Below are 229,362 nucleotides of genomic sequence, written 5' to 3'. Positions count from 1 at the left end.
GTCGAACGGATCGACGTGACGGGGGAGGGCGCCGAAGGGCTGCCCGGCGGCCCGCTGTTCGCGCTGGACCCGGAGGGCGAGGACATCCGCGGTCTGGGCCTGCCGGACGACGCGGTGCTCGCCTTCGGCTCGGAGCGCGGCGGCCTGTCGGCCGAACTGCGTTCCAGGGCTGACCACTTGGTCTCCCTGCCGATGCGTCCCCAGGTCTCCAGCTACAACCTCGCCACCAGTGTGGCGATGACGCTCTACCACTGGTCCGCAGGACAACGCTGAGGCCGCCGGCAGGCGGGGCCGTGGCGTAACCGGCGTTGCCTGCACCGCCTGAGGGGATCGTGAGGGCCGGCGGAAGGCGGGGTGCCGGGTGGCCCTTGGGGTGGAGCGCGGCGGTCCGTCGGCTGAACACCGCTGCGAGGCTGACCAATTGGTGTGTCTGCTGGCGCGTCCCCGGGTGTCCAGTGACAACCCGGCCATCGGTGGCGATGACGCTCTACTGCTGGTCCGCAGGGCAACGCTGAAGGCCGCCAACAGGCGGTGCCGTGACGTAACCGGCGTTGTCTGCACAGCCTGTTGGGATCGTGAGGGCGGGTGGAAGGCGGTGTGCCGGGGGCCTTCGGGTTGGAGTGCGGCGGTCGGTCGGCGCTGAACTGCGTTGCCTGGCTGCCCAATTGGTGTGTCTGCTGGCGCGTCCCCGGGTGTCCAGCGACAACCCGGCCACCGGTGGCGATGAAGCTCTACCACTGGTCCGCGGGACAACGCTGAAGGCCGCTGGCAGGCGGTGCCGTGACGTAACCGGCTTGGCCTGCACAGCCCGTTGGGGTCGTGTGGGCCGGTGGAAGGCGGGGCGTCGGGTGGCCCTTGGGGGGAGCGCGGCGGTTGGTCGATTGAACTGCGTTGCGAAGCAACCCACTTGGTGTGTCAGCTGACGCGTCCTCGAGTGTTTAGGGAGCCAGCGACCGCCTCGCCGCCAGTGTTGCCATGGCGCTCTGCCGTTGGTCCGCGAAGGCGGGGTCGTGGCCTCACCCGAGTTGCCTACAAGGCCTGTTGGGTCTGTCGGTACCGGTGGAATGCGGGGTACCGGGAGGCGGTCCCGGACCCTTAGGTTGGCGGCGAAGTCGTGTCCGCCGACGGGGTCGCCTGCCCGTCGCAGCCGAGGAGGTCGCCGCCGCATGCCGAGGTTCACGTCCGACGACGGGGTCGAGATCGCGTACGAGGTGTGGGAGTGCGAGTCCGCGCTGCCGCTCGTGCTGCTGCACCACGGGTTCATCGCCGACGGGCGGACGAACTGGCAGGCGCCCGGGATCGTGGACGCGCTCGTCGCCTCGGGGCGCCGGGTCGCGACCGTGGACGCGCGGGGGCACGGGCTGTCCGGGAAGCCGCACGACCGCGCCTACTACGGCGAGGCCCGGATGTCCGAGGACGTCACCGCGCTGATCGACATCCTCGGCGAGCCCGCCTACGACCTGGTGGGCTACTCGATGGGCGCGATCGTCTCGCTGCTGACCGCCGCGCGGGACCGGCGCGTACGACGGGTCGTCGTCGGCGGGGTCGGGGCGGGCGTGGTCGAGCTCGGTGGCGTGGACCGCCGGGTGGTCGGCGGACCGGCGCTCCAGGACGCGCTGCTCACCGACGATCCCGCGTCGATCGTGGAACCGGCCGCGGCGCAGTTCCGGGCGTTCGTGGACGCCGTCGGCGGCGACCGTGTCGCGCTCGCCGCGCAGGCGGCCTCGGTGTACCGCGAGCGCATGCCGCTGGAGGAGATCAAGGTGCCCACGCTGGTACTCGCCGGGAGCGAGGACGCGCTCGCCGCTCGCCCCGAGGTCCTCGCCGGCGCGGTCCCCGGCGCGGTGCTGCGCACGGTGCCGGGCGACCACCTGGGAGTGGTGCGGCGGCAGGAGTTCGTCGACGAGCTGGTCGCGTTCGTCAACGAGGAGGCGGACGCCGGGGCGGCGTGAGCGGACGCCCCCGGGGCCGGGGGACCGGCGGACGCGGGGCCGGGCGGTGCCCTCTCCCCCGCGTCCCCGCATCCCCGCGTCCGTGTACGCGCGGGTGCCGTGCGGACTACCGCCGGACCTCCACCACCCGGAACCGGTTGGCCACGAACGCCGCGTCGCACAGGGCCGCGTTGGCGGCCGGGTTGCCGCCCGAGCCGTGGAAGTCGGAGAACGCCGCGGTCTGGTTGACGTAGACGCCGCCGGTGAGGTTCAAGGAGAGCTGGGCGGGTTCTTCGAAGCAGACCTCGCGCAGGTCCGCGGCGAAGTCCGCGTCCGTCGTGTAGCCCGCCACCGTCATCGCGCCGCGCTCGCGGATCGTGCGCCGCAGCAGGTCCAGCGCCGCGGCCGGCGAGTCGACGGCGACCGCGAAGGACACCGGGCCGAAGCACTCGCTCAGGTACGCCGCCTCGTCGTCCGGCTTGGCGCCGTCGAGCTTGACGATCACCGGGGTGCGCACGACCGCGTCCGGGAACTCCGGGTGCTCGATCCGCCGCGAGGCCAGGGCGACTTCGCCCAGTCCGGGCGCCGCCTCCAGGCGGGCCTTCACGTCGGGGTTCACCAGCGCGCCGAGCAGCGCGTTCGCGCGCGTGTCGTCGCCGAGGAGGCCGTCGACGGCCGCCGCGAGGTCGGCCACCACCTCGTCGAAGGTCTTGTCGCCCTGGTCGGTGGTGATGCCGTCGCGCGGCACGAGCAGGTTCTGCGGGGTGGTGCACATCTGGCCGCTGTAGAGCGAGAGGGAGAACGCGAGGTTGGCGAGCATCCCCCGGTAGTCGTCCGTGGACTCCACGACGACCGTGTTGACGCCGGCCTTCTCCGTGTAGACCTGCGCCTGGCGGGCGTTGGTCTCCAGCCAGTCGCCGAAGGCCGTCGAGCCCGTGTAGTCCACGATCCGGATCTCGGGGCGCACGGCCAGCGTCCTGGCCGCGCCCTCGCCGGGCCGTTCCGCGGTCAGTGCCACGAGGTTGGGGTCGAAGCCGGCGTCGGCGAGCACCTCGCGCGCGACGCGCACGGTGAGGGCGAGCGGCAGCACCGCGCGCGGGTGGGGCTTCACCAGGACGGCGTTGCCGGTGGCGAGGGAGGCGAACAGGCCCGGGTAGCCGTTCCACGTGGGGAAGGTGTTGCAGCCCACGAGCAGGGCGACCCCGCGCGGTACGGGAGTGAACTCCTTGGTGAGCGCGAGGGGTTCGCGCTTGCCCTGGGGCTTGTTCCACGGGGCGCTGTCCGGCGTGCGGGTCTGCTCCGCGTACGCGTACGCCACCGCCTCCAGGCCGCGGTCCTGCGCGTGCGGGCCGCCGGCCTGGAAGGCCATCAGGAAGGCCTGGCCGCTGGTGTGCATGACGGCGTGCGCGAATTCGTGCGTCCGGGCGGCGATCCGGCGCAGGATCTCCAGGCAGACCACGGCCCGGACCTCGGCGCCCGCGTCCCGCCACGCGCGCCGGCCCGCGCGCATGGCGGGCAGCAGCACGTCGGGGTCGGCGTGCGGGTACGTCACGCCCAGTTCGGTGCCGTACGGCGACACTTCGCCGCCCACCCAGTCGTCGGTGCCCGGCTGGCCGAGGTCGAGGCGGGTGCCGAGGAGCGCCTCGAAGGCGGCCTTCCCCTCCTCCGCGCCCAGGGTGCCGTGCTCGCCGTACGCCTTGGGGTGTTCGGGGTGCGGGGACCAGTACGCGCGGGTGCGGACGGCCTCCAGGGCCAGGTCCAGGGTCGGCCGGTGCTCGGCGATCAGCTGCTGGGCGGTCGGGGCGGCCATGCGGGACCAACTCCTCGTCTCACGGCTCCTCGTCGAGCTCGTGACCTGGGCGGGTACAGCCGGACAGAGTTAGAGTAACCGAACGATCGGTCGGGACAAGGGGGTCCGCCGGAGCTGTGGAAAACGGGGTGGGGGAGGATCGCGGTCATGACAGCACTCGACCTCAGCAGCCCCGTCGCCGTCGTCGGCGCGGGCACCATGGGCCAGGGCATCGCTCAGGTCGCCCTGGTCGCGGGTCACCCCGTGCGCCTCTTCGACGAGGTTCCCGGGCGCGCCGGGGACGCGGCCCGCGTCATCGGCGCGCGGCTCGACCGACTGGTCGAGAAGGGCCGTCTGGGGGCCGCCGACCGCGCCTCCGCCCGCACCCGCCTGCTGCCCACGGACGACCTGGACGACCTCGCGGACTGCTCCCTGGTGGTCGAGGCCGTCGTGGAGCGCCTGGACGTCAAGCAGGAACTGCTGCGCGAGCTGGAGGACATCGTCTCGGACGACTGCCTGCTCGCCACCAACACCTCCTCCCTGTCGGTGACGGCCATCGGCGGCGGTCTCGACTCCCCCGGCCGGCTGGTCGGGCTGCACTTCTTCAACCCGGCTCCGCTGCTGCCGCTGGTCGAGGTGGTCTCGGGGTTCGCCACGGACTTCTCGTCCGCCACGCGCGCGTACGAGATCGCCCGCGCCTGGGGCAAGACCCCGGTCGCCTGCGCGGACACCCCCGGCTTCATCGTCAACCGGATCGCGCGGCCCTTCTACGCCGAGGCCTTCGCGGTGTACGAGTCGCAGGCGGCGGACCCGGCGACCATCGACGCGGTGCTGCGCGAGTCGGGAGGCTTCCGCATGGGCGCCTTCGAACTGACCGACCTGATCGGCCAGGACGTCAACGAGTCGGTCACCCACTCCGTATGGCGGTCCTTCTTCCGGGACGTGCGCTTCACTCCCTCGCTCGCCCAGCGGCGGCTCGTCGAGTCGGGCCGTCTCGGCCGCAAGACCGGCCGCGGCTGGTACGACCACGGCGAGGACGCCGAGCTGCCGGAGCCGCACACCGCGGAGAAGGCGCAGGCGCCCGCGTACGTCGTCGTGGAGGGGGACCTGGGGCCCGCCGCCGACCTGCTCGACCTGATCCGTGAGGCGGGCATCCCCGTCCGCGAGGAGGACGAGGACCACGGCACGCGCCTGGTGCTGCCGTCCGGCGGCCAACTGGCGCTGGCCGACGGTCAGACGTCGGTGGAGTTCCGCGACGTCGTGTACTTCGACCTCGCGCTGGACTACCGGGAGGCCACCCGCCTCGCGCTGTCCGCCTCGCAGGACACCTCCCCGCAGACCCTCGCCGAGGCGACAGGGCTGTTCCAGGCGCTCGGCAAGGACGTCAGCGTCATCGGCGACGCCCCCGGCATGATCGTCGCCCGTACGGTCGCGCGGATCGTCGACCTCGCGCACGACGCCGTCGCCAAGGGCGTGGCCACCGAGGAGGACATCGACACCGCGATGCGCCTCGGCGTCAGCTACCCGCTGGGCCCCTTCGAGTGGAGCCGCAGGCTCGGCCGCGGGTGGGCCTACGACCTGCTCGACGACCTCCACGTGCGCGAACCCTCGGGCCGCTACGCACCGTCCCTGGCGCTGTACCGGCACGCGTACGCCACGGACAAGCGGGAGGGCAGACGATGACCACCGCCAGACGGGACACGTACACGCCGGAGTCGCTGCTCTCCGTCGCCGTGCAGGTCTTCAACGAGCGTGGCTACGACGGCACTTCGATGGAGCACCTGTCACGGGCGGCGGGCATCTCCAAGTCGTCGATCTACCACCACGTCACCGGCAAGGAGGAGTTGCTGCGGCGGGCCGTCAGCCGGGCGCTGGACGGGCTGTTCGGCATCCTCGACGAGGAGCACGCGCGCGGGGGGCCGGCCGTCGAGCGGCTGGAGTACGTGCTGCGGCGCACGGTCCAGGTCCTCATCGCTGAACTCCCCTACGTGACGCTGCTCCTGCGCGTGCGCGGGAACACCGTGACCGAGCGCTGGGCGCTGGAGCGCCGCCGCGAGTTCGACCACCGGGTCGCGGCCCTGCTGAAGGCGTCGGCGGCCGAGGGGGACGTGCGCACGGACGTCGAGCCGCGGCTCGCGACGCGGCTGGTCTTCGGGATGATCAACTCCGTCGTGGAGTGGTACCGCCCGGACGGCCGGGGCATGGCGGAGCGCGAGGTCGCGGACGCCGTGGTGCGGCTCGCGTTCGGCGGGCTGGAGAAGCGGGGCTGAGGCGGCCCCGGCACCGGAACCGGCCCTGGCACCGGAATCGGCACCGGCACTGGCACCGGCCGCGGTGACGCCGGACCGGGCGGTCACGCCTCCGGTTCCACGTCCTCCTCCTCGAACACCAGCAGCGTGCGCGTGCTGAGCACCTGCTCGATGGCCTGGATCCGGGTGAGCACGAGTTCGCGCAGCGCCCTGTTGTCGGTCGTGTGCACCAGCAGCAGGACGTCGAAGTCCCCGCCCACGAGGGCGATGTGGGAGGCGCCGGGCAGTCTGCGCAGCTCCTCGCGCACGGTGCGCCACGAGTTCTGGACGATCTTCAGCGTGATGTACGCGGACGTGCCGTGGCCGGCGCGCTCGTGGTCGACGCGGGCGCCGAAGCCGCGGATGACGCCGTCCTCGATGAGCCGGTTGATCCGGGCGTAGGCGTTGGCGCGCGAGACGTGGACGCGTTCGGCGACGGACCTTATCGACGCGCGGCCGTCCGCCTGGAGCATCTGGAGGATGTCGTGGTCGATGGCGTCCAGCGGGCGCGGCGGCTGCGGTACGGCCCCGCCGTCGTCGCCGTTCCCGCCGTCGGCACTCTCGGCCATTTGTTCAGGGGCCATGTCCTCCCGCCTCGCCGTGATGGACGTACTGCGTTCATCACAGGTTGTGGAGAACCGTTTGTCCACAGCCTCGGGGTGCGTGTAGCCAAAATGTGCCCGCGACCGAACAATCGGTAGTGAGGCGCCTCACATCCGTCGCGCTTCGTAGCCGCTCCCACGAGGAGGTGCCGTCATGACGGTCCTGGAGCAGCGAGGCGCCTACCGGCCCACCCCGCCGCCCGCCTGGCAGCCCCGCACCGACCCCGCGCCCCTGCTGCCCGACGCGGAACCCCACCGCGTCCTGGGCACGGAGGCCGCCCGGTCGGCCGATCCGGAGCTGCTGCGCCGGCTGTACGGCGCGCTGGTGCGCGGCCGCAGGTTCAACACGCAGGCCACCGCCCTCACCAAGCAGGGCAGACTCGCGGTCTACCCGTCGAGCACCGGGCAGGAGGCCTGCGAGGTGGCCGCGGCCCTGGTGCTCCAGGAGCGGGACTGGCTCTTCCCCAGCTACCGCGACACGCTCTCCGTCGTCACCCGGGGAGTGGACCCCGTGCAGGTGCTGACCCTGCTGCGCGGCGACTGGCACACCGGGTACGACCCCCGCGAGTGCCGCGTGGCACCGCTGTCCACGCCGCTCGCGACCCAGCTCCCGCACGCGGTGGGCCTCGCCCACGCCGCCCGCCTCAAGGGGGACGACGTGGTCGCCCTCGCCCTGGTCGGCGACGGCGGCACCAGCGAGGGCGACTTCCACGAGGCGCTGAACTTCGCCGCCGTGCAGCGCGCCCCGGTGGTCTTCCTCGTCCAGAACAACGGCTTCGCGATCTCCGTCCCGCTCGCCCGGCAGACCGCGGCGCCCTCCCTGGCCCACAAGGCCGTCGGGTACGGCATGCCCGGCCGGCTGGTCGACGGCAACGACGCGGTCGCGGTGCACGAGGTGCTGGCGGACGCCGTGCGGCAGGCCCGCGAGGGCGGCGGCCCCACCCTCGTCGAGGCGGTCACCTACCGGATCGACGCCCACACCAACGCCGACGACGCCACCCGCTACCGCGACGCGTCCGAGGTGGAGACCTGGCGCGCGCACGACCCGGTCGACCTCCTGGAGCGGGAGCTGACCGCGCGCGGCCTGCTCGACGACGCCGGTCAGCGGGCCGTCCGCGACGACGCCGAGGCCATGGCCGCGGACCTGCGTCGCCGCATGAACGAGGATCCGGCGCTGGACCCGGCGGACCTGTTCGCCCACGTCTACGCCGAACCCACCGCGCAACTGCGTGCCCAGGAAGCGCAGTTGCGCGCCGAACTGGACGCCGGGACCGCCGCGCCGCACGACGCGGCCGGCGCCCGCCACGACGGCGGGCCCGGGACGGACGCCCGATGACCGCCGCCACCACGGCCGCGACCCGCCCGGCCACCATGGCGCAGGCCCTCACGCGCGCGCTGCGGGACAGCCTGGCCGCCGACCCCGCCGTCCACGTCATGGGCGAGGACGTGGGCACGCTCGGCGGAGTCTTCCGCGTCACCGACGGGCTCGCCGCCGAGTTCGGCGACGACCGCTGCACCGACACCCCGCTCGCCGAGGCGGGCATCCTGGGCACCGCCGTCGGGATGGCGATGTACGGGCTGCGGCCGGTCGTGGAGATGCAGTTCGACGCGTTCGCCTACCCGGCGTTCGAGCAGCTCGTCAGCCACGTCGCCCGCATGCGCAACCGCACGCGCGGGGCGCTGCCGATGCCCATCACCGTGCGCGTGCCCTACGGCGGCGGCATCGGCGGCGTGGAGCACCACAGCGACTCCTCCGAGGCGTACTACGCGGCCACCCCCGGCCTGTACGTGGTCACCCCGGCGACCGTCGCCGACGCGTACGGGCTGCTGCGCGCGTCGATCGCCTGCGACGACCCCGTGGTGTTCCTGGAGCCCAAGCGCCTGTACTGGTCGAAGGACGTCTGGAACCCGGAGGAGCCGTCCGCGGTCGAGCCGCTCGGCCGGGCGGTGGTGCGGCGCACCGGCCGCACCGCCACCCTCGTCACGTACGGGCCGTCCGTGCCCGTCTGCCTCGAAGCGGCGGAGGCGGCGCGCGCCGAGGGCTGGGACCTGGAGGTGGTCGACCTGCGCTCCCTCGTGCCGTTCGACGACGAGACGGTGTGCGCGTCGGTGCGCCGGACGGGGCGCGCGGTCGTGGTGCACGAGTCGGGCGGTTTCGGTGGTCCCGGCGGCGAGATCGCGGCCCGGGTGACCGAACGCTGCTTCCACCATCTGGAGGCACCGGTGCTGCGCGTGGCAGGGTTCGACATCCCGTACCCGCCACCGATGCTGGAACGCCACCACCTGCCCGGTGTGGACCGCATCCTGGACGCGGTGGGTCGTCTGCAGTGGGAGGCCGAGCGCTGATGGCACAGGTACTGGAGTTCCGGCTCCCCGACCTCGGGGAGGGACTGACCGAGGCGCAGATCGTCACCTGGCTGGTGGAGGTCGGCGAGGTCGTCGCCGTCGACCAGCCGGTCGTCGAGGTCGAGACGGCCAAGGCGATGGTCGAGGTCCCGTGCCCGTACGGCGGTGTGGTCACCGCCCGGTTCGGCGAACAGGGCTCGGAACTGCCGGTCGGGGCGCCACTGCTCACCGTCGCGGTGGGAGCGTCGGAGACGGCCCCGGACGCGGCCCCGGCGGCGGACGGTGCGGGTGCCGGCGCAGGCGCCGGTTCCGCCGACCGCGCGGACGAGGGGCGCGGCCCCGGCGGTGCGGCTGCGGGTGGTACGACCGCCGGTGGCACGGCTTCCGGTGGCGCGGCGGAGACCTCCGGCAACGTCCTCGTCGGCTACGGCACGGGTGCGCCGCCCGCGCGCAGGCGCCGGGTGCCGCCGACGGCACCGCAGGGCACCGCCTCGCGGGACGACGGGGCGACGGAGGGGCTGTCGGACGGGCCCATGGACGGGGACGCACAGAACGCTCAGGACGGCCGGGCGGCGCGGGCTGCCGGGCCCGTGGCCGTGATCTCGCCCCTCGTGCGCCGCATGGCCCGCGACAACGGGCTGGACCTGCGCCGGGTGACGGGTACCGGCAGGGACGGGCTGATCCTGCGCGCGGACGTGGAGGAGGCGCTGCGGGCGGCCGCCGCCGACGTGCGGCCGGCGGGGCGTCCGGCACCGGCCGCGGCGTCCCCGGCGTCCGCCGCCGGGACCACCCGGGTGCCGCTCAAGGGTGTCCTCGGCGCCGCCGCCGACAAGCTGGCCCGCAGCCGCCGCGAGATCCCCGACGCCACCTGCTGGGTGGACGCCGACGCGACGGAACTGCTCCGCGCCCGGGAGGCCATGAACGCGGCCGGGGGACCGCGCATACCGCTGCTCGCGCTCCTGGGACGCATCTGCACGGCTGCGCTCGCCCGCCACCCCGAGCTGAACTCCACGGTCGACACGACGGCCCGCGAGATCATCCGCTTCGACGCGGTGCACCTCGGGTTCGCCGCGCAGACGGAACGCGGACTCGTCGTCCCCGTCGTCAGGGACGCGCACGCACGGGACGCGGAGGGGCTCGCCGAGGAGTTCGCACGGCTGACCGGCGCGGCCCGCTCGGGCAGCCTGACCCCGGCCGAACTCACCGGCTCCACCTTCACGTTGAACAACTACGGCGTGTTCGGCGTCGACGGCTCCACGCCGATCCTCAACCACCCGGAGGCCGCGATGCTGGGAGTCGGCCGGGTGGCCGCCAAGCCCTGGGTGCACGAGGGCGAGCTGGCGGTGCGGCAGGTCGTCCAGCTCTCGTTGACCTTCGACCACCGGGTGTGCGACGGCGGCACGGCGGGCGGCTTCCTGCGGTACGTGGCGGACTGCGTGGAACAACCCGCCATATTGCTCAGGACTCTGTGAGACCTGCGGAGGCCGTGGTCCGGCCGACGCCGCGTGGCCCACGGCCGAGCCGCGCGGGCACGCCGGGCACGCTTCGCGGTGCGCGGCGGCCGGCCTGACGATGCCGGTGTGTGAGACGGCGACGGCGTTGCCGGCCGCTCGGACGGGCAGCGGTGCGGTCGGCATTCGCGGCGCTGCGCGCCACCCGAACAACCCCGCCTAGGCACCCAAGGCCCAGGTCTCCGACCGCACCGCCCCCATCCAAGCGGCCGAACGTGCTGCGGCCGCCTCAAGGTCGGCTCCCGTGCCGCCCCCGGCCGAACAGGTGGTCCGGGTGGCGGGGTTACCGGGGTCGAGTCGTTTGGTCGCGGGCAGCGGCGCCGCCGGTGCGTGCGGCGGCCCCGGGGTGGCCGCCCGCTGCGACTGGTACCGGAGTGGCCGGTGCCTGTCGGCTTGCGGTGACTGGGCGGAAAGCATGCGGTGGTGGCGGCTCCAGTGCGTCCCCGGTCGAGCGGGGTGGTGCGGGTGGCTGGTTGGTCAGCGGTTGGGGCGTCTGCTTCCGGGCTGGGCATGGGCGCGCCTGCCTCGCCGCGTGGTGCGCAGCCATTGTTCGCTGGGATGCCGGTGGCCGGGCTGACGTCGCTGGTGCGTTGGGCGGCCCCGGGGTGGCCGCCCGCTGCGACTGGTACCGGAGTGGCCGGTGCCTGTGGGCTTGCGGTGCCTGGGCGGAAAGCATGCGGTGGTGGCGGCTCCAGTGCGCCCCGGTCGAGCGGGGTGGTGCGGGTGGCTGGTTGGTCAGCGGTTGGGGCGTCTGCTTCCGGGCTGGGCATGGGCGCGCCCGCCTCGCCGCGCGGTGCGCAGCCATTGTTCGGCGGATGCCGGTGGCCGGGCTGACGCCGTTGGTGCGTGGGGTGGCCGCCCGCTGCGACTGGTACCGGAGTGGTCGGCACCTGTGGCCTTGCGGTGACTGGGCGGAGGGGTTGCGGTGAGGGCGGCTCCAGTGCGCCCCCGGTCGAACGGGGCGGTCCGGGTGGCCGGTTGGTCAGCGGTTGGGGCGTCTGCTTCCGGGCTGGGCATGGGCGCGCCTGCCTCGCCGCGTGGTGCGCAGCCTTTGTTTGCGGGGATGTCCGGTGGTCGGGCTGACGTCGCCGGTGCGTGAGGCCGCCCCGGGGTGGCCGGTACCGGAGTGGCCGGTGCCCGTGGCCTTGCGGTGTCTGGGCGGGGGCTTTCAGGGCGGCGGCGCAAGTGCCGCCCCCGTCCGTGCGGTCCCCGCTTCCCGGCGCCGCGTGGTCGGCCGGTGGCGTCGTTCCGGTCCGGCTTCGCGGGTGGCCGCGGGGGTGGCGTTGATCCCCGGGGCGCCCATACTCGGGGAGTGACTCCGTACCCGCCCGGCGGACCCTCCCCCGCCCCCGACCGCACGCCGGCCCGTGCGGCGGAGCGGGACGCCGTCGCGTACGACGTCGTGGTGCTGGCCGGCGGCGCGGCGCGGCGGCTCGGCGGGGTGGACAAGCCCGGGGTGCGGGTGGGCGGGCGCGCGCTGCTCGACCGGGTGCTCGACGCCGCCGCGGGTGCGTGCCGCACGGTGGTCGTGGCCGACCCCCGGCCCACCGTCCGCCCGGTGCGGTGGGCGCGGGAGGAACCGCCGGGGGGCGGTCCCGTGGCCGCCCTCGGCGCCGGGCTCGCGCTGACCGCCGCGGAGCACGTCGTCGTCCTCTCCGCGGACCTGCCCTTCCTGCGCGCCGCGACCGTACGGGAACTGGCCGGGACACTGGCCGGGGGCGGTGCCGACGGTGTGCTGCTCACCGGCCCCGACGGACGGGACCAGCCGCTCGTCGCCGCCTACCGCACCGCGGCCCTGCGCCGCGAACTCGCGGTACTCGACCAGGAGCACGGTGGCCTCTCCGGCCAGTCGCTGCGCCGGCTGACCGCCGGGCTCGACCTCACGCGCGTCCCCGGTGACGTCGCCTCGTTCGACTGCGACACCTGGGACGACATCGCCGACGCAAGAGCACGCATCAGGGAGCATGAGCACGTGTTGGATGAATGGATCTCCGCAGTCAAGGACGAGCTGGGCATCGACCTCGACGTCGACACCGGCGTGCTGCTCGACCTCGCCAGGGACGCCGCCCACGGTGTGGCGCGGCCCGCCGCGCCGCTGACCACCTTCCTCGTCGGGTACGCGGCGGCGCGGGGCGGGGGCGGTCCGGAAGCGGTGGCCGAGGCCTCCCGCAAGGCCGCAGCCCTCGCCCTCCGCTGGGCCGAGGAGGAGGCCCGGGAGGAGGCGGAGGCGACCGATCCGAAGACCGCGCCTCCGGGTCCGGGTCCGGGCCCCGCCCCGGACGTCCGGCCCGGCGCCGGGCCGGACGCGGGATGACCGCCCGCTCCGCCTGGAACGAGACCTCGGAGGGCCTCGACCTCGACGTCGAGGACGCACTCGCCCTGGTGAACGAGGGCCGCGCCCGGCCCGCGGGCGCCCTCCCCGGGGACGACGGCACCCCGTCGCCGGCCGCGTCCCCCTCGCGGCAACCACCGTCCGGCGACCGGGCGAAGGGCACTCGGCAGGCGGCCCGGAGCGGGCGGCAGGACGAGGGGGGCGCGGAGGCGCTCCCCGACCGTGGCGCGGACAGCGGTGATCACGGCGGGAACGCCCCGGGCAACGACACGGGCGGCGGCAGCGACGTCGGCGCGGCCGGCACCGCCCCGCACGGCACCGCCCCCGGCCGCCCGTCCGCCCGCCCCGCCGGTTCACCCGCCGGGACCCGTCACCGTGCCACCCCCTGGGACACGGCGCGCGCGATCTCCGGCCGGGCCGTCCGCCCCTTCGCCGCCGGGAAGGCCGTCTCCGTACCGCTCGACGCGGCCCTGGGGCTGGTCCTCGCCGCGCCCCTCGCCGCCCTCACCGACCTCCCGTCCTTCGACACGTCGGCGATGGACGGCTGGGCGGTCGCGGGCCCCGGCCCTTGGGTGGTCCGGGACGGCGGGGTGCTCGCCGGGCACGACCGTCCCGACGCGCTGTCGGACGGGGAGGCCGTGCGGATCGCCACCGGCGCGCGGATCCCGCAGGACACGACGGCCGTACTCCGCAGCGAGCACGGACGTGCCGACGACAAGGGCCGGCTGCACGCGACCCGCGACCTCGGACACGGGCAGGACATCCGTCCGCGCGGCCAGGAGTGCCGCAGCGGGGACCAGTTGCTGCCGTCCCACTCGGCCGTGTCGCCCGCCGTGCTCGGCCTGGCCGCGGCGGCCGGGTACGACACGCTCGCGGTGCTGCCGCGGCCGCGCGTCGAAGTCCTCGTCCTGGGCGACGAGTTGCTGGCGACCGGGCTGCCGCGGGACGGACTGATCCGGGACGCGCTCGGCCCGATGCTGCCGCCGTGGCTGCGGGCGATGGGCGCGGACGTCGTCGCGGTGCGGCGGCTGGGGGACGACCCCGAGGCGCTGCACAGGGCCGTCACCGGCAGTGCTGCGGACCTCGTGGTGACGACCGGCGGTACCGCGTCCGGGCCCGTCGACCACGTCCACCCCACCCTGCGCCGCATCGGCGCGGAACTCCTGGTGGACGGCGTGAAGGTGCGCCCCGGGCACCCGATGGTGCTGGCGCGCGTCAAGGAGGACCAGCACCTCGTGGGGCTGCCCGGGAACCCCCTCGCCGCCGTCGCCGGGCTGCTCACGCTCGTGGAGCCGCTGCTGCGGACTCTGTCGGGCCGCCCGGCACAGGAGGGGTTCACGTTGCCCCTGCGCGGCAAGGTGACAGGGCATCAGTACGACACCCGGCTCGTGCCGGTCGTGCTGCGCGGGGACGAGGCGGTGCCGCTGCGCTTCAACGGACCTGCCATGCTTCGGGGAGTCGCGGCGGCCGAGGCGTTGGCCGTCGTTCCGCCGGGCGGCGCCGGGGCGGGCCGGGAGACGGAACTCCTGGACCTGCCGTGGGCGACCGCGGGAAACGGGGTGTGTTTCACGTGAAACTTCCGGGCCATGACGCGATCGCCCGCCGAGCGGACGAACATCTCGTGACCCACCGGGTGGAACTCCCGCGAAGGGTGGTGGACCGCCCGGTACGGCAGGTCGTCAAGCGCCTGTGTTTCGCCCTCGTCGTGCTCGTGGTGACGGCCCTGGTCGTCTACGTCGACCACGACGGCTACACCGACAACTCCGACGGCTCGGTGGACCTGCTCGACGCGTTCTACTACGCGACCGTCACCCTCTCGACCACCGGGTACGGCGACATCACGCCGGTGAGCGATGTCGCCCGGCTCATCAACATCTTCGTGATCACGCCGCTGCGCGTGCTCTTCCTGATCATCCTCGTCGGCACCACCCTCGAAGTCCTCACGGAGCGCACCCGGGAGGAGTGGCGCCTGAACCGCTGGAGGTCCACCTTGCGTGACCACACCGTCGTCGTCGGCTTCGGAACGAAGGGCCGGTCCGCGATCACCACGGTCTGTGTGTCGGGGGTGCGGCGCGAGCAGGTCGTCGTGATCGACGCCAGCGCGAAGGTGATCGAGGCGGCGACGGCCGAGGGCTACGCGGGCGTGGTCGGCGACGCGACGCGCAGCGACGTGCTCCGGCGCGCCGAGGTGCACCGGGCCCGGCAGATCGTCATCGCGACGCAGCGCGACGACACGGCCGTCCTGGTGACGCTCACCGCGCGGCAGCTCAACCGCGGCGCGAAGATCGTCGCCGCCGTGCGCGAGGAGGAGAACGCGCCGCTGCTGAAGCAGTCCGGCGCCGACGCCGTCATCACCAGCGCCAGTGCCGCGGGCCGGCTGCTCGGCCTGTCGGTGCTCAGCCCGGCGGCCGGCATGGTCATGGAGGACCTGATCCAGCAGGGCAGCGGCCTCGACCTGGTCGAGCGTCCCGTCACCAAGGCCGAGGCCGGACGCACACCGGGCGACATCGAGGGGTTGGTGGTCAGCGTCCTGCGCGGTCACCGGGTCCTGGACTACGACGACCCCGCGGTCGGCGCGCTCCAGCCGACGGACCGGCTGATCTCGATCGTCCGGGTCACCGCGACCCGCAGGGTCGCCCCGGACGCGCGCCCACTGCCCCAGGACTGACCTGCCGCGGGCGTACGGCGGTGCGCGCGCCCCGGGCGGGCGCCGTACCCGTGACGTGCGGTGTCCGTCCCTCGTACGTCCCTTCGTACGTCCCCGCGTGCGCCACGCCGCCGGGCTCGCCCGCCGTGATGCCGTACAAGGTCCCGGCGGGCCCTGGGAGTAGCGTCGGAAGCATGTATGCGATCACGATCGTCGAACCTGGTGGGCCCGACAAGCTGGTGTGGGGCGAGGTCCCGGATCCGGTACCCGGCGAGGGCGAGGTGCTGGTCGAGGTGGTGGCCAGCGCCGTCAACCGCGCCGACATCATGCAGCGGCAGGGCTTCTACGACCCGCCGCCCGGCGCGTCCGCCTACCCGGGTCTCGAGTGCTCCGGCCGGATCGCCGCGCTCGGCACCGGCGTCTCGGGCTGGTCCGTGGGCGACGAGGTGTGCGCGCTGCTGGCGGGCGGCGGCTACGCCGAGAAGGTGGCCGTCCCCGCGGGGCAGCTGCTGCCGGTGCCCCAGGGGGTCGGCCTCCACCAGGCGGCCGCGCTCCCCGAGGTGACCAGCACGGTCTGGTCGAACGTCTTCATGGTCGCCCATCTGCGCCCCGAGGAGACGCTGCTCGTGCACGGCGGCTCCAGCGGCATCGGCACCATGGCGATCCAGCTCGCGAAGGCACTCGGCGCCCGCGTCGCCGTCACCGCCGGGACCAAGGAGAAGCTCGACTACTGCGCGGGGCTCGGCGCCGACATCCTGATCAACTACCGCGAGCAGGACTTCGTCGCCGAGGTGAAGGAGGCCACCGGCGGTGCGGGGGCCGACGTCATCCTCGACAACATGGGTGCGAAGTACCTCGACCGCAACGTCCAGACGCTGGCCGTCAACGGCCGCCTGGCGATCATCGGCATGCAGGGTGGCGTCAAGGGCGAGCTGAACATCGGCGCCCTGCTCGGCAAGCGCGGTGCCGTCAGCGCGACCTCGCTGCGGGCGCGTCCGCTCGCGGAGAAGGCTGCCATCGTCGCGGCGGTGCGTGAGCACGTGTGGCCGCTGGTGGCCGACGGCCACGTCCGGCCGATCGTCGACCGCGAACTGCCCATGAACGAGGCCGCGACCGCCCACCAACTGGTCGAGGACAGCGGCCACATCGGCAAGGTCCTGCTGGTCGCTCCGTAGGCCGCGGACCGCGGGCCGGTCTGCGGCGCGCGGGCCGGTCTACAGCGGCCGGCGGTCCTGGCGCAGCCGGAGGCCGACGAAGGCGAGCGCGAGGCCGAGGCCGATCAGGACGAGACCGCTGCCGAGCGGCAGGATCCGCAGGACCGGCGGGGTCGGCCGGACCTGCCCCGCGGTCTGCCCGACCGGCCGCGGCGACACCGCGACGGGGTCGGGAACGGCGTCCTGGGGAGTCTCGACCGGCACGGCGGGCGGTACGGCCGCTCCGTCGTCGCCTTCGTCCTGTGCCGGGGAGTCGTCGGGGCGCCCCGGCCGTTCGCGCCCCTCACCGGCGAGACTGCCTGCCCGGGACGGGTCGTCGGAGAGCTCCGGCCGGCTCCCGTGTCCCCGTTCCGACAGGGCACCCGGGCCGGCGTCGGCGTTCTCCCGGACGTGGGTGTCGGCGCCGGTGCCCGCCCCGGCCCCCGGTCCGTCGTGCCGGGACGCGCTCGGACCGGCGCCCTGGGGGCCGGGCCCCCGCGACGCCGCCCCGTCCGGGCCGCCCGCCGCGTGACCGTCCGCCTCGTCCGCGCCCCGGCCCGGTCGTGAACCTCCGCCCGGACCCACCGCGCCCGCACCGGCACCGGACCCCGCACCGACACCGGACCCCGCACCCGCATCAGGACCCGAGGTCGCCGAGCCGTCCCCGCTCCCGTTCCCGTTCCCGCCCCCCGCGGACGGCGGCGCCGCACTCCCGGCTCCCCCCGTAGCGCCGCCGTGCTCCCTGCCCCGGTCGCCGCCGGAGGCCCCGTTGTCGGACCCTGAGCCCGACCCGCGCCCCGAACCGGGTCCGGTGCCCTCCGCCCGCCCCAGGTGCCGCGTCACCCCGGCTCCGGCCGCGTGTGCGGGCGCGGCCGTCCAGGGCGCGACCGTCGGACCGGCCGCCAGGACGAGTAGCAGGCCCAGAGCACGTACCGCCCCGGCGCGCGGGAGGGCGGGTCGCCGGACGTGCCGCCCGGACGCGCGCGCACCCCTCGCGTCCGGTGCGTCGCGCCGCCGTGCGGAGCGGCTGTCGCGCGGTGCGGCGGTGCTGAGACTCGGAGTCACGACGGTGACCCCCTCCCGGTGCCGGGTCGGTCCTCACGATGGACGGATCAAGCCTCACATCAGTCGCGCCCAGGGGCATTTCGTGCGCCGCCGTCGGGTCGATGCCGCCCGTGCACCCGATCTTCCGCTCGGGTGGGGGCAGCGCGACGGCGGCACAGGCGGGTGGGGGACAATGGAGGCATGGAGATGCCGAGGAACGACAGGTCGCCGGAGAATCCCCAGATTCTGGTCGTGGGCCAGGACGGTATGGCGCTCGGTGGCGGTGGAGCGGACCAGGACTCCCGCGAGACCCCGGTGACGGAGCAGGTCGAGCAGCCCGCGAAGGTCATGCGGATCGGCAGCATGATCAAGCAGCTGCTGGAGGAGGTGCGCGCGGCTCCTCTGGACGAGGCGAGCCGTGCCCGGCTGAAGGAGATCCACGCGAGTTCCGTGAAGGAGCTGGAGGACGGTCTGGCGCCGGAGCTCGTCGGTGAGCTGGAGCGGCTCTCCCTCCCCTTCACCGAGGACGTGACCCCGACCGACGCCGAACTGCGCATCGCGCAGGCCCAGTTGGTGGGCTGGCTGGAGGGCCTCTTCCACGGGATCCAGACCACGCTGTTCGCCCAGCAGATGGCCGCGCGGGCGCAGCTGGAGCAGATGCGCCGGGCCCTGCCGCCGGGCGTCGGCGGCCACGAGGGCGAGGAGGGCCAGCCGGGCCCCCGCACGGGCGGCCCGTACCTCTAGAGACGCGCGCTCCGGACCGGAGCGCACCCGACCGTGCTGCGGACCGCCCGCTGCGGACCGCCCGCCCGGACCGCCCGCCCCGGACCGTCCGTCCGGGAGGCGACCGCGGGCGCGACCGGCACCCCGACCGCGAAAGGGCCCGGCATCGCAACCGATGCCGGGCCCTTCTTCCGTGTGAGAACGGAGCGGGTCAGTTCGCCGGGTTTCCGGTGGACACGCTCAGCTCGATCTGCGGCATGTTCTTCGGGTCCACGTCGGTCCCGGCGGCGGGGAACTGGTTGAGCACCGAGCCCTGGCCCCACGTGTTCTCGTCGACGGTCGTGATCTTCACGGTCCAGCCGGCGGCCTGGAGGCACTCCTTCACCGACTGGATGTACTTGTACTGGAAGTTCGGCACCTGGATCTTGTCGGGGTCGCTGTACGACTCCTCGGGCTCGGTGCACTCGTCGGAGTCGATCGTCTTCGACGTGTCCGGGCCCCGGTAGCCGGACGCCTTCGACGACGCGGAGGAGGAGGCGGAGGCGGACGACGAGGCGCCTCCGCCGCTCTGGTCGTCGCCGCCCCCCTGCATCGCCAGGGCGGTGATCAGGGCGGCGACCGCGACGAACGCCACCACGATCGAGCCGATCACCACCCGGCGGTTGCCGCGCCCGCCGGACGCCTTGCTCGCGCCGCCCTGCTGGGGGCTGATCGTGTACGGCGGCGGGGTCGACATCCCCTGGTGCTGGTGGCCGCCCTGGTGCTGCGGCGCGTAACCGCCCTGATGCCCGCCCTGCGCCCCGTTCTGGTACCCGGCGGCCGGCGTCTGGTAGCCGCCGTGCTGCGGATAGCCGTAGCCGGGCGTCGGGCCCTGCGCGGGCGGGGCGGGCGTGCCGTACGGGCCGGGGGCCGGCTGGTACGGGGTCTGGACGTTGCCCTGCGGGGGCTGCGCGCCCTGGCCGACCGGCGGGAAGACGGCGGAGCCGACGCCGGAACCGGCGGCCGTGGGGGCGCCCGGGACGATGCTGGGGGCGGCGGCTTGGAAGGAGGCGGCCACGCGCAGGCACTCGTCGCGCATGGACTCGGCGTTGGGGAAGCGCTCGTTCGGGTTCTTCTTCAGGGCCCGCGCGACCAGGGCGTCCACGGCGGGCGGCAGCGCGCGGTTGATGGAGGACGGGGCGACCGGCTCCTCCTGCACGTGCGCGTACGCGATGGCGAGCGGCGAGTCCGCGTCGAACGGGAGCCGCCCGGTGACCAGTTGGAACAGCATGATGCCGACGGAGTAGAGGTCGCTGCGGGCGTCGACGCCGCGGCCCAGGGCCTGCTCCGGGGAGAGGTACTGCGGGGTGCCGACGACCATGCCGGTCTGCGTCATCGACGTGACCCCGGACTGCATGGCGCGCGCGATGCCGAAGTCCATGACCTTGACGACGCCGCGCTTGGTGACCATGACGTTGCCCGGCTTGATGTCCCGGTGGACCAGGCCCATCTCGTGGCTGATCTCCAGGGCGGCGAGCACGTCGGCGGTGACCTTGAGCGCCTCGTCGGCGGGCATCGCGCCGTACTGCCGCACGTCGGCGTCGAGCACCGAGCCGAGCGGCCTGCCCTCGACGTACTCCATGACGATGTACGGCGTCGTCATGCCGTCGACGTCGTCCTCGCCCGTGTCGAACACCGAGACGATGTTGGTGTGGGTGAGCTTGGCCACGGCCTGCGCCTCGCGGCGGAACCGCTCGCGGAAGGCGGGCTCGCGGCCCAGCTCGGTGTGCAGGGTCTTGATGGCGACCTGCCGGTCGAGCACGGAGTCGTACGCGAGGTGGACGGACGCCATGCCGCCCTCGCCGAGCAGGTCGCGCAACTGGTAGCGGCCGCCGGCCAGTGCCCGACCCGTGAAACGCCCCTGCGCGCCGTCCTGGCTCATTCTCCGCGTCCCCCATAGGCGCCGCCGACAGCGGCTTCGGTGCCTCGACCGACCGCGCGGATCCGGTGGTTCGTCCGGTGATCGTCCGCCCGGTGACCGGTGTCGCTGGTCGATGTCGCTGATCGTTGTGTTATTACCGGCCAAGTCTGCCCCAGGGCACGGACACGTCAAGCTCGGTGCCCGTTCCGTGACCGTAAGCGAAGGAAGCGTCTCCCCGCTGTTACAGCGGCCGGACGGCCGGCACACAGAACTTGCACGACCGTACCCGCAGCGGGTTTCATGGCCGGTCCGTCTGGGGCCCCTCCCCGCACGCATCTCGGACCGACGGCCCACCCAGAGGCTGTAGCGTGGCCGACGGAGACCGTAACAACACCGCGCGCACCCGCGGGCAGAAACGACGGCGAGGACCGATGGCACAGACGCAGCGCGCCCAGGGCCCGTCCGACCCCGAGGCGTCCGGCGGCGGCGGCACGTCCGACTCGCCGGAGTTGTGGGGCAACGGCGGACTGGTCGGCGACGGCCGGTACCGGCTGACCCACCGGCTCGGCCGGGGCGGCATGGCCGAGGTGTTCGCCGCGGAGGACGTCCGGCTCGGCCGCACGGTGGCGGTCAAACTGCTCCGCGCGGACCTGGCCGAGGACCCCGTCTCGAAGGCCCGCTTCACACGCGAGGCCCAGTCGGTGGCCGGCCTCAACCATCACGCGATCGTCGCCGTGTACGACTCGGGCGAGGACATGGTCGGCGGCCAGTCCGTCCCCTACATCGTCATGGAGATCGTCGAGGGCCACACGATCCGCGACCTCCTGCTCAATGCGGACGCGCCGGGGCCCGAACAGGCCCTGATCATCGTGTCCGGCGTGCTGGAGGCGCTCGCCTACTCGCACCAGCACGGCATCGTGCACCGCGACATCAAGCCCGCCAACGTGATCATCACGGAGAACGGCGCGGTCAAGGTCATGGACTTCGGCATCGCGCGCGCCCTGCACGGGGCGTCCACGACGATGACGCAGACCGGCATGGTCATGGGCACGCCGCAGTACCTCTCCCCGGAGCAGGCGCTCGGCAAGGCCGTCGACCACCGCTCCGACCTGTACGCGACCGGCTGCCTGCTGTACGAACTCCTGGCGCTGAGACCGCCGTTCACCGGCGAGACCCCGCTGTCGGTGGTCTACCAGCACGTGCAGGACATCCCCGTGCCGCCGTCCGACGTCACGGGCAGTTCGCCGCCCGAGCTCGACGGCCTCGTCATGCGTTCGCTCGCCAAGGAGCCCGACGACCGGTTCCAGACCGCGGAGGAGATGCGCGGGCTGGTCCAGTACGGGCTCCAGATGCTGTACGAGCAGGGCGCGCACACCGGCACCTGGAACACCGGCCCCGTCGACCGGCACGACGGCCGCAACACCCCGGCGGCGGGCTTCGCGGGCACCACCGCGATGTCCCACTCCGGCGGCACGGGCGCCGGCACCTCGCAGATCCCGCAGCAGATCCTGCCCGTCGGCTACGGGGGCGGCGACGACGGCGGCTTCGAGGGCAACGGCAACCGGGGCAGCGGGCGCGGCAAGCTCTGGATCCTCGCGGTGCTCGCGGTGATCGCGGTCGTGGTCGGCGTCGCGCTCGCGATGAAGGGCACCGGCGACGGCGGCGGCGCGAACCCCGACACGAGCAGGACGCCGAGCGCATCGCAGACCAAGGGCGACGACGACCGGTCGAGCGAGACGCCGAGCGACGACACGACGGACCAGCCGTCCGACGACTCCACGAAGCACAGCTCCAACGGCGGTTCCGACTGGGACTACACGCCGTCGGACACCCCGTCCTACACGCCGTCGCATTCCGCGTCGAGCGATCCGACGCCCGATCCGACGGACGAGCCGACGCAGGAGCAGTCGACGCCGGAGACGACCCCGACCGTGTCCACCCCCGTCACGCCCCCGGCGGAGGAGACCACCGGCGGTGGCGGCGGTGACGACGGCGGCAGCGGGACGACCGGCGGCGACGGCAGCGGTACCTGAGCACCGGACCCCGGAACGAGGCGCGGACGGGACTCCCGTCCGCGCCTCGTTCACGTCCGGCGCGCGGGCCCGCTCCCCGGCCGCCTCAGCCGGCGAACGCCTCGCGCACCGCGTCGAACTCGCGGGTCCACCACACCGCGAGCGCGGAGGCCGCGGGGAACTGCGGGTCCGCGCGGGTGTCGCCGCGCTCGTAGTGCCAGCGCAGCATCCAGAAGTCGTTGAGCCGCTCCCACCACACCCGGTGCGCCGCCGCCGCGAGTTCGGAGGGCGCCGCACCCGCCGTGCGCCGGTACGCGCGCGCGTACGCCCGCACCTTCGGCAGGTCGAGGGTGCCGACGGGGCGGACGAAGAAGATCGCGGCGGCCCGCACCGCCTCCTCCGCGCGCGGCTGCACGCCCAGCCGGTCCCAGTCGACGATCGCCGCGGGCGCCCCGTCGCGGTAGAGAAGGTTGAAGGGGTGGAAGTCGCCGTGCACCCAGCCCACCGAGCCGCTGCGGGCGGGACGGCGTCCGGCGTGCAGCTCCAGCAGCGAGCGGCGCTCCAGGAGCCGGTGGCGGGCGAGTTCGTCGAAGGCGTCGAGGGGGCGGTGGCGGTGGACCCGGCCGAGCAGTCCCTCGATGACGGCGAAGGTGGCCGCCGGGTCGGCGCTCTCGGCGGGAACGGCACGCGCGCGCCGGCACGGCGGCATCACGCGCTCCAGGCCCGCGTGCACCATCCCGAGCAGCGCCCCCAGCCGCCCGCACTGGTCCTCGGTGAGCTGACCGCCGTGCCGGTGGCGCCCCTCGACCCACGGGTGCAGGGCGTAGGCGTGGCCGCCGACCACGGCGACCGTGCGGCCGTCGCGGCCGGTGAGCGGCGGGGCGACCGGGACCCCGAGGTCGGCGAGCCGGCTGGTGGCGCGGTGCTGGCGGGCGATGGCGACGGGGTCGGCGGTCTCCGGGTCGAAGTGGTGCTTGAGGAAGTAGCGGCCGTGGGTCGTGCGGAGCCGGTAGCCGCGGTTCAGCAACCCCTGCTCCACGGGATCGCAGGTGAGCACGGCACCGGCGGCGTACTGGTGGAGGAGGGCGCCCAGAGGGGGCGCGTGATGCATTAAGGGTGGTACGGACGTTCGCGGCACGCGGCCGATGCTAGGGCACGATTCCCGGCCTTGACCTGGGGTTTGTCGCACACAGTCGCCAGCAGTCGCAATCGGTCACTAGAGGTTCCGGAAGTGGCGTCCCGGGCTCGTCCGGGGCTCGTTCCGGGCTCGTTCCGGGCCCGTCCGACGGTCGCGGGCGCTCGGTCGGGGGCGTCCTCGGCCGGGTGTCAGCCGGCGGTGCGGACGGTCACGAACTCGGGCGTCACGCACACGTACACCGGGTCGAAGGGCTCGTCGTCGGCGAGCGGCGGCGGGGGCGGACCGAACCGTTCCAGTTCGGCCGCGGTCGGCTCCACGGCGGCGCACTCCCCGACCACCTGCACGGACCACCGCACGGGACCGCGCCCGCCCCCGCCCCGCGCGCCGGCCGCTTCCCCGTCGCCGCCCGGTTCGTCCGCGCCGTACGCGACGATGCTGCCGACGCAGGACCGGTGGTGGTCGTGGCCGCGGTGCATGCGGAGCACCAGGCGGCCGTCCACCACGACGTGCCGCGCCGCCGCGAGGTACGGCAGCGCCCGCCGGCTGGTCGCCACCTGGCCGCGGTCGACCAGGCCGAGCAGGCGGAGGGCGAGCTGCGCGTCGGCCGTGCGGTCGGTCGTGGCGTCGGCCGGAGGCGGTGTCGGGTCGCTGATCGTCATGCCCCCAGGGTGGCCCGCGCCCACGCCCGCGCGGCAGGGGCGCCCGGCCCGTGCACCCGGGACGTAGGTCCCCGCCGTCCGCCCGTCCCGCGCGCTCGCCGGTGCCCGCGCGGGACGCTCAGCGCCGCTCCGCCTGCATCCGCGCGACGTACGCGGCGGCCTGCGACCGGCGCTGCATGCCGAGCTTGGCCAGCAGGCCGGAGACGTAGTTCTTGATGGTCTTCTCGGCGAGGTGCATCCGTTCGCCGATCGCCCGGTTGGTGAGCCCCTCGCCGATCAGGTCCAGGATCCGGCGCTCCTGGTCGGTGAGGTGGGACAGCGCGTCGTCGTCCTTGCCGGTGCCGCCGCCGCGCAGCCGCTCCAGCACGCGCGCGGTGGCCTCCGGGTCGAGCAGCGACCTGCCGGCGGCGACGTCGCGGACGGCGGACAGCAGTTCACCGCCCCGGATGGCCTTGAGGACGTAACCGGAGGCGCCCGCCATGATGGCGTCGAAGAGGGCCTCGTCGTCGGCGAACGACGTCAGCATCAGGCACCGCACGGAGTCGTCGTGGGAACGGACCTCGCGGCACACCTCGACGCCGCTGCCGTCGGGAAGCCGCACGTCGAGGACGGCGACGTCGGGGCGGGTGGCCGGAATCCTGACCAGCGCCTCCGCGGCGGTGCCGGCCTCGCCGACCACCTCGATGTCGTCCTCGGCGGAGAGCATCTCGTAGACGCCCCGGCGCACCACCTCGTGGTCGTCCAGCAGGAATACGGTGATTTTTCCGTCTTCGCGCACGCGGCAAGTCTCACACAGGACCGGGGGCCGTGCCCCTTGCGGAATGCTCCGCAATCTTCCCCGGACCGGGCCCGGGGAGATAACGTGCCGGTGTTCCGGCCTCCTGCGAGGCTGTGACCAGCGCCCTTGGCGAAGATGTCTCCGAATACCGGCGAAAGTGCTTGGACCTCCTAGCGAAAATGCTTGGAAATCCGAGCAAAATTGCAGGTCAGGAGGGTTTCGCGGAATTGTGGAGCACTGGGTAACGTAAAACTTGCAGGGCGCTCGCCGGGGCACCTGTCACGCCTGTTCCCGGCCGAGTTGGCACCCACCCCGTGCACGGGTGCCGGAGCAGGTGAGCCGCTCCCCGAGCTCCCAAAGGAGCAGAGGGATACCCAGCCCACCGGCAACCCCGAGGGCCGGACAGACGGAGGAGCACACGTGACCGTGGAGAGCACTGCCGCGCGCACACCGCGACGCAGCACCGGAAGCAAGGCCGGTGCCGCATCGTCCGGCACCGGGCGCGGCACCGCCCGCGCGAGCGCGAAGAAGAGCGCGGCCAAGAGCACGAAGAGCACCGGCGCGGGCACCGAGCCCGAACTCGTGCAGCTGATGACCCCGGAGGGCGAGCTCGTCGCGAGCGACGAGTACGCGGAGTACGCCGAGTACGTCGCGGCCATCACCCCCGAGGAACTGCGCGGTCTGTACCGGGACATGGTGCTGACCCGCCGCTTCGACGCCGAGGCCACCGCCCTGCAGCGGCAGGGCGAACTGGGCCTGTGGGCATCGCTGCTCGGCCAGGAGGCCGCGCAGATCGGCTCGGGCCGGGCCACCCGTGAGGACGACTACGTCTTCCCCACCTACCGCGAGCACGGCGTCGCCTGGTGCCGCGGGGTGGACCCGACCAACCTGCTCGGGATGTTCCGCGGCGTGAACCACGGCGGCTGGGACCCCAACAGCAACAACTTCCACCTGTACACGATCGTCATCGGCTCCCAGACGCTGCACGCCACCGGCTACGCGATGGGCCTGACCCTCGACGGCGCGGACAGCGCGGTGGTCGCCTACTTCGGCGACGGTGCCTCCAGCCAGGGCGACGTCCTGGAGGCGTTCAACTTCGGGGCGGTCTACAACGCGCCCGTGGTCTTCTTCTGCCAGAACAACCAGTGGGCGATCAGCGAGCCCACCGAGAAGCAGATGCGGGTGCCGCTGTACCAGCGCGCGCAGGGCTTCGGCTTCCCCGGCGTCCGCGTCGACGGCAACGACGTCGTCGCCTGCCTCGCGGTGACCCGCTGGGCGCTGGACCGCGCGCGACGCGGCGAGGGCCCGACGCTGGTCGAGGCGTACACGTACCGCATGGGCGCGCACACCACGTCCGACGACCCCAGCCGCTACCGCGCCGACGACGAGCGCGTCGCCTGGGAGGCGAAGGACCCGATCCTGCGCCTGCGGCGGCACCTCGAAGCGGCAAACCACGCGGACGAGGGATTCTTCGCGGAACTCGACGCCGAGAGCGAGGCGTTGGGCAAACGAGTACGCGAAGCGGTCCGGGCCATGCCCGACCCGGACCTGTTCGCCATCTTCGAGCACGTCTACGCGGACGGGCACGCGCTCGTCGACGAGGAGCGGGCCCAGTTCGCCGCCTACCAGGCGTCGTTCGCGGACGCAGACGCAGAGGGGGTCTGACCATGGCAGCGGAAAAGATGGCCCTGGCCAAGGCGATCAACGAATCGCTGCGCCACGCGCTGGAGACGGACCCGAAGGTCCTCGTCATGGGCGAGGACGTCGGCAAGCTCGGCGGCGTCTTCCGGGTGACGGACGGTCTGCACAAGGACTTCGGCGAGAACCGCGTCATCGACACCCCGCTCGCGGAGTCGGGCATCGTCGGCACCGCGATCGGTCTCGCGCTGCGCGGCTACCGGCCCGTGGTGGAGATCCAGTTCGACGGCTTCGTGTTCCCCGCGTACGACCAGATCGTCACGCAGCTCGCGAAGATGCACGCGCGCTCGCTGGGCACGGTCAAGCTCCCCGTCGTCGTCCGCATCCCCTACGGCGGCGGCATCGGCGCGGTGGAGCACCACTCGGAGTCCCCCGAGGTGCTGTTCGCGCACATCTCGGGCCTCAAGGTGGTCACCCCCTCCAACCCGTCCGACGCGTACTGGATGATGCAGCAGGCCATCCAGAGCGACGACCCGGTGATCTTCTTCGAGCCGAAGCGCCGCTACTGGGACAAGGGCGAGGTCAACACCGAGGCGATCCCCGACCCGCTGCACCGCGCGCGCGTCGCCCGCGAGGGCACGGACCTGACGGTCGCCGCGTACGGGCCGATGGTGAAGCTCTGCCTGGAGGCGGCCGACGCCGCCGCCGAGGAGGGCCGCTCGCTGGAGGTCGTCGACCTGCGCTCGGTCTCCCCGCTCGACTTCGACACCATCCAGGCGTCGGTGGAGAAGACCCGCCGGCTGGTCGTGGTGCACGAGGCGCCGGTGTTCCTCGGCTCGGGCGCGGAGATCGCCGCCCGCATCACGGAGCGCTGCTTCTACCACCTGGAGGCGCCCGTGCTCCGGGTCGGCGGCTACCACGCCCCGTACCCGCCGGCCCGCCTGGAGGAGTCCTACCTTCCGGACCTGGACCGGGTGCTCGACGCCGTCGACCGCGCCCTGGCGTACTGAGGAGAGGGGCGTGACGACGATGACGGAAGCCTCCGTGGGTTCTGTACGCGAGTTCAAGATGCCCGACGTGGGCGAGGGTCTGACCGAGGCCGAGATCCTCAAGTGGTACGTCCAGGCCGGTGACACGGTCACCGACGGCCAGGTGGTGTGCGAGGTCGAGACGGCCAAGGCCGCCGTCGAGCTGCCGATCCCCTTCGACGGTGTGGTGCGCGCGCTGCACGTCCCGGAGGGCACCACGGTCGACGTGGGCACGGTCATCATCGCGGTCGAGGTGGCGGGCGGCGCGGCCCCCGCGGCGGACACCGCGTCCGGACCGGCCGCCGACGAGGAGCCGAAGCCGGAGGGCCGTCAGCCGGTCCTCGTCGGCTACGGCGTCGCGGCGTCCTCGACGAAGCGGCGCCCCCGCAAGGGCGCGGAGGTCCCGGCCCCCGCGTCGCCCGCGGCCCAGGCGATCCAGGGCGAACTGAACGGGCACGCCCCGGCCGCCCCCGCCCCCGCCCCCGCCCCCGCCCCCGCGCCGGAGCCCCCGGCCCCGGCCGCACCCGCGGCGCCCGCCGCCGCGCAGGCCCCGGCCCGCCCGCTGGCCAAGCCGCCCGTGCGCAAGCTGGCGAAGGACCTCGGTGTCGACCTGACGACGGTCGTCCCGTCCGGCCCGGACGGCATCGTCACGCGCGAGGACGTGCACGCGGCGGCGGCCCCGGCGCAGGCACCCGCCCAGGTCCCGGCCGCCGTGCCGGCACCGGCGGCGGCGCCCGCGGCGGTCTCCTCGCCCGCGCCCTCCTACGACGGTGCGCGCGAGACCCGGATCCCGGTCAAGGGCGTCCGCAAGGCCACGGCGGCGGCGATGGTCGGCTCGGCCTTCACCGCGCCGCACGTCACTGAGTTCGTCACGGTCGACGTGACGCGCACGATGCGTCTGGTCGAGGAGCTGAAGCAGGACAAGGACTTCGCCGGGCTGCGGGTGAACCCGCTGCTGATCATCGCGAAGGCCCTCCTGGTCGCGATCCGCCGCAACCCGGACATCAACGCGTCCTGGGACGAGGCGAACCAGGAGATCGTGCTCAAGCACTACGTCAACCTGGGCATCGCCGCGGCCACCCCGCGCGGCCTGCTCGTCCCGAACATCAAGGACGCGCACACCCAGGCCCTGCCCCAACTCTCCGCCTCACTGGGCGAGTTGGTCACGACGGCCCGGGAGGGCAAGACGTCGCCGGCGGCGATGCAGGGCGGCACGATCACCATCACGAACGTCGGCGTCTTCGGCATCGACACCGGCACGCCGATCCTGAACCCCGGCGAGTCGGCGATCCTCGCCATCGGCGCGATCAAGCTCCAGCCGTGGGTCCACAAGGGCAAGGTCAAGCCGCGCCAGGTCACCACCCTGGCTCTGAGCTTCGACCACCGCCTGGTCGACGGCGAGCTGGGCTCGAAGTTCCTGGCGGACGTGGCCGCGATCCTGGAGCAGCCGAAGCGGCTGATGACCTGGACGTGACGTCCCCGACGTGACGCGACACAGGCCGGCCCCCGTTTCAGTAACGGGGGCCGGCCTCGTCGGTGGCGCGGAACTCGGCCCACACGGTCTTCCCGACGGCGAGCGGCTCGGCCGACCAGCGGTCGGCGAGCGCGGCGACGAGGAACAGCCCCCGCCCGAAGGCGTCCTCGCGACCGGCGTCCCGCACCTGCGGCAGACGTTCCCCCCGCGGATCGGTCACGGCAACCCGCAGCACGCCGCCCCGCAGGGACGTCTCCACCCTGAACAACCGGCCGCGCAGGCAGCCGTGGAGCACGGCGTTGGTGCACAACTCGCTCGCCACGAGTCCGGCGTTCCCGGCGAGGCCGGGGCAGCCCCAGGCGAGTGCCAGCGCGGCGACGCGTCTGCGGGCACGGGGCACGCTGTGGGGATACGGGGCGTAACTGACGCTGTCGAAAAGGCCGTTGGCCTTGCCGGAGCGGGGAAGCGGGCAGTCGTTCACCGGTACGCGCACCTCCATGTGCGGGCGAGGACCGGACGTGGTGGCTCTGCCGCGCCACCCGGAACGGGCAGACGGTGCACTTCCGCATCCTGATACCTCTGCGTTTAGGCGTGTGCACTGACGGTAGCGGTGTGGTGCGGCTTGCAGCAATCGATACGGGCAGAAATATTGCTGCCTCCTGTTTGTGCTGTTCGCGTTCGAACCCTCAGACTTGGGCGACTGAGGCGGAGGCTGGGCGATGACAGGAAACAATCCCGAGCGCGGGAAGACGGTCACCACCGTCCTCGGGCGTCGGCTCGGGGGTGAGTTGCTGCGGCTGCGAGAAGGCTGCGGGCTGAGGCAGCCCCATGCGGCAGAGGCTCTGACCGCCTCCGTGACCAAGGTCGCGAAGATCGAGCGTGGCCAGGTGCCCCTGCGTGACCCGGATGTCCGGGCCCTGTGCCACCTCTACAACGTGACCGACGATGCTGTGCTCGCGAGGCTTCTGTCCCTCGCCAAGGCCGATCGGGAGCGTCGAAAGGCCCGTGGTTGGTGGAATCAGTACCCACAGCTGCGCGCCATGTCGGAGTACGTAGCGCTTGAAGACATCGCGACCGGCATCCGGACCTGGCAACTGTCTATGATCCCGGGCCTGTTGCAGACACCGGACTACGCGCGGGCTCTCGCGGTGGGCAACGGCAACTGGACCGAACCGCACGAGATCGAACCCTTCGTCGAGTTCCGTATGGCGCGCCAGTCAAGGCTGGCAGGTGCGGCGCCGCTGCACCTGTGGGCGGTGCTTCACGAGTCCGCGTTGCGACAACTCGTGGGCGGACCCGACGTCATGCGGGACCAGTTGACGCATGTACTCGCCATGGCCGACAGACCGAACGTCCACGTGCAGGTGCTGCCGCTCATCGCGGGAGCCCATCCGGGAATGACCAGCGCGTTCACCGTCGTGTCGTTCGCCGAACCCGGTGCTTTGGACGTCGTGCACGTGGACACCAGTTCGTCCTCGCTGTGGTTGGAGAGCGATACTGACGCGGATTACCACGGCCGGCTCTTCGACCGGATCAGCCGGCTGAGTCTCGCGGAGCGGAACTCGGTCAGACTGATCGAGGCGGTCCGGAAGGGGATGTAGCCGACGTGTTTGCGTTCGAGTTCGTCAAGTCCAGTCACAGTGGCGGCAATGCCGACCAGGAGTGCGTCGAAGTGGCGCGCAATGTCCCGGGTGTTGTCGCCGTGCGGGACTCCAAGGTGGTGGAAGGACCCGTGGTGCGGGTCGACCCCGGGGTCTGGGCGCGGTTCGTGGAGGGGGCCGGGCGCTGAGCCCGGACGGGGCCGGCCGTCCGGGCGGGACGGCCGGGCCCCGGGCGGTCAGGCCGCCGACGCCGCCGTCGCCGTGCGCTCCGCCGTGCGGCGGCCCAGGGTCGCCGCGTCCTCCAGCGCGCTCGCGCGCGACGCCTCGTAGAGCGGGACCAGGTCGGCCATCGCGGGGTTCTGCGGTGCCATGGTCAGCTCGGGGACGATGAACTCCGCGTCCAGACCGAGGGCGTCCACGAGGACCGCCCGCAGGTAGTTCTGCACGTACTCGAAGCCCTCGCGCGGGGTGCCCGGACCGTAGGCGCCGCCGCGGCTGGCGACGACGGTGACCGGCTTGCCCTTGATCGAGGTGTCCTCGGCGCCGGCGGTGCGGCCCATGAGGATCACGTTGTCGAGCCACGCCTTGAGGGTCGACGGGATCGCGAAGTTGTACATCGGGGCGCCGATCAGCACCGCGTCCGCCTGCTCCAGTTCCTCGATGAGCCGCAGCCGCCCGGCGAACGCCGCGGCCTGCTCCGGCGTGTGCGTGTCGGGGGCCGCGAAGCCGGCGGTGGCGGACTCGGTGGTGAGGTGCGGGACCGGCTCGCTGTTCAGGTCGCGGTAGACGATCGTGCCCTCGGGGTGCTCCTGCTGCCAGGCGGCGCGGAAGGCCTCCGTGACGGCGCGCGAGGAGGAGGCGCCCTGCGGGAACACGGACGAGTCGATGTGCAGAAGGGTGGCCATGGGGACTCCGTAGACAGAGGGGGCACGGGGAGGTGCCCCGACGGGCACCGGGTTCGCACACCGGAGCCGTGGGCTAATGATTAGTACCTTACTACTTATAACATAGGGGCTTACTTTTTCTCAGTAGCCTACGGTGCCGACGGTACCCTGAAGTCATGACGGTCGAGGAAAGCCATGACGCGGGCGCGTGCCGAAGGGTCGACGACGGCATCACCCGGGTCTTCCAGCTGCTCGGGAAGCGCTGGACGGGCCCGATCGTCGCCGTCCTGATCGACAGCCCCGCCCACTTCGCCGACCTCCGCCGCGCGATCCCGGGCATCAGCGAGCGGATGCTCTCCGACCGGCTGGCCGAGCTGGGCGCGGCGGGTCTGCTGGTGCGCGAGGTGGACGAGGGGCCGCCGCTGCGCGTCTCCTACCGCCTCACCGAGCAGGGCGCGGCCCTCGGGCCCGCCCTCGGCGAACTCCGTTCGTGGGCCCAGCAGCACCTGCGCGACGGCTCGGGCGACTGCGGCTGACGGGCGGCCGTGGCGCTGTCCGGGCGCGGTTCCGCGGGGCCAATAGAAGATCAATTCGAGGGTCACGCGGAACGGTGACGGACCCGTTCCGGTGATCTTGGCGTGGTTGGCTCCGGTGTCGTGACCTCAGTACTTTCTTCTCTTTCCGCACCGGCTTTCGTGCCGCACGGGCAGACCGGCGACCCGGCGGACGGCCCGTCTGCCGAAACCTTCCGCCCCTCCCTGTTCCGACCCGCCGTGCCGGCCGAACGAGCCGGTCTGGACGCCCTGTTGGCCTCCGGCTGCGTCCGTTTCGTGCACGACCGCCTCGACGAGCAGCTCGACGAGCTGGCCTCCTGCCTCGTACCGTCGGGCGACCCCGCGGCACTGGCCGCCGCGCGGCGCGACGCCCTCGGCGACGTGCCCGTCGAGCGGTACGGGACGTGGGCCTGGTACCCGTGGTCGGGCCGGCTCGTGCGCGTCCTGCCCGAGGAACCGTTCCGCCTGGTCCGCACCGACCGCAACCGCGGCCGGATCTCGCGCGCGGAGCAGGAGCGGCTGCGCGGCTGCCGGATCGGGGTGGTCGGGCTCTCCGTGGGCAACGGCACCGCGCTCGCCTGCGCCATGGAGGGACTCGCAGGATCGTTTCGACTCGCGGACTTCGACCGGGTGGGCCTGTCCAACCTGAACCGTCTGCGGGCCGGTGTGCACGAACTCGGCGTCGAGAAGACGGTGTTGTGCGCCCGGCAGATGTACGAGACCGACCCCTACCTCGACGTCGAGCTGCTGCGCGGCGGGGTGACCGAGGACAGTGTGGACGCGCTGTTCGGCGGTGCCGGCCCGGACGCTCCCGCCGGTGCCGGCGGCCTCGATCTGCTGGTCGAGGAGTGCGACACCCCGTGGGTGAAGTTCGCGGTCCGCGAGCACGCGCGGCGGCTGGGGGTGCCCGTGCTGATGGAGATGAACGACCGCGGCATGCTCGACGTCGAGCGCTTCGACCTGGAGCCCGCCCGGCCGGTGTTCCACGGCCGGGCGGGCGCGACCACCGCCGACGACCTGCGGGACCTGGACCGGGCCGGGCTCCTGGCCTGCCTGCTGCGGGTGGTGGACGAGCAGGCGCTGAGCCCGGAGATGACGGCCGCCCTGCCCGAGATCGGCCGGACCCTGTCCAGCTGGCCGCAGTTGGCGAGCGGGGTGGCGCTCGGCAGCGCCCTCGTCGCGGACACCGCGCGCCGGGTGCTGCTGGGCCACCCGGTGCCGTCGGGCCGCTACTACGCGGACCTGTCCGAGATCGTGGGCGGCGGCGCCCAGGGGCTGCCCTGCGCGGGGCCGGGCGCGGCGCCCAAGGCCGAGGCGCCAACGCCCGCGCCGTCCGCCCCCGGTGAGCCCACCCCCGTGACCCCCGCCCCCGTGACGCCCGCGTTCGCGGAAGGAGGCGCGCGCCGATGACCGCCCGCATGCCCGACCTGCGCGGCCACCACCTGAACCTCCGGGAGCTGCGCCCCACGGACCACGAGGTCTACGAGCGGATCTTCACCCACCCGCTCCTCACCCGGTACCTGGGCGTGGACCGGATGTCCCGCAAGGCGGCGCAGGACGCCTTCGCCCGCGCGCTCGGGCAGCCGCACGACCTCCCCCGCACCCGGTACTCCCTCGCCGTCACCGCGCCGGACGACGACGCGATGGTCGGCACGGTCGGCCTGCTGGTGGAGGGGTACGGCAGCAACGCGATGATCACCGGCCTGGTGCTGCTGCCCGGCGCCCCCGTGACCGGGCACGGCCACGAGGCGGGACGGCTGCTGATGGCGTACGCCTTCGGGCGGCTGGGCCTGCACCGGGTGTGGGCGGGACACCGCGCGGACCACACCCGGATGGGCGCCGTCATGGAGGCGGCGGGCCTGCGGCGGGAGGCGACCGTCCGGCAGTTGTTCCGCACCCGGGACACCTGGCACGACGTGACGACCTACAGCGCGCTCGCCCCGGAGTGGCTCGGCCAGGCCACCGGGGCGGAACGGGCGGTGGCGGCCGGCCCCGGCCCCGGGGGACTGACGCTGGCGACGTGAGCGCCCCGTCGGCGGGCCCAGGGAGACGGAAGCGGGGCGGTACGGGAGTCCCGTACCGCCCCGCCACCACGGTCACGCCCAACTGCCCGTCCCGCGGGCCTCGTCGGGCCGTGCCGACGGTCAGAGCTTGCCGAAGCCGTAGTCCATCAGCTTCTTGGCGTCCGCCGTGCGGTTCGCGACCGACGACGACGTCAGGACCGTACCGATGACGGTCTTGCCGTTGCGCGTCGCCGCGAAGACGAGGCAGTACTTGGCGTTCGAGCCGGAGCCGGTCTTGACGCCCAGCGTGCCCTTCCAGCCGAGCAGGGTGTTCGTGTTGGTCCAGCTCATGTAGCGGTAGCCACCGGACTTGGTGGTGACCTTCTGCTTGGTCGACTTGGTCTTGACGACCGCGCGGAAGGTGCTGCTCTTCATGGCGCTGCTGGCGATCTTCGTCAGGTCCCTGGGCGACGAGTAGTTGCCGCCATTGCTTATCCCGTCGAAGGAGTCGAAGTGGGTGTTCTTCAGACCCAGCGTCTTCGCCGTGCTGTTCATCTTGCCGATGAACGACTTGACCCGCGCGGCCCGGGTGGTGCCCGTGCCGAACTTGTCGGCGAGCGCGTACGCGGCGTCGCAGCCCGACGGCAGCATCAGCCCGTACAGGAGCTGCTTGACGGTGACCTTGTCACCGACGATCAGGTGGGCCGAGGACGCGCCCTTGGAGACGATGTAGTCGCTGTACGCCTTCTGGATCGTCACCTTGGAGTTCAGGTTCAGATTCTTCTGGGCGAGCACGACCTTCGCGGTCATGATCTTCGTGGTGGAGCCGGTCGGGCGGCGGGTGTCCGCGGCCTTCGAGTAGAGCGTCTTGGCGTTCGCGTTGTTCATCACGAAGCCGCCCTTGGCGACGATCGTGGGCGTCGCGATGGCCTGTGCGGGAGCCGCGGCGAGCGCACCCGTGGCGAGCACCGCGCCCGCGGTCACGACGACTGCGGCGGCTCTGCGGACGCGGGTGCCCCGAATAGGAGTTATCAAGTGAGATTCCCCGATTGATGTGAATTCCCCTGGTGTGCGGCGCCGTTGAGAGTCCATCCACCTCAAGTGCCGCACATACGTGACTTGTAACTAGCACACCGGGTTGTGGTGCTGCCAGGAGAGACCCGTGGTTCTCACGGACGGGTGACCTTTTTCGCGCGCCCGCCCCGGCGGTGCGGTCCGCATCCTGGACGGCCACCGGCATGCGTACGTGTTGTATCTATGCTGTGGACATGACCGTGGCCGTGAAACAACCACCCGCCGCCGAGCGTGTCTACGCGCACGTCAAGCAGGGTGTGCTCGACCGCCGCTACGAGGGCGGCACCCTGCTGACCGAGGGCGAACTCGCCGAGGCCGTCGGCGTCTCCCGCACCCCCGTGCGGGAGGCCCTGCTGCGCCTGGAGGCCGAGGGGCTGCTCCGGCTGTACCCGAAGAAGGGCGCCCTCGTGCTGCCCGTCTCCTCCCAGGAGATCGCCGACGTCGTCGAGACCCGGCTGCTGGTCGAGGAGCACGCCGCCCGCAAGGCGGTACCCGCACCGCCCGCGCTGCTGGCCCGGCTGGAGGAACTGCTCGCGCTCCAGACGGAACAGGTCGCCGCCGGGGACCTCGCCACCGCCGCCGTCACCGACCGCACCTTCCACGCCGAGATCGTCCGCGTGGGCGGGAACGACATCCTCTCCCGCCTCTACGACCTGCTCCGCGACCGGCAGTTGCGCATGGGCGTCGCCGTCATGCACTCGCACCCGGAACGCGTCGCGAAGACGCTCACCGAACACCGGCAGATCCTCGACGCACTGCGCTCCGGGGACGCCGCGGCGGCCGTCGAGGCCGTCCACCGTCACGTCGAGTGGGTCGCGCACGTGGCCCGGGGGGAGGTCCGATGAGTTCCGCGAGCACTCCGGCGGGAGGCTCCGCGGGGAGCCCGGGCAAGGGCCCCGCGAACGGCACGGCGGGCGGCACGGGAGGCGTCGCGGCCCTGCTGAAGGATCCGCCCGGCGGACCGCGCGCCGTCGTCGTGTGGAGCGTGGGCGTCGCCGTCTACTTCGTGGCCGTCATCTTCCGCACCTCGCTCGGCGTCGCCGGCCTGGACGCCGTCGACCGCTTCCACGTCAACGCCTCCGCGCTGTCGACCTTCTCGATCCTCCAGCTCTTGGTCTACGCGGGCATGCAGATACCCGTCGGCCTCATGGTCGACCGGCTCGGCACCAAGAAGGTGCTGACCATGGGCGTCCTGCTGTTCACCGCAGGCCAGCTCGGCTTCGCGTTCTCCTCCTCGTACGGCGCCGCCCTCGCCTCGCGCGCGCTGCTCGGCTGCGGCGACGCGCTCACCTTCATCAGCGTGCTGCGCCTGGGCACCCGCTGGTTCCCCGCACGGCGCGGGCCGCTGGTCGCCCAGCTCGCCGGCCTCGTCGGCATGGCGGGCAACCTCGTCTCCACGCTCGTCATCGCCCGCCTGCTGCACGGCCTGGGCTGGACCGCCGCGTTCGCGGGCAGCTCGCTCGCCGGTGTCGTCGTCCTCGTCCTGATGACCCTGTTCCTCAAGGACCACCCCGAGGGCTTCGCGCCGGAACCGCTGCCGCACCGGGGGGCCGCGTTCGTCCGCCGCCAGATCGCCGCGTCCTGGCGCGAGCCCGGCACCCGGCTCGGCATGTGGGTGCACTTCACGACGCAGTTCCCGGCGATGGTGTTCCTGCTGCTGTGGGGGCTGCCGTTCCTCGTCGAGTCGCAGGGGCTCAGCCGCGGTACCGCGGGCGACCTGCTCACCCTCATCGTGCTGTCCAACATGGCCGTCGGCCTCGTCTACGGACAGGTCGTCGCCCGCCACCACACCGCGCGGCTGCCCCTCGCCCTCGGCACGGTGACGGCCGTGGCCGTGATGTGGGCGGTGACACTCGCCTGGCCCGGCGACCGCGCCCCGATGTGGCTGCTGATCACGCTCTGCGTGGTGCTCGGCGCGTGCGGGCCCGCCTCGATGATCGGCTTCGACTTCTCCCGGCCCGCCAACCCGCCCGAGCGCCAGGGCACCGGGTCCGGCATCACCAACATGGGCGGCTTCATCGCCTCCATGACCACGCTGTTCGCGATCGGCGTCCTCCTCGACGCCACCGGCGACAACTACCGGATCGCGTTCTGCGCGGTGTTCGTCCTCCAGGCGCTGGGCGTCAGCCAGATCCTCCGGCTGCGCGGCCGGGTGGCCCGGCGCGAACGCGAACGGCTGGTGGCCAGCCGCGTGGAGACGGTGCACGTACCGGTCTGAACCCGGCTCGGAACGAGGGGAGTCGGCCAACACGGCGCGCGGTGGCCGGACTTGTCCGGCTACGGCCGAACAGGCGCCCCCCGCCGGGCCGTTCGGCACCTCACCGGGTCACCGGACCCGCCGTGGGCTCAGGTGGTCACCGTGAAGTTGCGCAGGATCGCCGCGGTCAACTCCGGGTCGCCCTCCGCCTTGATGCGGTCCGACACCGAGTCGAGGGCGACGCGGCCGCAGGACAGCCGCACGTACGTCTCCCAGTCGAGCGAGAGCGTCGCGGCCGGGCCGAGCGCGGGGGCGGTCTCCAGCGTGCCGCGGCCCTGGATGTCCACGCGGATCGTGCGCAGGAACTCCAGGGGCCCGTGCACGTCCAGCACCACGGCCGAACTGCGCGGCGCCTGCGCCTTGTCGGCGACGATGGCGGGCATCGCCTCCAGGAGGACGTCACGGGCGACGTGCGCGCCGGGCGAGTCGAGGTCGCCGGGCCGCCCGAGAGCGGCCCGCAGGTCCTGCTCGTGCACCCACACGTTGAACGCGTGCCGGCGCATCGCGTCCTCCAGCGTGACCTCCGCACCGAGCGTGCCGCGCATCTTCGCGTCCGGCTGCCGGTTCTCGTTCCGGAGCTGTCGGTTGCGGCGGATGATCGTGTACTCCAGCTCCGACGTCATCTCCGGCGCCGTGTGGTGCCGGCGGACGTCGACCTGCATCTCCATGTACCGCTGGTGCTCGTTGGTGACGTGGTAGAGGTCGCGCGGGAGCGTGTGGATCGGGCGGGGGTCGCCGAGCATCTCGCAGTCCATGCCGATGACATGGGACACGATGTCCCGCACGGACCATCCCGGGCACGGCGTCCGCCGGTTCCAGTCGGCCTCCGCGAGCGGCTGGACCAACTCGGATATCGCTTCGATGGAGTGGGTCCAGGCGTCGGCGTAGGGCTGGAGAGTGGAATGCAGACTCACGGAACGGGACCCCTCGGCGGTCGGTACTCGGTCGGTCGGGCAGTGGCGGGATTGCCAGCGGGAGGTGGCTCACGGCGGGTGTCTTGGACGCTAAGTTACGCTGCCGCGAGGCACCCCGGCAGTGCTTTCGTGTGACGATCGTAGGCCCGTGTGGCCGACTCGAATGCCAGGGCGGTGGTAGTGTTCGCGCCCCGCTCCGCCAGACCGCAGTAGACGGGGGCGAAACGGTCGGAACCTGTCGTCGCCGGACGTCTTCACCGGTACGCGGCTCCCGCGCCGCCGCCCGCGACGCAGCGTGACGAGAACGCCACCACCCCGGCCGGCCGGGCGACTTCACGCCACGGCACGCCAACGGGGCGCCACCGCCGACCGGTTGGGGCGCCCCCCGGGTTCCCGCCCGTGGCTCAGTCCTCGCGCTCCTTCTCCGCCAGGTGGATCACACACACGGCGACGGCGATGAGCAGCGCGGGGTCCGCGTCGTCACGGACGACGTCCACGCCGTACGTCTCGCGGACGTGCAGCCAGCGGCGCGAGATCTGCGCGAGCAGCTCGCCGTCGTAGTCGATGCCGAACTCGCGGTCGAGGATCTTGCCGCTGACGTCCAGCTCCGTACCGTCCACCAGGGACACCCGGTAGTGGTTGCGCAGCAGGGACAGCCGCTTGTGCCTGATGGTCGCCAGCGTCTCGCCGTCCCGCTGGATGACCATGGTGTCCCGCAGGGCGAACATCTTCTTGTGGATGTCGATGAGGACGCGCCCCCGCGTGTCCTTCAACTCGAAGGTGTCCCGCAGCCGCATGGCCTTGCCGTCCACGAGGAACACCTTGTTGCCGTCGCTGTCCTCGATCCAGTAGTCGTCACCGAACCCGAGAAGCCGGTCGCGCACGAGAAATCTCATACCGGACAGGTTCCCCCGGACCGCCCGCCCAGACGACGCGGCAACGCCGGTACGCCACCGCCCGAACACCTCACCCGGACCGCCACCGGCCCTCCGCGTGACCCCACGGGCGGATCGCACAGATCTCCCAGGAGAAGCGCCGTAATCGCGCCTGTTCCACGTACGCAGCCGTGTCGCCGTAGTTGATGTTGAGGTGGCGTCCCAGCACGACCGTGGCCACGCTGTGCGCCCCGGCGGCCTTCAGCGCGGCGGACGCGGACTGCGCGTGGTTCCCGGTGGTCCACGTGTCGTCGACGAGCAGCACGTTCTCGCCCCAGAGCGCGGACGACGTGTAGCGCTCCGACGAGGCCGTGCGGCCGAGATTCCGCGCACCTGGTGTCGGCGTGAGTAGGTCGCGATGGCGGTCGCGCGTGACGTCGACCAGGCCGGCGACCATGTCGCGGAGCGGGTGGTCGCCCCGGCCGCCGGTGCTGGGCACAGTGGTGACGGTGTCGAAGCCGGGCACCGCGCAGTGCTGCGCGACACAGGCCTCGTGCAGGGCGAGGAAGCGCCACAGGACGGCTGCCAGACCCGTGCGGAAGTACTGTCGCTGGGGGCCGACGACATTCTTGTAGCGCCACAGTTCGTTGGCGTACTGCTCGCCCTTCAGCGCCAGGCTCAGGGGGACGACGACGTCGGCGACACCCTCGTTGAGGACGTCGCGGGTCTGCTTGCACTGCAGACAGGTGGGGAAACCCGTTCTCGCTGTGCCGCGGCAGACTTGGCAGACACCGGGGCCCGGCAGCAGCGGATGAACGAGGAAGTTGGCGTAGCGCGCGGCCAGCTCGACGACGGTTGCCATCCGGTGCCGCCGGTCAGGTCCAGGTGAGCTCGCCCGCGGCGGGGACGAGGGAGTCGAGTTCACCGAAGACGTCGTCAGGGCCGTCGACCACGGTCGTATTGGGGCGGGCCGCGTATTCCCGAGCCCACTCGTGGGTCATCAGGGAGCGCATCAGAAAGACGCGTCGGCCGTGCTCCAGGGCGAGGCGGGCCTGCATGCGGGCCCCGCTGCGGTACGCAGCCTCGACCACCACGGTGGCCAGGCTGTAGCCGCTCATCACAGCGTTGCGCAGGGGGAACGAGACCTTCGACGGCGGAGCGTCCGGCCAGAACTGGGAGATCAGCAGCCCCCGTTCAGCGATTTCCTGCTGGAGCCGCGTGTTCTGCGCCGGATAGGTGCGCCGCAGACCGGTGCCGATCACGGCGACGGTCCGGCCGCCGACGGCGAGAGCGGATCGGTGCGCGGCGGTGTCGATGCCGGCGGCCAGGCCGCTGACCACCGTGACTCCGCGCTCGGCGAGCCCTCCGGCGATGGCCCGGGCGTGGGCAACGCCCTCCGGACTGGGGGCCCGGGTGCCGACGACCGCGACCCGGAGATCCTCGACGGCGGGCGTGCCGCGCAGGAACAGGAAGGGCGGGCGCTGGTGGACCAAGCGCAGATTGAGCGGATAGTCGTCGTCAAGGATGGTGACCAGCCGCATGCCCTCGCGTTCCCAGGCGGCGATCTCGTCAGCGACGGAATCCAGGTCGGATGCCGGTTCGGTGTCGAAGAGGGCGCCCTGCCCGGCGGCGTCGATCGCGTTCTCAAGAACGTCACGCGCGCTTCCGACAGCCTCGATCCGGTCGGTGAGCTCGGGCCAGGAACGATCGCCGCGCCGCAGCAGCGCGACGAGCGCCGCTCGCTCCAGTTCCTGGTCCATACGACCAAGTATAGGAAGAGCGTCCAAGCTCGGTCGGCGGAACGCGGGGAGCCGAGCGGCCGTCGGCGCGACCCCTCCGGGAGTGCCGCAGGTCACTCTCCCGGGGATGGCACCCTTGAGGTATGAACGACGCCTCCCCCGCGCCCCGCCGTGTCCGTGTCCGTGCCCCCGAGCTGGTCGGTGAGGGTGGCTGGCTGAACACCGGCGGCAAAGAGCTCACCCTCGCCGAACTGCGAGGCAAGTGTGTTGTCGTGGATTTCTGGACCTTCTGCTGCATCAACTGCCTGCACGTCCTCGACGAGCTGCGGGAGCTGGAGGAGAAGCACCGGGACACCCTGGTGATCATCGGGGTGCACTCGCCCAAGTTCGTGCACGAGGCCGAGCACGCCGCCGTCGTCGACGCCGTCGAGCGGTACGGCGTCGAGCACCCGGTGCTGGACGACCCGAAGCTCGCGACGTGGAAGCAGTACGCCGTGCGGGCCTGGCCCACGCTCGTCGTGATCGACCCGGAGGGGTACGTCGTCGCGCAGCACGCCGGCGAGGGGCACGCGCACGCCATCGAGCGGCTGGTCGAGGAGCTGGAGGCCGAGCACGCCGCGAAGGGCACCCTGCGGCGCGGCGACGGACCGTACGTGGCGCCCGAGCCGGCGCCGACCGTGCTGCGGTTCCCCGGCAAGGCGCTGCTGCTGCCGGGCGGCACGTTCCTGGTCAGCGACACGACCCGGCACCAGCTCGTGGAGCTGGCCGAGGACGGCGAGAGCGTCGTGCGGCGGATCGGGTCCGGGACGCGCGGTCTCGTGGACGGTCCCGCGGACACCGCCGCGTTCAGCGAGCCGCAGGGGCTCGCGCTGCTGGAGGACGGCGCGGTCGTCGTCGCCGACACGGTCAACCACGCGCTGCGCCGCCTGGACCTCGGGTCCGGCGAGGTGACGACCCTCGCCGGGACCGGCCGCCAGTGGTGGCAGGGGACGCCGACGTCGGGTCCGGCCCGCGAGGTCGACCTGTCGTCGCCGTGGGACGTGGCCGTCTTCGGCGGCCGGGTGTGGATCGCGATGGCGGGCGTGCACCAGCTCTGGACGTACGACCCCGCCGACGGCACGGTGGCCGTCGCGGCCGGCACCACCAACGAGGGCCTGGTCGACGGACCCGGTGCCGAGGCGTGGTTCGCGCAGCCGTCGGGCCTCGAAGCGGCCGGGGACCGGCTGTGGCTGGCGGACGCGGAGACGAGCGCCCTGCGCTGGGTGGACCTCGACGGCGCCGTGCACACGGCGGTCGGCACCGGTCTGTTCGACTTCGGGCACCGCGACGGCGACGCCGGCCAGGCGCTGCTCCAGCACCCGCTGGGCGTCACCGCGCTGCCCGACGGCTCGGTCGCGGTCAGCGACACGTACAACAACGCGCTGCGCCGCTACGACCCGGCGACCGGTGAGGTCACGACGCTGGCGACGGACCTGCGCGAGCCGAGCGACGCGGTGCTCGTCGGCGACGACATCGTCGTCGTCGAGTCGGCCGGGCACCGGCTGACCCGGCTGCGGTTGCCGGAGGAGGCGGTCAAGGTGTCGTCGGTCGCCCACCGCACGCAGCGGGCGGCCACCGAAGTGGCGCCCGGGAAGCTGGAGTTGGACGTCATCTTCCAGGCGCCGTCGGGCCAGAAGCTCGACACGCGGTACGGGCCCTCGACCCGGCTGCTGGTGTCGTCGACGCCGCCCGAGCTGCTGGCCGGGGGCGAGGGCGCGGGCACGGACCTCTCCCGGGTCCTGGAGCTGAACCCGGACGTCACGGAGGGCGTGCTGCACGTGTCGGCGATGGCCGCGTCCTGCGACGACGACCCGGCCAACGAGTACCCGGCCTGCCACGTCCACCAGCAGGACTGGGGCGTGCCGGTGCGGATCACGGCGGACGGTGCGGTCCGGCTCCCGCTGGTGCTCGCGGGAATGGACGGCTGATCCGCCAAGTCCCGCCGCTGTCAGGGGAGTCGGGGCCCCGCCGCGCGGAACAGCGCGAGCAGGGACCGGCCCGCCGGTGAGTCGGGTGCGAAGAACTGTGTGGCTGACGGGGGCGGGACGGCCGGTCCGTGCATGCGGACCTCGTGGCAGGTGAAGCAGAACGCGGCCTCGAACAGCGGGAGTTCGAGGGTCTCGTCGTACGCCCGGACGCCCCACCCCGGGAAGAAGCCGCAGCGGTGCTGGGCGCTGCCGGGCAGCGTGGCGATCAGTGCGAGGGCGTCGGCGGCGTCGGCCCCGGTCCAGTGGGCGACGGCCGGGCCGGGGTAGGGCGCGGCGCGGTCGACGGGCAGCCCGGTGATCCGTACCACCTCGACGAGTGCGGTGGCGGTGACGGCGTCGGCGGGAAGCTGCATGCGCACAGTGTGCGGTGCGGCGGCCGGTTCTCCGAGGTCCTCCCGCCCGCACGCATGCCGAACGGCCGGGCTCCCGTGCTCCGTCGGACACCGTTGGCGGTGTCCGTACGGAGGGGGAACCCGGCCGTCGGGCGGTGCGGGGGCGTGCTCACGGTGCCGGACGGTGCCGTACCGCGGTGTCTCCTGCCGTGCTCGTGCTCGTGCGTGCCTTCGTGCTCGTGGGTACCGGAACCGTCGGAGATGGCCGGGGCCCGCGGGCGTCACACGCCGTAGCCACCGTCGCTGTAGCCGTCGCGGCTGGCGTGCCGCTCGCCCTCGACGACGGTGGTCGTCGGCGCGACGACGCGGCGGCGCCGGGCGATGCTGCTGAACGTCGTGACACCGATCAACCCGACGATCATCAGGATGATCCCGACCAGATCCAGGTTGACCCCCTGCATGTGCCAGTCGGTCGCAAACGTGAGGATCGCTCCCACGGCGATGAGGACAATGCATCCGCCGAGGCCCATGAGTGTCGCCTCCCTGTCGAGTCCGGGCCGGTGACTCCGGTTCCGGTCAACTCCGGGTACCCGGGGGCTCGATGAGCATGTGCGGGTGCACGTCTTTCTCGTCCGTGCACCCGTGCGCCGCTTGACCCGGCGGCCCCGGGAGCGGGGGCGCGGACCCCGCGCCGGGCCTCGCGGAACGTGGTGCCACGCACTCGCGGAACCCGGCGCACGGAACGGGAGTTCAGCCCTTGAGGAACGAGACGAGGGCGTTGGCCAGCAGGAACGGGTCGTCTGCGCCGCACAGTTCACGGGCGCTGTGCATCGACAGGATGGCCACGCCGATGTCGACGGTCTTGATGCCGTGCCGGGCCGCGGTGATGGGGCCGATGGTGGTGCCGCAGGGCAGCGCGTTGTTGGAGACGAACGACTGGAAGGGGACACCGGCCCGTTCGCAGGCGGCGGCCCACAGCGCGCGGCCCGAACCGTCGGTGCTGTAGCGGTTGTTGGCGTTCACCTTGAGGATGGGGCCGCCGTTGGCGCGCGGGTGGTGCGTCGGGTCGTGGCGCTCCGCGTAGTTGGGGTGCACGGCGTGGCCGACGTCGGAGGAGACGCAGACGGTCGCGGCGAACGCGCGGGCCTTGTCCTCGTAGCTGCCGCCGCGGGCGAACACCGAGCGTTCCAGTACCCCGCCGAGGAGCGGGCCGTCGGCGCCGGTGTCGCTCTGCGAGCCGTTCTCCTCGTGGTCGAACGCGGCGAGGACGGGGATGTACGGCAGGTCGCCGCCGCGCGAGGTGACGGCGACGAGGGCGGCGACGGCGGCGTGCACGGACAGCAGGTTGTCCAGGCGGGGGCCGGCCATCAGCTCGCGGTCGCGGCCGAGGTAGGCGGGTGCCTCGACGGAGTGGACCATCAGGTCCCAGCCGGTGACCTCGCCCGCGCCGATCTCGGCCTCCTCCTCCAGGAAGGCGACGAGGTCGCCGTCGCGCACGGAGTCGCCGAGGCCCCACACGGGCTGGAGGTGGCGCTGCTTGTCGAGCTTGAGGCCGTCCGCGGTGACGTTGCGGTCGAGGTGGATGGCGAGCTGCGGGACGCGCAGCAGCGGCCGGTCGACGTTGACGAGGCGGGTGGTGCCGTCGCGCAGGGTGAGCCGGCCGGCGATGCCGAGGTCGCGGTCGAGCCAGGAGTTGAGCAGGGGGCCGCCGTAGACCTCCACGGCGACCTGGCGCCAGCCGTGCGCACCGCTGTCGGGGCGGGGCTTCACGCGCAGGTTGGGGGAGTCGGTGTGGGCGCCGACGATCCGGAAGGGGGTGTGCGGGTCCGCGCCCTCGGGGACGTACCAGGCCACGATCGCGCCGCCGCGCAGCACGTACCGGCCGCCGGTCGTCCCGTCCCAGGCGTCCTCCTCCGCGAGCTGCCGGAAGCCGGCCTTCTCCAGGCGCTCGGCCGCGCTCGCCACCGCGTGGTAGGGCGAGGGGCTGGCCGTGAGGAAGGACATGAGGTCGTCGGTGTGACCGCGGTCGAAGAGGGGGGATTCGCTCATGAGTCCACCTTAACGACGGACCAGAGCCCGTTCCGGGGGGACCGGAACGGGCTCTGGTACGGACTTTCCTACGGCTCCCGCCGGGCGTCGGGCGACGGACCGGCGCGGTGGCGCGGGCGGACGGTCAGAAGGCCGCCTCGTCCAGCTCCATCAGGTCCAGCTCGACGCCGCCGGCCAGCTTGCGGGCCAGCGTGACGCCGGGCAGGACGGTCGCGGCGAAGAACTTCGCGGCGGCGATCTTGCCCTGGTAGAACGCCTTGTCCTTGGCGGAGGCGGTCTGCAGCTTCTCGGCGGCGACGGCCGCGCCCTTCAGCAGCAGGTAACCGACGATGACGTCGCCGGAGGCGAGCAGCAGGCGGGTGGTGTTGAGGCCCACCTTGTAGATGTTCTTGACGTCCTGCTCGGTGGCCGCGAGGTCGGTGAGCATGAGGCCGACGATGGCCTCCAGCTCGGTGGCGGCCTTCGCGAGGTGCTCGCGGGAGCCGGCCAGTTCCTCGCCGCCGGTGGCCAGCGCCAGGAACTGCTTGATGTCCTCGGCGACCGAGTTGAGGGCGGCGCCCTGGTTGCGGACGATCTTCCGGAAGAAGAAGTCCTGGCCCTGGATCGCGGTGGTGCCCTCGTACAGGGTGTCGATCTTGGCGTCCCGGATGTACTGCTCGACCGGGTACTCCTGGAGGAAGCCGGAGCCGCCGTAGGTCTGGAGCGACTGCGCGAGCTGCTCGTAGCCCTTCTCGGAGCCGTAGCCCTTGACGATGGGCAGCAGCAGGTCGTTGAGCGCGTGCTCGGTGGCCGCGTCGGCGCCCTCGGCCTCCTTGACGGCGATGGCGTCCTGGATCGACGCGGTGTACAGCACGAGGGCGCGCATGCCCTCGGCGTACGCCTTCTGCGTCATGAGGGAGCGGCGCACGTCGGGGTGGTGGGTGATGGTGACCTTGGGGGCGGTCTTGTCCATGAAGTTCGCCAGGTCGGGGCCCTGGACGCGCTCCTTGGCGTACTCCAGGGCGTTGAGGTAGCCCGTGGAGAGGGTGGAGATCGCCTTCGTGCCGACCATCATGCGGGCGAACTCGATGATGCGGAACATCTGGCGGATGCCGTCGTGCCGGTCGCCGATCAGCCAGCCCTTGGCGGGGTGGCGGTCGCCGAACGTCATCTCGCAGGTGTTGGACGCCTTGAGGCCCATCTTGTGCTCGACGTTCGTGGCGTAGACGCCGTTGCGCTCGCCCAGTTCGCCGGTCTCGAAGTCGAACTCGAACTTCGGGACGAGGAAGAGGGACAGGCCCTTGGTGCCGGGGCCGGCGCCCTCGGGGCGGGCGAGGACGTAGTGGAGGATGTTCTCCTCCATGTCGTGCTCACCGCTGGTGATGAAGCGCTTGACGCCCTCGATGTGCCAGGAGCCGTCCTCCTGCTGCACGGCCTTGGTGCGGCCGGCGCCCACGTCCGAGCCGGCGTCCGGCTCGGTGAGGACCATCGTCGAGCCCCACTGCTTCTCGACGGCGACCTTCGCGGCCTGCTTCTGCGCCTCGGTGCCCTCCTCGAAGAGGATGCGGGCGAAGGCGGGGCCGGAGGAGTACATCCACACGGCGGGGTTCGCGCCGAGGATCAGCTCCGCGTAGGCCCAGATCAGGGACGGGGGCGCGGTGGTGCCGCCGATCTCCTCGGGCAGGCCCAGGCGCCAGTACTCGGAGTCCATGTAGGCCCGGTAGCTCTTCCTGAAGCTCTCCGGGACGGGCGCGGTGTTGGTGGCCGGGTCGAAGACCGGCGGGTTGCGGTCGGCGTCGGCGAACGACTCCGCCAGCTCGTTCTCGGAGAGGCGGGTCATCTCCGCGAGGATGCTTTTGGCGGTGTCGGTGTCCATCTCCGCGAACGGGCCGGACCCGTACAGCTTGTCGCGTCCGAGCACCTCGAAGAGGTTGAACTCGATGTCCCGGAGGTTCGATTTGTAGTGCCCCATGGCGACGGCTCCGTCAAGAGATCGGCGATCGGCGTGATCGGCGAGGCACTGTCTGTCTCCTCGCACTCGTTTCACGTACCAACAAGTAGCTACGATGATGCTACCCGTCGGTAATAAGACGCAACCCCGATTGGGTCATCTGTGACTCAGTAGGCTTCGTTCCATGTACGGATACGGCCAGACGATGGACGGCGGCGGTCAGCAGCAGTACGCCGGCGGTCAGCAGATGCCCGGGCAGCAGATGCCGGGCGCCGACGGGTACGGCCGGCAGCAGCACCAGCAGCACTATCCGGAGCCGTCGCCGCCGTCGCTCGCCGAGGCGGTGCGCGCCTTCACCAGCGGTCAGGTCCAGGCGGAGGACTTCCAGCAGGTCTTCGCGTCCTCCAAGGTCTACTGCCCGCGCGGCGACAACCCCGGCTTCCTCGCGCTGCACAACACCCAGCAGCCCGTGATCCCGATGTTCACCTCGCTCAAGGAACTGCGCCGGTACGCGGGCAAGGAGTCCAAGTACTTCGTGATCACCGGTGCCGAGGTGATCGACCTGCTGCCCACCGGCTACGGCTTCGTCCTGGACATGGAGGGCGAGCACCGCATCGTGTTCGACGCGAAGTCCGTCGAGCAGATGGTCGACTTCGCGATGCGCCGCATGTACGGCTGAGAGCGGCGCACCGCGCGCGTACGGACGCGCACGCACGAACGGCCGGCGGCCCGCCCACGGTGAATCCGTGGGCGGGCCGCCGGCCGTTTCCGCCGGGTACGCGCGTGCGGCGCGGGCCGCTGCGCGGGCTCAGCCCGCGTTGATCTTGCCGGCGGCGAACTGGGCGCCGGACTCGACGCTGCCGTTGAGCTGGTACGTCAGGTGCGCGGCGATGTTCGTGCCGTTGGCGCAGACCGGGTCGCCCAGGTTGCAGAACTCCTTGGCCTTCGGCCCGTACAGCGCGCTCGCGCTGGTGATCGTCTGCCCGTACAGGCGCAGCGGGTTGCCGAAGGCGACGACGGCCTTCACGCGCGGGGCGAGGGCGGTGGGGATGGTCGAACCGCTGCCCAGCAGGGTCGGGATGCCGATGGAGATGTCGGTGACGCTGGCGCCCTGGGAGTAACCACCCAGCACGAACGAGGTGTTGGGGCAGCTCGCGGCGGTGCTGGTGACGTGGTTGGTCATGTCGGTGGCGCCGGGACCGGCGCTGGTCTGCGCGGCGTTGGCCGCGTAGTTGACGGCGTACGAGCTGACGGACCTGCCCGGCAGGTCGCTCTTGATGTTGCTCACGAGCGGGGTGCCGACGATGCCGAGCCCGGCGGTCTCGCCGGTGCCGCGGGCGAAGACCACGTCGACGTCGGAGCAGGCGGCTGCCGAGGCCGAGGGGGCGGCCGCCACGGTGAGACCGGCGGAGCCGGCGACCAGGGCGAGGGCGAGGGCGGTGGAGCGGCGGCGCAGGGGGGTGCGGGACATGGGGGTGTGTACCTCTCTCGCGTACGGCGGGCCGGGACGCTCGGGCCGGGGGCCCGGGGAGCCCGTCCCTCCGCATCGGTTGGGACGCGAGGACCGTACGGACCGGACCCCCGTCCGCGTACCGGCGAAATCACCAGTCGTCCCGCGCGCCACCCGCCCGGCCCAGGTGGCGGCGCCGGGGAATGTCCGCGACTCGCGGGTGGTTCTGGGTGGCAGAAAGTTCAACGCTCAACTAAAGTGAGTCCTACATCGCCCAAGGAGGTACGGACATGCCTGCCGTGACCGTTGAGAACCCGCTGACCCTGCCCCGCGTGACCACCGGTGCCGACGCCGTCCCGCGCAAGGTGCTGACCGTGACCACCGCGCCCAGCGGCTACGAGGGCGAGGGCTTCCCGGTCCGCCGTGCCTTCGCCGGGATCAACTACCGCCACCTGGACCCGTTCATCATGATGGACCAGATGGGCGAGGTGGAGTACGCGCCGGGCGAGCCGAAGGGCACCCCCTGGCACCCGCACCGCGGCTTCGAGACCGTCACGTACATCATCGACGGGATCTTCGACCACCAGGACAGCCACGGCGGCGGCGGGACGATCACCAACGGCGACACCCAGTGGATGACGGCGGGCTCGGGCCTGCTGCACATCGAGGCGCCGCCGGAGTCCCTCGTCGTGTCCGGCGGCCTCTTCCACGGGCTCCAGCTGTGGGTGAACCTCCCGGCCAAGGACAAGATGATGGCCCCGAAGTACCAGGACCTGCGCAGCGGCGAGGTCGGCCTGCTGACCACGCCGGACGGCGGTTCGCTGATCCGCGTGATCGCGGGCGAGCTGGACGGCCACCAGGGTCCCGGCGCGACCCACACGCCGATCACGATGATCCACGCGACGGTGTCGCCGGGCGCGGAGCTGACGCTGCCGTGGCGCGAGGACTTCAACGGCCTCGCGTACGTGCTGGCCGGCCGCGGTTCGGTGGGCGCGGAACGCCGCCCGATCCACCTGGGCCAGACGGCGGTCTTCGGCGCGGGTTCGTCCCTGACGGTCCGCGCGGACGAGAAGCAGGACTCCAACACCCCGGACCTGGAGGTCGTCCTCCTCGGCGGCCGGCCGATCCGCGAACCGATGGCGCACTACGGCCCGTTCGTCATGAACACCCGCGACGAACTCCAGCAGGCCTTCGAGGACTTCCAGAAGGGCCGCCTCGGCTCGATCCCGGCGGTGCACGGAATGTCGGCGGAGGGGCCGCAGGGCTGACGGCCCGGCAGGGCCGCCCGGACACCGGGAAACGGCCGGGGCGGCCGGCGGGAGAACCTCCCGCCGGCCGCCCCGGCCGTCGTCGTCCGCGCCCGGAGGCGGTCGCGGTACAACCCCGGCGGCTTCTCGTGTGTCCAGTGGGGCGAGCGGGCTTCGCGGGCTGTCGTTCCGGCCGTGCCGCGGTCCGAGCAGTCCTCGTCCCTCGCCGTCTCCGTCCTATTGCCCGGGAGTCCCGTTGCGCAGAGCAGCCACGGCCGCCGCCGTGCTCGCCCCCCTTCTCCTCGCCGCCGCCCTCACCCCGACGGCGGCCTCCGCCGCGAGCCCGTACAAGGGGGGCAACACCGCTGCCGTCCAGGACGACTTCAACGGTGACGGCTACCGGGACCTGGCAGTCGGCGCGCCCTACGCCGCCAACGGCAGCGTCGAGGAAGCCGGGGCCGTCGTCGTCCTGTACGGGTCGGCCTCGTCCGTGAGCACCACGCGCCGGACGGTCATCACCCAGGCGACCGCCGGTGTCCCGGGCGATCCGGAGGAGTGGGACGCCTTCGGCACGACGGTCGCCGCAGCCGATCTGGACCGGGACGGCTACGCGGACCTGATCGTCGGCACGCCGAGGGAGGCGGTCGGCACCAACGAACTCCGGGGCTCCGTGACCGTCGTGTGGGGCGGGCCCGGCGGACTGTCGGGCGGTGCGAGCATCTCCGTCCCGGCCGGCTTCGGGGCGGGCAGCAGCTACTGCAGCTTCGGCAACTCCCTGGCCACGGGTGACATGGACGGGGACGGCGCCCCGGAGCTGGCCGTCGGATCGGAGTGCGAGGGCGCCTCCTACAGCGGTCCCTTCACCCGTACGGGCAAGGCGGCCTCCAGCTATCGGGACGCGCGTTCAGGCGAGGTCCGCAGCGTGGTGATGGGTGACGTGAACGGTGACGGCAGGGCGGAGCGTTTCTGGCTGCCCGGACCCACGACCGGCGACCTGCGCGGACCGGTACTCGTCGACAACGGCCCCCCGACGGCCGACCACTCCGCCAATTGGCCCACCAAGCTTCCCTATGCGGACGGTCACACCGGGCAGATCGGTGACATCAACGGTGACGGTTACGGCGACCTCGTCACCGGCATCGCGGACGACGACTCCCTGATGAACGCGACCGGCGCGGCGCACAGCGGTGGCGAGATCCAGGTCCTGTACGGAGGCGCGCAGGGCATCACCGCCGACCAGAAGCCGCAGGTCTTCCACCAGGACACGGCGGGAGTCCCGGGCGCGGCCGAGGACGGTGACCAGTTCGGGCAGTCGCTCAGCGTCGGCGACGTCAACGCCGACGGGTACGCCGACGTCCTCGTCGGCTCCCCCGGCGAGGCGGTCGGCAAGCTCGAGTCGGCGGGCACCGCCGTTCTGCTGCGCGGCTCCGCCTCCGGCCTGACCACGGCCAAGGCGGTCGGATACACCCAGAACACGGCGGGCATACCCGGCGCGGCGGAGAGCGGCGACCAGTTCGGCGCGGCCGTCCACCTCGCCGACCTCACCAAGGACGGGAAGGCCGAGACGGTCGTCGGCGTCCCCACGGAGAACAGCGACGGCTGCGTGTGGACCGCCCGCGGCTCGGCCTCCGGCCCGGTACTCGGCGGATCGGTCAACCTGTGCGGCAAGAATGCGGGAATCACGGTCAAGAACACCAAGGGGTACTTCGGAGTGGCGCTGACGAGCCCGCACGTCTCTCTCTGACGCTCCGGCGGAGCACCGGGCAGGGCCCGCCGACCTGACGTGGCGTCACCCGGGCGGGCCGTCCCGGCAGGACGGCCCGCCCCGCGCGTGCTGGGGTGGGGACGTGCACCTGCTCCCGGAACCCGCCCGCCGTCTCGCCGCCTGGTGCATCGTCATCCTGCTGGTGGCGGGGGTGGGGTGGGTCGGGATCCGGCTGTGCGTGGAGTTCCGCACGGCGGTCACGCCGGTGCTGCTCGCGCTCCTCGGGTCCGCGCTGCTGGGGCCGCTGTACCGGCGCCTGGTCAAGGCCCGGGTCAACCGCTCGCTCGCCGCCGGACTCACCTGTGTCGCCGTGGTCTGCGTGGTGGGGGGCGCCGTCTACATCGTGGTCGCGGCGCTCGTGGACACCGGCGACCAGATCGTCTCCTCGCTGAAGGCGGCGGCCACCTCGCTCTCCGAGCACTTCGGCGCCGCCGGCACCTCGCTGGACGACATCGCGGGCAACGCCAAGGACCTGCTCGGCAAGTACGGCGGCACGGCGGCCTCCAACGTCATCAGCGGGGTCAGCGTCGTCGGCGAGACCATCGCCCTCGCCGTGCTCGCGCTGCTGCTGGTCTTCTTCTTCCTGCGCGACTCCAACCGGGCCGCCGAGACCCTGCGCAACCTCGCGCCGAGCGGTACGGCCGACGTCGTCGAGGCGATGGCCCGCCGGGCGTTCGGCGCGGTCGAGGGGTTCATGCGCGGCACCACGGTGATCGCCCTCATCGACGCGACCTGCATCGCGGTCGGCCTGCTGATCCTCGACGTCCCGGGCGCGGTGGGCCTGGGCGCGCTCGTCTTCGTCGGCGCCTACATCCCGTACCTCGGCGCGTTCCTGTCGGGCGCGGTGTCGGTCCTGGTGGCGCTCGCCGACCGGGGGTTCGTCATCGCGCTGTGGGCGCTGGGGGTGGTGCTCGCCGTGCAGGTGCTGGAGGGGCACGTGCTCCAGCCGATGATCCAGAGCCGCACGGTGCAGATGCACCCGGCGCTGGTGATGGTGGCGATCACGGCGGGCGCGTCGGTGGCGGGCATCCTCGGCATGCTGCTGGCGGTGCCGCTGACGGCGGCGGGGTTCGGGGTGTACCACGAGCTGCGGGACCGGTTCGGGGCCGCGCGGGACGCTCCGTCGGCCCCGGGACCAGGCACCGGTCTCCCCGGCGGCCCGGCCCGCGAGACCGGTGCCTGATCCCGGCGGGCGGCGTCCGCCGGTCTCCCCCGGGGTTCAGCGCCCGTCGCCCCCCGCGAGCGTGTGGGCGACGAGCGCGGTGGCGTGGCCGTGGCCGAGGCCGTGTTCGGTCTTGAGCCAGGTGACGAGCTGTCCGTGCCGGGTGAGCGGGGACGAGCGGATCAGCTCGACCCACTCCGGCACGGGGCGCCCGTACTTCTTCTCGATGGAGGGGAAGTAGCTCGCGGGGCCCTTCGCTTGAGTGGTCATGTCCGTCTCCCTCGCGGTCGTGGTGCGGTGTGCTGCCGTGTCACTGATGACCGCGGGGGACGGGCAATCTCATCGGTCGGCGGCGCCGCAGTGTCCTCAGTGCGGGAACGCCCGCGGCTTGCGGACCGTCACCGTGTTCCTGAACTGCGCTATGCGGGAGTGCACTTGGCGGGCCAGGTAGGTGTCCTCGATCAGGTCCAGGTAGAGGCAGCGGGCCGCCAGGCCGGGGAGTTCGAAGGCGAAGTACAGGGACATCAGGGGGTTCACGAACAGCTCGCTGCCCCGGGTGCGTTCGGTGAAGCGGACGTCGCCGAACGCGCCCCGCACGGCCGCCGCGACCTGGCCGTTGACGATGCTGGGGTGGTCGGCAGTCTCACGCTGGGCGTGGTCGACCGCGTCGAGGTAGAGGGCGCCCTCACGGCTCGCGCGCGGTATCGAGAACGCCCCCAGGTAGGCCGAGGCGCGCTCCAACGCGGCGATGTTCTCCAGGACTTGTACGTGATTGACGCCGTGGTACGCGTCCACGCCGAAGCCGACCGAGACCACCAGCCGGGTGGGGACCTCGTCCAGCGCGGCCAGGGCGGCGACGCTGGTCAGGTCCTCCTCGGGGGTGCCGAGGCCCGTCTCGTCGCCGCGCATCAGGATGTCGGTGCCGCCGTCGACCAGCACCACGGCGTCGATCCCGTGCCGTTCGATGAGCGACCGGTAGGCGGCGCGCAGCGGGATCACGCCGGTCTGCGGGAAGGCGTGGACGGTGGACGGGTAGTCGTGCGCGTGCAGCCACCGGGCGAGGGTGCGTTCGGGGAAGTACGCGTGGTGCGGGGCCGACTCCGGTGTGACGACCGCGAGTTCGGGCGCCGGCCACGCGTCGGGCGGGAGTCCCGCGAGCGAGCTGAAGGAGAGGTTCGCGAGGTGGACCCGTCTGCCCCGGTGCAGCAGGGCGAGGGCGAGGGGCAGACCGGAGTAGATGTCGAAGCCGCCGCCCGCGCCGGCCACGAGGATGCTTTCGGCGCCGTCGAGCCGTGCGAAGAGCGGGTTGGTGTCCAGCGGCAGCGTCATGCCGCTCATTGTGCTGAGGGCGGCGGACGGGCGGGGAGGATTTTCCCGCCCGCCGCCCGCCGCCCGCCGCCCGCGTCAACTCACCCGCGCTGCGCGCCGGTTGAACCGCGGCGCGGGCCGTGCCCGGACGTGCCGCGGGCCGGTCACTCCAGGTCCCCGAACCCCTCCAGTGCCTCCAACGCCGCTTCCGCCGCGTCCTGTTGGCCGCCGGCCGGGCCGTTGCCGTTCTCGTTCCCGTCCCCCGACGCCTCGTGCAGCTCGAACCAGATGCTCTTGCCCTTGCCGCGCGGGTTGACCCCCCAGTCGTGCGCGAGGAGCTCGATGAGGACCAGCCCGCGCCCCGAGGAGGCGAGTTCGCCGGGCCGGCGCTTGTGCGGGAGGTCGTCGCCCGCGTCGGTGACCTCGACGCGGACGCGGCGTTCGCCGGGCTCGCCGATCACCTCGGCGACGAGCAGCGCGTCGCTGTCGGTGTGCACGAGGACGTTGGTGAGCACCTCCGACAGGAGCAGTACCGCCGAGTCGAGCTGGTCGGCGGAGGACCAGTCGTGGAGGAGTTCCGTGAGCTGGTGGCGGCCGACGGAGATCCGTTCGGGCTCGTCCTGCGCGATGGTGAGCATCGTGCGGCGCAGCGGCCGCCCCGCGACGGCGGTGGGGCTCTCGCCGACGGGTTCGCGGCGCAGCAGCAGGACCGCTATGTCGTCCTCGCGCCTGTCGGCGAGCGGGCCGGTGGTGTGGTGCGAGGAGGGGCCGTGCACGGCCTGGACCAGGGACTCGGCGAGTTCCTCCAGGTCGCCGGGGTGCTGGTCCAGGACGGAGCGGATGCGTTCCCAGCCGGACTCCATGTCGTGGCCGCCGGTCTCGATGAGGCCGTCGGTGCAGATCAGCAGGGTCTCGCCGGGTTCCAGGGCGAAGCGCGTGGTGGGGTAGTCGGCGTCCGGGTCGATGCCCAGCGGCAGGCCGCCGTCGGTGGGCCGCATCATCACGGTCCCGTCGGCCATCCGTATCGCCGGGTCGGGGTGGCCGGCGCGGGCGATCTCCAGGATCCCGGAGGAGGGGTCGACCTCCGCGTACAGGCAGGTCGCGAAGCGCTGGTCGGTGCCGTCCTCGTCCTCGACGACGCCGTGCAGGAAGCGGGAGACGCGGGTGAGGACGGCGTCGGGGCGGTGTCCCTCGGAGGCGTAGGCGCGCAGCGCGATGCGGAGCTGGCCCATCAGGCCGGCGGCACGCACGTCGTGGCCCTGGACGTCGCCGATGACGAGGGCGATGCGGTTGCCGCCGGGCAGCGGGATCATGTCGTACCAGTCGCCGCCGACCTGGAGGCCGCCGCCGGTGGGGACGTAGCGGGCGGCGACGCTCATGCCGGGGATCTTCGGGCCGAGCGTGGGCAGCATGGAGCGCTGGAGGCCGTCGGTCAGCTCGCGCTCGGACTCGGCGGCCCCGGCCCGGGTGAGGGCCTGGGCGAACATGCGGGCGACGGTGGTGAGCACGGAGCGTTCGTCGGGCGTGAACGCGACCGGGTACGTGAAGGCGGCCATCCAGGCGCCCATGGTGCGGCCCGCGACGGTCAGCGGCAGGAACGCCCAGGACTGGCGGCCGAAGTGCTCGGCCAGCGGCCAGGTGAGCGGGTAGCGGTCCTTGTACTGACCGGGTGAGGACAGGTAGACGGCGCGGCCGGTGCGGACGACCTCGGCGGCCGGGTAGTCCGTGTCCACGGACATCTGGAGGAACGGTTCTTCTTCGCCCTCGCGCTGTCCGTGGTGGCCGATGACGGTGAGCCGGTCGCCGACCGCGCCGAAGACGGCGATGCCGTCCGGGGAGAAGCCGGGCATCGACAGCCCCGACGCGACCCGCAGCACCTCCGCCGTGGAGCGGGCCTCGGCCAGCGCGCGGCCCGCGTCCAGCAGGAACGCCTCGCGCGAGCGCCGCCAGTCGCCGGTGACGGCCCGGCGGCCGGCCGGGGTGCCCGGGGTGGGGTCGGTGACCTCCTGGAGGGTGCCGATCAGCTCGTACGAGTCGTTCTCGGGGTGGAAGGCCGGCTTCGAGCGGCTGCGCAGCGTGCGGACCACCCGGCCGTGCTCGTCCATGATCCGGATACGGACCTCGGCGAGGGTGTCCTCGGCGACGGCGAGCTGGACCACCCCGGTGATCTCGATCCAGTCCACGGGGTGCAGGCGGGCGCGGACCTGGGCCTCCGTGAGGGTGGTGCCGGCCGCGGGCAGCCCGAGCAGCCGGGCGGCCTCGGCATCCACCGTGACCAGCCCGGCTGCGGTGTCCCAGTGCCACATCCCGGTCGCGAGAGCGGCGAGGACCTCCCCCACGGAGGGCAGGGGCGGCTCACCAGTACGCATGGCCCCACTTTAGGAAGAGGTCGTCGCACAGTGCCACCGATGGCGCCGGGGGCCGGGGCTCCGCGGGGCCCGCACCGCCCGCCGCACCGCCCGCGTCGCGGTGGGGCGCCGCCCGCCTCGGCGCCCTCTCGCCGCGGGGCCGTCCCGGCGCCGTCCGGGGCCCCGCCCCGCGCCGTACCCGGTGGTCCGCCCGTGCGCGGGGCGGGGCGGACCGGCCCCGCGCACGGGCGGAAACGCGGGGGAGTCGACCTTGGTGCGGCCGGTACCCTGGACAGGTCCGGGCAGCAGCACCGGAGATCCCCGATCCGCGAAGACTGGATGAACGACGATGCATCGGTACAGGTCCCACACCTGCGGCGAGCTCCGCGCCTCTGACGTCGGCACCGACGTCCGGCTGAGCGGCTGGCTGCACAATCGGCGCGACCTGGGCGGCATCCTCTTCATCGATCTGCGCGACCACTACGGCATCACGCAGCTCGTCGCCCGGCCCGGCACGCCCGCGTACGAGGCGCTGGACCGCCTGACCAAGGAGTCCACGGTCCGCGTCGACGGCAAGGCCGTCTCCCGCGGCACGGAGAACGTGAACCCGGAACTGCCGACCGGCGAGATCGAGGTCGAGGTCTCCGAGGTCGAGCTGCTGGGCGCGGCCGCCCCGCTGCCGTTCACGATCAACGCCGAGGACGGCGTCAACGAGGAGCGGCGCCTGGAGTACCGCTTCCTCGACCTGCGCCGCGAGCGCATGCACCGCAACATCATGCTGCGCTCCTCCGTGATCGCCTCGATCCGCTCGAAGATGGTCGCCCTCGGCTTCAACGAGATGGCCACCCCGATCCTGACCGCGACGTCCCCCGAGGGCGCCCGCGACTTCGTGGTGCCCTCCCGCCTGAACCCGGGCCGCTTCTACGCGCTGCCGCAGGCGCCGCAGCAGTTCAAGCAGCTGTTCATGATCTCGGGCTTCGACCGCTACTTCCAGATCGCGCCCTGCTTCCGCGACGAGGACGCGCGCGCGGACCGGTCGCCGGGCGAGTTCTACCAGCTCGACGTGGAGCTCAGCTTCGTCGAGCAGGAGGACGTCTTCCAGCCGATCGAGAAGCTGATGACGGAGCTGTTCACGGAGTTCGGCGGCGGCCGTGAGGTCACCTCGCCGTTCCCGCGCATCCCGTTCCGCGAGTCGATGCTGAAGTACGGCTCGGACAAGCCCGACCTGCGCGCCAAGCTCGAACTCGTCGACATCACCGACGTGTTCGAGGGCTCGGAGTTCAAGGCGTTCGCCGGCAAGCACGTGCGCGCGCTGCCGGTGCCGGACGTCTCGGGCCAGCCCCGCAAGTTCTTCGACCAGCTCGGCGACTACGCCGTCTCGCAGGGCGCGAAGGGCCTGGCCTGGGTGCGCGTCGCGGAGGACGGTTCGCTCACCGGCCCGATCGCCAAGTTCCTCACCGAGGAGAACGTCGCCGAGCTGACCAAGCGTCTCGGCCTCGCCGCCGGGCACGCGGTGTTCTTCGGCGCGGGCGAGTTCGCCGAGGTCTCCAAGATCATGGGCGCGGTCCGCGTCGAGGCCGCCAAGCGGGCCGGCCAGTTCGAGGAGAACGTCTTCCGCTTCTGCTGGATCGTCGACTTCCCGATGTTCGAGAAGGACGAGGACACGGGGAAGATCGACTTCTCGCACAACCCGTTCTCGATGCCCCAGGGCGGCATGGACGCGCTGGAGAACCAGGACCCGCTGGACATCCTGGCCTGGCAGTACGACATCGTCTGCAACGGCATCGAGCTGTCCTCCGGCGCGATCCGGAACCACGAGCCCGAGATCATGCTCAAGGCGTTCAACATCGCGGGCTACGACAACGAGACGGTCGAGCGCGAGTTCGCCGGCATGCTGCGCGCGCTGCGCTTCGGCGCCCCGCCGCACGGTGGCATCGCCCCGGGCGTCGACCGCATCGTGATGCTGCTCGCCGACGAGCCGAACATCCGCGAGACGATCTCCTTCCCGCTCAACGGCAACGCCCAGGACCTCATGATGGGCGCCCCGACGGAACTGGAGGAGGCCCGCCTCCGCGAGCTCCACATCTCGGTACGGAAGCCGCAGGCGAAGTAACGCCATGGCGTAGCGCGTTCGCGCGACGAGGGAGCCCGGGTCCGGACGGACCCGGGCTCCCTCGCGTTCGAGGGTGCTCCCGCCCAGCGGGTATGTGAAGAATTTTCCGTATCACCCCTGTCACCAGACCGTGTTCCCTACGATGCTCCTCACTTACGAGCACCGGGGGGTCTCTGTGAGAGCTCGACAGGGGGTTCTGTGATCACGTCTGCGGACACAGGGGGGAACGCGGCCGACGAGCGGGATCTCGTCCTCGACGCCGTACTGGGACCCGCGACCGAGGCCTACTACTCGGAACGTGTCAGGTCCGGGAGCGGGGCACGGATCCGCGCCCAGGCGGCGCAGTCCACCGTCACGCTGTTCGCGGGCGGCATCGTCGCAGCGCTCACGTTCACCCAGCTCGCCGACAGTCCACCGGTCACCCGGTGGGCGGGTGTCGCGGCGGTCGCCCTGTGGCTGCTGTCCGCGGTCCTCTACCTGCGGGCGGTTGCCCAGCCCGTTTCCTCGCTCGCCTCCGGAGACCGGGCCCGCGACCGTCTCGATTTGCTGGACAAGGTGCTCCGGCGAGCGGACTACGAGGCATCGCAGGTCGACCGCCGACAGAGGCACGCCAACGTGGCGGTCTGCGCCGCTCTGGTGGCCAGCGTCGTGACATTCGCGCTCGCCACCTTCGTGGAGCCCGAAACGGAGACGGCGCGCGGTGTCGTCGTCGTGTCGCCCTCGTTCGCGGAGCAGTCTCGGGCCCTGTGCCCACGGGCCGCCGCCCGGATCACCGGCCGTATCGACGAGGCGTCGGTGGGCAGTCCGTTCCTGCGCGTCACGGTGAGCGGCCGGGAATGCGGGCCCGGCAGTACCGACATACAACTGGTGATTCCCAGGGCGGCCGTGCTGGCCATCGCCCTGAAGGGGGAGTGACAGACATGAGTGACAACGGTACGAGCGACACCTATCACTTCCTGTCCGTCACACCGCTCGCCCAGTTGGAGGCGACGGTGGAGAGCGTGCGGGCGCTGTACCGGTCGGGGCACACCCTGGACGCGATCGTGGTGTTCGGAACGAGAGCTGCGCATCCGCGTGTTGTCACTCCCGGTGACACGGCCGACCTGCTCGACGCCGTCATGATCGAGTGTCTGGACCTTGGCGCACCCGGTGTGCCTCCGGTGGTGCGCGTGCCATGGCGGCAGGACTTGACTCCGCCACGGGCGGGCGGGGGGATGCTGGTCAAGGCCCTCGCGCGCTACTGGAGCGACACCGAACGGGAGTTGTGGCGGCCCGAGGGCGCGGATACGGCCGATGCCGTCACGGAATCGCTCTTCGCGGAGTACACGAGTTGGGCGGCCACGGACGTCTCCTTCCCGGACTGGCTGCCGGGCGTGCTGCCCGGCGAAGGCTCAACACGCATCGGCGGGGACGGCGCCGCTCTGGGGATCGTGGTGGCGAACACGGTGTTCCGCATGGCACTGCCCCCGGGCAGCGGGACCGAACGCCCGAACTGCACTGCGGAGCAACTGGGCGCCGCGGTCGGCGGGGACTATGCGAAGTGGGCGGGGGACAACCGGCTGACCGTCGTGCTGGGCGGCCACAGCGCTGCGCTGCCGACCTCCCTCGGCCCGCTGCTTCCCAGGACTCTTCTGCTGGCGCCGGAAGGCGAGGCCCTGCCCTCCCGGCTCGGTGAGAAGTGGCAGGTGACGCACCTCGGGGCGGTTCGTCAGCATCGCGTCCTGCGGTTGGAGGCCGGAGCCGGCGCGGGCGGAACCCCCCGGGTCAGGGACCTCGCGGCTCCGCAGAACGAACAGCCGATCCCGTTGCCGAGGCCGCGGCGGACAGCGCCCTCGCCCGGCGGTACTGCCTGGCAGGCGGCGCCGCAGGCCGGGGAGGCGGAGGTGCTGGAGGAGTTCTACGGACAACTTGGCACGGGACGCATGATCCTGGTGGCGGTGTCCGGTCTCCACGGCGAGACGCGGCCCGTCGACACCGACACCTTCACCGAGGGGCTCACGAAGGCCGTCTACGGTGGTGTCCCCACTCCGCCGCCGACCACGCCGGAGATCTGGCACACCGCGCTGGCGCGGCTGAACCCATTGGTCGTCGACCAGCACGTGGCAGAACTGCGGGTGGATCCGGAGCACTTCTCCAACCCCGCGCACCGCGTTCTGCGCGCTCCCTGGTCGCGCATCTACGACCTTACGGCGACCGACCTTCTGACTTCGATGCTCCGGCACGACGCGCAGGTCACGGACACCAACACATTCGTGAACGCGCTGATCCGCAAGCCGAGGGCGGGCAACGCCACCGTCGAGGCGGTCGCCATGCACGGAGAGCCGACGGGACCGGAAGGCCTGGAATTCTCCGTTCCCGCGGACGACGACGTCACCCCCCGGGCCCTGTGGTTCCGGAAGCTGAAGGCCGAACTGCTCTGCCGCCCCACGGCGTTCATGGCAACGTCGCCGAGCTCTCGCGCGCTGTGGCAGGCGCTGACCCTGGTGCCGCAGCGGCAGGACCCGGGCGGTCGGTTCCCACAGTTCGTCATCACCGGTCCGGGAACCGCAGCGGACCGCGAACGCATCCGGCAGGCCGGCTTCACCCACATCGAGATGCCGCCGCACGAGTTCGCGACGCGCTGTCTGCGGCCGGGACTCGAGGTGCTCCAACAGGGCCGCAGACGGCTCGCGGACGTACAACTGGGCGCCCGCCGCAACTCGGGCATCAAACTTGTGGCGGGGCTGGTCGACAGTGCGTCCGCGGGCACCGTCGAGTATCTGAAGGGCCAGGACCCCACCTGGGGCGACGTCCGGGACGAATTCTGCGCGAAGCTCTCGATCATCGACCGGATACGGGACAAGGCGAGGCCGGGGCCCAACGGGAGGCATTCGATCGTCCTGGTCGAGGGCCGGGCGGGGTCGGGCAAGACCACCGCGCTCATGCAGTACGCCTACGAACTCCACCAGGCCGGCCGTACGGTGGCATGGATCGACCGCGAGGCCACCGACCCCATTCCCAACCTCAAGGCCCAGGCCGCGACCATGCTTCCGGATGCCGTGTTCGTGGACGACGTGGACATTTTCGGAAGCCTTGGCGCCTCCCTCCTCAAGGAGTTGAGCAACGGCGGCAGGTCGCTGGTGGTCGCGGCCATCCGAACCACTCGCGCAGACGAACTCGACGTGACCTTCGAGCGTGATCCGGTCTCCGCGGACGAACCACTGAAGGACGAGGACCTCGGACAGATCGTCGACATCCTGCACAAGTACGCCCTGCCCGGCATCCTCAAGCAGCACAGGGTGCGGGCGCAGAAGATCGACAAGCTGCGTGAACTGTGCGACCGCAGCCTGTTGGTGGCCATGATCCAAGTGGTCACGGGCAAGCGGTTCGAGGACAAGGTCGCCAGCGAGTTCCACGAACTCGACAGCAGCCAGGTCGCGGTGTACGCGACGGTCTGTGTCTTCGAGTCCGCGATCGTCTTCAAGAAGCGTGGCATCGAGCAGGAGGACCTGCTGCAGATCGTGTCCGGGCGATCGGCGCCCAGACCCGCCCTGTACGAGGCGATAGCCCGGCTCATCAAAGGACGGTTCTTGATCCTCGCCCCGGACGGGACCATCCGCTGCCGACAGCGCACCATCGCGGACACGGTGGTGGAGACCGTGCTGAAGAAGAATCCGACCCAACTCAGCTCGGTTGTCGAGTTTCTGCTGAAGTTCTACGCCCAGTACGCGTCCGAGTCGCGGGACAACGACGATCCGTACCGCCGCATCATGATCAGGCTGCTCAACCACTCCCTGATGGTGTCCCTCCGGCTGAAGCCCGCCAGGGTTCGGGAGATCTACGACACGGTCCACGAACTCCTCTGTGACAACTTCCATTACTGGCTGCAGCGCGGGGAGTTCGAGCTGGAACGGGGCGATCTGGGCATCGCGGAGAACCATCTGGAGACCGCGAAGGGCTGCGAGGGCGGGGCGGCCGACCACTACGTTCTGACCGCGTGGAGCGCGATACGGCTGCGGCGGTCCACAGTGGCCCCGGCGGACGGCACGTTGCACGAGCGCGCGATGCAGGCCATCGACGTGCTGGAGGAGGTGACCCGGCGCCACGGAGGCGCCTCGCCGCACTCCTTCTCCGTCGTCGCGCGGCGTGGAACGCAATGGCTGGAGGCGTGCGAGAGGTCCCTCTCCGCGGATCAGATCGACCTGGTTCTGCGCAAGATCCTCGACGTCATCGCCTCCGGCCGCCGCTTCTGCAAGGACAACCACGAGTTCATGCGTATCGCCGACGAGTACGAGCCGCAGCTGAACCGACTGCTGGAGCGCAGCAGAGGAGTCCCGATGTGACGGGCGGCCCGCTCGACCGTGAGGCAGGACGTCGACTCGCCGCATCCGCGGATGACGCCGCCTCACGGGTCAGGCCGATGGCCCGTCACATCACGCGCACTCAGGTGTCGTAGGACCCGTCCCACGGCGGGCCGAAGCCCAGGCGGTCCGGGTACAGCTCGACCCAGTCGTCGTCGGGGTCGGTCGCCGTGCCCGATTCGGGCTCCTCGGCGATGAGGCCGAACAGGACGCCGTCCCGCGTCAGTTGGAACGGGCGCACCGCGATGTCGCCGGGTTCGCGGTCGGGGAGGTCTTCCAGCAGCTTCGCCAGGTGCGCGTGGGCCTGCGCGAGGACGGACTGCTCGCCGTCGGGGTTCCGTTGCTGCTCGGCCCATGTCCCGGCGCACCAGATCTGGGCGTCGCGGTGCCGGCCGTCGGTGTCGAAGGTGTGGAGCACGGCGTAGAGCCGCTTCTGCTCCTCCCATCCGTCACCGGGCCGGAACCCTTCGGGAAAGGCGTACGTGACCGTCGCCAGGAACTGTCCGCGTCGTGCGGTTTCGGGGTGCACCGTGTACCGGCCGATGGTGTCGGTCCGGTGCCCCGGCTCGTGGGCGATGGGAATCACCTCGGGAACTGCCATGCGGGAACGATACGTCGTGCGGCGGTCGTGCCCGCACGGGGCCTGCGGTGGACGGGACTTGGGACTTCCTGACGGACGGGGCGCGTCGGTGAGGCCGATCACCTGCGCGTTTCGCGCTCGCCCCGCCTGAAGGCCCGCCGCTGCCTGCCCGGCAGCGCCTCCGCCAACTCCCCTACCGCCGCCAGGTCGTGGCACTCCTCGGCCCGGCCGCCGCGGCACCACCACACCGGCTGCCCGGCGGCCTCCCCGGCCCGGCCCGGGGGCGGCTCCTCCCCCGACTCCCCGTCCGGGCCGGTGCCCGGAGTGCGCACGTGCACCCCGCTCTTGTGCACCCAGCAGGTCGGCCATGCCCGCCACAGCAGCTCCATGACCGTCTCCTGCGCGGCGTCCGCGACCATGCCCAGGACGGTCGCGGGTTCGGCGGGCCAGTCCCGTCCACCGTCCTCGGGGTCGTACTCGTTCAGGGAGTTGCCCTGCCAACTGCCGTCCGCCATCGCCACGTAGACGTGCTCGGGGACCCTGTCACCGGTGGCGGCCGACTCCCACGCCGGAACGGCCACCAGAATCAGCGGCTCCTGCTCGGGCAGCGTCGCCCGCAGGTCGCGGTTGACGGCGGCGAGGGCGGTCTGCAACTCCGGCCACCGGCCCGGCGGCACGGGGGCGGGCTCGGGGAACTCGGTGGCGTGCGGGAAGTGGCTCACCGGAGTGTTCTACCCCGGGGCGGAGTGACGTGTCGGCCGGTACCCCCGCGACGACGTCCTCGGCGGACGGTGCGGTGACGGCGCGGGCGGGCCGATGACGGGCCGGACTCGGCCCGGGACGGACAGGTGCCAGCGGGCCCTCGACCGGCTACCCGGCGGGCCGCGGGCGCGCCGACGCCCGTGAGACCGCGTCCGGACTCGGGCGCTGCCGGGGGCAGTTGGCCGGTCGGTCACGGCAGCGGTCGCCGCCGGCCGTGGCGGCCGGGGTGCGGTCCGCGTTCGCGGCGCGGTGCTGAGCCGACTCGGACGGCCGTCGGGCCGTTCGGCGCCCGGCCGCTGGTGGGGCAGCCCTGGGCGCGTGGTCGACGAGCGGTCGCGGCCTGGATCTCGCTCTCCTCGTCGGGTGGTGGAGAGCGTGGGGGTGTTCGGGCCGCTACCTGATTGATCCTTTGCCGCCGGTCCTTCCGCTACCGGTTCTCTATCCACCACACGAGCAGGGACACGGCACCGGCGCCCACCGCCGTGCACGCGCCCTTGAGGACATCGGTGCAGGCTGTGCGCGCCCACTTCACCCAACTGCGTTGCTGAACCTCGTCGGCAGGGGGGTGGCCCTTGCTCAGCGAGCCGCTAGAATCCATCTGAAGCTGCCTTTCCGGGAATGGAAGATCGGAGTGGCTTCGCAGAGGGAGTCCTCGGCCGCATGCTTGGCGGCTCGGCCGATGAGACTCCCTTTTGCATTCCGCAGCGAGAGACCGGCGAACGTTTTCAGTCAACTCTTTGCTTCATGCGCAATGTTGCGGCTTTTATGCTGTTATGTGTGCAATTTTCTCTGCCGAGAATGCTCTTGGCAGACACAATATGATCACCCATAATCATATTGGGGTGGAGAAGTGTCGTATCCTGCCCTTTTTCGGCGCACGGTGGGAGCCGCGACGGTATGGCAGAGTCGAAAACTGAGTGGCGGAAGAGTTCGGCCTCCGCGCAAAGCGGAGATTGCGTGGAAGTGGCGATGGCCGGCCAGGTCCGGGTCAGGAACTCGAATTTTCCCGGGCAAGAGGTCGTCGCCGTTTTCCCGAGGGCGTGGATCGCCTTTATCGAATTCGTCAAGGATGTGGATGTGGATGCGTACCGGCCGGATTGATCCGCCCCGCATGCCGCTCCCCCCGGATCGGTCATCGCCCACCCCCTTTGTGCCTATTGGAAATCCCTGAAGAGGAAATCCTTGTCGAGAGCCCTGGCCACGTTCCGCTCCACGAACCAGTAGTCGTCGAGATAGTCGGTCGGGTCCGTCGCGTTGGCTCCCGTGTACGGCGACCGTTCGCTCAGCAGCACCTGACCGTCAGGGCGTTCCAGGTAGGCCACGAGGTCCTCGTCCTCCTCCGGGAACTGGAAGAGCACGTAGGGCGACCTGAACTGCGGGTACAGGCCGGCCGTGAAGGGCACCACCTTGATGTCGACGTTCTCCAGTTCGTTGAGCGTGATCAGCTTCTGGAACTGTTCCTTCATGATCCGTTCGCTGCCGACCACCCGCCGGATCGCCGCCTCGTCGAGGATGAAGTGGAGATCGGGTCCGCCCGTCCGCAGGACGCGGTCCTGTCGTTCCAGCCGCAGTGCCAGCAGGGCTTCGGCTTCCTGTGACTCGCCCAGGATCTGCTTTGCGTATTCCTCGGTCTGCAGCAGGCCGGGCACCAGGGTGGACTGGAAATTCCGAATCCTGATAGCCGACGATTCGTAGCTGACGAAGCGCAGGAGTTCCGGGGCGGCGGCCGTGCGGTACGGGCTCCACCATGAGGGTTGGCGTGCTGCCCGGGCCATGGCGGTGATCTCTTGGACCTCTGTCGGGTCGGTGACCCCGTAGAGATCGAGCAGGACGCGGGCGTCGGTGATCGCTAGGCCCACCTTGCCCGTCTCGATCCTGTTGATCTTCGAGGGCGACCATTCCAGGGCATCCGCGACGTCCGTGTGGGTCAGGCCCGCGGCCTCCCTGGCTGCCCGCAGCCGCTTGCGAAGGCGATGCCCCTGGTAGATCGGATCCTGCCTGTCCTCGGGTACCGACACTTGGTTGTCCCTCACCTGCGTTGTCGTCTTCTACGCACTCAGGTCGGGGCCAGGCGTTCGAGCCATCACCCGGCCGAGTGCGTGGCGGCTTCCTGCCGCCTGTCGGAAGGATCGCCGACCGTTGGATACTAGGCCACTGGACACCCTCCGATTGCCTGGATCGTTCAGCCGTACAGCCGCTTATGGGGCGCCTGTTCGATGGCTGGCGTTCAGCGGAAAGCCGATCGCCGGTCCGCGCTCTGTTGGTAGGCGATGAGGATCCTCCTAACGTCCTATTACCATTCTGCTAGGTAGCAAACGGCTGGTCCAGCGGTTTTGGGGCCTGGTTTCGGGAGTTTTTGAGTCGTGAGTTTGCTGGTGGGATGTGTGCGGCGCATGGGGTGCGTAAGGAAAGGGCCGGGCGCACATGCCGCGCTCTCGCGCAATCGCGTGGCCGTGAAGCCGGTGTGCCGCGTGCGGGTGGGGTCCGGACGGGTGTGTGGACGCGGATCGGGGTCGCTTCGCCGATTCGCGTCGTGTGCTGTGGTCGCGAGGGGCGCCGCGGAGGAAGAAGGTCGAGTCCTGCCATGCCCAACGCACAACGCCCCGCCCCCGGTTGCTGCCGGGGGCGGGGCGCTCTGCGTGCTGGCAGGGGGAGTTGGTTACTCCGGGACGCCGCCGAAGCGGGTCGTGTACTCCTCCAGGTCGTCGTCCGTCAGCTTGGCGAACAGGACCGGGGGGACCGCGAAATGGGTCCCGGGCGGAAGGGAGTCGAGGCTGCGGGCCTCTTCCGGGGTGACCCAGGTGGCCGTGTCGTCGGCCAGGTCGAACGCCGTGCGCATCGCCTTCGCCGATGTCGGGATGAACGGCTCCGAGACCACCGCGTACAGGTGGATCAGGTTCATCGCCGTGCGCAGCGTGAGCGCCGCGCCGTCCTGGTCGGTCTTGATCTCCAGCCAGGGGGCCTTCTCCTCCAGGTAGGAGTTGCCCGCGGACCACAGGGCGCGCAGCGCCGCCGCGGCCTTGCGGAACTGGAGGGCCTCCATCTGGGTCTCGTACTCCGCGAGCAGGCCCGCGATCTCCTCGCCGAGCTTGGCCTCGGCCGGGCCCGCCGGGGAGCCCTCGGGGACCGTCTCGCCGAAGCGCTTCTTGGAGAAGGACAGCACCCGGTTGACGAAGTTGCCGAGGGTGTCGGCCAGGTCCTTGTTCACCGTGGCCGTGAAGTGCTCCCAGGTGAACGACGAGTCGTCCGACTCGGGCGCGTTCGCCATCAGGAAGTAGCGCCAGTAGTCGGCCGGCAGGATGTCCAGCGCCTGGTCGGTGAAGACGCCCCGCTTCTGCGACGTGGAGAACTTCCCGCCGTAGTACGTCAGCCAGTTGAACGCCTTGACGTAGTCGACCTTCTTCCACGGCTCCCGCACGCCGAGCTGCGTCGCCGGGAACATCACGGTGTGGAAGGGGACGTTGTCCTTCGCCATGAACTCCGTGTAGCGGACGGGGTTCTCGCCGCCGTCGGCCTCGTACCACCAGGACTTCCAGTCCCGGTTCTCCGGGTCCAGGTCCGCCCATTCCTTCGTCGCGCCGATGTACTCGATGGGGGCGTCGAACCAGACGTAGAAGACCTTGCCCTCGGCGGCAAGCTCCGGCCAGGTGTCCGCGGGGACCGGGACGCCCCAGTCCAGGTCGCGGGTGATCGCGCGGTCGTGCAGGCCCTCGGTCAGCCACTTGCGCGCGATGGACGCGGCGAGCTGCGGCCACTCCTCCTCGTGCGCGGCGACCCAGGTCTCCACCTCGCCCTGGAGCTTCGACTGGAGCAGGAACAGGTGCTTGGTCTCGCGGACCTCCAGCTCCGTGGAACCGGAGATGGCGCTGCGCGGGTTGATCAGGTCCGTGGGGTCCAGGACGCGCGTGCAGTTCTCGCACTGGTCGCCGCGGGCCTTGTCGTAGCCGCAGTGCGGGCAGGTGCCCTCGACGTAGCGGTCCGGCAGGAAGCGGCTGTCGGCAGGCGAGTACACCTGGCGGATCGCGCGCTCCTCGATGAAGCCGTTCTCGTGCAGGCGGCGCGCGAAGTGCTGCGTGATGTCGCGGTTCTGCGGGCTGGAGCTGCGGCCGAAGTAGTCGAAGGCGAGCGCGAAACCGTCGTACACGGCCTTCTGCGCGTCGTGCGCCTCGGCGCAGAACTCCGCGACGGGGATGCCGCGCTCCTTGGCCGCCAGTTCGGCGGGGGTGCCGTGCTCGTCCGTCGCGCAGATGTAGAGGACGTCGTGACCGCGCTGGCGGAGGTACCGGGAGTACACGTCCGCCGGGAGCATGGACCCCACCATGTTGCCCAGGTGCTTGATTCCGTTGATGTACGGAAGTGCGCTGGTGATGAGGTGTCGAGCCATCCGGCTGCTCCCACTGTCTGCTGTCTGGGCTGGGTGTTCGGAACCTTGAAATCGTATCCGACGCCCGTACGCCGTCCGCCCGGAGTTTCCGCGGGGCGGACGGCGGCCCCAAGGGGCAGCTCCGCGGGAGGGTCAGCCCCCGGTCTTGAAGTCGAACACGAGGCGGGCCGCGACCTTGCCGGACAGCAGTTCGTCGATCGACTCGTTCACCTGGTCCAGGCTGCGCTGCTCCCGGATCACGCGGGTCCGGCCCAGCCGGTGCAGCTCGAACACCTCCGCCAGGTCCTCGCGCGTACCGACGATCGAGCCGATGACCCGCTTGCCGCTGAGCACCAGGTCGAAGACCGGCAGCTCCAGTTTGCCGTCGGCGGGCAGCGCCACCAGGACCAGCCGGCCGCCCCGGCGCAGCGCGCCGTACGCGGCGGTGAACGACTCGTTCGACACGGCGAGACCGATGGCGACGTCCGCGCCGCCGAGCTTCTGCATCTCCTCGGCGACGTCCTGCGTACGGGCGTCGATCACGTGGTCGGCGCCCAGTTCGCGCGCGAGGGCCAGCTTCTCGTCGGTGACGTCCACGGCGACCGTCTCGGCACCCACGATGCGGGCGTACTGGAGCGCCAGGTGGCCGAGGCCGCCGATGCCGGAGATCAGCACCCGCTGGCCGGGTCCGGCCTCCGAGACCTTCACCGCCTTGTACGTCGTGACTCCCGCGCAGGTCAGCGGGGCCGCGTCGAGCGGGTCGACGCCGTCGGGGACCTTCACCACGTAGTCGCCGTCCGCGAGCGCGAACTCGGAGAACGACCCGTCGACGGAGTAGCCGCTGTTCTCCTGCTGGAGGCAGAGCGTCTCCCAGCCCCGTACGCACTGGTCGCACCGCCCGCACGCGGACGCCAGCCACGCGATGGCCACGCGGTCGCCGATGCGGACGTGGTCGACGTTCTCGCCCTTGTCCTCCACGATCCCGATGCCCTCGTGGCCCGGCACGAACGGCGGGGACGGCTTCACCGGCCAGTCGCCGTGCGCGGCGTGAACGTCGGTGTGGCAGAGGCCGCTCGCCTCCATCCGGACCAGCACCTGGCGGGTCTCCGGCAACGGGACGTCGCGCTTCTGGACCTGAAGGGGCTCGTTGAAGGCGGTGACGACGGCGGCCCGCATGTGATCATCTCCAGCCGGACGGGGAGGGCGCGCACACGGCCGCGGCACGCCTCGGTTCAGTATCCGCAAAAGGGGCGAACCGCACATGTCGTGCGGCGGGCGGGCGGAGAGAAAAAAAGGGGCGCCGGACGGCCACCGCGAGGGTGGTCGTCCGGCGCCCCTTCCGGGTGCCTCTGTCGCGGCCGCGCTACTCGGCGGAGGCCGGGCGGGCGCCGAGCCAGGCCGGGAACGCGGCGAGGACGCCCTCGAAGACCTCGGCGTCGGTCAGCTCGCGCGGGGTCGGGCCCGCGCCGAAGAACGCCGTGTTGCCCGTCCTGAGCTTGCGCAGGTAGTCGAACGCCTTGTTCTCCGGCTCGCCGAACGCGACGAACGAGAAGAACACCGAGGGGTGCTCGGCCGCGGCCCGCACCAGGGCCTGCGTGGCGGGCGTCTTGGCGTCCGGCGCGCCGTCGGTCTGGAAGACCACCAGGGCGGGACCGGCGTCACCGGACTTCGCGTGGTGGGCGACCACCTCGTCGACGGCCACGTGGTAGCTGGTGCGGCCCATGCGGCCGAGGCCGGCGTTCAGCTCGTCGACGCGGTTCTCGTAGGTGTCGAGCGCCATCTCGCCGGTGCCGTCCAGCTCCGTGGAGAAGAAGACGACGTGGACGGTGGCGTCCGTGTCCAGGTGTGCGGCGAGCGCCAGCGCCTGCTCGCCGAGGGCCTGCGCGGAACCGTCGCGGTAGTACGCGCGCATCGAGGCGGAGCGGTCCAGGACCAGGTAGACCTTGGCCCGGCTGCCGGACAGCCCGGCCTCCTGGAGCGCCGTGCCGGCGGCCCGGTACGCGGCCACGAGGCCGGGCGCACGGGAGGCTACGTCGGCGGCGGAGACGGCGGCGGCGGAGACGGCGGGGGCGGAGACGGCGGGGGCGGAGGCGGAGGGTGTGGCGGCGGGCGTGGGGTCGGCCTCGGGGGCCTCTGCGGCCTCGGTGGGCTCCGCGGCCTCGGGGGCCTCGGGGGCCTCCGCGATCTCCGGGACCTCCGCGACCTCCGCGGTCTCCACGGTCGGTTCGGTGGTCGCGGCTTCCGGCTCGGGTTCGGCGGCCGTGGGTTCGGCCGCCTGAGTCGCGTGCTCGGTGACCGGCTCGGGCTCGGGCTCGGCCGTGTCCGCCTCGGGCCGGGTGACGGGAGCCTCGGGTTCCTCCGCGGCGTCCTCGGGTTCGGCGACCGGGGTCTCCAGTTCGGCGACCAGGGCCTCCTGCTCGGCCTCGGCGGCCGGTGCGGTGGCCTCCGGCCCGCTGACCAGCGTCTCCACGTCGGCGTCGGTGACGGGAGCCTCGGGCTCGGGGTCGGCCTCGACGGCCGCGACCGGTGTGGCTGCGGGTTCGGCGACCTCGGGTTCGGGTTCGGCCGCCTCGGCCGTCTCCTCCTCGGCGGGGACACCGGCGGCAGCGGCGTCCGAGGACTCCGCGTCCGTGACCTCGTCCGCGACCTCGGCGTCCTCGGGTTCGGCGACCGGGGTCTCCAGTTCGGCGACCAGGGCCTCCTGCTCGGCCTCGGCGGCCGGTGCCGTGGCCTCCGGCCCGCTCACCCGTGCCTCGGCCTCGGGGTCGGCGGCGTCGGGGGTCAGCGGCTCGGCGGTGGCGGCGACCGGGGTCTCCGGCTCCGCGGCGGACTCGCGGCCGGAAACCGCCGTCTCCGCCTCGGCCTCCGTCGCGGGCTCCGGTGCGGCCTCCGGAGAGGATTCCTGCGCGGCGGAGACCTCACCGGACTCCACGGACTCCACGGACTCACCGGACTCGGCCGGGCTCACGGGCCCGGTCGTCTCCGTCGACCGTGTCGGCCTCGGGACCGTCACGTTGTCGAACGCCAGCGACACCAGCTCGTGTTCGGAGCCGGACGCGTCGCGCGGCTCCGGGATCGTGGCGGCCGGTGTGGGGACGGGTTCGGCCGAGGGGGACGGCACCGTCGGCTGTTCCGGGGCCCGTTCGGGCTCGTGTGCGGCCTGCGGCTCCGGTGCGGGAGCGGGCTCACGCTCGGCGGCCGCCTCCTGCGAAGGAACCCGCTCGGGTGCCGGAGTCGCACCCTCTGCCTCGGCGCCACGCTCCTTGCGTGACCTGCCGAACGCATTCCGCAGGAGAGTGAGAATGCCCATGTGCGCAACCCTTCGCGTGAGTTGATGCCCGTCAATCCCTGGCCAGGACGGACACGTAAGGTTAGCGGCCCGAATTGGTGATCTTGGGCAGGGGCGACGGCGTCGTCCCACGCCGGGCGGTGTCTACCGGGCGTACAGGGTCAGGTCGACGACCAGTGCCCGGTGGTCGGTTCCGGCCAACCCGAGGAAGCGGGCGTCCCGCGCGGAGAAGTCGCCGGACGCCAGCACGTGGTCGATCTGCGCGCCGAACGCCGGTACCGTCCTGGCCGGCCAACTGGGCGCGCGGTCGTGGCCGGTCAGGCGGGCCGCATCGTGCAGGCCCGTGTCGAGGATGCGCCGGAAGGCGGCGTGGTCCTGGGAGGCGTTGAAGTCGCCGGCCAGCACGGTGGGCGTCCCCGGGTCGGCGGCCGCGAAGTCGTGCAACCGGTCCAGTTCGGTGCGCCACAGGCCGACCTGCCGGGGCAACGGGGGCATGGGGTGCGCCAGTTGGAGCCGTACGTCGGTGCCGTCGACGTCGGCCACCGCGCCCGGCATGCCCATGGTGCCGACGACACCGGGCGCCGCCCGCAGCGGAAACCGGCTGAGGATGAGCGAGCCCGCGGAACCGGAGCCCTCGACGGCCCGCCGGTACGGGTACGTGGCGTCCAGATCCCGGCGCAACGTCGCCTCGCACGTGTACTCGCACTCCTCGACGAACACGACGTCCGGCCGCTCCCGCCGCACCACGCCGACCAGGGCACCGGCCGCTCCGCCGAACTCGACGTTCGACGTCAGGACGCGCACGGAGGCGACCGGGCCGCCCGCGGGCCGGATGATCGGACCGTACGGCTCGATGAACCAGGCGAGCAGCCCGAGCACCGCGAGTCCCCACACCGCTCCGGTCCACCAGCGGGCGACGAGGGTGAGCAGCAGGGCGGCCGCCGTGGGCGCGACCAGCCACGGCAGGAAGGCGAGCACCTGCGGTACGGGCGTGACGGCGTCCGTGTCGGCCGCGCGGCAGCCCAGCACCACGCTCACCGCGGCCAGCAGCAGCCCCGCGCACCGGGCGGCGAAGCGCCGGCCTCCCCGCCGCTTCCGTCCGGCGGTGGCGCTGCCCCGGCCGCGTTCCCGGTCCTCGGTCGTCGCGGTGCTCACGTCCGGGCCCCCGATCGCGTCAAGACGTCCGTATCCTCCGGAACCTCCGGAACCTCCGCATCATCCCCCAAGTTCCTTGCCGGGGAGGGAGGTTGGCCGGACGCGCGTCCGGCCGTACCGGGACGGGGACCGGGTCCGTGAGGGCGACGAGGGGGAGGGCTTCGACGGTGAGGGCGACGACGGCGGCGACTGGGGCCGTGCGGCGGACGGCGCCTGCGTCCGTGCCGGGTCCGCCGGGGGCACGTTCCACGCCCCGTCGCCCCCGCCCCCGCCCCCGCCTCGGCCACCGCCCCCGCTCCCGTCCGCGCCGCCCAGCCGCAGGTTCCTGCTGAGCCACACCCCGAGGGCCACCGTCAGGCCGAGGCCGAGCAGCAGCCAGGACGTGGTGCGCAGGGTCTCGGTGAGGGCGTCGTAGACGGCGCCCGCGGCGGGTTCGGAGACCTCGCGCGGCAGATCGGCGAGGGTGAGGCGGCGGCCCACCACGAGGGCCACGCCCAGCAGCGCGCCGCCGAGTGCCGTGCCGAGGGCGGTCGCGGTGACCGCACGGCGGCGGCTGGCGGCGAGGGCGATCCCGGCGAGGGCGAAGACGACCGCCGCGACGGGCAGCCAGAAGCCGGCGAGTTCGAGCACGTGGAACCCCTTCCGGAGTCCTTTCAGGTCCTGGGCGGCGAGGACGGCGACCTCGGTGTGCTCCACCGGGATACGGCCGGCCATGGGTACGTGGTCCTCGGTGAGCCGGGTCTTGACCTGCGCGGTGACCGGGGCGAGGTCGACGGTGACGGCGCCCTCGCTGTCGTCGTTCAGCGCGCGCAGCACCGCGTCGTGGGCGGCCCGGTTGCCGCTGTCCCAGGCGGTGCGGAAGGCGGCGGTGCGGGTGAACGAACGCACGGCGTGGTGCACGAAGGGGTCGACGCGGCCGTGGATGCCCCACCGGCCCCGGAGCCCGCCGGTGTCGAGCTCCCGCATGATCCCGGCGCCGACGGTGTCGGCGACCGCGTCCCGCACGGCCGGATCCTCCGCCAGTGGCGCCATCGTGGTCACGTAGCGGCCGGTGTCGGCCAGACCGTACGCGGCCCAGGCCGCGAGCACGCCGAAGGGCGCGAGGAAGCAGGACAGGGCGATCAGTACGGCCGATACGGCGCTCCGGATGCGGGACACCCCTCCAGGACAGGCCGTGGGGCCGGTGCGCGCGAGTGGTCCGCCCGCATTCGGGTTGCCCGGCGGTCCCGTCCGGCGGTTCCGCGCCGTTCACCCCGTGCGTCGGTGTCACTCCGGAGGGTGAATGCCTTGGGGCGTACGGGCGGGGGGTTCTCCGGTAGTGAGCAGGGCTGAACGGGTGTTTCCTGGTTCCGGGGAAAAGGAGGCGATCATGCGCACCACTCCGGCCCTGCGGACGCTGGCCGTGACCCTGTTCGCAGGCGGCACCTTCGCCGTCGTGGCGACGGGCACCACGGCCTTCGCAGCCCCGCCGACGTACGCCGACGGACATGGCGGCGACGGCGGCGGCAGCGGTCCGACCTGGGGCACCGTCATCTCCGCGACCCCCCTCAACGTGAGGGTGGCGCCCACCACCGGCTCTTCCGTCGTCGACCGGCTCTCGCCGGGCAGCCAGGACCGCCTGGAATGCGCGGTCCGCGGCCAGAGCGTGGACGGCAACCCGTACTGGTACTGGCTGACCGGCGCCCAGGGATGGGCGAGCGCGTCGGCGATCGACACCGGCGGCCGGGCCGTGTCCCTCTGCTCGGACCCGTGTCCGGTGTGGAAGGACGACTCCTGGCACCCGTCCAACGGCGACAAGAACCCGTGGGACCGGGACAGGAGCGCCGAGTGGAACATCTCCGGCTCCTGGAACTTCAGCATCTCCGGGTCGTCCAGCTCGGGTCTCTACAGCTGGGTCCCCGACAACTGACCCGGCAACTGACCCGGCCGTGAACCGAGTTAGCGGTCGAGTCCGTGACCCGAGTCCGTGACCCGAGTCCGTGACCCGGGTCCGTGATCCGGGTCCGGGGGCCGGCCGGTCGACGTGGCCGGCCGGCCCCCGGACCCCGACGGGCGCCGCGTGGCGCCGGGTCGAGTCGTCGAATCGTCGAGTTGCCGTCGGACCGGCGCAGGTGTGCGCTGGTAGACGGGAGACACGCACGGGGGCGCCCGACCAGGGCGAGTGAGGAAGAGGAGTGTTCCCATGGCTCAAGCAGCACCCGCCCCCGGCGGAATGTCACGGGGCGCCGGGCACCGGCCCGCCGGTCCGTCGTCGGACCCGTCCGACGTCTTCAGCGACCGGGCGCACAGGATCGCGAAACTCGCGGTGCCGCTCGTGCTCGGTCTGGTCTACGGCTACTGGGCCGCGTCCAACCGGCGGGCCGGCGGTGAGATCACGGGCTGGAACATCCTGTTCGGCTTCGTCACCGCGATCGTCTTCATGGTGGTGCTCGCGGCCACGATGCAGCTCGCGGCGCGGCTGACGGGCGGGCTGCACGCGGTGCTCTGGTTCGTGTTCACCGGAGTGGCCTTCGGCTTCGTCTACAGCCAGAGCGGCAACAGCATCCTGCGGTCGGTGTTCGCGTCGCTGGGCATCGGCGCCCTGGTCTTCGCGGGGCTGCTGTACCACTACTCCACGCAGCGGGGCGTGCGCCGCCGGTACGGCATGACCCGCACGGCCGTGCCGCACGACGCACCCGGGCCGGTCCGGGGGACCGCCACCACCGTCGGGCACGACACGCGCGCCACGCGCACCTGAGCGCCGGCGGCACATCCGAGGCGTCACGTGGGCCCCGCTCCCTTCCAGGGAGCGGGGCCCACGGCGTCGTGCGGGGCTACCCGCGCGCGGTGCGGTCGGCGTCGCCCGCGCGCCGCGTGAGCGTGTGGGCGGCGCCGCCCGCGCCGTGGCCGGCGGCATGGGCGGGGCACGCGTTGGACGCGGCGATCAGGGCCGCCACGGCGACGATCGCTGCGCCCAGACCCCGCACGTACCGCAGGGACCTGCGTCCGCGGAGTACGGAAAGGCGGCGTCCTGGCACGAAAACCAACCTCGCAACAACAAGCGACGGATTAAACATGCTTAACGTGACCCCAACCTAGGGGTCCGCGCGGCCGGACGGGAAGGGGATCCGGGGAGAGGAAGGGCACGTTCTTGTGACGGGAGGTGCGGACGATACGGATGGTGTTGCCACGAACCCGCGCCGGCCGGCCGTGGCCCATCTGACGGTGTGTCAGTGAAAGTGCTGCGCAACTGGCCTTACTGGCATGATGAAACGCATGGCGAAGCGGGACGACCCCGAGACCATCGGGCGCAGGGTGCAGCAACTGCGGCACGAACGGGGTCTCACGCAGCGGCAGTTGGCGGAGCCGGTGTACACGCCCGCCTATGTCTCGACCCTGGAGGCCGGGCGGGTGCGCCCCTCCGACGAGGCGCTGCGGCACCTGGCCGAGCGGCTCGGCGTCACGTTCGACGAGCTCGCCACCGGACGCCCGGCCCGCCTCGCCACCGATCTGCGGATGCGGCTGACCGAGGCGCAGCGCACCCTCGCGGTCGGCGACGCGCCCGCGGCGGCCGAGCAGTACGCCGCGCTGCTCGCCGAGGCGGAGACGCACGGCTTCGCCGAGGAGCAGGCCACGGCCCTGCTCGGACTCGGCGAGTGCGCCCTCGACACGGGTGAACTGGAGGCGGGGCGCGGCTACTTCGAGCGTGTGGAGCGGCTGCTCGCCGACGCCCCGCTGCCCGCCCGGGTGCCCGCCCTGCGCGGCAGGGCCGTCGCGCACTACCTCGCCGGTGAACTCCGGTACGCCGTCTACCTGCTGGAGACGACCCTCGACGAACTGAACCGGGGCGGGCTGCACGACCCGGACGCGCTGCTCCTGCTGTACGCCAGCGTCATAGGGCCGTACATGGACATGGGCGCCCACGCGCGGGCGGCCCAGGCTGCCGAACTCGCCCTGGCACTCGCCCCGCAGGCGGGCGATCCGGCACTGGTCGCGCGCATGCACCGCTCGGTGGCCCGGACCCTCCTCGCCGAGGGCCGCACCGCCGAGGCCGACGCCTCGCTCGTGAAGGCGGCGGAGCTGTACCGGAGCCTCCAGTTGCGCACCGAGCTCGCCAACTGCCACTGGATGCGCGGGTACGTGTACGCGCAGAACAGCCAACTCGACCGCGCGGAGGACGAGTTGCGGGAGGCGCAGGCCATGCTGTCCGCGACCCGCGCCGCCCTCTACAGCAGCCAGGTCGCGGTGGAACTGGCCGACGTTCTGCACCGGCGCGGCAAGTCCGAGGAGGCGGCGGACCTGCTGCGCGGCGTGCTCGGCGACCTGTCGTCGGAGCGCGGGGCCATGCACGCGGCGGGCGCGCACCGGCTGCTCGGCATCATCGCGGAGGACGCCCGGGACACCGAGGCCGCCGAGGAGCACTACGTCCGCGCGCTCAGCCTGCTGGAGCGCGCGGGCGCCGCCGGCGACCTGGCCGACCTGTGCCGGCTGCTCGGGGACCTGCTGCGCCGTACGGGCCGTCTCGACGCGGCGATGGACGCGTACCGCACCGGCCTGGGCCACCGCACGGCCCCCGGCACGACGACCCTGGGGCCGGCCCCGGCGCAGCCGCCGCTCTGAGGCCGGGGGCGCCGGGACGGGTCCGGCGGCCGGTCCGGCGGCCCGTGCGCGGTTTCCCGGGCGGCACGAGGGGTAACCGGCAGCCCCAGCGGGACGGACGGGCCCCGCCGGCGCGCACCGCGCACGCGCCCCACGCGCGCGCGTCGGCGCCGTGCGGCCGGGCGCCGGAGCGTGCGTCCCGGGAAGTCGAGGTCGCCGGACGACGGGCCGCTCCCGGTGGAGGCGGCGGTGATCGTTCCGGTGCCGCCAGGAGGCCATGCCCGTGCAATCCGGTAACGGCGACCACGCCGCCCCCCACGACCGGCCGGTTCCGCACCGTGGCCGTCCCCCCGCCACCGGCGAGCGCGTCGGCGTCCCGGGCGTCACCGGCGGCCGGGCTGTCCCGCGGGCCGCCGGACACGCGCCCGTCACCGAGCACGCCCGCGTCGCCGACCTACTCGCCGAGGAGACCCGCGGCGTGCCTCCCGACGAACTCCCGGCCCGGCTGTGCGCCGTCGCGGTCGACCTGCTGCCGGTGACCGGCGCGAGCGTGTCCCTGCTGTACGGCAGCGGCCTGCCCGTGCGGCTCGGCGCGAGCGACCCGGCGGCGGCCCGGCTGGCGGAGTTGCAGGCCACCCTCGGCGACGGTCCCGGCCCCCGGGCGGGGACCACCGGCGCCCCGGTGTTCGCGTCGGACCTGGACGGCTCGCGCTGGCCGGTGCTCGCGCGGCAGGCGGCCGAGGCCGGTGTGCGGGCGGTGTACTCGATCCCGCTCGGCCCCGACACGGCCTGCCTGGGCAGTCTCGACCTGTACGGCGACACCCCCGGCGCCCTCGACGCGGGCCACATGCCCACCGCGCTGCTGCTGGCCGGCGCGCTGACGGCGGCGGTGCTGGCGCTGGCGCGCGGGGAGTACGCGGGCGGCGGGGAGGGGCCGCGGCAGGCCGGCACCCCGGAGGAGAAGGGCGCCGCCTGGCTCGACGGCCTGGTGGCCGACCACGACACGGTGTTCCAGGCGGTCGGCATGATCATGGTGCAGAGCGGCGCCGGACCGGACGAGGCGCTGTCCCGGCTGCGGACGCACGCCGTGGACCGGGGAAGCACCGCGTTCGACGTGGCCCGCGAGGTGCTCGCCCACCGCGTCCGCTTCGATCCCCCGAGGTGAGCGGGGGCGCCGGGCGGCCCGGGCCGCCCGGCGCCCCGGCCCGGACGGCCGCGCGGGCCGCCGGACGGGCCCTAGTTGGCGTCCGGCGCGGCGCGTACCGTCCAGCGCTGCTCCACCTTCGCGACCTTCCAGTACGTCAGCGCCAGCGCCCACACCACGACGAAGAGGCCGACGATGACGTAGCCGACGTTGTCGAGGTCCAGGCCGGCGATCCAGTTCGTGACGTCGTCGCGCAGGTCGAGCTTGTCGTGCAGGACGCCCACGAGTTCGATCGTGCCGATGAAGAACGCGACCGCGATGGACAGCCCGGTGATCGTGAGGTTGTAGAAGACCTTGCGCACCGGGTTGGAGAACGCCCACTGGTACGCGAAGTTCATGAACGTGCCGTCCAGGGTGTCGAACAGGCTCATCCCGGCGGCGAACAGCAGCGGCAGGCACAGGATCGCGTACCAGGGCAGCCCGGCCGCGGCGCCCGAGCCTGCCATCACCATCAGCGTGACCTCCGTGGCGGTGTCGAAGCCGAGGCCGAAGAGGAAGCCGAGCGGGTACATCTGGCCGGGCCGGGTGATCGACTTGGTGAGGCGGCCCAGGACGCGGTTCATGAACCCGCGTGAGTCCAGGTGCTGTTCGAGCTTCCGCTCGTCGAACTGGCCCGCCCGCATGGAGCGGAACACCTTCAGGATGCCGAACAGGGCGACCAGGTTGAGGGCGGCGATCAGGTAGAGGAACCCGCCGGAGACGGTGGTGCCGACGACGCCCAGCGTCTGGTGGGCGCGCGAGCCGTCGCTCATCAGGGTGTTCGCGAGCTGCGCGCCGCCGGCCACCAGGGCGGCCATCACGACGACGACGCTGGAGTGCCCGAGCGCGAACCAGAAGCCCACGGACACCGGGCGCTTGCCGTCGGCCATCAGCTTGCGGGTGGTGTTGTCGATGGCGGCTATGTGGTCCGCGTCGAAGGCGTGCCGCATGCCGAGCGTGTACGCGGTGACGCCGAGGCCGATGCCGAACGCCTTGGTGCCGACCTCGTAGTGGTGCGGCTCGACGAGCAGGAACAGGATCCCGAAGGCGACGACGTGCAGGGCGACGATCACCGCCAGCAGTCCCGCGGTCTTGACGGTGTCCTCGCGGCGCCAGCGGAAGGACGCCGGGACGGCGGCCTTCACGGCGGTCGTGGACGTGCGTTCGGGCAGGGTCATGCGGTCACGCTCCAGCACCTCGTGGATCACTTCGTGAGATGCCGTGGCCGGTCTCCTGGCTTACGGGTCGAACGTCCGTGTCCCCGGCCTTCCCGGCCGCCTCACGGCGGTCAGTGGCCCGGCTCGCGCCGATGGGACGCGGACTTCCCGATCACAGTGGCGAGGGCCGCTCCGGCATGAATCCCCTGTTGAGGGACCGTCACCGGCTTCCCGAGCACCACGGCCCGCCCACCCTAGGTGCCGTCCGGGTCTCCTGCAAAGCTGCGTACTTGCGCAGGTATGGAAGATCACAGAGCGGGTGCTGCGAACATGGCCCCATGCATCTCGTCCCCGCGGACCGAGCGGACCGCCGCGTCATCGACGGCCACCGGGTGTGCGACGCCATCGCCGCGATCGGCGATCCGGGCCACGTACGCACCTGGGCCGACCGTTTCTCCCTGCTCGCCGACCCCAAGCGGCTCGCGCTGCTGCTCGCGCTGCAACGCACCGGGCCGCTCGCCGTGTCCGACCTCGCGGTCGCGACCGGCATGAACGACCCCGCCGTCTCCCAGGCACTGCGGCTGCTGCGCGCGGCCGGCGTCGTGGAGGGCGAGAAGGAGGGGCGGGTGGTGCGCTACCGGCTGGTCGACCTGGAGATGGGGTCGCTGCTCAAGCAGTGCGTGGCGGACGGCCCGCAGCACTCCTGACGCCCGGCTCCCGGCGTGCGCGCCGAACGCGAACGCCCCGTCCGTCCCCCGCGGTTGCGGGTGGACGGACGGGGCGTTCGTGCGTGCCTACTGCTCGGCGCTCACGCGCCTGCCGCCGTGGATCAGGAGCGGGCGGAGGAGCGACGGCGACGCGAGCCGATGAGGAGCGCACCGCCACCGGCGACCAGGACGGCCGCACCGATGGTGATCGGCATGGCGTTGCTGCCGCCACCGGTCTCGGCGAGGTCGCCACCGGTGGTGTCGCCGCCGGTGGAGGAACCGGCCGCGGCGGTGGTGGACGAGGAGGCGGCCGGGGCCGGGGCCGCGGACGTCTCGTCGGAGGCGGGGGCCGTGGTGGTGTCGTCCGACGGCGACGCCGACTCGCTGGTCTCGCCGCCCGCGGGGGTCGACGGCGCCGACTCGGTGGGCGTGCCGGTGGGCGTGTCGCTCGGGCTGGGCGACTCGGACTGCGTGGCGGTGCAGTCCTTGGTGCCGCCGTTCCAGGCCGCGATCAGCTTGTCGCCGATGACCGCGTGGTCCGGGCCGGCCGGCAGGTCGCCGTGCGTGAAGCCGTCGTTGGCGTTCAGGTCGCCGTCGTACTTCACCGCGCCCTTGTACAGGTCGACCTGGGCGTAGCAGCCGACGTCGGGGATGGCCACGTCGAGCGTGTCGGTCTTGCCGCGCTTGACGGTGACGCTGTCGAAGTCGTGGAAGACCTGCTGGCCCGAGGTGGAGAAGTAGGCGCCGTGGGTCAGGTACGAGGCGATGGAGACGGTGCAGGTGGAGGCGCCGTCGGCGGTGCGCACCGTGATGTGGGCCTTGCCGTCCGTGCCGGGCTTCAGGTTCTGGTCGTCGACCTTGACCGAGCTGTAGAAGCTCGTCCCGTCGAGCGAGAACTCGCAGCCCTCGACCTCGGTGACGGTGCCGGCGCCCTTGCCGGGCTTGTAGTGGCCGCCGTCGGCCTTCCAGCCGCTGCCGCCGGGGCAGTCACTGGCCCAGGCGCCGGTCGCGGAGGCGGCGCAGATGGCGACGGCGGCGGCACCGGTCCCGAGCAGGCGGGCAGCGGTGACACGTCTCGCTATGGACATGCGGTTCCCCTCATGGCGTGTACATGCATGATCCGGGGCCGGCAACAAGCGGCCACGCGAGGGGCCGGGCCTGACCGGGGATGATGATGCGAAGGTTTGGGACTCACCGCGCTCAGTGGTCACGTGAGCATCAGTGGACCCTCCCATCGTGGATCTCATCGGATCATCATGTCAACCTGCGGGAAACAAAGGCGCTTTCACGGCCCATCACGTTTTCGCCGCGAAAGGAACGCGCGCCTCCGTATGCCGTGGTTTCACCTTCCCGGCATTATGGACAGATTCGCCGATGGGACCTCCCGCCTTCCCCGCCCCGTTGCCTCCCGTCCGCCTTCGAACGAAGGGCAGACCGCGTGACCGTCGACCACTCGCCCGTTCCCCCGCCCGACAACTCCTCCCAGGATCCCGACTGGTGGCGCCAGGCCGTCATCTACCAGGTCTATCCGCGCAGCTTCGCCGACGCGGACGGCGACGGGCTCGGTGACCTCCGCGGCGTCGCCCAGCGGCTGGGACATCTCGCCGAACTGGGTGTGGACGCGCTGTGGCTGAGCCCGTTCTACCCGTCCGAACTCGCCGACGGCGGCTACGACGTCGCCGACTACCGCGACGTCGACCCCCGCCTCGGCACGCTCGACGACTTCGCCACCATGACCGCCGAGGCCCACCGCCTGGGCCTCAAGGTGATCGTGGACCTGGTCCCCAACCACACCTCGCGGCAGCACCCGTGGTTCCAGGAGGCGCTGCGCTCGGCGCCCGGGTCGGCCGCCCGCGAGCGGTACGTGTTCCGCGACGGCCGCGGCGCGCACGGCGAACTCCCGCCCACCGACTGGCAGTCCGTCTTCGGCGGCAGCGCCTGGCGGCGGGTGGCCGACGGGCAGTGGTACCTCCACCTGTTCACGCCCGAGCAGCCCGACCTCAACTGGGACGACGAGGAGGTCCGCGCCGACTTCCGCACCACGCTCCGGTTCTGGTGCGACCGGGGCGTCGACGGCTTCCGCGTCGACGTCGCGCACGCGCTGGCCAAGGACCTCGCCGAGCCGCTGCGCGACCTCGGGGCGCCCGAACTGAGCGGCGAGGTGGCGCTGTCCACGATGGCGCCGGGCAGCCACCCCTTCTTCGACCGCGAGGAGGTGCACGAGATCTACCGCGACTGGCGCAAGATCCTCGACGCCTACACCCCGCCCCGGATGGCGGTCGCCGAGGCGTGGGTGCCCGGCGAGCGGCGCGCGCTCTACGCCCGCCCCGACGAGCTCGGCCAGGCCTTCAACTTCGAGTACCTGGAGGCCGGCTGGGACGCGGCGCAGCTCCGGGAGGTCATCACCGGCCAGCTGGAGACGGCCCGCGGCGCGGGCGCCTCGGCGACCTGGGTGCTGTCCAACCACGACGTCGTACGGCACACCTCGCGGCTGATGCTGCCGCCGGGCACCGACTCCAACGCCTGGCTGCTGACGGGCGGCAACGCGCCCGCCGTCGACGAGGCGGCCGGCCTGCGCCGGGCCCGCGCGGCGACGCTGCTGATGCTGGCACTGCCCGGTTCGTCGTACGTCTACCAGGGCGAGGAGCTGGGGCTGCCCGAGGTGGCCGACCTGCCCACCGAGGTGCTCCAGGACCCGATCTGGGAGCAGACGGGCCATGTCCGCAAGGGCCGCGACGGCTGCCGGGTGCCCCTGCCGTGGACGGCCGGCGGCCCCTCGTACGGCTTCGGGGCGGCCGGCTCCTGGCTGCCGCAGCCGTCGTACTTCGCGCGGTACTCCGTCGAGGCGCAGCGGGGCGTCGCGGGGTCCACGCTGGAGCTGTACCGCGCCGCGCTGCGGCTGCGCCGCGGCTTCGGCGCGGACGAGTCGCTCACCTGGGTCGGTGAAACCCCCGACGGCGTACTGGACTTCGTGCGCGCCGACGGCTGGCGCTGCGTCGCGAACCTGTCCGGCGCGGACGTCCCGCTGCCGCCCGGCGCGGTGCTGCTGAGCAGTGCCGGCCCGGCGGACCGGGCGGCGACGGAGGGCGTCCTCGAACCGGACACGACGGTGTGGCTGGACCAACGCGGTTAGCGGACCGCCCGGTTCACTTCACGGTGGGCGTCGGGGTCGTGCCCGGCCGCGCGGAACCGGCGCCGGACGCGGCCCCCTTCCCGGTGGCCGGCGGGGTCAGCACGACCTGGGGGGCGCCGGGGTCGGGCGGCGGCGGGGTCAGGTCGTTGGCCGGGAGCTTGGGCTTGGTGGTCTCCTTGATCAGCACCTGGTCGAAGTCGACCAGCCCGGTCCGCTCCATCACCGTGATGTGGTCGAGGACCGTGGTGTTGGCCTGGTTGGCGAGCTGCCGGACCAGGCTGTTGCGGGTCGTCGCGCGGATCGTGGACACCGTCTGGAAGATCTGGCCGTGCGTGACCCGCAGGATGTTGGCGAAGTCGGTGTCGAACTGCTTGCCGCTGTCGCCGCTCAGCGTGGCGATGAACCCCTGCTGCTGCGGGCTCGGCTGGTTGGGCAGGGTGATGCCGAGTTCGGGGGCGATCGTCCTGGCGGTCGCGTCCAGGGCGGCGTGCCCCGAGACCAGGTGCTGCCCCGCGGTGACGACCGCCTTCGTCGTGCCCTTCTCCACCGCCATCCTGCCCACCGGGTACTCCCACAGCCCGGCCGCCCGCACCTTCACCACGAAGTCGCGGTCGGCCTCCGTGAGCGGTCCCGCGGCCGTCTGCGCGACGACCCGGGAGGGGGCGCTGGAGACGGTGTTCAGGCCGAGCATGGCCGGATAGGCGAGCGCGGCGAGCGTCAGGGACAGCGCACCTCCGACGAAAAGGGTTCCCGTCGCGTTCCGCGAAAAGCCCACCGTGCCTCCTGCCCGTTCGAGGACACCGCGCGTGGCGGCCCGTACGCGCAGGAGTACGGACGCGGGGGCGCGGCGAATCTCTCGGTTTGGCAAAAAGTGCGCCCCGGCCGGGCGGTGGGCCCGCGTTGCCGCGCGGTCGCGCCGTCCGTTCCGGTCGGGCATGCCCGGAGTCGGGTGAATCGCCCGTGTCGTGGCCGGTGTTTCCCTAGAATCGGGCGACTTCGGCGGATACCGGCACGGTTCCGTCCGTGCGCACCGCTCGCGGACCCCGGCCCCGCCCGCTCGCGGACCGGAAAGAGAAGCACGTGAACCCGAACAGTCCCGAACCCCCGCCCGGCGGACCGACATCGAGCACGCCGCCCCGGTGGCGGACGACCGGCGTGGCGGTGGGTCTCGTGCCGCTGGTCGCCGTGGCCGGCGTGTGGAGCGTGCCGATCGCCCTGCTGCTGCTCGTCGCCGCCCTCGCCGCGGTGTGGTCGCTGCCGCCGTGGCGCCGCTCGGCGCGGTTCGGCGCGAGCCTGGCGGCGCTGGTGCTGCTGCCGGCCGGCGCGGTGCTGGGCGGACGGCTCGTCGTCCTGCCGGACGCGGGACCGGCCGGCGACGCGAAGCCGGAGGGGGCCCCGGCGGCGAGCGCGGCCCCGGCGCCCGACTACGTGTGGCGCCCCCTCGACTCGGCGGAGTCGGCCGCGACGGTCGCCGGGTTCGACACCGCCCACCACGACGCGTCCGACCGGGACCGGGTCATCGTGGCGCCGGAGGACTGGACGGTGTGCTTCCAGACCCCGGGCCGCACCGGCACGGACGCCCGGCCGGGCCTCGACTTCGCGGCGGTGCGCCACGACGAGGAGTGCCCGCGGCGCGACGGCCTGCCGGTCCCGGGGAGCCCGCCCCGCGCGGGGCAGCAGGCGTCGGGGGCCACGATGCCGGACCTGACGGGCGGCACCTGGTCCGCCGCGGTGACCACGCTGACGGGCCTCGGCATCGCCCGCGACGCGGTCACGGCGGCACCGCGGTACGCCAACGACCCGGTCCCGGCGGCCGAGTTCGACACCTGGCGGGTGTGCGGCCAGTCCCCGGCACGCGGCGCGGCCGTCGCCGCCCCGGCCGCGGTGAAGCTCACCCTCGCCGCCCCGGCGGCCGGCTGCGGCGCCCGGGGCGACCGCCTCCCGGACAGGGACGGCGACGGCCGCCCGGACTACCAGGAGGGAACCTTGGGCGACGACGGGGAGTGAGGGCGGGGACGGGGGCCGGGGCCGGGGGCCGGGCCGGAGTGCGGGGCACCCGCGCGCGGCAAGTTCTCCCGCTGGCTCAGTCGCTGACGCTCACGGTTGTTCGGGCGGGAAAGAAAAAAGCGAATACGCGCGCCACGCACAATGCTGAGGGGTATTCGTAGCCGCTCGCTCGCCGGATTGGTTGGCCCAAAAAGTTCACTCGATGGGCTGAGTGACCAATCCAAAACCCCGGCCGGCGCCGAATTCAGGGCGTGGCAGAAGAAGCGAGCACGACGAGGCGGCGGCAGCCGGGGCGAGGTGCCGTGTGGGCGCGGCGTGCGTTCGGGGCGCTGACCGGGCTGCTCGCGGGGTACACCGCCCTCGCCGTGGCCGAGTTGGTGGCCGCGTTCGGGCGGGTGGAGTCCGGTCCCGTGATCGCCGTCGGGTCGGCCGCCATCGACCGGACGCCCCCGCCCGTGAAGGACTGGGCGATCCGCCATTTCGGCACCAACGACAAACTCGTGCTCCAGCTCGGAATTCTCGCCGCACTCGTCGTTCTCGCCCTCGCGCTCGGCCTGTTCGCCCTTTCCCACCGCCGCGCCGGTTCCGCCGGTGTGCTCCTCTTCGGCGTGGTGGGCGCCGGGGCCGCGCTGAGCCGGCCCGACTCGGTGGGCGTCTCCGACGCGATGCCGTCCGTGGTGGGGGCCGTCGCGGGCGCCGCGGTGATGTACGTGCTGGCGGGGCGGCTGCGGGTCGCGCCCAGCGCCGCCGCCCCCGCCGCGGAGGCCGGGGAGGACGGGCGCCCCCGCTGGGACCGCCGCGGCTTCCTCGTCGTCGCCGGCGCGACCGCCGTGGCGACCACCGGGGTCGGCGTGCTCGGGCGGTCGCTCGGCGGCAACCTCGGACAGGACGCGGTCGCCTCGCGCGACGCGGTCCGGCTCCCCGCGCCCGCCTCGCCCGCGCGCAAGGTGCCCACGGGCGCCCGGCTGCGCATCCCCGGCATCAGCCCCTTCACCACGCCGAACGGCCACTTCTACCGCGTCGACACCGCGCTGGTGGTGCCGAAGGTGGACGCCCGCTCGTGGCGGCTGCGCATCCACGGCAAGGGGGTGAAACGGCCCCTCAGCCTCTCCTTCGACGACCTCCTGCGGCGCGAACTGATCGAGCGGGACGTCACGTTGACGTGCGTCTCCAACGAGGTCGGCGGCCCCTACGTGGGCAACGCCCGCTGGACGGGCGTCCGGCTCGCCACGCTGCTGGAGGAGTGCGGGGTGCGCCCGCCGTCGAAGGGCGGCCCCGCCGATCAGCTCGTCTCGCGCTCGGTGGACGGCATGACGATCGGCACCCCCGTCGAGGACGTGATGGACGGCCGCGACGCCCTGCTCGCCGTCGGCATGAACGGGCAGCCGCTGCCGTTCGTCCACGGCTTCCCGGTCCGCATGGTGGTGCCCGGCCTCTACGGCTACGTCTCCGCCTGCAAGTGGCTCAAGGACATCGAGCTGACGACGTTCGACTCCTACGACCCGTACTGGGTCAAGCGCGGCTGGGCGCGCCGGGCGCCTATCAAGACGGAGTCGCGCATCGACACCCCGAAGCCGTTCGCCCGCCCCAAGTCCGGCACGGTCACGGTCGCCGGGGTCGCCTGGGCCCAGCACCGCGGGGTCCGCAAGGTCGAGGTGCGGGTCGACGACGGCGCCTGGCACGAGGCCGACCTCGCCGCGCAGGACACCGTCGACACCTGGCGCCAGTGGTTCTACCGCTGGGACGCCACCCCCGGCGGCCACACCCTCACCGTCCGCGCCACCGACGGCACCGGCCGCGTCCAGACCGACCGGCGCACCCGGACCATTCCCGACGGCGCCTCCGGCCGGCACTCGGTGGTGGTCACCGTGGACTGACCGGCCACCCGACCGACCAGCCAACTTCCTTGTACCGCAGAGCAGTTCGATCGCGCCCCGCAACGACGCGGTGCGCCTTCCCCACAGGAGAACACCATGATCACTCGCAACCGCCGCCACCTCGCCGTCGGCGTCTGTGCCGCCGCCCTGCTGCCCCTCGCGCTCACCGCGTGCTCCTCGGACAGCAAGGACTCCGCCTCCGCCGCGAAGACCACGGCCTCCGCCGAGGCCGGACAGGGCGCGAGCGCCAGCGCGAGCGCCAGCGCGATGACGGACAAGCCGTTCGGCCCGGCGTGTTCGTCCGTGCCGAAGTCCGGCGCGGGTTCCTTCGACGGCATGGCGCAGGACCCGGTCGCCACCGCGGCCTCCAACAACCCGGCGCTGTCCACGCTGGTGACGGCCGTGAAGAAGGCCGGCCTGGTGGACACCCTCAACAACGCGCAGAACATCACGGTGTTCGCGCCCACCAACGACGCCTTCGCCAAGATCCCGAAGGCGACGCTGGACAAGCTCCTCGCCGACAAGGCCGAGCTGACGAAGGTCCTCACGTACCACGTCGTGGGCCAGAAGCTGACCCCGCAGCAGCTCCAGAAGGGTTCGTTCACGACCCTGGAGAAGTCGAAGCTCACCACCATGGGCTCCGGTGAGTCGTACACGGTCAACGACACCGCGAAGGTCGTCTGCGGCAACGTGAAGACGTCCAACGCCAACGTCTACATCATCGACACCGTCCTGATGCCGAAGAGCTGACCGGGTAGCGGAGCAGGGGACACAGCAACACAGCAACACAGCACAGGGGAACAGCGGAGACGGGGGCGGCCCGAGCGGGGGCCGCCCCCGTCGGCATGCCCGCCCGCACCCCTCCCGTACGTCGCCGAACGCGTCCTGGGAATCCCGGCCGAGATCACCCCGCCGTTGGGCCAATCCGGTGAGGCCCCGGCTCCGGATCACACACGAGGGCCCTGAGCGGACCCGACCGGCATCCGGCCGGAAACCGAGCGGGGAGGACGCGAACGGCATGGGGCACACGCACGACACGTCACGCACACGCCGTACGGCCGTCGTCGGCGGCGGCATCTCGGGACTGACCGCCGCCTACGTGCTGAGCGGGGCGCACCACGTGACGCTGTACGAGGCCGACGACCGGCTCGGCGGGCACGCGCACACCCACGAACTGCCGTCCGCCGACGGCCGGATGCTGCGCGTCGACTCCGGGTTCATCGTGCACAACCGGCGCACGTACCCGAACCTGCTGCGACTCTTCGAGGAGACCGGAGTCAGCACCCAGGAGTCCGAGATGAGCATGTCCGTGCGCTGCGAGGGCTGCGGCCTGGAGTACGCGGGTGCCCGCGGCCCCTCGGGCGTGTTCGCCCGGCCCGCCGAGGTGCTGCGCCCCCGCTACCTGCGGATGCTCGCCGAGGTCCCCCGCTTCCACCGCGCCGCCCGCCGCCTCCTCGCGCGGATCGACGCGGGCGCGGGCGCGGCAGCGGAGGCGGACCCGGGGGACGGCACCGGCTCCGGGCACCCGGCCACCCTGGGCGACTTCCTGGCCCGCGAGCGCTTCTCCCCGTACTTCGTGCGGCACTTCGTCACCCCGCTGGTCTCGGCGGTCTGGTCCTGCGACGCGGCGACCGCCCAGCGCTACCCGGCCGCCTACCTGTTCCGGTTCCTCGACCACCACGGGATGCTCTCGGTCGGCGGCTCCCCGACGTGGCGCACCGTCAGCGGCGGCTCCGGCGACTACGTCGCGCGGGTCGCCAAGCGCCTCCGGACCGTCCACTCGGCCAGCCCCGTGCGCGCGGTGCGGCGGCACGCCGACGGCGCCGACGTCACCACCGAGGACGGCGTCACGCGCGCGTACGACGCGGTCGTGATCGCCACCCACCCCGACCAGGCGCTGCGGCTGCTGGCCGACGCGACGCCGGCCGAGCGCGCGGCCCTCGGCGCGTTCCGCTACTCCCGCAACACCACGCTGCTGCACACCGACACCCGGCTGCTGCCCCGCGCCCGCGGTGCCCGTGCCTCGTGGAACTACCTGCTGCCCGCCTGCGACGCGGGCGCCGACCGGGTCCGGGTCAGCTACGACATGAACCGCCTCCAGCGGCTGAGCGCGCCGGAGACGTACGTGGTCACCCTGGGCGGCGAGGACCGCGTCGACCCGGACCGGGTGCTGGCCCGCATGGTGTACGAACACCCCGTCTACACGCCCGAGTCGGTGGCCGCCCAGCGGCTGCTGCCCGCGCTGAACACCCCGGTCACCGCCTTCGCGGGCGCCTACCACGGCTGGGGGTTCCACGAGGACGGCTGCCGTTCGGGCGCCGAGGCGGCGGCCGCGCTGGGGGTGACCTGGTGAACCGCCGTACGGCGCACGTGACGCCACGCGCCGCCCCGGCGGCGTCCGGCCCGCGTGCCGTGCCCGCCGCGCCCGCGCTCTACGAGTGCGTGATCACCCACGTGCGCACCGCGCCCGTCCGGTACGACCTGCGCCACCGCACGTACATGTGGCTCGTCGACCCCGACCGGCCGCCCCGGCTGCCGCTCCCGCTGCGTCCGCTGGCCGGCTTCCGGGCCCGTGACCACTTCGGCGGCGGCGCCCCGACCCTGCGCGCGGGCCTCGACGCGTACCTGGCGTCGCGCGGCGTCGACCTCGCGGGCGGCCCGGTGGTCATGCTGACGCACGCCCGCGTCCTCGGGCACGTCTTCAACCCGCTGACCCTGTACTGGTGTCACACCCCCGACGGCACGCAGCGCTGCGTGGTCGCGGAGGTGCACAACACCTACGGCGAACGCCACTGCTACCTGCTGGAGCCGGAGGCGACGGCAGGGCCCGCACCCGGCGGCGCGGCGGTACCGGCACCAGGCGGCGCGGCGGTACCGGCACCAGGCGGCGCGGCGGCGGGCCGGACCGGGGAGGACTCCTACCGGACCGCCAAGGAGTTCTACGTCTCGCCGTTCTTCCCCGTCGACGGCGACTACCGCATGCGGCTGCCCCCGCCGGGCGAACGCCTCGGCGTGACGGTGCGGCTGGAACGCGAGGGCGGCAGCCCGTTCACCGCGACCCTGCGCGGCCGGCGCCGCCCGCCGACTCCGGCCGCGCTGCTGCGGTCGGCCGCCCGGCACCCGTGGTCCACCCTCGTCGTCTCCGCCGCGATCCGGTTCCACGGCGTCCGCCTCTGGCGCCGGGGCCTGCCGGTCGTGCCCCGGCCTCCCCACCGTCCCCAGGAAGGAACGCGATGACCAGCCCCGCGCTCACCGTCCCGGGCCGGCGTGCCCTCGCCGACCCGGCCCGATGGCCCGACGTGGCAGTACTGCCCCCGGCCTCCCGCGCCCGCACCGCGGTGGCCCGCACCCTCGTACGGCATGCCCTGGCCGAACTCCCGCTGTACGTCAGGCTTCCCGGCGGAGGGCGGCTCGGGCGCGGCGGTCCGGTGCTCGACCTGCTCGACCCGGGTGCCTTCTTCCGGCGGATCGGCGCCGGCGGCCTGATCGGCTTCGGCGAGTCGTACATGGCCGGCGAGTGGGAGGCGCCCGACCCGGTGGCGGTCCTGACGGTGCTCGCGCGCCGCGCCGCCGACCTGGTGCCCCGCCCCCTGCAACGGCTGCGCGGGCTCTGGGCGTTGCGGCAGCCCGACGTGCGGCGCAACACCCCCGCCGGGTCGCGCGACAACATCCGGCACCACTACGACCTGTCGAACGACCTGTTCCGGCTGTTCCTCGACGAGACGATGACGTACTCGGCCGGTGTCTTCCGCGGCTTCCCCGCCGAGTGGGACCTGCTCGCCGCCGCCCAGCACCGCAAGATCGACCGCCTGCTCGACCTGGCCGAGGTCGGCGGGGGCACGCGGGTCCTGGAGATCGGCACCGGCTGGGGCGAACTGGCGATCAGGGCGGCCGCGCGCGGCGCCCGCGTCACCTCGATCACCCTCTCCGCCGAGCAGCGCGACCTCGCCCGGGAGCGCGTGCGCGCCGCCGGGTTCGCCGACCGGGTCTCCGTGGAGCTGTGCGACTACCGCGAGGTGACGGGCACGTACGACGCCGTGCTGAGCGTCGAGATGATCGAGGCGGTCGGTGCCGAGTACTGGCCCGTCTACTTCGCCACCCTGGACCGGCGCCTCGCGCCCGGCGGCCGGGCCGCGCTCCAGGCGATCACCATGCCGCACGACCGGATGCTCGCCTCGCGCTCGACGTTCACCTGGATCCAGAAGTACATCTTCCCCGGCGGTCTGCTGCCCTCGACCGAGGCGGTCGAGGAGGCCGTGCGCACCCACACGTCCCTGCGCACCGTGCGCCGCGACGGCTTCGGCGCGCACTACGCGGAGACGCTGCGGCTGTGGCGCGAGCGGTTCACCGCCCGCGCCGACGAGGTCGAGGCCCTCGGCTTCGACGCGACCTTCCGCCGCATGTGGACCCTCTACCTGGCGTACTCCGAGGCGGGCTTCCGCTCCGGCTACCTGGACGTCCAGCAGTACCTGTTCGCGAAGGAGCCCGTCGGCGGACCCGGCGAGGAGCCCGCCGGGGAGCTTGCCGCGGGCCTCGCCGGGGAGTTCCCCGCGCAGTTCGCCGCTGCGGCCGCCGAGAAGAAGGAGAACGAGGCCCGATGACCACGACCGCCCCCACCCGGAACGGCCCCTCCGCCACCGGCACCGCCGCCCGGCTCGCCGCCCTCGTCGAGGGGGCGCTCGGCGTCCCGCTCCCCGTGCGGCTGCGCGCCTGGGACGGCAGCGAGGCCGGCCCCCCGGACGCCCCCGTGGTCGTGGTCCGCTCCCGGCGCGCCCTGCGCCGCCTGCTGTGGCAGCCGGGCGAACTGGGCCTGGCGCAGGCGTACGTGACGGGTGAACTCGACGTCGAGGGCGACCTCGGCGAGGGCCTGCGCACCATGTGGCGCACGACCCGGGCCAACCGCCCCGCCCTGCCCGGCGGTTCGGCGGGCGGACGGCTGCGCCTCGCGGGCTCCGCGCTCTCCCTGGGAGCCGTCGGCCCGCGTCCGGCACCGCCCGCGTCGCAGGCGCGGATGCGCGGCAGGCTGCACAGCAGGGCCCGCGACCGCGCGGCGATCAGCCACCACTACGACCTCTCCAACGACTTCTACCGGCTGCTCCTCGACGAGACGATGGCGTACTCGTGCGGCTACTGGACGGACACCGCCGAGGGCGCGGGCACCCCGGACGGCGTGTTCGGCGCCGCCGACGCCCAGCGCGCCAAGCTGGAGCTGATCTGCCGCAAGCTGGACCTGACCCCCGGCGCCCGGCTGCTGGACGTGGGCTGCGGCTGGGGCTCGCTGACCCTGTACGCCGCCGAGCACCGCGGGGCGCACGTCACCGCCGTCACCCTCGCCGCCGAACAGGCCGCGCACGTACGGGAACAGGTCGCCGCGCGGGGCCTGGGCGACCGCGTGGAGGTGCTGCGCGCCGACTACCGCGACCTCGCGGACGACGGCCGGGGCACGTACGACGCAGTGGCCACCGTCGAGATGGGGGAGCACGTCGGGGACGCGGAGTACCCGGCGTTCGCCGCGCTGCTGCGCGACCGGGTCCGGCCGCTGGGCCGGGTCCTCGTCCAGCAGATGTCCCGCGGCGCGAACGCGCCCGGCGGTGGCGCGTTCATCGAGGCGTACATCGCGCCCGACATGCACATGCGTCCCGTCGGCGAGACCCTCGGCATGCTGGAGGGCGCCGGTCTTGAGGTGCGGTCGGTGGAGTCCCTGCGCGAGCACTACGTGCGCACGGTCGCCGCCTGGCACCGCACGCTGGAGGACCGCTGGGACGAGTTCGTGCGGCTGGTCGGCGAGGAGACCGCGCGGGTGTGGCGGCTGTACCTGGTCGGGGGCGGCCTGGCCTTCGAGGAAGGGCGCATGGGCGTCGACCAGATCCTCTCCGTGCGCCCCGCCGCGGACGGCCGGGCCGGCCTGCCGCCCACCCCCGGCCCCTGGTACGCGGCGCCGCACGTGCCGCCGGCCGGGGCACCGGGGCCGCGCCGCGGGCCGGAGTCCTCGTCGTGAGCGACTACCCGTGGGGCGCCCTCGCCCTGAACCTGGCCCCGGCGGCGGGCGCGGCCCTCGCGGTGCTGCTGGTGACGTTCGCGCTGGCTCTGCGGGGCGGCAGGCACCGGATCGTCGACGTGGCGTGGGGCGTCGGGTTCACGGCGGTCGCCGCGGTGACCTTCGCGGTCTCCGGGGCGGCCGGCGAGGGGGACACCGCCCGCCGCGTACTGGTCCTCGCGCTCACCGCCGTGTGGGGGCTGCGGCTCGCGGTGCACATCGGGCTCCGGAGCCGCGGCCACGGCGAGGACCCGCGCTACGAGGCGATGCTCGCGAAGGCACCGGGCAGCCGCGCCTGGTACGCACTGCGGATGATCTACCTGCTCCAGGGCGCCCTGGTCTGGCTGGTGTCGCTGCCGGTGCAGGTCGCCTCGTACGCGCCGGGCGCGCTGTCCGGCTGGGCCGTCGCCGGGGCGGTGCTGTGGGCGGTCGGGCTGTTCTTCGAGGCGGTGGGCGACCGGCAGCTCGCCCGGTTCAAGGCCGACCCCGCGAACCGGGGAAAGGTGATGGACCGCGGCCTGTGGCGGCTGACCCGGCACCCCAACTACTTCGGCGACTTCTGTGTCTGGTGGGGCCTGTTCCTCGTCGCCTGCGAGGCCGGACCGGGACCCGCCGCGGTCGCGCTCGTGGCCCCGCTGGTGATGAGTTTCCTGCTCATCCGCGGCAGCGGAAAGGCGCTCCTCGAACGGCACATGGCCGACCGCCCCGGCTACGCCGAGTACGTGGCGCGCACCAGCGGCTTCTTCCCGCTCCCGCCGCGCGGCGGACGGTCGCGGCACGGCAAGGGCGCCTGAACGTCCTTGTCCGCAGCGCGTGTTGGCGCAGTCCCCGCGGGCTCCCTCACCCCGCGGGAACTGCGCCGAGCCGGATCCGGGGTGGGGGGTTCGCCGACGTTTCACGTGAAACGTCGGCGCACGTGCCCGGATCCGGCGTTCGTGCCGGTCAGGAGCTGTTGTCCGGTGCCGCTGCCCGGAGCTCTCAGACCGAGAACTTGATCAGCGCGACAGGCGCCGAGGTGGGTTCCTTGGAGCCGCCCGCCGGTTCGACCGTGATGCCCATGGCCGAGGCCACGCCCACCTTGCCGTCCATGAGCACGGCGTCCGTGGCGCGGCCGGCGTTCAGCAGGCCGGCCGGGCGCATCGTGCCGTCGTCGTCGAACCAGAGCTGGTAGACCTTGCCGACGGCCGGGGTCTTCAGCCCGGCGCCGACGAAGACGGCCTGGTCGCGGCTCTGCGACACCACCACGGTTCCGGTGCCGCCACGTGCGACGGGGCCCGAACTGGTCTTCGCGTCGGGGGCACTCAGGACGGCGGCGATGCTGTCGACGCGCTGTTCGGCGCTCTCGGCCTGCTGCCGGGCGTCCTCGGCCCGCTGGTGCTGCCACACCGCGACACCGCCCAGCCCCACGGCGGCCGCCAGGCAGGCGGCCAGCGCGAACCGCGGCAGCCGCCGCGCACGGCCGGGCCCCCCGCGACCGCGGGCACCGGGAGCGGTGCGCGGCCCGTCCTGGCGTACGGCGGTGATCCGTTGCAGCACCTGCTGCCGCATCTCGGGCCGTGGTTCGGCAGCGACCGCCGAGCCCAACCGGGCCGCCGTGGCGGTCAGTTCGCGTACCTCCTGCGCGCAGGCGTCGCACTCGCCGAGGTGGGCCTCGAACTCGCGGCGCTCGTCGTCCCCGAGTGCGTGCAGGGCGTACGCGCCGGTCAGCGTGTGCAGCTCGACGGTGGTCATGCCGTCACCCCCAGGCAGTCGCGGAGCCGGATCAGACCGTCCCGCAGCCGGGTCTTGACCGTGCCGAGCGGCAGCGCGAGCAGCTCGGCCACCTCGCGGTACGTCAGGCCGCGGTAGTACGCGAGCGTGACGGACTGGCGCTGGAGGTCGGTCAGCGTGCGCAGGCAGCGCCGCACCTGTTCGCGTTCGAACTGCGCCTCGACCTGCTCGGTCACCTCGTCGTACTCGGGGCTGCGGTCCAGCAGGGCCGCCTTGTGCTCCCGGGCGGCGGACGCCTCGACGGACCGGACGCGGTCCACCGCGCGGCGGTGGCCGAGGGTGAGGATCCAGTTCATCGCCGAACCGCGGTCGGAGCGGAAGCGTGCGGCGGTGCGCCACACCTCGACGAGGACCTCCTGGGTCACTTCCTCGGACTGGGCGCGGTCGCGCAGGACACTGCGCACGATCCCCAGGACGGGGCCGGCCACGGTGTCGTAGACGGAGGCGAAGGCGTCCTGGTCGCCCCGTGCGACGAGGCCCACCAGTTCCTCCAGGTCGGGTCCCGGCGACGGCCGTGACCCAATGTGCACGGGCTCTCTCACGCTTCCATCCTCCCAGCGGCAAACACGTCCACCTGTCATCCGTTGCCGCGGACCTTCCGGCTTGGCCGCGTGGGCATCTGTTTTCGGCGGGTTCCGAAAGAGGTTCGAAGGAGGAGGGAGGGCGGCCGCGCGCGTGCCCGCTCGCCGTCGCCGAAGGGGCCGCGCGACGGGCAGGAGTACGGTGAGGGGCGAAGACCCCCGTGCGGCGGCGACCGGACCTGTTCGGTCCGAACTCGTCAGCGCCGTACGGCAGACACGGGCCGCGGTCCGGCCCGGGGCAGGTTCCGTCCCATGACATCCGACGTCGACACCACGCACCGGGGCTGGTCACCGGCCCCCGGCCGCCCCCGCTGATCCCGTCCCGTCCCCGCGTTCCGCGTGCGTGCCCGCCCGCGAACGCGAAGAGGCGCGGCCCCGGACCCCGGTCGTGCCGTCCTCCCCGAAGCGGGGCCGGCCGACGCCGGTTCGCCGGACGTCAACAGGCCGCCCCTCGTCACCCGCTGTCGGCCGACGACACGTCCGGACCGCCGCCGCGCGCGTTGTGCAGAACGCGACCGCCGTGATCACGGCGGTCGCGGGGCGCGCACACGCCGTGCGCGGACCCGCGCGGTCCGTCGCACGCGCACCGCGCACCCATCCTCGGAACTGGAGCCATCATGACCTCCGCACCGTCCCCCTCGTCCCCCTCACTGCCCACCCCGTCCGCCGCCCGGCTGGTGCTCGCGGCACAGCCGTCGCACGCCCACACGGCCCGCCGCATCGACGGCGCGTGGTGGCCCCGGTCGTACGACCTGGAGTCCGAACTGCCCGCCCTGGTCGGCGAACTGCCGCACGCCTGGGGCCAGATCGGCAGCATCATCGTCAACGGCGGTCCCTGGACCGCGTCCCCCGGTCGGCTTCTCGTCGCCAACCAGGTGGTACGGCTGCGGCGCTCGGAGTCCCCGCGCGGTCCGCACACCGTGTGCCTGCTGGCGCCGGGCCGGGGCCGCTGGGACCTGCTGGTGGTTCCGCCGACGACCACGGAGGAGGAGGCCCGGCGGCTGATGGCCGCCGCGGTCGAGGACCCGGCGGTCCTGGTCGCCGCGGACGACCTCGTCGACGCCGTGGACCTCGTCGACGAGGACGACCTCGTCGACGCGGCGCTCACCGACGCGGACGACCTCCACGACGCGGCGGCGGACGCCGACCCGGCGGGCGGCGAGCGTCTGCCCCGGCAGGGCGGCGAGCCGGCCGCCGTCACCGGGAGCCGCAGCGGCGCCTGACCACCCGCCCACCGCGCGACCAGGCCCGACGGGACCGTCCGGCGCGGCCCGTCGCGGCCGTCCGGCACGTGGTCCTGTTCGTCAGTGCCGTGCCGTGCCGCGGCGAGGGCGGGCGCTCCGAGCGCACGAGCGTCAACGACCGCTCCGGCGGCCTCCGTTCGCCGCTTCCGCTGTGCGGTGCGGTGCCGGGGCGCGGGAGCTGCGGAGCAGGGGGTACGTCGTCAGCCGACGGTGTGCCCCTCGCCCGTGGACGATGCCTCCGCGCGGTCGATGCGTTCGCGCAGGGTCGCCGCGAACTCCTCGGCGCGGTCGAGCTGTTGGCGCAGGTCGGCGACGCGCCGGGCGGCGATCTCCTCGTACGCGCGGACCCTGGCGAGCAGTTGCGCGCGGCCGGGCGCCGGTTCCGGAGCCGTGTCGGCGCCGCCGGCCGCGACCGGCCCCGTCGCCCGCGCAGGTTCCGCGACGTCGCCCGCGTCGAGGCGGTCCGTCGCGTCGAGGAGGTCGCGCATCTGGTCCAGCGTGAAGCCGAGCGGCTTCATCCGGCGCACCACCATCAGGCGCTGTACGTCCGCCTCGGTGTACAGCCGGAAGCCGCCCTGCGAGCGGGCGGACGGGACGACGAGGCCGGTCTCCTCGTAGTGCCTGATCGTCCGGAGGGAAAGCTCGGTGCGTGCGGCGACCTCGCCGATCTGCACGTGCGTCCGGTCGTGCGGCCGCGTGCCCGTGGCGGTCGGCCGGTGTGTGCTGTCCACGCCCTGATCAGGCCCTTCGTCCCGGCGCCCCCGCGTCCGCGGACGAGCCCTCACCGATCACTTTTCGATCCCTACCCTAACGTTAGGGTAGGGTTGCCCGCGGTCGAGGGGCGCGGCTGTGCCCCCCGCCGGGCCGACGACGTCCCGCAGGTGCTCCTCCGCTCCGACTCCCCAGCCTCAGCCCCCGCCGCGTTCCCGTCGTCCGTCGTGTCCGCGCCCGAGCACGACAGGTTCTCGATCTTGCCGATCACTCCCCGTTCGACGGCCGCGCGACAGGGCCCGCAGCCGGGCGCCCCGGGCGCCCCGGGCTCTCCGAGTGCCCCGGCCGTGCTCGCCGGCCTCCGGGGCGGGTCGTGGCCGAGGCGCCCGCGCCGCCCCGACTGGTTCTCGCCGAAGGTCGCCCGCGTCGAGGTGCTGGCCGGGCTCGTGGTCGGACTCGCGCTGATCCCGGAGGCGATCTCGTTCTCCGTGATCGCCGGAGTCGACCCGAAGATCGGCCTGTTCGCCGCGTGCACGATGGCCATGGTGATCGCGTTCGTCGGCGGCAGGCCCGCGATGATCTCCGCGTCCACGGGTGCCGTCGCCCTGGTGGTGGCGCCGGTCGCCCGCGAGCACGGCCTGGGCTACCTGATCGCGACGGTCGTCCTGGCCGGTGTCCTCCAGATCCTGCTGGGCGCGCTGGGCGTGGCGAAGCTGATGCGGTTCGTGCCGCGCCCGGTGATGGTCGGCTTCGTCAACGCGCTGGGCATCCTGCTGTTCAAGGCGCAGATCCCGAACCTGCGCGACGTGCCCTGGGCGGTCTACCCGCTGGTCGCCGCCGGTCTGCTGCTGATGGTGTTCTTCCCGCGCGTCACCCGGGCCGTGCCCGCGCCGCTGGTGTCGATCGTCGTGCTGACCCTCGTCACGGTCGCCGCCGGGATCGCCGTGCCCACCGTCGGCGACAAGGGCAGGCTCCCGTCGTCGCTGCCGGTGCCGGGGCTGCCGGACGTGCCGTACGACGTGCACACCCTCACCGTCATCGCCCCGTACGCGTTCGCGATGGCGCTGGTCGGGCTGATGGAGACGCTGATGACGGCGAAGCTCGTCGACGACATCACCGACACCTCGTCGAACAAGACCCGTGAGTCGGTCGGCCAGGGCGTCGCCAACATCGTGACCGGCCTGTTCGGCGGCATGGGCGGTTGCGCGATGATCGGCCAGACGATGATCAACGTGAAGAACGGTGCCCGCACGCGCCTGTCGACGTTCCTGGCCGGGTTCTTCCTGCTGGTGCTCTGCATCGTGCTGGGCCCGGTCGTCTCACGGATCCCGATGGCCGCGCTGGTCGCGGTGATGGTCCTGGTGTCCGTGGGCACGTTCGACTGGCATTCCGTACGTCCCTCGACGCTGCGCCGGATGCCGGCCGGCGAGACCGTCGTCATGGTGGTCACCGTGATCGTGGTCGTCGCGACCGGCAACCTGTCGATCGGCGTCGTCGTCGGTTCCGTGCTGGCCATGATCGTGTTCGCCCGCCGGGTCGCGGACCACGCGGACATCACCTCCGTGACCGACCCCGACGGCGGCCAGGTCGTCTACGCGGTCACCGGCGCCCTCTTCTTCGCCTCCGTCAACGGGCTCGCCGACCGCTTCGACTACGCGGGCGACCCAGCCCACGTGGTCGTGGACCTCTCCGGCGCCCGGATCTGGGACGCGTCGTCGGTCGCCGCACTCGACATGGTGACGGCGAAGTACGCGGCGCGCGGCAAGACGGTCGAGATCGTCGGCCTCGACGAGCCGAGCGCCCGGATGCACGGGACCCTGTCCGGGGAACTGGCCGCGGGCCACTGACGCCGGGCCATCGACGGCGGGCCATCGACGGCGGGCCGTTGCCGCCGGGGCAGCCGACGGCGGCGCCTCACCGACGGCCGCGCGCCATTGAAGGGCCCCGGACAACGGGTACGGCCCCCCGGCGACCACGGCCCCCCGGCGACCACGGCCCCCCGGCGACCACGGCCTCCCGACGACCACGGGCCCCCACGACCACCGCCCCCGGCGACCACGGCCCCCACGACCACCGCCCGCTCACCGGGGCGGGCGGCGGGCCCACACCTCCCGGGCGCCTGCGTCCTGCGCCACCGCGTCGACCACGGGGGTGCGCGCCGCCTCGCCCAGCTTCTCCCAGCCCCATGCGTGCAGGGTCTCGGCCGCCGCGGGCGAGCGCTCCTCGCCCGCGGGCGGCTCCACGGCCGTCAGGACCAGGTCGGTGGTGAGCCGGGAGAGCAGCAGTTCGCCCAGCCGGGTGGCGATGCCGCGCCTGCGGTGCGTGGGCAGGACGACCAGTTCGATCAGCAGGAACGTCCGCCGGGCGGCGGTGAGGGCGCGGATCTCGTCGGGCAGTTCGTCCTCCGCCGCGGCCAGCCCGTCGCCCCACGCGGCGGACATCCACCCGCTGTCGGGTGCCGCCCGGTACCCGTAGGCCCAGCCGACCGGGCCGCCGTCCGCGTCGGCGACCGCCATGTCGAACCCGGGCCGCTGCACGTGCTGTTCGAACCGGAGCAGGAACGCCTCCCGGTCGTCGCGCCCGTCGCCGGTGTCGCCCCCGCGGCGCGCCCGCACGTGAACCTCCGCGAGGGGGGCCCGCTGCTGCTCCGCCTGCCACCGGGACAGCCTGCGCAGGAACGCCTCACTCATGGGAACCTCCTCCGGCCGCGAACACCCCGGCCCACCGTGACCCGGGGACCGGTGGGCCCCCGCGGTCGAACACACCTGTGCCGCACCGGTCCCGCCGCACGCGGAGAGGATCGGAGGGGACCAGTACATCGTCCAGGCAAGGCAGTTGGTACGGAAGTCCCAACGCCCGTGTGAGGGAAGCCGGATCGCGGCCGGGCCCCGCACGGTGGACCGGTGCCGACGCAACCGCGGCGACGGGGCACAACAGCCCCCGCCCGCCCCGTCTTTGCCGTCTCTTTACAACCCGCCTCCCGGCTGCCTCGTCTCTCCTCCCGATCCGTCACCGGCCGGCCCGTCGCCGGCCCACGAAGAGGGAGCCTCATGCGTCGCCGAACCGCCTTCACCGTCACGTCACTTGCCTGCGCCGCGCTGTTCGCGGGTGCCGCGCCGGCCCTCGCCGACGGGACGAGCCCGTCCCCGGTCCCGTCCGTGCGGCCGACCGCCTCCCCGGCCGCCACCCGCACGCCCACCACCGCACCGAGCGCCGTGCCGTCTCCGGTGCCGAGCACGGCGACCCGGAGCGCCGAGCCGACCAGGGCCCCCTCCCGCGGCCAGGTCTCCGCGGTGCCGAGCGGCGCGCCCGACACCGGCGTGACGACGTCCGCCACGTCCGGATCCGCCTCGGACGGCGCGCTGGTGGGCGGCGGGGCCGCGCTGCTCGTCGCGGCGGGCGCGGTGACCTTCGTCGTGCGCCGCCGCCGGACGACCGGGGCATGACGGCACTCTCCCGCCGCGCCCTCGTCACGGCGACGGCGGCCTCGCTGCTGACGGCGTGCGCGGGCACCGGGACCCGTACGGACACCGGTCCCGGCACGGGCGCCGGGACCGGTACGGACACCGCCGGGGGTGCGGCGGCCGGTTCCCCAACGGGCGCCGGGACCGCGGGATCCACTGCCCGACCGGCCAAGTCCCCCTCGCCGCTGCCCCGTTCGGTGCCGACGAACCTGCGCGTCCCGGCCATCGGCGTCAACACCCCTTTGCTGAAACTGGGGTTGGCGGCCGACGGCACCGTCCAGGTGCCGCCGGTGACCGCGCACGACCGCGCGGGCTGGTACGCGTACTCGCCGACGCCGGGCCAGACCGGCCCCGCCGTGCTGCTCGGGCACGTCACCGTGGGCGCGTACGGTGACGGGGTCTTCCGCCACCTGGACAGGCTGCGCGCCGGCGACCGGATCGCCGTACGCCTGCGGAGCGGGCGCGAACCCGAGTTCGCGGTCACCTCCGTACGCACGGTCGCGAAGGCGGAGTTCCCCGTCGAGGACGTCTACGGGGACGTGGCGCGGCCGGAGTTGCGGCTGATCACCTGCGGTGGACCGCGCACGGGGGACGGTTATCGGGACAACGTGATCGTCTTCGCCAGGCTGGTCTGACCCCCGCACCGGAACGGCCGGGCCCTCGGGCCCGGCCCTGCGAACCCCGACCACGGAGAACGTTGGAGAGCGTTGAAACGGTCCCGCGACAAGGCAGCGTCCGAGCTGTTCGCCGCCCTCTATCCGCGTCTGGCCGGCTGGTGCCGGCGGCTCGTGGACGACGACGGGACGGCGCACGAGATCGCGTCGGAGGCGTTCACGAGGCTGTGGGCCCGCTGGACGTCCGTGGAGGAACCGCGCGGCTTCCTCTACGTCACGGCGGCCAACCTGGTCCGGGACCACTGGCGCCGCACGGAGCGCGAACGCAGGGCGATGCGCCGGGTCACCGCGGAGGCGGCGGTGCGTCCGCACGACGAGCAGGCCGACCCGTCCGTCCGGCTGCTCGTACAGTCGCTGCCGGAACGGCTCCGCGTTCCGATACTGCTGCACTACTACGCCGACATGCCGGTCAGGGAGGTTGCCGTGCTGACCGGACGCAAGGAGGGAACCGTCAAGGCCGACCTCCACGCGGCCCGCGAACTGCTCCGCGTCCACCTGAGGAGAAGCGTTGACCACACTCTTTGACGGCGACGGCGACGGCGACGGCGACGGGGACGGCGGCTGGGGCGGCGCTGGTGGCGGCGACCGGGGCCACGACGACTGGCCCGGTCTCGAATCCCCGTACGGTCAGGACGAGTTCGGCCCCGACGACCCGCTGGCGGTGATCCTGCGGCCCCCGGCCACCCACCTCGGGCCGCCCCCCGGCCGCTACGAGGCGGTACGCCGGGCCGCCGGCCGCCGGCGCCTGGCGCGTACGGCGATCGGCGCGGGCGTCACGTGCGCGGCGGCGCTCCTGGCGCTTCTGCCGCTGCGCACGTCCGCGTCGCACGATCCCGCACCCCCGCTGGCCCCGCCCCCGGCGAGCGGCCCGGCACAGGACAGGACGACGGCGCCGCAGCGGTCCGCACCGCCGACGCGCGGCCCGGCCCCCGTCTCGCCGGTGCCGACCGCGTCCACGCCCGGTACGCCGACGTCGAGGCCGACCTCGGTCCCGGACCCGGACCCGGACCCGACCCCGTCTCCGTCGCGTTCGTCCGCGTCGTCGTCATCGAGGTACCCGACGACGTCCCCCTCGTCGACACCGACCGCGGTGCCGACGCGGGGGACGGCGGAGACCCGGGCGACGGACCGGCCCCGGTAACGCCCGGGGCGGTAGCGCCCTCGCCGGTCAGGCGCGCGGACGCTCGAAGGTGAGCAGCAGGCCCTCGACCGCGCCGGGACCTATGCGGCCCTTGACGTCGGCGGAGGTGATGGCCTTGAGGCCCCAGCCGTCCTCGGCGTGCTTGTTGAGGACCTTCTCCAGCTTGTCGCTGTCCAGCGCGTCGCCGATCAGCGATTCGCGGAAGCTGACGACCTTGTACTCGTAGGTGTAGGGGCTGCTCATGCGGTGGAACCTCCTGCGGACCGGCGTGAACCGTCGTCGTGGGTGAGACGGCCGGAGCCAGCCAATCATCCCCGTCGCACGACATCGTCGACGGCCCCCACTTGCAAGGGAGTTGGGCAACGGCCACCGCCCGGCCCCGTCACCCGCACGCGAAGTGCCGCCGCCCGGCACGGTTCGCGGGGCGGCGGTGCGTTCGGTCCCCCTTTCGGACGGGACGCGAGCGCCAACGGGTGTGCTTCGTGCGTCAGTTGTGAGCTGGCGGCCACAACACTGGTTCACCCGACGGCCGGTGCCCCCATGGCGTGAGCGATCGTCTCCCGCAACCACCGCTGGGCGGGGTCCGCGTCGAGGCGGGCGTGCCAGAGCTGGCGCACCTCAAGTTCCGGCAGCGCGACGGGCATCGGGAACCAGCGCAGCCCGAGGGCCGTCCCGTGCTGCTCGGCGAGCCGCTGCGGTACGAGGCCGACGTGCCGACTGGTCGCGACCAGCAGGAACGCGAGAGCGAACGTCGGGACGACGGCCGCCACGTGCCGCCGCAGCCCGGCCGCTTCGAGGGCGTCGTCGAGGGGCCCGCGTGCCCGGCCCCGGCGCGACGCGGAGACGTGCGGGTGACGGCACAACTGCTCCGGTGTGGGCGCCCGGCGGAGCCCCAGCGGACTGTCCGCGCGGACGACGCCGACCAGCCGTTCCCGGTACAGCGGGGCGGACCGCAGGTCGGGGGAGGTGACGTCACCGGCGCCGATGTCCAGGTCGACGCTCCCGTCCCGCAGCGACTCCACGCTCTCGTTGCCCTCCGCGACGAACCGCAGCGTCACGCCAGGCGCGACCGCCGTGGTGGCCTCGACGGCGGCGGTCACGAGGGTCGCGGCGACACCGTCGTTGATGCGGACGGTGAAGGTGCGCCGGAGATCGGCGACGCTGACCTCACGGTCCTCCCTGGTCAGGGCGGCCGCCTCGTCGAGCAGCGAGCGCACCCGGGGCGCGGTGCGCAGGGCGAACGGGGTCGGGGTCATGCCGCGCCCGGCGCGCACCAGGATCGGGTCGCCCATGGCGCGCCGGAGCCGGCCCAGGGCGCGGCTGGTCGCCGGGACGGACAGGTTGAGCCGCTCGGAGGCCGCCGTGACGCTGCTGTCCTGAAGCAGGGCGTCGAAGACGCGCAGCAGGTTCAGGTCCAGGAGTTCGCCGGGGCGCGGGGCGGACGCCGGTCCGGTGCCGGGTCCGGTGCCGACCGGGGGCACGCGCGGAGAGGCGGGCACGCGCGGAGCAGTGGGGGCCATGGGTTGCATCGTACGCAATGCTGCATTGTCAAAGTTGCGTGGCGGGAAGAGGCCGCGTGTTCCTAACGTCGTCGTCATGCCCCTCGACGACATCGCCGCCCCGGCGACCCGCGCCCCACGCCCCTCCCGTTCCCCACGCCCCATCCGCCCCGCCCGGCCACCCACCGCGGCCACCGAGGCCACTGCGACCCCCGCCGACCGGCGCGGCGTGACGGCGCTCATGTGCGCCTGCGTCGTGCTCGTCGTCGGGGCGGTCGCCGCCGTCAACCTGGCGGTCCCGATGCTCGCCGCGAGCGGCCTGCGCCCGTCCGCGTCGGCGCTGGTCTGGATCGTCGACCTGTACGTCGTCCTCTTCGCCTGCCTGGTCATACCCGGCGGCGCGGCGGGCGACCGCTACGGGCACCGGCGCGTCCTGCTCGGCGGCCTGGCCCTGTTCGCGGCGGGCGCCGCGGTGTCGGCGGCGGCGCCGGGCACGGCCGTGCTGCTCGCCGGCCGGGCGGTCACGGGCGTCGGCGCCGCCGCCGTGCTGCCCAACACGCTCGCCGTCCTGCTGCACGCCGCCCCTCCCGCCCGCAGGGGCGCGGCGACCGCGACGTGGGCGTCGATGACGGGCATCGGCGGGGTCGCGGGCAACGTCGGCGGCGGTGCCGTCCTCGCGGGCGGCTCGTGGCGCTGGCTGTTCGCGGCGGTCGTGCCGGTGGCGCTCGTGCTGGCCGTGCTGGTGAGCCGGTGCGTACCGACGACACCCCGCCACGCACGTCAACTCGACCTGTGTGGAACGGTGTTGCTGATCGCCGCGACCGTCGCGCTGCTCGTCGGCATCGTGCAGGGGCCGGAGTCGGGGTGGGGCAGCGGGGTCGTCGTCGCCGGATTCGTGTGCGCGGCGGGCCTGTTCACGACGTGGACGCTCGTGGAGCTGCGCACGGCCCAACCCCTGCTGGATCCACGGCTGTTCCGCCTCCCGACGCTGCGCAGCGCGTGCCTGGGCATGACCGCAGTCTTCTTCGGGATGTTCGCGCTGTTCTACGTCAACGCGTCGTTCCTCCAGTACGCCAAGGGGTACGCCGTCCTGCGCACCGGCCTCGGGATCGTCCCGCTGACCGTGCCGATCGTCCTCGGCGCCCGGTACGTCGGCCGCCTCACGCGGCTGGCGGGCCTCGACACGGTCCTCGCCCTCGCCTTCGTCACCGTCGGCGGCGGCCTCCTCGGGCTGTCCACGGGCGGTACGGGCACGTCGTACGCCGAGTACGCGGCCTGGCTGCTGGTGACGGGCACCGGGGTGGCCCTGGCGCTGCCCGCGCTGTCGGGCGCCATCGCGGGCGCGCTGCCGCCGGACCGCGCCGGGGTGGGGGCCGGACTCCAGGCCACGACAAGGGAGTTCGGCAGCGCGCTGGGCGTCGCGGTGGCCGGCACGGTGCTCACCGCGCGGTTCACGGCCGCCCTTCCCGCTGACCTCCGCGCCGGCCACGCCGCGCACACGGTGGCCGGGGCACTGGCGGCGGCACCCCCGGACCGGGCGCACGACATCGTCACGGCGTTCGTCGCGGGCACGGACGGCGGCCTGCGGGTGACGGGGGTGACGGTGCTCGTGGCGGGCGCCCTGGTGGTGGCGGAGTCCCGGCTCTCCCGGAGGAGAGCGATGCGGGCCGCCCCGCCGCGCGAAGCGGAACGAGCACGTCACGCGAGTCCGACCAAGGAAGCAGAACAGGAAAGAAGGAATTGACCATGAAGATATTCGTCACCGGAGCCACCGGCTGGATCGGCTCCACCGTGGTGGACCAGCTCCTCGCGGCCGGCCACGACATCACCGGCCTCGCCCGCTCCGACGACTCCGCCGCCGCCCTGTCGGCGAAGGGGGCGCGGGCGCTGCGCGGCGACCTGGACGACCTCGCGGGCATCCGGGCGGGCGCGGAGGCCGCGGAGGCGGTCGTCCACCTCGCGAACAAGCACGACTTCGCCGACCAGGCCGCCACCAACCGTTCCGAGCGCGGCGCCGTGCAGGCCGTCGGCGAGGTGCTCGCGGGCTCGCACCGCCCGTTCGTCGTCGCCGCCGGCCTGGCCTTCCTCGCCCCCGGCCGCACGGCCACCGAGGCGGACCGGTCGCCCTTCCACGGCGTCGATTCCCTGCGCGGAGGGAGCGAGAACCTGGCGCTGGAGTTCGCGGAGAAGGGCGTCGGCACGGTGGTCGTACGCTTCGCGCCCACCGTGCACGGCGCGGGCGACCACGGGTTCCTGGCCGGCGTGGTCGCGACGGCCCGCGCGAAGGGTGTCTCCGCGTACGCGGGCGACGGCGCCAACCGCTGGGCCGCGGTCCACCGCGAGGACGCGGGCCGGGTGGTCCGGCTCGCCCTGGAACGCGGGGTCCCGGCGGGCACGGTCATGCACGCGGCGGCCGAGGACGGCCTCCCGTTCCGCGACATCGCGGAGGCGGTGGGACGGGGTCTGGGCCTGCCGACGGCGTCGGTCCCCGTCGACAACGCGGCCGAACACTTCGGCTGGCTCCACAAGTTCGCCACGGCGGACATGTGCGCGTCGGCCGACGCCACCCGGACCCTCCTCGGCTGGACCCCGACGGGCCCGACCCTGGAGGAGGACCTGGACAGCGGCTGCTACTACCGCTGACGGAGGGACGGACAGAAGGAACGGGAACGGGAGCGGGCGCGGCGCCGTCAACACGGGCCGCGCCCGCCCCCGTTCCGCCGCGCGCCGTCGCCGTCGCCGTCGCCGTCGCGTCCCGTCTCAGGCCAGGTTCCGCCACACGGTCATGTCCATCTCCACGAAGCTGATGCCGGGGGTGTCCCACATGGCGGTGGACTTGATCTGGACGACGAGGAGGGCGATGTCGCCGGAGGCGTTCCGGACGCAGATCTCGCTGCCGCTCGCCACGACGTTCAGGGTGAGGCTGTGGGCCGTTGCCCCGTCGAGGATGCTGCGGCAGCTTTCCAGCGTCGCCCCCGGCTTGTCGTAGGACAGCCCGATCACACTGCTGGGACTGGTCAGTTCGCAGCCGATCTCCTTGCAGTCCATACGGATGTCGCCCTTGCGGTCCTTGCGCGCGACCGGCTCGGTGAACGACAGGGAGGTCTTCTCGTCCAGGTCCTGCAACGCGTAGGGGAAGGCACGGACGGACGCCGACGCGGTGGGAGTGGGAGTGGGGCGGGGATCAGGGCCGTCGGACGTCTCCGAGGTCTCCCGGCCGCCCGAGGACGTGGCTCCGGTGCCCGCCGCCCGGGACCCGGAAGCCTTGGTCCCGGCGGTGCGGGACTCCGCGGCGGTCGTCGCCGTTGCCGAAGGCCCGCCCGGATCAGCGCTGTTGGTCGTGCTCGACAGCTGCCGCAACGAGACCACCAGGACGGCCAGCAGCAGCGCACCCCCGAGCACGGCCGCCCCGATCGCCGCCGCGCGCTGCCGCCGGCTCCACCGCCGGCCCACCCACTCCGGCTGCTGCCAGGCGGGCGCGGGCACGGGCATCGGCGCGGGGTACGGCGGCCCGCCCCCGCCCGGCGTCCCGGGGCCCGGGTAGCCGTAGTTGGGCACGTACGCGGGGGCGGGACCGAACCCGGAGGGCGGGGGCGGGGGCACCTCCGTCTCGGGCCCGAGGAGCTCCTGCCAGACGGCGGGCCCGGCGCCTTGCCCCGTGTCGGCGTCGGCGTCGGGCCCGAGCCGCTCACGGCACCACTCGACGACCTCCGCGAGGCTCGCCCGGCGCGCCGGGTCGTTCTCCAGGCACCGGGCGATCAGGGGGCGGACCCGCTCGGGCAGGACGGAGAGGTCGGGCTCGGAGTGGACGATGCGGTAGAGCACTCCGGCGGAGGAACCGCTCCCGTACAGCGGCTCGCCCAGCGCGGCGTACGCGGCCGTCTGCCCGAGCGCGAAGACGTCGGTGGCGGCGGTGACCTCACCGGCGGACGCCTGCTCGGGGGCCATGAACTCGGGGGTGCCGACGGCCGCGCCGACGGCGGTGTGCGAGGTGACGTCGGCGGTCAGCGAGATGCCGAAATCGATGACGCGGGGACCGTCGGAGGCCAGCAGGACGTTGGACGGTTTGAGGTCCCGGTGCACGATCCCGGCGCCGTGAATGGCCTGCAACGCCTCGGCCACCCCGGCCATCAGCCAGAGCACCGCGTCCACCGGCAGCGGCCCGCGCCGCCCGACGGCCTCGGCGAGCGAGGGGCCGGGCACGTACAGCGTGGCCAGCCACGGCGGCACCCCGTCGGCGTCGGCGTCGAGCACCTCGGCGGTGTACGCGCCCCGGACCCGGCGGGCCGCCTGGATCTCCCGGCCGAACCGTCTTCGGAAGTCGGGGTCGTCGGCCAGCTCGGGCCGGATCACCTTGACGGCGACGGGCCGCCCTCCGAGCGTGTGGGCCAGATAGACCCGCCCCATGCCCCCGGCCCCGAGCCGGGCGACAATCCGATACCCGGCCACCTGCGACGGGTCCCCCGCCCGCAACGGCCGGAACACCTCACGCACACCATCCACCGAACCGCCCCGTCCCCTCACCCCACGCCGCCCCAACCCCCATGATCAGACGGCGGACAGCAGCCTAGAGGTTGCACCGGACGGGCCTGAGCCGGGACCCGACCGAACGCCGGGGTCCGGCCCCGGCGGCGCGGGGCCCCGGCGGCCGGTGGTGCGGCCGGCGCGATCGACGGCCGGGGCGCCGCGTCACCGCACCGGGAACCCGCACGCGTACCCCTGCTCCCTGAGCCAGGGCAGCACCCTGCGCAGTGCCTCCACCGTCTGGTCGCGGTCGCCGCCCGCGTCGTGGAAGAGGATCGTCGGGCCGCTGGGCAGCTCCCGCTGGACGGTGGCGACGATGGCGTCCACGCCCGGCTGCTCGAAGTCCTTGGTGTCCACGTTCCAGCCCAGCGGACGCATGCCCCGCGAGGCGGCGAGCCGGCGGCTGTAGGGGGTGAACGCCCCGCCCGGGGCGCGGTAGTACATCGGCCGCACGCCCCCGGACGCCTTGGTGATCATGCGCTCGGCGTCGAGGATCTCCTTCGACTGGTAGGCCTCGGACTTCTTGTCCATGGTCGTGTCGTGCGACACCGTGTGGTCGCACAGTCGGTGCCCGGCCGCGACCACCTGCTTGACGAGATCGGGGTAGGCCTGCGCCTGCGTCCCCACCATGCAGAACGTGGCCTTGACCCCGTGCTCCTTGAGCACGGCGAGCACTTGAGGGGTCCACGTGGGGTCCGGACCGTCGTCGATGGTGATGTTGACGCCGTGGGCGCCCTTGTCGGAGGCGTGCGCGATGGTCACCCCGACGGCCTTCGCGGCGGCACCCGGCGAGGCCGAGACGGCCGCGCGCGGCGAGGAGCCGCCCAGATCGCCGGCCTGCGCGGTCCACACGGAGGCACCGGCGGCCAGCAACGTCACCCCGAGCGCGGCCGCAGCCACCTTGCCGTACCAGCCCCGCCCGCCGTTGTGCCGCGCCATGTCCGCCCCGTCCCACCGCAGTTGCCACCGGCCCCGGCCGGCTCCCGATCACCTGACATGACGAGAGAAGACGCCCGGAGGCTCCGCCCGTTACGGACCACGAACAATTCCGCAGGGGTTCGCGGACAACCGGGGGAGGGGGCGCACGGCACGGCGGCGCCGAGCACCCGCAGGGCCGACGAGGCCGCACCCTGCGGTCCGCACTCCCGTCGCCCGCCGGGTCCGCGTCGCCGTAGGCGTCGTCGGGCCGGGCCACGGTGCCCGTGACGAGCCCAAGTAACGCGTCCGGCAAGCCGGTTCGGTGCGCTCGTCCGCAGTCGGGTGGTCGGGCGTGCCTGCCTGCGGGCCGACGGGACCGGGTGTGAATTCGCGTCGGATCGGAGGCGCCGGTAATCGCCGGTGTTCGCACATGAGCCGCGCTATTCTGACCCGGCAGTCCGTCCCGGACTGCCGGGCCCTCGATGGGCCGGCTTCTCCATGACTGCGGCGGCACCGCCGCCCGACCCGTAGATGGGTGCGGTGTGAGCGAGCAGAACAGCGTTGAGGCGGAACTGGCCGATCTCCGGGCGGTCGGTCCCGACGAGGTCCTCCGCATGGACGCGCCGGTCGTGACGGCGTCCATGCGCCGCCTGCTCCGACGAATCGACGACCCGGCAAGCAGCATGGGCGGCTACAACCCACAGCGCGGCGAGTAGCCCGGCGCCCCGGACCATGCGTCGCCGTGCGGCCCCGATGTCCTGATGCGACATACCTGGAACTGGAATGCGCGTGGAAGCACAACACCATCGGCTGGGTGGGGCGGAGTACCACGAGCTGCTGCGCGGTGAGGGCGGGCCCGGCGCGGTCGCCCTGCTCGGTGCGGGTGAGCGCAGTTGGCGGCTGCTGCTTCTGCGGGCCCTGGTAGATGCCGCCGACGCTTCGCAGGACGCTCCCGTCGGTCCGCTGCCCGCGCTGAGTGACGGCTGGCAGCTGCTGACCCGCGCCTGGCGGACTGCCCCGGCCGAGGTCGAGCGGTTGCTGCTGTACCCGGCGGTGGGCACCTGGGCCGCGCACGCCCTGCGAAGGGTGCGCGGCACGGCCCGGGGCGACTCGCCGCTTTGGGTGGAGACCGGGCACCTGCACGCGGTGGCGGCCTCCGCCGCCGCGCTCGCCGGCCTCGACTTCCGTACGGCGGTGCCTGTCCGGGACGGCTGGGCGGTGCTGCCAGGTCTCGGCGGAGCGGAAGTGACGCACTCCGGGTGCCGCTGGGCGGCCACCGAGGTGGTGGGCGCCGCCGGTGCCGTCCGGGTCGGCCCCGTCCGGGTAGCGGCGGAAGGCTGGCGCGGACTGCGTGAGCTGCGCGCGGACGGCTGCACCCTGCTGCTCGACGACATCGACCCGTACCGCGGGCTGCGGGAGCCGCGCACGCCGGACCCCCTGGATTCCGCAGACCGGTGGGAATCGCTGTTCGCCGAAGCGTGGCCGCTGCTGGTCCGCGACGACCCGGAGGTGGCTCGGGCCATGGGTGCCGGGCTGCGCTCGGTGGTTCCCCTGCCCAGGTCGGAACGGTATCGCCCGCACAGCGCCTCCTCCGGGGACGCCTTCGGTGCCGTGGTCGCCACCGAACCCGACGACGCCGAGCAGTTCGCTTGCACGCTCGTTCACGAGTTCCAGCACCACAAACTCGGCGCCTTCATGCACCTGTTCACCTTGTACGAGGACGGGGGGAAGGATCGGTACTACGCGCCTTGGCGCGACGATCCGCGCCCCCTCGGCGGGCTCCTCCAGGGCGTCTACGCGTTCTTCGGTGTCACGCGGTTCTGGCGACGTCGGCAGGGGGACCTGGGGCGGTTCGAATACGCCCTGTGGCGCGAGCAGACGCTCATCGCGCTGCGCGGCATCCACGGCGCGGAACGCCTCACCCGGATGGGCAGCGACCTGGTCGACGAACTGACCCGGTGTCTGGCCTCCTGGCAGGACGAACCGGTAGGAAGCAGGGCCCGGGAGGCGGCGGCGGTGGCGGCCGCCGATCACCGGGCCACCTGGCGGGCGTACCACGTGCGTCCGCAGGCCGACGCGGTGGCGGACGCAGCCGACGCCTGCGGCGGCGCGCGCCGCTTCTCGGTCGAACTGCCGACCGCCGGGGACACGATCGTGCCGGCCGCCCTTCGGCGCGGCCTGGACACGCGGGCGGTGCTGCTGCGCAGGTCGCTCGCCGACGACGCATCGGCATTGCGGGGCCTGGCCGTCGAGGCGGTCGAGGGCGCGTGCCCGGAGGACCTGGCTCTTGTCGGGGGCGACCACGAAACGGCCCGCACCCGCTTCACCGAACGGATCCTGCACGGGCCGGACCCCGAGGCATGGTCCGGCCTCGGCCTCGCGCTGCGTGCCCAGGGGCATCCGGCGGCGGACGTGCTGCTGCGGCGCCCGGAGTTCGTGATGGCCGTGCACGCCGCACTCGGCGGTGACACCGACCCCGTACAACTGGCCGCCGTCTTTCGCCACTGAGCCCGTTCCCCATCGACGGCCTCCGTCGCTCCACGCCCCGCCGGTCAGCGTTCGGCCGTGGGCACCGGGGTCACAGCGGCAGTGGATCGATGAAGCAGTTGGCGCGTTCCCAGTTCCCCAGCGTCATCGTCGCCGGATGCTCCGGACCGAGGCGCTCGCGCATCTCCCCCAGGATGAGTCCGTGCAGCGCGTCGCACTCGTCGTGGCGTTCCAGCGCGTGCAGGTCGAGTGCCCGGTTGGCGGCCAGGCTCAGGGTCGACGGATGTACCTCGCCCAGCACTTCGGTCGAGTGTTCCAGCGTCCTGGTACCGAGGTCCAGGGCCTCCTGGTGCCGCCCGAGCGCCGCCAGGTCGCTGGCCAGATTGGTCGCCACCACCATCGTCAGCGGATGCAGTTCGCCGAGCTTGGCGACCAGCGTGTCGTGGGCGATCCGGTCGAGTTCGTAGGCCGGCTCGCAACGGTCGTCCATCCGGAAGGTGATGGCCAGGTTGGCCTGGGCCGACACCGTGTGCGGATGCTGGTCGCCGAAGATGCGCCGGTAGTGGTCGAGCGATGCCTCCGCCAGCCTGCGTGCCCGCTCCAGCTGCCCCGTGTAGCGCAGGTCCACCGACAGGCCCAGCGCGGCCGCGATCGTGTCCGGGTGCTCCGGTCCGAACCGTTCCTCCATCACGGTCAGTACCTGCTCGGACAGGTCCAGGGCGGTCTCGTGGTCGCCCGCCTTCCGCCGGGTCACCGCGAGCACGCGTTTGGCGTGCAGCACGGCCGCGTTGTCCTCACGGAGATGGCGGAGGTACTGACTGACGACCTCCTCCTGGCGGTTGCGCGCGTGCCGGTAGAGGCCGAGTTCGCGCTCGTCGATGGTGAGGCCCACACGGGTCAGCAGCGTCTGTTCGTGCTCGGCGCCGAGGAGTGTCTGCTTCAGGTCCCAGGTATTGCGGTCGAGCTCGTAGGCCTCCCGGAACCTGCCGACGAGGCGCAGGGCCACCCCCAGGTTGTGTGCCGCGTTCAGGGTGAAGGCGTCGTCCTCGCCGAATGCCTCGGTCGCGGTGTCGAAGACCCGCCTGCTCAGTTCGAGGGCCTTCGGGAAGTTCCCCTCGACGCGCAGGTCCGCGGCGACCGCGCCGATGGCGTCGAGGTGGCTCTCGCCCGCCTCGGCCGCCCGGGTCGGTCCGGGCCGGACCGCGCGTTCGTGGGCGTCGAGGGTCTCCTTGTTGGTTTCCGCGGCCTCCTTGTAGTGGCCCATGCTGAACAGGATCCAGCCAAGCCAGAAGGCCAGCAGAAGTGTCTTCTCGTCCTCGGCCCCGAACAGCTCCACGGCTGCCGTGTGCGCCTCGCGGGTGAACTCCAGGGCGCTTTCGTGGTCGCCGAACCGCTGGAGGTACTTCGCCGTGTTGAGCACGAGGTCGCGCACCCACGGGTCGGTCGAGCGGATGGCACCGGAGGCCACGACGTGGGGATACAACTCCGAATAACGGCCCCACTGCGCGTTCGCCTCCGGGTTCCGGGGATCCGCCGAGGCCAGCAGCGACTGCGCACCGAGCCGCATGCGGTCCTGTTCCCTCCGTGTCATGCGCTGGAGGAGTACCGCCTGCACCAGCCGGTGCATCTGCAGGGAGTTGTCGCGGGAGTCGATCCGGGCCAGGGAGAACCGCTTCAACTCGCGGATCGCCCGTCCCAGCCGCATCGGGTCGGCCAGCGCCGCGTCCAGTTGGGGGGTGATCGTGCCGCGGTGCGCGCCGGAGAACAGGGAGCGGGGAATGGGTTCGGGCGCGAAGTAGGCACAGACCTGGAGCAGGTGCAACGCTTCGGGGTTGGTCGTCTCGATTCTGTCGAGCGAGACGTTCCACGCGGTCGCGACGGACTCCGGATACAGGTTCGACGCGCCCTCGAAGAGCAGGTCGCTGCGCTTCTCGTTGAACAGACGCAGGTATTCCTGCGCGGTCATTCCCGTCTGCGCCCGCCAGGCCGCCGCCTGCTCGATCGCCAGCGGCAGGTCGCCGAGGGCCTCCGCCAGGGCGTCGGCGTCCTCCCGGGGGAGGGCGGGGCCCCGCTTGTTGAGCAGTGCGATGCTCTCGGAGCGTTCGAAGACGTCCACCTCCAGGCAGCCGGCGATGTCCTCCCACTGGGGATTGCGCGAGGTGATCAGGACCGCGCCGTGGCGGGAGTTGGGCAGGAACGGCACTAGGGCCTGGGCGTTCTCCGCGTTGTCGAAGACCAACAGCCAGCGGGTGTAGGGCACTCCGCGGCGCAGCGCGTTCAGCGTCTGTGCCACGGCGGTGGTGGCGCTGGCGTCACCGCTCTCGTCGATGCCGAGCCGGCCGGCCAGATGCGAGAGCGCGTTGACGATGCTGGAGTTGCGCTCGCTGGGAATCCAGCACACCAGGTCGTAGTCGCCCTGGTGCCGGTACACGTACTCGATGGCGAGCTGCGACTTGCCGATGCCGCCGAGACCGTACATTGCCTCGGGGAGAACCGCGGTGGGGTTGCGGCTGCCGGCCAGACTCTCGGTGAGTTCCACGAGCAGCCGTTCACGACCGGTGAAGTTGGGGTTGCGCGGGGGCACGTTCTCCCACACCGCCGGTGACAGCCCCTGGGAAGGCCGCGGCGGCGCGGGGTGCGGTGGGTCCTGCGGCGGCTCAGCGGTGTCGGCCATGGAGTTCCCCCTCGGATCGGAAGCCCGCCCCTGGCTGAGGCGGCACGGTTGCCGGCCGGGCGGAGCCGTGCCCGCGCGGTCCGACCGGCCGCGGCTTCACGACACCTCGCCGTACACCAGGCCCGGCAGGTTCTCCGGAGTGTCGAAGATGACGACGAACTGACGGTCCCAGACGGACTCGGCAGCTGCCGGACCGTCGCCATCGTCCCGGCGGAAGCGCCGGACGTCGAGACGTCCTTCGGCCATGATGCGCCGGTAGAGAGCGGTGAAGTCCGGTTGCGCGCGCTCGTCGTGACGCCACATCACCAGCGGGACGCCGTGCCGGAGAGCCGTGCTGACCTCGTGACGGCCGGTGTCCGAACCGGGCTTCTGGGTCAGGAGAACACCGGCGACGGGTTCCGTCTCGATCGCGTCCGGCTGGTCCAACGCGGCGACCTGGAACAGCAATCGGCCCGTGGCCCGTTGGCTGCCGCGCCGCCAGTGGTCCTGCCACACCGCGCGCCAGGCCCTGTTGTGGAGGCGGTCCAGGCTGTGGACGACCAGCGGGAAGGACGCGGCCGCGGGAGGCAGCGCGCCGTGGTCGATCAGCTTGTCGGGGTGGTCGATGAGATCCAGCGGCAGGATGTACTCGATCTCGATACGGTCCGAGGGGACCCCGTGCATGCTCCGGAGCGTACGGCGGGACACCTCGACCCGGTCGAACAGATCGGAGAGCGGGATCACTCGTTCGGCGAGCGGCATGGGCAGTCGTTTCCAGGCGCCGGGCCGCGGCCGGCACTGGAAGTAGAAGGACACCGTCCATCTGCTGGGATCGCGGTTCGGGTCGGGTATCAGCTCGACCAGCAGCCGGGCGGACGTGGGGCGCTGCATCGGAGCGCTGATCAGCTCCGTGCGCATGGCGTCGACCTGGACGGAGTAACTGTCGGCCTCGTCGGCACGGTCCCCTCCGTTGTCGTCGGCCTCCTCGTCCCGAGCCCGGAGACGCCTGGCGATGTCCAGATCGACCGCCCAACTGCGGTTGTACGCACGCACGGTGTCGGCGGTCGCGCCACCGACCGCGCTGGCGAGCAGTTCCAGGAACCGCAGGGCCGTCGGTAGGTGGGCGGACTCGGCGCCCGCGCACACCAGATGCGCGAACGCCTTCCACGGAACGTCGCAGTGTGCGGGCAGCGCGGCCGTGTCCGTCGTGGCCCTGGCATGAAGCGCGGGGACGGGAACACCGTTCAGGTCGTCGTGCACCAACTGCCGCAGGGCGTCGCGCAGTCCGCTCCAGTTCTGCACACCGATGATCTCCAGCGCGCGGAACTCCTCTGCCAGGGAGCGGAGTTCGCCGAGCGTGGCCTCGTCGTCCGGGTGCGCCTCGGCATAGGCGGCAGCCAGAACGGTGCAGCCGTCGGGGTGCCGGCCGAGCCGGTCGACCAGAGCGGCGAGGACGAACCGGCCCTCGATGGACGCCAGGTCGGGATCCCGAGCCGCGTCGGGGACCAGCCTCTCCAGCAGCGCGCGCCGGGCCTCCGCCTCCGCCAGCGGCTCGGCCTGCTCCAGCCGCAGGCGGATGCCGGCCAGCACCTTGCGGCGGTTGTGGGGTTCATCGTGCCGATGTTCCTGCCAGTGGTCCCGCCACTGCCTGCGGAACCCCGGATCCTCCATCAGCCGCTTGACCGGCAGCACGTTGAGCCGACGCGCGTTGCCCTGATCGGCGCCCACGACGATGCCGACCACGGTCTGCTGCCCGTCGACCAGCACCGCGGCCCCGGAGATGCCTTGCCAGTCGTCCGGGTTCGCGGGCGCGTCCTCGGCGGAGACCTCGACCGACCGCATGTCCGACCGGTTCCGGTTCGCCGGCCGCAGCCGCCCGCCACACTGGTGTACGTCATAGGCGTAGCGCTCGGTGTGGAAGAAGGCCGGAAAGCCGAATATCTCGAAGTCGACGATGTCCGATCCCTGCATGCCCAGTCGGGGCCGGGCCCGTGAGAGGGGCGGCTGCCAGCCGGAGCCGGTCACCACCAGCAGAGCTGCGTCCGGGCCCGCCACCGGCATCTCGTCGGTGCCCGGGCGGAAAGGGGGTTCCGGTTGACCGCTCCACACGATCTCGCAGCGGTGCCAGAGCCAGTGCGCGGGGACGTTCCCGTACCGCACCTCGACGATCAGGCCCTCGGCGTCGCGACGGGTGGCGGGCCACAGGACGTGTGCCGCGGTCAGCACCAGATCGTCGTCGACCAGCCAGCCGGAGCCGTGTCCGACCTGCTGCCCCAGGGAGTCCAGCAGACTGATCTCGATCAGCCGGTCGGGGGTGTTGGAAGCCACGGCATCGTCGTCCCCCGGACCGTCTGGCGGAAGGCCGGACATCTCGTCACCGGGCCGTGTCGCCAGTACGGGGCGGCGGGCTGTTGCGTGAGCGGCCCAGCTCGTCCGTGACGTTGAGAGACCCGCGCGGCTTCAGCGACACCACGAGGCGGGTGGCGCTCCGCCGGGTGCGCGACCTGCCGCCCTTGGCTGTGACGAACCAGGAGACGCCACCCTCGGCGCTGTCACTCCGCTCGGCCTCCACGTCCAGTTCCACGCTGATGTCCTGGACGCTGAACCCGATCGCCTTCCCGGCTCCTTGCCGCTGCGCGGCCTCCAGGTCCTGCCGCAGCGACTCGATGGCCTCGGTCAGCGTCAGCCTGTGTACGTCCCGCCCCATTCGGTCCCCCTCCGAATCGCCCACGCGGACCACGCGGGCGTACGTCAGGGTCCCATGCGGGCCGATGCCGTGTGGTCCGTCCGGGAAAGAAATCCCGCTCATGGACCTACCCACGTAACGAGCTCCTGACGCGAGCCCGCTCGACCCAGGAGCAGCACCTGCCGCGGCAAGGCGCGCGACCGACCGGGCTGCCTCACGTGCCCTGGACAACAAACAACCCCCGGGCCGTTGGCCTGGGGGTTCGTGTTGGAGCGGGTGACGAGAATCGAACTCGCACTCTCAGCTTGGGAAGCTGATGTTCTACCACTAAACTACACCCGCGCGTGACCCCGGTCCTACCGGCGTCGGAACGCTCGGTCACTCTACCTCATCGCGGGTCCCCGGTGCTGAAGCCGTGGGGCCCGTCGGTGTTTCCGGGGGGTGGGACGGGGCTGCGGGGAGCGGGAGTTGGGGCGTACGGTGAAGGCGTGTGAGAGGTGTCGGGCGGGGTCGGAGTGCCGCCTGGAGGGCCGTCCCTTTGATCCCGTAACGTGGCCTTTCGTCGTCAGTCAGACGCGGCTTTTGGGGAAGGGAACCCAGGACTTGATGGAGCGCACCGTCGTCCGCTGTGCCGATGGGCACATGTTCAGTACCGCTTCGTTCCCGATGCAGCAGGCCGAACGGCTGGGCCCCGGCCGGCTCGTCCGGTGCCCGCGGTGTGCCCGGCTCCGCAGTGTGGTGCCGGTCGGGTCGGAGCAGCAGTACCGGCAGCAGAGTGTGAAGCAGTAGCCCGGTAGCCCGGCGGGGCACCGCGGGGATCGTGTGTACGTACGGCGGCGTGCCGTGGCGGTGACGGCCACGGCACGCCGTCGTTGTCGCAGGCCGCGATTGTCGTGCGCCCAGGTCGGCTGCGTATCCTCGGGGCGTGCTTCTCTCAGACAAGGACATCCGGGCCGAGATCGACGCCGGGCGGGTCCGGATCGATCCCTTCGACGAATCCATGGTGCAGCCGTCGAGCATCGACGTGCGCCTCGACCGCTATTTCCGGGTGTTCGAGAACCACCGCTACCCCCACATCGACCCCTCCGTCGAGCAGGCCGACCTGACGCGGCTTGTGGAGCCGGACGGCGACGAGCCGTTCATCCTGCACCCCGGTGAGTTCGTGCTGGCCAGTACGTACGAGGTCGTCACGCTTCCCGACAACCTCGCGTCCCGCCTGGAGGGCAAGAGCTCGCTCGGGCGGCTCGGTCTCGTCACGCACTCGACCGCCGGGTTCATCGACCCCGGGTTCTCCGGGCACGTCACGCTGGAGCTGTCGAACCTCGCGACGCTCCCCATCAAGCTGTGGCCCGGCATGAAGATCGGGCAGCTGTGCATGTTCCAGCTCAGCTCGGCGGCCGAGTTCCCGTACGGCTCCGACCGGTACGGGTCGCGTTACCAGGGCCAGCGGGGGCCGACCGCCTCCCGGTCCTTCCTCAACTTCCACCGCACCCAGGTGTGACGGACCGGACCACGGGCACGACGGGCGAAAAGGGCGAGACGGACCAGACATGAGTGACGTGCGGGAGAACCTGACCTACGAGCAGTTCGGGGTCGCGGTCCGTGAGCTGGCGCAGACGATCGCCGACGACGGGTTCGTGCCGGACATAGTGCTGTCCATCGCGCGCGGCGGTGTCTTCGTCGCCGGCGGGCTCGCCTACGCGCTCGACTGCAAGAACATCCACCTGGTGAACGTGGAGTTCTACACCGGCGTCGGCACCACCCTGGAGATGCCGGTGATGCTCGCGCCGGTGCCCAACCGGATCGACTTCTCCGACAAGAAGGTGCTGATCACCGACGACGTCGCCGACACCGGCAAGACGCTCAAGCTGGTGCACGACTTCTGCGTCGACGCCGTCGAGGAGGTGCGCACCGCGGTGATCTACGAGAAGTCGCAGTCGCTGGTGAAGTGCGACTACGTCTGGAAGCGCACCGACGACTGGATCAACTTCCCGTGGTCCGTCCTGCCGCCCGTGCACAGGTCCGGTGAAGCGCCCCGGAGCAATACGGAAGCCCTCTAGCGGCGGCTCCGGCTGCCCTGCCCCACGGTGTGTGCAACCAAAGGCCAACGCCACGTGTCTCTGTGATCAACAAGAGATTTCGTGGGGGGATTTTCCATGCGTACAGCCATGCGGCTCGCTCTGCTCGGTACCAGTGCCGCGCTGCTCGTCAGCGGTCTCGGGGTGACCGCCGCGCAGGCCACCGACGGCGGGTCGGGCGACATCACGATCGACAAGGTCGTCGTCAACGGCGGCAAGCCGGTCGTGGTCGGCACCACCAACGTCGTGTCCGCCAAGGTCTCCGTGACCGCATCCGACGACTCCGGCATCTCCGAGGTCACCTACATCAGCGCCTCCGGGCCGAACCCGAACTTCGCGCAGATATGGGCCGAAGACGGCGACATCACCTGCGTCAAGGTGAGCGCCACGACGTCGACCTGCTCGGGCACGCTCACCTTCGACCCGAAGGAGACCGTGGGCTTCGTCAACAACGCCGCGGCCGCCACGTGGAAGCTCAGGACCCTGGTCGCCGCGAACGACTACGACTACATCCACCGGGACGCGGCCACCACGTTCAAGGTGCAGCGCTACTCGAAGCTGACGGTCAACGCCGCGCCGGAGCCGGTGAAGAAGGGCAAGACCGTCACGGTCACCGGCAAGCTCTCCCGGGCCAACTGGGAGGACAACCTGTACCACGGCTACACCGGGCAGTCGGTGAAGCTTCAGTTCCGCAAGAAGAGCAGCAGCACCTACACGACCGTCAAGACGATCAAGACCGACTCCACGGGCAACCTCAGGACCACCGTCGCCGCCACCGTCGACGGCTACTACCGCTACAGCTTCGCCGGCACCGCCACGACGCCGGCGGTCAGCGCCGCCGGTGACTACGTGGACGTCCAGTAGGAGCGGCGCCGGCGCCGTGAAGCACCGGGGCTTCTTCGTCGTGATGTTCCTCGTGCCGCTGTGCGTGGGGCTCGTCGTGCTCGGGCTGGGCCTGGCGGTTCCGCGCGCGCCGCAGTGCCCCGGCTACATCGTGGAGTACGAGGACGAGGAACGGTCCGGTCCCATGCGGCCCGGCGAGACGTGCAACCTGTACGACTACGCCGCCAACTCGTCGTCGGGGACGCGTAGTTACGACCAGCAGCGGGTCGCGCAGTCGCAGCACCGGGTGCGGTTGGAGCAGGCCGGGGCGGTGCTCACCGGGTACGGGGCCGTGGGGTTCCTGGCGTCGCTCTCCGGCACCGACTGGGCGGCGCTGACTGCGCGGGTGCGAGGGCGCTCCCGGTGACCCGGTGACGGGACCTCGCCCCGCCCGGCCTCAGTCGAACCGGTCGTAGTCGTCCGGCCGGACGTACCCCCGCAGCACCGCCGGGTCCCCGTGCGCCTCGCGCAGCAGTGTGCCGAGGCGGGCGAGGGCGGCCCGGTCCGTGCCGTACGCGACGAAGAGGCCGGCCTCCGGGTCGTAGGCGAGGCGGTCGGCGAGCTCGGGGGCGTGGGCGTCGACGGCGGACCGGGCGGCGCCGGTCCAGGCGTAGCCGCCGCCCTCGTAGCCGTTCTCCTCGAACACGGCCGCCGCGGGGCCGCCCATGTGGGTGTCGGAGAGCATCAGGCAGTACGTGCCGGGTTTGTGGTCGTACTCGAAGAGGACCAGGGGCGCGAACGTCTCGCGGTCGTCGGGCGTCGTCATGGCGCGAGGGTAGGGGGAGGGACCGACACCCGCCCCCCGGCCCTCAGAGCGTGCCGAGCTTCAGGAGCGACAGCAGGGCGATGAGCTGGATCGCGGACGCGCCCAGTGCCTTCGGCCAGGGCAGGTCGTGCGAGCGGGAGACCATCATCGTCAGCAGCGCGCCCGCCGCGATCCAGGTGGCCCAGCCCAGGGCCTGGACGAACGTGGCGTCGCCGCCGAAGAACATCGCGAAGACCAGGCGGGGGGCGTCGGTCAGCGACATGATCAGCATCGACAGGCCGACCGTGGGCTGCCAGGCACCGTCGCCGCCGAGCTGGCGGGCGACCGTGTGGGTGACGACGCCGAGGACGAACGCGCTCAGCACCATCGCGACGCCGGTCGTCAGGACGATCGGGATCGCGTTGGAGAGGGTGGCGTTTATGGCGTCCTTGCGGGCGCCGTCGAAGCCGAAGACGGCGAGCAGGCCGTAGAGGAACGTGACGACGAGGGCGGGGCCCCACATCGTGTAGTCGCGCATCTGGAGGAACGTCTGCTGGGGCGCGAGGACGATCCCGCGCAGCAGGTCCTTCCAGTGCAGCCGCGGTCCGACCGGCGGCGCGGCCGCCTGGCCGGCGCGGTAGGTGTCGCCCTGGGTGTACTGGTCGTCGTCGCCGTTCACGGAGAACGCCTGGGTGTGCCCGGGGTTGTTGGCGGCGTACGGGTCGGGCGTGCCCTGGGGGTAGCCCTGCTGGTAGCCGCCGTTGCCGCCGCCGTCGCCGAAGTACTCGGGCTCGCCGCCGTACTGCTGCTGTCCGCCGTAGGGCTGCTGTCCGCCCCCGCCGTACTGCTGCTGACCTCCGCCGTACTGCTGCTGCCGCGGGTACTGGGGCGCGGACGCCTGGGGGTAGCCGTACGACTGACCCTGGGGCGCCTGCTGCCCGTGAGGAGGTTGCTGCGCGTGCGGGGTGCGGTCGCCTCGGCCGCCGCGTCCGTTCCTGAATCCAGCCACGTCCTCGAACGTACCCGCTCCCGCGAGGTCGCGTGCCGGGCCCGGGTGTCCGGGCCCGGCTTTGCGGCCGAGCTGTGACATCCCCCAGGGGATCCGGAGGCCGCCTCTCAGGGGCGTCTCAGGGTCTTCTCAGGGGTTGGTGCCGCGGGATGTGCCTCAGTTGGCGAAGTTGCCGCCGAGGTAGGGGTAGCCGGTGGTGGAGACGCCGACCGTGCTCGGGGAGATGGTGACGGCACCGGTGGTGACGATCTTCGTGCCGTTCGACTTCAGCATGAGGACCTGGCCGTTGTAGGCGTTCTCGGCGGAGCCGACGAGCAGGTCGGCGCGGCCGTCGCCGGTGACGTCGTCGAGCTTGACGTCGCTGCCGAAGAGGTCGCTCTTCTCGTCGGCGCCGGGTACGCCGGCCGTGCTCTGCGCGAAGCTCTGCGCGCCGGTGGTGGTGTTGATGCCGGTCGCGGAGCCGTAGAGGACCTCGACCATGCCCGCGTCGACGATCGAGCCCATGTTCTCGCCGGGGGCGCCCACGACGATGTCCTGGTAGCCGTCGCCGTTGACGTCGCCGAGGTCGATCTCCCAGCCGAACTGGTCGTTCTTCTCGGCGGTGCCGGGCACGTCGCCGGTGTTCTGCGTGATGCCCGCGACCGAGCCGGCGCCGGAGGCGCTGCCGTAGGTGATCCAGACCTTGCCGCCGTCGACGCCGCCGGGGAAGGTGACGCCGTCGTCGGTCTTGTTCCAGTACTGGCCGCTGACGATGTCGCCGTAGCCGTCGCCGTTGATGTCGCCGATGCCGGTGACCAGGCCGGCCTTGAGCGCTTGGGCGCCGGACGCCTTCAGGCCCGAAGCGGTGCCCGGGAGAAGGTAGTTGGTGTTCCAGCCGGAGTCGGTGACGGTCTCGTAGCCGTCGACGACCAGGTCGGTGCGGCCGTCGCCGGTGACGTCGCCCGCCGTGAGGTTCAGCGCGCCGACGCCGCCGCCCGTCTGGATCGGGGCCTTCACGGTGTAGCTGCCGAGGCCGCCCTTGCCGGCGGTGGTGATGCCGCCCTTGATGACGTACACGGTGGAGTTGCTGCTGCCGACGGCCAGGTCGGCCCTGCCGTCGCCGTCGAAGTCGCCGGCGGCGAGCGAGGAGCCCCAGTAGTCGTGGGCGCTCACCGCGGGGTCGGCGACGGTGACGGCCTTGCCGGTCAGGCCCTTGGCGGAGCCCCACAGCAGGCTGATCATGCCGCCGTCGGTGTCGCTGCCGACCTTCTCGGTGGGGGCGCTGACGACGAGGTCGTCGTAGCCGTCGCCGTTGAAGTCGGCGTAGGCGGTGCTGTAGCCGAACTGGTCGCCGGCCTCCGAGGTGCCGGGGACGCCGGTGGTGTTCTGGCTGATGGTGGAGCGGTGGGCGGACGAGACGCCCGAGGCGGAGCCGTACAGGGCCACGACCTGGCCGGCCGCCTTGTGGCCGCTGACGTAGGACTCGCTGGCGGCGGTGGCGACGTCGCCGATCCCGTCGCCGTTGAAGTCGGCCTGCGCGACGTGGGTCGCGTCGGCCGCGGTGGCGCCGGTGGCGGCGACGGTGAGCAGGCCGCCCGTCAGCGCGACCGTGGCGGCCGTGGCGAGGGCGAGCCGGAGCTGCTGGTGCATGCGGGTTCTCCTGAGCATGCGGGACGCCTGGTGGGCGTCCACAGTCGATGGGGTGCGGACCTGCCGCGTTCACCCGGAGTTGTCCGTGGGTTCGCGGCGTGGTCGGCGATCAGGAGACCTTTGTGGATCAACAAGGGTTGTACGGGAGTTCGGTTTTCCCTCGGGAGTTTTCGTGAACTCCGGGCGGGACGGTCCCCGTTGGACGGGTACGCGGAAGAGGCCGGGGCCGCCCGGGTGACGTGCACCCCGGGCGGCCCCGGCCTCTTGGTCCCGACTCGTCGTTCTACTGCGCCGGTTCGGGCTCCGGTTCCGGCGCGGGCTCGCTCTCCGCCTCGCCGGTGGGGTCGATCGGCGCGCGCACCGAGTCGAGCAGGAGCTGCGCGACGTCGACGACCTGCACGGACTCCTTCGCCTGGCCGTCGTTCTTCTTGCCGTTGACCGAGTCGGTCAGCATGACGAGGCAGAACGGGCAGGCGGTGGAGACGATGTCCGGGTTGAGGGAGAGGGCCTCGTCGACGCGCTCGTTGTTGATGCGCTTGCCGATCCGCTCCTCCATCCACATCCGGGCGCCGCCGGCGCCGCAGCAGAAGCCGCGTTCCTTGTGGCGGTGCATCTCCTCGTTGCGCAGACCGGGCACGCTCGCGATGATCTCGCGCGGCGGCGAGTAGATCTTGTTGTGGCGGCCCAGGTAGCACGGGTCGTGGTACGTGATGATGCCCTCGACCGGCGTCACCGGGACCAGCCGGCCCTCGTCCACGAGGTGCTGGAGCAACTGCGTGTGGTGGACGACCTCGTAGTCGCCGCCGAGCTGCGGGTACTCGTTGCCGATGGTGTTCAGGCAGTGCGGGCAGGTCGCGACGATCTTCTTGGCCGACTTCGGCTTCGCGGACTCGGGGAGCACCTTGCCCTCGTCGTCCGTCTCCTCGCCGAACGCCATGTTGAGCGCCATGACGTTCTCCATGCCGAGCTCCTGGAACAGGGGCTCGTTGCCGAGGCGGCGGGCGGAGTCACCGGTGCACTTCTCGTCGCCGCCCATGATCGCGAACTTGACGCCCGCGATGTGCAGCAGCTCGGCGAAGGCCTTGGTGGTCTTCTTCGCGCGGTCCTCCAGGGCGCCGGCGCAGCCGACCCAGTAGAGGTACTCGACCTCGGAGAGGTCCTCCAGGTCGCGGCCGACGACGGGGATCTCGAAGTCGACCTCCTTGGTCCACTCCAGGCGCTGCTTCTTCGCCAGGCCCCAGGGGTTGCCCTTCTTCTCCAGGTTCTTGAGCATCGTGCCCGCCTCGGACGGGAACGCGCTCTCGATCATCACCTGGTAGCGGCGCATGTCGACGATGTGGTCGACGTGCTCGATGTCGACCGGGCACTGCTCGACGCAGGCGCCGCAGGTGGTGCAGGACCACAGGACGTCGGGGTCGATGACGCCGTTCTCCTCGGCGGTGCCGATCAGCGGGCGCTCGGCCTCGGCGAGGGCGCTCGCGGGCACGTCCTTGAGCTGCTCCTCGGACGCCTTCTCCTCGCCCTCCATGGACTTGCCGCCGCCGGCCAGCAGGTACGGGGCCTTGGCGTGCGCGTGGTCGCGCAGCGACATGATCAGGAGCTTGGGGGAGAGCGGCTTGCCGGTGTTCCAGGCGGGGCACTGCGACTGGCAGCGGCCGCACTCGGTGCAGGTGGAGAAGTCGAGCAGGCCCTTCCAGGAGAAGTGCTCGACCTGGGAGACGCCGAAGACGTCGTCGTCGCCGGGGTCGGCGAAGTCGATCGCCTTGCCGCCGGACGTCATGGGCAGCAGGCCGCCGAGCGCGGTGCCGCCGTCGGCGCGGCGCTTGAACCAGATGTTCGGGAAGGCCAGGAAGCGGTGCCAGGCGACGCCCATGTCCGTCTTCAGCGCGACGGTGATCATCCAGACGAAGGACGTCCCGATCTTGATCATCGCGACCAGGTAGACGAGGTTCTGCACCGTGCCCGTGCTCAGCCCGCGGAACGCGACGACCAGCGGGTACGAGATCAGGTACGACGCCTCGTAGCCGTCGACGCCGTGCAGGACGCCTTCGAGACCGCGCAGCACCAGGATCGCGATGCCGATGATCAGGATGACGGCCTCGACGAAGTACGCCTGGCCGAAGTTGGAGCCGGCGAAGCGGGACTTGCGGCCGGGGCGGTCGGGGCGCGAGAGCTGGCGGATCACGATGAGCGTGAGGATGCCGAGCGTGGTCAGCGCGCCGATCAGTTCGGTGAAGACCTCCCACGGGGCCCACTCGCCGATGACCGGCAGCGCCCAGTCGGCCTGGAAGAGCTGGCCGAAGGCGGTGACCAGGGTCAGGACGAGGGAGAAGAAGCCCACCGCCACGAACCAGTGCGCGACACCGACGACGCCCCAGCGGTTCATCCGGGTGTGGCCGAGGAACTCCTTGGCCACGGTGACGGTGCGTTGCACCGGTTCGTCCGTACGGGTGCCGGCGGGCACGTTCTGTCCGAGCCGCACGTAGCGGTAGATCTGACCGATGGCTCGGGCGAACAGCGCGACGCCGACCACGGCCAGGACCAGCGACACGATGATCGCGGCGAGTTGCATGGGGGCTCCTCGGGCCTGCGAGGTGGTGCTCAACAGTTGCTTCGACAGTGATTACTAAGCGGTAACTTATGCGGTCCGTCTGAGACTACCCGTATCCCCTGTCGCACTGTAGCCAGGCGTGCGGTGATCTGTGTCGCTGAGGCTCGCCTGACCGGGCCGCGCCCGCCCGGCCGGGTCGGCGGCCCCTGCGCCACCCGGGGCCCGGAGCGGTGGCGCCACGCCGGTACGATCTCTGCTTTCGTCGCATATCGTGACATTCGGCTTAGCTTGGGGCGGTGATCTACGGGATCGTCGCCGCCACCACCGCCCTTCTCCTCGCCGCCGTCCTCGCCGCGCTGTTCCGCCGCCCCGCCCTGCGCCTGGGCCTCGTCGAACGCGGGCGCGGCGACCGGGGGCGCGGCCGTCCGGTGCCCCTGCTCGGGGGTGCCGCCGTGGTGCTCGCCACGGGCGCGGTCGCCGCGGCCGGCGAGTGGACGGGCCTCGCCCCGCTCGGCGGGGACACCGGACGGCTGCTGGTCGCGGCGGGCGGGGTCGCGCTGCTCGGCCTGGTGGCCGACGTGCGGCGCGTCAAGACCCGGTTCGTCCTCGCCGGCACGGCGGTCGCCGCCTTCTGCGCGGTGCCCTACGGGGAGACCGGCATCGGGCCGGGGCTGCTCGCGGCGGTGTGGACGGCGCTCGTCACCGTGGCGTTCCGCGGCCTCGACCACGCGGACGGGCTGGCCGGCACGGTCGGCGTGGTCACCGCGTTCGGGGTGGCCGCGTGCGCGGCGGCCGGGGCGATGGACGCGCCGGCGGTGCTGCTGAGCGTGCTCGCGGCGGCCCTGGCCGGCTTCCTCATGCACAACTGGCATCCCGCGCGCAGCGCGCTGGGGTCGTGCGGCTCCCTGTTCACCGGGTTCGTGCTCGCGGGCGCGGCCGTCGGGGTGCGGGGCGGGCACGGGGTCCTGTCCAGTGCCGGGGTGCTGTTCGCGCTCACCGCGGTCGCCTCGGCCGACGCCGCGCTCGTGCTGCTGTCGCGGCGGCTCGCGGGGCGGCCCGTCGCGCGGCGTTCCGCGGACCATCTCGCCCACCGGCTGCGGAAGTTGGGGCTCACCGCGCACGGCTCGGTCGTCGTCGTGGGGACGGGGGCGTTCTGCGGGGTACTCGTCGGTGTGCTCGTGCACGTCGGCTCGGCCGGCGCCACCGCCGCGGCCGGGGTGGCGGCCGTGGTGCCGGCCGGGGTGCTCGGGCTGCTGCGGGTTCCGGTGTACGGACCGCGCAGGGCGCCCGGCGGCGGAGTGGCCGCGGGTGCCGTCCCGGCGGCCGGGCGCGCCCCTCGCGCCCACCCCGCGGAGGGTGTCCGGGCCCCCTCCGGGCGACGGAATTCTGCGGTCCGCCCGCCCCGTGGTCCGGTGTCGTCGCAGGTCAGGGCTTCCTTGCGTGTAAGGAACGGATAAGACTTGAGTCTCCTTGACTCAGCTCTGTTGACGGCATCGCAGACGTGATGCACACTTGAGCCTGTTCCACTCAAGTCAGCTGGAGGAATTGACATGGCACGTGCGGTCGGCATCGACCTGGGCACGACGAACTCGGTCGTCAGCGTTCTGGAGGGCGGCGAGCCCACCGTCATCACCAACGCCGAGGGCGCCAGGACCACGCCGTCCGTCGTCGCCTTCGCCAAGAACGGTGAGGTGCTCGTCGGCGAGGTCGCCAAGCGCCAGGCGGTCACGAACGTGGACCGGACGATTCGTTCGGTGAAGCGTCACATGGGCACGGACTGGAAGATCGAGCTCGACGGCAAGAGCTTCAACCCGCAGCAGATGAGCGCCTTCATCCTGCAGAAGCTGAAGCGCGACGCCGAGGCGTACCTGGGCGAGAAGGTGGCCGACGCGGTCATCACCGTCCCGGCGTACTTCAACGACTCGGAGCGCCAGGCCACCAAGGAGGCCGGTGAGATCGCGGGCCTCAACGTCCTGCGCATCGTCAACGAGCCGACGGCCGCCGCCCTGGCGTACGGCCTCGACAAGGACGACCAGACGATCCTCGTCTTCGACCTCGGCGGCGGCACCTTCGACGTGTCGCTCCTGGAGATCGGTGACGGCGTCGTCGAGGTGAAGGCCACCAACGGCGACAACCACCTCGGTGGTGACGACTGGGACCAGCGTGTCGTCGACTACCTGGTGAAGCAGTTCCAGTCGGATCACGGCGTGGACCTGTCCAAGGACAAGATGGCCCTCCAGCGCCTCCGCGAGGCCGCCGAGAAGGCCAAGATCGAGCTGTCCTCGTCCACCGAGACCTCGATCAACCTGCCCTACATCACGGCGTCCGCCGAGGGCCCGCTGCACCTGGACGAGAAGCTCACGCGCGCCCAGTTCCAGCAGCTGACGGCCGACCTGCTGGAGCGCTGCAAGACGCCGTTCCACAACGTCATCAAGGACGCCGGCATCAACCTCTCCGAGATCGACCACGTCGTTCTCGTGGGCGGCTCGACCCGTATGCCCGCCGTCGCCGAGCTGGTCAAGGAACTGACCGGCGGCAACGAGGCCAACAAGGGCGTGAACCCGGACGAGGTCGTCGCCATCGGCGCGGCCCTCCAGGCCGGTGTGCTCAAGGGCGAGGTCAAGGACGTCCTGCTCCTCGACGTGACCCCGCTGTCCCTCGGCATCGAGACCAAGGGAGGGATCATGACCAAGCTCATCGAGCGCAACACCACGATCCCGACCAAGCGGTCCGAGATCTTCACGACGGCCGAGGACAACCAGCCGTCCGTCCAGATCCAGGTCTACCAGGGCGAGCGCGAGATCGCGGCGTACAACAAGAAGCTCGGGATGTTCGAGCTGACCGGTCTGCCGCCGGCCCCCCGCGGTGTCCCGCAGATCGAGGTCGCCTTCGACATCGACGCCAACGGCATCATGCACGTGACCGCGAAGGACCTGGGCACGGGCAAGGAGCAGAAGATGACCGTCACCGGCGGCTCCTCGCTGCCGAAGGACGAGGTCGACCGGATGCGCCAGGAGGCCGAGCAGTACGCGGACGAGGACCACCGTCGCCGCGAGGCCGCCGAGACCCGCAACCAGGGCGAGCAGCTCGTCTACCAGACGGAGAAGTTCCTCAAGGACAACGAGGACAAGGTCCCCGGCGAGATCAAGACCGAGGTGGAGGAGTCGCTCACCGAGCTGAAGGAGAAGCTCAAGGGCGAGGACACCGCCGAGATCCGCACCGCGACCGAGAAGGTCGCCGCCGTCTCGCAGAAGCTCGGCCAGGCCATGTACGCCGACGCCCAGGCCGCGCAGGCCGCGGGCGGCGAGGCCCCGGGCGCCGGTGCCCCCGGTGCCGGCCAGGCCGACGACGACGTCGTGGACGCCGAGATCGTCGACGACGAGCGCAAGGACGGTGCCGCGTGACGGAGGAGACCCCGGGCTTCGAGGAGAAGCCCGACGTCCCCTCCGGCGCCACCGCTGACGACGCCGAGCCGCAGGCCGCCCCCACTCCCGCAGCGGAGGAGGGGGCGGCCCCGGCCGGGGACGCGAGCCAGATCACGGCCCTGACGGCCCAGCTGGACCAGGTACGCACCGCGCTCGGTGAGCGCACCGCGGACCTCCAGCGGCTCCAGGCCGAGTACCAGAACTACCGCCGCCGCGTGGAGCGGGACCGGATCACGGTCAAGGAGATCGCCATCGCGAACCTCCTGACCGAACTCCTGCCCGTCCTCGACGACATCGGCCGCGCACGGGAGCACGACGAGCTGGTCGGCGGGTTCAAGTCCGTCGCGGAGTCGCTGGAGACGGTGGCCGCGAAGATGGGCCTCCAGCAGTTCGGCAAGGAGGGCGAGCCCTTCGACCCGACCGTGCACGAGGCGCTGATGCACAGCTACGCGCCCGACGTCACGGAGACGACGTGCGTGGCGATTCTGCAGCCGGGGTACCGGTTCGGCGAACGCACCATCCGCCCCGCGCGGGTGGCCGTCGCGGAGCCGCAGCCCGGGGCGGGCGCCAAGTCGGGCGACGAGGCGAACGGTTCGTCCGCCGAGGCGGACGGCGACAAGGAGAACGGTGGCCCGGACGAGGGCTGACGTCGGCCCCCGCGAGGGAGCCGGCACGTACGCAGGAGAGGAGGGACGTCGCGGATGAGTACCAAGGACTTCATCGAGAAGGACTTCTACAAGGTCCTCGGCGTCCCCAAGGACGCCACCGAGGCCGAGATCAAGAAGGCGTACCGGAAGCTCGCGCGCGAGTTCCACCCGGACGCCAACAAGGGCAACGCCAAGGCGGAGGAACGCTTCAAGGAGATCTCCGAGGCGAACGACGTCCTCGGTGACCCCAAGCGGCGCAAGGAGTACGACGAGGCGCGCGCCCTGTTCGGCAACGGCGGTTTCCGCCCGGGGCCGGGCGGCGCGGGCGGCGGCAACTTCAACTTCGACCTGGGCGACCTCTTCGGCGGCGCCCCGGGCGGCCAGGGCGCCGGCGGGTTCGGCGGCGGCGGTGGCATAGGGGACGTGTTCGGCGGTCTGTTCAACCGCGGCGGCGCGGGCGGTCCGCGCACCCAGCCGCGGCGCGGACAGGACATCGAGTCCGAGGTCACGCTCAGCTTCACCGAGGCGATCGAGGGCGCGACGGTGCCGCTGCGGATGTCCTCGCAGCAGCCCTGCAAGGCCTGTTCGGGCACCGGCGACAAGAGCGGCACCCCGCGTGTGTGCCCGACCTGCGTCGGCACCGGGCAGGTGGCGCGCGGTTCGGGCGGCGGCTTCTCGCTCACCGACCCGTGCCCCGACTGCAAGGGCCGCGGCCTGATCGCGGAGCACCCCTGCGAGGTCTGCCACGGCAGCGGCCGGGCCAAGTCCTCGCGCACGATGCAGGTGCGCATCCCGGCGGGCGTCTCCGACGGGCAGCGCATCCGGCTGCGCGGCAAGGGCGCCCCCGGCGAACGGGGCGGCCCGAACGGTGACCTGTACGTCGTCGTGCACGTGGACGACCACCCGGTCTTCGGCCGCAAGGACGACAACCTCACGGTGACCGTCCCGGTGACGTTCACCGAGGCCGCGCTCGGCGGCGACGTGCGGGTGCCGACGCTGGGCGGTCCGCCCGTCACGCTGAAGCTCCCGCCGGGCACGCCCAACGGGCGCACCATGCGGGCCCGCGGCAAGGGCGCGTTCCGCAAGGACGGGACCAGGGGCGACCTGTTGGTCACCGTCGAGGTGAGTGTTCCCAAGGACCTGTCGGGGAAGGCTCGTGACGCGCTCACGGCGTATCGCGAGGCGACCGCGGAGGAGGATCCGCGGGCGGAGTTGTTCCAGGCGGCGAAGGGAGCTTGAGATGGACGGCCGTCGGCGTAACCCGTACGAACTGACCGAGGAGTCCCCGGTCTACGTCATCTCGGTGGCGGCCCAGCTCTCCGGCCTGCACCCGCAGACCCTGCGCCAGTACGACCGTCTGGGACTCGTCTCCCCCGACCGCACCGCCGGGCGGGGCCGGCGCTACTCGGCCCGCGACATCGAACTCCTGCGCCAGGTGCAGCAGTTGTCGCAGGACGAGGGCATCAACCTCGCCGGCATCAAGCGGATCATCGAGCTGGAGAACCAGGTCGCCGCGCTCCAGGCCCGCGCCGCGGAGCTGGAGTCGGCGCTGGACGGCGCCGCGGCCGCGATGCGCCAGCGCGAGGCCGCCGTGCACGCCTCCTACCGACGGGACCTCGTCCCGTACCAGGAGGTCCAGCAGACCAGCGCGCTGGTGGTGTGGCGGCCCAAGCGGCCGCAGGACTGACCCCGTTGTGAGGGGCCCGGAGGTTCGTGACGAACCTTTGGGCCCCTTTCGGGTGTGACGGCACCGCCCGGCGCGCTCCGGGCCCCGGAACGGGCCCTCAACCATTCCCCCCGGCGGGCGGAACCGAACGTGATGTTGTCATCTCGTTAAGTGGTTCCGCTTGACTCCGGGGACCGTTGCCAAGTTGGCTTTTGAGACATCTGGGCCGCAATGCTGCGCCCGCGTCGAAAGGCACAGAAGTGAGCACCCGCATGCGTCGTACCGCCATATCCATGGCAGCGTCCACCATGGTCCTCTCGCTCGCCGGATGCGGCGCCCTGGGTGTGGGCGGGGGCGGCAGCGACGCGAGTTCGTCCAAGGGCAACGACATCGCCGTGGGCCTGCTGCTGCCCGAGAAGGCCAACTCGCGCTACGACAAGTTCGACTACCCCATCATCAAGAAGCAGGTCGCCTCCCTCACCAAGAACCAGGGACGCGTGGCCTACGCCAACGCCGACCAGGACGCGGACAAGCAGGCCGACCAGATGCAGCAGATGATCGACACGAAGGTCGACGTCATCCTGCTCGACGCGGTCGACTCCCACGCCATCGCCGGCGAGGTCAAGAAGGCCAAGGCCGCCGGTATCCCGGTCATCGCCTACGACCGCCTCGCCGAGGGTCCCATCGACGCGTACATCTCCTTCGACAACGACCTCGTGGGCGAGGTGCAGGGCCGCTCGCTGCTGGAGGCGCTGGGCGCCGGCAGCGAGAACGACAAGATCGTGATGATGAACGGGTCGCCCACCGACCCCAACGCCAAGCAGTTCAAGGAGGGCGCGACCTCCGAGCTGAGCGGCAAGGTGAAGGTCGCCGCGTCGTACGACACCAAGGACTGGGACCCCAAGAACGCCGAGGCCAACATGGCCGCGGCGATCCGCGAGGTCGGTGCGTCCAACATCGCGGGCGTGTACTCCGCCAACGACGGCATGGCCGGCGGCATCATCAAGGCGCTGAAGGCCGCGGGCGTGACCGACATGCCGCCCATCACCGGCCAGGACGCCGAACTCGACGCGGTGCAGCGCATCGTCACCGGCGAGCAGTACATGAGCGTGTACAAGTCCTACCCGCAGGAGGCCGAGAACGCCGCCGAGATGGCGGTCTCCCGGGTCCAGGGCAAGGACATCCAGTTCGACTCCCTGACCCGTGACACGGTCGACAGCCCGACCCAGAAGAAGATTCCCGCCCAGCTGGTCTCCGTGGTCGAGCTCACCAAGGACAACATCAAGGACACCGTCGTCGCCGACGGCATCTACAAGGTGTCCGACATCTGCACGGCGGCGTACAAGTCGGCGTGCGCCGAGGACGGCCTGAAGTAGCGCCTCCGGGCCACCGGCCGAGGCGCACGGGCCGCGCGTCCGCATCCGCGCGGGGCGTGCGCGGGAGCGTGTGAACGCCCTTTCCTGCGACGTGTATGCGTCGAATATCAACCCGGGCCCGGCCGCCGCCTGCCGGGCCCGCGGGCATCCGATTCCCGTGCGCCGGGGCCGGGTTCGGGACCCGGCACGCGTGTACGCGCTGCCCGAACGGGCAGCCTGGCCCGTACGGCGCCCGGTTCGCCGGGCGCCCGCGGCGGCCCGGCACGGCCATTCCCGCCGGGCCCGAACCCTCCCAACACGCCTGCTGCGCAAGGGAAATGGGGTGCCCGACGGGTGGTTTCCGGCTACCGGCCGAGGGGGAGCCGTGTTGCGGAGCCCGTTCGGTCCGCGCATAGTGGCGCTGCGGATGAGGCGGGAACCGGGGGTGGAATGGGCCATGGCCGGGCACGGGACGGACGAGCATCCACACGGTGCTGACCGGCTCTGCGAGGCCGGGGATCGTGTGTATTCCCGAGCCGTGCGGCGGGGCCGAGTGCTGCGCGGGGACGCCGAGCCGGTGCCCTGCCTGGTGGAACTCGCGCTGCTGCACCCCGACCCCGACGACATGGGCTGGCTGGTGCCGACCTCCCCGCAGGAGGTCATGACCCGGCTGCTGCGCGAGGTCCACGCCGAGGTCAGCGAGAGCCGTCAGCGGCTGGGTTCCGCGGTCAGTGCCTTCGAGTGGTACGCCGGGCTCGGCCGTCCCGAGGCCGCCGTGAGTGCCGAGGGTTCCGCGATCCGCGTCCTGGACGGGCTCGCCCGCATCCAGGCCGCCATGGACGCCGCGACGCAGGCCTGCACCACCGAGGTGCTGACCGTGCAGCCCGGCGGCATCCGGCGCGAGGACGAGCTGTCCGAGGGGCTGCACCGGGCGCTCGCCCTGCGGGGGCGGGGCGTGCGGATGCGGGACCTGTACACGCACGTCGCCCGGCACGGCCAGGGGCTGCTCAACTACCTGGAGCTGATGGGCGACACGGTCGAGGCCCGCACCCTCGACGAGGTCATCGACCGGCTGATCCTGTTCGACCGCACGGTGGCCTTCATCCCCGCGAACGCCGACCGCACCATGGCCCTCGAACTGCGCCACCCCGGCCTCGTGGAGTACCTCTGCACGGTCTTCGACCGGCTGTGGCGCCTCGCGATCCCACTGACCGCGCCGCTGCCCGACACCGGCATCGAGGGCATCTCGCACCGCGAGCAGTCCATCGCCGCGCTGCTCGCCGAGGGCCACCAGGACGCCGTGATCGCCGAACGCCTCGGCATCAGCGTGCGCACCTGCCGCGCCCACATCGCCCGCCTCTCGGAGACGCTGGGCGCCGCCAGCCGTACCCAACTCGGCGTGCGCATCGCCCAGGTGGGCCTCGACGGCCGCCGCGGCACCGCGGGGACGGAGCCGGAGACCCCGGTGCGGGTCCCGGACCGGGAGTCCCCGACGGCCCGGTGAGCCGGCCGGGCCGGCCGGTCCGGGAGGCTACAGGTCGTTGCCCAGGATGCCCGACTGCGCGATCAGGAAGCCGAGTTGGGCCCTGCTGCCGCTGCCCAGGGCCGTCGCGAGCTTGGCGATGTGGGCGCGGCACGTGCGCACGTTCATGCCCAGGCGGCGCGCTATCGCCTCGTCGACGTGGCCCTCCACGAGGAGCTTGGCGATCGAGTGCTGGATGTTGGTGATGCCGTCGGGCGCGGTCTCGTAGGGGGCGCCGGCGGTGAGCGGGACCGCGCGGTTCCACATGAACTCGAAGACCTTGATCAGATAGCGGATCAGGCCGGGCTGCCGCAGCTCCAGGGCCACCTGCTGGTCGTCGCGGGTGGGGATGAAGGCCACCGTCTCGTCGCAGATGATGAGCCGTTCGACGAGTTCGTCGATGGTGCGGTACTCGACCTTGCCGTTGGCGAGCTGGCCCACGTAGGCCAGCTTCTCCTGGTTGTAGCGGGCGGTGTGCTGGTACAGGGTGCGGATGCGCACGCCGCGTTCGGTCAGCGGGCGGTCGCGCTCCAGGCCGCGCAGCAGGCTGCGTTCCGAGTACCGGTCGCTGGGCTGCACGGTGAGCACCTCGGTGCGGCACTGGGTGGTGGCCAGGTTGAGGGCGGCGTTGATGCGTTCGCCGCCCTCCAGCACGGTGATCGAGTCGGTGGAGGACGCCGGCTGGGTGCTGAGCGCCATGAACGGCTCCAGCGCCTGGGCCAGTTCGACGGACAGCCGCCTGCGTTCGGTGATCTCCCGCTCTATGGGGTTGAGTTGGCGGGCCAGCGCGACCGGCGCCGGCACCGGCCGCAGCAGTTCCGGATCGTCGGGGTCCGGCTGGAGCAGGGCGAATTCCATGAGGCAGGGGGCGGGTTCGGCCGCCGAGCGGGGCACCCCTCCGGCCCGCAGCGCGAGCGCGTAGAGGCGGCTCCCGTCGCCGCACATCTCGGTCATCGCATGGGGATGTACGTCTTTAGCCCGATTCGTTGTCAAATCTCCACCCCCCAGGACCCTGAACGTGCAGGAACATGATGCATCGATTATGTGGTCACGGCGTGTCCGAATAAGCCATCGTCTTAGTCGACGGGGGAGAGGGGACCTTCAAGTGAGGACGAAGCCGACTATGGGTAAGAGATTGCTCCGCTCGGTGCTGGTAGCCGCTTTCTCCGCCGCGCTGGCGTTGGGGGCGATCAGCGGGATCTCCGGTGAGAAGACCGGAGTTCGAGCTGATACCAGTTGGCCGGGGATCGTCAAGAGTGTGAAGACGGCGAGTGACACGAGCTGGCCCGTGGCGCCTACGGACGCCGTCTCGGGGAGCTGACGTGGCCACCCCCCCGGACGACCGGTCCTTCCGCCGTGAGATGGCGACGGCCTACCGGTCCGGCTGGCACTTCATCGACCTGGTCACCGCTCTCCCCCACAACGGTGACTCCCTGATGGTGACCGTGTTCGGCGAACCGGTCGTCGTCACCAGGGACGAGGACGAGGACGTCCGGGCGTACCGGTGTCTGCGACGGCCCAGGGGCGCCCCACAGCCCGTCCGGTGCGCCGTCCGGTACGGAATGATCTTTGTGAACCTCGACCAGCGGGACCACCGCCTGGCCGACCCGGGGCCCACGGCCGCGGACGTACGAACCATCACAGCCACCCCCCGCAGCGCCTGACGCGATTCCCCCGAAGTAACAAGATCGCCCAGGCGCTCCCCCAACAGCGGCGTCACCGTGACCTGAACACGGTGACGCCGCTGTGTTGTCCGCCGCCGGCGCCGGACGTGCGCCCCGGGGGCCGCGTGTCCGCCCAGCGCGGCGGGCCACCGCGCGGGTGTCCGGAATCCGGTGAGCGGCCCGTTCCGGAGACGGCTGAAAATCGACGGGCACTCCACCCCCGCTCGTCCCTGTCCGCCCCACGCGGCGCGCTTCGCCCCGTACGGGCGGGTTCTCAGCCGTGTCCGAGCCGCCGGGTCACCTCGATCTCGATCACCACGCGGTCCGGGTTCGGGGACGGGACGCGCGTGTACCGCTCGGTGTAGCGCCGCTCCGCCTCCGCGACGCGCTCCGCGTCGGTGCGCACCCGGGCGCGCCCCTCCAGGGTCGCCCAGCGCCGGCCGTCCACCTGGCACACCGCCACCCGGGCGCCCGCCTCGCCCGCGGCCAGGACGTGCCGTGCCTTCGCGCTCGCCCCGTTGGTGATCACCCGGGCGAGCCCCGCCGCCGCGTCGTACGTGACCCCGACCGGCACGACGTGCGGGCTGCCGTCCGCGCGGTGCGTGGTCAGCGTGCACAGGTGGCGCTCCCGCCAGAAGGCCAGGTAGAGGGCGTCGGGGGCGTTCTCGGCGCCGGTGGCGGTGTCCGGGTCCGGGAGACTCGCCGCATTCGCGGTACTCGGGGTGTCCGCGGTGTTCGTGCGGTGCGCGGTGTTCATGTCCGGAATCTAGCGCTTCGGGCCGGAGCGGTACCGGGTGCTCGCTGTCGGCGAACGCGTGCGGGAACAGGCTCCCGGCACGACGTTGAGTGGAATAGACTCAACTTTGTGCACGTTGACCGAGTCAGCTGCGGGTGACGCGGCGGACAGGGCACGAGAGCCGATCGACGCAAGGAGGAGTACGCGAAAGTGGATGCCGAGCTGACCAACAGGAGCCGGGACGCGCTGAGCGCGGCCACCAACCGGGCCGTGACCGGGGGCCACCCGGACCTGACCCCCGCCCACCTGCTCCTCGCGCTGCTTGAGGGCCAGGACAACGAGAACATCACCGACCTGCTGGCCGCCGTCGAGGCCGACGCCCCGGCCGTGCGCACCGGCGCCGAGCGGGTGCTCGCCTCCCTGCCCAGCGTCACCGGCTCCACCGTCGCGCCGCCCCAGCCCAACCGCGATCTCCTCGCGGTCATCGCCGACGCGGCGGACCGTGCCCGGGACCTCGGCGACGAGTACCTGTCCACCGAGCACCTGCTGATCGGCATCGCCGCCAAGGGCGGTCCGGCCGGCGACGTACTCTCCCGGCAGGGGGCCGGTGCGAAGCGGTTGCAGGAGGCCTTCACCGAGGCAAGGGGAGGACGACGGGTGACCACACCCGACCCGGAGGGTCAGTACAAGGCGCTGGAGAAGTTCGGCACCGACTTCACCGAGGCGGCGCGCGAGGGCAAGCTCGACCCCGTCATCGGCCGCGACCACGAGATCCGGCGCGTCGTGCAGGTGCTCTCCCGGCGCACCAAGAACAACCCCGTCCTCATCGGCGAGCCCGGCGTCGGCAAGACCGCCGTCGTGGAGGGCCTGGCCCAGCGCATCGTCAAGGGCGACGTCCCGGAGTCGCTGAAGAACAAGCGGCTCGTCTCGCTCGACCTCGGCGCGATGGTCGCGGGCGCCAAGTACCGCGGCGAGTTCGAGGAGCGGCTGAAGACCGTCCTCGCCGAGATCAAGGAGTCCGACGGGCAGGTCATCACGTTCATCGACGAGCTGCACACCGTTGTGGGCGCGGGCGCCGGCGGCGACTCCTCGATGGACGCGGGCAACATGCTCAAGCCCATGCTGGCCCGCGGCGAGCTGCGGATGGTGGGCGCCACCACCCTCGACGAGTACCGCGAGCGCATCGAGAAGGACCCGGCGCTGGAGCGGCGCTTCCAGCAGGTGCTGGTCGCCGAGCCGACCGTCGAGGACACCGTCGCGATCCTGCGCGGCCTCAAGGGGCGCTACGAGGCGCACCACAAGGTGCAGATCGCGGACAGCGCGCTGGTCGCCGCCGCGACCCTGTCCGACCGCTACATCACCTCCCGCTTCCTGCCCGACAAGGCCATCGACCTCGTCGACGAGGCGGCCTCCCGGCTGCGCATGGAGATCGACTCCTCGCCCGTCGAGATCGACGAACTCCAGCGCGGCGTCGACCGGTTGCGCATGGAGGAGCTGGCGCTGAGCAAGGAGACCGACGCGGCCTCCCGCGAGCGCCTGGAGAAGCTGCGCCGCGACCTCGCCGACCGCGAGGAGGAGCTGCGCGGCCTCAACGCCCGCTGGGAGAAGGAGAAGCAGTCCCTGAACCGGGTCGGCGAGCTGAAGGAGAAGCTCGACGAACTGCGCGGCCAGGCCGAACGGGCCCAGCGCGACGGGGACTTCGACACCGCGTCCAAGCTGCTGTACGGCGAGATCCCGGACCTGGAGCGCGACCTGGAGGCCGCCTCGCAGGACGAGATGGCCGCCGCGAGCGACACGATGGTCAAGGAGGAGGTCGGACCCGACGACATCGCGGACGTGGTGGGCGCCTGGACCGGCATCCCGGCCGGTCGCCTGCTGGAGGGCGAGACCCAGAAACTCCTGCGCATGGAGGAGGAGTTGGGCCGCCGCCTGATCGGCCAGCAGGAAGCCGTGCGCGCGGTGTCCGACGCGGTGCGCCGCACCCGGGCCGGCATCGCCGACCCGGACCGGCCCACCGGTTCGTTCCTCTTCCTCGGTCCGACCGGTGTCGGCAAGACCGAACTGGCCAAGGCACTGGCCGACTTCCTCTTCGACGACGAGCGGGCGATGATCCGCATCGACATGTCGGAGTACGGCGAGAAGCACAGCGTCGCCCGGCTGGTCGGCGCCCCGCCCGGGTACGTCGGCTACGAGGAGGGCGGCCAGCTCACCGAGGCGGTCCGCCGCCGGCCGTACAGCGTCGTGCTGCTCGACGAGGTGGAGAAGGCGCACCCGGAGGTCTTCGACGTCCTGCTCCAGGTGCTGGACGACGGCCGTCTCACCGACGGCCAGGGCCGCACGGTCGACTTCCGCAACACCATCCTGGTCCTCACCTCCAACCTGGGCAGCCAGTTCCTCACGGACCCGCTGACCGGCCCGGACGAGAAGAAGGCGCAGGTGCTCGACGTCGTACGGGCGTCCTTCAAGCCGGAGTTCCTCAACCGGCTGGACGACCTGGTGGTCTTCTCGGCGCTCGACGAGGGCGAGCTGAGCCGTATCGCCCGGCTCCAGACCGACCGTCTGGCCAAGCGGCTCGCCGAGCGCAGGCTCACCCTGGAGATCAGCGACGAGGCGCTGGCGTGGCTGGCCCGCGAGGGCAACGACCCGGCCTACGGCGCCCGTCCGCTGCGCCGCCTGGTGCAGACGGCGATCGGGGACCGGCTCGCCCGGGAGATCCTGTCCGGCGAGGTCAAGGACGGCGACACGGTGCGGGTGGACGTCTTCGGCGACGACCTGATCGTGGGCGCGGCGGCGAAGGACGCGGCGGCCCCCGTGGAATCGCCCGCGGAGCCGGCGGCTCCCGCGGACACGGGCAAGACGCTCTGAGGCGGGGGCGGGGCCGCCCCGCCCGCTTCCGCGCCCCTCCCCGAGGGCCCGTCACCTGCGAGGTGACGGGCCCTCGGGCTGTCCGGGGCCCGCCGTCGGCCATCTCCAACAGGCAGGCCCCGCAAGGCTTTTGGGAAACCCACAACCCTCGGAGTCCTTGACACCGCAAATGGTCTAGTCCAAATATGGGTGCGTCCCACCGAGGTACCGATCACCGCTGTCCCGGGCGCGCCCCCATCGCCATCCCGGACGCGTTCACCTGCCGTTTTCCTCCGCCCGGGAGCACGCATGCGCCGATCGTCCAGCCCCTCCAGACGACTGCCCGCCCTTCTCACCAGCCTCGCCGCCACCGTCGCCGCCTCCGCGGGGCTGCTCGCGGGCGGCGCGGGAACGGCCGCGGCGGCCGAGCACGTCAACCCCGTGCCCGCCCACGTCTACTCCCCGTACTTCGAGGCGTACAACGGCGACGACCCGGCCGCGCTCGCCAAGGCGTCCGGCGTCCACTACGAGACGCTCGCCTTCCTCGGCACCGACGCGCCGGGATCGTGCACCGCCTACTGGAACAACGACACCACCACCCCGATCGGCTCGCCCGCCTACCGCAGGGCAGCCGCCACGATCCAGCGCGGCGGGGGCCAGGTCATCCCGTCCTTCGGGGGCTACGGCGCGGACACCACCGGCACCGACATCGCCGACAGCTGCACCGACGTGCACGCCATCGCCAAGGTCTTCGAGGACGTCCTCACCACGTACCGCACCGGCCGCATCGACCTGGACGTCGAGGCCGACTCGCTCAACGACACGGCCGCCGTCACCCGCCGCAACCAGGCGGTCGCCGAGGTCCAGGCGTGGGCCCGGCGCACCGGCAGGCAGGCCGAGTTCGTCTACACCCTGCCCACCACCACGACCGGGCTCGGCGCGACCGGCGTCGCGCTGCTCCAGGACGCGGTGCGCCAGCACGCCCGTATCGACGTGGTCAACGCCATGGCCTTCGACTACTGGGACGGCGCCACCCACGAGATGGGCACCGCGGCCGAGACCGCCGCGAGCGGCGTCTACGACCAGCTCCACGCGCTGCTGCCGAACCGGTCCTCCCGCGAGCTGTGGGGCTCGATCGGCATCACCCTGATGCCCGGCATCGACGACTACGGCCCCGAGGAGACCACCACCCTCGCCGACGTGCGCACCTTCGAGACCTGGGCGTCGCGGCACGGCCTCGCCGAGGTCTCCGTCTGGGCCCTCCAGCGGGACAACGGCGGCTGCCCCGGCACCAAGGGCGCCGGCACCTGCTCGGGCATCGACCAGCCCGAGTGGGCCGCCAGCCACATCCTGGAGCACTTCACCTCCGGCGGCCGCGACTCCGGTCCGGGCCGCCACTGACGGCACGGCCCCCGGCCCGCCCGCACGACCCCCGGGCCCTCCCCGCCCGGTCATGTCACGGCCCCGGCTCCGCGCGAGCCGGGGCCGCGGCGCGTCCCGCCGGGGCCGCCCGGCGCCTCCCGTCCGTTCCGGCTCTCCGATCATCGGCCCTGGCTTGCCACTACCGGTCCGGCATAGGGAGGATGGGCAGATCCGTACGAAGGGAAATTCACGGTGACCATCGACCCGTCCTCGATTCCGAACTTCGGGGGCCAGCAGCCCGAGCCGCAGCCCGAAGGTGGCCCGGCAGGCCCCGTCGTTCCGGATCAGGACCTCGTGAAGCAGCTCCTCGAACAGATGGAGCTGAAGTATGTCGTCGACGACGAGGGTGACCTGGCGGCTCCGTGGGAGCAGTTCCGTACGTACTTCATGTTCCGCGGTGAGGACGAGCAGCAGGTCTTCTCGGTGCGCACGTTCTACGACCGCCCGCACCAGATCGAGGCCAAGCCGCAGCTCCTGGAGGCCATCGACGACTGGAACCGCCGCACCCTGTGGCCCAAGGTCTACAGCCACACCCACGACGACGGCACGGTCCGCCTCATCGGTGAGGCGCAGATGCTCATCGGCACCGGCGTCAGCCTGGAGCACTTCGTGTCGTCGACGGTGAGCTGGGTGCGGGCCGCCATCGAGTTCGACAAGTGGCTCGTCGACCACCTCGGCCTGGAGCAGGACATCGACGACGCGGACAAGCCGCAGGACGACGACGAGTAGGCGAAGGCGCTCATGACGGCGCCCTACAGCGGTGTGCGGGCGACCAGCACCACGTAGGCGCCGTACGCGAACGAGAGCCCGGCCAGGGCCGCGACCACCACGGTCGCGTGCCAGGGCCGGGCTCTCGCCGTCCGCACCAGCGCCCGCGCGAGCGGCAGCAGCAGCGGGAACGCGGGCAGCAGGAACCGCGGCTTGGACCCGAAGAACCCCGAGCCGCCCAGCACCACGAGCAGCAGCACGCCGCTGTAGACCACGAGCGGCAGCGGGGCGCGGTCGGCGACCAGCAGCGCGTACAGCACGACGCCTGCCGCCACGATGACCAGGACCATCGGGAACACGAACCGGTCGCCCTGGAGCAGCAGGTGCCGCACGAAGCCCAGCGCGCCCTGCCCGAGGTCGAAGCGCGAGCCCCACAGGTCCTGCACGCGGAAGTAGCCGCCGAACAGGTCGCCGGTGCGCCGGCCCACCCACAGCACGTACGCGGTCCAGCCGAGCGGCGCGAGCGCGGCGCCCGTCCACAGCCTGTGGGAAACCCGGCCGCGCCGACGCCACGCCTCCCAGGCCGCCGCGACGATCACCGCAGCGGCGACGGCGAACCCGTTGGGCCGCGACAGTCCGGCGAGCGCGGCCAGCGACCCGGCCCACACCCACCGCCCGCGCAGCACCGCGTACAGCGACCAGGCGGCGAAGGCGGTGAGCACCGGTTCCGTGTACGCCATCGACAGCACCACGGAGTGCGGCAGCAGGCCCCACAGCACGACCAGGGCGGTGCCGACGGCGCGGCCGTGCAGGTGGGCGCCGATCGCGTAGATGCCGCACGCGGCGGCACAGGCGGCGAGCCAGGACACCGCGAGTCCCGCGGCGTCGTCGCCGAGCGGGGTGATCGCGGCGACGGTCCGCACGAGCGCCGGGTACAGCGGGAAGAACGCCAGGTCGCTGTGGACGACGCCGGGCCGGAAATGCTCCGTACGGCCGTATCCGTGCGCGGCGATCCCGAGGTACCACATGGAGTCCCAGGACCGCCCGAGCACGGCGAGCGGCTCCCGCCCGAGGGCCCAGGCGGCCATGGCGAGCACGGCGGCACCGGCCAGCCGCACCGCCGCGAACAGCCCGAGAGCACCGCCGACCGCCGCGAAGGGGGAGAGCCGCGACCGGGCCCGGCTGACGACGCCGGACTCCGCGGCGGCGTTGGGAACGAGGGTGGAGGCATGCATCACACCCCGCACAGTGCAGGTCCGCCGCCCCGGACGCGAACGATGAGCGTCCGTGCGGGTACGGATGCGAGGGACCCGGCGTGTCGGCGTGACGGGGCGGGGCGGGGGCGCGTAGGGCCGCCGGTGGCGGTGCGTGGATGCGGCCTCAACGGCCGTGCTGGACAAGGGGGTTGAGGCCTCGCTCGGCGGTCAGTACGGACTGTCGGCCAGGACCCAGGGGTGCCGGCGTACCGGCTGCGGGCTGCCCGGACTGCCCGGCCTTGTACTCAGATCGTGGTCTGAGTAAACTCTGATTATGTCTACCGCGCGCCTGGAAGCAGAAACGGAATCCGTCTCCTTCACCGACCTCTCCCGCAATCCCAAGGGTGTCGCGGCCAGGGCTGCTGCCCTGGGGCGGCTTCGGGTCACGCATCGGGACGCGCCGGACATGGTTTTGACCACGGCCGTGCGTGCGGAGGGCGTGGAGGAGAACCTGACGACCGCGTCGCGGCTCTTCCTCGCCCTGATGAAGCAGGACGACGGTGCCAGGGCGCTCCTCCTCGCCCTGCCCGAGGTGTTTCCCTGGGCGCGGCACTTGGACGCGGAAGAGGTCCGGGCCTTCACCGTCGAGCTTCTTGAAGCACTGTCGGACGCCGCCGAACTGGGGGCGGGAGAGGCCGTGCACCGGGCGATCGTCTCTTGGCGCGCCACGGCTCGCATCAACGCCGATCCCGAGCAGCTCAGGGAATCACTCCGTCCGCTCGACGGCGATGACCTCGGCCAGGTCGAGGTGCGTGGGTGAGCCCGAAGAAGGGGGATCGAGTCAGCGTTCCGCCCCTCAGCGGGTGGAACGTCGTCTTCGGGACCACGGAGGCGGTGACGGGCTGGGAGGAGCTGTGCCGCGTGGCCCTGCCGAGCGCGCATCGCTGCCTGGACGCTCTCCGCAGTGACCCCCTGACCCGGTCCAACTGGAATCGCCAGCACCAGTTGCGCGGCAGGCACGCCACCAAGGTCTGGAAAGGCTCCGACCTGGAGCAGTGGGAGTACGAGGTCACCAGCGGCGGGCGGGTGCGCTACCTGGTCAGCGCGGAGACTTCCACGGTGATCCTCGTGTACGCCTCGCCGCGGCACCCCAAGGACACCGAGTGAACCGGCGGCGCCTTTCGTGCCCTGTCAGACCGCCAGTCGCTTGAGGCGGGTCGTCGCCTCTTCCAGCACGCCCTTCCGTTTGCAGAACGTGAACCGCACCTGGCTGCGCCCCGCCTCCGGGTCGTCGTAGAACACCGAGTTGGGGACCGCGACGACGCCGCAACGCTCGGGCAGGGCGCGGCAGAAGGCGTAGGCGTCCTTCTCGCCGAAGGGGGCGACGTCCGTGGTGACGAAGTACGTGCCCTGCGGCAGGTAGACCTCGAAGCCGGCCGCGGTGAGGCCGTCGGCCAGCAGGTCGCGCTTGCTCCGCAGGTCGGCGCGGAGGCCGTCGAAGAAGGAGTCCGGCAGGCGCAGCGCCTCGGCCACGGCGTACTGGAACGGGCCCGCGCTGACGTAGGTCAGGTACTGCTTGGCCGTCCTGACGGCGGTGACGAGCGGGGCGCTCGCCGTGACCCAGCCGACCTTCCACCCCGTGAACGAGAACGTCTTGCCGGCGGAGGAGATGGAGACCGTGCGCTCGCGCATGCCGGGGAACGCGGCGATCGGGACGTGCGCGGTGCCGTCGAAGGTCAGGTGTTCGTAGACCTCGTCGGTGACGACCAGCAGGTCGTGCTCCACGGCGAGCGCGGCGATCGCGCCCAGTTCGTCGCGGGTGAGGACCGTGCCGGTCGGGTTGTGCGGGGTGTTGAGGAGGAGCAGGCGGGTGCGCGGGGTGATCTTGGAGCGGAGTTCGTCGAGGTCAGGGCGGAAGGACGGGGCGCGCAGGGTGAGCGGGACGCGCGTCGCGCCGGCCATGGCGACGCAGGCGGCGTAGGAGTCGTAGAACGGCTCGAAGGCGATCACCTCGTCGCCGGGCTCCAGAAGCGCGAGCATGGCCGCGGCGATCGCCTCGGTGGCGCCCGCGGTGACCAGGACCTCCGTGTCCGGGTCGACGGTCAACTCGTAGAAGCGGCGCTGGTGTTCGCTGATCGCGGCGCGCAGCTCGGGGACGCCGGGGCCGGGCGGGTACTGGTTGCCCCTGCCCTCGCGCAGCGCGCGGACGGCTGCCTCGCGGACCGCCTCCGGGCCGTCGGTGTCCGGGAAGCCCTGCCCGAGGTTGATCGCGCCCGTCGCGGTCGCGAGGGCCGACATCTCCGCGAAGATCGTCGTCCCGAGCCCGTCCAGCCTGCGGTTCAGCAGCGGCCTGGCGTCCATGTCTCCACCGTTCCCACTCGGTACCCGTCGAGTCTGCGGAGACCATCCTGACCCATCACACCCGGGATCGGCACAGGGTGATCAGGATCCCCGGAGCCCGTCGAGCCACGCGTAGAGGTCGCTGAGCAACGGGATGTGCGGCACCTGCGCCGAGGACACGGCCATGATGCCGAGCATCACGACGATGAACAGGCAGCCCCCGCACGAGAAGCAGGAGCAGCAGCTCTCGTCGGAGCCCGAGTCGGAGCGGCGGGTACGCGGGCGGGACACCTGGTTCCACCGGTCGGAGTCCGGGTCGGGGGGCCGCTGCGAGCCGCTCGCGCCCCACCACGGGTCGCCCCCGCTCACGAGGCCGCCCGGGTCGTGATGCCGTGAACCCTGCCGCCGAGCACGTGTCTGTCCGTCATGGTGTGCCTCCCCCTGGCCGTTCCACGGTAGTCAGCGCGGGACCGGCGGCCGGGGAAACGGCCGGAACTACGCTTTCTGGACGATGTGCCGCCCGCCCCTGCCCCCGGCCCCGGGCTGCCCCGCCGCCCGGCGGAAGTCTCTGAAGTTCCTCAACTCCGCTTTGGCGCGCGTCGGCTCCGGGCATCCCCGTTCCACTCGGGTCACTCGTCGAGAAGGGGTGGTCACGACCGGCCGCCCCGGGGGAATCGAAAGGGAGGGTGACGCCATGTTTCCGGGCTTCGTTCTGACGGTGGTGGGGATCTTCTTCGTGGTCTGGCTGGTGTCCCTGGCCGTGTCGCGCGGCAGGGGCCGGTCCGGGCGGTCCCGGCGTTCCGGCTGGTCCTCGGGGGCCTACGGGGCCGGCGCCTCGGGAAGCGACAACAGCTGGTGGACCGGCGACAGCGGATCCTCCTCCGGCGGCGGGCACCACGGCGGCCATCACGGCGGGCACTCCTGCGGTGGCGGCGGCGGCCACTCCTCGTGCGGCGGCGGCTCGTCCTGCGGCGGCGGTTCGTCGTGCGGCGGGGGCGGATCCTCGTGCGGGGGCGGGAGTTGAGCGGCTGACGCCGCGGGAGAGGGCGGGCAGGCGTGCCGGCGGAGATCGGGGGTACCCGCAAAGCCGCCGTACGTCTGTCCGCCGCGGGGCTTCGTTTGAACAGTTGAGCTGTGGGGCCCTCTGAGGGATGGAAACGGCGCGAAATTGGGTAAAAACGCTGTGGCGGCGCCACAGTTCATGATTCCCTCTAAATCGCCGAAGCAGCCCCTCGCCAGCCACCGCCCCCGGAAGTCCCGCAGTCGCCAGCTCCCCGAACCCGGCGGGGCTCCCGACCGGGCCGTCCGGGCCGAACTCCCGGAGTCGACCGGGGTGCGCCGGATCCACACCTCTCCTCCCCCCTTTCGCGTGCTTGCGGAGCCGACCCATGCTCACGACCCTGAACACCGCCTACACCGACACGCGTGCGGCCGACCTGGCCTGGACACTCGGGCGCGAGCCCCTGCCCGCGCTGGCGACCCTCGACCTCGAACTGGCAAGGGCGAAAGTGCAGTTGAGGCTGCTGGGTGCCTCCCACCAGGTCATCCTGGAAGAGGACGGCGGCACCTGCTCGGAGACCGTCGCCTGCATCCCCGGCTCCCGCACCCCCCTCCCGCTGGGAGTCTCCAAGCGGGTGGGTGACTGGGAGTACGAGTTCGCCGCCCGGGTGGAACTCCTCTCGCCCGGCTCGTTCGCCGGCCGTGCCCAGGAGTTGCTCGCCCTCGTGGCCGACCATCCCAACGGCCTGGCGGGCGTCTTCCCCGGCAGTCCGCACGCCTTCACCGCGCTGCTCGCCCAGTGGCACGAGGGCCAGGTGCTCTGGCGCACGTGGCACGCGTACCCGCAGGACGGTCAGTTGGTGGCCACCCGTACCAAGGTGGGGGCCCGGATCCCGGCCGCGGCCTCGCACTGAGGATCGTCCGCCACGGCAACCTCCGTACCGTAAACGCCAGTTGGGGGTGGCCGGTCGTGTCCGTCCGCCGCTTCGTCAAACACCGGCGCGCAAACGCCCGTTGACGCCCCGCCCCCAGTTCCACACGTGTGGGTGACGAAGCGTGCACTCCCCGTGACGTAACGTCGCTACGTGATCGAACCGCACGCCCCTGCCCCGCCCGGCGTCCCGCCGTCCTGGGGCGGCCGGGACCGGGCGTGGCTGCCCGTCCGGCCGCGCACCGGCAGGTTCCTCGTCCTCGCGTGCGTCTTCGTCTGCGCGGCCTGCGGGCTCGTCTACGAGCTCGAACTCGTCGCCCTCGCCTCCTACTTGATCGGTGACACGGTCACGCAGGCATCCGTCGTGCTGTCCGTCATGGTCTTCGCGATGGGCATCGGCTCGCTCGCCGCGAAGGGGCTGCGGGGCAGGGCCGCCGCCGGGTTCGCCGCCGTCGAGGCAGCCCTCGCGCTCGTCGGCGGATGCAGCGCCATGGCGCTGTACGCGGTGTTCGCCTGGACCGGCGGCTGGGGCGGGCTGTGGGTGAACGGGCCGCGCTGCCTGCTCGTCGCCTTCTCGCTGGCCATCGGCCTCCTCATCGGCGCCGAGGTGCCGCTGCTCATGGAGCTGATCCAGCGCATCCGCCGCCAGGACGCGGGCGGCGCGGTCGCCGACCTGTTCGCCGCGGACTACGTCGGCGCCCTCGTCGGCGGCCTCGCGTTCCCCTTCCTCCTACTGCCCTGGCTCGGCCAGCTGACCGGCGCGCTGGTCACCGGCACGGTCAACGCGTTCGCCGGCGGCGCCCTCGTCCTCGGCCTGTTCCGCCGCGACCTGACACCGCGCGGACGGCGGCTGCTGCTCGCCGTCAACGTGCTCGTGATCGGCCTGCTCGCCTCCGCGGCCGTCCTCGCCGACGACTTCGAACGGGCCGCCCGCCAGGCCGTGTACGGGCCGGGCGTACGGGTCGCCGTGCAGACCGACGTGCAGGAGATCGTGCTGACCGGCGGCACCCGGGGCCGCCCCCTCGACCTCTACCTCGACGGCCGGCTGCGGGTCGGCGGACGGGACGAACGCCGCTACCACGAGGCACTGGTGCACCCCGCGATGAGCGGCCCGCACGCCCGCGTCCTGATCCTCGGCGGCGGTGACGGCCTCGCCGCCCGCGAGGTCCTGCGCACCCCCGGCGTACGGCGCGTCGACGTCGTCGAACTCGACCCCGACGTCGTGCGGCTGGCCCGCGACGACCCGGCGCTGTCCCGGCTCAACGGCCACGTGTACGCCGACCCGCGCCTGCACGTCACCACCGAAGACGCCTTCGCCCGGCTGCGCGGGGCGCCGTCCGCCGCGTACGACGTGGTGATCTCCGACCTGCCCGACCCCGGCATCACCGCGAGCACCAAGCTCTACTCGCAGGAGTTCTACGGCCTGGCCCGGCGGGTGCTCGCCCCCGGCGGGCGGCTCGTCGTGCACGCGGGGCCCGTCAGCTCGCGGCGCCGCGCGTTCTGGACGGTCGGATCCACCCTGCGGGCCGCCGGTCTGCGCGCGGTGCCCTACCGGGTGGCCGGCCGCGACCCCGGGTTCGCCGAGGGGCCCGACCGGACGGCGCGTTCCGCGCGCGCCCCGCAGGACTGGGGGTTCTTCCTCGCCGCTCCCGGCCGGCACCCGCCGCCACTGCGTCTCGGGCGCGGCCGGCCGCCGCTGCGGACCCTGGACCCCCGGTCGCTGCGCGCGGACCGGCGCGCGGCCGTCCGGATGCGGATCCGCGGGCTGCCCGCCTCGACACTCGTACATCCGCGGTACTGAGCCGTCCGCCCCGCGGCGGTGCGCGGCGGCGTGCCCGTCCGGAGCAGTGCGCGCGGGGCGGTGCCGCGCGTGCCGGGAAGGGCGGCGGGGGCGTACGCGCGCGGTGCGGACCATGTACGAATCCGGTGGGAGCCGGGTGCGGTTCCCGGTGTGCTGGGTAGGCTCGGCTGACATGGAGCATGAGGTGTACGTCCCGGTTCCGGCGGAGCGGCTGCGCGAGGCGCTGGCCGAGCCCGCGCGGGTCGCCCGCGCGGTTCCCGGGCTCCAGCAGGACGCGGGCGGAGCGCCGCTCTCGGGGCGGCTCAAGGTCCGCTTCGGCGGCACCTCCGTCACCTACCGCGGCACGGCACGGGTGGCCGTCCGCCCCGACGGCGGCTACACCGTCGAGGGCGACGGCGCCGAGACCCGCGGCACCGGCAAGGCGGTCTTCGCGCTCACCCTGCGGCTGCGCGCCACCGACGCGGGCACCACCCTCGCCTTCGAGGGCACCGCGACGGCCGACGGTCGGGTGGCGGACCTGCCGGCCACGACCGTCGTCACGGCGGCGACCCGTCTGCTGAACCGTTTCGCGGAGAACCTGGCGGCGGTGGCCGTGGAGCCCCGCGACGAGCCGGGCACCCCGGAACCCGCCGCCGACCCGGAGGTGGGCGAGGGGTCCGACGCCCCCGAGGCCGCCGCCGACATCGCCAACGCGGCGGACGACGCGGAGGCGGCCGACGCCGACGGCACCGACGCCGAGCAGGGCGACACCGCCGAGGCCGGCACCGACACCGGGGCCGGGGCGCCCGCGGCGGCGGACGACGACTTCTCCGACCTGCCCGAGGTCCACACCTCGATCTTCGACACGGAGGTGCCGCCCCCCTCCCTGGATGCCGACGCCGACGTGCCCGTCCGGGGCGGCGACACGGACAGCGCGGACGACGCCGACAGCGCGGACGACGCCGACAGCGAGGACGACGAGGACGCCGTCGACGACGACCCCGGCGAGATCGGCGTCCCCGCGTCGGCCCCCCGGGGCGGTCCGGGCGAGCCCGTCGCGGAGGCCGCCCACGCGCGCCGCACGATGATCGGCCGCAGCGCGGAGGAGGTCGACCACGCCCCGCCGCGCGGCCGGTACGCGCCCGTGCCCGCACCGCAGTCCGCCGCCGCCAACGCCACCCTGCGGTGGGCCGCCCCGGCGGCCGCGCTGGCCCTGGCGTCCGCGATCGTCGTGGGACGGGCACTGCGCCGACGGCAGTGACACGGTCCCGGTGCGGGGCGCGGCGTACCCGTGCGCGGGGGCCGGCCCCGCGCACCCGCGCACCCGGCCTCGGGCCCGGAAGCCGCACCCCCGCCCGGGGCCCGCGCGGTCCCGTTAGGGTCGTGCCGTGAGCAACGAAGAGATCACGCTGACCGCGGGCGACGCGGAGGCAACGGTCCAGCCGGGCAACGGCGGCCGCATCGGGGGGCTGCGCATCGGCGGCGTGGAACTGCTGCGCCAGGGCGAGCGCTTCGGCTGCTTCCCGATGGTCCCGTGGTGCGGGCGCATCCGCGACGGCCGGTTCCGCGACGGCGGCACCGTCCGGCAGATGCCGCTCAACGCGCCCCCGAACGCCATCCACGGCACCGCCCGGGACGGCGTGTGGAAGACCGCCCGCACCACCGAGGACGGCGCGGTCATCACGTACGACCTGGTGGAGCCGTGGCCCTACAGCGGCCGGGTCACCCACCGGATCGCGCTGACCCCGCGGTCCCTGACGCTGTCGCTCGCCGTGGAGACGTACGAGTCGTCGTTCCCGGCGCAGGTCGGCTGGCACCCGTGGTTCCACCGCAACCTCGGCGGCGAGGACGTCCGGGTGGACTTCGCGCCCGAGTGGCAGGAGGAGCGCGGGCCCGACCACCTGCCCACCGGCAACCGGATCGCCCCGGCGCCCGGCCCGTGGGACGACTGCTTCGGGATGCCCGGCGGTGTGGACGTCACGCTGACCTGGCCCGGACAGCTCGAACTGAAGGTGGCCAGCCGCGAGGAGTGGGTCGTCGTCTACGACGAGCAGGAGGCCGCCGTGTGCGTCGAGCCGCAGACCGGCCCGCCGGACGGTCTCAACACGCTGCCCCGCCTGGTCACCCCGGTGGAGCCGCTGGAGGCCACGACCACGTGGACGTGGCGCACGCTCGGGGCGCTCTAAGCTGGGCGTATGACGAAGGACGACGTGCGTGGCGAGCTGCTGCGGCAGATCAAGGACAAGGCCGTGGTGCACGGCAGGGTGACCCTCTCCTCGGGGCTGGAGGCCGACTACTACGTCGACCTGCGCCGCGTCACCCTCGACGGCGAGGCGGCCCCGCTCGTCGGCCAGGTGCTGCTGGACCTGACCGACGGCCTCGACTTCGACGCGGTCGGCGGCCTGACCATGGGTGCCGACCCGGTCGCCGCGTCGCTGCTGCACGCGGCCGCCGCGCGCGGGCGGCGGCTCGACGCGTTCGTCGTCCGCAAGGCCGCGAAGGCGCACGGGCTCCAGCGCCGCGTCGAGGGCCCGGAGATCAAGGGCCGCCGGGTCCTGGTCGTCGAGGACACCTCCACCACCGGCGGCTCGCCGCTCACCGCGGTCGAGGCCGTGCGCGAGGCGGGCGCCGAGGTCGTCGCGGTGGCCACCATCGTGGACCGCGCGACGGGTGCCGCCGAGAAGATCGAACAGGGCGCGGGCGTGCCCTACCTGTACGCGTACTCCAAGGACGAACTCGGCCTGGACTGAGGCCCGTTCGCGGCTGGTGCGCGGCCCCGGCCGGGCCCGCGCACGAGCCGGCCGCCGGGTCGTCCGCCGAACCGCCGCGCCCGTGGCGTCCAGCCCGTGGACGCCACGGCGGGGCCGACGGGTCGCGTCTGGAAAGATGGGGCCGACGATGACGTCATTCCCTTGGTCAGGGCCGTAAGGACAACGTCAACCCGCACAACAAGGAGCGGACAGATGCCCATCGCAACCCCCGAGGTCTACAACGAGATGCTCGACCGGGCGAAGGCAGGCAAGTTCGCCTACCCGGCCATCAACGTGACCTCCTCCCAGACGCTGCACGCGGCCCTGCGCGGTTTCGCGGAGGCCGAGAGCGACGGCATCGTCCAGATCTCCACGGGTGGCGCCGAGTTCCTGGGCGGCCAGTACAACAAGGACATGGTCACCGGTGCGGTCGCGCTGGCGGAGTTCGCCCACGTCGTCGCGAAGAAGTACGACATCACGGTGGCCCTGCACACCGACCACTGCCCCAAGGACAAGCTCGACGCGTACGTGCGTCCGCTGATCGCGGTGTCCGAGGAGCGCGTGGCGCGCGGCGAGAACCCGCTGTTCCAGTCGCACATGTGGGACGGCTCGGCGGAGACCCTCGCCGACAACCTGGAGATCGCGCAGGAGCTGCTGGCCCGCGCCGCCGCCGCGAAGATCATCCTTGAGGTAGAGATCACCCCGACCGGCGGCGAGGAGGACGGTGTCTCGCACGAGATCAACGACTCCCTCTACACCACCGTCGACGACGCGGTCCGCACCGTCGAGGCGCTCGGCCTGGGCGAGAAGGGCCGCTACCTGCTGGCCGCGTCCTTCGGCAACGTGCACGGCGTCTACAAGCCGGGCAACGTCGTCCTGCGCCCCGACCTGCTCAAGGAGCTGAACGACGGCATCGCCGCGAAGTACGGCAAGCCGGCCGGCAGCCAGCCGTTCGACTTCGTCTTCCACGGCGGGTCCGGCTCCAGCGAGCAGGAGATCGCGACCGCGCTGGAGAACGGCGTCGTCAAGATGAACCTCGACACCGACACGCAGTACGCCTTCACCCGGCCGGTCGTCGACCACATGTTCCGCAACTACGACGGCGTCCTGAAGGTCGACGGCGAGGTCGGCTCCAAGAAGACCTACGACCCGCGCACCTGGGGCAAGGCCGCCGAGGGCGGCATGGCCAAGCGTGTCACCGAGGCATGCAACCACCTGCGCTCTGCGGGCACCCGCCTGAAGTAGCGCTCCCGGCACGGCGGTTGACACCGCCGACCGCGGTCCGGTCCGTACGGAGGCCCGGCGTCCCCCCGACGGGGATGCCGGGCCTTCGCCGTACGGACGCACCCCTTCCGGCCCGCCGGGTGGCCGCGCAGCTATGGCCCGGCGCGGGTCCGCACGGCATGATCCCTGCATGGCCGTTTCCGTGCCCGTGCCCGAGAACAACCCCGCAGGGACCGTCCGGATCGGCGCCCGCGCCGGTCGGTGGATCCTGCTCACCACCGTGCTCGGCTCCAGCATGGCGATGCTGGACTCGACGGTGGTGAACGTCGCGCTCCCGCACATCGGCCGGGACCTGGACGCGGGCCTCGCCGCCCTCCAGTGGACCGTCAACGCGTACATGGTGACGCTGGCCGGGCTGATCCTGCTCGGCGGTTCGCTGGGCGACCACTTCGGGCGGCGCCGGGTGTTCGTCGTGGGCGTGGTGTGGTTCGCCGTCGCGTCCGCGCTGTGCGGCCTGGCGCCGTCGGCCGAGGTGCTGATCGCGGCGCGGGCGTTGCAGGGCGTCGGCGGCGCGCTGCTGACGCCCGGTTCGCTCGCGCTGATCCAGGCGTCGTTCCACCCCGACGACCGGGGGCGCGCGGTCGGCCTGTGGTCCGGGTTCGGCGGCATCGGGGCGGCGGTCGGACCGTTCCTCGGCGGCTGGCTGGTGGACGGGCCGGGCTGGCGCTGGGTGTTCCTGCTGAACGTCCCGCTGGCCCTGCTGTGCGTGCCGGTCGCGCTGCGGCACGTCCCGGAGTCGCGGGGCGACGAGTACGTCGCGGGCGCCCCCGCGCGGGAGGGGAAGCGGCGCTTCGACGTGCTGGGCGCCGTACTGGGGGCGCTGGCGCTCGCCCTGGTCACGTACGCGCTGATCGAGGCGCGGAGCGGGTCGCCCGCGGTGTGGGTGTGCGCGGCGGCCGGTGTGGCGGCCGGGGTCGCGTTCGTGGTCGTCGAGAAGCGGCGGCCCGACGCGATGATGCCGCCGGCGATCTTCCGCTCGCGGCAGTTCACCGCGGTGAACCTGGTGACGCTGTGCGTGTACGCGGCGTTCGGCGGCTTCTTCTTCCTGGCCGCGCTCCAGCTCCAGGTCGTCGCGGGCTACTCGGCGCTCGGCGCGGGTGCCGCGATGCTGCCGACGACCGCGCTGATGCTGCTGCTGTCGGCCCGCTCCGGCGAACTCGCCGACCGGATCGGCCCGCGCATCCCGCTGACGGTGGGCCCGCTGCTGTGCGCGACCGGGATGCTGCTGATGCTGCGGGTCGGCGAGGACGCGTCGTACGTCGCCGACGTGCTGCCCGCGCTGCTGGTGCAGGGCCTGGGCATGGTCACGCTGGTCGCCCCGCTGACGGCGACCGTGCTGGCGTCCGTCGACGCGGGGCGGGCGGGCCTGGCGAGCGGCATCAACAACGCGGCGGCGCGGGCGGCCGGCCTGATCGCGGTGGCGGCGCTGCCGCTGCTGGCGGGGATGGGGCCGGAGGCGTACCGCTCGGCGGCGGCGTTCGACTCGGCGTTCCGGCGGGCGATGCCGATGTGCGCGGCGGTGCTGGTGGCCGGCGCGGTGGTGGCGTTCGCGACGGTGCGGCGCCCGCCGCCGGGCTGCCGGCGTCCGGAGTGCCGCACGCACGGCGGTGTGACGGCGCCGCCGCTGGAGGCGGTGCGGCACCGGCGTGTGGCGGGCGGCGCGGCGGGGGAGTCCGCCTGACCCGGGGCGGCCCGGCCGGGCGGTGGGCGCGAGGGGGCAGACTGGGGGCATGACGATTCACGAGAACCTTCTCGGGGGGCCGCCCCCGACCCACCTGCCCGACGACCCCGAGCCGCGCGAGCTGCTCGCGGGAGGTGCGGAGCCGGCCGACGTCGCCGCCAAGTACCCGACCTCCTCCCTCGCGTGGGCCCGTCTCGCCGACGAGGCCTTCGAGCGGGGCTCGGTCGTCGAGTCGTACGCCTACGCCCGTACGGGCTACCACCGCGGCCTCGACTCGCTGCGCCGCGCCGGCTGGAAGGGCCACGGCCCGGTCCCGTGGAGCCACGAGCCCAACCGCGGCTTCCTCCGCGCGCTGCACGCCCTGGCCCGCGCGGCCGGTTCGATCGGCGAGACGGCGGAGTACGAGCGCTGCACGCAGTTCCTGAAGGACTCGTCGGAGGAAGCGGCGACGACGCTGGGCTGACCCGGCGGCCCGGGAGACGTGCGCCGGCCGGCGGTACCGCCCCGACGAGGGCCGTACCCCGGCCGGCGCGGTCGTCCCGCCGGGCGCCGCACCGGCCCCGTCAGTCGCCCGACGCCGAGTGCTTCACGGCCCAGACGATGCCCGCGATCACGAGCACGACCACCAGGACGATCACGGCGGTCGTGACGCTGCCGCCGCCCGAGCCGCCGCCGTAGTGGTGGTGGGTCCGGCGTCTCCCGAGGGCCAGCAGGTGCACGTCGTAGAGAGTCATGCACGGGACCCTAGGGGCCGTCCGGCGGGTCGGGGTTGTCGTGTGCACGGTCGTATCAGGGCTGTGACAGGACCGGGGCGGGTGCGGCCCGCGGGTGTGACGAGGCGGACCTTGCCGTTTTGGGCGACCATTGGTGAGGATTGCCCGCGGGGACCGGGGCCCCCGTGCCGGAATTCGGCAGGGGCGGACCGCTACCCGGATGCACATCAGGAGACAGCGATGTCCCACCAGGCTCAGGAATCGCGCCGTGAACCGGCGGCGCAGGGGCCCGAGACGCCGTATCTCGACTTCGAGGGCACGACGCCGTACGAGGACTACGTCAAGGCGGACGTGCTCACCCACCTCCAGCACACCCTCTCCGACGATCCCGGCGAGATGGTCTTCCTGGTCACGACCCAGGTGATGGAGCTGTGGTTCACCGTCATCGTCCACGAGTGGGAGACCGCCGCACGCGCGGTCCGCGCGGACGACGTACCGACGGCCACCGCCGCCCTCAAGCGCTCGGTGCGGGAACTGGAGGCGCTGAACGCCTCGTGGCGTCCGCTGGCACAGCTCACCCCGGCGCAGTTCAACGCGTACCGCTCCGCCCTCGGCGAGGGCTCCGGCTTCCAGTCGGCCATGTACCGCCGCATGGAGTTCCTGCTCGGCGAGAAGTCCGCCTCGATGCTGGTGCCGCACCGCAGCACCCCGCGTGTCCACGCGGAGCTGGAGAAGGCCCTGCACGAGCCCAGCCTCTACGACGAGGTGCTCGCCCTGCTCGCCCGGCGCGGTCACGCCGTGCCGCAGTCGGTGCTGACGCGCGACGTGTCGCAGAAGTACGTGCCGTCGCCCGAGGTGGAGGCGGTGTGGACCGCCCTCTACGCCGGGGACGAGAGCGACGAACTCGCCCGTCTCGGCGAGGCGTTGACGGACGTCGCCGAACTCGTGTGGCGCTGGCGCAACGACCACCTCGTCGCCACGCGGCGGGCGATGGGCTCGAAGACCGGCACGGGCGGTTCCGCCGGTGTCGCGTGGCTGGAGAAGCGCACGCAGAAGAACGTCTTCCCCGAGCTGTGGACGGCACGGTCCTATGTCTGAGCGAAGCGAGGTCAGTGGGTTGAGCGGGACCGGTTTGAGCGGGACCAACGGGAGTGCCGAGTACGTGCGGCGGGCCGAGAAGCTCGACGCCGCCGACGAACTGGCGCCGCTGCGCGGGCTGTTCACGCTCGACGACGCGGTCTACCTGGACGGCAACTCGCTGGGCGCGCTCGCCGCGCACGTGCCGGGGCGCGTCGAGGACGTCGTGCGGCGCCAGTGGGGCGAACTGCGCATCCGCTCCTGGGAGGAGAGCGGCTGGTGGACCGCGCCCGAGCGGATCGGCGACCGCATCGCCCCGCTCGTCGGGGCGGCGCCGGGCCGGATCGTGGTCGGCGACTCCACCAGCGTGAACGTGTTCAAGGCGCTGGTCGCGGCGGTCCGCATCGCGCGGGGCGAGGACGGCGGCACCCCCGCCGACGGCGCCACCGCGCACCCCGTGCGGGACGAGATCGTCGTCGACGCGTCGACCTTCCCCTCCGACGGGTACATCGCCGCGTCCGTGGCGCGGATGACCGGCTGCACGCTGCGGCCCGCGCCCCCCGCCGACGTGCCGCAGGTCGTGGGCAAGCGCACCGCCGCCGTGCTGCTCAACCACGTCGACTACCGCACCGGCCGGCTGCACGACCTGCCGGCGCTGACGGCCGCCGTGCACGCGGCGGGCGCGCTCGTGGTGTGGGACCTGTGCCACAGCGCGGGCGCGCTGCCGGTCGGCCTCGACGAGCACGGCGTCGACCTCGCGGTCGGCTGCACGTACAAGTTCCTCAACGGCGGCCCGGGTTCACCCGCGTTCCTCTACGTGCGCGGCGACCACCAGGACCGGTTCGACTCCCCGCTGCCGGGCTGGAACTCGCACGCCGAGCCGTTCGGGATGCGCGGCGACTTCGAACCGGCCGAGGGCGCTCCGCGCGGGCGGGTCGGCACCCCCGACATCCTCTCGATGCTCGCCCTGGAGGCGGCACTTGAGGTCTGGGACGGGGTGTCGGTCGACGCGGTGCGGGCCAAGTCCCTCGCGCTGACGGACTTCTTCCTGGAGTGCGTCGGGGCGTACGTGCCGCCGGGCCTCGTGGAGTCGCTGACCCCGGCCGCCCACGCGGAGCGCGGCAGCCAGGTCGCGCTGCGGTGCGCTCCCGGCATCGACGCGGGCGCCGTGATGAAGCTGCTGGTCGAGCGGGGCGTGGTGGGCGACTTCCGCCAACCGGACGTGCTGCGCTTCGGGTTCACCCCGCTGTACGTCGGCTTCGCGGACGCGGAGCGGGCGGCCCGGGTGCTCGCGGGCGCGCTCACCGCGTGACCCGGCCGTAGGACCGCCGCGGTCGTGCCCGGCGCCCCCGGGTGTCCGGGCACGACCGGCGGTTCCTCACGGTGCGTCACATCCGCGTGTCGGCGCACGTCACCGGCCTGATACCGTCCCCGCCAGCGGCCGATCGAACCCCGGTACCGCTCCGGTGCCGCCACATCCGTTTCGTCGCTGAGAGGTTGGAGCATGCCGGACCACGCCGCAGCACGCGACGCAGACGCGGGACGGGACCCCGCCGCCCGCACCCCGGAGGCCCGCTCGGCCGCCGAGGAGGAGTCGGCGTTCTCGCACCCGCCCGTCGACCCGGACGCCACCGCCGCCTACGGCGAGCACCCCGACCAGGTGATCGACTTCTACGCGCCGCGCGGCGAGGCGCCGTTGCCCGGTGCGGGCTCCGCCGTCGTCGTGCTGCTGCACGGCGGTGCCTGGCGCCACCGCTACGACCGCCGGCACGTCACGCCGTTCGCCGAGCACCTGGCCCGGCGTGGTTACGCGGTCGCCAACGTCGAGTACCGGCGCGGCGGTTCGGGTCCCGACGCGGCCGACGGCACCCCCGAGGCGGGGCGTTGGCCCGACACCTTCGACGACGTCGCCGCCGCTCTGGACGCGCTGCCCGCGCTGCTGCGCGAGAAGCTGCCGCAGGCCGACCCGCGCCGCACCGTCCTCACCGGTCACTCGGCCGGCGGCCACCTCGCGCTGTGGGCCGCCGCCCGGCACCTGCTGCCCGCCGACGCGCCCTGGCGCACCGACGCCCCGCCGAGGCTGCGCGGTGTGGTCGCCCTGGCGCCGGTCGCGGACTTCGAGGTCGCCCGCAAGCTCGGCGTGTGCTCCGGAGCGACGGTCCAACTGCTGGGCGGAGACGACGAGTTCGCGTCCCGTCAGCCGTATGCCGACCCCGCCCTGCTGCTGCCGACCGGCATCGCCACCACCCTCGTGCAGGGCCGCTGCGACCTGGTCGTGCCGGAGGCGGTCGCCGAGGCGTACGCGGACGCGGCGGCGCGGGCCGGCGAGGTGGTCGGGCTGACCCTGCTGGAGGATGTCGGCCACTTCCCCCTGATCGACCCGGCGGCGGACGCCTGCGCGGTGGTGGCGGAGGAGATCGCCCAGCTCGCCTGGTGAGGCCGGGCGGGCCGCCCGCGCCGTACCGTCCGCGCCCTGCCGCCCGTGCCGTGGGGTGCGGCGCCCGGCCGTGTGGTGCGATCGTCGTCCTCGGCCCCTGGTGGGAGGGGGTGCGGGCGGGCTAGCGTCGGGCATGGCCGATTCCACGATTCCGCAGACGTTCGACCCCTGGGACCCGGCGTTCCTGGCGGACCCGTACCCCGCCTACGCCGAACTGCGCGAGCGGGGACGGGTGTTGCACTACGCGCCCACCGACCAGTGGCTCGTCCCGCACCACGCCGACGTCTCCGCGCTGCTGCGCGACCGCCGCCTCGGCCGCACCTACCAGCACCGGTTCACGCACGAGGACTTCGGCCGCACCGCGCCGCCCGCCGAGCACGAGCCGTTCCACACCCTCAACGACCACGGCATGCTCGACCTGGAGCCGCCGGACCACACGCGCATCCGGCGGCTCGTGTCGAAGGCGTTCACGCCGCGCACGGTGGAACGTCTCCAGCCGTACGTGCGCGACCTCGCGGGCGAACTGGTGGACCGCCTGGTGGCGAACGGCGGCGGCGACCTGCTGGCCGACGTCGCCGAGCCGCTGCCCGTCGCCGTGATCGCGGAGATGCTCGGCATCCCCGAGTCCGACCGCGGCCCGCTGCGGCCCTGGTCGGCGGACATCTGCGGGATGTACGAGCTGAACCCGTCCGAGGAGACCGCCGGGCGCGCGGTGCGCGCGTCGGTCGAGTTCTCCGCGTACCTGCGCGAACTGATCGCGGCCCGCCGCGCCGACCCCGGCGACGACCTGATCTCCGGGCTCATCGCGGCACACGACGAGGGCGACCGGCTCACCGAGCAGGAGATGATCTCGACCTGCGTGCTGCTCCTGAACGCGGGCCACGAGGCCACGGTGAACGCCACCGTCAACGGCTGGTGGGCGCTGTTCCGCAACCCCGCCCAGCTCGCGGCCCTGCGCGCGGACCACTCGCTGGTCCCGACGGCCGTGGAGGAGCTGATGCGCTACGACACCCCGCTCCAGCTCTTCGAACGCTGGGTCCTCGACGACATCGAGATCGACGGCACGGTGGTCCCGCGCGGCGCGGAGGTCGCCCTGCTCTTCGGCTCGGCCAACCACGACCCGGCGGTCTTCGCGGCCCCGGGCGAACTGGACCTGGCCCGCGCGGACAACCCGCACATCTCGTTCTCGGCGGGCATCCACTACTGCATCGGCGCACCGCTGGCCCGTATCGAGCTGGCCGCGTCGATGACCGCCCTGCTGGAACGGGCCCCCGGCCTCACCCTGGCGGCGGACCCGGACCGCAAGCCCAACTTCGTCATCCGGGGCCTGGCGGGTCTGCCGGTGAAAATGTGACGCCGTGGTCCAACTGCTGCGGACAGCAGGTCAGTTCAGCAGCGTGACGGTGTAGTCGAGCGTGGTCCCGCTGACGGTGTACGTGGCGGTCTGTCCGTTGTCGCAGTAGGAGACGTACGAGTTGCCGTACGCGGAGGTGCCGGCGACGGCCTGGACGAGCGGGCGCACGTCGGTGCCCTCGGGGAACGCGGTGGTGTTCAGGTCGATCGTGCGGGTCTGGTTGACCGGGTAGGCGTCGGTGGACGCGGACTGCTCGCCGGTGCGGGTGGCGGCCGACCAGGACAGCACGAACGCCGCGTTGTTGACCACGGCGATCTTCTGCACGCAGGGCTCGGCCTGGGCGGTGGCGGCGTGCGCCGTGGTCAGGGGCAGCGCGACGAGCGCGGCGGCACCGGCGAGGGGGAGGGCGGCGCGGCGCAGGAGTGAGCGGTACATGGGTCCTCCGGACGGTGTGGCGGGTGTCCCGGCACCGGAAGGCGGCGGGTGTCCCGGCCGACGGGCGACTCCCGTCGGCGGCGAGCGGGCCGGGTACCCGAGACACCGTCAGGAAACGTACGGGGCAAGGGAGTTGACGGTTTCAGGCCAGCCGCGAGGGGCTCGCCGCCCGGCCGGTGACGGAAGGGACCGCCACCTCGCCGCGCCGTTGCGGTCCCGGACCGGCCGCGGGCGACCCGTCCCGTGGTTGGCCGAACGCCGACCCGTGGGACACCTGTGCCGCCGGGGGCGCGGGGGACCGTGCGCCGGGTCCGGGCGCCCCGGTCTGGGTGGCGGTGGCGCGGGTGTCCGTGGGTCGGTCCGGGTGCCCCCGGTGCGGGTGGCGGTGGCGCGGGTGTCCGTGGGTCGGTCCGGGCGCGCCCCTCACCGCGGCAGCGTCAGCCCCCAGGCACCTTCCCGGACCGTCCACGTCCGCGTGCGTACCGGCCCGGTGACCACGGCGTCGGCCCGGTAGCGGAAGTCCGGGCCGGAGACCGTCACGCGGCCGCCGAGCGCGCGCAGGGTGTTGACCTCGCCGTCCAGCGAGACCGGGCGCACCTCCACCTCGGCGGCGCCCGCGTGGCCCGGGGTCACGGAGACCGTGGTCACCGGCTGGTCCAGGTCGACCAGGGTGCGGCCGTCGACCTCGACCCGCAGCCGGGCGGACGCCGGGCCGCCGTGCTGCGGCACGGTCACGCGCGGCGGGCGCGTGGCGAGGGTGCGCACCAGCGTCTGGCAGGTGCGCAGCCACGGATGGTTCCCGGGGCCGCCCGCCGCGGCGCCCCACACGCCCCGCGCGCCTGCCGGGCCGCCGGGGCCGCCCTGTCCGCCCCGTCCGGCCGGTCCGCCCGGGAGGATCTCGGGCACCCCGTTCAGCGGCGGGATGCGCAGCGCGCCGAGGACCACCCCGTCGCTCTCGTCCACCAGGAGGTCCAGACGGCGCTCGGCGCCGTCCAGGACCGCACGTGCCGCCGCCACCGCGCCGCAGGGCACCCCCAGCGAGCGGGCCAGCGCCAGCGTGCCCCCGACGGGGACCACGCCCAGGGCGCATCCGGCCAGCTCGCGGCGGTGGTGCAGGAGCGCGACGGTGCGCAGCAGGGTGCGGTCGTCACCCACCACGACCAGTCGCCGCGACCCCCTGCGCTCCACCGCGCGGGCGAATTCGGCGGGCTCCTCGGGCAGGCACACCTTGGTGGCCGCACCCGCTCCGAGCACGTCTTTCGCGATCCGTACGGACTCGCCGTCCGTCCTCCGGGCGACCGGGTCGATGACCACGAGGAGCTGGTCGGAAGTCGCCACCTCGGTCCTGCCTCGCTTCCTCGGGTAGCATCTCTGTGCAAGAGCCCCTTGCGCTGTTGCGCCAGGGGCTTCGTCTATTCCGGGGCATCCGGTCCGACGGGTCGCGGCCGACGAGGGCCGCCGGTGCACGTGGCGGAACCACCGTCGCGTACGCCTCTGACCTTGGACATGCCCCGCCCGGAAGGGGTGTACGCGCGTGCCCGCACTTGTGCTGCTCGGTGCTCAGTGGGGTGACGAAGGCAAGGGAAAGGCCACCGACCTGCTCGGTGGTTCGGTGGACTACGTGGTCCGTTACCAAGGCGGTAACAACGCCGGCCACACGGTGGTCGTGGGCGACCAGAAGTATGCCCTCCACCTGCTCCCTTCCGGAATCCTGTCCCCAGGCTGTACGCCGGTCATCGGCAACGGCGTCGTCGTCGACCCGTCGGTCCTGCTCTCCGAGCTGAGCGGACTCAACGAGCGGGGCGTCGACACGTCGAAGCTCCTGCTCAGTGGCAACGCCCACATCATCACGCCGTACAACGTCACCGTGGACAAGGTGACGGAGCGCTTCCTCGGCAAGCGCAAGATCGGCACCACCGGTCGCGGCATCGGCCCGACGTACGCGGACAAGATCAACCGCGTCGGCATCCGCGTCCAGGACCTCTACGACGAGTCGATCCTCAACCAGAAGGTCGAGGCGGCTCTGGAGGTCAAGAACCAGATGCTCACCAAGCTCTACAACCGGCGGGCCATCACGGCCGACCAGGTCGTGGAGGAGCTGCTGGGCTACGCGGAGCAGCTGCGGCCGTTCGTCGCGGACACCGTGCTGGTGCTGAACAAGGCGCTGGACGAGGACAAGGTGGTCCTCTTCGAGGGCGGCCAGGGCACGCTGCTCGACATCGACCACGGCACCTATCCCTTCGTGACCTCCAGCAACCCGACCGCGGGCGGCGCCTGCACGGGTGCGGGCGTGGGTCCGACGCGGATCGGCCGGGTCATCGGCATCCTCAAGGCGTACACGACGCGCGTCGGTTCGGGACCCTTCCCGACCGAGCTGCTCGACGAGGACGGCGAGGCGCTGCGCCGCATCGGCGGGGAGCGCGGTGTCACCACCGGCCGCGACCGGCGCTGCGGCTGGTTCGACGCGGTGATCGCGCGTTACGCGACCCGGGTCAACGGTCTCACCGACTTCTTCCTCACCAAGCTCGACGTCCTCACCGGCTGGGAGCAGATCCCGGTGTGCGTGGCGTACGAGATCGACGGCGAGCGGGTCGAGGAACTGCCCTACTCGCAGACGGACTTCCACCACGCGAAGCCCATCTACGAGTACCTGCCGGGCTGGAGCGAGGACATCACGAAGGCGAAGACCTTCGGCGACCTCCCGAAGAACGCGCAGGCCTACGTGAAGGCGCTGGAGGAGATGTCCGGCGCCCCGATCTCCGCGATCGGCGTGGGTCCGGGCCGGGACGAGACGATCGAGATCAACTCGTTCCTCTGACGGACGGGAGCGCTCCGCACAGCGGGCGCACAGCGGTGACACGGGCGCCGCCCGGCAGCAACTGCCGGGCGGCGCCCGCTTTTTCCGGTATCGGACGGACGGTGTGTCCGACAGGTTCACATCGCGCTTCCGAGACGTGAACATGCTCAACTTTGATGCGGCAGAGGGTTGTCGGTGGGGCCCCGGTGCCCGACGATGGGCGACGTTCACGGTGTTCTACGCGTGTAGTTCCCCGTAGTCACCCGCAACACCCCCCGTCATCGGCACGGACCACCCAACTCCCGTGCCGCCGCAGCCTCTTCGGGAGCCCTTTGATGCCCGCCAGTCCTCGGAACCCCATGAACCGCCGTGACTTCGTGCAGAAGTCGGCCGTCACCGGTGCCGCGGTCGCCGCCGCCGGTGCGCTGTCCGCCGTGCCGGCGGAGGCCGCGTCGAAGAAGAAGCCGGGCAAGCACGAACCCAAGCCCCGCACCTGGTCGTTCTCCATCCTCGGCACGACCGACCTGCACAGCCACGTCTTCGACTGGGACTACTACACCGACGCCGAGTACACGGACAGCAAGGGCAACTCGGTCGGCGTGGCCCGGCTCGCCACGCTGATCAAGCAGCAGCGGGCGGCGAAGGGCAAGGACCGCGTCCTGCTCGTCGACGCGGGCGACATCATCCAGGGCACCTCGCTGGCGTACTACTACGCGCGCGTCGACCCGATCACCGGCGGCGAGGGCCACAAGGCCCCCAAGCACCCGATGGCGATCGCGATGAACGCCATGAAGTACGACGCGGCGGCGCTCGGCAACCACGAGTTCAACTACGGCATCGAGCTGCTGCGCAAGTTCGAGAAGAGCTGCGACTTCCCGCTGCTCGGCGCCAACGCCCTCGACGCGAAGACGCTGAAGCCGGCCTTCGAGCCCTACACCGTCAAGTACATCAAGGTGCCCGGCGCCCCGGACATCAAGGTCGGCATCCTCGGCCTGACCAACCCGGGCATCGCGATCTGGGACAAGGACAACGTCGCGGGCAAGCTGGCGTTCACCGGGCTCGTCGAGCAGGCCAAGAAGTACGTGCCGCGGCTGCGCGCGCTGGGCTGCGACGTCGTGTTCCTCACCGACCACTCCGGCCTGGACGGCTCCTCCTCGTGGGGCGACTCGCTCCCCTACATCGAGAACGCCTCCAACCTGGTCGCGCAGCAGGTGCCCGGCATCGACGCGATCCTCGTCGGCCACACCCACGTCGAGGTGTCCTCGTACACGGTCACCAACGAGGAGACCGGCAAGGACGTCGTGCTGTCCGAGCCCTACTGCTACGGCATGCGCCTGACCGTCTTCGACTTCGAACTCGAACTCGTCCGGGGCCAGTGGAAGGTGACCGACGTCGCCGCCCAGACGCTGAACCCGAACGCGCTGGAGGAGGACAAGGAGATCACCAAACTCCTCAAGGCGGACCACGAGTTGGTGGTCAAGTACGTCAACACCCCGGTGGGCACCTGCACCGAGGAGCTGTCCGGCGCGGAGGCGTGCTGGAAGGACGAGCCCATCATGGACTTCATCCACGAGGTCCAGATGAAGACGGTCGCCGCCGGCCTGTCTGCCGCGGACGCCGCGCTGCCGCTGATCTCGGTCGCCGCGCCGTTCAGCCGCACCGCCGACATCCCCGCCGGTGACGTCACGATCCGCGACATCGCCGGCCTCTACATCTACGACAACACCCTGTACGGCAAGAAGCTCACGGGCGCGCAGCTCAAGGACTACCTGGAGTACGCGGCGAAGTACTACGCCCTGGTGCCGAGCGGCACGGCGGTCGACACCGCCACGCTCACGAACGCCAACAGCTTCTGGGACTACATGTACGACACGGCGGCCGGTGTCTCGTACGACATCGACATCGCGGCGGCCGAGGGCTCGCGCATCAAGAACCTCAGCTACAACGGCACGGCGGTCGCCGCCGACCAGGTCTTCGTGGTCGCGGTGAACAACTACCGCGCCAACGGCGGCTCCGGCTACCCGCACATCGCGACGGCCGACATCGCGTACAGCTCCACCAACGAGATCCGCCAGCTCATGATCGACTACGTGACGACGACGGGCACGCTGGACCCGGCGGACTTCGCCGCGCTGAACTGGCGCCTGGTGCAGGGCTCGACGCCGGTCTTCTAGACCGGGGCGAGCGCCCTGCCGGTCAACTCCCGCCGCCCGCACCGCCGTCGAGGCGGTGCGGGCGGCGGCGCGCTGTCCGGCTCGCGCCGGGGCGGTCTTGTGCTCTTGAAGCGGGGGCTGTCACCGTCTGGTTGCGCGGGTGCCGTGACACGGGGCGAGCGGGCGGGGGCGCGTTGACTGCGGACGAGTTGGACGGGCTGGAGCTGGGGCAGGCGATCGAGGCCGTGCGGAAGGGGCTGGCCTGGGCCGCCGACCAGGGGGGCAGCAGCTCCGTGCGGTTCCTCGTGGACACGGTCACGCTCGAACTCACCGTGGAGCTGCGGCACACCGCGTCCGCGGGCGGCGGGATGCGGGCGTGGGTTGTCACGGCCGAGGGGCGCGGGGAGCGCGCCGCCGCCAACACTCAGCGGATCACGGTGGTTCTGCGGACGCCGCAGTCCGTGGAGATCCGCAGTGAGGGCAGTGAACGCTTCGGGCCGGACGCTCCGGCCGGGGACTACATCCGCTGACCTACACGTCCCGGGGGGCAACTATGCATCCTTTAGCGCGAGTTGCGGCGGTCGGGCCGGCTCGTGTCGGTAGCGCGGGGTTTTACGCCACCGGCTACCGGATCACCCGTAGCCTCGTGCTGACGGTTGCCCATGTCCTGACGGTGGACGGACACCAGGCCGAGTGGGCGTGGGTGATCCTCGCTGATGCCCTCGAGGTCCGGTACATCGCCGAGGTCGTGTTCAACTCCCGTGCCACGAAAGCCGCGAGCGAGGACCGCGGACTGGACGTCGCGCTGCTGCGCCTGCCCGCCGAGTGCGTCGACCGTCACCCCGTCATCCCGGTCCGGTGGGGTGTCTACCGGACGGGCGGACGGCACCGGGTGACCGGCGTCGGCTTCCCCGCCTTCGAGGTGGAGCGAGGGGCCACTGCACCGCGCACTGTGACCGGCGCCATCGACGTCGTCCGCGAGCCGTGGCAGCAGGTCTTCATGCTGGAGCGCGACGACGGCGGACCACGCTTCCACGACGGCATCCGGCGGGCTGCGGGGCTGTCGGGGACCGCCCTGCACAGCGAGGATCGTTCGTTGCTGGTTGGTATGGCCTTCCAACTGGAACGTCAGGACGCCCGGTTGGCGATCATGCCTGCTGCGCGCCTGCTCCGCAGTGTGGCGCTGACCGAACTCGTCCAGGAGGACGGTGGCAATGACATCACGTCCCCGGTGCTGCTGGACGCCTTCCTCGTCCGCCCCGCGCCCGCCGCCGCCACTCCCGCGGGGCTGCTGGATCCAGCCCGGCGCACGGTGCCGCTGCTGGGTCCCGCGCGGGACACATTGGACGAGCTTCGGGCCGCCGTGGACGCAGAGGGCGGGGCCGCCGCCACTCTGCTTCACGGTCCTCCTTCCTCCGGCAAGACCCGGACGGCGCACGAACTCGTCCACGATTTGCGAACTGCCGGTTGGAACGCGGGATTTGTCGCCCGCGTGCCGTCGCCCACCGGGGGCGGCGGGGAGCCGTCGTCCCTGCGGGCACTGCTCTCGCAACTGGAACGGCGGACGCTGCTCGTCGTCGACGAGATGGAGACGAGACACGCGGAATGGACCGGGCTGATGGCCGCCGTCCGTGACCTCGACGGGGCGGCGCCGCGCCTGCTCGGCATCGCACGGTCACCGAGATGCGGCATGGAGAACGTGTCCCAGGTGGGTGCGCACGCAGTCGCCGCGACCGCTGCGGAACTCGTGCCCCACCTCGTGGAACCCCTGCGCCGCCTTGTCGGTCCGGACGTTCCCCCCGCCGCTCAGGATGCATGTCCCAACCTTGCGGATGGGCAGGGGACGTCTGTCGTCGCCGCCCAGATCCGGGCCCTGGCCCTGCTCCTGCAAGGGCGCAGACCATGGGCGTACGACCCGACGGAGGCGTACCGTCTCCTGCTGGCCCACGAGCACCGCTACGCCACGGCCGCCCTCCAGTCCGCCCTGCCGTGGCTCGATGACGAACTGTGCCGGGCGCTGCTGACCGCCCCCGCGCTCTTCCCCGCCGACGACCCGACCGAGTCGGTCCTCGACATCCGCATCACCCTCCAGCGCTACCTGAAGGCGGTCCCAGGCCTCGACCTGGAGCACCCCGCGCTGGTGGACGCGGTGTTCCTCCACGGCATCAGCCAGTGCCTCGCGCAGCTCTACCCCGCCGAGGACGGCGCCCACCGCGGACGCCTGCCCCAGGCTGTCCGGGGGATGCAGACCGCGTATGCCCAGCAGCACGAGGAGGGGCTGGTCGACGCCCTGCTCTGCGACGACGCCTCCGTGGGCCGGAGATATGTCCACGACTACGAGACGGCGCCGTCTGCTGCGGACTTCTGGGCCCAGTGGGACCTGGAAGCGGGCGGGGACTACCGCTGGGAGGCGGACGAGGCGCTTGCCTCGCCCCTGAGACAGGCCTCGCCCCTGAGACAGTTCTCGCGCCGGAGACCGACCCCGGACCCGGCACCGACCCCGGCACCGACCCCGGACCCGGCACCGAGACCGGAGAGGATCGACCCGGACCACGGCGGACCCGATCTCGGGAGAGGGCTCTTCTGAGGATCGCGCCTTCGCCCGGCGCCCCACCCGCCGTTCGGCCGCCCCCCGCGGGCGGTGGCGGGCGCCCCGCGGTCGAATCGGGGCATGACCATGGACGACCGTGACATGCGCTGCCAGGGTCCCTACGGCGAGGGCAACGGGGTGGACTGTCCCGACCCCGCCCGCTTCGACGTGAGCCGCCACGGAGCGCCCCCGCTGCGGGTGTGCCCGGTGCACCTGGGCCCCTCGCTGCTGCTGGCGGCGGGCGTGCTGTGGCCGCCGGGGATCTCGCTGGTGGGGTGACGCGGGGGCACGCTTCTACGTCCCCAGGATCAGCGCGTCGCGCAGCGGTCCGCCCCACTGCGTCGCGGGCCCCTCGGCGTCGCCGGTGCCGTCGGCGCCCCCGTCCTCATCGCCCCCTTCGTCCTCGTCGTCCTCGTCGTCAGGTTCGACGAGCAGGGCCCGCAGGGCGGAGAGCGGGAAGACCCGGGGGGTCTCCACGCCGGGGCCCAGGGCGACGCGCGGGGTTCCGGTCCAGACGCTCTGGCAGGATCCCGGGGCCCCGGCGGGTGCGTCGGGGTCGGCGGCGACGCAGTGCCAGGCGGCTCCGTTGACGCGCCGGGCGACCTCCCCGAGGTACCAGCCGGCGACCTGGACGAAGGTGCTGTCCCGGGCGGCGTCGAAGGCGTTCGTGCCGGCGTACTCCGCGCGGACCGCCGCCTCCAGGGCGTCGAGCGAGCCGGGGGAGAAGTCCCAGGTCCCCGGTGTCCCGGTCGCCTCGGCCCAGGCCGGGAAGTCGGCCTCCCGACGGGCGAGCCACGTTGCGAGTCCAGGGTGCGTCCGAGCCATGGGCGCCACTGTAGGAGGCGCCGGGGGCCGGCGGCGCCGACACGGCCGGACCGCCGGTGCCACCGGCGCGTCCGGTACCGTGCGCGACGGTCATCCCGCCCCACGCGCCGGTCAATTGCGACCATGCGGCCCCAAATCGACCCAGGTGAGGGCGACTTCGGCACCTAGGGTGAGGCCCGGCAGTGCCACGCCACGGGGCCGCGACGCCGCGTGACGGGCAGTTCGGGGCCTTCGGGGGGACACACGCGATGAGTGGTGCGACGAGTGGTGCGGCGGATGCGGGCAGCGGCACGACGCGCAACGGCGGTACGCGCGGGGGGAGTACCCACGACGGCACCTCGTGCGCAGGCCCCCCGCGCCGGGGCGTCCCGCGGGGGAGGGCGCGGCGCTGGACCGCGACGCGCGTGGTCGTCGTCGCGCTCGGCGCAGGACTGCTCGCGGGCGGGCTGCCCGCGCTCCAGCCGGGGGCGGAGGCGGGACCCGTCTCCGGGCCGTGCTCGGAGGTCTTCGGCACGCCCGACAGGAACCCGGCGGTCGGCGATCTCCCCGGGTCCGACAAGTACCCGAACGGATCGCCGGACGACGCGAGCCGCACGTACACCTACCAGAACCCCAAGCGCACGGTCTCGGGCATCGACCTGCCCGCCGGCATGACCGCGACGGAGCTGGTGGCGAAGTACGGCACCAGCACCAAGGGGCTTGCCGCGGAGTCCCCGGAGCGGGCCTACGCGGCGTGGAACCGCAACCAGGCCAGTGCCAAGAGCCCCTGGACCGGCAGCTTCCGTACCTGGCTGGTCAATCAGTACATCGGCAACGAGGCCGGCCGTGAACGCGGTGACGCCTTCCACAGGAGCGTCGCGCGGGCCTTCGGCATCGGCGGCTCCGAGTGGGACTGCGAGCAGCGGGTTCCCGGCACGCGGCGCAGGGGCGACTTCGTCAACCAGCGGCGGCGGATCCTGATCGAGGTCAAGTCCAACGGGAAGCTCCGCAAGGACCAGTTGGAGGAGGACCGCAAGCTGGTCGAGCAGGGCTGGGACGTGCGGTACGTCTTCGGCGAGGAGCCCGACGGGAAGACGCTCGCCCTGCTGCGCGCGGCCGGTATCCGGGTCCACCGATATGTGTCCACGTCGGTACCGGTGTTCACGGTGAACGAGCACACGTCCCCGGAGGACCTCCAGCTCTTCAGCCCCGATCCGCATGCGGCCCCCTCCACCGGGGACGGCGTCAGCCTGATCCGCGGGTCCGCCGACACCGAGGAGGAGGCGCGCGCGAACCAGCGGCGGCTCGGCGACGCGGCGGACCGCTCGCGTGGTGCCGGGGGCGTCGACTTCACGGATCTCCGGCTCAGTTACGTGGGCGCCTCCAAGGACGGCAAGGGGCTGGACTACTCCTTCAAGGCCGCCCGGAACCCGGACGAGGACACCAACCCGTCCTGGGGCGGCATGGCGAAGGCGCGCCTCGCCTCGGACGCGTTCTTCACCTGGCTGGCGCTCACCCCCGACACGTTCTGGGTGAACCTCAACCCCACCGAGCCGGACAGGATCATGGACAGCGGGTTCGCCCGGACGGACGCCGGGCGGGTGCTGCTGGAGGCGGACCTGGCCATGAAGCACGACTTCGCGAAAACGCTGAACCCCGGCACCGCGCTGGGTGCCCGCTTCTGGAAGGGCATCACCCGCGCCGGCGGAGAACCGTCGTGCATGCCGGTGATCCGCAACTGGATCGTGCCGTCGACGGCCAGGGTCCGCGAGCAGGACGGCGGCCTCTACATCCTCGACGCCCCGCTGAAGGTCAACTCCGTGCCCTACGAGGGAACCGTCCCCGGCGCCCAGTGCCACAAGACGCGGGAGCAGAGCGAGCACGACCAGCGGCTCATGGACACGATGATCCGCCCGGTGGTGGAGAAGCGGGTCAACACCGCGCCGGAGTACGCGGATCTGCGGCGCGTCTACGCGAGCAGGGTGGCCGCGCAGTGGGTCGCCTCCCAGGACGCGGTGCGGCCGGGGCCCTACCACGACATCATCGGGAGCGGCGACGTCTCCCGCTGGCCGCTGCGCGAGGACACCTCCTGGTCCGAACAGGACACGTACCGGCGGTACTTGAAGTCGTTCAAGGAGGGCGACTACACGTTCACGCGGCGGTCGGGGAACTGGCTCTACACGTACTCCGTCGGAGGCGTCGACTTCTCCAGGTCGCCCACGCGCGACCTCACCGCGGCCCAGTTCACCCGTGAGGCACCGGGTGTCGCGGGCGCGGCCGCCAACTCCCGCGCCCAGGTGGCGGACTCCCGGGGCGGCGACACCACCTGGCTCGGCGGCAGCACCTCCCCGGCCTCTGCGTTCGGCCGGGACCTCGTCCCGGCCGCGGAGGGTGCCCGCGACGCGGCCGTCGTCGACGCTCCGGCCCTCCGGGTCGCGGCCCTGGCCGCGCTCCTCACCGCGGTGGCCGGCGCGGTGGTGTGGCGGAAGCGGCGGCGCGAGCGCGGCACGGCGCGGGCCCGGTGACGCGCGGCGCCGCCCGGACGGAACACCGTCCGGGCGGCGCCGACGGCGAACAGCGGGAATCCCCTTTCCCCCTTGTCGTAGGCATGGCATACGCTGCGCAGGCAGCCGCGCCCCGCGTGTCACCGCCGTCGGCGGTGGTTCCGGGTGCCGCGCGGCGCCTACATCAGCAACTCCCGGCCCGCGCCGGGGATTTCACGTGGGGGGAACCACGCCTGTGCGCACGCGCAGAAGCATGTCGACCGCGACGGCGATCGCGGTACTCGTCGGTTCGGCGGCCCTGAGTGTCACCGCCGCCGGCACCGCCTCGGCGGCGACCGCCGCCTCCGTCACCAGCCCCGGCGGCATCGCCCCCGACGGCCCGCTCCAGCGGGTCTTCGTCGGCGACGCGGACAAGGGCATCGTCGCCTCGGACTACGCCGGCAACCTGATCGGCTCGGTGAGCCTGGAGGGCGTCACCGGGGTGACCATCTCGGACGACGGCGCCACCGTGTACGCGGCGCGCGCCGCGTTCAACGAGATCGTCGCCGTCGACGCGGCCACCCTGGCCGTCAAGGCCCACTACCCCGTCGCCACCGACACCGGCCCGCGCCACATCGCGTTCTCCGCCGGCAAGGTCTGGTTCACCTACGGCGACCAGTGGAGCGGCAACCTCGGCTCCTTCGACCCCGCCGTCGACCCCGCGAGCGGCACCGACCCGGTGACCCTCGGCCTCTTCCCCGCCGGCAACCTCGGCATCTGGGGCCAGGGCCTCCTCGACACCGACCCCTCGCAGCCCGGCGTCCTCGCCGTCGGCGAGACCGGCGTCTCCACCGACTCGATGGCCGTCCTCGACGTCTCCGGCGCCGCCCCCGCCCTCACCGCCTACTACCAGGGCGACTACAGCCTCAACAGCGGCATCGGCGACATCGACCTCGTGCCCGGCGGCACCCAGGTCATGGTCAACGGCGCGCAGCTCGACTCGTACGCCGGCGGCAAGTTCAGCGCGTCCACCACCTACCCGGCGGGGCAGCGGGCCGACATCGCCGCGGACGGGCTGGTCGCCCAGGCCAACGGCGCCAAGGTGGCCGTCTACAAGGCGGGTTCGGTCAAGCCGCTGCGCACCTTCACCAACACCGCGGGAGTGGTCGACCTCGCCTGGGCACCGGACTCCTCGCGGGTCTTCGCCCTCGTGTCGAGCGGCACCAAGTACGTCGTCAAGGCGCTCACCGACCCCACCAAGAACGTCCCGACCCTCACCGTGAACGCCCCCACCAAGGGCATCCGCGCCAAGAAGCTCACCGTCACGGGCAAGCTGTCCGCGTCGGTCGCGCTGCCCGCCGGCGTCAAGGTGAAGGTCACCCGCACCGACTTCCTCTCGCCGAGCGGCAAGGCGTTGGCCGACGTCACGGTCACGTCGGACGGCACGTTCAGCTTCACGGACACGCCCCCGTCGGGCGGCATCGTCACCTACAAGGTCACCTACGCGGGCGACGCGGCACACGCTGCGGTCTCCGCCTCCGACAAGGTGACGATCCCGCGCACGATCCCGTCGATGACGCTGAACCACAACGGCGCCGTCTACACGTACGGCACCGACGCGACCTTCACCGCGCACCTCGGCACGACGTACACGAACCGCACGGTGGCCCTCTACGCGGACCCGTTCGGCGCGGACAAGCCCAAGAAGCTGCTGAAGACCGGCAAGGTCAACTCCGCCGGGAACATCTCGGTCAAGGTGGACATGACCCGGGACACCACGGTCACCGCCGTCTTCGCGGCCGACTCCCGCTACGCCGGCCGTACGGTCAAGTCGGTGGCGGGCGCGAAGGTGAAGGCCTCCGTCGCGATCACCAAGCAGTACAAGACGGCGAAGATCGGCTCGACGTCGTACTACTGGTTCCACAAGAAGACCGCGCCGATCGCCACCACGACGATGACCTACTACAAGGGCCGCGAGCAGCGGACCGACGTCCAGGTCTACTACCAGGGCAAGTGGTACTCGTCGGGCTCGCAGTACTTCGCCCTGGGCACGTCGGGCAAGTGCGCGGTGAACCTGGGCGCACCGGGCGAGTCCGGTCTGCGCGCGCGGGTGCGGGCGGCGTACATCAACGGTTCGTCGGGCGACACGGTCAACTCGACTACGTACAGCTCCTGGAAGTACCTGTACTTCACCAACTGAGCCCATTACGCGTGAGTCGGGGCGGGCCTGCCGGATCGGTGGGCCCGTCTCTCTCGTCAACTCAGCAGGTTGAAAGAGTGGTTGAGGAAAGCGGTCCAGGCTGTCGCTGACACGGTGACCGTGGCGCGGTCGGGGGCCTTGGAGTCGCGGAGGTGGACAACGGGGTGGTCGGCGGCGGCTTCAAGGCAGTTGCCACCACTGTCGTTGCTGTAGCTCGACCTGAGCCAGTCGTGCGCCGCCTCAAGGCAGTTGCCGCCACTGGAGTCGCTGTAGCTCGACCTGATCCACCGCCGGACGCTGCTCATGTCCCTACCTCTTCCGCCAACTGCTCGATGAGCCGCACAGAATCATCAGGGCTCAGGGTCTGCGTGCGGATCTTTGCATACCGGTGGGAGAGCCGAGCGACCTTCGTCGGATCACTGACGAGGATGCTTTCGTCCTCGACCTCCATGTAGACGACGTGATGGTGCTCCTGCGTCTCCACCAGCTTCATTCCTCCCTGCGCGCCCGCATGCTGACCTCGCAGCCCGCGTTCGAGCGGGAGGATCTGCACGCTCACGTTGTCCCGCCGGGCGTCCTCCGCCAGTGAACGCAGTTGGCTCCGCTGGATCTCCCAGCTTCCGAAGGGCCTGCGCAGTACGGACTCGTCCAGGATGAGTTCGATGAGCGGGAGGGAGGGCCGGTCGAACAGCGTCCTTCGCTTCCTTCTGAGGTCAACCAGCTCGTCGACCTGCTCGCTCGGCAACGCCGGGTACCCACCGCCGATGAGGGCGCGGGCGTAGTCCTCCGTCTGGAAGAGGCCGTCGATCACGACGGTCTCGTACGAAGACAACGTCACCGCCGCCGCCTCCATCGGCACGAAATCCTTGAACTGCGGGGGATACCGGTCCAGGCGGATGAACTCCCGGGCCTTCTCGAAGACGCCCAAGCCGCCGCCGATCGTCTTCTCCAACATCACGAGCATGTGGTCGCTCGCGGGCTGCGCGCACGTCTCCATCGCGCTGATCGCCAATGCCGTGTAGCCGATGAGCTTGCCCAACTCCTCCTGGGAGAGACCCAGTTGCTCGCGGAGCGACTTCGCGAGGGCGGCCACCATGCGGGCGGTGCCGCCCGCTTCCGTCTTGTTCGTCGTCCGCGCCATTGCGGTCACTCCCGGGCTCAAGTGAACTCAACCGATCAGCACGACCGGCGCCGCCCGCCGTACCGTCACCCACGGTCGACGCAGAGTCATGGAAAACGGTAGTCCCGCCTGCGAAGACTGGCTGCGTGAATACGCGAAGTGACGAGATTCCCGGGTGGATTCCCGAGTCGGGCTTTCAACTCCGCAGGGCCGGTGTGCGGTTCGACGCGGTCCGGATCGACGGGGACGCCGGTCGTGAACTGGCGGACGCGCTGGCCGAGTTGACCGGTGGCGACCCCGGTCCCGTGGTCGAGGAGGCCACCGGGCGGCGCGGGGTGTACTTCCTGGTGCCGGTCGGGACCGCGTCGTACCGGCCGTGGCCACCCGGCGTCGGGCGGCTCACCGCCGGGCCGGGGCACGTGTCGTACATCCCCGTCCCGGCCCTCGACGGCGCGACCTGGCCGCTGTCCTGGCGCTACCGCCCCTCCGGGCCCGACCGGTTCGTGCACACCCTGCTGCTGCGCAACGTGCTGCGGTGCGAGGAGTGGGAGACGGCGGGGACGGCGGGGGTGCCGGACACGGCGGCGGACTGACCGGTCACCCCGGCCCGCCCCGCGCAGCGCTCACGCGGCGGTCGACCACGGCTGCCAGGACCGCCGACGCCACCACGATCGCGCCCAGCGCCAGGGCGAGCCGCGGTCCGAGGCCGACGAGCGTGCCGGCCAGCGCCGTACCCGCCGCCCCGGAGGCCATCTTGGCGCAGGCCATGGTCACGAAGACCTGGGCGCGGGCGGCCGGGGGCGAGTACACCGAGCGCACCGCCAGGGTGGCCGTGAAGAGCACCGCGCTCGTGGCACCCGCGAGGGCGAAGGCGAACAGGGCGACGACGTAACCGGGGGAGAGCGCGCACAGGCCGATGGCGAGCGCGTTCACCGCGACGAGCCGGACCGTGCGGCGCTCCGGCTCCCCGGAGGAGGGAAAGACGCCGGTCAGCAGCGCGCCGCAGAGGTTGCCCGCGCCGTAGACCGCGCCGAGTGTCGCGCCCGCGCCCGGGGAGTGGCCGAGCGAGCCGCCGAGGACGACCGCGACCACCAGGATGCCGCCGGTGCTGACAGAGGTGATCGTGGTCGCCGCCATGACGCGGCGCAGCGGCCCGGTGCGCAGCACCACCCGCAGGGCGTCGCGGACGGGCATCGACTCCCCGTCCGCGCCCGTGGCCCCGCCCCGGGGCAGCAACGACAGCAGCAGGCCCGCCAGCGCGGCGGCGGCCCCCAGCGCGAGCACGGCGGGCAGCGGGCCCAGGGTGCCGGCGAGACCGGCCACGACGCCGGGACCGGCGATGTTGCCGACGCCGTAGGTGGCGGAGTCCCAGCCCTCCGCGCGGCGCCGGTCGCGGTCGTCGCCGCCGACGAGGAGCGCGAGGCGGCTGCTGAGGCCGCCGGTCATCAGGGGGCCGGCGAGGCCGCCGAGGACGATCACCGCGGCGACGGCGGCCGTGGTGACGTGCCCGAGGGCCAACGCCGCGCCGGCCAGGGCGATGCCGTACGCGGCGAACGCCCCGGCGAGCACCGGGCGGGTGTCGCGGGCGCTCTCCAGCCACCGGGCCGTCCAGGGGCCCGCGAGGTTCGGCGCGGTGAGCAGGGCCGCGAGGAGGCCGCCGAGCGCGGCGCCGCCGTGTCCGTACCGGTCGAGCGTCAGGGACACCAGGCCGACGGGCGCGCCGCCGCTCGCGGTGCGGACCAGGGCGGCCGAGGCGAGATACACGGCGAGGGCCCGGCCCCGGTGCGGCGGAGCGGGGGAGGACGGGCCGGGATCCGGGTCGCCGTGCGGCGAAGTACCGCCTGCGGGAAGGGGGTTGGCCGGTGCGTCGGGCACCCTTCCCGGAGCCCTTGCGGACGACCTTCCCGAGGGCCCTCCCGTCGGCTTTTCCGACGGCCTTCCTGGCGAACTCCTGGTGCGGCTCACGTCTTTCCGTCTCCCTGTGCCGGTGTCCGCTGTCGTGTCCCGGGGCGCGTCATGCCTTCAAGGTATGATTTCCCGGGTCGGTGCTTTCATGCGGGGACGGCGCGACGCGGGGGCCGCGACAGGGAGGGATGTGGGTGTGCGATTCCAGTTCCTGGGCGACCACTTGGGGCTCGACCTCGCGGCCACCGTGTCGTGGCGCGAGACGCGCCCGGTCGACCTGCTGGCCGAACCGGCCGATCTGCGCGAGTGGTTGACGCTCGCCGGCCTCCGTCCGCACGGCGCGGTCACCGCCGACAGCCTGGCGGCGGCCGTCGACGTCCGGGAGGCGGTCTACGGGGCGGCGTACGCGTGCGTGGCCGGGCGGCCGGTGGGCAGCGCGGATCTCGCCCTGCTCAACGACTTCGCCGGGCGGGAGCCGATGCGGCCCGTCGTCGTGCGGGCGGGCGTCATGACCTGGTCGGGCGGCGTGGAACAGGCCCTCGCGACGGTGGCGCGGGAGACCTGCCGGCTCGTCGGATCGCCCGAGCACGCCCGTGTCCGCAGGTGCGAAGGCGCCCCCTGCACGCGGTTGTTCCTCGACAACTCGCGTGCCGGAGGGCGCCGTTGGTGCGACAAGCGGGCGTGCGGCAGCCGGGTCAACGCGGCGGCCTATCGCGAACGCCGTGCCGCACGCGGGGAGCGGGCGGAGCCGGGGCTCAGCTGAAGACGATCATCGAGCCCTGTGCCAGGCTCCGGGTCGCCGCCGCGTGCAGGCCCAGCCAGACGTGGCGTTCGCGGGCGAAGGGGCTCGGGTCGAAGGGGGCGGACGCCGCCGGTTCCTCCAACGAGGTGGGCGCGGGCGGAGGTTCGGGCGCCGCCGGGGGGTTGGCCGGGTCGATGCCGATCGCCGGGGCCACCGCCTCCAGTTCGCGCAGCAGGCCCTGCGAGGAGCCCAACGGGCCGCCGCCCGCGAGCATGTCGTCGTTGGACAGCGGGTGCGGGAAGTCGAGCGGGACGTAGGCGCCCGCGTGGTCGTAGTGCCAGACCAGGTGCGACTGCTGTGCCGTGGACTCGAACATCTCCAGCAACTGCTCGTAGTCGCCGCCGAGTTCGTCGACCGGGGTGACCGGGAGGCCGCAGAGCTGGAGCAGGTGGGCGCGGCGCAGGAAGTGCAGCGCGTCGTAGTCGAACCCGGCGACCGGGGCGACGTCCCCGGACAGTCCCGGCATGTACTGGTACACCGGGACCGGCGGCAGACCGGCCTCCGCGAGCACCTTGTTGTACTGGGCGAGTTCCTCGGCGAACGGGTTGTCGGGGGTGTGGCACAACACGTCGACGAGCGGTACGAGCCACAGGTCACAGGCCAATGGAGAACTCCTCGCTCAACACGGTGGTCAGGGAAGAGTAGTCCGTACCGTGCGGGACCGGGCCCTCTTGCACGGGTTCCGCGCGACCCCCGGCCCCGTCCCGCCGGGCGGCGCTACCGGACGTCGTCCGCGAGCCGTTCCACGACGGCGAGGGAGTGCGCGGTGTACGCCATCACGATCGCGCGGGCGCCCATGGTGTCCCGTCTGCTCAGCGCGTCGACGAGTTCCGTGTGCCCGCACCACAGGTGCCCGCGCAGGTCGGTCATCCGGCGCAGGTGCTGCACAGCGCACACCCAGGACTGCACGCGCAGCCGGTGCAGGAAGTCCGTGAGGTACGGATTGCCGTACAGGGAGCTGAGCTCGCGCCAGAACCGCAGGTCGTAGCCGATGAGGACGGTGAGGTCGCCGGCGCTCGCCGCGCGCTGCGCCTCCTCGCCGCGGCGGCGCACCCCCGCGAGGGCGGCGACGGCGGCGGCCTGGGTGCGCTGCGGGACGCCGTCGTGACCGGCGGCCAGGGCGTGGAACATGCCGTCGCTGATCAGGCTGCGGGCCTCCACGAGGGAGCGGAAGTCGGCGAACGTGAACTCGTGGACGCGGAAGCCGCGGTGCTGGTCGGCCTCCAGCAGGCCCTGCGCGGCGAGGTCCACCAGCGCCTCGCGGACGGGGGTGGCGGAGACGCCGTACTGGTCGGCGATCTCCTTGACGGTGAACTCCTGCCCCGGCCGCAGCCGCCCGGCGAGCACCTCGTCCCGCAGCGCGTCCGCGATCTGCTGCCGCAGGGTGCTGCGGGTCACAGCGCCGCTGCCGCTGCCGCCTGTGCCGGGCATGCTCGGGGACTCCTCGTCGGACGGGCGGTCGAGCCGGCCGGCGGTCCTCGGTTCTTTCGAACTGCTCGAACTCGGCGAACTCGTCCACTTCTGGGTGTGTGTACGAGCACGCCACCTTACGCGTTCGGGTTCCCGGGGCGCCCCGCCCGTCGTGCGCGGGACGTGGGGGTACGGCACCGCCCCGCGCCCCGGGCGGAACCCGGGAGGCGGGGCGGACGCGGGGAAGCGGGCCGTGCGGCCGTCAGACGGTGAACGTGTCGGCCACCGACAGCGCCGCGTCGAGGGCGGCGAAGCCCTCCTTCAGCTCGGCCTCGGTGACGTTGAGCGGCGGCACGACGTGCGTGCGGTTCATGTTCACGAAGGGCCACAGGCCGTGCGCCTTCGCCTCCGCCGCGAAGGCGGCCATGGCCCGGTTGTCGTCGCCGGTCGCGTTGTACGGCACCAGCGGCTCACGCGTGGCGCGGTCGCGCACCAGCTCCAGCGCCCAGAACATGCCGACGCCGCGCACCTCGCCGACCGAGGGGTGCCGCCCGGCCAGCTCCCGCAGGGCGGGGCCGACCATGTCGGCGCCGAGGCGCTTCGCGTTCTCGACGATGCCCTCCTCGGCCATGGCGTTGATCGTCGCGACGGCCGCGGCGCAGGCCAGCGGGTGGCCGGAGTAGGTGAGCCCGCCGGGGTAGGGGCGCTTGCCGAAGGTGGCGGCGATCTCGGCGGAGATGGCGACGCCGCCGAGCGGCACGTAACCGGAGTTGACGCCCTTGGCGAAGGTCATGAGGTCGGGCACGACGTCGAACAGGTCGGCCGCGAACCATTCGCCGGTGCGGCCGAACCCGGCCATCACCTCGTCCAGCACGAAGACGATCCCGTACTTGTCGCAGATTTCGCGCACGCCCCGCAGGTAACCGGCGGGCGGGACCATGATCCCGGCGGTGCCGGGGATCGTCTCCAGCACGATCGCGGCGACGGTGGCCGGCCCCTCGAAGGCGAGCGTCGTCTCCAGGTGCTCAAGCGCCCGCGCGCACTCCTCCTCCTCGGTCCCGGCGTAGAACCGCGAGCGGTAGGGGAACGGCCCCCAGAAGTGCACGACCCCGGCCGTGCCGCTGTCGGAGGCCCAGCGCCGCGGGTCGCCGGTGAGGTTGATCGCCTGCTGGGTGCCGCCGTGGTACGAGCGGTAGGCGGAGAGCACCTTCGGGCGGCCGGTGTGCAGCCGGGCCATGCGCAGGGCGTGCTCGACGGCGTCGGCGCCGCCGTTGGTGAAGAAGATCTTGTCGAGGTCGCCGGGGGTGCGCTCCGCGATCAGCCGGGCGGCCTCCGAGCGCGCCTCGACCGCGAACGCGGGCGCGAACGTCGTCATCCTCGCGGCCTGCTCCTGGATCGCGGCGACGACCTTCGGGTGCTGGTAGCCGATGTTGGTGAAGACCAGACCGCTGGTGAAGTCCAGGTACCGCTTGCCGTCGAAGTCCCAGAAGTACGATCCCTCGGCGCCGGCGACGGCGAGCGGGTCGATGAGGTCCTGGGCGGACCAGGAGTGGAACACGTGCGCCCGGTCCGCCGCCTTCACGGCGGCTCCGGTCTGGGGGCTGGGCTGAGGGGTCATGCGGTCGAGGGTAGATCGCGGGCGGTGTCCCGCGACATCGTCGTCCTGTCCGGTGTGCGGGGCATTCCGCGACAGAGTGTCGACGTCCCGGTTGAACGTCGGGCGAATTCCCGTGAACGGAACCGGGGAGCGCCCCCGCCCGCCCGTACGGTGACCCCACGATCCGCCGCGGGGGCGCGCGGCGGTGGTGCACGTCGGCGCGCGACATGTGGTGGGGGCACCGCGGTGGACTGGCTGAGCACGGAGAACGTGGTGGCGGTCGGGACCGCCCTGCTGGGCATCGCCGCCTCGGGCGTGATGCTCTGGTACGAGCGCAGGGTGCCGCGCCGCAAGCGGGTCGGCTACCGCGTGCAGATGGACAACGCGATCGGCGACGACGCCAGTTCGGGCCGCGCGAACCGCCGCCTCGGCCTCTTCGACGAGGCGCCGGTGATGTCCGACGCGACGCTCGTCCTGCTGCGCATCGAGAACGACGGTTCCCAGGGCATCGCGGACAACGACTACACGGGGCGTGAACTGCACGGTCTGACGGCCGAGTTCACCGACCGCACGGTGCGCGGCGTCTCGGTCACCCAGCCCGCGGGCAGCGTGCACCTGATGGATCACTTCACCCCGGCGGCCGGGTTCGGCTACACGGGCAACACCCTGCGCATCCCGCGCGTACCGCTCAACCCGCGCGAGCACTTCAAGCTCCTGGTGCTGCTGTCGGGCGGGGACGTGGGCCGGCCGATCCGCATCGTCGGCGGCATCCGCGACGGCGAGGTGCACCCCAACCGCAGCGCGACCCCGGACGACAAGCCACCGCTGTTCAGCCGGGCGGCCCGCACGATCACCGTGGTCCTCACGGTGTGCGTCCTCACGCTCGCGGTCCTGGTGGTGGCCCGCGACGACAGCCCGCCCCCGATCGGCTGCGCCAGAGGCACCCTGACGGTCACCGGCTCGACCGCGTTCGCCCCCACCGTGCGGGAGGCGGCGGCCAAGTACGAGCGGGACTGCGGGGGATCGACGGTCACCGTGGACGCGCACGGTTCCACGGCGGGCGTGCGCGAACTGGCCGGCCTCGGCGCGCAGGCGAAGCGGGGCTCGCCCGCGGTGATCGCGGTGTCCGACGGGGCCAAGCCGCCCGGCCTGCCGGACCTGGCGGAGAACCGGGTCGCGGTGGTGGTGTTCGCGCTGGTGGTCAACGACGACGTACGGCTGAGGAACCTGTCGACGGCCGACGTGCGGCGCCTGTACCGGGGGCAGATCACCAACTGGCGGCAGCTCGGCGGTCCGGACCTGCCGGTGCGGCTGGTCAGCCGGGACGCCAACTCCGGTACGCGGCAGGTGTTCCAGCGCCGGGTACTGGGGCGCGGCGAGATCGCCAACTCCTCCCGCGACTGCGTGCACAAGGACGACGCCACCGCGCCCGTCGTGCGCTGCGAGCTGGACGCGACCGAGCAGGCGCTGTCCACGGTGGCCCAGGTGCCGGGCGGGGTCGGCTACAGCGAGCTGACCCTGGCGGAGGACGCGAAGGGCCTGCACCTGCTGAAGCTCGACGGGCACACCCCGTCCGTGGAGGCGCTGGAGCGCGGGGACGGCGACTACCCGTACCGCGAGATCGAGTACGCCTACACGTACGGCAGGCCCCCGGCGGACACGCTGGTGTCGAGCTTCCTCACCTACCTCTCGCGGGGCAACGGCCTGGACGTGGTCCGCACGCACGGCCACCTGCCCTGCGAGACCCCGGAGGGCCTGAAACTCTGCGCCCCGAACGAAACCGACACCTGACGACAGCCACCGCGGAAACGCACCCGAACCGGAGACGGCGCGGCAGCCGGGTACGGCGAGAAGCGGAGTCTGAGCCGCACGAGAACGTCGGGTCGGCCGGGTACGGCGAGAAGGGGACGGGACGGGGGTGTGCGCCCGGAGAACCGGTGCGTCCGCCACCGCCCACCCCTCCACCCGACAGCTCTCGCACCGGTTTGAGGACGTACACCCGCGGCGCGGCCCCGCCCCCCGTGCAACCGCCCCCGCTCCGGCAGCCCGCCGCCCCGAGGCGATCAGCGCGGCTCCGGCGGCCGCTGCCGCGGCATGTTCGGCCGGCTCCCCGGCATGGACGGATGCCGCGCGCCGGGGACCCCGCCGTCCGCCCGGGACGACCCGGGTCCGCCCACCGCCTGCTGGAGCCCGAGCGGAGCCGCCCCCGTACGGAACTCGACCATCCAGTCCGCGGTCTCCGTGCGCACCAGCTCGGTGACGTCCTCGGAGAAGCGCCGCAGCACGGCGAGGCACCGCTCGGCGGCCTCCCCCGCGGTGCCCTCGGTCGGCCCCAGCACCTCGCGCACGCTCTCCGCGGCCCAGTCGAACTGGAGCACCTGGAGCCGCCGCTGCACGGCCTGAGCCGTGGCCACGTCGCGCATCCACCCCGAGGTCACGCCGAAGAACCGGTCGGCGGCGACGCAGGCCGCGCCCAGCAGCAGCGGCAGATAGCCCCAGGAGGCCACCCACACGGCGTCGGCGGCGACACCGGCCAACGGCACGACCGCAGCCCCCAGCGCACCCGCCGCGGCCCCGCAGCGCAGCACCCGCGCGGCCCGCCGCTTGCCCGCGCGGTCGGCGAGGTACCAGGAGGCGGCGTCCAGGGCGCCGCGCTCGACCCACCGGTACAGCTCCTCCAGCCGTTCGGCGGGCTCGGCCCAGTCCCCGGCGGGGAAGGCCCGCCCCGCCAGATCTCCCGGCAGACCGCCCGGCAGTCCGCCCGGCAGACCCGCCGCCGGATCCCCCGGCAGCGGCCCGGCCGCCCCCTCGCCCCGCCCGTCCTGAGGCGGACCCTCGGGCTGCCTCTCCGGCTGACCCACCCGGCACTCCCTACTGATCCCTACCGATCACGGTCCGTGATGCCCCGTACGAGTACGCGGGCCGGCGTGACGCCTGATGCTGACGCGCCGGAACCTTTCCTACCGCCCAATGGGTGGCGAAGAATCGCGTTTCGCCGCTTTTCCGACTGGAAGTGGCCCTTGATCAGGTAGGGGTCTCCGGGCCGACTCACTCGAAAGAGTGCTGGGGCGACGGCCGCCCGGAGCACGTAGGCTCGTGCCAGGCGGACTCCTCCGCCCAGGTCCGCCCGGACCGTGATACCGGATGCCCGTACGAACCAGGAGCTGATCGTGATTCCCGGTGGTGGCCAGCCCAACATGCAGCAGCTGCTCCAGCAGGCCCAGAAGATGCAGCAGGACCTCGCGAACGCGCAGGAGGAGCTGTCGCGCACCGAGGTCGACGGCCAGGCGGGCGGCGGTCTGGTGACGGCGGTCGTCACCGGTTCCGGCGAGCTGCGCTCGCTGCGCATCGACCCGAAGGCCGTGGACCCGGAGGACACCGAGACCCTCGCCGACCTCGTCGTGGCGGCCGTGCAGGCGGCGAACGCCAACGCGCAGGCACTCCAGCAGCAGAAGCTCGGCCCGCTCGCGCAGGGGCTGGGCGGCGGCGGCATCCCGGGCCTGCCGTTCTGAGACACGACGGCCGGGACACGGCGCGCTGAGACACGACGCGGACTCTCCGTCGTAACGCTGTTCCGCCTTCCTCACAGGGGCGGCGCGCAACTACGGTACGTACGGAGAGTCCGCAACCAGGAAATCCAGGAAAGGTCGGTCCGTTGTACGAAGGCGTGGTCCAGGACCTCATCGACGAGCTGGGACGGCTGCCCGGCGTCGGTCCCAAGAGCGCGCAGCGGATCGCCTTCCACGTCCTCCAGGCGGAGCCGACCGACGTACGGCGCCTCGCGCACGCGCTGCTGGAAGTGAAGGACAAGGTCCGCTTCTGCTCCACCTGCGGCAACGTCGCGCAGGAGGACCTGTGCGCGGTGTGCAGGGACCCGCGGCGCGACCCGTCGGTGATCTGCGTCGTGGAGGAGCCCAAGGACGTCGTCGCCGTCGAGCGGACCCGTGAGTTCCGCGGCAAGTACCACGTGCTGGGCGGCGCGATCAGCCCCATCGAGGGCGTCGGCCCGGACGACCTGCGGATAAGGGAACTGCTGGCCCGCCTCGCGGACGGCACGGTCACGGAGCTGATCCTCGCCACCGACCCCAACCTGGAGGGCGAGGCGACAGCGACGTACCTCGCCCGGATGATCAAGCCCATGGGCCTCAGGGTCACCCGCCTGGCCAGCGGCCTCCCGGTGGGTGGAGACCTGGAATACGCGGACGAGGTGACCCTCGGGCGCGCCTTCGAGGGGAGACGACTCCTAGATGTCTGACGCCACGCTGCACTCCACCACCCAGGACCCCGACGACTTCGCGGTCCACATCGCCGACCAGATCGGGAGCTTCCTGGTCGCGGTCTCCGAGGTCGCCAAGGGCGACGAGCCGGACTCGGCCGTGCCGTTCCTCCTCCTGGAGGTCTCCCAGCTGCTGCTGGCGGGAGGCAGGCTGGGCGCCCACGAGGACATCGTCCCGGACGAGCGCTACGAGCCCGACCTCGGTCCCGAGGCCGACGTGGACCAGCTCCGCGAGAACCTCGCCCGCCTGCTGGAGCCGATCGACGTCTACTCCGAGGTCTTCGACCCGTACGAGCCGCGCCGGGCCCCGGTGCCGGCGCGCATCTCGGACGACCTCGCGGACGTCATGGCCGACCTGCGGCACGGCATGGCCCACTACACCGAGGGCCGGGTCACCGAGGCGCTCTGGTGGTGGCAGTTCTCGTACTTCTCGAACTGGGGCTCCACCGCCTCGGCGGCGCTGCGCGCGCTCCAGTCGCTCGTGGCGCACGTACGGCTGAACCAGCCGCTGGAGGCGCTGGACGGCCTCGACACCGACCAGGACCTCGGCGAGGACGCGCTCGCCGCGGAGGCCGGCAAGGTCATGGTCGAGGAGATCGCGGGCCCGCTGGGTCTGCGCCCGGTCAAGTAACTCCCGTACACGACAGGAGTGTTGGGGGCACGGCCGGCCGTCGTGGTCTGCCCCGCGCGCTGTTCCGCGCTGCCGTGCGCCGCTGTGAGGAGACCCACTTTCCCGAGTGGCGGCATGTCCGGTGGGCAGGGTGACGTCGGAGCGGGCGGCCGAGGACTCCCCGGGGCGATCTCACGATGCGATATCGCGGAGGGGTTTTTCGGACGCTCGTTAGACTGAGCCGACCGCAGTACATATGCGTATGTGCGGGAACAGACGGATTGAGCGAGGAGCGCACGTGGGCCTTGTCGTGCAGAAGTACGGAGGCTCCTCCGTAGCCGATGCCGAGGGCATCAAGCGCGTCGCCAAGCGGATCGTGGAAGCGAAGAAGAGCGGCAACCAGGTGGTTGTCGTCGTTTCCGCGATGGGCGACACGACGGACGAGCTGATCGATCTCGCCGAGCAGGTGTCACCGATGCCTGCCGGGCGTGAGTTCGACATGCTGCTGACCGCCGGAGAGCGGATCTCCATGGCGCTGCTGGCGATGGCGATCAAAAACCTGGGCCACGAGGCCCAGTCGTTCACGGGCAGCCAGGCCGGCGTGATCACCGACTCGGTGCACAACAAGGCCCGGATCATCGACGTCACGCCGGGCCGCATCCGCACCTCGGTGGACGAGGGCAACATCGCGATCGTCGCCGGGTTCCAGGGTGTCTCGCAGGACAAGAAGGACATCACCACGCTCGGCCGCGGCGGTTCGGACACCACGGCGGTCGCGCTGGCCGCGGCCCTGGAGGCCGACGTCTGCGAGATCTACACCGACGTGGACGGCGTGTTCACCGCCGACCCGCGCGTGGTGAAGAAGGCGCAGAAGATCGACTGGATCTCGTTCGAGGACATGCTCGAACTGGCCGCCTCCGGCTCCAAGGTGCTGCTGCACCGCTGCGTGGAGTACGCGCGCCGCTACAACATCCCGATCCACGTGCGCTCGTCCTTCAGCGGGCTGCAGGGCACCTGGGTCAGCAACGAGCCGATTCAGCAAGGGGACAAGCCGGTGGAGCAGGCCATCATCTCCGGTGTCGCGCACGACACCTCCGAGGCCAAGGTCACGGTCGTCGGCGTGCCCGACAAGCCGGGCGAGGCCGCCTCGATCTTCCGCGCGATCGCCGACGCCCAGATCAACATCGACATGGTCGTGCAGAACGTGTCCGCCGCGGCGACCGGTCTGACGGACATCTCGTTCACGCTGCCCAAGACCGAGGGCCGCCGCGCCATCGACGCCCTGGAGCGCTCGCGCCGCACCATCGGCTTCGACTCGCTGCGCTACGACGACCAGATCGGCAAGATCTCGCTCGTCGGCGCCGGCATGAAGACCAACCCGGGCGTCACCGCCGGGTTCTTCGAGGCGCTGTCCGACGCGGGCGTCAACATCGAGCTGATCTCGACGTCCGAGATCCGCATCTCGGTGGTCACCCGCGCCGACGACGTGCCCGGTGCCGTGCGGGCCGTCCACACCGCCTTCGGGCTCGACTCCGACAGCGACGAGGCGGTCGTCTACGGGGGCACCGGGCGATGACCGGCCGACCGACGCTCGCGGTCGTGGGAGCGACCGGGGCCGTCGGCACGGTACTGCTCCAGATCCTCTCCCAGCGCGCCGACGTCTGGGGAGACATCCGCCTGATCGCCTCGCCGCGCTCGGCCGGCCGCAAGCTGGTCGTGCGCGGCGAGGAGGTCGAGGTGACCGCCCTCGCCGAGGACGCCTTCGAGGGCGTCGACGTCGCGCTGTTCGACGTGCCCGACGAGGTCGCCGCCCGCTGGGTGCCGGTCGCCGCCGCGCGGGGCGCCGTGGTGGTCGACAACTCCGGCGCGTTCCGCATGGACGCCGACGTGCCGCTGGTGGTGCCCGAGGTCAACGCGCGCGCGGTGCGCAACCGGCCGCGCGGCATCGTCGCCAACCCCAACTGCACGACCCTGTCGATGATCGTGGTCCTGGGCGCGCTGCACGCCGAGTTCGGGCTGCGCTCCCTGGTCGCCTCGTCGTACCAGGCCGTCAGCGGGGCCGGCCGGGACGGCGTCGAGACGCTGCGCCGCCAGCTCTCCGTGGTCGCCGGCACGCGGCTCGGCACCACGCCGGGGGACGTGCGGCGGGCCGTCGGCGACGACACCGGGCCGTTCCCGGACCCCGTCGCCCTCAACGTCGTCCCGTGGGCCGGGTCGTTGCGCGAGGACGGCTGGTCCTCGGAGGAGATGAAGGTGCGGGACGAGTCCCGCAAGATCCTCGGGCTGCCCCGGCTGCCGGTCGCCGTCACGTGCGTACGGGTGCCGGTGGTCACCGGGCACTCCCTCAGCCTGCACGCCTCGTTCGAGGACGAGGTCACCGTCGACCGGGCCCGCGAGATCCTCGCCACCGCGCCCGGCGTCGTGCTGTGCGACGAACCGGCGGCCGGTGAGTTCCCCATGCCCGCCGACGTCGTGGGCACCGACCCGACGTGGGTCGGCCGGGTGCGCCGGGCGCTCGACGACCCGACGTCGCTCGAACTGTTCGTGTGCGGCGACAACCTCCGCAAGGGCGCGGCCCTCAACACCGCCCAGATCGCGGAGCTGGTGGCGGCCGAACTCGCCTGAACCGCCGTGCCCGTCGGTCCGCGACGGCCCGGTGGAGTGGGCGGTACGCGGGCGGTTGCGCCCAGGACGTGTGCCGTCGTCCCGATCCGTGCCGCCCCCGCATGTGCGTATGTGACGCACGCGGTGCCGGATATTGGTCAGGACCACTTGTCTCGGAACCCCCTTACGACCGAAGATTTGCTTTCCGCTCCGCGCAACCGTGCGTCGAGCGGGCGGCGTCTACGCGAACGCCCCAACGGGGCACGGACACGGTCCGGTTACGCGCGTCACACCGCTGCCGGGCAGGGGACGCCCGCTTACAGGGACATAGGGGATGAACAGTACGCATGGGGGAGTTTGAGACGGCGTCGTGGGAGCGCTCCGACCACGCGGACGGCGCGGCCGGGCCTGTCATCGCCAACGTGACCGGTCGCACGTACAACCCCGACGGGGGGATACGGGTCCAACTGGCGTGGCAGAGGTTCTCGAATTCACCGCGGCAGCACGCGTCACGGCCCTACGGCCGCCCCGCCGGCCCCGTGCGCCCGGCGCGGCCGGCGGCCTGCCGGTGATCGCGCCCATGCCCGCAGCGCGTCCGGCCCGCCTGCCCGACCAGCGCGACGGCGTCGACGACGCCGTCGTCGCCGGCACCACTGTCGACCACCTGACGGAGACCTACCGGGCGCACTACCGCTCGCTGCTGGGCCTCGCCGCGCTGCTCCTCGACGACACCGCGTCCTGTGAGGACGTCGTGCAGGAGGCGTTCATCCGCGTCCACTCGGCGCGCAAGCGGGTCCGCGACCGGGAGAAGACGCTCGCGTACCTGCGCCAGACCGTGGTCAACCTGTCCCGCTCGGCGCTGCGCCGCCGCATCATCGGACTGCGGCTGCTGCCGAAGCCGATGCCCGACATGGCGAGCGCCGAGGAGGGCGCGTACGACCAGTTGGAGCGCGACTCGCTGATCACCGCCATGAAGGGCCTCCAGCGCCGCCAGCGCGAGGTCCTCGTGCTGCGGTACTTCGCCGACATGACGGAGGCGCAGGTCGCCCAGACGCTCGGGATATCGCTGGGCTCGGTGAAGGCGTACGGCTCGCGCGGCATCGCGGCCCTCCGCGTCGCCATGGAGGAGCCGGCATGACCCACGCCGAGGGAGGCGACTCCCGTGAGCGTCACGAGCCCTACGAATGGCACGAGCCGACGTGTCTGTTCGGGCAGGACCACAAGCCAACGCACGCAGGGAACGGAACTGTGAACCACGGCCCGGACGACGACGACCGGAAGCCCGACGAGCGCGGCACCGGAGTACGCGACACCGACGAACTCGGCACCGGCGAACCGGAGTCCGGTGGCCCGACGCCCGGCGACCCGGAGTCCGGTGGCCCGGAGTCCGGTGGCCCGAGGCCGGGCCGTCCGAAGGCCGGGGACCTGTTCGCCGAACTGAAAGCCGGCGGCCCGAGGTGGGGCGGCGCGAAGGCCGCGGGCCGCGGGTCCGGCGGACCGACGTCCGGCGACCCGGAATCCGGTGCTCCGGAATCCGGCGACGCGACGACGGACGACGCGAAGCCCGGTCGCACGAAGTCCGGCGCCGCGACGTCGGGTGCCGCGCGGGTCGGCGGGGTCCCGGAGGCCGGGCTCGGCGCGGACGAACTGGACCTGCGGAGGCTGCTGCACCGGGCCGTCGAGGACGTCGAGCCGCGCGACGGTGCGCTGGAGCACCTGCGCCGGGCGGTGCCCGCGCGGCGTACCCGCAAGCGCCAGGCGGCCGTCGGCATGGCGGCGGCGGCCCTCTTCGTCGGCACCGCCGTCCCCGCCCTGCTGCACGTCTCGAACTCCGTCGGCTCCACCGCCGACCCCTCCATCGCGGGCAACGCCTCGCAGGCACAGGGCGGTTCGGGACAGAACGCGGGCTCGGACAGCGGCAGGAGCAACAGCGCCACGTCCTCCGGGCAGGCGTCCGAGAAGGGCGCCACCGGCGTCACGAAGGACCCCAAGGACCCGCCCAGCGGCGCCGGCAGCACCACCGACGACGGCAGCGACCCCTCGTCCGCGGCGGCCGGCGTCGCCGACTGCACGGCGACCCAGCTCGGCTCCGGCACGACGACACTCGGCGCCCCCGACTCGGTGGGCACGGTCTACGGCAGCTTCCGCGTCACGAACATCTCCACCACCGGGTGCACGGTGACCGACGCCGGCAGCGTGACCGTCCTCGCGCAGGGCGCGGCGGACGCCGCCAAGGTCGGCGTGGCCCAGCACGTCGCGGGCGACCCGGCGACCGGGCTGTCCGACACCGCAGGGGCGCCCGCCCGGCTGCTGTTGCTGCCCGGTGCCGCGTACGAGGTGAAGTTCGCCTGGGTGCCCTCCGAGACCTGTCCGACCAGCAGCGGCACCGTCGGCGGGGACGACAGCGGGACGGGCGGAGCCTCGCCGGCCCCCTCGCCCAGCGGGGACGACACCGCCACGACGGGTACGTCTACCGGCGGGGACACGGGCCTCACCGAGCAGCTGATGCCCGAGGACGGGACGGCGGACGGCAGCGTCGTCGTCTCGTACACCCCGCAGGCCGGGGCGCCGGCCGTGACGGTGACGGTGCCGAACGCGTGCGCGGGCACGGTGTACCGCGCCGGGGTGGCCTCGGAGTCCTGACGGGGTGCCCCCGCCCGGTGCGGGGGCCGGTGCCCCGCGGGGATCAGCGCGTCGCGGGGGAGCGGGAGGCGTCGTCCTCGTCGGCACCCTGCCCCGCGGGGGCGGCGGCGGAGTCCGGCTCCGCCTCGCCCTTCCCGTCCGCCGGGTCCGTCGCGTCCGTCGTGTCGGTCGCGTCAGCGGGCACCAGCCCCAGTGCCGCGTCCCGGGCGAACTCCGCCTCGCGGCGCACCAGCCGGAACCACATGAAGACGACGAAGCCGGCGAAGACGAACCACTCGCAGAGGTAGCCGAGGTTCTGGAAGGCCTGGAGGTCCAGGCCGGTGTTGGCGGCCGCGGTCGCCGGGACCGCCGTCATCCCGGAGTCGGCCCTGTCGAGGGTGATCCAGGCGTCGTAGAGGTGGTCCGGGACGATGTTGACCAGGGTGGCCGCGCTGATCGCGGCGGTCTGGCCGGCGGGCAGGCCGCCCTTGGTGCTCACGCCGTTGTCGCCGGGCGTCTCGGACGCCTGGAGCGCACCGGTGACCGTGACCTCGCCGGCCGGCGGTGCCGGTGCCTTCGCCGCGTCGGCCCTGCCGGGCAGCCAGCCGCGCACGACGGGCAGCGACTTGCCGGTGTCGGTGCGCAGCAGCGTCAGCACGTAGAAGCCGGTGCGGTCGTCCACCGTGCGGTCGGGGACGAGGAGCTGCTTGCCGTACCGGCCGGTCGCGGTGACGCGGTCGCCGGAGGTGTCGGTGTCGACGGGCAGCGCGTCGGCCAGCGGACGGGCCGGTGCGGTCCGGTCGGCGGTGGCCTGCGCGGTCGCGGTGCGGTGCTGGTCGACGCGGTCCTGGAAACGGCTGAGCTGCCAGATCCCCATGAAGATGCAGAAGGGGATGGCCAGCAGCGCGAGGACGTTGATGCCCCACCAGCGAGGTGTCAGCAGAAACCGGTACACCCTTCCCACGGTACGGGCCGCCCGGGAGCGCCCGGACCCCGGGTCGGGCTTCCGCGCGCGGGAGTTTTCCACAGGGTGGGGATCCCGTCGGCGCAATGCCCGGAGGTGCGGGCACTATGGGGTCATGACTGAGAGCAACGGGTCCGCTCCGACGGAGCGGAACGAGGACATGCCGGACTGGGAGAAGCGCTTCCGCGCGCCCCGGGTGTCACTGCCGGACTGGGCGGAGGACGCCCCGGACCACTCCCTGTTCGTGTCGAACGCGACGGGGACGTACGAGCTGTACGCCTGGGACCGGTCGACGGGCGAGCAGCGCCAGGCGACGCACCGGCCGAACGGCACGACGGACGGCGTGCTCTCGCCCGACGGCGCGTGGATCTGGTGGTTCGACGACAAGGACGGCGACGAGTTCGGCGTGTGGCGCCGGCAGCCGTTCGGCGGCGGCCCCGACGAGCCCGCGGCCCCGGGCCTGGAGCCCTCCTACCCGGCGGGCGTCGCCCTCGGCCGGGACGGACGCACGGCGGTCGTCGGCCGTTCCACCGACGAGGACGGCACGACGATCCACCTCGTGCGCACCGGCGAGGAGCCCGTCGAGATCTACCGGCACCGGGAGTCCGCCGGGGTCGGCGACCTGTCCCACGACGGCACCCTGATCGCCGTCGAGCACACCGAGCACGGCGACGCGATGCACTCGGCGCTCCGCGTGGTGCGCCCCGACGGCAGCGCGGTCGCGGAACTGGACGACACCAAGGGCGGCACCGTCGAGCTGGGCCTCGACGTGCTGGGCTTCGCGCCCGTGGACGGCGACACCCGGCTGCTCATCGGGCACCAGCGGCGCGGTCGCTGGGAGCCCCTGGTCTGGGACATCGCCACGGGCACGGAGACCGACCTGGCCCTCGACCTGCCGGGCGACGTGAGCGCCGAGTGGTTCCCGGACGGCTCGGGCCTGCTCGTCGCGCACGGCTTCGAGGCCCGCAGCGAGCTGTTCCGCTACGACCTGGCCGCGCGCAGCCTGGAGCGGATCGACACCCCGCCCGGCACGGTGTCGGGCGCCACGCCCCGCCCCGACGGCAGCGTGGAGTACCTGTGGTCGTCGGCCGCCGAGCCGTCCACGGTCCGCTCCACCGCCGGCGGCGTCGTCCTCGACCCGCCGGGGATGCGCTCCCCGGGTTCGGTGCCGGTGCGGGACGTGTGGGTGGACGGCCCCGGCGGCAGGGTGCACGCCCTGGTGCAGCGGCCCGCGGGGACGACCGGACCGCTGCCCACGGTGTTCGACATCCACGGCGGCCCGACCTGGCACGACAGCGACTCCTTCGCGGCGGGCCCGGCGGCCTGGGTGGACCACGGGTACGCGGTCGTCCGCGTCAACTACCGCGGCTCCACGGGGTACGGGCGTGCCTGGACGGACGCGCTCAAGCACCGGGTCGGCCTGATCGAGCTGGAGGACATCGCCGCGGTCCGCCAGTGGGCGATCGACTCCGGCCTCGCGGACCCCGAGCGCCTGATCCTCACCGGCGGCTCCTGGGGCGGCTACCTCACCCTGCTCGGCGTCGGCACCCAGCCGGCCGCGTGGACGCTCGGCATCGCGGCGGTCCCCGTCGCGGACTACGTGTCGGCGTACCACGACGAGATGGAGGCGCTGAAGGCGATGGACCGCACGCTCCTCGGCGGCACTCCGGAGGAGGTCCCCGAGCGCTTCGAGGCGTCCTCGCCGCTGACGTACGTGGACGACGTCAAGGCCCCGGTGTACATCTCGGCGGGCGTCAACGACCCGCGCTGCCCGATCCGCCAGATCGAGAACTACGTGAAGCGGCTGGAGGCGCGCGGCGCGGTCCACGAGGTCTACCGCTACGACGCCGGGCACGGGTCGCTGGTGGTGGACGAGCGCATCAAGCAGGTCCGGCTCGAACTGGACTTCGCCGAGCGGTACTTGAAGGGCGCGGCGGCGCGCGCCTGACACGGGGGCGCCCCGTCCCCGGCCGAGGACGGGGCGCCGGTCCGCCGACGGGCCGCCCCGGCAGGGGCGTTCAGGTCCGGGCGGCCCCGTCGCGCGGGTGGCGGCCGAGGAGTTCGGCGAGACCCCTGCGGGTCGCGGCGAGCACCACGCGGTCCTGCCCGCGCAGCACGTACGTGTCCGGCAGGTCCCACACCAGGCCGGACGGCCGGGTGTCCTCGGCGGCCTCCTCCGCCGCCGGCTCCTCGCGGCGGCCGGCGCGGGCCGCCGTGTCGAGCGCCAGCACCCGCCAGGCCCCGGCCCGGAACGCCTCGGCCAGCGTCCGCCCCTCCAACTGCGGGTGCCCGCCGACGTCCACGGCCGCGAACAGCAGCACCCGCCGCTCGACCGGGATGGCGCCGAGGATCTGCCGCCCCAGCATCGCCCCGGCGAACGCGGGCGCCGCCAGGTGGGACACGCTGCGGCTGCGGGTCAGCGCGTGCGGGTGCGCGGCCCGCAGGGTGCGGTACACGGCGGTGGCGAAGTCGTCGTCGTACAGCCGCAGCACGACCCGCAGGTCGGGCTGCACGGACCGGGCGTAGAGCACGGCCTCCAGGTTCGTGGTGTCGGCGCTGGTCACCGCGAGCAGCGAGTGCGCGCGGTGGATCTTCGCGGCCTCCAGGACGCCCTCCTGCGTCACGTCCCCGAGCACCACCGGCACCCGCAGCCGCCGCGCGGTCGCGAGCCCCCGCGCCTCCGGGTCGGACTCGACGCACACGACGGGGATGTTCAGCTCCCGCAGCCGGGTCAGCACCCGGGTGCCGATCTTCCCCAGGCCGAGCAGCACGACGTGACCGCCGAGGCCGCGCGGCGGCTTGCGCAGTCCCGACGTGGTGCGGAACGTGCCGAACGCCTCCAGCGCCGCCGCCAGCAGCACCGGCAGCAGCAGCAACCCGACGAGCAGGGACAGCAGTTGGAGGACCTGGCGCCCGGTGCTGTCGCCCACGGCCGGGTCGTTGATGGCGAACAGGTCCAGCAGGGTCAGGTAGAGCGCGCCCAGCGGATGCACCCCGGTCACCACCCACAGCGCGACGGCGAGCGCCAGCACGCAGGCCGCCATGCCCGCCAGCGACCAGCGCAGCCGCCGGGAGAACAGCGACGCGAAGCCCGGTACGCCGCTGACGCCGCGCCCGGTCGGCAGGTCGGGCCCGGCGGTGAACGACACCTGTTCCAGGACCACGGTCCCGCGCCCCGTGGCCGCCCGCACCGCCGCCGCGTCCGGCAGCAGCCGGGGCCCCTGGTCGCCGCTGCTCTCCGAACCGTCCGCCCCGGCCGGGTCGCTGCTCGTCGTCGACAGCAGCGCGAGCGTGCACAGGCCGGGGTCGGCGACCTGTCCGGGCAGCGGCGGCCGGCGTTCCACCGCGCGCAGCATCAGCCCGTCGGTCTGGACGACCTTGCTGGTGCCGGCGACGGCGGACGCGGCGAGCGCCGGGGCGGCGGTGTCGGCGTCGGAGAGCACGGTCGTCGAGGCGTCGGGCCCGGAGCCGCCGCCGTCGGTCCCGTCCGCACCGGCCGCCAACGCGGCCGCCTGGTCGAGGAGTTCCTCGACGTGTTGGCCCAGGCGCCGGTTGTAGAGCCGCAGGACGAGGCGGACGCGGGGGTTGAGCCGGCGGGCGGTGAGCGCGGCGCGGATGTTGGTCTCGTCGTCGTCGTACACGAGCGCCAGCGCGGTCGCCCGCTCCACTCCCGCCTCGCTGAGGACGGCCTCGGTCAACTGCGCCTCGTGGAGCACCCGTTCGGCCGGGGCGGCGGGCGGGGGCGTGGCCGGTGCGGCAGCGGCTCCCGCCCCGTTGCCGGAGGCGCGTCCCACGGCCGCGGTCACCCGGTCCCGCAGGGCCACCGACGCGGCACGCGCCCGCCCCACCGCCGGGCGCAGCGGGCCGCGGTCGGCGGGCGGCACGACGAGCGTGACCACCTCGCCGTACACACCGCGCAGTTCGGCTGCCAGGCGGTGCGCGAGACCGTCGTCCCCGCACACCACCATCGTCGCGGCCCCGCCGCCCGGCTGACCCTGATACGGAACGCTGCTGCCCACGAGAGGACAGACTGCCCCAGCGGGACGGGTGGTTCCAGACCCGACCACACCCGACGCCCGCCTCGCGGCACGGTGCCCCGGTTCGTCCCGGGCCCGTACCACCCCGGCGGGGCCGCGCCGGGGGCGGCGCGGGGCCGCCGGGTGCCGACGGCTGCGGTTGGCTCCGCCACGGGCTCACCGCCCGGTGCTTGCGAGCCGCCGAGGGGGCACGCACCGAACCGCGGTCCGGCTACCGCCGGGCCGTCGGGCAGTCGCCGCGGGGCCGGACTGGGCGACGTCGGGCCGCAGTTGGGCTGCGGCCGGGCTGCTGCTGGGCCGTCGTGGTGTCTGCGCGGTGTTGCCGCCGGGCCTCCGGGCCGCTGTGGAGTCACTGCCGGGCCGTTGCGGGGGCGGGCCTGGCCGTAGTGGGCCGCTACTGGGGAGCGCATGGCCGCAGTTGGGCTGCGGCCGGGTTGCTGCTGGGGTGTCGTGGTGTCTGCGCGGTGTTGCCGCCGGGCCTCCGGGCCGCTGCGGAGTCACTACCGGGCCGCTCTGCCCCCGTCCGACCGCAGTTGGGCCCCGCCGGACGGCCGCCGTGTCTGCGCAGAGTTCCGCCGGGCCTCCGGGCCGCCGTGATGTCTGCGCGGAGTTGTCCCGTTGCCGATGTGGAGTTGCCGCCGGGCCGCTACTGGCCAGCTGCTGACCGCAGTTGGGCAGCTGCCGGGCACTGTCGGACTGCCGCGGTGTCCGCGCAGGATCGCCGCCGGATTGCCGACGGGCCGCGGAGTCGCCGCCGGGCCGTTACTGCCCCCCACCCGACCGCAGTTGGGCCACCACCGAACGGCCGCCGAACGGCCGCCGTGTCCGCGCGGGGTCGCCGCCGAGCCCTCGGGCCGCCGGACAGTCGCCGTGTTCGCGCAGGGTTGCCACCGGCCCCCTCCCGGGCCGCCGCCGGACAGCGCCCGTGCTGACGCCGCCCCCGCCCCCGTGGCCGGGAGCGGGACCCGGTGCGTGGGGCCCGGAGTACCGTGAAGGCACCGAGGGTTCCTCGTGCACGGCCTTCACGCCGGTGCCGTTCTCGGCGAACGACGACGCGGTGCCGGACGTACCCGGCCCGGGTAGGGCGGCTCGCCTCGTGACTGCGCATGTGCCGGCCGATCAGGCGGCCGACGGCCTGTCTCCCGATGTCCGCGCGGCCGACGCGCCCGCGGACACGTCACCCGCCGCGCACGACACGGTGACCGACGGCGGCCCCCCGAGGGACGCGGACGAGACGACGCCCCTCCCCTCCGCCGCGGGGCGCCGGGAACCGTGGCCGGGCCCCCCGTCCGGGCGCGGGCAGGGGCGCGGACAGGGCCCGTCGCCCTGGGAGGCGGAACGGGTCCGCCCGCTGAACCGGCTCCAGGTCGAGGACCGCTTCCCGGAACTGGGCGACCTGTACACGGCGACCACCCGCAGCGGCCCCGAGGGCGCCGAACCGGCCCGCGCCGCCTTCCTGCACCGCCTGGCCTGCGACGTCCGCAGGCCGGGGTTCGCCCTGGTGATAGCCGAGGCGAGAACCCTGACCGGCTGTGCCTACGGCTACCCGGTGAACGCCGACGGGCAGGGCGGCGCCGGTCCCGACGGCCGGCCGCTGCCCCGGGGCCTGCTCCGGCTCGCGCGGACCGGGCGGCTGTTCGCGGTGTCGGAGATCGTCGTCCAGCCCCGGGTGCGGACGGAGCACCTGGACCGGGAGTGGAACCTCGCCCGCCGTCTCCAGCGCCGTCTGCTCGACGACCACGGGGCGGTGGCCGGGGTCGCGATGGTGCGCGGCACCGATCTCAGGACCGTACGGGCACTGCGTTCGTGGGGCTGGAAGGACTGGCGGGACGCGGCGCGCGACGACGACACGCGCAGGTACGCCTACGGCCGCGGCGCCCGGGTGTACGGGCCGTGCCACGTCCTCACGCTGGACCTCTGACCTCTGACCTCTGGCCGCTGACCGCTGACCGGGGACCTCTGACCGGTGCCGTGAGGTGCCCAACCGCTCGGCGCGGAAGGGCGGTTCGGGGCGGCGTCACCTGGGCAGGCAGGGCGTGAGGCTTCTTCGGCCGACGGGCGGGACCGGCAACGGGTCGCGCCGGAAGGGGAGTGCGGAGTGACGGGCGTGCAGGTCTCCATCGACCCCGAGCTGTGTTACGGCTCGTGGGAGTGCGTCCACCGGGTGCCGTCGGTCTTCGCCGTCGTCGACGGCTTCGGGACGGTGCTGCCGGGGCACGAGGACGAGGGGGACGACCCCGCGGTCCGCGCGGCGGCCGAGGCCTGCCCCTCGCGGGCGATCGCGCTGGGCGGCGCCGACCCCCGGCTCTGAGCCGGGCGGACCCGCGGGCGGGCCGCAACTCCTGGGCCAGGACGGCCGATCAGGGGCTCACGCGCCCTCGCCGAGCCCGAACCCCCACCCCAGTGCGCCCAGCGCCCGCGCCCGCGCCTCGACCACGGCCGCCCGCGCCGCGCGCTCGGCGGTGTCGACGTGGGCCTGCTGGCCGGTGACCTGGCCGGCCCACTTGCGGTACAGGAGGCCGACGGGCGCCGAGAACCAGCCCCGGCTCACGGCGTTCAGCGCGAGCAGCAGCCCGGTGTCCTCGGACGCGGGCAGTGCCATCCACCCGCCGAGCGCCGACAGCAGCCCGTGCCGCACGAACAGCGTCGCGGGGTGGACCTGGGCGCGGAAGTCGTTGGCCTTCCAGAAGTCGAGGACGGCCCCGCGTTCCACGGGCCCGTGGGCGGGGTCGCCGGGGAAGCCGACCGTGGAGCCGTCGGGCAGCAGGTCGAGGGCCCGCGAGGTGGCCCAGCCGAGCCGGGCGTCGGCCTCCAGGGCGGCCAGGTCGCGCGCGAGCGCGCCGGGGGTGAGCCGGTCGTCGGCGTCCAGCACCTTCACGTACTCGCCCTCCGCCCGCGCGAGCGCCATCGTCCGCGCCACACCCGGGCCGCCCGCGCGGCCCTGCCGGAAGGAGATCCGGTCGTCGTCCGGGACGTGGGGGCGGACGGCGTCGCCGCGGCCGTCCTCCTGTATCAGCCACCGCCACTCCCAGCCCGCGGGCAGCACCTGCTCGCACAGCGACGCGTGGGCCTCGGGCAGGAACGCGGCCGAGGGGGCGTGCACGGCGGTGACGACGACGATGCGCCGGCTCACGGCGACGCTCACCACCTCTCCGGGGCTGCGGTTCGGCACGTGCGCCACGCCTCCGTACGAAGGTGCGCGCGGGCGGGGGAACGCGAACGCCCGGCCGCTGGCGACGGGGGATGCGCCAACGGCCGGGCTATGGCCAAGACTAACAAGGACGTGCGCGAACGGAACCGGACTCCCCATCCGGTAAAGGGAGTTGTGATCCGGATCACGTGTGCACACCCTCCGCGGGGCGGCCCGCGTCACCGCTCGTGTCACCCCTTGCACGGAGGGTCGTACGACAACCAGGGCAGGTACTCCTCCCACTTCTCCCGGGTCAGTACGCCGCGTGTGGACGAGCAGATGTGCCGGATGGCGCTGTCGGCGTCCAGGTCCCACAGACGGACCGTGTCGGTGCCGCTGGAGACGCCGAGCATGTGCCGGTCGGGGCTGAACGAAAGGAAGTTGCCCGTACGGGCGTTGGGGCTCAGCGACTGTCCGATGGGGGTGGCGCGGGCCGGGTCGGAGATGTTCCACAGCCGCACCGTGTTGTCGTTGCCGCCGCTCGCCAGGGTGTGTCCGTCGGTGCTGAAGGTCAGCGACACCACCGCCTCCGTGTGACCGGTGAGCGGGGAGCCCAGCCGGGACGGCCTGCGCGGGTCGGTGATGTCCCACAGCCGCACGGTGTCGTCGTCGCTGCCGCTGGCGAGGGTGTGCCCGTCGGGGCTGTAGGCGAGCGCGTTGACCGGGCCGAGGTGCCCCGTGAGCGGCCCGCCGAGCCGCTCCGCGCGGCGCGGGTCGGACACGTCCCACAGCCGTACGGTGCCGTCGGCGCTGCCGGCCGCGAGGGTGCGCCCGTCGGGGCTGAACACAAGGGAGTTGACGTAGCCGGCGGGCCCGGTGAGCGGCTTGCCGAGCCGCCGCAGCCGGGCCGGCGACGTGGCGTCCCAGAGCTGCACGGTGTGGTCGTCCCAGGCGGTGACGAGGGTGTGCCCGTCCGGTCCGAACGCGAGCGCGCCGGGCCCGGCGAACCGGGTCCGCAGCGCGACCGGCGGCCCCCACGGGACGGGCCGGGCCGGATCGGTGACGTTCCAGAGCTGCACCGCGCGGTTGCCGGTGAGGACCGCGAGGGTGCGCCCGTCGGGGGAGAAGGCCAGCGAGCGCACGTCGCCGAGGGCCGGCCGGAAGGGGGTGCCGAGGGCGGCCGGCCGGGCGGAGTCGCGCACGTTCCACAGCCGTACCCGGGCGTCGACCGCCGCCGTGGCGAGCACCCGCCCGTCGGGCCGGAACGCGCCGATGCGGCCGACCATGTCGGACGTCGGGATGGACCACAGCCGCACCTTGCCGTCGCCGCTGCCGGTCGCGAGGGTGTGTCCGTCGGGGCTGAACCCGACCGCGTACATCTCCCCGCTGCTGCCCGCGAGGGGCTCGCCCACCTGCGACGGGTACGCCGGGTCGCTGACGTTCCACAGGCTCGCGGTGGAGTCCGCGCTGCCCGCGGCGAGCATGGTGCCGTCCGGGCTGAAGGCCACCGACCACACGGGCCCGGTGTGCCCGGTCAGCGGCCCGCCGACCTGTGCCGCGCGGCGCGGGTCGCGCACGTTCCACAGCCGTACCGTGTCGTCGGCGCTGCCGCTGGCGAGGGTGTGCCCGTCGGGGCTGAACGCGAGCGAGTGCACCGTGTCGGTGTGACCGGTCAGCGGAGCCCCGGCGGGCCGGGGCCGGCGCGGATCGGCGACGTTCCACAGCCGGACGTCGTCGTCGTCCCCGCCGGTCGCCAGTGTCCGCCCGTCGGGGCTGAACGCCACGGTGCGCACCGCGTCGGCCGAACTCCGCAGGGACGCCTCCGACTTGGGGTGCGCGGGATCGGCGACGTTCCACAGCCGTACGGTGTGGTTCTCGTTGGCGGCGGCGAGCGTGCGCCCGTCCGGGCTGAACGCGACCAGGTACACCGTGCCGTCGTGGCCCCGGAGCGGGGTGCCGATGGCACGGGGGTGGGCCGGGTCCGTCACGTTCCACAGCCGTACGGTGCCGTCGTCGCCGGCGCCGGCGAGGACGTGCCCGTCCGGGCTGAAGACCGCGCTGCTCACCCAACTGGCGTTCCCGCGAAGGGGTTTGCCGAGGGCCTTCGGCCGGGCCGGGTTCGCGACGTTCCACAGCCGTACGGTGCGGTCGTAGCCCGCGGTGGCGAGCAGCCGCCCGTCGGGGCTGAACGACGTGAGGTAGACGGCGCCGGTGTGGCCGAGCAGGGGGGTGGCGAGCGGCGCGTTCACGATCGAGATCAGCCGGTTGCGCGCTCCCTCGTCGCCGCCGCGCAACCGGTGGGCCACCAGGTCGAGTTGGGCGGACAGCGACGGGTCGGAGTACTGCACCCGGTCCGCCTCGGCGATGACCTGCTCGAACACGGCGTCGTTGCGCTGCTGCCAGGCGAACACCGCCGACCCCACGGCCAGCACGGCGAGCGCGACCAGCGCGGCCACCGCGCCCCGGCCGATCCGCACGGCGCGGCGCCGCATCCGTACCGACGCGGCCAGGAACTCGACCGCGCTGCGCGTGAGATGGGTGTCGCCGGCGGTCCTCGCCCAACTGCGGGCCTGTTCCAGGCGGGAGCCCCGGTAGAGCAGCGACGCGTCGCGGTCCGAGCCCTCCCAGGCCCGGCCGTCCTCCTCCAGGCGCTGGCGCAGCAGGTTGTCGCTGCGGTTCTCGTCGATCCAGTCGCGCAGCCGGGGCCAGGCGTGCAGCAGCGCCTCGTGGGTGATCTCGACGGTGTCCGCGTCGAGTGTCACCAGCCGTGCGCGGACCAGGACTTCGAGGGACTCCTCGGTCTTCCCCGGGTCGCTGGACTCGGTCGTGAGCTGCCGCCGGGTGCCCCGGCGGCGGGTGGCCTGCGTGTCCTCGCCGAGCCGCACCAGCCGCAGCAGCAGCAGCCGGGCGGCGGTGCGGGCGGCCGGGTCGAGCCCCGTCCAGGCCTGCTCGGCGGTCGCGGCCACCGCGCCCTGGATGCCGCCCGCCGCGCGGTAGCCGGCCAGCGTCAGACGGCCGGCCTTGCGCCGCTGCCAGGTGGCGAGCAGCGCGTGCGACAGCAGCGGCAGCACCCCGGCGTCGTGCGCACCGCGCGGCCCGTCGGCACTGACCTCCCGCACGATCAACTCCGAGAGGCCCGGCTCCAGTTCGAGGCCTACGGCCTTGGCGGGACCGGTCACCGCGTCGCGCAGCTCGGCGCCGGTCAGGGGGCCGAGCACCATGTGGCGGTGCTGGAGGGCGTCGGCGAGTTCGGGGTGGTGCAGGCACTGGTCGTAGAAGTCGGCACGGATGCCGAGCACGACGAGAACGGGCGCGGGGGCGGTCCCGGACGGGGCGGGGGAGAGGGCGGGGCCGCCATCCGGTTCGTACGGTTCGTCCGGGGTGCAGGCGGCGTGCAGAACCTGGACGAAGGTGCGGCGGGCCGTCTCGTCGGAGCAGAGGGTGAAGGCCTCCTCGAACTGGTCGACGATGACGACGGGTTGCGCGGTACAGTCCGCGCCCTCCTCGCTCCGGGCCCAGTCGGCGAAGGCGCGGCGGACGGCGCGGGCGAAGGCGGGCGAGCCGGGGGAGAGGGCTCCGGGGTCGGCGGCCTCGGGAGCGGGGCCGCCGCTTTCCGGGGCCGGCAGTACGGGCGCCAGGCCCGGTATCCGCTCGACCAGTTCCGCCACGGGGTCGGCGCCGGGTACGAGCTGGAGCACCTTGCGGGGCCGGGCGCTCTCGTCGTCGGCGCCGGGGGTGCCGTTCTCCAGGACGGGCACGAGACCGGCGTTCAGGAGGGACGACTTCCCCGCGCCCGAGGCGCCGACGAGCATGACGATGCCGCCGGTCCGCCGCACGGCGCGGAGTTGACCGATGAGGGCGTCCCGGCTCCGCTCCCGTCCGAAGAACCACCGTTCGTCCGACTGCCGGTAGGGCGCGAGCCCCCGGTACGGGCACACGCCCCCGGGACCGGCCGCCTGCCCGGCGCCCGGCACGGTGTCCTCGGCGGGTTCCGCGGTCCGTTCACCGACCGGGTCGGCCACCGCGCGCTCCCAGAGGCGCTGCCACTGGGTCAGGTCGTAGAGTCCGGGGGAGACCGCGGCGGGCCGGGCGCGCCTGGCCTCGGGTATCAGGATCTGCAGGACCGCGGCGAGGGCGCCGAACTGCGCCGGGACGTTGCGCGCCCGGCGCCAGTCGCTGATCCGCTGCACGGAGACCCGGACCGGACGGCCCCGTTCGTCGATCCGGTTGAGCCGGGCGACGGCTTCGGCCACGCTCTTGAGGGGCGGGTTGCCCGCCTCCTTGTACAACAACGCGAGTCGTTCCGCGAAGTCCGTGCGTGCCCCAGAGCCGGGACTCAAGGTCTCCACCCCTTACCTTCCGCGCAGTTGAACATCCGGACCGGAAAAGTCACTTTATACGCCTGACCTGCGATGAAGGGGTCCGCGCGGCACCGGAACCTCCCCGGTCCGGGCCCCGACTGGCAGGATCATGACGCAACCAGCACCCGACCCGGGTACGACTCGGACGGGCGGCCAGCTCAGGCCCGGACGGGCCGGTCGCGGCACCGCGTGTTCTCGGCCGGATTCAACCGGTGACAGGGACGGCGGGGTCTGCCGTCCCGACGGCGACATCCCGACCGGCGTCACGGTCCGGCGGGACGAGTCGGCCTCCGGCCTCCGCGGCGTCGACCGCGCGTCCGCCGTACCCGCACCGACGCCGCAGCACCGTTGAGCTCCGGTCCCCACGAGGGGAGGGACCGGTGCCGAACGGCGCGACGGCGACAGAACGAAGAGGTCGTCCTCCGAGAGGACGACCTCTTTGGCGTCGGCGTCGGCGTCGGCGTACGCGTGGTGGGGTGCCGGTGCCGGGGGCTAACCGATGTGCTGGGCGACCGACTTGAGCTCGCGCAGGACTTCCCGCACCAGCGTCCGCATCGGCCGCTCCTCGCCGTCGGCGCTCCAGCGCTCGAACGTGACCCGGAAGACGGCGATGCCCGTCTCGGCGGTGAGGGCTGCGGCCTGCGGGGGGACGCCGCGGTCGCGCAGGGTGGCCGCGAGGGCGGTGGTCATCGACGCGAGCTTCATCAACTCGCGTTCCTGCAGTTCGGTGTTGGCGGCGATCACGGCCCGGCGCCGGCGCGCGAACTCGCGGCGGTCGGCGAACAGCTCGGCCACGGCGTCGAGTCCGGCCGACACGGCGTCGATGGGCGTCGCCGAGGCGGGCGCGGCGGCGACGGCCTCCACGAACAGGTCCTGCAACTCGGAGGAGCCGGCGAACAGCACCTCCCGCTTGTCGGCGTAGTGCCGGAAGAAGGTGCGCTCGGTGAGCCCGGCCCGCTTGGCGATCTCCGCGACGGTGGTCTGCTCGTACCCGCGCTCGCTGTACAGCTCCATGGCGGCTGCCCCGAGGCGTCCACGCGCGTCCGGCTCCCATCTACCCATGCCGCCGATCCTACGCGATGGCAGTCTCTGACATCAGGTGCTAGCGTTGATGGCAGGAACTGACATCGATGCGGGTCGCGTGCGATCCGCTCAGTTTGGAGCTCTCCCATGCGAATCTTCGTGACCGGTGCGTCGGGCTGGATCGGTTCCGCCGTCGTTCCCGAACTGATCGACGCGGGGCACACCGTGGTGGGCCTGGCCCGCTCCGAGGCCTCGGCGTCCGCGCTGACGGCGGCGGGGGCGGAGGTCGTCCGCGGCACCGTGGACGACCTGGACCTCCTGCGGGAGACGGCCGCCGCGTCGGACGGCGTGATCCACCTGGCGTTCAAGCACGACATCGCCTTCACCGGCGACTTCAAGGGCGCGGCGGAGGCGGACCGCAAGGCGGTGGACACCTTCGGCGACGTGCTCGCCGGCACCGACCGCCCGCTGGTCATCGCGTCCGGGGTGGCGGGCCTGGCCCCCGGCCGGGTGTCGACGGAACAGACGATGCCCGAGGTCGACGGCTCCCCCGTCTCCGAACGCGCGGCGACGTCGCTCGCGACCCTGGCCCTCGCCGAGCGCGGGGTGCGTTCGGTGGTGGTGCGCCTCGCCCCGACCGTCCACGGCGACGGCGACAACGGTTTCATCGCCTCCGTGGTGGCCGTCGCGCGCGACAAGGGCGTCTCCGGCTACATCGGCGACGGCACCAACCGCTGGCCGGCGGTCCACCGCCTGGACGCGGCCCGCCTCTTCCGCCTCGCGGTCGAGCAGGCACCGGCGGGCTCGGTGCTGCACGGCACCGCGGAGGAGGGCGTGGAACTGCGCGAGGTGGCGAAGGTGATCGGCGAGGGCCTGGACGTCCCGGTCGAGTCGATCGCCCCGGAGTCCGCCCCGGCCCACTTCACCTGGCTCGCGGCCTTCCTCGCGATGGACGCCCCGACGTCGAGCACCCACACCCAGCACCTCCTCAACTGGACGCCGACGCATCCGACGCTGCTGGAGGACCTGGGCAAGGGGTACTACTTCGCCCCGGGCGCGACCGGGGCCTGACGAGCGGCGCGCCGGGGCCGGCCGCGCGGCAGCGGCCAGGCCCCGGCGGCCTCCGTGCGGGGACGATCAGAGATGCCGCCCGGCCACCTCGACGAACCGGGCGACGCCGTCGCGCGTCCGCACCCTGACCTCGTCCAGATCCTGCCGGTGGACGGCTTTGCCCAGTGCGGTGACGTCGGCCAGTACGTCCGCCGAGAAGGTCCGGAAGGCTTCCCCGTCGGCCAGCATCTGCACGCGAAACAGCGCCTCTTGGGCCGCGGACCGCAGATCGTACGCGCGTATCCGCACGGCGTCGGGATCCTCGGGCGGCGGCTCCTCGTTCTCGCAGAACCACAGATGCACCAGGCACCGGCGGTAGTTGACGAGGGCCCCGGCATAGGCGGAACAGGCGTCGAGCCGCTCCTGCCGCAACCGCTCCCGCGTACCGAGCCGATGCCCCCGCTCAAGGGCGCGCTGCTGAAAGGCCAGGGTGACCCCGGACCCGAGAAGCGTCCCGAGAACGGCGACAGCACTGGCAACGATGCTCTCCACTCCCCAACTTGACCATGCAGCACGGGAGTTCACAGGGCTGTTGCCCCAACGAGGGCCGGGCCCGCGAAGATCCTGTCGGCCGATGGCCACGCGGCACGGAAGGAAACCGCGCAACGACTCCGGCACGATGGTCAGGTGGTTGATCCGGAGCGCATCGCAGAGATCGTGGCGTACTACAGGGCACTCGACGAGAGCGCCACCCTGCGGCATCACTTCCGCCACGCCGACGAGGAAGGCGGCCTCTGGTACGTCGAGGCCGTACCCGACCGCGGCGAATTGATCGTCCTCAAACAGGCCGAGCTGACCGCGACCGGCCGACTGCACCGGTACAGCTGGGAGCACATGGAGGACCGGCACGGCGGCCTGACCGACCAGGCGATCGACCCGGAACAGGATCCGCTGGAGGCCATCCCGGCTGAGGAGTTCCAACGCGTATGGACTCGCTGACCCCGCTGGATGCCACCTCGGGAAATCAGCGCCGGCCGAGCTTTGACACCTGCCCAGCCCCCGAGGCGAGCACATGCCTCGGGGGCTGAACAGTCTCCTCCCGCGTCCCGTGCTCAACCGCCGCAGCGCCCCCGCAGGCGAATCCGGCCCGAGGCCCATTCGGGCGCCACGACCATGTACGGCATCCTCGGCACGCCGGGACAAAAACAAGAAGACCACCTAGGAACGTTCCTAGGTGGTCCACCTGCTGTTTTGGCTGTCGGGGTGGCGGGATTTGAACCCACGACCTCTTCGTCCCGAACGAAGCGCGCTGCCAAGCTGCGCTACACCCCGATCGTCTCCGCTTGCGCGGCGACGTCGTTTACTTTAGCCCACCGGTGGCTAGAGACGAAATCCGGTTTTGCCGCGGCCGCGGAGCGGGCCCGGACGGGTGTGGTCGACGGCCACGAGGAGGACGGCCAGGGCGTAGAAGGCGAGGCCCAGGAGGAGGGAGTTCGCCAGCACGCTCTTGTATCCGTGCAGGTCCACGTCGAGGAACGGGTAGAGGTAGCGCCCCGGCGTGCCCGGGTCGATCAGCTCGCCCCGGGTGAAGGAGAAGGCCAGGTAGGCCATCGGGTACAGCAGCCACGTGCTGGCCTGGCGCAGGCGCATGCGGCCCGGGGTGGTCAGCAGCAGCCAGTCCAGTGCCGCCGCGATCGGGGTCGCCGTGCACAGGACCTGTTCGGCCACCGACTGCCAGACCGTGTGCAGGTCCGCGTCGCTGGTCATCGTGTACGGCGTCGAGGCGTCCGCCAGCAGCATGTGGAAGACGAAGCCGCCGATGGCCACGTACAGCAGTGCCGCTCCCGTCACGCCGGCCGGCAGGGCCCGGCGGGCCGAGAAGGCTCTGCGGGCGGAGAGGGCGAGCACCACCGCCAGCAGGATGTTGCTCTGGACGGCGAAGTGGCTCAGAACCCTGGTCGGACTGCCGAGGGCCACCTCCACGGCGATCGCCGCGGCAGCCGCCAGGGCGATCAGCAGGCGGTACGTGGCGACCAGGGGGCGGTGGGCCGGAGCCATCACCGCCGACGCGGGGACGTGCGACGGCATCAGCACGGGCACGCCCGGAACCGGGGGGAGGTCCGGTATTTCCCGAGGTATTGGCGCGGTCATGCCCTCAAAGTAGGCAGAGCGGGCATGTCGGGCGATGCGGGCGGGCCGTACGGGTTACCCGGCCCGCACGGTGCGGGCAGCCCGGAGGGCGTGGCGGGCGGCACGCACGACGGTGCGCACGGCGATGCGCACGACGACGCGGATGCCCCGCGCCTCCCGGCCGCCGCGCCCCGCGCCCGTGGCAGCTGGCGCCCCCGCGCCGGGAAAGCCACCCCGCGCCAGCAGGACCCCCCCCGCCCGGAGGGCTACGCGCGCGTAGCCCCGTCCCGCGGGACCAGCGTCAGCAGCGTCGCCTCGGGCGGGCACGCGAAGCGGACGGGGGTGTAGCGGTTCGTGCCGCAGCCCGCCGAGACGTGCAGGTAGGCCGTGCGGCCCTCCGTCGTGTGGGTCGACAGGCCCTTCACGCGCTCCGGGTCCAGGTCGCAGTTGGTGACCAGCGCGCCGTAGAACGGGATGCAGAGCTGGCCGCCGTGCGTGTGACCGGCCAGGATCAGCGGGTAGCCGTCGGCCGTGAACGCGTCCAGGCTGCGGATGTACGGGGCGTGCACGACGCCCATCGAGAAGTCCGCGCCGCCCGAGGGGCCGCCCGCCACCTCGGGGTAGCGGTCGCGCTTGATGTGCGGGTCGTCCAGGCCTGTCAGCTCCACCGCGACGCCCTCGACCTTCAGGGTGCCGCGGGTGTTCGTCAGGTCGAGCCAGCCGGCCGCGTCGAAGCCGTCGCGCAGGCCCTCCCACGGGTTGTGCACCACGTTGCTCGCGGGCGCGTTGCCGTTCAGGCCGTGCTTGCCCTGCGTCTTCTCGATCAAGTACCGCGCGGGGTTGCGGAGTTTGGGCCCGTAGTAGTCGTTCGAGCCGAAGACGTACGCGCCCGGGAACTCCATCAGCGGGCCCAGCGCGTCCAGGACCTCGGGCACGCCCTCCGGGTCGGAGAGGTTGTCGCCGGTGTTGATGACGAAGTCGGGGCGCAGTCCCGCCAGCGAGCGCAGCCAGCGCTGCTTCTTGCGCTGGCCGCCGACCATGTGGATGTCGGAGACCTGGAGGACGCGCAGCGGGCGCATCCCGGCCGGCAGGACGGGCACGGTGACCCGTCGCAGGCGGAAGGAGCGGACCTCGAAGCCCGCGGAGTAGAGAAGACCGGCGGTCGCGACCGCCGTGATGCCCAGGGGAACTCCGTATCGCGCGCGCATGCCTCCATCGTGTCAGACCGTTGTGCGGGCCGGTCGTCCAGCCGTCTCGCACGCAGCTCGGCCCACGGTTCCCCCGCCCCGGAAATCTGCGGGCGTCCGCCCGCCCGTACCTGCGACAATCGGAGCATGACCACCCTCAAGTCCAAGCTCCAGGAAGACCTCAACTCCGCCATCAAGGAGCGTGACGAGCTGCGCTCCTCCACGCTTCGGCTGACCCTCTCCGCGATCACCAACGAGGAGGTCGCCGGCAAGCAGAAGCGCGAACTCTCCGACGACGAGGTGCTCAAGGTGATCACCAAGGAGGCGAAGAAGCGTCGTGAGGCCGCCGACGCCTTCGCCCAGGGCGGCCGTGCCGAGCAGGCGGAGCGCGAGAAGGCGGAGGGCGTGGTGCTCGCCGCCTACCTGCCGAAGCAGCTGTCCGACGAGGAGCTGGACGGGATCGTCGCGCAGGCCGTGCAGGAGGCCAGGGCCGCCGGGGCCGAGGGGCCGCGCGCCATCGGCCAGGTCATGAAGATCGTGAACCCGAAGGTCGCGGGCCAGGCCGAGGGCGGCCGGGTCGCCGCCGCGGTGAAGAAGCACCTCGCCGGCTGAGCGGTCGCGTCGCCAACCCCGGTTGTCCGCGGGTTGGTTGAGGCAGTTGCTGCAGAACGCGCTCTGTCCCCGCCCGAGTCGGGCGGGGACAGAGCGCGTTCGTCATTCGTGACGGGACGTCAGGTCGGCGTCAGTTGCGGCGGCCCCCGTTGCCGTTGCCGCCGTTCTCCTGGCCCTCGAAGAGGCCCGTCGGGAAGGAGTACGTGGGCTCGGGGGAGGTGGAGCCGTCCGTGCCGCCAGTGGTCAGGCCGGCGAAGAGGCCACCGGTGTTGTCACCGTTGTTGCCGTCGTCGCCACCGTTCCCGTTGCCGTTCCCGTTGCCATTGCCGTTCCCGTTGCCGTTTCCGTTGCCCTTGTCGGGGTCCGGGATGTCGACGAGGTTGAAGGACGGCGAGTCCTTGCCGGCCAGGGCGCCGGTCATGGCGTCCTTCCAGATCGGGCCCGGGGTGTCGGCGCCGTAGACCTGCGCGTGGTAGACGCCACCGATGGTGATGCCCTCCATCGAGATGTTCTGCATGGCGCTGCCGACCCAGACCGCGCCCGAGAGGTTCGGGGTGTAGCCGACGAACCAGGCGTTCTTGCGCTCGTCCGTCGTACCCGTCTTACCGGCGTTGTCGCGGTCGGTGAGGCCGGCCTCCTGGCCCGTACCGGAGTCGACCACGCCCTTGAGGAGGCTGTTGACCGTGTCGGCGGTCTTCTCCGACATGGCCCGCGAGCAGGTCGACTTCGGGACCGCCAGCGACTTCTGCTTGTCGCCGACCTTCTGCGTGATCGAGTCGATGGCGATCGGCGTGCAGTACATGCCGCGCGAGGCGAAGGCCGCGTACGCGGTCGCCATGGTCAGCGGGGAGATGCCCTTCGAGCCCAGCGCGATGGCCGGGACCTCGGGGAGCTTGTCGCCGTTGCCCTGCACGACCCGCAGCTTGTTGGTCATGTTGACCACGGGGCACAGGCCGATGTCCGAGATCATCTGCACGAAGTAGGTGTTGACCGACTTGGCCATCGCCTCCTTCAGCTCGTACGGGCCGTGCTCCGACTCGCTCTCGTTCTCGACCTTGGCCTTCTCCGTGTTGACCCACGGCTTGCTCCCGCACGTCTGGACCGGGCTCGGGTACTCCATCGAGTACGGCGAGGAGTACGACTGGTTCGGCGACTTGCCCTGCTCCAGCGCCGCCGCCGTCACGAACGGCTTGAACGTCGAGCCCGTCGGGAAGCCGTAGTTGGAGCCGCCCATGTCGCTGCCGACCGCGTAGTTGATCTCGGTCTGGTTCTTGCCGTAGCCGTACGGCTTCGACTGGCCCATGCCCAGGATCTTGCCGGTGCCCGGCTCGACCAGGACGGCGGCCGCGGCCACCGAGTCCGTCTTGTAGACGTGCTTCTTCAGCGACGCCTGCACCGACGCCTGCGACTGCGGGTCGAGCGTCGTGTGGATCGTCAGGCCGCCCTGGTTCCAGATCTGCTGGCGCGTCTCGCGCGTCTTGCCGAACACCGGGTCGCTCAGGAACTCCGCCTCGATGTACTTGCAGAAGAAGCCGCCGCCCTGGACCGCCGTGATGCAGCCGTTCTTCGGCTCCGTCACCTTCAGGCCGAGCGGGGCCTTCATCGCCTTGTCGGCCTCGCCCTTCGAGATGTCCCCGACCTCGGCCATGCGCGCGAGGACGGTGTTGCGCCGCTTGGTGGCCTCCGCCTCGTCGTTGACCGGGTCGTAGCGGGTGGGCGACTGGACGATGCCGGCGAGCAGCGCCGACTCCTGGAGGTTCAGGTCCTTGGCGTGCTTGGAGAAGTACCGCTGGGAGGCGGCCTCGACGCCGTACGCCTGCTCGCCGAAGAACGTGATGTTGAGGTAGTTCTCCAGGATCTTCTTCTTGCCGAGCTCTTCCTCGACCTGGATCGCGTACTTCAGTTCCTTGATCTTGCGGCCGAGGGTCTGCTGTGTGGCCTGGGCGACCTTCGTCGGGTCGTCACCGGCCTCCTCGACGAAGACGTTCTTCACGTACTGCTGCGTCAGGGTCGAGGCACCCTGGGCGACTCCGCCGCTCTGCGCGTTCTGGTTCACCGCGCGCAGGACGCCCTTGAGGTCGATCGCGCCGTGCTGGTAGAAGCGCGAGTCCTCGATCGCGACGATCGCCTTCTGCATGTAGGGCGAGATGCTCTTGAGGTCGACCACCGTGCGGTCGCGCGAGTAGACCTGCGCGATCTGGCCGCCCTCGTTGTCCAGGATGGTGGTGCGCTGGCTCAGCGGCGGGGTCTTGAGGTTCGCCGGGATCTCGTCGAAGCCCTCCACCGAACCCTTGGCCGCGAGACCGAGCGCCCCCGCCGCCGGTAGCGCGATGCCGGCCATGACGGCACCCGCGAGCACACTGACACCGAGGAACTTGGCGGCCTGCTGCGTGAGGGACAGCCCGCCGCCCGAGCGCTTCATTGGCATGGGGGCAGCCTACGTTCTCATTCGCCGGACACACGTATATGCCTTGGCCTAAGCTGCTCCCAACTGTCACAGCAGGCCGACTGTGTATCAAGACGTCCGACGACCCCGAATCGTTCCGGACGTCCTCGCAGGACCTCCGACCCGGCACGGACCGCACGTCGGTCGCATGCGCACCGGGTGCGGACCGGACGCCGAGCAGGTGTCCGAAACCGCCTCGTGCGTCACCGGGTGTCCGATGTGATCCCGCCGTACTGTCCCGCTTCGCCGGGATGGTCGCGCATGTCGCCAGGTCACTCCCCCGGGTGATCTGCCGCTTACCCATAGTCCGTTCGGGCCATTCAAGATTGGGCCCGAAGGGGGTGTTGCGCTGTCGCCACCTTCCGTAACGTCCTCAACTGGCGGCGGTGAATATGCCGCTGCCGCCGTGGGGGAGCCTCGATTCGGGAGAGGACGGCGCCGGTATGGGCTGGGTTACCGACTGGAGTGCGCAGGCGGCCTGCCGCACTACCGATCCGGATGAACTGTTCGTTCAAGGAGCAGCACAGAACAGGGCCAAGGCAGTGTGCACCGGGTGTCCGGTACGCACGGAGTGCCTGGCGGACGCGCTCGACAACCGTGTCGAGTTCGGCGTATGGGGTGGCATGACAGAGCGGGAGCGCCGCGCACTGCTGCGCAGGCGGCCCACCGTCACCTCCTGGCGCCGTCTGCTGGAGACCGCTCGTACCGAGTACGAGCGCGGGGCCGGTCTGGTGCCCCTCGACGATGACGAGGTGTACGAGAACTTCGCGGCTGTCGGCTGAGTCCGACCGCCGGGGCGGCGGCCGTGGAGGCTGCCGGAGTGGCAGCCGTTGCGGCAGGGCCCAGGGTTCGGTCCGGGCTCTGCCGTGGCCGCGGCTCCGACATAGGGCCGCGGCTCTGACTGGGCTGCGTGGCACGGCAGTTGGGTCGCTTGTGGGATACGGCGGCCAGGCCGGTCGGTCGTCCGGCTCGCTGTCCGGTTGCTGACCGGCCCCCGGGCCTCTGGCCGGCTTGGTTCCGCGGCTGCGCGCAGGGCTGCTGGTGCGGCCGCTTGTACGGCTGCGCTGTGCCCGCCGTCGGGCCGACCGGCTGCCGGCTGGACGGGCCATGGGCCTCCGGTCCGGTTCGCCGCCGGTGCGGCCCGTTGGTGGTCCGTCACGCCTCGGGGGTGGTGGCCGCCGTGTCCGGGAGTCCGGGGCGGGCCTCCGCGAGGCGTTCGCCGATGGTCCGCAGACCCGCGAGGTCGTGGACGTCGCCGGGCAGCGCGGCCACTTCGGTCACCGCCACTTCGGGGTGGCGTGCGGTGAAGCGGTCGCGCGTGCGCTGCTCGCGGGACAGGAGTCGCATCCGTTCCGCGTGCAGTCTCAGCAGACCTGCCGTGAGGTGTTCCACGCTCCGGTCGCCGGCGGGGGAGCCTGATCCGGGCGTGGTCGTCGGTGAACTGCCGTACGTGTCGGGAGAGTTACGAAGTAGTGCCTTCCCGGACGGCTGATCGACAATGCCGGGCTCTTCAAGATTTTCCGGCGTGTCGCCCGCACCGTCGTCGGGCTCCTCGTCCGGCTGGTCGAGGTTCTCCGCAGCGGCGAGCGCCCGCTCGGCCGACAGGTGCGCGGCCCCGCTGCCGTGCACGCGGTTGAGGACCAGGCCGGCGAACGGCATGCCCTCCGCCGCGAGCCGCTCCACGAAGTAGGCCGCCTCGCGCAGTGCGTCCCGCTCCGGGGCGGCGACCACGAGGAACGCGGTGCCGGGAGCCTGGAGCAGCTTGTACGTCGCGTCCGCGCGCTTGCGGAAGCCGCCGAACGTGGTGTCCATCGCGGCGACGAACGTCTGCACGTCCTTGAGGAGTTGACCGCCCAGCAGCTTGCCGAGCGCGCCGGTCATCATCGACATCCCGACGTTCAGGAACTTCATCCCGGCACGGCCGCCGAGCTTCGCGGGCGCGGTCAGCATGCGGATCAGCCGCCCGTCCAGGAACGAGCCCAGCCGCTTCGGCGCGTCCAGGAAGTCCAGCGCCGAACGCGACGGCGGGGTGTCCACGACGATCAGGTCCCACTCGTCGGTCGACCGGAGCTGGCCCAGCTTCTCCATCGCCATGTACTCCTGCGTGCCGGCGAAACCGGCGGAGAGCGACTGGTAGAAGGGGTTCGCCAGGATGGCCGCGGCCCGCTCCCGGTCCGCGTGCGCCTCGACGACCTCGTCGAAGGTGCGCTTCATGTCCAGCATCATGGCGTGCAGTTCGCCGTCGCCCTCGGTGCCCTTGACGCGGCGCGGGACGTTGTCGAGCGAGTCGATGCCCATCGACTGGGCCAGCCGCCGGGCCGGGTCGATGGTCAGCACGACGACCTTGCGGCCCCGCTCGGCCGCGCGCAGGCCCAGCGCCGCCGCGGTCGTGGTCTTGCCGACACCGCCCGAACCGCAGCACACCACGATGCGGGTGCCGGGGTCGTCGAGCAGGGGGTCGACGTCGAGCACGCGCGCGGCGGCCAGGGGGTGGGCGGACTCCCGCTCCGCCGCCGCGGGGCGCGCTGCCTGGTCCGGGTCCGGGCTCATGAAATCCCCTGCTTCCGCAGCCGTGTGGCCAGTCCGTACAGACCCGCCAGGTCCATCCCCTCGGTGAGCAACGGCAGTTCGTGCATGGGCAGGCCCAACTCGCCGAGAACTCCGCGCTGTTCCTGTTCCAGGGTGTACCGCGCCGTGTACTCGTCGGCCTGCCGCAGGAGCGGGTCCACGAGCCGCTCCGCGTGGCCGCCGCGCCGCGCCCCGCCGAGTCCGGCGGCGGACAGCGTCCGGGCCACGGCCGTACGCGGGACGTCCCGTACGAGTTCCAGGTCGTCGGCGTCCAACACCTGCGGGCGCACCATGTTCACGATGACGCGGCCGACCTGGAGGCGGGCCGAGCGCAGTTCGGCGATGCCGTCGGCGGTCTCCTGGACCGGCATCTCCTCCAGCAGCGTCACCAGGTGCACGGCGGTGCCCGACGACTTCAGCACGCGCATGACGGCCTGGGCCTGATTGTGTATCGGGCCGATCTTCGCGAGGCCCGCGACCTCGTCGTTGACGTTGAGGAAGCGGGTGATGCGGCCGGTGGGCGGGGCGTCCATCACCACGTAGTCGTAGGCGAAGCGGCCCGCCCGGTCCTTGCGGCGCACGGCCTCGCACGCCTTGCCGGTGAGCAGGACGTCCCGCAGTCCCGGCGCGATCGTGGTGGCGAAGTCGATCGCGCCCAGTTTCTTCAGCGCCCGGCCGGCGCTGCCCAGCTTGTAGAACATCTGGAGGTAGTCCAGAAGGGCCAGTTCGGGATCGATGGCCAGCGCGTACACCTCGCCGCCGCCCGGTGCGACGGCGATCTTCCGTTCCTCGTAGGGCAACGCCTCCGTCTCGAAAAGCTGTGCGATGCCCTGCCGGCCCTCGACCTCGACGAGAAGCGTCCGCTTCCCCTCGGTCGCGAGAGCGAGCGCGAGCGCTGCGGCGACCGTGGTCTTTCCGGTCCCGCCCTTGCCGCTGACGACCTGGAGCCTGCTCACGTCTTCGAGCCTAACCAGTCGGCGCCCGGCCTACGCGGGAGGCTGTGGATAACAGCGGATACAGTCGGCCGCATGACCAAGTGGGAATACGCGACCGTGCCTCTGCTCGTCCATGCGACCAAGCAGATTCTGGACACCTGGGGCGAGGACGGCTGGGAGCTCGTCCAGGTGGTTCCGGGACCGAACAACCCCGAGCAGATGGTGGCCTACCTGAAGCGCGAGAGGCAGGCGTGAGCGCCGTCGAGTCGCGTCTGGCCGAACTCGGCCTGACGCTCCCGGACGTCGTCCCGCCGCTCGCCGCCTACCAGCCCGCCGTGCTGTCCGGCAGGTACGTCTACACCGCCGGCCAGCTTCCCCTGGTCGAGGGGCACCTCCCGCTCAGCGGCAAGGTGGGCGGGGAGGTCACGGCCGAGGAGGCGAAGGAACTCGCCCGTACGTGCGCGTTGAACGCGCTGGCCGCCGTGAAGTCCGTCGTGGGCGACCTCGACCGCATCGCGCGCGTGGTGAAGGTCGTCGGCTTCGTCGCCTCGGCGTCCGACTTCACGGGCCAGCCCGGTGTCGTCAACGGCGCGAGCGAGCTGCTCGGTGACGTTCTCGGCGACAAGGGCGTGCACGCCCGCAGCGCGGTCGGCGTGGCGGTGCTGCCGCTGGACGCGCCCGTCGAGGTCGAGATCCAGGTGGAGCTGACGGACGCGTAGGGCGTTCCGCCGGCCGCGCCCGCCCGCCGCTTCCGCCTGCCGCGTCCTCGCACCGGCCCGCGCACCGGCCCGCGTCCGCCGCACGCCGGTGCTGCGGGCGGGGCGGGGCCGGGGCCGGGCCGGGTGCCCGCGCCGGACTCCGCGCGCGCTCCGGGGCGGTCTCCGCGTCGGGTCCGGGCCTGTCTCGCGTCGGCTCCGGGCCGGTGTCCTGTCCGGCGTCTGTCCCGGCCGGTTTCTGATCGGTTCCGTCGGCAGGGCGCGGCGCTGCCCGGTGCGGTGCTCCGGCCCTCGGCTGCGTCCCGTCCGTACCGGTCACCGGGGTGCGTGCGCGTCCCGGTGGCCACTCGAACATCTCGAACATCAGCGCGGTACGGGATAGCCTCCGCCCATGGCGAATGGGCAGTGGTATCCCCCGGAATGGCCCGACCGCATCCGCGCGCTCGCCGACGGAAGCCTCACGCCGGTCGTCCCGAAGCGTGCGTCGACCGTCATGCTGCTGCGGGACGGCGCGGACGGCCCGTCCGTCCACATGCTGCGCAGACGCGCCTCCATGGCCTTCGCCGGAGGCGCGTACGCGTATCCCGGGGGCGGGGTCGACCCCCGCGACGACGACCGCGGCATCCGCTGGGCGGGTCCCACGCGCGCGTGGTGGGCAGAACGGCTCGGTGTGGACGCCGCGACCGCGCAGGCCGTCGTGTGCGCGGCGGTGCGGGAGACGTTCGAGGAGGCGGGCGTCCTGCTCGCCGGGCCCACCCCCGACACCGTCACCGGGGACACCACGGGCGCCGACTGGGAGGCCGACCGCGCCGCCCTGGCCGCGCACGAGCTGTCGTTCGCCGAGTTCCTCGAACGGCGCGGACTCGTCCTGCGCTCCGACCTGCTGGGTGCCTGGACGCGGTGGATCACCCCCGAGTTCGAACCCCGCCGGTACGACACGTGGTTCTTCGTCGCCGCGCTGCCCGCGGGCCAGCGCACCCGCAACACGTCCACCGAGGCCGACCGCACGGTGTGGGTCCCGCCCGCGCGGGCCGCCTCGGGGTACGACCGCGGAGAGCTGCTGATGATGCCGCCCACCATCGCCACCCTGCGCCAGCTCGTCCCGTACGCGACGGCCGCCGACGCGCTCGCCGCTGCCGCCGGCCGGGACCTGACGCCGGTGATCGCCCGCGCCCGGCTGGTCGACGGCGACGTGGTGCTGACGTGGCCGGGGCACGACGAGTTCACCCTGTTCGTGCCCCCGGGTCCGGCCGTTCCGGAGGGGTCCTCGTGACCGGCCGGCCGCCCGCCCGTGCGGCCGGCGGGCCCGTCGTCACGTCCCGCTCGCTCACCGCGCTCATAGGGAAAGGTTTCTTCGCATGACGGACGCAGCAGCCCCGCCCGGCCGGCCGCGTGGCGAGGTCCTGTCGGGACCCGCCACCGCGCGGGCCGTCAACGTCCTGGCGCCGAACCCGTCCCCGATGACCCTGGACGGCACGAACACCTGGATCCTGTCCGAGCCGGGGTCCGGCCTGGCGGTCGTCGTCGACCCGGGGCCACTGGACGAGGGGCACCTGCGGAACGTCGTGGAGACCGCGGAGAAGGCCGGCAAGCGCATAGCGCTCACCCTCCTCACCCACGGCCACCCGGACCACGCGGAGGCCGCCTCCCGCTTCGCCGAGCTGACGAGGACGCCGGTGCGCGCGCTGGACCCCGCACTGCGGCTCGGCGACGAGGGCCTCGGCGCCGGTGACGTCGTCGACGTGGGCGGCCTGGAACTGCGCGTCGTGTCCACCCCGGGTCACACCTCGGACTCGCTGTCCTTCCATCTCCCGGCCGACGGCGCCGTGCTCACCGGCGACACGGTCCTCGGGCGGGGCACCTCCGTCGTGGCGCATCCCGACGGGCGGCTCGGCGACTACCTGGACTCGCTGCGCCGGCTGCGCTCCCTGAGCGTCGACGACGGCGTGCACACGGTGCTGCCGGGCCACGGACCGGTCCTGGAGGACGCGCAGGGCGTCGTCGAGTTCTACCTCGCCCACCGGGCCGGCCGGCTCGCCCAGGTCGAGACCGCCGTCGAGGACGGCCACCGCACCGCTCCCGAGGTCGTCGCGCACGTGTACGCGGACGTGGACCGCGCGCTGTGGCCCGCCGCCGAGCTGTCCGTGCTGGCGCAGCTCGACTACCTGCACGAGCACGGGCTGATCCTGCCGGAGTCGCGGGGGCTGTAGCCGCCCCGGGCCACCTCGCGCCCGCCGCGCGGCGCCCTGCCGGAGGGCGTCACCCCGGCTGCGGGCGCTCCGCCGGGACGCCGTGCACGCGCGCGTACTCGGCGGCCAGCCAGGGGCCCACGTCGTCCACGTACGACCGCAGTACCGCGGGATCGCCGACCGGCTCGTACCCGTACTCGGCCGCCGCGCGCACCTGGGTGGCGCGGCCCGGGTGCCCGTCGCCCGTCGCGCGTACCGGGTCTGGGTCCGGGTCCGGGTCCGGGTAGTACGTCGCGAAGGCGGCCGCCATCTCGCGCAGGTCGCTCGTCCAGCCGTTCCAGCGCGGCATCACGAGGGTGAACGCGGTGCGCACCAGGTGGCGCGACATGTACCGCACGAGGGGCCTGCGGGCGGCCTCGGAGTCCTCGGCGGCGGCGATGCGTTCACGCCAGCGCCCGAGGTGGGCCGCGAGGTCGCCGTTGGTCTCCCGGGCGAGCAGGGTGGTCGGGCGGTAGCGCGGCAGGTGGACGGCGAGATCCTCACCGAGCAGCGGCGTGCACAGGCAGGCCACGAACCACCCCAGGTCGTACCGTTCCGGCTCGCTCAGCACCTGCTCACGGCCCACGACCAGCGTGCCCACGCCGTCGATCTCGGGGAACGCGGCGTCCAGCTCGGCGTCGAGGGCGCGGGACGCGGCCATGTCGGCCGGCTGCGGCCTGTCCCGCAGAGCGATCAGCAGGTCCAGGTCGCTGCGCCCCACGCGCGCGGTGCCGCGCGGCACGGAGCCGTACAGGTACGCGCTGTGCAGCCGTCGCCCGAACACGGCGGGCAGCCGGTCACGCGCGGCGGCCACCACGGGCGCGAACGCGGCCGGGACGCGGGCGAGGGACCCCTCGCGCGCGATGTGGCCGTCCGCGTCGAGCCCGGGACGCGACGGACGCGATTCGGGGCGGGACCGGTGGTCCGGTCGGTGGTCCGGGCCGTCCCGGTGGTCCGTGTCGCGCATGGGGGCACTGTGCCCCGGCCCCGTCGTCAACCGCCAGCGGATTGATCCCCGGAGGGGCCCCGCGCGGCACGGGCACGGGTACGGGCACGGGCTACAAGGCGTCCAGCGCCGGGAGCGCCGCGAGCGGGGGCGCAGTGGCCCGGGAACGGCGGTGGGCCCCCTTCGCCGTGAAGGGGGCCCACCTCGCGGTCTTCGGGGCGGTGTACGCCCTTGTACGCCCTGCCTAGCGGGAGCGCTTGGCGAGCCGCTCCACGTCCAGCAGGATCACCGCGCGGGCCTCCAGGCGGAGCCAGCCGCGCTGGGCGAAGTCGGCCAGTGCCTTGTTGACCGTCTCGCGGGAGGCGCCGACGAGCTGCGCCAGTTCCTCCTGCGTCAGGTCGTGCACGACGTGGATGCCCTCCTCGGACTGCACGCCGAAGCGGCGCGACAGGTCCAGCAGAGCGCGTGCCACGCGCCCGGGGACGTCCGAGAAGACCAGGTCCGACATCGCGTCGTTGGTCCTGCGCAGGCGGCGGGCGACGGCACGCAGCAGCGCGGAGGCCACCTCGGGCCGGACGCTCAGCCAGGGCTGGAGGTCGCCGTGGCCCAGGCCGAGCAGCTTGACCTCGGTGAGCGCGCTGGCGGTCGCCGTGCGCGGGCCCGGGTCGAACAGCGACAGCTCGCCGATCAGTTCGCCGGGGCCAAGGACGGCGAGCATGTTCTCGCGTCCGTCGGGGGATGTGCGGTGCAGCTTGACCTTGCCCTCGGTGACCACGTAGAGCCGGTCGCCGGGGTCGCCCTCGTGGAAGAGGGAGTCGCCGCGAGCGAGGGTCACCTCACTCATGGAGGCGCGGAGCTCCGCGGCCTGCTCGTCATCGAGCGCCGCGAAGAGCGGGGCGCGCCGCAGAACGTCGTCCACGAGTTCTCTCCTTGTCGACCTGCTCAGAGGATCTGTTCCCCCGTGTGTGCCAGGGGTCCGTGTTCCCCATTTTGCCGGACGGTCCAAACAGTGTGATCTGTCACAAGGATGCCGCACGGCTGTCCGGGGGTAAGCGGCAGGGGGCCAATCGGGGGCGGATCTTCGGGGTCCGGAGCGAATGTCGGTGCCGGGCCCTAGGCTGGCCGGGTGTGCGAATCGCCGGTGGGAGCACAGGCCGAGGGGGTCGTCCGGGCGTCGGAGCGCGGCGATTGCGCCATGGGCGAACAGAGCGCGAACGGTGAAAAAAGTGACGAATACGGCAAAGGGGCCATCGGTGAAGAAGACGGCCGCCAAGAAGGTCGCGTCGGACGCGCCGGAAGCGTCTGAGGCGGGCTCCGGAGGCTCCGCGAAGAAGGTGCCCGGCCGGAAGGTCGCCGCCCAGAAGGCGCCCGCGAAGACCGTCGTGGCCAGGGAGTCGCCTCCCGCCGGAACGGCTTCCGCGAAGACCGCCGCGAAGAAGGCCGTTGCGAAGAAGGCGGCCGTGAAGAAGACCGCCGCGAAGAAGACCGCCACCGCGGAGGCTCCCGCGAAGAAGGTGCCGGCCAAGAAGGCCCCTGCCACGAAGACGGCCGCCAAGAAGCCGGCCGCCAAGAAGACGGTCACGAAGAAGGCCACCGCGAAGAAGCCGGCCACCGGTGCCGCCGCCTCGGCCGCCGCCGCGGTGGACCCCTCCACCGAGTCGCACACCGCCCTCGTCCGCCGGGCCCGCCGCATCGACCGCGAGCTCGCCGAGGTCTATCCGTACGCGCACCCGGAGTTGGACTTCGAGAACCCCTTCCAACTCCTGGTCGCCACCGTCCTGTCGGCCCAGACCACCGACCTGAGGGTCAACCAGACGACCCCGGCGCTCTTCGCCAAGTACCCGACCCCGGAGGACCTGGCCGCCGCGCAGCCCGAGGAGGTCGAGGAGATCCTCCGGCCCACCGGGTTCTTCCGGGCGAAGACCCGTTCGGTCATGGGGCTGTCCAAGGCGCTGGCCGAGCAGTTCGGCGGCGAGGTGCCCGGCCGTCTCGAAGACCTGGTCAAGCTGCCCGGCGTGGGCCGCAAGACCGCCTTCGTCGTCCTGGGCAACGCCTTCGGCCAGCCTGGGATCACCGCGGACACGCACTTCCAGCGGCTGGTGCACCGGTGGAAGTGGACCGCGGAGAAGGAGGCCGACCGGATCGAGGCCGCCGTCGGCGAGCTGTTCCCGAAGAGCGAGTGGACGATGCTCTCGCACCACGTGATCTTCCACGGGCGCCGTATCTGCCACGCCCGCAAGCCCGCGTGCGGAGCGTGCCCGATCGCCCCGCTCTGCCCGGCGTACGGCGAGGGCGAGACCGACCCGGAGAAGGCGAAGAAGCTGCTCAAGTACGAGAAGGGCGGCTTCCCCGGCCAGCGCCTGAAGCCTCCGCAGTCGTACCTGGACGCGGGCGGCCGGCCGGCCCCGCCGCTGGGCGCCTGATGGGGGAACGATCGCCGCGCCACCGGGCGTTGAACGTGCGCGCACCCCGAATTCCGCGAGTGCCGGACGGCCCGGGATCACCAGGGCGCGCGGTGCGCGCAGCGCAGCAGGGACAGGCGGTACGGGCGGTACGGGCGGTACAGGCGGGTCCGGAAAGACGGACAGGGCGAGTGGAGCGAGGGGGGTGCGGGTGACGCACACGGACAGTTCGCGCGGCGGCCCCGGCCCCGCTCACGACACCGCCCGCGCTCTCCCCGTGGAGCTGACGACGGAAGGCCTGCCCGCCTGGCTTGACCCGGTCGTCCGCGCCGTCGGCACGGTCCGGCCGCACCAGCTCAGCCGCTTCCTCCCGCCGAAGGACGGCACCGGCCGGCAGTCGGCGGTGCTGATCCTCTTCGGCGAGGGCGAGCGCGGCCCCGAGCTGCTGCTGATGCAGCGCTCCAGCGCGCTCAGGTCGCACGCCGGCCAGCCCGCGTTCCCCGGCGGCTCCCTGGACCCCGAGGACGGCGACCCGCTGACGGACGGTCCGCTGCGCGCCGCGCTGCGCGAGGCCGAGGAGGAGACCGGGCTGGACCCGTCCGGTGTGCAGCTCTTCGGTGTGCTGCCCCGGCTCTACATCCCGGTGAGCAGTTTCGTCGTCACCCCCGTCCTCGGCTGGTGGCGCGAGCCGAGCCCGGTCGACGTCGTCGACTTCGCGGAGACGGCCCGGGTCTTCAAGGTGCCCGTGGTGGATCTCACGGATCCCGCGCACCGGGCCACCACGGTCCACCCCAGCGGCCACCGCGGCCCGGCATTCCTGGTCGAATCCACCCTGGTGTGGGGTTTCACGGCCGGAATCATCGACCGGCTGCTGCACTACGCGGGCTGGGAGCGGCCCTGGGACAGGGAGAAGCAGGTCCCGCTTGATCGATGGTCGTGACAGGGTGGCACCCGTGCCGTGTTCTCCGGGCCGTCCGGGGGCCGTTCGGGTCGTTCCGGCAGGACGCCGTCCCGGACCCCGCCGCCGTCCCGGGCCACGACCGCGGCCGAGGTGTGCTGACCGGAACGTGACGAGGCGGGGCTTGAAGCGGTGAACGTGCTGGACATCCTGTTGCTGGTCGCCGCCGTGTGGTTCGCGGTCGTGGGATACCGCCAGGGCTTCGTCGTCGGCATCCTGTCGGTGATCGGCTTCCTGGGCGGCGGACTGGTCGCCGTGTACGCGCTGCCCGTCATCTGGGACGCCATGACCGACAACTCCGAGGTCTCCACGACCGCCGCCGTCGTCGCGGTGATCGTCGTGATCGTGTGCGCCTCCGTCGGCCAGGCCCTGACCACCCACCTGGGCAACAAACTGCGCCGGTTCATCACCTGGTCGCCCGCTCGGGCCCTGGACGCCACCGGCGGGGCCCTGGTCAACGTCCTGGCCATGCTGCTCGTCGCGTGGCTGATCGGTTCCGCGCTCGCGGGCACCACGCTGCCGACCCTCGGCAAGGAGGTGCGCGGCTCCAAGGTGCTGCTCGGCGTGTCGCGGGCCCTGCCGGCGCAGGCCGACACCTGGTTCGCCGACTTCTCCTCGGTTCTCGCGCAGAACGGCTTCCCGCAGGTCTTCAGCCCGTTCTCCGACGAGCCGATCAAGGACGTCCAGCCGCCCGACCCCGCCCTCCAGGGCAGCGTCGTCGCCGCGCGCGCCCAGAAGTCGATCGTGAAGGTGGTGGGCACGGCCTCCGGCTGCAGCAAGGTGCTGGAGGGCAGTGGCTTCGTCTTCGGCGACCGCCGCGTCATGACCAACGCGCACGTGGTCGGCGGCGTCGACGAACCCACCGTGCAGATCGGCGGCAAGGGGCGGCTGTACGACGCGCGGGTCGTCCTCTACGACTGGCGGCGCGATATCGCCGTCCTCGACGTCCCGGACCTCAAGGCGCCCGCCCTCCGCTTCACCGCCGACGACGCGGCCAGCGGGGACGGCGCGATCGTCGCGGGCTTCCCGGAGAACGGCGCCTACGACGTCCGCTCCGCGCGCGTCCGCGGGCGCATCACCGCCACCGGCCCGGACATCTACCACCGCGGCACCGTCCGCCGTGACGTCTACTCGCTGTACGCCACGGTCCGGCAGGGCAACTCGGGCGGTCCGCTGCTCACGCCCCAGGGCCAGGTGTACGGCGTCGTGTTCGCGAAGTCGCTCGACGACGCGGACACCGGATACGCCCTGACCGCCGACGAGATCCAGCAGGACATCACCCAGGGCCGCACGGCGAACCAGCAGGTCGGGACCGACAACTGTGCTCTGTGACACGGGTGTTGGGGGCAGTGCGCCAACAAGCGTGCGAACAAACGCAGTTCGTTCCGGAACCTGGAGAGAGGGTCGACCCCACGGCGCCAACTGGGCGGGTTCGCGAGGCTGTTGATGCCGGACCCGGCCCGGGTCCGTGAACAGGCGGCGCCCGATCGTCAGTTGCGGGGATGGCGCAGCTTCACCGAGACCCAGCGGGCCCGGCGGCGCAGAATGTGCGGAATCCCCACTCGCAGGTCCGTGCCCGCCAGTCGCGGGGCTGCGCCCTGCCCGGCCGAGCTCAGGCCGCTCCCGGAGCGGCGGTTGCGTGCTGCGTCACTGTAGTCGTGCGTCCAGCCCATACCCCGACGTCTGCCCCCGCCCCAAGGTCGATAACCGCGTCCGAACCCCCTCAATTGGCCTATGCGCAGGGCATGTGGCCGTTCGTAGGACAGGTGTTCGCGTCCGGATATCGGACGCGAGGAGGGGGTGACGTTACGGAGGCGACCCGATCCGCACGGTCACCGGCGACCGCCGGGCCGCGCCTCTCCGGGCCACCCGGTGCAGCCCTGCGCGGCTCTCCCTCGCCCCGTGCCGCCCTCCGCCGCCCCGTACCGACCCGCCGCGTCCGCGTCGCCGTCGCCGACCGTGCCGCCCGCCGTGCTCAGCGGTCGGGCTCGGGGTCCTTGAGCCAGCTGATCAGTTCGGTGGAGAAGGCGACGGGGTCCTCCTCGTGCGGGAAGTGCCCGAGGCCGTCGAAGAGCCGCCAGCGATAGGGCGCCTCCACGTACTCGCCCGAACCCGCGGCGCTGCGCGTGCGCATGACCGGGTCGAGCGAACCGTGCAGATGCAGCGTGGGCACCCGCACCGGGAGCTTCATCCGGCGGTTGAACTGGATCCCGTCCGGCCGGGCCAGGGACCGCATCATCCAGCGGTACGGCTCGATCGAGCAGTGCGCCGTGGACGGGATGCACATCGCCCGGCGGTACATGTCCACGGCCTTGTCGTCGGGCAGTTGGGGCCCGGACCAGTCGCGGAGCAGCCGCCCGACCAGCGCGCCGTTGTCGGCGACCAGCCGGCGCTCGGGGACCCAGGGCCGCTGGAACCCCCAGATGTAGGAACTCGCCGCGCTCTGCCGCGCGTCGGCCAGCATCGCGGAGCGCCAGCGCCGCGGGTGCGGCATCGAGGACACCGCGAGCCGCCGCACGAGCTTGGGGCGCATCACCGCGGCCGTCCAGGCCAGGTAGCCGCCGAGGTCGTGGCCGACGAGCGCCGCGTCCGGTTCGCCGAGCGAGCGGATCACGCCGGTGACGTCGAGCGCGAGGTTCGCCGGGTCGTACCCGCGGGGGGTGCGGTCGCTGCCGCCCACACCCCGCAGGTCCATGGCCACCGCGCGGAACCCGGCCTCGGCCAGCGACTCCATCTGGTGCCGCCAGGTCCACCAGAACTGCGGGAAGCCGTGCAGCAGCAGCACCAGCGGCCCGTCACCCATCTCCGCGATGTGGAAGCGGGCACCGTTCGCCGCGACGTCCCGGTGGGTCCAGGGACCGTCGAGGCGTACGACCGAGGCGGGTTGCGCCGAAGGGGTGGCGGGATCCGTCATGAGGACGAGCGTGCCACAGCCTCGACGGCTTCGGGCGACCTGTCCGCGAGCGCCGGACGCGGGTGCGGCTTCGCGTTCTGCAGGACGACCGCGGTCTCCTTCACCGACGCGGCCACCTTCTGCGGGCCCCGGCCCTTCTTGGCCTTCTTCGCGAAGACGATGCCGACCAGCGCGAACAGCACCGCCACCAGCACGTTCGCCGCGAACGACAGCACGAAGCAGATCGCCATGTTCCAGTGGCTCCACGTCCGGATGCCGTACGCGAGCGCGAAGTTCAGCATCGGCAGCGAGAACACCAGGACGCCGGCCGCCAGCGTGAACGCGCCGCCACTGGTCGCACCGCGCTTGACGTCCTGCTTGAGCTGCGCCTTCGCCAGCGCGATCTCGTCGTGCACCAGCGCGGACATCTCGGTCGTCGCCGAGGCGAACAACTGGCCGATGCTGCGTTCGGCGCCGACCGGGCTGCCGTCGGGTGCGCTCATCGCGTTCTCCCTCTTCCGACCGGGTGGGTACGGTCTCGTCTGCTGCGTCTCTTCAACTACTGCTGTTACTACCTGTTACTACCGTGCTGTTACTACCGGTACGCCGGTGCGTCTTCGTCCGTGTGCGTACGGACTCGTCACATGTTCCGTCTCGTCAGATCATGCCGGACGGTGCTTCCCGGCGCCTGCCCCGCCCTTCACTTCGGCACGCCCGAGTCGCCCCGGACCCGCTCCGACGGCGGCCCGGCGGCGGTCCGGTGACGCCCCGTTCGCCCGTACGGCGGACCGCTCGCGGTGCTACGACGGGGGAGCCGACGGCGGTACCGCGGGCGGGGCGGACGGGGGGTCCCGGTGGTCGGGGCCGGCCGGGCCGGAGGCCGCGGAGGGGCGGGCGGCGGCGCGCTCGGCGCTCTGCCGCTCGGCGGTACGGCGGTGCTCCGCCGCACGGCTCTCGTACAGCTCCGCCATGCGCAGGTGGTACGCCGGGTTGTCCTCCTCGTAGATGTCCGGGACGCCGTCGTGGTCCTCGTCGCGCTCCTCGTTCTCGCACAGGCGGCGGTACTTGGCGTTCCGCATCTTCAGCAGCACCGTCGCCAGGATCGCCGCGATCAGCGAACCGACGAGGACGGCCGCCTTGACCTCGTCCGTCAGCACCACGTCGCCGTCGAACGCCAGCTCCCCGATCAGCAGGGAGACCGTGAAGCCGATGCCGGCCACCGACGCGACCGCGAACACGTCGGCCCACGCGAGGTCCTCGCTCAGCGAGGCCCGGGTGAAGCGGGCCGCCAGCCAGGTGCCGCCGAACACGCCCACCGTCTTGCCGACCACCAGGCCCAGCACCACACCCAGGGTCTCGGGCCGGGTGAAGACGTCGCCCAGCGCGTGCCCCGACAGCGGCACACCCGCGCTGAACAGGGCGAACACCGGGACGGCCAGCCCGGCCGACCACGGCCGCACCAGGTGTTCGATGTGCTCACCGGGGGAGTGCGCCTCCCCCTCGCGGCGGGTGCAGCGCAGCATCAGGCCCATCGCGACACCGGCGATGGTGGCGTGGATGCCGCTGTTGTACATCAGCGCCCAGATCACCAGGGCCAGCGGTACGTACACGTACCAGCCGCGCACGCCCTTGCGCAGCAGCAGCCAGAAGAGGACCAGGCCGGCGAATGCCCCGCCGAGCGCGGCGAAGTTCAGGGTGTCCGTGAAGAAGATCGCGATGATCAGGATCGCGAACAGGTCGTCCACGACCGCGAGGGTCAGCAGGAACGCGCGCAGCGCGCTGGGCAACGACGTGCCGACCACCGCGAGCACCGCCAGGGCGAACGCGATGTCGGTCGCCGCGGGTACCGCCCACCCGGCGAGCGAACCGCCGCCGAGCCCGGCGGTGAGGGAGTAGACGAGCGCGGGCACCGCCATGCCGCACAGCGCCGCCACCACGGGCAGCGCGGCGGCCCGGGGGTCGCGCAGGTCGCCGGCGACCAGTTCCCGCTTGAGTTCGACCCCGGCGACGAAGAAGAAGACGGCGAGCAGACCGTCCGCGGCCCAGTGCTCCACCGACAGGTCGAGGCCGAGGGCGGACGGGCCGAGGTGGTAGTGCCCGACGGTCTCGTAGGCGGAGCTGAGCGCGGGGACGTTCGCCCACACCAGCGCGGCGATCGCCGCGATCAGGAGCAGGACCCCGCCCACCGTCTCCGCGCGCAGGGCGTCCGCGACGGCGTTCCGTTCGGGCAGCGACAGGCGGCCGAGGAACCTGCGGACGGTCCCGTCGTCGGGGCCGCCGGGGATGTCGGGGCCGTCGGTGCCGGTCGTGCGGGGCGGTGCCACGGGAGAACCTCCGGGGGGCGAGGGGAGCAGGACGGGCGGGCAGGACGAACAGACCTGCCGACCAGACTTCCCGGCACACCCTCGGACCGCGCCTCGCGCCGGTCCGCCACGCCAGCCTATGTGAGAAGGACGAGTCGTTCGGCGGGCGGCGAACGCGGGAGGGCGCGCCGGACGGTGAACTTCACCGTCCGGCGCGCCCTCCCGCGACGACGCCGCGCGACCGCCTCCGGCCGCCGCTCCCGCTTGGAACTCCGTCAGACCGCCACGGGTTCGCGGGCGTCCGCGACGGTCCGCGGACGTCCGCGATCGGGCCTCGCCTCAGTCCTCGTTCGCCGAGGACGGCAGCTTGGCCTGGATGAGGTCCATGACGCCGGAGTCGGTGAGCGTGGTGACGTCGCCGAGCTGCCGGTTCTCCGCCACGTCGCGCAGCAGGC

General features: G+C 72.7%; 198 protein-coding genes, 2 tRNA genes, 2 pseudogenes and 1 riboswitch (1 of these 203 only partly in view). Of the genes and pseudogenes, 117 read left to right on the top strand and 85 right to left on the bottom strand.

From position 1 onward, the window contains the following. On the top strand, positions 1-273 hold the final stretch of the coding sequence (locus tag ACFZA0_RS10315; protein WP_391013943.1) for a TrmH family RNA methyltransferase. The gene continues 495 nt to the left of window position 1, outside the view; the window shows 273 of its 768 coding nt (coding positions 496-768); the start codon falls outside the window, past its left edge; its stop codon occupies positions 271-273. Between the two features lie 893 nt (positions 274-1,166). Continuing rightward, positions 1,167-1,952, top strand: coding sequence for an alpha/beta fold hydrolase (locus ACFZA0_RS10310; RefSeq protein WP_391013941.1), 786 nt, complete (start codon positions 1,167-1,169; stop codon positions 1,950-1,952). A 106-nt stretch (positions 1,953-2,058) separates the two neighbouring features. On the opposite strand, the gene paaN is transcribed toward ACFZA0_RS10310, so the two are convergent. Continuing rightward, positions 2,059-3,741, bottom strand: a complete 1,683-nt coding sequence (gene paaN, locus ACFZA0_RS10305) for a phenylacetic acid degradation protein PaaN (RefSeq protein ID WP_391013939.1) — start codon at positions 3,739-3,741, stop codon at positions 2,059-2,061. Between the two features lie 147 nt (positions 3,742-3,888). On the opposite strand from paaN, the gene ACFZA0_RS10300 reads away from it, so the two are divergent. Together ACFZA0_RS10300 and ACFZA0_RS10295 are read left to right on the top strand one after the other, a co-directional pair. Beyond that, positions 3,889-5,403, top strand: coding sequence for a 3-hydroxyacyl-CoA dehydrogenase (locus ACFZA0_RS10300; protein WP_391013937.1), 1,515 nt, complete (start codon positions 3,889-3,891; stop codon positions 5,401-5,403). Then, positions 5,400-5,990, top strand: a complete 591-nt coding sequence (locus tag ACFZA0_RS10295) for a TetR family transcriptional regulator (RefSeq protein WP_391013935.1) — start codon at positions 5,400-5,402, stop codon at positions 5,988-5,990. Before ACFZA0_RS10300 ends, ACFZA0_RS10295 begins: the two co-directional genes overlap by 4 nt. 83 nt (positions 5,991-6,073) lie before the next feature. Here the strand turns inward: ACFZA0_RS10295 and ACFZA0_RS10290 are convergent, their stop codons facing one another. Beyond that, positions 6,074-6,592 (bottom strand): winged helix-turn-helix transcriptional regulator, encoded by a 519-nt coding sequence (locus ACFZA0_RS10290; RefSeq protein ID WP_391013933.1) that lies wholly within the window; start codon positions 6,590-6,592, stop codon positions 6,074-6,076. Positions 6,593-6,764: 172 nt separating this feature from the next. Here ACFZA0_RS10290 and pdhA (ACFZA0_RS10285) point away from each other — a divergent pair, with 172 nt between their 5' ends. From pdhA (ACFZA0_RS10285) to ACFZA0_RS10255, 7 genes are all read left to right on the top strand, one after another. Then, on the top strand, positions 6,765-7,946 hold the full coding sequence (gene pdhA / locus ACFZA0_RS10285; protein ID WP_391013932.1) for a pyruvate dehydrogenase (acetyl-transferring) E1 component subunit alpha: 1,182 nt from the start codon (positions 6,765-6,767) through the stop codon (positions 7,944-7,946). Then, on the top strand, positions 7,943-8,956 hold the full coding sequence (locus ACFZA0_RS10280) for a transketolase C-terminal domain-containing protein (RefSeq protein WP_391013930.1): 1,014 nt from the start codon (positions 7,943-7,945) through the stop codon (positions 8,954-8,956). Before pdhA (ACFZA0_RS10285) ends, ACFZA0_RS10280 begins: the two co-directional genes overlap by 4 nt. Beyond that, positions 8,956-10,428, top strand: a complete 1,473-nt coding sequence (locus ACFZA0_RS10275) for a 2-oxo acid dehydrogenase subunit E2 (RefSeq protein ID WP_391013928.1) — start codon at positions 8,956-8,958, stop codon at positions 10,426-10,428. The genes ACFZA0_RS10280 and ACFZA0_RS10275 overlap by 1 nt, the downstream gene beginning before the upstream one ends. Positions 10,429-11,779: 1,351 nt before the next feature. Then, positions 11,780-12,781, top strand: coding sequence for an NTP transferase domain-containing protein (locus ACFZA0_RS10270; protein WP_391013926.1), 1,002 nt, complete (start codon positions 11,780-11,782; stop codon positions 12,779-12,781). Next, positions 12,778-14,373, top strand: a complete 1,596-nt coding sequence (locus ACFZA0_RS10265; protein ID WP_391013924.1) for a molybdopterin-binding protein — start codon at positions 12,778-12,780, stop codon at positions 14,371-14,373. The genes ACFZA0_RS10270 and ACFZA0_RS10265 overlap by 4 nt, the downstream gene beginning before the upstream one ends. Next, positions 14,370-15,467: an NAD-binding protein gene (locus tag ACFZA0_RS10260; RefSeq protein ID WP_391013922.1), complete on the top strand. Its 1,098-nt coding sequence runs from the start codon at positions 14,370-14,372 to the stop codon at positions 15,465-15,467. The genes ACFZA0_RS10265 and ACFZA0_RS10260 overlap by 4 nt, the downstream gene beginning before the upstream one ends. A 173-nt stretch (positions 15,468-15,640) precedes the next feature. Continuing rightward, entirely contained in the window at positions 15,641-16,621 is a 981-nt protein-coding gene (locus ACFZA0_RS10255) for a zinc-binding dehydrogenase (protein ID WP_391013920.1), read from the top strand. A gap of 39 nt (positions 16,622-16,660) precedes the next feature. On the opposite strand, the gene ACFZA0_RS10250 is transcribed toward ACFZA0_RS10255, so the two are convergent. Then, positions 16,661-17,224 carry a hypothetical protein gene (locus ACFZA0_RS10250; protein WP_391013918.1) on the bottom strand — a complete coding sequence of 188 codons (564 nt, stop codon included), beginning with the start codon at positions 17,222-17,224 and terminating at the stop codon, positions 16,661-16,663. Between the two features lie 660 nt (positions 17,225-17,884). Between ACFZA0_RS10250 and ACFZA0_RS10245 the strand changes: the two genes are divergently transcribed. Next, complete coding sequence (locus ACFZA0_RS10245; protein ID WP_391013916.1) at positions 17,885-18,427, top strand: proteasome activator; 543 nt, start codon at positions 17,885-17,887, stop codon at positions 18,425-18,427. A gap of 190 nt (positions 18,428-18,617) precedes the next feature. Here ACFZA0_RS10245 and ACFZA0_RS10240 read toward each other — a convergent pair whose 3' ends face one another. Beyond that, positions 18,618-20,327 carry a protein kinase gene (locus tag ACFZA0_RS10240; protein ID WP_391013914.1) on the bottom strand — a complete coding sequence of 570 codons (1,710 nt, stop codon included), beginning with the start codon at positions 20,325-20,327 and terminating at the stop codon, positions 18,618-18,620. A gap of 410 nt (positions 20,328-20,737) precedes the next feature. On the opposite strand from ACFZA0_RS10240, the gene ACFZA0_RS10235 reads away from it, so the two are divergent. Continuing rightward, positions 20,738-22,339: a protein kinase gene (locus tag ACFZA0_RS10235; protein WP_391013912.1), complete on the top strand. Its 1,602-nt coding sequence runs from the start codon at positions 20,738-20,740 to the stop codon at positions 22,337-22,339. A gap of 85 nt (positions 22,340-22,424) precedes the next feature. On the opposite strand, the gene ACFZA0_RS10230 is transcribed toward ACFZA0_RS10235, so the two are convergent. From ACFZA0_RS10230 to ACFZA0_RS10220, 3 genes are all read right to left on the bottom strand, one after another. Beyond that, positions 22,425-23,429, bottom strand: coding sequence for a phosphotransferase (locus ACFZA0_RS10230; protein ID WP_391013910.1), 1,005 nt, complete (start codon positions 23,427-23,429; stop codon positions 22,425-22,427). A gap of 215 nt (positions 23,430-23,644) precedes the next feature. Beyond that, a complete protein-coding gene (locus tag ACFZA0_RS10225) occupies positions 23,645-24,115 on the bottom strand; it encodes a pyridoxamine 5'-phosphate oxidase family protein (RefSeq protein WP_391013908.1) in 471 nt (156 codons plus the stop codon). Positions 24,116-24,233: 118 nt separating this feature from the next. Next, positions 24,234-24,893: a response regulator gene (locus tag ACFZA0_RS10220; protein ID WP_391013906.1), complete on the bottom strand. Its 660-nt coding sequence runs from the start codon at positions 24,891-24,893 to the stop codon at positions 24,234-24,236. A gap of 420 nt (positions 24,894-25,313) precedes the next feature. On the opposite strand from ACFZA0_RS10220, the gene pdhA (ACFZA0_RS10215) reads away from it, so the two are divergent. The 3 genes from pdhA (ACFZA0_RS10215) to ACFZA0_RS10205 are packed head-to-tail and all read left to right on the top strand — an operon-like array spanning position 25,314 to position 29,033. Further along, the gene (gene pdhA / locus ACFZA0_RS10215; protein WP_391013904.1) at positions 25,314-26,558 is read left to right on the top strand and encodes a pyruvate dehydrogenase (acetyl-transferring) E1 component subunit alpha; all 1,245 of its coding nucleotides are present in this window, start codon (positions 25,314-25,316) and stop codon (positions 26,556-26,558) included. A gap of 2 nt (positions 26,559-26,560) precedes the next feature. Continuing rightward, a complete protein-coding gene (locus ACFZA0_RS10210; protein WP_391013902.1) occupies positions 26,561-27,541 on the top strand; it encodes a transketolase C-terminal domain-containing protein in 981 nt (326 codons plus the stop codon). A 10-nt stretch (positions 27,542-27,551) separates the two neighbouring features. Next, the gene (locus tag ACFZA0_RS10205; RefSeq protein ID WP_391013900.1) at positions 27,552-29,033 is read left to right on the top strand and encodes a 2-oxo acid dehydrogenase subunit E2; all 1,482 of its coding nucleotides are present in this window, start codon (positions 27,552-27,554) and stop codon (positions 29,031-29,033) included. 37 nt (positions 29,034-29,070) lie between these two features. Here ACFZA0_RS10205 and ACFZA0_RS10200 read toward each other — a convergent pair whose 3' ends face one another. Next, on the bottom strand, positions 29,071-29,514 hold the full coding sequence (locus ACFZA0_RS10200) for an ATP-binding protein (protein WP_391013899.1): 444 nt from the start codon (positions 29,512-29,514) through the stop codon (positions 29,071-29,073). Positions 29,515-29,752: 238 nt separating this feature from the next. Here ACFZA0_RS10200 and ACFZA0_RS10195 point away from each other — a divergent pair, with 238 nt between their 5' ends. Both ACFZA0_RS10195 and ACFZA0_RS10190 read left to right on the top strand, forming a co-directional pair. Beyond that, a complete protein-coding gene (locus ACFZA0_RS10195) occupies positions 29,753-30,634 on the top strand; it encodes a Scr1 family TA system antitoxin-like transcriptional regulator (protein WP_391013897.1) in 882 nt (293 codons plus the stop codon). Between the two features lie 5 nt (positions 30,635-30,639). Beyond that, on the top strand, positions 30,640-30,822 hold the full coding sequence (locus ACFZA0_RS10190; protein WP_391013895.1) for a DUF397 domain-containing protein: 183 nt from the start codon (positions 30,640-30,642) through the stop codon (positions 30,820-30,822). A 48-nt stretch (positions 30,823-30,870) separates the two neighbouring features. Here the strand turns inward: ACFZA0_RS10190 and ACFZA0_RS10185 are convergent, their stop codons facing one another. Continuing rightward, complete coding sequence (locus ACFZA0_RS10185; RefSeq protein ID WP_391013893.1) at positions 30,871-31,539, bottom strand: NAD(P)H-dependent oxidoreductase; 669 nt, start codon at positions 31,537-31,539, stop codon at positions 30,871-30,873. Between the two features lie 155 nt (positions 31,540-31,694). Between ACFZA0_RS10185 and ACFZA0_RS10180 the strand changes: the two genes are divergently transcribed. The 3 genes from ACFZA0_RS10180 to ACFZA0_RS10170 all read left to right on the top strand — a co-directional run bounded on the left by ACFZA0_RS10180 (position 31,695) and on the right by ACFZA0_RS10170 (position 34,096). After that, complete coding sequence (locus tag ACFZA0_RS10180) at positions 31,695-32,054, top strand: winged helix-turn-helix transcriptional regulator (protein ID WP_391013892.1); 360 nt, start codon at positions 31,695-31,697, stop codon at positions 32,052-32,054. A 237-nt stretch (positions 32,055-32,291) separates the two neighbouring features. After that, a complete protein-coding gene (locus tag ACFZA0_RS10175; protein WP_391013890.1) occupies positions 32,292-33,482 on the top strand; it encodes a ThiF family adenylyltransferase in 1,191 nt (396 codons plus the stop codon). Next, on the top strand, positions 33,479-34,096 hold the full coding sequence (locus tag ACFZA0_RS10170) for a GNAT family N-acetyltransferase (RefSeq protein ID WP_391013888.1): 618 nt from the start codon (positions 33,479-33,481) through the stop codon (positions 34,094-34,096). Before ACFZA0_RS10175 ends, ACFZA0_RS10170 begins: the two co-directional genes overlap by 4 nt. A gap of 120 nt (positions 34,097-34,216) precedes the next feature. On the opposite strand, the gene ACFZA0_RS10165 is transcribed toward ACFZA0_RS10170, so the two are convergent. Next, positions 34,217-35,110 (bottom strand): serine hydrolase, encoded by an 894-nt coding sequence (locus ACFZA0_RS10165; protein WP_391013886.1) that lies wholly within the window; start codon positions 35,108-35,110, stop codon positions 34,217-34,219. A 233-nt stretch (positions 35,111-35,343) separates the two neighbouring features. Here ACFZA0_RS10165 and ACFZA0_RS10160 point away from each other — a divergent pair, with 233 nt between their 5' ends. Then, entirely contained in the window at positions 35,344-35,994 is a 651-nt protein-coding gene (locus tag ACFZA0_RS10160) for an FCD domain-containing protein (protein ID WP_391013884.1), read from the top strand. Then, the gene (locus ACFZA0_RS10155) at positions 35,991-37,367 is read left to right on the top strand and encodes an MFS transporter (RefSeq protein WP_391013883.1); all 1,377 of its coding nucleotides are present in this window, start codon (positions 35,991-35,993) and stop codon (positions 37,365-37,367) included. Before ACFZA0_RS10160 ends, ACFZA0_RS10155 begins: the two co-directional genes overlap by 4 nt. A 128-nt stretch (positions 37,368-37,495) precedes the next feature. Here the strand turns inward: ACFZA0_RS10155 and ACFZA0_RS10150 are convergent, their stop codons facing one another. The 4 genes from ACFZA0_RS10150 to ACFZA0_RS10135 form a co-directional block, all read right to left on the bottom strand. Next, a complete protein-coding gene (locus tag ACFZA0_RS10150; protein WP_391013881.1) occupies positions 37,496-38,320 on the bottom strand; it encodes a maleylpyruvate isomerase family mycothiol-dependent enzyme in 825 nt (274 codons plus the stop codon). Positions 38,321-38,724: 404 nt separating this feature from the next. Beyond that, positions 38,725-39,216 carry an LURP-one-related family protein gene (locus ACFZA0_RS10145; protein WP_391013879.1) on the bottom strand — a complete coding sequence of 164 codons (492 nt, stop codon included), beginning with the start codon at positions 39,214-39,216 and terminating at the stop codon, positions 38,725-38,727. A 70-nt stretch (positions 39,217-39,286) separates the two neighbouring features. Further along, a complete protein-coding gene (locus tag ACFZA0_RS10140; protein WP_391013877.1) occupies positions 39,287-40,057 on the bottom strand; it encodes a hypothetical protein in 771 nt (256 codons plus the stop codon). Between the two features lie 13 nt (positions 40,058-40,070). After that, entirely contained in the window at positions 40,071-40,955 is an 885-nt protein-coding gene (locus ACFZA0_RS10135) for a DNA-processing protein DprA (RefSeq protein WP_391013875.1), read from the bottom strand. Between the two features lie 122 nt (positions 40,956-41,077). On the opposite strand from ACFZA0_RS10135, the gene ACFZA0_RS10130 reads away from it, so the two are divergent. Next, positions 41,078-42,901, top strand: coding sequence for a thioredoxin-like domain-containing protein (locus tag ACFZA0_RS10130; protein ID WP_391013873.1), 1,824 nt, complete (start codon positions 41,078-41,080; stop codon positions 42,899-42,901). Positions 42,902-42,921: 20 nt separating this feature from the next. Here ACFZA0_RS10130 and ACFZA0_RS10125 read toward each other — a convergent pair whose 3' ends face one another. From ACFZA0_RS10125 to ACFZA0_RS10110, 4 genes are all read right to left on the bottom strand, one after another. Beyond that, positions 42,922-43,314, bottom strand: a complete 393-nt coding sequence (locus tag ACFZA0_RS10125; protein ID WP_391013871.1) for a hypothetical protein — start codon at positions 43,312-43,314, stop codon at positions 42,922-42,924. Between the two features lie 260 nt (positions 43,315-43,574). Next, positions 43,575-43,823, bottom strand: coding sequence for a DUF6458 family protein (locus ACFZA0_RS10120; protein ID WP_391013869.1), 249 nt, complete (start codon positions 43,821-43,823; stop codon positions 43,575-43,577). A gap of 220 nt (positions 43,824-44,043) precedes the next feature. After that, positions 44,044-45,342, bottom strand: coding sequence for a M18 family aminopeptidase (locus tag ACFZA0_RS10115; RefSeq protein ID WP_391013868.1), 1,299 nt, complete (start codon positions 45,340-45,342; stop codon positions 44,044-44,046). Positions 45,343-45,466: 124 nt separating this feature from the next. Next, positions 45,467-47,293 (bottom strand): acyl-CoA dehydrogenase C-terminal domain-containing protein, encoded by a 1,827-nt coding sequence (locus ACFZA0_RS10110; protein ID WP_391013867.1) that lies wholly within the window; start codon positions 47,291-47,293, stop codon positions 45,467-45,469. Between the two features lie 163 nt (positions 47,294-47,456). Here ACFZA0_RS10110 and ACFZA0_RS10105 point away from each other — a divergent pair, with 163 nt between their 5' ends. Next, positions 47,457-47,951: an SseB family protein gene (locus ACFZA0_RS10105; RefSeq protein WP_391013865.1), complete on the top strand. Its 495-nt coding sequence runs from the start codon at positions 47,457-47,459 to the stop codon at positions 47,949-47,951. Positions 47,952-48,080: 129 nt separating this feature from the next. Here the strand turns inward: ACFZA0_RS10105 and ACFZA0_RS10100 are convergent, their stop codons facing one another. After that, entirely contained in the window at positions 48,081-48,743 is a 663-nt protein-coding gene (locus ACFZA0_RS10100; RefSeq protein ID WP_391013863.1) for a cutinase family protein, read from the bottom strand. 269 nt (positions 48,744-49,012) lie between these two features. On the opposite strand from ACFZA0_RS10100, the gene ACFZA0_RS10095 reads away from it, so the two are divergent. The 3 genes from ACFZA0_RS10095 to ACFZA0_RS10085 all read left to right on the top strand — a co-directional run bounded on the left by ACFZA0_RS10095 (position 49,013) and on the right by ACFZA0_RS10085 (position 52,917). Continuing rightward, complete coding sequence (locus tag ACFZA0_RS10095) at positions 49,013-49,990, top strand: pirin family protein (RefSeq protein WP_391013861.1); 978 nt, start codon at positions 49,013-49,015, stop codon at positions 49,988-49,990. Positions 49,991-50,225: 235 nt separating this feature from the next. Then, on the top strand, positions 50,226-51,713 hold the full coding sequence (locus tag ACFZA0_RS10090; protein WP_391013859.1) for a hypothetical protein: 1,488 nt from the start codon (positions 50,226-50,228) through the stop codon (positions 51,711-51,713). Positions 51,714-51,816: 103 nt separating this feature from the next. Continuing rightward, a complete protein-coding gene (locus tag ACFZA0_RS10085) occupies positions 51,817-52,917 on the top strand; it encodes an AI-2E family transporter (RefSeq protein ID WP_391013857.1) in 1,101 nt (366 codons plus the stop codon). Positions 52,918-52,953: 36 nt separating this feature from the next. Here ACFZA0_RS10085 and ACFZA0_RS10080 read toward each other — a convergent pair whose 3' ends face one another. The 3 genes from ACFZA0_RS10080 to ACFZA0_RS10070 form a co-directional block, all read right to left on the bottom strand. Next, the gene (locus ACFZA0_RS10080) at positions 52,954-53,166 is read right to left on the bottom strand and encodes a DUF4287 domain-containing protein (RefSeq protein WP_391013856.1); all 213 of its coding nucleotides are present in this window, start codon (positions 53,164-53,166) and stop codon (positions 52,954-52,956) included. A gap of 96 nt (positions 53,167-53,262) precedes the next feature. Continuing rightward, complete coding sequence (locus ACFZA0_RS10075) at positions 53,263-54,234, bottom strand: DUF1152 domain-containing protein (RefSeq protein ID WP_391013854.1); 972 nt, start codon at positions 54,232-54,234, stop codon at positions 53,263-53,265. A 134-nt stretch (positions 54,235-54,368) separates the two neighbouring features. After that, positions 54,369-56,573, bottom strand: a complete 2,205-nt coding sequence (locus ACFZA0_RS10070) for a SpoIIE family protein phosphatase (protein WP_391013852.1) — start codon at positions 56,571-56,573, stop codon at positions 54,369-54,371. Positions 56,574-56,901: 328 nt separating this feature from the next. Between ACFZA0_RS10070 and aspS the strand changes: the two genes are divergently transcribed. The 3 genes from aspS (at position 56,902) to ACFZA0_RS10055 (ending at position 62,987) form a co-directional block, all read left to right on the top strand. Next, the gene (gene aspS / locus ACFZA0_RS10065; protein ID WP_391013850.1) at positions 56,902-58,665 is read left to right on the top strand and encodes an aspartate--tRNA ligase; all 1,764 of its coding nucleotides are present in this window, start codon (positions 56,902-56,904) and stop codon (positions 58,663-58,665) included. A gap of 198 nt (positions 58,666-58,863) precedes the next feature. Beyond that, positions 58,864-59,580, top strand: a complete 717-nt coding sequence (locus ACFZA0_RS10060; protein ID WP_391013848.1) for a hypothetical protein — start codon at positions 58,864-58,866, stop codon at positions 59,578-59,580. 5 nt (positions 59,581-59,585) lie between these two features. Beyond that, on the top strand, positions 59,586-62,987 hold the full coding sequence (locus tag ACFZA0_RS10055) for a hypothetical protein (protein ID WP_391013846.1): 3,402 nt from the start codon (positions 59,586-59,588) through the stop codon (positions 62,985-62,987). A gap of 100 nt (positions 62,988-63,087) precedes the next feature. On the opposite strand, the gene ACFZA0_RS10050 is transcribed toward ACFZA0_RS10055, so the two are convergent. The 3 genes from ACFZA0_RS10050 to ACFZA0_RS10040 form a co-directional block, all read right to left on the bottom strand. Beyond that, positions 63,088-63,606, bottom strand: coding sequence for a hypothetical protein (locus ACFZA0_RS10050; protein ID WP_391013844.1), 519 nt, complete (start codon positions 63,604-63,606; stop codon positions 63,088-63,090). A gap of 98 nt (positions 63,607-63,704) precedes the next feature. Continuing rightward, positions 63,705-64,307: a hypothetical protein gene (locus ACFZA0_RS10045; RefSeq protein WP_391013842.1), complete on the bottom strand. Its 603-nt coding sequence runs from the start codon at positions 64,305-64,307 to the stop codon at positions 63,705-63,707. A 467-nt stretch (positions 64,308-64,774) separates the two neighbouring features. After that, positions 64,775-64,945: a hypothetical protein gene (locus tag ACFZA0_RS10040; protein ID WP_391013840.1), complete on the bottom strand. Its 171-nt coding sequence runs from the start codon at positions 64,943-64,945 to the stop codon at positions 64,775-64,777. Between the two features lie 299 nt (positions 64,946-65,244). On the opposite strand from ACFZA0_RS10040, the gene ACFZA0_RS10035 reads away from it, so the two are divergent. Further along, positions 65,245-65,448 carry a DUF397 domain-containing protein gene (locus ACFZA0_RS10035; RefSeq protein ID WP_391013838.1) on the top strand — a complete coding sequence of 68 codons (204 nt, stop codon included), beginning with the start codon at positions 65,245-65,247 and terminating at the stop codon, positions 65,446-65,448. A gap of 53 nt (positions 65,449-65,501) precedes the next feature. Here ACFZA0_RS10035 and ACFZA0_RS10030 read toward each other — a convergent pair whose 3' ends face one another. From ACFZA0_RS10030 to ACFZA0_RS10005, 6 genes and pseudogenes are all read right to left on the bottom strand, one after another. After that, positions 65,502-66,365 (bottom strand): Scr1 family TA system antitoxin-like transcriptional regulator, encoded by an 864-nt coding sequence (locus tag ACFZA0_RS10030; RefSeq protein WP_391013836.1) that lies wholly within the window; start codon positions 66,363-66,365, stop codon positions 65,502-65,504. Between the two features lie 641 nt (positions 66,366-67,006). Continuing rightward, entirely contained in the window at positions 67,007-68,731 is a 1,725-nt protein-coding gene (gene metG, locus ACFZA0_RS10025) for a methionine--tRNA ligase (protein ID WP_391013834.1), read from the bottom strand. Positions 68,732-68,863: 132 nt separating this feature from the next. After that, positions 68,864-69,886 carry an alcohol dehydrogenase AdhP gene (gene adhP / locus ACFZA0_RS10020; RefSeq protein ID WP_391013832.1) on the bottom strand — a complete coding sequence of 341 codons (1,023 nt, stop codon included), beginning with the start codon at positions 69,884-69,886 and terminating at the stop codon, positions 68,864-68,866. A 187-nt stretch (positions 69,887-70,073) separates the two neighbouring features. Beyond that, complete coding sequence (locus ACFZA0_RS10015; RefSeq protein ID WP_391013830.1) at positions 70,074-72,020, bottom strand: VWA domain-containing protein; 1,947 nt, start codon at positions 72,018-72,020, stop codon at positions 70,074-70,076. Positions 72,021-72,143: 123 nt separating this feature from the next. After that, positions 72,144-73,154: an endonuclease/exonuclease/phosphatase family protein gene (locus ACFZA0_RS10010; RefSeq protein ID WP_391013828.1), complete on the bottom strand. Its 1,011-nt coding sequence runs from the start codon at positions 73,152-73,154 to the stop codon at positions 72,144-72,146. Between the two features lie 315 nt (positions 73,155-73,469). After that, a pseudogene (locus ACFZA0_RS10005) lies at positions 73,470-74,312 on the bottom strand (hypothetical protein); the annotation flags it as partial. Between the two features lie 211 nt (positions 74,313-74,523). Here ACFZA0_RS10005 and ACFZA0_RS10000 point away from each other — a divergent pair. Further along, positions 74,524-75,063, top strand: coding sequence for an SH3 domain-containing protein (locus tag ACFZA0_RS10000; RefSeq protein ID WP_391013826.1), 540 nt, complete (start codon positions 74,524-74,526; stop codon positions 75,061-75,063). Positions 75,064-75,336: 273 nt separating this feature from the next. Next, the gene (locus ACFZA0_RS09995; protein WP_391013824.1) at positions 75,337-75,891 is read left to right on the top strand and encodes a hypothetical protein; all 555 of its coding nucleotides are present in this window, start codon (positions 75,337-75,339) and stop codon (positions 75,889-75,891) included. A 76-nt stretch (positions 75,892-75,967) separates the two neighbouring features. Here the strand turns inward: ACFZA0_RS09995 and ACFZA0_RS09990 are convergent, their stop codons facing one another. Beyond that, positions 75,968-76,171 (bottom strand): hypothetical protein, encoded by a 204-nt coding sequence (locus ACFZA0_RS09990; RefSeq protein ID WP_391013823.1) that lies wholly within the window; start codon positions 76,169-76,171, stop codon positions 75,968-75,970. Positions 76,172-76,409: 238 nt separating this feature from the next. Between ACFZA0_RS09990 and ACFZA0_RS09985 the strand changes: the two genes are divergently transcribed. Together ACFZA0_RS09985 and ACFZA0_RS09980 are read left to right on the top strand one after the other, a co-directional pair. Continuing rightward, positions 76,410-77,753 carry a helix-turn-helix domain-containing protein gene (locus tag ACFZA0_RS09985; protein ID WP_391013821.1) on the top strand — a complete coding sequence of 448 codons (1,344 nt, stop codon included), beginning with the start codon at positions 76,410-76,412 and terminating at the stop codon, positions 77,751-77,753. A gap of 256 nt (positions 77,754-78,009) precedes the next feature. Beyond that, positions 78,010-78,897, top strand: a complete 888-nt coding sequence (locus ACFZA0_RS09980; RefSeq protein ID WP_391013819.1) for an ANTAR domain-containing protein — start codon at positions 78,010-78,012, stop codon at positions 78,895-78,897. A gap of 71 nt (positions 78,898-78,968) precedes the next feature. Here the strand turns inward: ACFZA0_RS09980 and ACFZA0_RS09975 are convergent, their stop codons facing one another. Beyond that, positions 78,969-80,093 (bottom strand): HoxN/HupN/NixA family nickel/cobalt transporter, encoded by a 1,125-nt coding sequence (locus ACFZA0_RS09975; RefSeq protein ID WP_391013817.1) that lies wholly within the window; start codon positions 80,091-80,093, stop codon positions 78,969-78,971. A 27-nt stretch (positions 80,094-80,120) separates the two neighbouring features. Beyond that, a riboswitch (cobalamin riboswitch) is annotated at positions 80,121-80,330 on the bottom strand. A gap of 80 nt (positions 80,331-80,410) precedes the next feature. Between ACFZA0_RS09975 and ACFZA0_RS09970 the strand changes: the two genes are divergently transcribed. After that, positions 80,411-80,779: a metalloregulator ArsR/SmtB family transcription factor gene (locus ACFZA0_RS09970; protein ID WP_391013815.1), complete on the top strand. Its 369-nt coding sequence runs from the start codon at positions 80,411-80,413 to the stop codon at positions 80,777-80,779. A gap of 122 nt (positions 80,780-80,901) precedes the next feature. Here the strand turns inward: ACFZA0_RS09970 and ACFZA0_RS09965 are convergent, their stop codons facing one another. Beyond that, positions 80,902-81,867 (bottom strand): LPXTG cell wall anchor domain-containing protein, encoded by a 966-nt coding sequence (locus tag ACFZA0_RS09965; protein WP_391013813.1) that lies wholly within the window; start codon positions 81,865-81,867, stop codon positions 80,902-80,904. Between the two features lie 350 nt (positions 81,868-82,217). Between ACFZA0_RS09965 and ACFZA0_RS09960 the strand changes: the two genes are divergently transcribed. Further along, positions 82,218-83,912 carry an alpha-amylase family glycosyl hydrolase gene (locus ACFZA0_RS09960; RefSeq protein WP_391013811.1) on the top strand — a complete coding sequence of 565 codons (1,695 nt, stop codon included), beginning with the start codon at positions 82,218-82,220 and terminating at the stop codon, positions 83,910-83,912. A 13-nt stretch (positions 83,913-83,925) separates the two neighbouring features. On the opposite strand, the gene ACFZA0_RS09955 is transcribed toward ACFZA0_RS09960, so the two are convergent. Beyond that, positions 83,926-84,687, bottom strand: coding sequence for a DUF4142 domain-containing protein (locus ACFZA0_RS09955; RefSeq protein ID WP_391013809.1), 762 nt, complete (start codon positions 84,685-84,687; stop codon positions 83,926-83,928). A gap of 305 nt (positions 84,688-84,992) precedes the next feature. On the opposite strand from ACFZA0_RS09955, the gene ACFZA0_RS09950 reads away from it, so the two are divergent. From ACFZA0_RS09950 to ACFZA0_RS09915, 8 genes are all read left to right on the top strand, one after another. Further along, positions 84,993-85,919 (top strand): PASTA domain-containing protein, encoded by a 927-nt coding sequence (locus ACFZA0_RS09950; RefSeq protein ID WP_391013807.1) that lies wholly within the window; start codon positions 84,993-84,995, stop codon positions 85,917-85,919. A gap of 251 nt (positions 85,920-86,170) precedes the next feature. Next, a complete protein-coding gene (locus ACFZA0_RS09945; RefSeq protein ID WP_391013805.1) occupies positions 86,171-87,796 on the top strand; it encodes a molybdopterin-dependent oxidoreductase in 1,626 nt (541 codons plus the stop codon). Positions 87,797-87,892: 96 nt separating this feature from the next. Then, on the top strand, positions 87,893-88,546 hold the full coding sequence (locus tag ACFZA0_RS09940) for a fasciclin domain-containing protein (protein ID WP_391013803.1): 654 nt from the start codon (positions 87,893-87,895) through the stop codon (positions 88,544-88,546). A 268-nt stretch (positions 88,547-88,814) separates the two neighbouring features. After that, entirely contained in the window at positions 88,815-90,149 is a 1,335-nt protein-coding gene (locus ACFZA0_RS09935) for an FAD-dependent oxidoreductase (protein ID WP_391013801.1), read from the top strand. A 59-nt stretch (positions 90,150-90,208) separates the two neighbouring features. Then, entirely contained in the window at positions 90,209-91,033 is an 825-nt protein-coding gene (locus tag ACFZA0_RS09930) for a DUF1365 family protein (RefSeq protein ID WP_391014419.1), read from the top strand. Beyond that, entirely contained in the window at positions 91,030-92,397 is a 1,368-nt protein-coding gene (locus ACFZA0_RS09925) for a class I SAM-dependent methyltransferase (RefSeq protein WP_391013799.1), read from the top strand. Before ACFZA0_RS09930 ends, ACFZA0_RS09925 begins: the two co-directional genes overlap by 4 nt. Then, entirely contained in the window at positions 92,394-93,794 is a 1,401-nt protein-coding gene (locus ACFZA0_RS09920; RefSeq protein WP_391013797.1) for a class I SAM-dependent methyltransferase, read from the top strand. The genes ACFZA0_RS09925 and ACFZA0_RS09920 overlap by 4 nt, the downstream gene beginning before the upstream one ends. Continuing rightward, the gene (locus ACFZA0_RS09915; RefSeq protein WP_391013795.1) at positions 93,791-94,627 is read left to right on the top strand and encodes a DUF1295 domain-containing protein; all 837 of its coding nucleotides are present in this window, start codon (positions 93,791-93,793) and stop codon (positions 94,625-94,627) included. The genes ACFZA0_RS09920 and ACFZA0_RS09915 overlap by 4 nt, the downstream gene beginning before the upstream one ends. 184 nt (positions 94,628-94,811) lie before the next feature. Here ACFZA0_RS09915 and ACFZA0_RS09910 read toward each other — a convergent pair whose 3' ends face one another. Both ACFZA0_RS09910 and ACFZA0_RS09905 read right to left on the bottom strand, forming a co-directional pair. After that, positions 94,812-95,564, bottom strand: coding sequence for an anti-sigma factor domain-containing protein (locus ACFZA0_RS09910; RefSeq protein ID WP_391013793.1), 753 nt, complete (start codon positions 95,562-95,564; stop codon positions 94,812-94,814). Beyond that, entirely contained in the window at positions 95,561-96,145 is a 585-nt protein-coding gene (locus tag ACFZA0_RS09905) for an ECF RNA polymerase sigma factor SigK (RefSeq protein WP_391013791.1), read from the bottom strand. The genes ACFZA0_RS09910 and ACFZA0_RS09905 overlap by 4 nt, the downstream gene beginning before the upstream one ends. Before the next feature lie 656 nt (positions 96,146-96,801). On the opposite strand from ACFZA0_RS09905, the gene ACFZA0_RS09900 reads away from it, so the two are divergent. Continuing rightward, positions 96,802-97,407 (top strand): DUF5994 family protein, encoded by a 606-nt coding sequence (locus ACFZA0_RS09900; RefSeq protein ID WP_391013789.1) that lies wholly within the window; start codon positions 96,802-96,804, stop codon positions 97,405-97,407. Positions 97,408-97,628: 221 nt separating this feature from the next. On the opposite strand, the gene ACFZA0_RS09895 is transcribed toward ACFZA0_RS09900, so the two are convergent. Further along, on the bottom strand, positions 97,629-98,102 hold the full coding sequence (locus ACFZA0_RS09895) for a MerR family transcriptional regulator (RefSeq protein WP_391014417.1): 474 nt from the start codon (positions 98,100-98,102) through the stop codon (positions 97,629-97,631). A gap of 384 nt (positions 98,103-98,486) precedes the next feature. Between ACFZA0_RS09895 and ACFZA0_RS09890 the strand changes: the two genes are divergently transcribed. Next, entirely contained in the window at positions 98,487-99,986 is a 1,500-nt protein-coding gene (locus tag ACFZA0_RS09890; protein WP_391013787.1) for a SulP family inorganic anion transporter, read from the top strand. A gap of 234 nt (positions 99,987-100,220) precedes the next feature. Here the strand turns inward: ACFZA0_RS09890 and ACFZA0_RS09885 are convergent, their stop codons facing one another. Next, the gene (locus ACFZA0_RS09885; RefSeq protein ID WP_391013785.1) at positions 100,221-100,829 is read right to left on the bottom strand and encodes a hypothetical protein; all 609 of its coding nucleotides are present in this window, start codon (positions 100,827-100,829) and stop codon (positions 100,221-100,223) included. Positions 100,830-101,189: 360 nt separating this feature from the next. Here ACFZA0_RS09885 and ACFZA0_RS09880 point away from each other — a divergent pair, with 360 nt between their 5' ends. The 4 genes from ACFZA0_RS09880 to ACFZA0_RS09865 all read left to right on the top strand — a co-directional run bounded on the left by ACFZA0_RS09880 (position 101,190) and on the right by ACFZA0_RS09865 (position 103,418). Next, entirely contained in the window at positions 101,190-101,585 is a 396-nt protein-coding gene (locus ACFZA0_RS09880) for a sortase-dependent protein (protein WP_391013784.1), read from the top strand. Beyond that, the gene (locus ACFZA0_RS09875) at positions 101,582-102,238 is read left to right on the top strand and encodes a class F sortase (protein ID WP_391013782.1); all 657 of its coding nucleotides are present in this window, start codon (positions 101,582-101,584) and stop codon (positions 102,236-102,238) included. Before ACFZA0_RS09880 ends, ACFZA0_RS09875 begins: the two co-directional genes overlap by 4 nt. Before the next feature lie 72 nt (positions 102,239-102,310). Continuing rightward, on the top strand, positions 102,311-102,802 hold the full coding sequence (locus tag ACFZA0_RS09870; protein WP_391013780.1) for a sigma-70 family RNA polymerase sigma factor: 492 nt from the start codon (positions 102,311-102,313) through the stop codon (positions 102,800-102,802). Continuing rightward, positions 102,786-103,418: a hypothetical protein gene (locus tag ACFZA0_RS09865; protein WP_391013779.1), complete on the top strand. Its 633-nt coding sequence runs from the start codon at positions 102,786-102,788 to the stop codon at positions 103,416-103,418. The genes ACFZA0_RS09870 and ACFZA0_RS09865 overlap by 17 nt, the downstream gene beginning before the upstream one ends. Positions 103,419-103,445: 27 nt before the next feature. Here the strand turns inward: ACFZA0_RS09865 and ACFZA0_RS09860 are convergent, their stop codons facing one another. Together ACFZA0_RS09860 and ACFZA0_RS09855 are read right to left on the bottom strand one after the other, a co-directional pair. Continuing rightward, entirely contained in the window at positions 103,446-103,661 is a 216-nt protein-coding gene (locus tag ACFZA0_RS09860) for a DUF4177 domain-containing protein (RefSeq protein ID WP_391013777.1), read from the bottom strand. 275 nt (positions 103,662-103,936) lie between these two features. Beyond that, positions 103,937-104,938: a LysR substrate-binding domain-containing protein gene (locus ACFZA0_RS09855; protein WP_391013775.1), complete on the bottom strand. Its 1,002-nt coding sequence runs from the start codon at positions 104,936-104,938 to the stop codon at positions 103,937-103,939. A 76-nt stretch (positions 104,939-105,014) separates the two neighbouring features. Here ACFZA0_RS09855 and ACFZA0_RS09850 point away from each other — a divergent pair, with 76 nt between their 5' ends. Together ACFZA0_RS09850 and ACFZA0_RS09845 are read left to right on the top strand one after the other, a co-directional pair. Next, positions 105,015-106,661, top strand: coding sequence for an MFS transporter (locus ACFZA0_RS09850; protein ID WP_391013773.1), 1,647 nt, complete (start codon positions 105,015-105,017; stop codon positions 106,659-106,661). A gap of 2 nt (positions 106,662-106,663) precedes the next feature. After that, complete coding sequence (locus ACFZA0_RS09845) at positions 106,664-107,560, top strand: NAD-dependent epimerase/dehydratase family protein (RefSeq protein ID WP_391013771.1); 897 nt, start codon at positions 106,664-106,666, stop codon at positions 107,558-107,560. Positions 107,561-107,677: 117 nt separating this feature from the next. Here ACFZA0_RS09845 and ACFZA0_RS09840 read toward each other — a convergent pair whose 3' ends face one another. Next, positions 107,678-109,420 (bottom strand): protein kinase, encoded by a 1,743-nt coding sequence (locus tag ACFZA0_RS09840; RefSeq protein ID WP_391013769.1) that lies wholly within the window; start codon positions 109,418-109,420, stop codon positions 107,678-107,680. Positions 109,421-109,606: 186 nt separating this feature from the next. Continuing rightward, positions 109,607-110,380 carry a polysaccharide deacetylase family protein gene (locus ACFZA0_RS09835; RefSeq protein ID WP_391013767.1) on the bottom strand — a complete coding sequence of 258 codons (774 nt, stop codon included), beginning with the start codon at positions 110,378-110,380 and terminating at the stop codon, positions 109,607-109,609. 521 nt (positions 110,381-110,901) lie between these two features. On the opposite strand from ACFZA0_RS09835, the gene ACFZA0_RS09830 reads away from it, so the two are divergent. Further along, positions 110,902-111,075, top strand: coding sequence for a hypothetical protein (locus ACFZA0_RS09830; protein ID WP_391013765.1), 174 nt, complete (start codon positions 110,902-110,904; stop codon positions 111,073-111,075). A gap of 73 nt (positions 111,076-111,148) precedes the next feature. Further along, positions 111,149-112,867 (top strand): aKG-HExxH-type peptide beta-hydroxylase, encoded by a 1,719-nt coding sequence (locus ACFZA0_RS09825; protein WP_391013763.1) that lies wholly within the window; start codon positions 111,149-111,151, stop codon positions 112,865-112,867. Positions 112,868-112,937: 70 nt separating this feature from the next. On the opposite strand, the gene fxsT is transcribed toward ACFZA0_RS09825, so the two are convergent. From fxsT to ACFZA0_RS09805, 4 genes are all read right to left on the bottom strand, one after another. Beyond that, positions 112,938-115,520 (bottom strand): FxSxx-COOH system tetratricopeptide repeat protein, encoded by a 2,583-nt coding sequence (fxsT, locus tag ACFZA0_RS09820; protein WP_391013761.1) that lies wholly within the window; start codon positions 115,518-115,520, stop codon positions 112,938-112,940. A gap of 96 nt (positions 115,521-115,616) precedes the next feature. Further along, positions 115,617-117,827 carry a hypothetical protein gene (locus tag ACFZA0_RS09815; protein ID WP_391013759.1) on the bottom strand — a complete coding sequence of 737 codons (2,211 nt, stop codon included), beginning with the start codon at positions 117,825-117,827 and terminating at the stop codon, positions 115,617-115,619. 46 nt (positions 117,828-117,873) lie between these two features. Continuing rightward, a complete protein-coding gene (locus tag ACFZA0_RS09810; RefSeq protein WP_391013758.1) occupies positions 117,874-118,206 on the bottom strand; it encodes a trypco2 family protein in 333 nt (110 codons plus the stop codon). 247 nt (positions 118,207-118,453) lie between these two features. Further along, a tRNA-Gly gene (locus ACFZA0_RS09805) sits at positions 118,454-118,527 on the bottom strand. Positions 118,528-118,791: 264 nt separating this feature from the next. Here ACFZA0_RS09805 and ACFZA0_RS09800 point away from each other — a divergent pair. The 5 genes from ACFZA0_RS09800 (at position 118,792) to ACFZA0_RS09780 (ending at position 121,512) form a co-directional block, all read left to right on the top strand. Next, positions 118,792-118,974 (top strand): hypothetical protein, encoded by a 183-nt coding sequence (locus ACFZA0_RS09800; protein WP_391013756.1) that lies wholly within the window; start codon positions 118,792-118,794, stop codon positions 118,972-118,974. Positions 118,975-119,110: 136 nt separating this feature from the next. Further along, positions 119,111-119,686 carry a dCTP deaminase gene (gene dcd / locus ACFZA0_RS09795; RefSeq protein ID WP_391013755.1) on the top strand — a complete coding sequence of 192 codons (576 nt, stop codon included), beginning with the start codon at positions 119,111-119,113 and terminating at the stop codon, positions 119,684-119,686. 49 nt (positions 119,687-119,735) lie between these two features. Further along, positions 119,736-120,245 carry a phosphoribosyltransferase family protein gene (locus ACFZA0_RS09790; protein WP_391013753.1) on the top strand — a complete coding sequence of 170 codons (510 nt, stop codon included), beginning with the start codon at positions 119,736-119,738 and terminating at the stop codon, positions 120,243-120,245. Positions 120,246-120,341: 96 nt separating this feature from the next. Next, positions 120,342-121,127, top strand: a complete 786-nt coding sequence (locus ACFZA0_RS09785) for a calcium-binding protein (RefSeq protein ID WP_391013751.1) — start codon at positions 120,342-120,344, stop codon at positions 121,125-121,127. A 16-nt stretch (positions 121,128-121,143) separates the two neighbouring features. After that, on the top strand, positions 121,144-121,512 hold the full coding sequence (locus ACFZA0_RS09780) for a hypothetical protein (RefSeq protein ID WP_391013749.1): 369 nt from the start codon (positions 121,144-121,146) through the stop codon (positions 121,510-121,512). Between the two features lie 30 nt (positions 121,513-121,542). On the opposite strand, the gene ACFZA0_RS09775 is transcribed toward ACFZA0_RS09780, so the two are convergent. The 4 genes from ACFZA0_RS09775 to ACFZA0_RS09760 all read right to left on the bottom strand — a co-directional run bounded on the left by ACFZA0_RS09775 (position 121,543) and on the right by ACFZA0_RS09760 (position 127,100). After that, positions 121,543-121,911 (bottom strand): Imm51 family immunity protein, encoded by a 369-nt coding sequence (locus ACFZA0_RS09775; protein ID WP_391013747.1) that lies wholly within the window; start codon positions 121,909-121,911, stop codon positions 121,543-121,545. Positions 121,912-121,954: 43 nt separating this feature from the next. Continuing rightward, positions 121,955-122,980, bottom strand: coding sequence for a YIP1 family protein (locus tag ACFZA0_RS09770; protein WP_391013745.1), 1,026 nt, complete (start codon positions 122,978-122,980; stop codon positions 121,955-121,957). A 75-nt stretch (positions 122,981-123,055) separates the two neighbouring features. Then, positions 123,056-124,528 carry an FG-GAP-like repeat-containing protein gene (locus ACFZA0_RS09765; protein WP_391013743.1) on the bottom strand — a complete coding sequence of 491 codons (1,473 nt, stop codon included), beginning with the start codon at positions 124,526-124,528 and terminating at the stop codon, positions 123,056-123,058. A 283-nt stretch (positions 124,529-124,811) separates the two neighbouring features. Beyond that, a complete protein-coding gene (locus tag ACFZA0_RS09760; protein ID WP_391013741.1) occupies positions 124,812-127,100 on the bottom strand; it encodes a heterodisulfide reductase-related iron-sulfur binding cluster in 2,289 nt (762 codons plus the stop codon). A 275-nt stretch (positions 127,101-127,375) separates the two neighbouring features. On the opposite strand from ACFZA0_RS09760, the gene ACFZA0_RS09755 reads away from it, so the two are divergent. From ACFZA0_RS09755 to ACFZA0_RS09725, 7 genes are all read left to right on the top strand, one after another. Further along, positions 127,376-128,536, top strand: coding sequence for an MraY family glycosyltransferase (locus tag ACFZA0_RS09755; RefSeq protein WP_391013739.1), 1,161 nt, complete (start codon positions 127,376-127,378; stop codon positions 128,534-128,536). A gap of 93 nt (positions 128,537-128,629) precedes the next feature. Beyond that, the gene (gene dnaK / locus ACFZA0_RS09750) at positions 128,630-130,483 is read left to right on the top strand and encodes a molecular chaperone DnaK (RefSeq protein WP_391013737.1); all 1,854 of its coding nucleotides are present in this window, start codon (positions 128,630-128,632) and stop codon (positions 130,481-130,483) included. Further along, positions 130,480-131,151, top strand: coding sequence for a nucleotide exchange factor GrpE (gene grpE / locus ACFZA0_RS09745; protein WP_391013735.1), 672 nt, complete (start codon positions 130,480-130,482; stop codon positions 131,149-131,151). The genes dnaK and grpE overlap by 4 nt, the downstream gene beginning before the upstream one ends. Positions 131,152-131,205: 54 nt before the next feature. Next, complete coding sequence (gene dnaJ, locus ACFZA0_RS09740) at positions 131,206-132,390, top strand: molecular chaperone DnaJ (protein WP_391013733.1); 1,185 nt, start codon at positions 131,206-131,208, stop codon at positions 132,388-132,390. Between the two features lies 1 nt (position 132,391). After that, positions 132,392-132,838, top strand: a complete 447-nt coding sequence (locus ACFZA0_RS09735; protein ID WP_391013731.1) for a heat shock protein transcriptional repressor HspR — start codon at positions 132,392-132,394, stop codon at positions 132,836-132,838. Between the two features lie 272 nt (positions 132,839-133,110). After that, positions 133,111-134,193 carry a substrate-binding domain-containing protein gene (locus ACFZA0_RS09730; RefSeq protein WP_391013729.1) on the top strand — a complete coding sequence of 361 codons (1,083 nt, stop codon included), beginning with the start codon at positions 133,111-133,113 and terminating at the stop codon, positions 134,191-134,193. Positions 134,194-134,629: 436 nt separating this feature from the next. Continuing rightward, positions 134,630-135,676 carry a LuxR C-terminal-related transcriptional regulator gene (locus ACFZA0_RS09725; RefSeq protein ID WP_391013727.1) on the top strand — a complete coding sequence of 349 codons (1,047 nt, stop codon included), beginning with the start codon at positions 134,630-134,632 and terminating at the stop codon, positions 135,674-135,676. A gap of 27 nt (positions 135,677-135,703) precedes the next feature. Here the strand turns inward: ACFZA0_RS09725 and ACFZA0_RS09720 are convergent, their stop codons facing one another. Beyond that, complete coding sequence (locus tag ACFZA0_RS09720; protein WP_391013725.1) at positions 135,704-136,648, bottom strand: helix-turn-helix transcriptional regulator; 945 nt, start codon at positions 136,646-136,648, stop codon at positions 135,704-135,706. 368 nt (positions 136,649-137,016) lie between these two features. Here ACFZA0_RS09720 and ACFZA0_RS09715 point away from each other — a divergent pair, with 368 nt between their 5' ends. Continuing rightward, entirely contained in the window at positions 137,017-137,358 is a 342-nt protein-coding gene (locus tag ACFZA0_RS09715; protein ID WP_391013724.1) for a hypothetical protein, read from the top strand. A gap of 274 nt (positions 137,359-137,632) precedes the next feature. On the opposite strand, the gene ACFZA0_RS09710 is transcribed toward ACFZA0_RS09715, so the two are convergent. Further along, entirely contained in the window at positions 137,633-138,115 is a 483-nt protein-coding gene (locus ACFZA0_RS09710) for a TIGR03618 family F420-dependent PPOX class oxidoreductase (RefSeq protein ID WP_391013722.1), read from the bottom strand. Positions 138,116-138,304: 189 nt separating this feature from the next. Here ACFZA0_RS09710 and clpB point away from each other — a divergent pair. The 3 genes and pseudogenes from clpB to ACFZA0_RS09695 form a co-directional block, all read left to right on the top strand. Next, a pseudogene (gene clpB, locus ACFZA0_RS09705) lies at positions 138,305-140,884 on the top strand (ATP-dependent chaperone ClpB); the annotation flags it as partial. 363 nt (positions 140,885-141,247) lie between these two features. Further along, entirely contained in the window at positions 141,248-142,339 is a 1,092-nt protein-coding gene (locus ACFZA0_RS09700) for a chitinase (RefSeq protein WP_391013720.1), read from the top strand. A gap of 213 nt (positions 142,340-142,552) precedes the next feature. Then, a complete protein-coding gene (locus ACFZA0_RS09695; protein ID WP_391013718.1) occupies positions 142,553-143,089 on the top strand; it encodes a YbjN domain-containing protein in 537 nt (178 codons plus the stop codon). A gap of 23 nt (positions 143,090-143,112) precedes the next feature. Here ACFZA0_RS09695 and ACFZA0_RS09690 read toward each other — a convergent pair whose 3' ends face one another. After that, complete coding sequence (locus ACFZA0_RS09690) at positions 143,113-144,303, bottom strand: hypothetical protein (RefSeq protein WP_391013717.1); 1,191 nt, start codon at positions 144,301-144,303, stop codon at positions 143,113-143,115. A 295-nt stretch (positions 144,304-144,598) separates the two neighbouring features. Between ACFZA0_RS09690 and ACFZA0_RS09685 the strand changes: the two genes are divergently transcribed. Together ACFZA0_RS09685 and ACFZA0_RS09680 are read left to right on the top strand one after the other, a co-directional pair. After that, positions 144,599-145,084 carry a prevent-host-death family protein gene (locus ACFZA0_RS09685; RefSeq protein ID WP_391013715.1) on the top strand — a complete coding sequence of 162 codons (486 nt, stop codon included), beginning with the start codon at positions 144,599-144,601 and terminating at the stop codon, positions 145,082-145,084. Next, positions 145,081-145,431 (top strand): hypothetical protein, encoded by a 351-nt coding sequence (locus ACFZA0_RS09680; protein ID WP_391013713.1) that lies wholly within the window; start codon positions 145,081-145,083, stop codon positions 145,429-145,431. The genes ACFZA0_RS09685 and ACFZA0_RS09680 overlap by 4 nt, the downstream gene beginning before the upstream one ends. 24 nt (positions 145,432-145,455) lie before the next feature. Here ACFZA0_RS09680 and ACFZA0_RS09675 read toward each other — a convergent pair whose 3' ends face one another. Both ACFZA0_RS09675 and ACFZA0_RS09670 read right to left on the bottom strand, forming a co-directional pair. Then, complete coding sequence (locus ACFZA0_RS09675; RefSeq protein ID WP_391013711.1) at positions 145,456-146,625, bottom strand: pyridoxal phosphate-dependent aminotransferase; 1,170 nt, start codon at positions 146,623-146,625, stop codon at positions 145,456-145,458. An 81-nt stretch (positions 146,626-146,706) separates the two neighbouring features. Continuing rightward, complete coding sequence (locus ACFZA0_RS09670; protein ID WP_391013709.1) at positions 146,707-146,973, bottom strand: hypothetical protein; 267 nt, start codon at positions 146,971-146,973, stop codon at positions 146,707-146,709. Positions 146,974-147,992: 1,019 nt separating this feature from the next. On the opposite strand from ACFZA0_RS09670, the gene ACFZA0_RS09665 reads away from it, so the two are divergent. The 8 genes from ACFZA0_RS09665 to ACFZA0_RS09630 all read left to right on the top strand — a co-directional run bounded on the left by ACFZA0_RS09665 (position 147,993) and on the right by ACFZA0_RS09630 (position 156,492). After that, the gene (locus ACFZA0_RS09665) at positions 147,993-148,517 is read left to right on the top strand and encodes a DUF2617 family protein (RefSeq protein ID WP_391013707.1); all 525 of its coding nucleotides are present in this window, start codon (positions 147,993-147,995) and stop codon (positions 148,515-148,517) included. 171 nt (positions 148,518-148,688) lie between these two features. Next, entirely contained in the window at positions 148,689-150,335 is a 1,647-nt protein-coding gene (locus ACFZA0_RS09660; RefSeq protein WP_391013705.1) for a polyamine aminopropyltransferase, read from the top strand. 172 nt (positions 150,336-150,507) lie between these two features. After that, on the top strand, positions 150,508-151,575 hold the full coding sequence (locus ACFZA0_RS09655; protein WP_391013704.1) for an SRPBCC domain-containing protein: 1,068 nt from the start codon (positions 150,508-150,510) through the stop codon (positions 151,573-151,575). 127 nt (positions 151,576-151,702) lie between these two features. After that, positions 151,703-152,500, top strand: coding sequence for an aldose 1-epimerase (locus ACFZA0_RS09650; protein WP_391013703.1), 798 nt, complete (start codon positions 151,703-151,705; stop codon positions 152,498-152,500). Positions 152,501-152,509: 9 nt separating this feature from the next. Continuing rightward, positions 152,510-153,064 (top strand): orotate phosphoribosyltransferase, encoded by a 555-nt coding sequence (gene pyrE, locus ACFZA0_RS09645; RefSeq protein WP_391013701.1) that lies wholly within the window; start codon positions 152,510-152,512, stop codon positions 153,062-153,064. Positions 153,065-153,277: 213 nt separating this feature from the next. Continuing rightward, positions 153,278-154,309 carry a class II fructose-bisphosphate aldolase gene (gene fbaA, locus ACFZA0_RS09640; protein WP_391013699.1) on the top strand — a complete coding sequence of 344 codons (1,032 nt, stop codon included), beginning with the start codon at positions 153,278-153,280 and terminating at the stop codon, positions 154,307-154,309. Between the two features lie 169 nt (positions 154,310-154,478). After that, entirely contained in the window at positions 154,479-156,029 is a 1,551-nt protein-coding gene (locus ACFZA0_RS09635) for a DHA2 family efflux MFS transporter permease subunit (RefSeq protein WP_391013697.1), read from the top strand. Positions 156,030-156,078: 49 nt separating this feature from the next. Next, the gene (locus ACFZA0_RS09630; protein WP_391013695.1) at positions 156,079-156,492 is read left to right on the top strand and encodes a DUF3151 family protein; all 414 of its coding nucleotides are present in this window, start codon (positions 156,079-156,081) and stop codon (positions 156,490-156,492) included. 100 nt (positions 156,493-156,592) lie between these two features. On the opposite strand, the gene ACFZA0_RS09625 is transcribed toward ACFZA0_RS09630, so the two are convergent. Continuing rightward, positions 156,593-156,763: a hypothetical protein gene (locus ACFZA0_RS09625; protein ID WP_391013693.1), complete on the bottom strand. Its 171-nt coding sequence runs from the start codon at positions 156,761-156,763 to the stop codon at positions 156,593-156,595. A 219-nt stretch (positions 156,764-156,982) separates the two neighbouring features. Between ACFZA0_RS09625 and ACFZA0_RS09620 the strand changes: the two genes are divergently transcribed. The 4 genes from ACFZA0_RS09620 (at position 156,983) to ACFZA0_RS09605 (ending at position 161,610) form a co-directional block, all read left to right on the top strand. Continuing rightward, on the top strand, positions 156,983-157,840 hold the full coding sequence (locus tag ACFZA0_RS09620; RefSeq protein ID WP_391013691.1) for a tryptophan 2,3-dioxygenase family protein: 858 nt from the start codon (positions 156,983-156,985) through the stop codon (positions 157,838-157,840). A 34-nt stretch (positions 157,841-157,874) separates the two neighbouring features. Then, positions 157,875-159,131 (top strand): kynureninase, encoded by a 1,257-nt coding sequence (gene kynU, locus ACFZA0_RS09615; RefSeq protein WP_391013689.1) that lies wholly within the window; start codon positions 157,875-157,877, stop codon positions 159,129-159,131. Positions 159,132-159,323: 192 nt separating this feature from the next. Then, on the top strand, positions 159,324-160,256 hold the full coding sequence (locus tag ACFZA0_RS09610; RefSeq protein ID WP_391013687.1) for an alpha/beta fold hydrolase: 933 nt from the start codon (positions 159,324-159,326) through the stop codon (positions 160,254-160,256). Positions 160,257-160,389: 133 nt separating this feature from the next. Beyond that, positions 160,390-161,610: a cytochrome P450 gene (locus ACFZA0_RS09605; protein ID WP_391013685.1), complete on the top strand. Its 1,221-nt coding sequence runs from the start codon at positions 160,390-160,392 to the stop codon at positions 161,608-161,610. 30 nt (positions 161,611-161,640) lie between these two features. On the opposite strand, the gene ACFZA0_RS09600 is transcribed toward ACFZA0_RS09605, so the two are convergent. Further along, on the bottom strand, positions 161,641-162,045 hold the full coding sequence (locus ACFZA0_RS09600) for a hypothetical protein (RefSeq protein WP_391013683.1): 405 nt from the start codon (positions 162,043-162,045) through the stop codon (positions 161,641-161,643). A gap of 423 nt (positions 162,046-162,468) precedes the next feature. Then, entirely contained in the window at positions 162,469-163,383 is a 915-nt protein-coding gene (locus ACFZA0_RS09595) for a diacylglycerol kinase family protein (protein WP_391013681.1), read from the bottom strand. A 196-nt stretch (positions 163,384-163,579) separates the two neighbouring features. Between ACFZA0_RS09595 and ACFZA0_RS09590 the strand changes: the two genes are divergently transcribed. The 5 genes from ACFZA0_RS09590 to ACFZA0_RS09570 all read left to right on the top strand — a co-directional run bounded on the left by ACFZA0_RS09590 (position 163,580) and on the right by ACFZA0_RS09570 (position 169,864). Further along, the gene (locus ACFZA0_RS09590; protein ID WP_391013679.1) at positions 163,580-164,863 is read left to right on the top strand and encodes an adenylosuccinate synthase; all 1,284 of its coding nucleotides are present in this window, start codon (positions 163,580-163,582) and stop codon (positions 164,861-164,863) included. Between the two features lie 338 nt (positions 164,864-165,201). Then, on the top strand, positions 165,202-167,016 hold the full coding sequence (locus ACFZA0_RS09585) for a 5'-nucleotidase C-terminal domain-containing protein (RefSeq protein ID WP_391013677.1): 1,815 nt from the start codon (positions 165,202-165,204) through the stop codon (positions 167,014-167,016). A gap of 173 nt (positions 167,017-167,189) precedes the next feature. Then, on the top strand, positions 167,190-167,525 hold the full coding sequence (locus tag ACFZA0_RS09580; RefSeq protein ID WP_391013675.1) for a trypco2 family protein: 336 nt from the start codon (positions 167,190-167,192) through the stop codon (positions 167,523-167,525). 116 nt (positions 167,526-167,641) lie between these two features. After that, a complete protein-coding gene (locus ACFZA0_RS09575) occupies positions 167,642-169,582 on the top strand; it encodes a hypothetical protein (protein ID WP_391013673.1) in 1,941 nt (646 codons plus the stop codon). 84 nt (positions 169,583-169,666) lie between these two features. Then, a complete protein-coding gene (locus tag ACFZA0_RS09570; RefSeq protein ID WP_391013671.1) occupies positions 169,667-169,864 on the top strand; it encodes a hypothetical protein in 198 nt (65 codons plus the stop codon). A 15-nt stretch (positions 169,865-169,879) separates the two neighbouring features. On the opposite strand, the gene ACFZA0_RS09565 is transcribed toward ACFZA0_RS09570, so the two are convergent. Beyond that, on the bottom strand, positions 169,880-170,410 hold the full coding sequence (locus ACFZA0_RS09565; protein WP_391013670.1) for a hypothetical protein: 531 nt from the start codon (positions 170,408-170,410) through the stop codon (positions 169,880-169,882). Between the two features lie 404 nt (positions 170,411-170,814). Between ACFZA0_RS09565 and ACFZA0_RS09560 the strand changes: the two genes are divergently transcribed. Together ACFZA0_RS09560 and ACFZA0_RS09555 are read left to right on the top strand one after the other, a co-directional pair. Beyond that, positions 170,815-172,914, top strand: a complete 2,100-nt coding sequence (locus tag ACFZA0_RS09560) for a hypothetical protein (protein ID WP_391013668.1) — start codon at positions 170,815-170,817, stop codon at positions 172,912-172,914. Positions 172,915-173,146: 232 nt separating this feature from the next. Beyond that, the gene (locus ACFZA0_RS09555; RefSeq protein ID WP_391013666.1) at positions 173,147-175,072 is read left to right on the top strand and encodes an Ig-like domain repeat protein; all 1,926 of its coding nucleotides are present in this window, start codon (positions 173,147-173,149) and stop codon (positions 175,070-175,072) included. Between the two features lie 56 nt (positions 175,073-175,128). Here the strand turns inward: ACFZA0_RS09555 and ACFZA0_RS09550 are convergent, their stop codons facing one another. Further along, positions 175,129-175,377 (bottom strand): DUF397 domain-containing protein, encoded by a 249-nt coding sequence (locus ACFZA0_RS09550; RefSeq protein ID WP_391013664.1) that lies wholly within the window; start codon positions 175,375-175,377, stop codon positions 175,129-175,131. Further along, positions 175,374-176,213 (bottom strand): Scr1 family TA system antitoxin-like transcriptional regulator, encoded by an 840-nt coding sequence (locus ACFZA0_RS09545; RefSeq protein WP_391013662.1) that lies wholly within the window; start codon positions 176,211-176,213, stop codon positions 175,374-175,376. The genes ACFZA0_RS09550 and ACFZA0_RS09545 overlap by 4 nt, the downstream gene beginning before the upstream one ends. 125 nt (positions 176,214-176,338) lie before the next feature. On the opposite strand from ACFZA0_RS09545, the gene ACFZA0_RS09540 reads away from it, so the two are divergent. Beyond that, entirely contained in the window at positions 176,339-176,785 is a 447-nt protein-coding gene (locus ACFZA0_RS09540) for a hypothetical protein (RefSeq protein WP_391013660.1), read from the top strand. 4 nt (positions 176,786-176,789) lie between these two features. Here ACFZA0_RS09540 and ACFZA0_RS09535 read toward each other — a convergent pair whose 3' ends face one another. After that, entirely contained in the window at positions 176,790-178,067 is a 1,278-nt protein-coding gene (locus ACFZA0_RS09535; protein ID WP_391013659.1) for an MFS transporter, read from the bottom strand. Positions 178,068-178,293: 226 nt separating this feature from the next. Here ACFZA0_RS09535 and ACFZA0_RS09530 point away from each other — a divergent pair, with 226 nt between their 5' ends. Beyond that, entirely contained in the window at positions 178,294-178,860 is a 567-nt protein-coding gene (locus ACFZA0_RS09530) for an ABATE domain-containing protein (protein WP_391013657.1), read from the top strand. Here ACFZA0_RS09530 and ACFZA0_RS09525 read toward each other — a convergent pair. The 3 genes from ACFZA0_RS09525 to ACFZA0_RS09515 all read right to left on the bottom strand — a co-directional run bounded on the left by ACFZA0_RS09525 (position 178,853) and on the right by ACFZA0_RS09515 (position 181,927). Further along, positions 178,853-179,503 carry a hypothetical protein gene (locus ACFZA0_RS09525; protein WP_391013655.1) on the bottom strand — a complete coding sequence of 217 codons (651 nt, stop codon included), beginning with the start codon at positions 179,501-179,503 and terminating at the stop codon, positions 178,853-178,855. The genes ACFZA0_RS09530 and ACFZA0_RS09525 overlap by 8 nt on opposite strands. Positions 179,504-179,616: 113 nt before the next feature. Continuing rightward, positions 179,617-180,330, bottom strand: a complete 714-nt coding sequence (locus tag ACFZA0_RS09520; RefSeq protein ID WP_391013654.1) for a GntR family transcriptional regulator — start codon at positions 180,328-180,330, stop codon at positions 179,617-179,619. Positions 180,331-180,571: 241 nt separating this feature from the next. Continuing rightward, a complete protein-coding gene (locus ACFZA0_RS09515; RefSeq protein ID WP_391013652.1) occupies positions 180,572-181,927 on the bottom strand; it encodes an aminotransferase class III-fold pyridoxal phosphate-dependent enzyme in 1,356 nt (451 codons plus the stop codon). Positions 181,928-182,152: 225 nt separating this feature from the next. Here ACFZA0_RS09515 and ACFZA0_RS09510 point away from each other — a divergent pair, with 225 nt between their 5' ends. Further along, positions 182,153-183,697: a substrate-binding domain-containing protein gene (locus tag ACFZA0_RS09510; RefSeq protein ID WP_391013650.1), complete on the top strand. Its 1,545-nt coding sequence runs from the start codon at positions 182,153-182,155 to the stop codon at positions 183,695-183,697. A 272-nt stretch (positions 183,698-183,969) separates the two neighbouring features. Here the strand turns inward: ACFZA0_RS09510 and ACFZA0_RS09505 are convergent, their stop codons facing one another. Continuing rightward, positions 183,970-184,767: an SLATT domain-containing protein gene (locus ACFZA0_RS09505; protein WP_391013648.1), complete on the bottom strand. Its 798-nt coding sequence runs from the start codon at positions 184,765-184,767 to the stop codon at positions 183,970-183,972. A gap of 309 nt (positions 184,768-185,076) precedes the next feature. On the opposite strand from ACFZA0_RS09505, the gene ACFZA0_RS09500 reads away from it, so the two are divergent. From ACFZA0_RS09500 to ACFZA0_RS09470, 7 genes are all read left to right on the top strand, one after another. Next, entirely contained in the window at positions 185,077-185,418 is a 342-nt protein-coding gene (locus ACFZA0_RS09500; RefSeq protein WP_391014416.1) for a YbaB/EbfC family nucleoid-associated protein, read from the top strand. Positions 185,419-185,561: 143 nt separating this feature from the next. Next, positions 185,562-186,161, top strand: a complete 600-nt coding sequence (gene recR, locus ACFZA0_RS09495) for a recombination mediator RecR (RefSeq protein WP_391013646.1) — start codon at positions 185,562-185,564, stop codon at positions 186,159-186,161. After that, complete coding sequence (locus ACFZA0_RS09490) at positions 186,154-186,813, top strand: DUF5063 domain-containing protein (protein WP_391013644.1); 660 nt, start codon at positions 186,154-186,156, stop codon at positions 186,811-186,813. Before recR ends, ACFZA0_RS09490 begins: the two co-directional genes overlap by 8 nt. Before the next feature lie 277 nt (positions 186,814-187,090). Then, positions 187,091-188,368 (top strand): aspartate kinase, encoded by a 1,278-nt coding sequence (locus ACFZA0_RS09485; protein WP_391013642.1) that lies wholly within the window; start codon positions 187,091-187,093, stop codon positions 188,366-188,368. After that, the gene (locus tag ACFZA0_RS09480) at positions 188,365-189,417 is read left to right on the top strand and encodes an aspartate-semialdehyde dehydrogenase (RefSeq protein ID WP_391013640.1); all 1,053 of its coding nucleotides are present in this window, start codon (positions 188,365-188,367) and stop codon (positions 189,415-189,417) included. The genes ACFZA0_RS09485 and ACFZA0_RS09480 overlap by 4 nt, the downstream gene beginning before the upstream one ends. Positions 189,418-189,868: 451 nt before the next feature. Continuing rightward, entirely contained in the window at positions 189,869-190,534 is a 666-nt protein-coding gene (locus ACFZA0_RS09475) for a SigE family RNA polymerase sigma factor (RefSeq protein ID WP_391013638.1), read from the top strand. Further along, positions 190,531-192,039: a hypothetical protein gene (locus ACFZA0_RS09470; RefSeq protein ID WP_391013637.1), complete on the top strand. Its 1,509-nt coding sequence runs from the start codon at positions 190,531-190,533 to the stop codon at positions 192,037-192,039. Before ACFZA0_RS09475 ends, ACFZA0_RS09470 begins: the two co-directional genes overlap by 4 nt. Positions 192,040-192,082: 43 nt before the next feature. Here the strand turns inward: ACFZA0_RS09470 and ACFZA0_RS09465 are convergent, their stop codons facing one another. Beyond that, the gene (locus ACFZA0_RS09465; protein WP_391013635.1) at positions 192,083-192,973 is read right to left on the bottom strand and encodes an SURF1 family cytochrome oxidase biogenesis protein; all 891 of its coding nucleotides are present in this window, start codon (positions 192,971-192,973) and stop codon (positions 192,083-192,085) included. Positions 192,974-193,097: 124 nt separating this feature from the next. Here ACFZA0_RS09465 and ACFZA0_RS09460 point away from each other — a divergent pair, with 124 nt between their 5' ends. After that, positions 193,098-194,930 carry a prolyl oligopeptidase family serine peptidase gene (locus ACFZA0_RS09460; protein WP_391013633.1) on the top strand — a complete coding sequence of 611 codons (1,833 nt, stop codon included), beginning with the start codon at positions 193,098-193,100 and terminating at the stop codon, positions 194,928-194,930. A 70-nt stretch (positions 194,931-195,000) separates the two neighbouring features. On the opposite strand, the gene ACFZA0_RS09455 is transcribed toward ACFZA0_RS09460, so the two are convergent. After that, complete coding sequence (locus ACFZA0_RS09455) at positions 195,001-196,950, bottom strand: NAD-binding protein (RefSeq protein ID WP_391014414.1); 1,950 nt, start codon at positions 196,948-196,950, stop codon at positions 195,001-195,003. 1,165 nt (positions 196,951-198,115) lie between these two features. Here ACFZA0_RS09455 and ACFZA0_RS09450 point away from each other — a divergent pair. Next, positions 198,116-198,940 (top strand): hypothetical protein, encoded by an 825-nt coding sequence (locus ACFZA0_RS09450; RefSeq protein ID WP_391013632.1) that lies wholly within the window; start codon positions 198,116-198,118, stop codon positions 198,938-198,940. A 177-nt stretch (positions 198,941-199,117) separates the two neighbouring features. Beyond that, a complete protein-coding gene (locus ACFZA0_RS09445) occupies positions 199,118-199,330 on the top strand; it encodes a 4Fe-4S domain-containing protein (protein WP_391013630.1) in 213 nt (70 codons plus the stop codon). A 57-nt stretch (positions 199,331-199,387) separates the two neighbouring features. Here the strand turns inward: ACFZA0_RS09445 and ACFZA0_RS09440 are convergent, their stop codons facing one another. The 3 genes from ACFZA0_RS09440 to ACFZA0_RS09430 form a co-directional block, all read right to left on the bottom strand. Further along, the gene (locus ACFZA0_RS09440; protein WP_391014413.1) at positions 199,388-200,152 is read right to left on the bottom strand and encodes a glycosyltransferase; all 765 of its coding nucleotides are present in this window, start codon (positions 200,150-200,152) and stop codon (positions 199,388-199,390) included. A gap of 248 nt (positions 200,153-200,400) precedes the next feature. Further along, positions 200,401-204,498, bottom strand: a complete 4,098-nt coding sequence (locus ACFZA0_RS09435; protein WP_391013629.1) for an AAA family ATPase — start codon at positions 204,496-204,498, stop codon at positions 200,401-200,403. Positions 204,499-205,002: 504 nt separating this feature from the next. Further along, positions 205,003-205,572, bottom strand: a complete 570-nt coding sequence (locus ACFZA0_RS09430) for a TetR family transcriptional regulator (RefSeq protein WP_391013627.1) — start codon at positions 205,570-205,572, stop codon at positions 205,003-205,005. A 108-nt stretch (positions 205,573-205,680) separates the two neighbouring features. On the opposite strand from ACFZA0_RS09430, the gene ACFZA0_RS09425 reads away from it, so the two are divergent. Further along, positions 205,681-206,604: an NAD-dependent epimerase/dehydratase family protein gene (locus tag ACFZA0_RS09425; protein ID WP_391013626.1), complete on the top strand. Its 924-nt coding sequence runs from the start codon at positions 205,681-205,683 to the stop codon at positions 206,602-206,604. A 66-nt stretch (positions 206,605-206,670) separates the two neighbouring features. Here ACFZA0_RS09425 and ACFZA0_RS09420 read toward each other — a convergent pair whose 3' ends face one another. After that, positions 206,671-207,135 (bottom strand): hypothetical protein, encoded by a 465-nt coding sequence (locus ACFZA0_RS09420; RefSeq protein WP_391013624.1) that lies wholly within the window; start codon positions 207,133-207,135, stop codon positions 206,671-206,673. 135 nt (positions 207,136-207,270) lie between these two features. On the opposite strand from ACFZA0_RS09420, the gene ACFZA0_RS09415 reads away from it, so the two are divergent. Further along, a complete protein-coding gene (locus ACFZA0_RS09415; protein ID WP_391013622.1) occupies positions 207,271-207,582 on the top strand; it encodes a hypothetical protein in 312 nt (103 codons plus the stop codon). A gap of 259 nt (positions 207,583-207,841) precedes the next feature. Here ACFZA0_RS09415 and ACFZA0_RS09410 read toward each other — a convergent pair. From ACFZA0_RS09410 to ACFZA0_RS09400, 3 genes are all read right to left on the bottom strand, one after another. After that, a tRNA-Pro gene (locus ACFZA0_RS09410) sits at positions 207,842-207,915 on the bottom strand. 48 nt (positions 207,916-207,963) lie between these two features. Continuing rightward, positions 207,964-208,734 (bottom strand): Pr6Pr family membrane protein, encoded by a 771-nt coding sequence (locus ACFZA0_RS09405; RefSeq protein WP_391013620.1) that lies wholly within the window; start codon positions 208,732-208,734, stop codon positions 207,964-207,966. Between the two features lie 245 nt (positions 208,735-208,979). Next, positions 208,980-209,921, bottom strand: coding sequence for a metallophosphoesterase (locus ACFZA0_RS09400; protein WP_391013618.1), 942 nt, complete (start codon positions 209,919-209,921; stop codon positions 208,980-208,982). Between the two features lie 126 nt (positions 209,922-210,047). On the opposite strand from ACFZA0_RS09400, the gene ACFZA0_RS09395 reads away from it, so the two are divergent. Then, positions 210,048-210,512, top strand: a complete 465-nt coding sequence (locus ACFZA0_RS09395) for a GatB/YqeY domain-containing protein (protein ID WP_391013616.1) — start codon at positions 210,048-210,050, stop codon at positions 210,510-210,512. A 130-nt stretch (positions 210,513-210,642) separates the two neighbouring features. On the opposite strand, the gene ACFZA0_RS09390 is transcribed toward ACFZA0_RS09395, so the two are convergent. Beyond that, a complete protein-coding gene (locus tag ACFZA0_RS09390; protein WP_391013614.1) occupies positions 210,643-212,940 on the bottom strand; it encodes a transglycosylase domain-containing protein in 2,298 nt (765 codons plus the stop codon). A gap of 461 nt (positions 212,941-213,401) precedes the next feature. On the opposite strand from ACFZA0_RS09390, the gene wblA reads away from it, so the two are divergent. Beyond that, a complete protein-coding gene (gene wblA / locus ACFZA0_RS09385) occupies positions 213,402-213,740 on the top strand; it encodes a transcriptional regulator WblA (RefSeq protein ID WP_391014411.1) in 339 nt (112 codons plus the stop codon). A gap of 373 nt (positions 213,741-214,113) precedes the next feature. Here the strand turns inward: wblA and ACFZA0_RS09380 are convergent, their stop codons facing one another. Beyond that, complete coding sequence (locus ACFZA0_RS09380) at positions 214,114-215,508, bottom strand: ArsA-related P-loop ATPase (RefSeq protein WP_391013612.1); 1,395 nt, start codon at positions 215,506-215,508, stop codon at positions 214,114-214,116. Then, positions 215,505-216,482, bottom strand: coding sequence for an ArsA-related P-loop ATPase (locus ACFZA0_RS09375; RefSeq protein ID WP_391013610.1), 978 nt, complete (start codon positions 216,480-216,482; stop codon positions 215,505-215,507). The genes ACFZA0_RS09380 and ACFZA0_RS09375 overlap by 4 nt, the downstream gene beginning before the upstream one ends. A gap of 72 nt (positions 216,483-216,554) precedes the next feature. Between ACFZA0_RS09375 and ACFZA0_RS09370 the strand changes: the two genes are divergently transcribed. The 4 genes from ACFZA0_RS09370 (at position 216,555) to ACFZA0_RS09355 (ending at position 219,387) form a co-directional block, all read left to right on the top strand. Then, on the top strand, positions 216,555-216,716 hold the full coding sequence (locus ACFZA0_RS09370; RefSeq protein ID WP_391013609.1) for a DUF4177 domain-containing protein: 162 nt from the start codon (positions 216,555-216,557) through the stop codon (positions 216,714-216,716). Next, a complete protein-coding gene (locus ACFZA0_RS09365; protein ID WP_391013607.1) occupies positions 216,713-217,180 on the top strand; it encodes an Atu1372/SO_1960 family protein in 468 nt (155 codons plus the stop codon). The genes ACFZA0_RS09370 and ACFZA0_RS09365 overlap by 4 nt, the downstream gene beginning before the upstream one ends. 388 nt (positions 217,181-217,568) lie before the next feature. After that, complete coding sequence (locus ACFZA0_RS09360; RefSeq protein WP_391013605.1) at positions 217,569-218,450, top strand: NUDIX hydrolase; 882 nt, start codon at positions 217,569-217,571, stop codon at positions 218,448-218,450. Positions 218,451-218,535: 85 nt separating this feature from the next. Continuing rightward, positions 218,536-219,387 carry an MBL fold metallo-hydrolase gene (locus tag ACFZA0_RS09355; RefSeq protein WP_391013603.1) on the top strand — a complete coding sequence of 284 codons (852 nt, stop codon included), beginning with the start codon at positions 218,536-218,538 and terminating at the stop codon, positions 219,385-219,387. A 49-nt stretch (positions 219,388-219,436) separates the two neighbouring features. Here the strand turns inward: ACFZA0_RS09355 and ACFZA0_RS09350 are convergent, their stop codons facing one another. Beyond that, positions 219,437-220,372 (bottom strand): nucleotidyltransferase, encoded by a 936-nt coding sequence (locus ACFZA0_RS09350; protein WP_391013601.1) that lies wholly within the window; start codon positions 220,370-220,372, stop codon positions 219,437-219,439. A gap of 223 nt (positions 220,373-220,595) precedes the next feature. Then, on the bottom strand, positions 220,596-221,270 hold the full coding sequence (locus ACFZA0_RS09345) for a cyclic nucleotide-binding domain-containing protein (RefSeq protein WP_391013599.1): 675 nt from the start codon (positions 221,268-221,270) through the stop codon (positions 220,596-220,598). Between the two features lie 307 nt (positions 221,271-221,577). Here ACFZA0_RS09345 and nth point away from each other — a divergent pair, with 307 nt between their 5' ends. The 3 genes from nth to ACFZA0_RS09330 all read left to right on the top strand — a co-directional run bounded on the left by nth (position 221,578) and on the right by ACFZA0_RS09330 (position 225,043). After that, complete coding sequence (gene nth / locus ACFZA0_RS09340; protein ID WP_391013597.1) at positions 221,578-222,774, top strand: endonuclease III; 1,197 nt, start codon at positions 221,578-221,580, stop codon at positions 222,772-222,774. A 190-nt stretch (positions 222,775-222,964) separates the two neighbouring features. After that, positions 222,965-223,693 (top strand): NUDIX domain-containing protein, encoded by a 729-nt coding sequence (locus ACFZA0_RS09335; protein ID WP_391013595.1) that lies wholly within the window; start codon positions 222,965-222,967, stop codon positions 223,691-223,693. A gap of 150 nt (positions 223,694-223,843) precedes the next feature. Then, a complete protein-coding gene (locus ACFZA0_RS09330; protein WP_391013593.1) occupies positions 223,844-225,043 on the top strand; it encodes a MarP family serine protease in 1,200 nt (399 codons plus the stop codon). Between the two features lie 158 nt (positions 225,044-225,201). On the opposite strand, the gene ACFZA0_RS09325 is transcribed toward ACFZA0_RS09330, so the two are convergent. From ACFZA0_RS09325 to nhaA, 4 genes are all read right to left on the bottom strand, one after another. Continuing rightward, positions 225,202-225,384 (bottom strand): hypothetical protein, encoded by a 183-nt coding sequence (locus ACFZA0_RS09325; protein WP_391013591.1) that lies wholly within the window; start codon positions 225,382-225,384, stop codon positions 225,202-225,204. Positions 225,385-225,686: 302 nt separating this feature from the next. Next, positions 225,687-226,625 carry an alpha/beta fold hydrolase gene (locus tag ACFZA0_RS09320; protein WP_391013589.1) on the bottom strand — a complete coding sequence of 313 codons (939 nt, stop codon included), beginning with the start codon at positions 226,623-226,625 and terminating at the stop codon, positions 225,687-225,689. Then, positions 226,622-227,107: a phage holin family protein gene (locus tag ACFZA0_RS09315; RefSeq protein ID WP_391013587.1), complete on the bottom strand. Its 486-nt coding sequence runs from the start codon at positions 227,105-227,107 to the stop codon at positions 226,622-226,624. Before ACFZA0_RS09315 ends, ACFZA0_RS09320 begins: the two co-directional genes overlap by 4 nt. Before the next feature lie 297 nt (positions 227,108-227,404). Continuing rightward, positions 227,405-228,889 carry a Na+/H+ antiporter NhaA gene (gene nhaA, locus ACFZA0_RS09310; protein WP_391014410.1) on the bottom strand — a complete coding sequence of 495 codons (1,485 nt, stop codon included), beginning with the start codon at positions 228,887-228,889 and terminating at the stop codon, positions 227,405-227,407. Between the last annotated feature and the right edge of the window lie 473 nt (positions 228,890-229,362).

This window comes from Streptomyces sp. NPDC008150 (assembly GCF_042956945.1).
Lineage (GTDB): Bacteria > Actinomycetota > Actinomycetes > Streptomycetales > Streptomycetaceae > Streptomyces.
Note: the sequence above shows the minus strand (reverse complement) of the source record. Positions and strands in the feature narration are given on the sequence as shown.

Coding starts and splice junctions, on each gene's coding strand:
- ACFZA0_RS09775 (WP_391013747.1), bottom strand. CDS start 121,911: ATGACGACGCCCGACGACCGCGAGACGTTCGCGCCCCTGGTCCTCTTC.
- fxsT (WP_391013761.1), bottom strand. CDS start 115,520: ATGGCCGACACCGCTGAGCCGCCGCAGGACCCACCGCACCCCGCGCCG.
- ACFZA0_RS09995 (WP_391013824.1), top strand. CDS start 75,337: ATGGCTCAAGCAGCACCCGCCCCCGGCGGAATGTCACGGGGCGCCGGG.
- ACFZA0_RS09620 (WP_391013691.1), top strand. CDS start 156,983: ATGTCCCACCAGGCTCAGGAATCGCGCCGTGAACCGGCGGCGCAGGGG.
- ACFZA0_RS09885 (WP_391013785.1), bottom strand. CDS start 100,829: ATGAGTGAGGCGTTCCTGCGCAGGCTGTCCCGGTGGCAGGCGGAGCAG.
- ACFZA0_RS09515 (WP_391013652.1), bottom strand. CDS start 181,927: ATGACCCCTCAGCCCAGCCCCCAGACCGGAGCCGCCGTGAAGGCGGCG.
- ACFZA0_RS09940 (WP_391013803.1), top strand. CDS start 87,893: ATGATCACTCGCAACCGCCGCCACCTCGCCGTCGGCGTCTGTGCCGCC.
- ACFZA0_RS10000 (WP_391013826.1), top strand. CDS start 74,524: ATGCGCACCACTCCGGCCCTGCGGACGCTGGCCGTGACCCTGTTCGCA.
- ACFZA0_RS10050 (WP_391013844.1), bottom strand. CDS start 63,606: ATGGCAGTTCCCGAGGTGATTCCCATCGCCCACGAGCCGGGGCACCGG.
- ACFZA0_RS09975 (WP_391013817.1), bottom strand. CDS start 80,093: ATGACCCTGCCCGAACGCACGTCCACGACCGCCGTGAAGGCCGCCGTC.
- ACFZA0_RS10230 (WP_391013910.1), bottom strand. CDS start 23,429: ATGCATCACGCGCCCCCTCTGGGCGCCCTCCTCCACCAGTACGCCGCC.
- ACFZA0_RS09490 (WP_391013644.1), top strand. CDS start 186,154: ATGTCTGACGCCACGCTGCACTCCACCACCCAGGACCCCGACGACTTC.
- ACFZA0_RS10130 (WP_391013873.1), top strand. CDS start 41,078: ATGAACGACGCCTCCCCCGCGCCCCGCCGTGTCCGTGTCCGTGCCCCC.
- ACFZA0_RS10125 (WP_391013871.1), bottom strand. CDS start 43,314: ATGCAGCTTCCCGCCGACGCCGTCACCGCCACCGCACTCGTCGAGGTG.
- ACFZA0_RS09725 (WP_391013727.1), top strand. CDS start 134,630: ATGGCCGGGCACGGGACGGACGAGCATCCACACGGTGCTGACCGGCTC.
- ACFZA0_RS10255 (WP_391013920.1), top strand. CDS start 15,641: ATGTATGCGATCACGATCGTCGAACCTGGTGGGCCCGACAAGCTGGTG.
- ACFZA0_RS09970 (WP_391013815.1), top strand. CDS start 80,411: ATGCATCTCGTCCCCGCGGACCGAGCGGACCGCCGCGTCATCGACGGC.
- ACFZA0_RS09665 (WP_391013707.1), top strand. CDS start 147,993: ATGCTCACGACCCTGAACACCGCCTACACCGACACGCGTGCGGCCGAC.
- ACFZA0_RS10240 (WP_391013914.1), bottom strand. CDS start 20,327: ATGAGCCAGGACGGCGCGCAGGGGCGTTTCACGGGTCGGGCACTGGCC.
- ACFZA0_RS09630 (WP_391013695.1), top strand. CDS start 156,079: ATGACGATTCACGAGAACCTTCTCGGGGGGCCGCCCCCGACCCACCTG.
- dnaK (WP_391013737.1), top strand. CDS start 128,630: ATGGCACGTGCGGTCGGCATCGACCTGGGCACGACGAACTCGGTCGTC.
- ACFZA0_RS09735 (WP_391013731.1), top strand. CDS start 132,392: ATGGACGGCCGTCGGCGTAACCCGTACGAACTGACCGAGGAGTCCCCG.
- ACFZA0_RS09425 (WP_391013626.1), top strand. CDS start 205,681: ATGCGAATCTTCGTGACCGGTGCGTCGGGCTGGATCGGTTCCGCCGTC.
- ACFZA0_RS09480 (WP_391013640.1), top strand. CDS start 188,365: ATGACCGGCCGACCGACGCTCGCGGTCGTGGGAGCGACCGGGGCCGTC.
- dnaJ (WP_391013733.1), top strand. CDS start 131,206: ATGAGTACCAAGGACTTCATCGAGAAGGACTTCTACAAGGTCCTCGGC.
- ACFZA0_RS10145 (WP_391013879.1), bottom strand. CDS start 39,216: ATGAGATTTCTCGTGCGCGACCGGCTTCTCGGGTTCGGTGACGACTAC.
- ACFZA0_RS09565 (WP_391013670.1), bottom strand. CDS start 170,410: ATGGCTCGGACGCACCCTGGACTCGCAACGTGGCTCGCCCGTCGGGAG.
- ACFZA0_RS10080 (WP_391013856.1), bottom strand. CDS start 53,166: ATGACCACTCAAGCGAAGGGCCCCGCGAGCTACTTCCCCTCCATCGAG.
- ACFZA0_RS09900 (WP_391013789.1), top strand. CDS start 96,802: ATGACCTCCGCACCGTCCCCCTCGTCCCCCTCACTGCCCACCCCGTCC.
- ACFZA0_RS09520 (WP_391013654.1), bottom strand. CDS start 180,330: ATGCCCGGCACAGGCGGCAGCGGCAGCGGCGCTGTGACCCGCAGCACC.
- ACFZA0_RS09710 (WP_391013722.1), bottom strand. CDS start 138,115: ATGAACACCGCGCACCGCACGAACACCGCGGACACCCCGAGTACCGCG.
- ACFZA0_RS10245 (WP_391013916.1), top strand. CDS start 17,885: ATGGAGATGCCGAGGAACGACAGGTCGCCGGAGAATCCCCAGATTCTG.
- paaN (WP_391013939.1), bottom strand. CDS start 3,741: ATGGCCGCCCCGACCGCCCAGCAGCTGATCGCCGAGCACCGGCCGACC.
- ACFZA0_RS10075 (WP_391013854.1), bottom strand. CDS start 54,234: ATGAGCGGCATGACGCTGCCGCTGGACACCAACCCGCTCTTCGCACGG.
- ACFZA0_RS09605 (WP_391013685.1), top strand. CDS start 160,390: ATGGCCGATTCCACGATTCCGCAGACGTTCGACCCCTGGGACCCGGCG.
- ACFZA0_RS09655 (WP_391013704.1), top strand. CDS start 150,508: ATGGAGCATGAGGTGTACGTCCCGGTTCCGGCGGAGCGGCTGCGCGAG.
- ACFZA0_RS09455 (WP_391014414.1), bottom strand. CDS start 196,950: ATGGTGGTGTGCGGGGACGACGGTCTCGCGCACCGCCTGGCAGCCGAA.
- ACFZA0_RS09790 (WP_391013753.1), top strand. CDS start 119,736: ATGAGTGACGTGCGGGAGAACCTGACCTACGAGCAGTTCGGGGTCGCG.
- ACFZA0_RS10195 (WP_391013897.1), top strand. CDS start 29,753: ATGACAGGAAACAATCCCGAGCGCGGGAAGACGGTCACCACCGTCCTC.
- ACFZA0_RS10300 (WP_391013937.1), top strand. CDS start 3,889: ATGACAGCACTCGACCTCAGCAGCCCCGTCGCCGTCGTCGGCGCGGGC.
- ACFZA0_RS09920 (WP_391013797.1), top strand. CDS start 92,394: ATGACCACGACCGCCCCCACCCGGAACGGCCCCTCCGCCACCGGCACC.
- ACFZA0_RS09570 (WP_391013671.1), top strand. CDS start 169,667: ATGACCATGGACGACCGTGACATGCGCTGCCAGGGTCCCTACGGCGAG.
- ACFZA0_RS09545 (WP_391013662.1), bottom strand. CDS start 176,213: ATGGCGCGGACGACGAACAAGACGGAAGCGGGCGGCACCGCCCGCATG.
- ACFZA0_RS09800 (WP_391013756.1), top strand. CDS start 118,792: ATGGAGCGCACCGTCGTCCGCTGTGCCGATGGGCACATGTTCAGTACC.
- ACFZA0_RS10120 (WP_391013869.1), bottom strand. CDS start 43,823: ATGGGCCTCGGCGGATGCATTGTCCTCATCGCCGTGGGAGCGATCCTC.
- ACFZA0_RS09985 (WP_391013821.1), top strand. CDS start 76,410: ATGGCGAAGCGGGACGACCCCGAGACCATCGGGCGCAGGGTGCAGCAA.
- ACFZA0_RS09700 (WP_391013720.1), top strand. CDS start 141,248: ATGCGCCGATCGTCCAGCCCCTCCAGACGACTGCCCGCCCTTCTCACC.
- aspS (WP_391013850.1), top strand. CDS start 56,902: ATGCATCGGTACAGGTCCCACACCTGCGGCGAGCTCCGCGCCTCTGAC.
- ACFZA0_RS10110 (WP_391013867.1), bottom strand. CDS start 47,293: ATGGGGCACTACAAATCGAACCTCCGGGACATCGAGTTCAACCTCTTC.
- ACFZA0_RS09810 (WP_391013758.1), bottom strand. CDS start 118,206: ATGGGGCGGGACGTACACAGGCTGACGCTGACCGAGGCCATCGAGTCG.
- ACFZA0_RS09405 (WP_391013620.1), bottom strand. CDS start 208,734: ATGACCGCGCCAATACCTCGGGAAATACCGGACCTCCCCCCGGTTCCG.
- ACFZA0_RS10180 (WP_391013892.1), top strand. CDS start 31,695: ATGACGGTCGAGGAAAGCCATGACGCGGGCGCGTGCCGAAGGGTCGAC.
- ACFZA0_RS09390 (WP_391013614.1), bottom strand. CDS start 212,940: ATGCCAATGAAGCGCTCGGGCGGCGGGCTGTCCCTCACGCAGCAGGCC.
- ACFZA0_RS09925 (WP_391013799.1), top strand. CDS start 91,030: ATGACCAGCCCCGCGCTCACCGTCCCGGGCCGGCGTGCCCTCGCCGAC.
- ACFZA0_RS09770 (WP_391013745.1), bottom strand. CDS start 122,980: ATGTCACAGCTCGGCCGCAAAGCCGGGCCCGGACACCCGGGCCCGGCA.
- ACFZA0_RS09555 (WP_391013666.1), top strand. CDS start 173,147: ATGTCGACCGCGACGGCGATCGCGGTACTCGTCGGTTCGGCGGCCCTG.
- ACFZA0_RS10185 (WP_391013893.1), bottom strand. CDS start 31,539: ATGGCCACCCTTCTGCACATCGACTCGTCCGTGTTCCCGCAGGGCGCC.
- ACFZA0_RS09370 (WP_391013609.1), top strand. CDS start 216,555: ATGACCAAGTGGGAATACGCGACCGTGCCTCTGCTCGTCCATGCGACC.
- ACFZA0_RS10295 (WP_391013935.1), top strand. CDS start 5,400: ATGACCACCGCCAGACGGGACACGTACACGCCGGAGTCGCTGCTCTCC.
- ACFZA0_RS09835 (WP_391013767.1), bottom strand. CDS start 110,380: ATGGCGCGGCACAACGGCGGGCGGGGCTGGTACGGCAAGGTGGCTGCG.
- ACFZA0_RS10035 (WP_391013838.1), top strand. CDS start 65,245: ATGGCAGAGTCGAAAACTGAGTGGCGGAAGAGTTCGGCCTCCGCGCAA.
- ACFZA0_RS09360 (WP_391013605.1), top strand. CDS start 217,569: ATGGCGAATGGGCAGTGGTATCCCCCGGAATGGCCCGACCGCATCCGC.
- ACFZA0_RS09980 (WP_391013819.1), top strand. CDS start 78,010: ATGCCCGTGCAATCCGGTAACGGCGACCACGCCGCCCCCCACGACCGG.
- ACFZA0_RS10210 (WP_391013902.1), top strand. CDS start 26,561: ATGGCAGCGGAAAAGATGGCCCTGGCCAAGGCGATCAACGAATCGCTG.
- metG (WP_391013834.1), bottom strand. CDS start 68,731: ATGGCTCGACACCTCATCACCAGCGCACTTCCGTACATCAACGGAATC.
- ACFZA0_RS10170 (WP_391013888.1), top strand. CDS start 33,479: ATGACCGCCCGCATGCCCGACCTGCGCGGCCACCACCTGAACCTCCGG.
- ACFZA0_RS09400 (WP_391013618.1), bottom strand. CDS start 209,921: ATGCGCGCGCGATACGGAGTTCCCCTGGGCATCACGGCGGTCGCGACC.
- ACFZA0_RS09625 (WP_391013693.1), bottom strand. CDS start 156,763: ATGACTCTCTACGACGTGCACCTGCTGGCCCTCGGGAGACGCCGGACC.
- ACFZA0_RS10115 (WP_391013868.1), bottom strand. CDS start 45,342: ATGAGCGAATCCCCCCTCTTCGACCGCGGTCACACCGACGACCTCATG.
- ACFZA0_RS09315 (WP_391013587.1), bottom strand. CDS start 227,107: ATGAGCGCACCCGACGGCAGCCCGGTCGGCGCCGAACGCAGCATCGGC.
- ACFZA0_RS09855 (WP_391013775.1), bottom strand. CDS start 104,938: ATGGCCCCCACTGCTCCGCGCGTGCCCGCCTCTCCGCGCGTGCCCCCG.
- ACFZA0_RS09965 (WP_391013813.1), bottom strand. CDS start 81,867: ATGTCCATAGCGAGACGTGTCACCGCTGCCCGCCTGCTCGGGACCGGT.
- ACFZA0_RS09875 (WP_391013782.1), top strand. CDS start 101,582: ATGACGGCACTCTCCCGCCGCGCCCTCGTCACGGCGACGGCGGCCTCG.
- ACFZA0_RS10040 (WP_391013840.1), bottom strand. CDS start 64,945: ATGGATTCTAGCGGCTCGCTGAGCAAGGGCCACCCCCCTGCCGACGAG.
- fbaA (WP_391013699.1), top strand. CDS start 153,278: ATGCCCATCGCAACCCCCGAGGTCTACAACGAGATGCTCGACCGGGCG.
- ACFZA0_RS09355 (WP_391013603.1), top strand. CDS start 218,536: ATGACGGACGCAGCAGCCCCGCCCGGCCGGCCGCGTGGCGAGGTCCTG.
- ACFZA0_RS09550 (WP_391013664.1), bottom strand. CDS start 175,377: ATGAGCAGCGTCCGGCGGTGGATCAGGTCGAGCTACAGCGACTCCAGT.
- ACFZA0_RS10235 (WP_391013912.1), top strand. CDS start 20,738: ATGGCACAGACGCAGCGCGCCCAGGGCCCGTCCGACCCCGAGGCGTCC.
- ACFZA0_RS09685 (WP_391013715.1), top strand. CDS start 144,599: ATGTCTACCGCGCGCCTGGAAGCAGAAACGGAATCCGTCTCCTTCACC.
- ACFZA0_RS09325 (WP_391013591.1), bottom strand. CDS start 225,384: ATGGGCTGGACGCACGACTACAGTGACGCAGCACGCAACCGCCGCTCC.
- ACFZA0_RS10140 (WP_391013877.1), bottom strand. CDS start 40,057: ATGGCAACCGTCGTCGAGCTGGCCGCGCGCTACGCCAACTTCCTCGTT.
- ACFZA0_RS10160 (WP_391013884.1), top strand. CDS start 35,344: ATGACCGTGGCCGTGAAACAACCACCCGCCGCCGAGCGTGTCTACGCG.
- ACFZA0_RS10100 (WP_391013863.1), bottom strand. CDS start 48,743: ATGTCCCGCACCCCCCTGCGCCGCCGCTCCACCGCCCTCGCCCTCGCC.
- ACFZA0_RS09785 (WP_391013751.1), top strand. CDS start 120,342: ATGCGTACAGCCATGCGGCTCGCTCTGCTCGGTACCAGTGCCGCGCTG.
- ACFZA0_RS09350 (WP_391013601.1), bottom strand. CDS start 220,372: ATGCGCGACACGGACCACCGGGACGGCCCGGACCACCGACCGGACCAC.
- ACFZA0_RS09730 (WP_391013729.1), top strand. CDS start 133,111: ATGGCAGCGTCCACCATGGTCCTCTCGCTCGCCGGATGCGGCGCCCTG.
- ACFZA0_RS10135 (WP_391013875.1), bottom strand. CDS start 40,955: ATGGACCAGGAACTGGAGCGAGCGGCGCTCGTCGCGCTGCTGCGGCGC.
- ACFZA0_RS10105 (WP_391013865.1), top strand. CDS start 47,457: ATGTACGGATACGGCCAGACGATGGACGGCGGCGGTCAGCAGCAGTAC.
- ACFZA0_RS09320 (WP_391013589.1), bottom strand. CDS start 226,625: ATGACGGATCCCGCCACCCCTTCGGCGCAACCCGCCTCGGTCGTACGC.
- ACFZA0_RS10290 (WP_391013933.1), bottom strand. CDS start 6,592: ATGGCCCCTGAACAAATGGCCGAGAGTGCCGACGGCGGGAACGGCGAC.
- ACFZA0_RS10225 (WP_391013908.1), bottom strand. CDS start 24,115: ATGACGATCAGCGACCCGACACCGCCTCCGGCCGACGCCACGACCGAC.
- ACFZA0_RS09910 (WP_391013793.1), bottom strand. CDS start 95,564: ATGACCACCGTCGAGCTGCACACGCTGACCGGCGCGTACGCCCTGCAC.
- ACFZA0_RS09690 (WP_391013717.1), bottom strand. CDS start 144,303: ATGCATGCCTCCACCCTCGTTCCCAACGCCGCCGCGGAGTCCGGCGTC.
- ACFZA0_RS09600 (WP_391013683.1), bottom strand. CDS start 162,045: ATGTACCGCTCACTCCTGCGCCGCGCCGCCCTCCCCCTCGCCGGTGCC.
- ACFZA0_RS09880 (WP_391013784.1), top strand. CDS start 101,190: ATGCGTCGCCGAACCGCCTTCACCGTCACGTCACTTGCCTGCGCCGCG.
- ACFZA0_RS09860 (WP_391013777.1), bottom strand. CDS start 103,661: ATGAGCAGCCCCTACACCTACGAGTACAAGGTCGTCAGCTTCCGCGAA.
- ACFZA0_RS09610 (WP_391013687.1), top strand. CDS start 159,324: ATGCCGGACCACGCCGCAGCACGCGACGCAGACGCGGGACGGGACCCC.
- ACFZA0_RS09765 (WP_391013743.1), bottom strand. CDS start 124,528: ATGCACCAGCAGCTCCGGCTCGCCCTCGCCACGGCCGCCACGGTCGCG.
- ACFZA0_RS10275 (WP_391013928.1), top strand. CDS start 8,956: ATGGCACAGGTACTGGAGTTCCGGCTCCCCGACCTCGGGGAGGGACTG.
- ACFZA0_RS09760 (WP_391013741.1), bottom strand. CDS start 127,100: ATGCAACTCGCCGCGATCATCGTGTCGCTGGTCCTGGCCGTGGTCGGC.
- pyrE (WP_391013701.1), top strand. CDS start 152,510: ATGACGAAGGACGACGTGCGTGGCGAGCTGCTGCGGCAGATCAAGGAC.
- ACFZA0_RS09430 (WP_391013627.1), bottom strand. CDS start 205,572: ATGGGTAGATGGGAGCCGGACGCGCGTGGACGCCTCGGGGCAGCCGCC.
- ACFZA0_RS09395 (WP_391013616.1), top strand. CDS start 210,048: ATGACCACCCTCAAGTCCAAGCTCCAGGAAGACCTCAACTCCGCCATC.
- ACFZA0_RS10055 (WP_391013846.1), top strand. CDS start 59,586: ATGAGTGACAACGGTACGAGCGACACCTATCACTTCCTGTCCGTCACA.
- ACFZA0_RS10280 (WP_391013930.1), top strand. CDS start 7,943: ATGACCGCCGCCACCACGGCCGCGACCCGCCCGGCCACCATGGCGCAG.
- ACFZA0_RS10095 (WP_391013861.1), top strand. CDS start 49,013: ATGCCTGCCGTGACCGTTGAGAACCCGCTGACCCTGCCCCGCGTGACC.
- ACFZA0_RS10310 (WP_391013941.1), top strand. CDS start 1,167: ATGCCGAGGTTCACGTCCGACGACGGGGTCGAGATCGCGTACGAGGTG.
- ACFZA0_RS10070 (WP_391013852.1), bottom strand. CDS start 56,573: ATGCGTACTGGTGAGCCGCCCCTGCCCTCCGTGGGGGAGGTCCTCGCC.
- ACFZA0_RS10015 (WP_391013830.1), bottom strand. CDS start 72,020: ATGGGCATTCTCACTCTCCTGCGGAATGCGTTCGGCAGGTCACGCAAG.
- ACFZA0_RS09850 (WP_391013773.1), top strand. CDS start 105,015: ATGCCCCTCGACGACATCGCCGCCCCGGCGACCCGCGCCCCACGCCCC.
- ACFZA0_RS09460 (WP_391013633.1), top strand. CDS start 193,098: ATGACTGAGAGCAACGGGTCCGCTCCGACGGAGCGGAACGAGGACATG.
- ACFZA0_RS09380 (WP_391013612.1), bottom strand. CDS start 215,508: ATGAGCCCGGACCCGGACCAGGCAGCGCGCCCCGCGGCGGCGGAGCGG.
- ACFZA0_RS10155 (WP_391013883.1), top strand. CDS start 35,991: ATGAGTTCCGCGAGCACTCCGGCGGGAGGCTCCGCGGGGAGCCCGGGC.
- pdhA (WP_391013932.1), top strand. CDS start 6,765: ATGACGGTCCTGGAGCAGCGAGGCGCCTACCGGCCCACCCCGCCGCCC.
- ACFZA0_RS09845 (WP_391013771.1), top strand. CDS start 106,664: ATGAAGATATTCGTCACCGGAGCCACCGGCTGGATCGGCTCCACCGTG.
- ACFZA0_RS09720 (WP_391013725.1), bottom strand. CDS start 136,648: ATGACCGAGATGTGCGGCGACGGGAGCCGCCTCTACGCGCTCGCGCTG.
- ACFZA0_RS09470 (WP_391013637.1), top strand. CDS start 190,531: ATGACCCACGCCGAGGGAGGCGACTCCCGTGAGCGTCACGAGCCCTAC.
- ACFZA0_RS09935 (WP_391013801.1), top strand. CDS start 88,815: ATGGGGCACACGCACGACACGTCACGCACACGCCGTACGGCCGTCGTC.
- ACFZA0_RS09675 (WP_391013711.1), bottom strand. CDS start 146,625: ATGGACGCCAGGCCGCTGCTGAACCGCAGGCTGGACGGGCTCGGGACG.
- ACFZA0_RS10265 (WP_391013924.1), top strand. CDS start 12,778: ATGACCGCCCGCTCCGCCTGGAACGAGACCTCGGAGGGCCTCGACCTC.
- ACFZA0_RS09635 (WP_391013697.1), top strand. CDS start 154,479: ATGGCCGTTTCCGTGCCCGTGCCCGAGAACAACCCCGCAGGGACCGTC.
- ACFZA0_RS09585 (WP_391013677.1), top strand. CDS start 165,202: ATGAACCGCCGTGACTTCGTGCAGAAGTCGGCCGTCACCGGTGCCGCG.
- adhP (WP_391013832.1), bottom strand. CDS start 69,886: ATGCGGGCCGCCGTCGTCACCGCCTTCAACGAGCCCCTTCAGGTCCAG.
- wblA (WP_391014411.1), top strand. CDS start 213,402: ATGGGCTGGGTTACCGACTGGAGTGCGCAGGCGGCCTGCCGCACTACC.